The 230,686-nt window shown below is 58.8% G+C and carries 188 protein-coding genes and 1 pseudogene (1 of these 189 cut by a window edge); 101 read left to right on the plus strand and 88 right to left on the minus strand.

The genetic code is table 11. The features are described from left to right. Positions 1–87: 87 nt before the first annotated feature. A complete protein-coding gene (rep, locus tag AAE514_RS01815) occupies positions 88–2,097 on the minus strand; it encodes a DNA helicase Rep (RefSeq protein ID WP_347329789.1) in 2,010 nt (669 codons plus the stop codon). 252 nt (positions 2,098–2,349) lie between these two features. Between rep and AAE514_RS01820 the strand changes: the two genes are divergently transcribed. The 4 genes from AAE514_RS01820 to AAE514_RS01835 all read left to right on the plus strand — a co-directional run bounded on the left by AAE514_RS01820 (position 2,350) and on the right by AAE514_RS01835 (position 7,641). Beyond that, a complete protein-coding gene (locus AAE514_RS01820) occupies positions 2,350–4,053 on the plus strand; it encodes a putative bifunctional diguanylate cyclase/phosphodiesterase (protein WP_347329790.1) in 1,704 nt (567 codons plus the stop codon). 113 nt (positions 4,054–4,166) lie between these two features. Continuing rightward, positions 4,167–4,412, plus strand: a complete 246-nt coding sequence (locus AAE514_RS01825) for an accessory factor UbiK family protein (protein WP_347329791.1) — start codon at positions 4,167–4,169, stop codon at positions 4,410–4,412. A 178-nt stretch (positions 4,413–4,590) separates the two neighbouring features. After that, complete coding sequence (locus AAE514_RS01830) at positions 4,591–6,096, plus strand: YifB family Mg chelatase-like AAA ATPase (protein WP_347329792.1); 1,506 nt, start codon at positions 4,591–4,593, stop codon at positions 6,094–6,096. Positions 6,097–6,180: 84 nt separating this feature from the next. Next, complete coding sequence (locus AAE514_RS01835) at positions 6,181–7,641, plus strand: rhomboid family intramembrane serine protease (RefSeq protein ID WP_347329793.1); 1,461 nt, start codon at positions 6,181–6,183, stop codon at positions 7,639–7,641. Here the strand turns inward: AAE514_RS01835 and AAE514_RS01840 are convergent. The 7 genes from AAE514_RS01840 to hemF all read right to left on the minus strand — a co-directional run bounded on the left by AAE514_RS01840 (position 7,604) and on the right by hemF (position 15,642). Continuing rightward, positions 7,604–9,031, minus strand: coding sequence for a tetratricopeptide repeat protein (locus AAE514_RS01840; RefSeq protein ID WP_347329794.1), 1,428 nt, complete (start codon positions 9,029–9,031; stop codon positions 7,604–7,606). The genes AAE514_RS01835 and AAE514_RS01840 overlap by 38 nt on opposite strands. Positions 9,032–9,118: 87 nt before the next feature. Then, positions 9,119–10,015: an SMP-30/gluconolactonase/LRE family protein gene (locus AAE514_RS01845; protein WP_347329795.1), complete on the minus strand. Its 897-nt coding sequence runs from the start codon at positions 10,013–10,015 to the stop codon at positions 9,119–9,121. 4 nt (positions 10,016–10,019) lie between these two features. Further along, positions 10,020–11,594, minus strand: a complete 1,575-nt coding sequence (locus AAE514_RS01850; RefSeq protein WP_347329796.1) for a sodium/sugar symporter — start codon at positions 11,592–11,594, stop codon at positions 10,020–10,022. A gap of 427 nt (positions 11,595–12,021) precedes the next feature. Next, positions 12,022–12,792, minus strand: a complete 771-nt coding sequence (locus tag AAE514_RS01855; RefSeq protein ID WP_347329798.1) for an SDR family NAD(P)-dependent oxidoreductase — start codon at positions 12,790–12,792, stop codon at positions 12,022–12,024. A gap of 227 nt (positions 12,793–13,019) precedes the next feature. Beyond that, positions 13,020–13,745: a FadR/GntR family transcriptional regulator gene (locus AAE514_RS01860; RefSeq protein ID WP_347329799.1), complete on the minus strand. Its 726-nt coding sequence runs from the start codon at positions 13,743–13,745 to the stop codon at positions 13,020–13,022. 118 nt (positions 13,746–13,863) lie between these two features. After that, complete coding sequence (gene aroE, locus AAE514_RS01865) at positions 13,864–14,703, minus strand: shikimate dehydrogenase (RefSeq protein ID WP_347329800.1); 840 nt, start codon at positions 14,701–14,703, stop codon at positions 13,864–13,866. Between the two features lie 18 nt (positions 14,704–14,721). Further along, positions 14,722–15,642: an oxygen-dependent coproporphyrinogen oxidase gene (hemF, locus tag AAE514_RS01870; protein WP_347329801.1), complete on the minus strand. Its 921-nt coding sequence runs from the start codon at positions 15,640–15,642 to the stop codon at positions 14,722–14,724. Between the two features lie 435 nt (positions 15,643–16,077). On the opposite strand from hemF, the gene AAE514_RS01875 reads away from it, so the two are divergent. After that, on the plus strand, positions 16,078–17,181 hold the full coding sequence (locus tag AAE514_RS01875) for a Gfo/Idh/MocA family protein (RefSeq protein ID WP_347329802.1): 1,104 nt from the start codon (positions 16,078–16,080) through the stop codon (positions 17,179–17,181). A gap of 185 nt (positions 17,182–17,366) precedes the next feature. Here AAE514_RS01875 and AAE514_RS01880 read toward each other — a convergent pair whose 3' ends face one another. From AAE514_RS01880 to AAE514_RS01950, 15 genes are all read right to left on the minus strand, one after another. Then, positions 17,367–21,023 (minus strand): 3-keto-alpha-glucoside-1,2-lyase-like domain-containing protein, encoded by a 3,657-nt coding sequence (locus AAE514_RS01880; protein ID WP_347329803.1) that lies wholly within the window; start codon positions 21,021–21,023, stop codon positions 17,367–17,369. A 274-nt stretch (positions 21,024–21,297) separates the two neighbouring features. Next, entirely contained in the window at positions 21,298–23,112 is a 1,815-nt protein-coding gene (locus tag AAE514_RS01885; RefSeq protein WP_347329804.1) for an endo-1,4-beta-xylanase, read from the minus strand. A 270-nt stretch (positions 23,113–23,382) separates the two neighbouring features. Further along, positions 23,383–23,970: an outer membrane beta-barrel protein gene (locus AAE514_RS01890; protein ID WP_347329805.1), complete on the minus strand. Its 588-nt coding sequence runs from the start codon at positions 23,968–23,970 to the stop codon at positions 23,383–23,385. A 147-nt stretch (positions 23,971–24,117) separates the two neighbouring features. Further along, positions 24,118–24,687: an L-threonylcarbamoyladenylate synthase type 1 TsaC gene (gene tsaC / locus AAE514_RS01895; protein ID WP_347329806.1), complete on the minus strand. Its 570-nt coding sequence runs from the start codon at positions 24,685–24,687 to the stop codon at positions 24,118–24,120. A 174-nt stretch (positions 24,688–24,861) separates the two neighbouring features. Next, a complete protein-coding gene (locus tag AAE514_RS01900; RefSeq protein ID WP_347329807.1) occupies positions 24,862–25,659 on the minus strand; it encodes a hypothetical protein in 798 nt (265 codons plus the stop codon). 170 nt (positions 25,660–25,829) lie between these two features. Then, on the minus strand, positions 25,830–26,051 hold the full coding sequence (locus AAE514_RS01905) for a hypothetical protein (RefSeq protein ID WP_347329808.1): 222 nt from the start codon (positions 26,049–26,051) through the stop codon (positions 25,830–25,832). Between the two features lie 102 nt (positions 26,052–26,153). Beyond that, the gene (locus tag AAE514_RS01910; RefSeq protein WP_347329809.1) at positions 26,154–26,669 is read right to left on the minus strand and encodes a hypothetical protein; all 516 of its coding nucleotides are present in this window, start codon (positions 26,667–26,669) and stop codon (positions 26,154–26,156) included. Positions 26,670–26,825: 156 nt separating this feature from the next. Beyond that, a complete protein-coding gene (locus AAE514_RS01915) occupies positions 26,826–27,620 on the minus strand; it encodes a hypothetical protein (RefSeq protein WP_347329810.1) in 795 nt (264 codons plus the stop codon). Positions 27,621–27,691: 71 nt separating this feature from the next. Continuing rightward, positions 27,692–28,714, minus strand: a complete 1,023-nt coding sequence (locus AAE514_RS01920; RefSeq protein ID WP_347329811.1) for a DUF2515 family protein — start codon at positions 28,712–28,714, stop codon at positions 27,692–27,694. A gap of 15 nt (positions 28,715–28,729) precedes the next feature. Further along, the gene (locus tag AAE514_RS01925) at positions 28,730–29,389 is read right to left on the minus strand and encodes a DUF4150 domain-containing protein (RefSeq protein ID WP_347329812.1); all 660 of its coding nucleotides are present in this window, start codon (positions 29,387–29,389) and stop codon (positions 28,730–28,732) included. 1 nt (position 29,390) lies between these two features. After that, complete coding sequence (locus tag AAE514_RS01930; protein WP_347329813.1) at positions 29,391–30,458, minus strand: beta-ketoacyl synthase N-terminal-like domain-containing protein; 1,068 nt, start codon at positions 30,456–30,458, stop codon at positions 29,391–29,393. Next, on the minus strand, positions 30,455–31,690 hold the full coding sequence (locus AAE514_RS01935; RefSeq protein ID WP_347329814.1) for a TIGR02270 family protein: 1,236 nt from the start codon (positions 31,688–31,690) through the stop codon (positions 30,455–30,457). The genes AAE514_RS01930 and AAE514_RS01935 overlap by 4 nt, the downstream gene beginning before the upstream one ends. A gap of 8 nt (positions 31,691–31,698) precedes the next feature. Then, entirely contained in the window at positions 31,699–32,694 is a 996-nt protein-coding gene (locus AAE514_RS01940; RefSeq protein WP_347329815.1) for a DUF2169 family type VI secretion system accessory protein, read from the minus strand. Between the two features lie 155 nt (positions 32,695–32,849). Further along, positions 32,850–33,995 (minus strand): DNA-processing protein DprA, encoded by a 1,146-nt coding sequence (gene dprA / locus AAE514_RS01945; RefSeq protein ID WP_347329816.1) that lies wholly within the window; start codon positions 33,993–33,995, stop codon positions 32,850–32,852. 155 nt (positions 33,996–34,150) lie between these two features. After that, the gene (locus AAE514_RS01950) at positions 34,151–35,185 is read right to left on the minus strand and encodes a LysM peptidoglycan-binding domain-containing protein (protein WP_347329817.1); all 1,035 of its coding nucleotides are present in this window, start codon (positions 35,183–35,185) and stop codon (positions 34,151–34,153) included. Between the two features lie 308 nt (positions 35,186–35,493). Between AAE514_RS01950 and def the strand changes: the two genes are divergently transcribed. The 5 genes from def to AAE514_RS01975 are packed head-to-tail and all read left to right on the plus strand — an operon-like array spanning position 35,494 to position 41,224. Continuing rightward, entirely contained in the window at positions 35,494–36,003 is a 510-nt protein-coding gene (gene def, locus AAE514_RS01955; RefSeq protein WP_347329818.1) for a peptide deformylase, read from the plus strand. A 28-nt stretch (positions 36,004–36,031) separates the two neighbouring features. Then, on the plus strand, positions 36,032–37,018 hold the full coding sequence (fmt, locus tag AAE514_RS01960; protein WP_347329819.1) for a methionyl-tRNA formyltransferase: 987 nt from the start codon (positions 36,032–36,034) through the stop codon (positions 37,016–37,018). After that, a complete protein-coding gene (gene rsmB / locus AAE514_RS01965; RefSeq protein WP_347329820.1) occupies positions 37,015–38,331 on the plus strand; it encodes a 16S rRNA (cytosine(967)-C(5))-methyltransferase RsmB in 1,317 nt (438 codons plus the stop codon). The genes fmt and rsmB overlap by 4 nt, the downstream gene beginning before the upstream one ends. Positions 38,332–38,376: 45 nt before the next feature. Beyond that, a complete protein-coding gene (gene trkA, locus AAE514_RS01970; protein ID WP_347329821.1) occupies positions 38,377–39,765 on the plus strand; it encodes a Trk system potassium transporter TrkA in 1,389 nt (462 codons plus the stop codon). A 13-nt stretch (positions 39,766–39,778) separates the two neighbouring features. Then, complete coding sequence (locus tag AAE514_RS01975; RefSeq protein ID WP_347329822.1) at positions 39,779–41,224, plus strand: TrkH family potassium uptake protein; 1,446 nt, start codon at positions 39,779–39,781, stop codon at positions 41,222–41,224. A gap of 89 nt (positions 41,225–41,313) precedes the next feature. Here the strand turns inward: AAE514_RS01975 and AAE514_RS01980 are convergent, their stop codons facing one another. Then, complete coding sequence (locus AAE514_RS01980) at positions 41,314–44,136, minus strand: insulinase family protein (protein ID WP_347329823.1); 2,823 nt, start codon at positions 44,134–44,136, stop codon at positions 41,314–41,316. A 92-nt stretch (positions 44,137–44,228) separates the two neighbouring features. Then, the gene (locus AAE514_RS01985; RefSeq protein WP_347329824.1) at positions 44,229–45,560 is read right to left on the minus strand and encodes a GGDEF domain-containing protein; all 1,332 of its coding nucleotides are present in this window, start codon (positions 45,558–45,560) and stop codon (positions 44,229–44,231) included. A 303-nt stretch (positions 45,561–45,863) separates the two neighbouring features. Between AAE514_RS01985 and AAE514_RS01990 the strand changes: the two genes are divergently transcribed. Then, positions 45,864–46,793 (plus strand): sugar phosphate isomerase/epimerase family protein, encoded by a 930-nt coding sequence (locus tag AAE514_RS01990; RefSeq protein ID WP_347329825.1) that lies wholly within the window; start codon positions 45,864–45,866, stop codon positions 46,791–46,793. Positions 46,794–46,872: 79 nt separating this feature from the next. Here AAE514_RS01990 and AAE514_RS01995 read toward each other — a convergent pair whose 3' ends face one another. Both AAE514_RS01995 and leuA read right to left on the minus strand, forming a co-directional pair. After that, a complete protein-coding gene (locus AAE514_RS01995; protein WP_347329826.1) occupies positions 46,873–47,127 on the minus strand; it encodes a YidH family protein in 255 nt (84 codons plus the stop codon). Between the two features lie 57 nt (positions 47,128–47,184). Further along, positions 47,185–48,852: a 2-isopropylmalate synthase gene (gene leuA / locus AAE514_RS02000; protein ID WP_347329827.1), complete on the minus strand. Its 1,668-nt coding sequence runs from the start codon at positions 48,850–48,852 to the stop codon at positions 47,185–47,187. A gap of 281 nt (positions 48,853–49,133) precedes the next feature. On the opposite strand from leuA, the gene AAE514_RS02005 reads away from it, so the two are divergent. Beyond that, entirely contained in the window at positions 49,134–49,604 is a 471-nt protein-coding gene (locus AAE514_RS02005; protein WP_347329828.1) for an Lrp/AsnC family transcriptional regulator, read from the plus strand. Positions 49,605–49,612: 8 nt separating this feature from the next. Here the strand turns inward: AAE514_RS02005 and AAE514_RS02010 are convergent, their stop codons facing one another. Beyond that, positions 49,613–51,544, minus strand: a complete 1,932-nt coding sequence (locus tag AAE514_RS02010) for a sialate O-acetylesterase (protein ID WP_347329829.1) — start codon at positions 51,542–51,544, stop codon at positions 49,613–49,615. A 229-nt stretch (positions 51,545–51,773) separates the two neighbouring features. Here AAE514_RS02010 and AAE514_RS02015 point away from each other — a divergent pair, with 229 nt between their 5' ends. Continuing rightward, positions 51,774–53,825: a hypothetical protein gene (locus AAE514_RS02015; protein ID WP_347329830.1), complete on the plus strand. Its 2,052-nt coding sequence runs from the start codon at positions 51,774–51,776 to the stop codon at positions 53,823–53,825. 122 nt (positions 53,826–53,947) lie between these two features. On the opposite strand, the gene AAE514_RS02020 is transcribed toward AAE514_RS02015, so the two are convergent. From AAE514_RS02020 to AAE514_RS02045, 6 genes are all read right to left on the minus strand, one after another. Further along, entirely contained in the window at positions 53,948–55,534 is a 1,587-nt protein-coding gene (locus AAE514_RS02020) for a S8 family serine peptidase (RefSeq protein WP_347329831.1), read from the minus strand. Then, a complete protein-coding gene (locus AAE514_RS02025; RefSeq protein WP_347329832.1) occupies positions 55,531–56,115 on the minus strand; it encodes a hypothetical protein in 585 nt (194 codons plus the stop codon). Before AAE514_RS02025 ends, AAE514_RS02020 begins: the two co-directional genes overlap by 4 nt. After that, entirely contained in the window at positions 56,112–56,675 is a 564-nt protein-coding gene (locus AAE514_RS02030) for a sigma-70 family RNA polymerase sigma factor (RefSeq protein WP_347329833.1), read from the minus strand. Before AAE514_RS02030 ends, AAE514_RS02025 begins: the two co-directional genes overlap by 4 nt. A gap of 18 nt (positions 56,676–56,693) precedes the next feature. Beyond that, positions 56,694–57,917 (minus strand): hypothetical protein, encoded by a 1,224-nt coding sequence (locus AAE514_RS02035; protein WP_347329834.1) that lies wholly within the window; start codon positions 57,915–57,917, stop codon positions 56,694–56,696. Beyond that, positions 57,914–59,950, minus strand: coding sequence for a hypothetical protein (locus AAE514_RS02040; protein WP_347329835.1), 2,037 nt, complete (start codon positions 59,948–59,950; stop codon positions 57,914–57,916). The genes AAE514_RS02035 and AAE514_RS02040 overlap by 4 nt, the downstream gene beginning before the upstream one ends. A gap of 264 nt (positions 59,951–60,214) precedes the next feature. Further along, a complete protein-coding gene (locus AAE514_RS02045; RefSeq protein WP_347329836.1) occupies positions 60,215–62,056 on the minus strand; it encodes a glucuronyl esterase domain-containing protein in 1,842 nt (613 codons plus the stop codon). Positions 62,057–62,382: 326 nt separating this feature from the next. Here AAE514_RS02045 and AAE514_RS02050 point away from each other — a divergent pair, with 326 nt between their 5' ends. Continuing rightward, positions 62,383–64,743 carry a DUF748 domain-containing protein gene (locus AAE514_RS02050; RefSeq protein WP_347329837.1) on the plus strand — a complete coding sequence of 787 codons (2,361 nt, stop codon included), beginning with the start codon at positions 62,383–62,385 and terminating at the stop codon, positions 64,741–64,743. An 86-nt stretch (positions 64,744–64,829) separates the two neighbouring features. Continuing rightward, positions 64,830–65,723, plus strand: a complete 894-nt coding sequence (locus AAE514_RS02055; protein WP_347329838.1) for an alpha/beta hydrolase family protein — start codon at positions 64,830–64,832, stop codon at positions 65,721–65,723. Between the two features lie 106 nt (positions 65,724–65,829). On the opposite strand, the gene AAE514_RS02060 is transcribed toward AAE514_RS02055, so the two are convergent. The 5 genes from AAE514_RS02060 to AAE514_RS02080 form a co-directional block, all read right to left on the minus strand. Next, positions 65,830–66,657 (minus strand): glycoside hydrolase family 11 protein, encoded by an 828-nt coding sequence (locus tag AAE514_RS02060; protein ID WP_347329839.1) that lies wholly within the window; start codon positions 66,655–66,657, stop codon positions 65,830–65,832. A gap of 242 nt (positions 66,658–66,899) precedes the next feature. Further along, a complete protein-coding gene (locus AAE514_RS02065; RefSeq protein WP_347329840.1) occupies positions 66,900–67,958 on the minus strand; it encodes a GNAT family N-acetyltransferase in 1,059 nt (352 codons plus the stop codon). Positions 67,959–68,165: 207 nt separating this feature from the next. Continuing rightward, on the minus strand, positions 68,166–68,669 hold the full coding sequence (locus AAE514_RS02070) for a CC0125/CC1285 family lipoprotein (RefSeq protein ID WP_347329841.1): 504 nt from the start codon (positions 68,667–68,669) through the stop codon (positions 68,166–68,168). 51 nt (positions 68,670–68,720) lie between these two features. Beyond that, on the minus strand, positions 68,721–69,458 hold the full coding sequence (locus AAE514_RS02075; protein ID WP_347329842.1) for an anti-sigma factor family protein: 738 nt from the start codon (positions 69,456–69,458) through the stop codon (positions 68,721–68,723). Next, positions 69,455–69,946, minus strand: a complete 492-nt coding sequence (locus AAE514_RS02080) for an RNA polymerase sigma factor (protein ID WP_347329843.1) — start codon at positions 69,944–69,946, stop codon at positions 69,455–69,457. Before AAE514_RS02080 ends, AAE514_RS02075 begins: the two co-directional genes overlap by 4 nt. A gap of 154 nt (positions 69,947–70,100) precedes the next feature. On the opposite strand from AAE514_RS02080, the gene AAE514_RS02085 reads away from it, so the two are divergent. Continuing rightward, positions 70,101–71,492, plus strand: coding sequence for a S8 family serine peptidase (locus tag AAE514_RS02085; protein WP_347329844.1), 1,392 nt, complete (start codon positions 70,101–70,103; stop codon positions 71,490–71,492). Between the two features lie 30 nt (positions 71,493–71,522). On the opposite strand, the gene AAE514_RS02090 is transcribed toward AAE514_RS02085, so the two are convergent. The 4 genes from AAE514_RS02090 to AAE514_RS02105 all read right to left on the minus strand — a co-directional run bounded on the left by AAE514_RS02090 (position 71,523) and on the right by AAE514_RS02105 (position 77,462). After that, complete coding sequence (locus tag AAE514_RS02090; protein ID WP_347329845.1) at positions 71,523–72,512, minus strand: hypothetical protein; 990 nt, start codon at positions 72,510–72,512, stop codon at positions 71,523–71,525. Positions 72,513–72,576: 64 nt separating this feature from the next. After that, positions 72,577–73,419 carry a hypothetical protein gene (locus AAE514_RS02095; RefSeq protein WP_347329846.1) on the minus strand — a complete coding sequence of 281 codons (843 nt, stop codon included), beginning with the start codon at positions 73,417–73,419 and terminating at the stop codon, positions 72,577–72,579. A 525-nt stretch (positions 73,420–73,944) separates the two neighbouring features. Next, on the minus strand, positions 73,945–76,467 hold the full coding sequence (locus AAE514_RS02100; protein ID WP_347329847.1) for a S8 family peptidase: 2,523 nt from the start codon (positions 76,465–76,467) through the stop codon (positions 73,945–73,947). 8 nt (positions 76,468–76,475) lie between these two features. Then, the gene (locus AAE514_RS02105) at positions 76,476–77,462 is read right to left on the minus strand and encodes an AAA family ATPase (RefSeq protein ID WP_347329848.1); all 987 of its coding nucleotides are present in this window, start codon (positions 77,460–77,462) and stop codon (positions 76,476–76,478) included. A gap of 231 nt (positions 77,463–77,693) precedes the next feature. On the opposite strand from AAE514_RS02105, the gene AAE514_RS18545 reads away from it, so the two are divergent. Together AAE514_RS18545 and AAE514_RS02110 are read left to right on the plus strand one after the other, a co-directional pair. Then, a complete protein-coding gene (locus tag AAE514_RS18545) occupies positions 77,694–78,065 on the plus strand; it encodes an AHH domain-containing protein (protein WP_430623871.1) in 372 nt (123 codons plus the stop codon). Position 78,066: 1 nt separating this feature from the next. Then, on the plus strand, positions 78,067–78,684 hold the full coding sequence (locus AAE514_RS02110) for a hypothetical protein (protein WP_347329849.1): 618 nt from the start codon (positions 78,067–78,069) through the stop codon (positions 78,682–78,684). A gap of 241 nt (positions 78,685–78,925) precedes the next feature. On the opposite strand, the gene gyrB is transcribed toward AAE514_RS02110, so the two are convergent. The 4 genes from gyrB to dnaA form a co-directional block, all read right to left on the minus strand. Beyond that, positions 78,926–81,346: a DNA topoisomerase (ATP-hydrolyzing) subunit B gene (gene gyrB, locus AAE514_RS02115; protein WP_347329850.1), complete on the minus strand. Its 2,421-nt coding sequence runs from the start codon at positions 81,344–81,346 to the stop codon at positions 78,926–78,928. Between the two features lie 15 nt (positions 81,347–81,361). Continuing rightward, complete coding sequence (gene recF / locus AAE514_RS02120) at positions 81,362–82,471, minus strand: DNA replication/repair protein RecF (protein ID WP_347329851.1); 1,110 nt, start codon at positions 82,469–82,471, stop codon at positions 81,362–81,364. Positions 82,472–82,493: 22 nt separating this feature from the next. Beyond that, a complete protein-coding gene (gene dnaN, locus AAE514_RS02125; protein WP_347329852.1) occupies positions 82,494–83,597 on the minus strand; it encodes a DNA polymerase III subunit beta in 1,104 nt (367 codons plus the stop codon). Between the two features lie 64 nt (positions 83,598–83,661). After that, positions 83,662–85,173 carry a chromosomal replication initiator protein DnaA gene (dnaA, locus tag AAE514_RS02130; RefSeq protein WP_347329853.1) on the minus strand — a complete coding sequence of 504 codons (1,512 nt, stop codon included), beginning with the start codon at positions 85,171–85,173 and terminating at the stop codon, positions 83,662–83,664. A gap of 405 nt (positions 85,174–85,578) precedes the next feature. Here dnaA and rpmH point away from each other — a divergent pair, with 405 nt between their 5' ends. From rpmH to mnmE, 5 genes are read left to right on the plus strand one after another with little or no spacing between them, the layout of a single operon-like run. Continuing rightward, positions 85,579–85,713: a 50S ribosomal protein L34 gene (rpmH, locus tag AAE514_RS02135; RefSeq protein ID WP_024461782.1), complete on the plus strand. Its 135-nt coding sequence runs from the start codon at positions 85,579–85,581 to the stop codon at positions 85,711–85,713. 43 nt (positions 85,714–85,756) lie between these two features. Further along, positions 85,757–86,137 carry a ribonuclease P protein component gene (gene rnpA, locus AAE514_RS02140; protein ID WP_347329854.1) on the plus strand — a complete coding sequence of 127 codons (381 nt, stop codon included), beginning with the start codon at positions 85,757–85,759 and terminating at the stop codon, positions 86,135–86,137. Between the two features lie 4 nt (positions 86,138–86,141). After that, a complete protein-coding gene (yidD, locus tag AAE514_RS02145; RefSeq protein WP_347329855.1) occupies positions 86,142–86,390 on the plus strand; it encodes a membrane protein insertion efficiency factor YidD in 249 nt (82 codons plus the stop codon). A gap of 1 nt (position 86,391) precedes the next feature. Next, positions 86,392–88,077 (plus strand): membrane protein insertase YidC, encoded by a 1,686-nt coding sequence (yidC, locus tag AAE514_RS02150; RefSeq protein WP_347329856.1) that lies wholly within the window; start codon positions 86,392–86,394, stop codon positions 88,075–88,077. Between the two features lie 3 nt (positions 88,078–88,080). Beyond that, entirely contained in the window at positions 88,081–89,445 is a 1,365-nt protein-coding gene (gene mnmE, locus AAE514_RS02155) for a tRNA uridine-5-carboxymethylaminomethyl(34) synthesis GTPase MnmE (protein WP_347329857.1), read from the plus strand. Between the two features lie 21 nt (positions 89,446–89,466). On the opposite strand, the gene AAE514_RS02160 is transcribed toward mnmE, so the two are convergent. After that, positions 89,467–90,009, minus strand: coding sequence for a DUF924 family protein (locus AAE514_RS02160; RefSeq protein ID WP_347329858.1), 543 nt, complete (start codon positions 90,007–90,009; stop codon positions 89,467–89,469). A 705-nt stretch (positions 90,010–90,714) separates the two neighbouring features. Between AAE514_RS02160 and mnmG the strand changes: the two genes are divergently transcribed. The 17 genes from mnmG (at position 90,715) to AAE514_RS02245 (ending at position 110,995) form a co-directional block, all read left to right on the plus strand. Next, the gene (gene mnmG, locus AAE514_RS02165) at positions 90,715–92,610 is read left to right on the plus strand and encodes a tRNA uridine-5-carboxymethylaminomethyl(34) synthesis enzyme MnmG (protein ID WP_347329859.1); all 1,896 of its coding nucleotides are present in this window, start codon (positions 90,715–90,717) and stop codon (positions 92,608–92,610) included. After that, positions 92,607–93,245 (plus strand): 16S rRNA (guanine(527)-N(7))-methyltransferase RsmG, encoded by a 639-nt coding sequence (gene rsmG / locus AAE514_RS02170; RefSeq protein WP_347329860.1) that lies wholly within the window; start codon positions 92,607–92,609, stop codon positions 93,243–93,245. The genes mnmG and rsmG overlap by 4 nt, the downstream gene beginning before the upstream one ends. Positions 93,246–93,645: 400 nt before the next feature. Beyond that, positions 93,646–94,443: a ParA family protein gene (locus AAE514_RS02175; RefSeq protein WP_347329861.1), complete on the plus strand. Its 798-nt coding sequence runs from the start codon at positions 93,646–93,648 to the stop codon at positions 94,441–94,443. A 44-nt stretch (positions 94,444–94,487) separates the two neighbouring features. After that, complete coding sequence (locus AAE514_RS02180; protein WP_347329862.1) at positions 94,488–95,390, plus strand: ParB/RepB/Spo0J family partition protein; 903 nt, start codon at positions 94,488–94,490, stop codon at positions 95,388–95,390. Between the two features lie 244 nt (positions 95,391–95,634). After that, positions 95,635–95,991, plus strand: a complete 357-nt coding sequence (locus AAE514_RS02185) for a hypothetical protein (RefSeq protein ID WP_347329863.1) — start codon at positions 95,635–95,637, stop codon at positions 95,989–95,991. Between the two features lie 9 nt (positions 95,992–96,000). After that, positions 96,001–96,879: a F0F1 ATP synthase subunit A gene (gene atpB, locus AAE514_RS02190; RefSeq protein WP_347329864.1), complete on the plus strand. Its 879-nt coding sequence runs from the start codon at positions 96,001–96,003 to the stop codon at positions 96,877–96,879. 94 nt (positions 96,880–96,973) lie between these two features. Next, positions 96,974–97,207 carry a F0F1 ATP synthase subunit C gene (gene atpE, locus AAE514_RS02195; protein WP_347329865.1) on the plus strand — a complete coding sequence of 78 codons (234 nt, stop codon included), beginning with the start codon at positions 96,974–96,976 and terminating at the stop codon, positions 97,205–97,207. Between the two features lie 53 nt (positions 97,208–97,260). Next, positions 97,261–97,731, plus strand: coding sequence for a F0F1 ATP synthase subunit B (locus AAE514_RS02200; RefSeq protein ID WP_347329866.1), 471 nt, complete (start codon positions 97,261–97,263; stop codon positions 97,729–97,731). 12 nt (positions 97,732–97,743) lie between these two features. Further along, on the plus strand, positions 97,744–98,277 hold the full coding sequence (locus tag AAE514_RS02205) for a F0F1 ATP synthase subunit delta (protein ID WP_347329867.1): 534 nt from the start codon (positions 97,744–97,746) through the stop codon (positions 98,275–98,277). A gap of 16 nt (positions 98,278–98,293) precedes the next feature. Beyond that, entirely contained in the window at positions 98,294–99,838 is a 1,545-nt protein-coding gene (atpA, locus tag AAE514_RS02210; protein ID WP_347329868.1) for a F0F1 ATP synthase subunit alpha, read from the plus strand. Positions 99,839–99,894: 56 nt separating this feature from the next. Beyond that, positions 99,895–100,761: a F0F1 ATP synthase subunit gamma gene (gene atpG, locus AAE514_RS02215; protein WP_347329869.1), complete on the plus strand. Its 867-nt coding sequence runs from the start codon at positions 99,895–99,897 to the stop codon at positions 100,759–100,761. A gap of 106 nt (positions 100,762–100,867) precedes the next feature. Continuing rightward, positions 100,868–102,253 (plus strand): F0F1 ATP synthase subunit beta, encoded by a 1,386-nt coding sequence (gene atpD / locus AAE514_RS02220; RefSeq protein ID WP_347329870.1) that lies wholly within the window; start codon positions 100,868–100,870, stop codon positions 102,251–102,253. A 51-nt stretch (positions 102,254–102,304) separates the two neighbouring features. Continuing rightward, positions 102,305–102,742, plus strand: a complete 438-nt coding sequence (locus tag AAE514_RS02225) for a F0F1 ATP synthase subunit epsilon (RefSeq protein WP_347329871.1) — start codon at positions 102,305–102,307, stop codon at positions 102,740–102,742. Between the two features lie 116 nt (positions 102,743–102,858). After that, positions 102,859–104,229 carry a bifunctional UDP-N-acetylglucosamine diphosphorylase/glucosamine-1-phosphate N-acetyltransferase GlmU gene (gene glmU, locus AAE514_RS02230; protein WP_347329872.1) on the plus strand — a complete coding sequence of 457 codons (1,371 nt, stop codon included), beginning with the start codon at positions 102,859–102,861 and terminating at the stop codon, positions 104,227–104,229. Between the two features lie 78 nt (positions 104,230–104,307). Next, entirely contained in the window at positions 104,308–105,756 is a 1,449-nt protein-coding gene (locus tag AAE514_RS02235; protein WP_347329873.1) for a phospholipase D-like domain-containing protein, read from the plus strand. An 80-nt stretch (positions 105,757–105,836) separates the two neighbouring features. Beyond that, positions 105,837–107,906: a glycoside hydrolase family 9 protein gene (locus AAE514_RS02240; protein WP_347329874.1), complete on the plus strand. Its 2,070-nt coding sequence runs from the start codon at positions 105,837–105,839 to the stop codon at positions 107,904–107,906. 350 nt (positions 107,907–108,256) lie between these two features. Continuing rightward, on the plus strand, positions 108,257–110,995 hold the full coding sequence (locus AAE514_RS02245; RefSeq protein ID WP_347329875.1) for a rhamnogalacturonan lyase family protein: 2,739 nt from the start codon (positions 108,257–108,259) through the stop codon (positions 110,993–110,995). Between the two features lie 59 nt (positions 110,996–111,054). Here the strand turns inward: AAE514_RS02245 and AAE514_RS02250 are convergent, their stop codons facing one another. Then, positions 111,055–111,519, minus strand: coding sequence for a hypothetical protein (locus AAE514_RS02250; RefSeq protein ID WP_347329876.1), 465 nt, complete (start codon positions 111,517–111,519; stop codon positions 111,055–111,057). A 239-nt stretch (positions 111,520–111,758) separates the two neighbouring features. On the opposite strand from AAE514_RS02250, the gene AAE514_RS02255 reads away from it, so the two are divergent. The 6 genes from AAE514_RS02255 to AAE514_RS02280 all read left to right on the plus strand — a co-directional run bounded on the left by AAE514_RS02255 (position 111,759) and on the right by AAE514_RS02280 (position 119,397). After that, entirely contained in the window at positions 111,759–112,523 is a 765-nt protein-coding gene (locus AAE514_RS02255; protein WP_347329877.1) for a DeoR/GlpR family DNA-binding transcription regulator, read from the plus strand. A gap of 421 nt (positions 112,524–112,944) precedes the next feature. Beyond that, complete coding sequence (gene glmS / locus AAE514_RS02260; RefSeq protein ID WP_347329878.1) at positions 112,945–114,774, plus strand: glutamine--fructose-6-phosphate transaminase (isomerizing); 1,830 nt, start codon at positions 112,945–112,947, stop codon at positions 114,772–114,774. A gap of 504 nt (positions 114,775–115,278) precedes the next feature. Further along, positions 115,279–116,160 (plus strand): EamA family transporter, encoded by an 882-nt coding sequence (locus AAE514_RS02265; protein WP_347329879.1) that lies wholly within the window; start codon positions 115,279–115,281, stop codon positions 116,158–116,160. 76 nt (positions 116,161–116,236) lie between these two features. Further along, positions 116,237–116,506, plus strand: coding sequence for a YciI family protein (locus AAE514_RS02270; protein WP_347329880.1), 270 nt, complete (start codon positions 116,237–116,239; stop codon positions 116,504–116,506). A 172-nt stretch (positions 116,507–116,678) separates the two neighbouring features. Next, positions 116,679–117,644 carry a zinc-binding metallopeptidase family protein gene (locus AAE514_RS02275; RefSeq protein WP_347329881.1) on the plus strand — a complete coding sequence of 322 codons (966 nt, stop codon included), beginning with the start codon at positions 116,679–116,681 and terminating at the stop codon, positions 117,642–117,644. Positions 117,645–117,792: 148 nt separating this feature from the next. Beyond that, positions 117,793–119,397: an L-lactate permease gene (locus AAE514_RS02280; protein WP_347329883.1), complete on the plus strand. Its 1,605-nt coding sequence runs from the start codon at positions 117,793–117,795 to the stop codon at positions 119,395–119,397. Here the strand turns inward: AAE514_RS02280 and pdxR are convergent. Next, positions 119,378–120,781: a MocR-like pyridoxine biosynthesis transcription factor PdxR gene (gene pdxR, locus AAE514_RS02285; RefSeq protein WP_347329884.1), complete on the minus strand. Its 1,404-nt coding sequence runs from the start codon at positions 120,779–120,781 to the stop codon at positions 119,378–119,380. The genes AAE514_RS02280 and pdxR overlap by 20 nt on opposite strands. A gap of 156 nt (positions 120,782–120,937) precedes the next feature. Here pdxR and AAE514_RS02290 point away from each other — a divergent pair, with 156 nt between their 5' ends. Further along, positions 120,938–121,852 carry a TlpA family protein disulfide reductase gene (locus AAE514_RS02290; protein ID WP_347329885.1) on the plus strand — a complete coding sequence of 305 codons (915 nt, stop codon included), beginning with the start codon at positions 120,938–120,940 and terminating at the stop codon, positions 121,850–121,852. A gap of 71 nt (positions 121,853–121,923) precedes the next feature. Here AAE514_RS02290 and AAE514_RS02295 read toward each other — a convergent pair whose 3' ends face one another. From AAE514_RS02295 to AAE514_RS02310, 4 genes are all read right to left on the minus strand, one after another. Next, positions 121,924–122,274, minus strand: a complete 351-nt coding sequence (locus AAE514_RS02295) for a DUF3325 domain-containing protein (protein WP_347329886.1) — start codon at positions 122,272–122,274, stop codon at positions 121,924–121,926. Continuing rightward, positions 122,271–123,851 (minus strand): PepSY-associated TM helix domain-containing protein, encoded by a 1,581-nt coding sequence (locus tag AAE514_RS02300; RefSeq protein WP_347329887.1) that lies wholly within the window; start codon positions 123,849–123,851, stop codon positions 122,271–122,273. Before AAE514_RS02300 ends, AAE514_RS02295 begins: the two co-directional genes overlap by 4 nt. A 4-nt stretch (positions 123,852–123,855) precedes the next feature. Then, on the minus strand, positions 123,856–124,125 hold the full coding sequence (locus tag AAE514_RS02305; protein ID WP_347329888.1) for a hypothetical protein: 270 nt from the start codon (positions 124,123–124,125) through the stop codon (positions 123,856–123,858). A 119-nt stretch (positions 124,126–124,244) separates the two neighbouring features. Continuing rightward, complete coding sequence (locus AAE514_RS02310; protein ID WP_347329889.1) at positions 124,245–126,410, minus strand: TonB-dependent siderophore receptor; 2,166 nt, start codon at positions 126,408–126,410, stop codon at positions 124,245–124,247. Positions 126,411–126,601: 191 nt separating this feature from the next. Between AAE514_RS02310 and AAE514_RS02315 the strand changes: the two genes are divergently transcribed. Continuing rightward, positions 126,602–127,894 carry a hypothetical protein gene (locus AAE514_RS02315; protein ID WP_347329890.1) on the plus strand — a complete coding sequence of 431 codons (1,293 nt, stop codon included), beginning with the start codon at positions 126,602–126,604 and terminating at the stop codon, positions 127,892–127,894. 23 nt (positions 127,895–127,917) lie between these two features. Here AAE514_RS02315 and AAE514_RS02320 read toward each other — a convergent pair whose 3' ends face one another. Next, entirely contained in the window at positions 127,918–129,009 is a 1,092-nt protein-coding gene (locus AAE514_RS02320; RefSeq protein ID WP_347329891.1) for a transporter substrate-binding domain-containing protein, read from the minus strand. A 323-nt stretch (positions 129,010–129,332) separates the two neighbouring features. Here AAE514_RS02320 and AAE514_RS02325 point away from each other — a divergent pair, with 323 nt between their 5' ends. The 8 genes from AAE514_RS02325 (at position 129,333) to AAE514_RS02360 (ending at position 143,042) form a co-directional block, all read left to right on the plus strand. Next, the gene (locus AAE514_RS02325; protein ID WP_347329892.1) at positions 129,333–130,334 is read left to right on the plus strand and encodes a metal-dependent hydrolase; all 1,002 of its coding nucleotides are present in this window, start codon (positions 129,333–129,335) and stop codon (positions 130,332–130,334) included. A 20-nt stretch (positions 130,335–130,354) separates the two neighbouring features. Then, positions 130,355–131,110: a TlyA family RNA methyltransferase gene (locus AAE514_RS02330; RefSeq protein ID WP_347329893.1), complete on the plus strand. Its 756-nt coding sequence runs from the start codon at positions 130,355–130,357 to the stop codon at positions 131,108–131,110. A 134-nt stretch (positions 131,111–131,244) separates the two neighbouring features. Further along, entirely contained in the window at positions 131,245–134,751 is a 3,507-nt protein-coding gene (locus AAE514_RS02335; RefSeq protein WP_347329894.1) for a HEAT repeat domain-containing protein, read from the plus strand. A gap of 199 nt (positions 134,752–134,950) precedes the next feature. Continuing rightward, the gene (locus AAE514_RS02340) at positions 134,951–137,344 is read left to right on the plus strand and encodes a putative bifunctional diguanylate cyclase/phosphodiesterase (protein WP_347329895.1); all 2,394 of its coding nucleotides are present in this window, start codon (positions 134,951–134,953) and stop codon (positions 137,342–137,344) included. A gap of 73 nt (positions 137,345–137,417) precedes the next feature. After that, the gene (locus AAE514_RS02345) at positions 137,418–138,443 is read left to right on the plus strand and encodes a response regulator (protein ID WP_347329896.1); all 1,026 of its coding nucleotides are present in this window, start codon (positions 137,418–137,420) and stop codon (positions 138,441–138,443) included. Beyond that, complete coding sequence (locus AAE514_RS02350; protein WP_347329897.1) at positions 138,440–139,399, plus strand: sensor domain-containing diguanylate cyclase; 960 nt, start codon at positions 138,440–138,442, stop codon at positions 139,397–139,399. The genes AAE514_RS02345 and AAE514_RS02350 overlap by 4 nt, the downstream gene beginning before the upstream one ends. Positions 139,400–139,554: 155 nt before the next feature. Further along, complete coding sequence (gene uvrD / locus AAE514_RS02355; RefSeq protein ID WP_347329898.1) at positions 139,555–141,753, plus strand: DNA helicase II; 2,199 nt, start codon at positions 139,555–139,557, stop codon at positions 141,751–141,753. A 122-nt stretch (positions 141,754–141,875) separates the two neighbouring features. Next, complete coding sequence (locus tag AAE514_RS02360) at positions 141,876–143,042, plus strand: TRAP transporter substrate-binding protein (protein ID WP_347329899.1); 1,167 nt, start codon at positions 141,876–141,878, stop codon at positions 143,040–143,042. Between the two features lie 118 nt (positions 143,043–143,160). Here the strand turns inward: AAE514_RS02360 and AAE514_RS02365 are convergent, their stop codons facing one another. After that, positions 143,161–143,778 carry a TetR/AcrR family transcriptional regulator gene (locus AAE514_RS02365; RefSeq protein ID WP_347329900.1) on the minus strand — a complete coding sequence of 206 codons (618 nt, stop codon included), beginning with the start codon at positions 143,776–143,778 and terminating at the stop codon, positions 143,161–143,163. 235 nt (positions 143,779–144,013) lie between these two features. Between AAE514_RS02365 and AAE514_RS02370 the strand changes: the two genes are divergently transcribed. From AAE514_RS02370 to AAE514_RS02380, 3 genes are read left to right on the plus strand one after another with little or no spacing between them, the layout of a single operon-like run. After that, complete coding sequence (locus AAE514_RS02370; protein ID WP_347329901.1) at positions 144,014–146,401, plus strand: efflux RND transporter permease subunit; 2,388 nt, start codon at positions 144,014–144,016, stop codon at positions 146,399–146,401. Further along, the gene (locus tag AAE514_RS02375) at positions 146,382–147,203 is read left to right on the plus strand and encodes an outer membrane lipoprotein-sorting protein (RefSeq protein WP_347329902.1); all 822 of its coding nucleotides are present in this window, start codon (positions 146,382–146,384) and stop codon (positions 147,201–147,203) included. Before AAE514_RS02370 ends, AAE514_RS02375 begins: the two co-directional genes overlap by 20 nt. Before the next feature lie 30 nt (positions 147,204–147,233). Beyond that, a complete protein-coding gene (locus AAE514_RS02380) occupies positions 147,234–148,454 on the plus strand; it encodes a hypothetical protein (RefSeq protein ID WP_347329903.1) in 1,221 nt (406 codons plus the stop codon). A gap of 88 nt (positions 148,455–148,542) precedes the next feature. On the opposite strand, the gene AAE514_RS02385 is transcribed toward AAE514_RS02380, so the two are convergent. The 9 genes from AAE514_RS02385 to AAE514_RS02425 all read right to left on the minus strand — a co-directional run bounded on the left by AAE514_RS02385 (position 148,543) and on the right by AAE514_RS02425 (position 157,207). Next, entirely contained in the window at positions 148,543–149,505 is a 963-nt protein-coding gene (locus tag AAE514_RS02385) for a DUF2931 family protein (RefSeq protein ID WP_347329904.1), read from the minus strand. A 61-nt stretch (positions 149,506–149,566) separates the two neighbouring features. Further along, a complete protein-coding gene (locus tag AAE514_RS02390; protein ID WP_347329905.1) occupies positions 149,567–150,853 on the minus strand; it encodes a phospholipase effector Tle1 domain-containing protein in 1,287 nt (428 codons plus the stop codon). A gap of 14 nt (positions 150,854–150,867) precedes the next feature. After that, complete coding sequence (locus AAE514_RS02395; protein ID WP_347329906.1) at positions 150,868–151,941, minus strand: hypothetical protein; 1,074 nt, start codon at positions 151,939–151,941, stop codon at positions 150,868–150,870. 146 nt (positions 151,942–152,087) lie between these two features. Continuing rightward, a complete protein-coding gene (locus AAE514_RS02400; protein WP_347329907.1) occupies positions 152,088–152,669 on the minus strand; it encodes a YceI family protein in 582 nt (193 codons plus the stop codon). An 81-nt stretch (positions 152,670–152,750) separates the two neighbouring features. Further along, positions 152,751–153,311, minus strand: coding sequence for a cytochrome b (locus AAE514_RS02405; protein WP_347329908.1), 561 nt, complete (start codon positions 153,309–153,311; stop codon positions 152,751–152,753). Between the two features lie 192 nt (positions 153,312–153,503). Further along, entirely contained in the window at positions 153,504–153,896 is a 393-nt protein-coding gene (locus tag AAE514_RS02410) for an acyl-CoA thioesterase (RefSeq protein WP_347330014.1), read from the minus strand. A 28-nt stretch (positions 153,897–153,924) separates the two neighbouring features. Beyond that, positions 153,925–155,286 carry a TRAP transporter large permease gene (locus tag AAE514_RS02415; protein WP_347329909.1) on the minus strand — a complete coding sequence of 454 codons (1,362 nt, stop codon included), beginning with the start codon at positions 155,284–155,286 and terminating at the stop codon, positions 153,925–153,927. Further along, positions 155,276–155,842: a TRAP transporter small permease subunit gene (locus AAE514_RS02420; protein ID WP_347329910.1), complete on the minus strand. Its 567-nt coding sequence runs from the start codon at positions 155,840–155,842 to the stop codon at positions 155,276–155,278. The genes AAE514_RS02415 and AAE514_RS02420 overlap by 11 nt, the downstream gene beginning before the upstream one ends. Positions 155,843–155,926: 84 nt before the next feature. Further along, positions 155,927–157,207 carry a M48 family metalloprotease gene (locus AAE514_RS02425; RefSeq protein WP_347329911.1) on the minus strand — a complete coding sequence of 427 codons (1,281 nt, stop codon included), beginning with the start codon at positions 157,205–157,207 and terminating at the stop codon, positions 155,927–155,929. A gap of 89 nt (positions 157,208–157,296) precedes the next feature. Here AAE514_RS02425 and AAE514_RS02430 point away from each other — a divergent pair, with 89 nt between their 5' ends. The 5 genes from AAE514_RS02430 (at position 157,297) to AAE514_RS02450 (ending at position 162,787) form a co-directional block, all read left to right on the plus strand. Beyond that, positions 157,297–157,782, plus strand: coding sequence for a DUF4265 domain-containing protein (locus tag AAE514_RS02430; RefSeq protein ID WP_347329912.1), 486 nt, complete (start codon positions 157,297–157,299; stop codon positions 157,780–157,782). 164 nt (positions 157,783–157,946) lie between these two features. Continuing rightward, positions 157,947–158,720 (plus strand): peroxide stress protein YaaA, encoded by a 774-nt coding sequence (gene yaaA, locus AAE514_RS02435; protein WP_347329913.1) that lies wholly within the window; start codon positions 157,947–157,949, stop codon positions 158,718–158,720. Positions 158,721–158,892: 172 nt separating this feature from the next. Further along, positions 158,893–159,279: a TfoX/Sxy family protein gene (locus tag AAE514_RS02440; protein WP_347329914.1), complete on the plus strand. Its 387-nt coding sequence runs from the start codon at positions 158,893–158,895 to the stop codon at positions 159,277–159,279. Between the two features lie 156 nt (positions 159,280–159,435). Then, positions 159,436–160,257, plus strand: coding sequence for a response regulator (locus AAE514_RS02445; RefSeq protein WP_347329916.1), 822 nt, complete (start codon positions 159,436–159,438; stop codon positions 160,255–160,257). A gap of 64 nt (positions 160,258–160,321) precedes the next feature. Continuing rightward, complete coding sequence (locus AAE514_RS02450) at positions 160,322–162,787, plus strand: EAL domain-containing protein (RefSeq protein ID WP_347329917.1); 2,466 nt, start codon at positions 160,322–160,324, stop codon at positions 162,785–162,787. A gap of 32 nt (positions 162,788–162,819) precedes the next feature. Here AAE514_RS02450 and AAE514_RS02455 read toward each other — a convergent pair whose 3' ends face one another. The 8 genes from AAE514_RS02455 to hemC all read right to left on the minus strand — a co-directional run bounded on the left by AAE514_RS02455 (position 162,820) and on the right by hemC (position 172,704). Continuing rightward, positions 162,820–163,653 carry a CPBP family intramembrane glutamic endopeptidase gene (locus tag AAE514_RS02455; RefSeq protein WP_347329918.1) on the minus strand — a complete coding sequence of 278 codons (834 nt, stop codon included), beginning with the start codon at positions 163,651–163,653 and terminating at the stop codon, positions 162,820–162,822. Between the two features lie 126 nt (positions 163,654–163,779). Continuing rightward, positions 163,780–164,916 (minus strand): GNAT family N-acetyltransferase, encoded by a 1,137-nt coding sequence (locus AAE514_RS02460; protein WP_347329919.1) that lies wholly within the window; start codon positions 164,914–164,916, stop codon positions 163,780–163,782. Next, positions 164,906–166,117 (minus strand): serine hydrolase domain-containing protein, encoded by a 1,212-nt coding sequence (locus tag AAE514_RS02465; protein ID WP_347329920.1) that lies wholly within the window; start codon positions 166,115–166,117, stop codon positions 164,906–164,908. Before AAE514_RS02465 ends, AAE514_RS02460 begins: the two co-directional genes overlap by 11 nt. A 108-nt stretch (positions 166,118–166,225) precedes the next feature. Then, a complete protein-coding gene (locus AAE514_RS02470) occupies positions 166,226–168,358 on the minus strand; it encodes a di-heme-cytochrome C peroxidase (protein ID WP_347329921.1) in 2,133 nt (710 codons plus the stop codon). A 129-nt stretch (positions 168,359–168,487) separates the two neighbouring features. Further along, complete coding sequence (locus AAE514_RS02475; RefSeq protein WP_347329922.1) at positions 168,488–169,729, minus strand: heme biosynthesis HemY N-terminal domain-containing protein; 1,242 nt, start codon at positions 169,727–169,729, stop codon at positions 168,488–168,490. Beyond that, a complete protein-coding gene (locus AAE514_RS02480; RefSeq protein WP_347329923.1) occupies positions 169,726–170,943 on the minus strand; it encodes a uroporphyrinogen-III C-methyltransferase in 1,218 nt (405 codons plus the stop codon). The genes AAE514_RS02475 and AAE514_RS02480 overlap by 4 nt, the downstream gene beginning before the upstream one ends. Further along, the gene (locus tag AAE514_RS02485) at positions 170,936–171,769 is read right to left on the minus strand and encodes a uroporphyrinogen-III synthase (protein ID WP_347329924.1); all 834 of its coding nucleotides are present in this window, start codon (positions 171,767–171,769) and stop codon (positions 170,936–170,938) included. Before AAE514_RS02485 ends, AAE514_RS02480 begins: the two co-directional genes overlap by 8 nt. Then, positions 171,766–172,704, minus strand: a complete 939-nt coding sequence (gene hemC, locus AAE514_RS02490; protein WP_347329925.1) for a hydroxymethylbilane synthase — start codon at positions 172,702–172,704, stop codon at positions 171,766–171,768. The genes AAE514_RS02485 and hemC overlap by 4 nt, the downstream gene beginning before the upstream one ends. Positions 172,705–172,906: 202 nt before the next feature. On the opposite strand from hemC, the gene AAE514_RS02495 reads away from it, so the two are divergent. The 3 genes from AAE514_RS02495 to AAE514_RS02505 are packed head-to-tail and all read left to right on the plus strand — an operon-like array spanning position 172,907 to position 174,831. Then, positions 172,907–173,281 (plus strand): TA system antitoxin ParD family protein, encoded by a 375-nt coding sequence (locus AAE514_RS02495; protein ID WP_347329926.1) that lies wholly within the window; start codon positions 172,907–172,909, stop codon positions 173,279–173,281. Further along, the gene (locus tag AAE514_RS02500) at positions 173,278–173,874 is read left to right on the plus strand and encodes an ATPase (protein WP_347329927.1); all 597 of its coding nucleotides are present in this window, start codon (positions 173,278–173,280) and stop codon (positions 173,872–173,874) included. Before AAE514_RS02495 ends, AAE514_RS02500 begins: the two co-directional genes overlap by 4 nt. A 6-nt stretch (positions 173,875–173,880) precedes the next feature. Then, positions 173,881–174,831 (plus strand): hypothetical protein, encoded by a 951-nt coding sequence (locus AAE514_RS02505; protein ID WP_347329928.1) that lies wholly within the window; start codon positions 173,881–173,883, stop codon positions 174,829–174,831. 12 nt (positions 174,832–174,843) lie between these two features. On the opposite strand, the gene AAE514_RS02510 is transcribed toward AAE514_RS02505, so the two are convergent. Then, positions 174,844–175,569, minus strand: coding sequence for a LytR/AlgR family response regulator transcription factor (locus AAE514_RS02510; protein ID WP_347329929.1), 726 nt, complete (start codon positions 175,567–175,569; stop codon positions 174,844–174,846). Between the two features lie 3 nt (positions 175,570–175,572). Next, positions 175,573–176,622, minus strand: coding sequence for a sensor histidine kinase (locus AAE514_RS02515; RefSeq protein ID WP_347329930.1), 1,050 nt, complete (start codon positions 176,620–176,622; stop codon positions 175,573–175,575). A gap of 138 nt (positions 176,623–176,760) precedes the next feature. Between AAE514_RS02515 and argH the strand changes: the two genes are divergently transcribed. After that, positions 176,761–178,167 (plus strand): argininosuccinate lyase, encoded by a 1,407-nt coding sequence (gene argH, locus AAE514_RS02520; RefSeq protein ID WP_347329931.1) that lies wholly within the window; start codon positions 176,761–176,763, stop codon positions 178,165–178,167. Between the two features lie 72 nt (positions 178,168–178,239). Here the strand turns inward: argH and AAE514_RS02525 are convergent, their stop codons facing one another. Then, positions 178,240–179,703, minus strand: a complete 1,464-nt coding sequence (locus AAE514_RS02525) for an SLC13 family permease (RefSeq protein WP_347329932.1) — start codon at positions 179,701–179,703, stop codon at positions 178,240–178,242. A 228-nt stretch (positions 179,704–179,931) separates the two neighbouring features. Between AAE514_RS02525 and AAE514_RS02530 the strand changes: the two genes are divergently transcribed. The 14 genes and pseudogenes from AAE514_RS02530 to AAE514_RS02595 all read left to right on the plus strand — a co-directional run. Continuing rightward, complete coding sequence (locus tag AAE514_RS02530; RefSeq protein WP_347329933.1) at positions 179,932–181,689, plus strand: response regulator; 1,758 nt, start codon at positions 179,932–179,934, stop codon at positions 181,687–181,689. Between the two features lie 17 nt (positions 181,690–181,706). After that, on the plus strand, positions 181,707–184,559 hold the full coding sequence (locus AAE514_RS02535; RefSeq protein WP_347329934.1) for a class I adenylate cyclase domain-containing protein: 2,853 nt from the start codon (positions 181,707–181,709) through the stop codon (positions 184,557–184,559). A gap of 117 nt (positions 184,560–184,676) precedes the next feature. Further along, positions 184,677–185,600, plus strand: a complete 924-nt coding sequence (locus AAE514_RS02540) for a hydroxypyruvate isomerase family protein (RefSeq protein WP_347329935.1) — start codon at positions 184,677–184,679, stop codon at positions 185,598–185,600. A gap of 60 nt (positions 185,601–185,660) precedes the next feature. Beyond that, the gene (locus AAE514_RS02545) at positions 185,661–187,346 is read left to right on the plus strand and encodes a GMC oxidoreductase (protein ID WP_347329936.1); all 1,686 of its coding nucleotides are present in this window, start codon (positions 185,661–185,663) and stop codon (positions 187,344–187,346) included. Next, complete coding sequence (locus tag AAE514_RS02550) at positions 187,346–187,915, plus strand: gluconate 2-dehydrogenase subunit 3 family protein (RefSeq protein WP_347329937.1); 570 nt, start codon at positions 187,346–187,348, stop codon at positions 187,913–187,915. The genes AAE514_RS02545 and AAE514_RS02550 overlap by 1 nt, the downstream gene beginning before the upstream one ends. Positions 187,916–187,982: 67 nt before the next feature. Continuing rightward, complete coding sequence (locus tag AAE514_RS02555; protein WP_347329938.1) at positions 187,983–188,981, plus strand: alpha/beta fold hydrolase; 999 nt, start codon at positions 187,983–187,985, stop codon at positions 188,979–188,981. Between the two features lie 181 nt (positions 188,982–189,162). Continuing rightward, complete coding sequence (gene lptM / locus AAE514_RS02560) at positions 189,163–189,393, plus strand: LPS translocon maturation chaperone LptM (protein WP_347329939.1); 231 nt, start codon at positions 189,163–189,165, stop codon at positions 189,391–189,393. Positions 189,394–189,414: 21 nt separating this feature from the next. Then, on the plus strand, positions 189,415–190,692 hold the full coding sequence (lysA, locus tag AAE514_RS02565; RefSeq protein WP_347329940.1) for a diaminopimelate decarboxylase: 1,278 nt from the start codon (positions 189,415–189,417) through the stop codon (positions 190,690–190,692). 9 nt (positions 190,693–190,701) lie between these two features. Then, on the plus strand, positions 190,702–191,532 hold the full coding sequence (dapF, locus tag AAE514_RS02570; RefSeq protein ID WP_347329941.1) for a diaminopimelate epimerase: 831 nt from the start codon (positions 190,702–190,704) through the stop codon (positions 191,530–191,532). A gap of 12 nt (positions 191,533–191,544) precedes the next feature. Then, positions 191,545–192,234, plus strand: coding sequence for a DUF484 family protein (locus AAE514_RS02575; RefSeq protein WP_347329942.1), 690 nt, complete (start codon positions 191,545–191,547; stop codon positions 192,232–192,234). 82 nt (positions 192,235–192,316) lie between these two features. Beyond that, positions 192,317–193,231, plus strand: a complete 915-nt coding sequence (xerC, locus tag AAE514_RS02580; protein WP_347329943.1) for a tyrosine recombinase XerC — start codon at positions 192,317–192,319, stop codon at positions 193,229–193,231. 302 nt (positions 193,232–193,533) lie between these two features. After that, entirely contained in the window at positions 193,534–194,259 is a 726-nt protein-coding gene (locus AAE514_RS02585; protein WP_347329944.1) for a hypothetical protein, read from the plus strand. Further along, on the plus strand, positions 194,256–195,155 hold the full coding sequence (locus AAE514_RS02590; protein WP_347329945.1) for a hypothetical protein: 900 nt from the start codon (positions 194,256–194,258) through the stop codon (positions 195,153–195,155). The genes AAE514_RS02585 and AAE514_RS02590 overlap by 4 nt, the downstream gene beginning before the upstream one ends. A 25-nt stretch (positions 195,156–195,180) precedes the next feature. Beyond that, a pseudogene (locus AAE514_RS02595) lies at positions 195,181–195,662 on the plus strand (tyrosine-type recombinase/integrase); the annotation flags it as partial. On the opposite strand, the gene AAE514_RS02600 reads toward AAE514_RS02595, so the two are convergent. Continuing rightward, positions 195,613–197,448: a YncE family protein gene (locus AAE514_RS02600; protein ID WP_347329946.1), complete on the minus strand. Its 1,836-nt coding sequence runs from the start codon at positions 197,446–197,448 to the stop codon at positions 195,613–195,615. The pseudogene AAE514_RS02595 and the gene AAE514_RS02600 sit on opposite strands and share 50 nt — an antisense overlap. Positions 197,449–197,587: 139 nt before the next feature. Here AAE514_RS02600 and AAE514_RS02605 point away from each other — a divergent pair, with 139 nt between their 5' ends. The 3 genes from AAE514_RS02605 to AAE514_RS02615 all read left to right on the plus strand — a co-directional run bounded on the left by AAE514_RS02605 (position 197,588) and on the right by AAE514_RS02615 (position 198,783). Beyond that, positions 197,588–197,800 carry a hypothetical protein gene (locus tag AAE514_RS02605; protein WP_347329947.1) on the plus strand — a complete coding sequence of 71 codons (213 nt, stop codon included), beginning with the start codon at positions 197,588–197,590 and terminating at the stop codon, positions 197,798–197,800. 159 nt (positions 197,801–197,959) lie between these two features. Beyond that, positions 197,960–198,097: a hypothetical protein gene (locus tag AAE514_RS02610; protein WP_347329948.1), complete on the plus strand. Its 138-nt coding sequence runs from the start codon at positions 197,960–197,962 to the stop codon at positions 198,095–198,097. A 350-nt stretch (positions 198,098–198,447) separates the two neighbouring features. After that, on the plus strand, positions 198,448–198,783 hold the full coding sequence (locus tag AAE514_RS02615) for a tyrosine-type recombinase/integrase (RefSeq protein WP_347329949.1): 336 nt from the start codon (positions 198,448–198,450) through the stop codon (positions 198,781–198,783). Between the two features lie 66 nt (positions 198,784–198,849). Here AAE514_RS02615 and AAE514_RS02620 read toward each other — a convergent pair whose 3' ends face one another. Then, a complete protein-coding gene (locus AAE514_RS02620; protein ID WP_347329950.1) occupies positions 198,850–199,449 on the minus strand; it encodes an exopolysaccharide biosynthesis protein in 600 nt (199 codons plus the stop codon). 204 nt (positions 199,450–199,653) lie between these two features. Here AAE514_RS02620 and AAE514_RS02625 point away from each other — a divergent pair, with 204 nt between their 5' ends. From AAE514_RS02625 to AAE514_RS02635, 3 genes are read left to right on the plus strand one after another with little or no spacing between them, the layout of a single operon-like run. After that, complete coding sequence (locus tag AAE514_RS02625) at positions 199,654–200,007, plus strand: DsrE family protein (protein ID WP_347329951.1); 354 nt, start codon at positions 199,654–199,656, stop codon at positions 200,005–200,007. A 3-nt stretch (positions 200,008–200,010) separates the two neighbouring features. Then, entirely contained in the window at positions 200,011–200,784 is a 774-nt protein-coding gene (locus AAE514_RS02630; protein ID WP_347329952.1) for a TVP38/TMEM64 family protein, read from the plus strand. Positions 200,785–200,789: 5 nt separating this feature from the next. Then, positions 200,790–203,012, plus strand: coding sequence for a hypothetical protein (locus tag AAE514_RS02635; RefSeq protein ID WP_347330015.1), 2,223 nt, complete (start codon positions 200,790–200,792; stop codon positions 203,010–203,012). 130 nt (positions 203,013–203,142) lie between these two features. Here AAE514_RS02635 and AAE514_RS02640 read toward each other — a convergent pair whose 3' ends face one another. Together AAE514_RS02640 and AAE514_RS02645 are read right to left on the minus strand one after the other, a co-directional pair. Beyond that, positions 203,143–203,742, minus strand: a complete 600-nt coding sequence (locus tag AAE514_RS02640; protein ID WP_347329953.1) for a PEP-CTERM sorting domain-containing protein — start codon at positions 203,740–203,742, stop codon at positions 203,143–203,145. Positions 203,743–204,006: 264 nt separating this feature from the next. Continuing rightward, positions 204,007–204,885: a TraB/GumN family protein gene (locus AAE514_RS02645; RefSeq protein WP_347329954.1), complete on the minus strand. Its 879-nt coding sequence runs from the start codon at positions 204,883–204,885 to the stop codon at positions 204,007–204,009. Positions 204,886–205,132: 247 nt separating this feature from the next. Between AAE514_RS02645 and AAE514_RS02650 the strand changes: the two genes are divergently transcribed. Then, on the plus strand, positions 205,133–205,594 hold the full coding sequence (locus AAE514_RS02650) for a YaiI/YqxD family protein (protein ID WP_347329955.1): 462 nt from the start codon (positions 205,133–205,135) through the stop codon (positions 205,592–205,594). A gap of 15 nt (positions 205,595–205,609) precedes the next feature. On the opposite strand, the gene AAE514_RS02655 is transcribed toward AAE514_RS02650, so the two are convergent. Together AAE514_RS02655 and AAE514_RS02660 are read right to left on the minus strand one after the other, a co-directional pair. Further along, complete coding sequence (locus AAE514_RS02655) at positions 205,610–207,097, minus strand: PH domain-containing protein (protein ID WP_347329956.1); 1,488 nt, start codon at positions 207,095–207,097, stop codon at positions 205,610–205,612. After that, a complete protein-coding gene (locus AAE514_RS02660; RefSeq protein ID WP_347329957.1) occupies positions 207,075–207,653 on the minus strand; it encodes a PH domain-containing protein in 579 nt (192 codons plus the stop codon). Before AAE514_RS02660 ends, AAE514_RS02655 begins: the two co-directional genes overlap by 23 nt. A gap of 342 nt (positions 207,654–207,995) precedes the next feature. On the opposite strand from AAE514_RS02660, the gene AAE514_RS02665 reads away from it, so the two are divergent. Together AAE514_RS02665 and AAE514_RS02670 are read left to right on the plus strand one after the other, a co-directional pair. Then, positions 207,996–208,793: an AraC family transcriptional regulator gene (locus tag AAE514_RS02665; protein ID WP_347329958.1), complete on the plus strand. Its 798-nt coding sequence runs from the start codon at positions 207,996–207,998 to the stop codon at positions 208,791–208,793. A gap of 82 nt (positions 208,794–208,875) precedes the next feature. Beyond that, entirely contained in the window at positions 208,876–210,108 is a 1,233-nt protein-coding gene (locus AAE514_RS02670; protein ID WP_347329959.1) for a serine hydrolase domain-containing protein, read from the plus strand. 129 nt (positions 210,109–210,237) lie between these two features. Here AAE514_RS02670 and AAE514_RS02675 read toward each other — a convergent pair whose 3' ends face one another. Further along, the gene (locus AAE514_RS02675) at positions 210,238–210,567 is read right to left on the minus strand and encodes a rhodanese-like domain-containing protein (protein ID WP_347329960.1); all 330 of its coding nucleotides are present in this window, start codon (positions 210,565–210,567) and stop codon (positions 210,238–210,240) included. A gap of 62 nt (positions 210,568–210,629) precedes the next feature. Next, the gene (locus AAE514_RS02680) at positions 210,630–211,061 is read right to left on the minus strand and encodes a CBS domain-containing protein (protein WP_347329961.1); all 432 of its coding nucleotides are present in this window, start codon (positions 211,059–211,061) and stop codon (positions 210,630–210,632) included. 393 nt (positions 211,062–211,454) lie between these two features. Between AAE514_RS02680 and AAE514_RS02685 the strand changes: the two genes are divergently transcribed. Further along, positions 211,455–212,192 (plus strand): hypothetical protein, encoded by a 738-nt coding sequence (locus tag AAE514_RS02685; RefSeq protein ID WP_347329962.1) that lies wholly within the window; start codon positions 211,455–211,457, stop codon positions 212,190–212,192. A gap of 44 nt (positions 212,193–212,236) precedes the next feature. Here the strand turns inward: AAE514_RS02685 and AAE514_RS02690 are convergent, their stop codons facing one another. Continuing rightward, entirely contained in the window at positions 212,237–214,567 is a 2,331-nt protein-coding gene (locus tag AAE514_RS02690; RefSeq protein WP_347329963.1) for a Tex family protein, read from the minus strand. 173 nt (positions 214,568–214,740) lie between these two features. Here AAE514_RS02690 and AAE514_RS02695 point away from each other — a divergent pair, with 173 nt between their 5' ends. The 9 genes from AAE514_RS02695 (at position 214,741) to AAE514_RS02735 (ending at position 228,608) form a co-directional block, all read left to right on the plus strand. Then, positions 214,741–215,118 carry a GntR family transcriptional regulator gene (locus AAE514_RS02695; protein WP_347329964.1) on the plus strand — a complete coding sequence of 126 codons (378 nt, stop codon included), beginning with the start codon at positions 214,741–214,743 and terminating at the stop codon, positions 215,116–215,118. Next, positions 215,115–215,999, plus strand: coding sequence for an ABC transporter ATP-binding protein (locus AAE514_RS02700; protein ID WP_347329965.1), 885 nt, complete (start codon positions 215,115–215,117; stop codon positions 215,997–215,999). Before AAE514_RS02695 ends, AAE514_RS02700 begins: the two co-directional genes overlap by 4 nt. Beyond that, positions 215,999–216,940, plus strand: a complete 942-nt coding sequence (locus tag AAE514_RS02705) for a hypothetical protein (protein ID WP_347329966.1) — start codon at positions 215,999–216,001, stop codon at positions 216,938–216,940. The genes AAE514_RS02700 and AAE514_RS02705 overlap by 1 nt, the downstream gene beginning before the upstream one ends. A 101-nt stretch (positions 216,941–217,041) precedes the next feature. Continuing rightward, a complete protein-coding gene (locus AAE514_RS02710; protein WP_347329967.1) occupies positions 217,042–218,346 on the plus strand; it encodes an efflux RND transporter periplasmic adaptor subunit in 1,305 nt (434 codons plus the stop codon). Continuing rightward, a complete protein-coding gene (locus tag AAE514_RS02715) occupies positions 218,343–221,504 on the plus strand; it encodes an efflux RND transporter permease subunit (protein ID WP_347329968.1) in 3,162 nt (1,053 codons plus the stop codon). The genes AAE514_RS02710 and AAE514_RS02715 overlap by 4 nt, the downstream gene beginning before the upstream one ends. Then, positions 221,488–221,802, plus strand: coding sequence for a DUF3144 domain-containing protein (locus AAE514_RS02720; protein WP_347329969.1), 315 nt, complete (start codon positions 221,488–221,490; stop codon positions 221,800–221,802). Before AAE514_RS02715 ends, AAE514_RS02720 begins: the two co-directional genes overlap by 17 nt. Positions 221,803–222,077: 275 nt before the next feature. Beyond that, complete coding sequence (locus AAE514_RS02725; protein ID WP_347329970.1) at positions 222,078–223,067, plus strand: lipid A deacylase LpxR family protein; 990 nt, start codon at positions 222,078–222,080, stop codon at positions 223,065–223,067. Between the two features lie 32 nt (positions 223,068–223,099). After that, positions 223,100–224,392, plus strand: coding sequence for a glycosyltransferase (locus AAE514_RS02730; RefSeq protein WP_347329971.1), 1,293 nt, complete (start codon positions 223,100–223,102; stop codon positions 224,390–224,392). Between the two features lie 310 nt (positions 224,393–224,702). Further along, positions 224,703–228,608 (plus strand): pectate lyase family protein, encoded by a 3,906-nt coding sequence (locus AAE514_RS02735; protein ID WP_347329972.1) that lies wholly within the window; start codon positions 224,703–224,705, stop codon positions 228,606–228,608. A gap of 98 nt (positions 228,609–228,706) precedes the next feature. On the opposite strand, the gene AAE514_RS02740 is transcribed toward AAE514_RS02735, so the two are convergent. The 3 genes in view from AAE514_RS02740 to glyS are tightly spaced (at most 8 nt apart) and all read right to left on the minus strand, a layout consistent with a single transcriptional unit that may run on beyond the window. Then, positions 228,707–229,477, minus strand: a complete 771-nt coding sequence (locus AAE514_RS02740) for a lysophospholipid acyltransferase family protein (RefSeq protein ID WP_347329973.1) — start codon at positions 229,475–229,477, stop codon at positions 228,707–228,709. A gap of 8 nt (positions 229,478–229,485) precedes the next feature. Then, positions 229,486–230,064, minus strand: a complete 579-nt coding sequence (gmhB, locus tag AAE514_RS02745) for a D-glycero-beta-D-manno-heptose 1,7-bisphosphate 7-phosphatase (protein ID WP_347329974.1) — start codon at positions 230,062–230,064, stop codon at positions 229,486–229,488. After that, a protein-coding gene (glyS, locus tag AAE514_RS02750; RefSeq protein WP_347329975.1) for a glycine--tRNA ligase subunit beta crosses the window boundary here: on the minus strand, positions 230,061–230,686 show its final stretch. 1,450 nt of this gene lie beyond the right edge of the window; 626 of the gene's 2,076 nt are visible here — the last part of the coding sequence; its start codon lies off the right edge, out of view; it ends in the stop codon at positions 230,061–230,063. The genes gmhB and glyS overlap by 4 nt, the downstream gene beginning before the upstream one ends.

The following is a 230,686-nucleotide window of genomic DNA, read 5'->3' on the forward strand; positions in this document are numbered from 1 at the left end:
TTCCCTATCTTGGCACATCGCGATGCCGGTTAAAGAGGGGAGGAGACCATCTCATCGCCCTACGCCAACCATTGTGGTCAACGGCGATCAATCGAACATCCCCAGCAGGCTACTCAACGTCTCCTCCCCCTTCGCCACGTTTTTCTCAGGGCTGTGTTCGCCAAACCCTTCGTATTCGATGTCTTCCACCGGTAGTTCTTCCAGAAAGCGACTGGGCGTGGTCTCGCTCACATCTCCGAACTGTTTGCGCTTGCCTGCCAGGGTCATGGTGAGGGTGCGCTGGGCGCGGGTGATGCCCACATAGGTCAGGCGCCGCTCTTCCTCAATGTTGTCGTCCTCGATGCTGTTGCGATGGGGCAGCAGGCCCTCTTCCATGCCGATCATAAACACATGGGGGAATTCCAGACCCTTGGAGGCGTGCAGGGTGAGTAGTTGCACCTGGTCCATCTCGTCCTCTTCTTCCTGGCGCTCCAACAGGTCCCGCAGCACCAGCTTGGCGATGGCCTCCTTGATGGTGATGGTCTCACCGTCGTCATCCGGCTCCATGGTTCGGCCCAGGGAGTCCACCAGGTAATGGACGTTTTCCCAACGCCGCTCGGCGGCCTTGGGGGTACTGGCGTTCTGGTGCAGCCAGGCTTCGTAGTCCATGTCTTCAAGCATTTCCCGAATGGCGGCGACGGGGTTGTCGCCGTGGCAGCGCTGGTGCACCCCCTCAATCCAGTGCACAAAGCGGCGCAGGCGCTCCAGCGCTTTCTCATTGAGCTGGCGTTCCAGGGCCATTTCATTGACCGCACTGAATAGCCCAATGTGGCGTTCGGTGGCGTAGCGGCCCAGGGTTTCCAGGGTACTGGTGCCAATCTGCCGGCGGGGGGTATTGATCACCCGAAGGAAGGCGTTGTCATCGTCCGGGTTCACCAGAAGGCGCAGGTAGGCCATCACGTCCTTGATCTCGGTTTTTGAAAAGAACGAGGAGCCACCGCTGATCTTGTAGGGAATCTGGTGCTGTTGGAGCTTGATCTCCAGCAACCGGGCCTGGTGGTTACCCCGGTAGAGCACGGCGTAATCCTTGAATTTGCGCTGGTAGCGCAATCGGCTGGTCAGAATTTCGGTGGCCACCCGCTCCGCCTCGGCCTCTTCGTTGGAGCAGCGCACGATGCGAATCGTCTCCCCCACGCCCATCTCACTCCACAGGGCCTTTTCAAATTCGTGGGGGTTATGGCTGATCAAATGGTTGGCCACCTTCAGGATGCGGCTCGTGGAGCGGTAATTCTGCTCCAGTTTGATCACTTTGAGTGCCGGGAAGTCCTGCTTGAGCAGGCTCATATTCTCCGGGCGGGCGCCGCGCCAGGCGTAGATGGACTGATCGTCGTCCCCCACCACGGTGAGGGAGCCACGCACCCCCACAATCTGCTTCACCAGCAGGTATTGGCTGGAGTTGGTGTCCTGGTATTCATCCACCAGCAGGTAGCGGATTTTGCGCTGCCAGCGGGCGAGCACCTCCGGCTGACTTTGGAACAATTGCACCGGAATCAGGATCAGATCATCAAAGTCCACTGCGTTGTAGGCTCGAAGCGCCTGGTTGTAGCGCTCATACACCCGGGCGATGGTCTGCTCGCCGGGGCTCTGGGCCATGGCCAGCACCTCCTCCGGGGCGGTGAGATCGTTCTTCCAGTTGGAAATCTGGTGTTGTACGCGGTTGAGGTGGTCGCTATCGAGTTCGCCGTCCTTGAGCAGTAGCTCTTTCAGCAGTGCCCGGGCATCTTCGGCATCGAAAATGGAGAAGCCCGGTTTGAAGCCCAGGGCTTTGTACTCACGCCGAATGATGTTCAGCCCCAGGTTGTGAAAGGTAGAGACGGTCAGCCCCTTGGCGGCGGAGCCCCGCACCAGCGAGCTGACCCGCTCTTTCATCTCCCGGGCCGCCTTGTTGGTAAAGGTCAGCGCGGCGATATGGCGCGCGGGCTGGTCGCACTTCTCGATGAGGTAGGCGATCTTGCGGGTAATCACACTGGTCTTGCCACTGCCCGCCCCTGCGAGCACCAGGCAGGGGCCATCAATGTAGCGTACAGCTTCTCGCTGGCGGGGGTTTAGCTGGGCCACGGGACCTCTCAATACAGGCTCAATACAGACGTTGGCAGTGCAAACTCTGAACAATGCGCAGGGCGCCGCATTGTAGCAGGGGCCAACCCCCATGCAAGCCGCGCCGCACAAAGAGGTTTATTATGCTCGAAAGGTGGTGTAAAGTCGCATTTTGGCACGGATTTCTTCATGGTGTGTAATCCGTCAGGGTTGATAGATAATAGGCGTCAGGCACACCTGCGAAAGACGCCAAAGGAACAGTGGAAGTGAGCAATGGACAGAATCGTTAAGATTCTTTTTATAGACCGCGAGGAAGGCGAGTACCTGCTGCTGGCCGATTTGCTGTCGGAAATTCACCACACTGATTATCAGTTGGTCTGGCATGACCGGCTCGATGGCGCTTTGCCCACCATTTTTGGCGACGATTACGACCTGATCCTGCTCGACTACTACTGGGGCGATGACACCGCCCAGGACCTGCTCACCGCCGCCAAAACCCAAGCCTGCACCACCCCCATCGTGGTCATGACCAACGAGATGGAAACCGAGGTGGACCGCGAGGCCATTCGCGCCGGCGCTGCCGACTACCTGATTAAGGGCCAAATCAACACCCAACTGCTCGAGCGCACCCTGCGCTACGCCATTGAACGCAAGCGCACCGAACAGCACCTCAGTCGCCTGGCCCACTACGACACCCTCACCGATATCCCCAACCGGATTCTGTTTCGGGACCGCCTCGAGCACGCCATCCGGTTGGCGGACCGGGACCAGGGGAAATTCACCCTGATGTTTATCGACCTGAACGGCTTCAAGCAGGTGAATGACAACTTCGGCCACGACACCGGGGATAGCATGATCCGCATCTGCGCCGAGCGCCTGCAGGAGTGCATGCGCCGCTCAGACTCGGTGGCCCGTATGGGCGGGGACGAGTTCACGCTGCTGCTGGAAAATACCGACAGCAGCACCGACGTGGCCCACGTGGCGGAAAAGATTATTGAGCGCATCTCCGCCCGCTACCAAATTGGTGGCTACGACATAAGCATCGGCTGCAGCATCGGCATTGCCGTCTATCCCGATGCCGGTCGGGACGCCGATAGCCTTCTCAAAAGCGCCGACTTGGCCATGTACCAGGCCAAACAGCAGGAAGAGAGCGGCTACCGCTTCTTTACCGAAGCGATGAACAAGGAGGTGCGCCTGCAGTTGCGCATGGAGGCGGACTTACGCAACGCCCTGCGCGAGGGTCAGCTCTACCTGGAATACCAGCCCCGGATCGACCTCCAAACCGGCGACATTGTGGCTCTGGAGGCGCTACTGCGCTGGAATCACCCGGAAGAAGGCCCGCTGAATGCCAAGGCGTTTATCCGGGTGGCGGAGGACACCGGCCTGATCAATGACATGGGCTACTGGGTGCTGGAGCGGGCCTGCCAGGACCTACGCCTGCTGCAAGAGCAGTGCGGGCCGAACCTGCGAATGTCGGTGAACCTCTCGGTGCGTCAGTTTCGCGATGAGCAACTGGTCCATCGACTGGCGACAACGCTTAAAGCTTTCGAGGTACCGGGGCGGCACTTGGAGTTCGAGTTGACCGAGGCCGGCCTGATGGACAACCTCGAGCTGGTCAGCCTGTGCATGCGGCCCCTGTCACACCTGGGGCTGACTTTCTCCCTCGACCGCTTTGGAAGCGGCAGCTGCTCCTTCCTACAGCTGCAACGCCTGCCAATCAGCTCGGTCAAAATCGACTCTCAGTTTCTCTCGGCGCTTAGCCGCAATGAGGAGGACCAGCGGCTGGTTCGAGCCATGATCAACCTCGCCCATAATTTGGACAAAACCGTGGTCGCCGAAAGTGTCGAAACCCAGGCCCAGCGTGACTGGCTGCTTGAAGCCGGCTGCGACCAGATGCAGGGTTACCACTTCTGCGGCCCCCAACCCGTGGAAGAAGTCTCCCGCACCATCAAACAGTGGCACAGCGAGAACTCATAGCGTCTCACCCTCCCCCTGGGGCGGCGCCCAGCGCCCCACCCAACACCAACGCTGACAGCGTCGACCCAGAGCGCTACACTGTTGTACTCAATTACCGGCAACCGAGAGTGAATATGATCAGCGATTTTGCCCAAAAGGTCTTTCAGGAACTCGACCGGAAAATGCCTGCCCTGAAGGAAATGTTCCCCAAAAAGGAGCTCCAGGCGGCCGTCCAGTCCGCCCTCGGGAAAATGGACGTGGTCACCCGCGAAGAATTCGACGCCCAAGCCGCCGTGCTACAACGTACCCGCGAGCGGCTGGAGAAGCTCGAACAGCAATTGGCGAACCTGGAAAAGGAGCCTGCCAGTAGGTCTGATTGAAGCGCGAAGCGCGTAATCCGATAAAAGCTGGGGCTTCGCAAAGCCCATCGGATTGCGCGCCGCCTCGGACCACCCTGCCTCATTCAATGCCCAAAAACGGAACCGGGTTCCTTTTCCCACCAGTAACGGTTGCGGTATAGTCCCGTTCGGATTCAACCCACATCAGCAAGGATTGCGAATGTCACTCGCTATTGTCTATTCCCGAGCCAAGCTCGGTGTCCAAGCGCCACTGGTTACCGTCGAAGTGCACCTGTCCAACGGGCTGCCCGCTCTGAATATGGTGGGCCTGCCGGAAACCGCCGTGAAGGAAAGCAAGGACCGGGTGCGCAGCGCCATTCTCAATAGTCACCTGGAATTCCCCGCCCGGCGCATTACCGTCAACCTGGCCCCGGCCGACCTCCCTAAAGAAGGCGGACGTTTTGACCTGCCCATTGCGCTGGGCATTCTCGCCGCCTCGGGCCAAATTCCCGAAGACAGCCTGAGTGAGTGCGAATTTATGGGCGAGCTGGCCCTGTCCGGGGACCTGCGACCGATTACCGCCGCGCTGCCCGCGGCCCTGGCCGCGAGCGATGCCGGGCGTTCATTGATTGTCAGCGCAGAGAACGCCGAGGAGGCGGCGCTCTGTCAGAGCACGCCGATCTACCGGGCCAACAACCTGCTGTCGGTATGTGCGCATCTGCATCAGCGGGAAACGCTTCCGCTTGCCCAGCCCGCTCCGGATGAACCCGACACCACCGTCGCCGCTATGGACCTTAGCGATGTCAAAGGGCAAATACAGGCCAAGCGCGCCCTGGAAGTCGCCGCCAGCGGCGGCCACAACCTCTTGATGTACGGCCCGCCGGGCACGGGCAAAACCATGCTCGCCAGCCGCCTACCCGGCCTGCTCCCGCCTCTGGAAAATCGCGAGCGGCTGGATGTGGCGGCGGTGTATTCCGTGGCACCGGGGGCACCCGCGCACCACCACTCCACCCGTCCGTTTCGCTCGCCCCACCATACCGCCTCCGCAGTCGCCCTGGTGGGCGGCGGCTCGCACCCCAAGCCCGGCGAAATTTCGCTGGCCCATAACGGGGTTTTGTTTTTGGACGAACTGCCGGAATTTCACCGCCACGTACTGGAGGTATTGCGCGAGCCGCTGGAGAGCGGGGAGGTGCGCATTTCGCGCGCCCGGGCGCACGCGGTTTACCCCGCTCGCTTTCAATTGATCGCCGCCATGAACCCCTGCCCCTGCGGGTACCATGGGGCGGCGGAGGGCGATTGCACCTGCACTCCGGACCAGATTCGCCGCTACCGCGACAAAATTTCCGGGCCACTGTTGGACCGCATCGATATGCATGTACCCGTCCGGCTGCTCAAGCGCGGCGAACTGCAAGGCAGGCGTGAAGGCGAACCCAGCGAGGCGGTACGCCAACGGGTGGTGGCTGCACGCCAGCGCCAGCTGGACCGACAAGGCAAGGCCAACCATTTACTGAGCGTACCGGAGCTCGAACGGGTGTGCGATTTAAACCAGGCCCAGCGCACCCTGCTCGAAGATGCCATTGAAACCCTGGGCTTATCCAGCCGAGCCTATCACCGGGTATTGAAAGTGGCCCGCACCTTGGCGGACATTGCGGGTTGCGCCGCGCTGGAGACCGCCCACATTACCGAAGCTCTCGGGTACCGAACGCTCGATCGACGGCCGAAGTAGCCGATGAAAACCACGGCTCCCGGTTGTGGCTGATGCGCCCGCCGGGAGATAATCTCCACCCAATCCTCAGGAAAGGAAGCTTGCGTGTTCATCATTCCCATTCAAAACAAACCCGACTGGTCCCGGCCCCCGCTCATTACCCTCGCCTTGATCGTGATCAACCTGTTGGTGTTCGTGTTCTACCAGGGCCTGGATGAGGGCAAGCGAGCGCAAGCCATCGACACTTACAGGCAGCTGGCGCTCAGCGCAGTTGAACGCCCCCACTACAACCGTTATCTGCAACGGGAAAATCCCGAAGCCTATGAGCGCTGGACCGCCATTCGCGAGGCCGCGCCGGAACCGCTGAGTATCGGCCCCCTGGTGGTCCAGGACATTGAGTTTGATGCCTACCTGCGAGAGGTTTGGCGCGAGCAAGAGCCCGAGAACCTCGAGGCATGGCAACGCAAACGTCACCAGTTCGAAACCGAACGAAACAAAATCAGCGTGTTGCAGGCCGGGCTTATCCCCGCCGAACCCGAGCCTCTGGATTTTATCACCAGCCTGTTTTTGCACGGGGGCTGGGGCCACCTGCTGGGGAACATGGCATTTTTATTTTTGTTTGGTTTTATTCTCGAAACCGCGCTCAGGCCGTCCGTCTATGTGGCCATGTACTTGGCCTCGGGCCTGGCCGCCGATGGGCTGTTTCTGTTGTTAAATCTTAATTCGATCACCCCGGTGGTGGGCGCCTCGGGAGCCATTTCCGGTTTGATGGGGATGTACCTGGCCCTCTACGGGTTTCGGCGCATTCGGTTTTTCTACAGCGTTTTATTTTACTTCGGCGAATTTACCGCGCCGGCCCTATGGGTGCTTCCGGCCTGGCTGGCGAAGGAGTTTTACGGCTATTTCTTTGTCGAGTCCAACACCGCCTACTGGGCCCACATCGGGGGCTTGCTCGCGGGTGTTGCCATGGTGCTGGCGCTGCCGGCCAGCCGCAAACAGTTTGCGCAGCGGGAGGAGGAATCCCAACAGGAGGATGCGCTGAACCAACACCTGCGGGAGGTACAGCGCCTAGTGGCCAACCTGGATGTGGAGCAGGCTCGGCGCCGGGCCGATTATCTGTGCAAACACCACCCCACCGACCCCCGCCCCTGGGAAACGCTGTTTGATTTGCACAAAAGCCAGCCATCCCGAAAGCCTTTCCACCAAGCGGCGTTCTCGGCGCTGCGCGCTTTCTGTCAGCACGGCGACACGGATCCACATTGGATTTCGATGATCAAGGAGTTATTGGGAGAGTACCGCTCGCTTTCACCGAAGGCGCCGGCCCTGACCGGCGACCTTTGCCTGTTGTTGAGCCGCCGCTTCTGGAATTTGGGTGAACGCTCCTACGCCGAGGCCTACTTGCGGCTGGCCCAGGCCCGGGGGGCAAAACGCCAGCCGCTGATCGCGATGGTTCGCCGGGTGCATCGGCATTACCAACAGAGCACGGACATTGCCCGCGCGCGCCATTGGCACAGTGCGCTGGAAGCGCTTACTGAGCCGGCGACGTCTGATTCAGAACCTGTATAAGTTGGTCAAGTTCCTCCCGTTGCGCACAGCGGGGGTACTTCTTTACCACGTATCGGGCAATGGCGATGGCCTTGACTTCATCGTTCAGGGGCTCACTAAAGGCACGCGCCACCAACAGATAAGCCTTGGGCACCGTCGGGTGGCCGGGGTGTTGTTTGTGAAAGTTATGCAGCAGCCGCACCATGGCCCGGTATTGGCCTTGCTGCCAAAGCAGCTCCGCCAATTTGACCGCTGTCTCCGGCCGTTCCACTTTGAACTGGGGCAGGCGCTTCTGAGTCTCTAGGAAGACCGTCACACCCCGGGCCAGTTCCGCCCGCTGCGCCATCAGGTCCAGCAGGTAGTTGCCGTGGTTGTAGAGCGATTCGTCGTCTTCCAACAGCATTAACAGCTTATGATATTGCAGGTGTAGCTCGACATCATCCCGAACACTGTCCAATGCCTTTCGCAGGCAACGGCGGGCGTTATCGTACTCTCCATCGCTCAGCAGCACCGCGGACTCACCCAGCGCCTTGGCTTTGGCGAACGCCTCGGCGTCCATGTCGGTGTCATCCTCGGGCTCAACCTCATACCCCAGCTCCTGTTGATATTCAAACAGTACATACCCCAGCATGGTGTAGAGCACAAAGGTAAAGTAGGCGGTCAGTGCCATGGTAATGGGCAGCAACACCATGCCCTCGGCCACATTGGAAAAAACCGCAGTGGCGTAGTAGGAGCCGGTCATAATGACCTGCGCACAGAACCATAGCAGCAAGTAAGGCCAACCCACAGTCACCATAAGTGACAGCAGCGCCAGCGGATTAATGGCTCGGCAAACGGACTTCTCCACCGCGAGCAGCATGGTCGAAGCCGGGATGGCCAGAGTGAGAAACCCGGAGACCAATAACCCAAGGGGGGCCGAGACCCCGGTCGCGAAAGCGGCCATCGCCCCCATCGCCACGAGCAACGCGATCTGCCGTAAAAACAGGTGATCTTCGTCCCCACCGACCGCCTCACTCAGTGTCGGCGGTGTCGTTTTCCCGAGCCCGCGCTGCTCAATAATGGCAAAGCCGTACTTGACCAGAATGGCGCTTATCAAAAGCGCCACCGCGATCGCCAGCAACCCGGCGGTCAGTAATAGGCTAAGGCCCGCCACAACAGCGATGGCGATCAGTGCATGGGTGTGAAGGGGGTAGGCCAGAAAGTGCGGCAGCTGCTGCCAGAACGGCTTGGCATCCACCGCGTTGCCCAGATAGCTCAGGGGGTTATTGCAGCGAATGCAGGCCGGGCCCCGTCGGCCCCAATGGCCACTGTGGCCCGCCGGGATGCAGTGTTCGCCGTAAAAGGTTTGGCACTGGGCACACTGCCAGGTAGCGGGTGTGCCGGGAAAGAACTGACAGTCCATTTTCGCCACGGGTTTTCCTCCCTGTAGAAGCGGTCGCGTTATTGATCCTTGAGCTTACCACAGCTCCCCTTTCAGAGCATAAACCTGACGCCTTTGCTATCCCTTATAAAAATCCACGGGCAAGCCCTTTACATCGGTTTGGTAAATCAACAGATTCCCCGCTTCCGGTTCTTTCGCCCGTTGCTTCTCCGGCAGGTTCTCCGTCCCCGTGGTCACCAACAGCCAGGACAAATCCGGCCCGCCAAAGGCCACGCAAGTGGGCTGGCTGACCGGTACCTTCAGCTCCAGAAGCACTTCGCCCTCGGGCGAGTAGCAGACCACCTTCCCGCCCCCGAAGCGGGCGTTCCAGACATTGCCCTCGGCGTCCACACAGCTGCCGTCGTGGCCGGTCCCTTCCTCCGCCAGGGCGAATACCCTTCGGTTGCTGAAACTGCCACTATGGGGCTCGAAATCGTAGGCGTAATAAACCCCGCGACCGGAGTCGGACAGGTAAGCCGTTCGGCTGTCCGGGCTCCAACACAGGCCGTTGCAAATACCTAGGCCTTTGAGTTGGGGCTCAAGGGGGGTATCCCCCTTCCAGCAATACAGGGCACCCCCCTCATCATCCGCCAAGGGGTCGCCCTCTTCCACCATGGTGCCGGCCCAGAAGCGGCCCTGGCGGTCGACCTTGCCGTCGTTGAAGCGGTTGCCGGGCCGGTCAATTTCCGGCTGCGCCAACCAGTGACAGGCGCCGGTTTCCGGCGTGTAGAGGGCGAAGCCTTTGTCGAAGGCGGCCATCAGGGTTTGCGGGTGCGAGTTCTCCACAAACCCAAAGGTGGCCAACCGCTCGGGCGTGGGCCACTGAGTCAGGCCATGGCTTTCGGGGTGATAGCGGTACAGCCGGCGGCCGTGGATGTCGGTCCACCACAGGGCCTGCTGCCGGGGATGCCAAAGCACCCCCTCGCCCAATTCATTGGCTACCGGTAGGCTGGTTATCCACTCGGGCTGTCGCATGGGATTACCACCAAACGCTGTACAGGACGATCAGAATCAACACCACCCCGAGGCTCAAAATGTTAAAGCTGGTACGGGTGCCGAAGTCGATGTTATCCAGGTGAATGGCATTGCTCTGCTCCTTGGCGCCGCTGAGCAGGGTAATCCCCACCGCCAGCACCACACAGGCGATAAAGACGATACCCACGCGGTCAATAAACGGCAAGCCGGGCCAGAATTTCCAAAACAGGGCCGACAGTACCACCGAGGCAATGGCCGCCACCAGGGCGGAGGTGGCGGTGGCGCGCTTCCAGAAGAAACCGAGCAGGAAGATGGTCACAATGCCCGGCGTAAAGAAGCCGGTAAACTCCTGAATAAACTGGAATGCCTGAGGGAAGTTACCCAACAGCGGGCGGGCAATAATCACCGCAATCAACATGGCCAGGCAGGCGACGGAGCGGCCGATAACAACTTTCTTATGCTCCGAGGCATTCTGGTTGATCATCTTGCTGTAGATGTCCATGGTAAAAATGGTAGAAATACTGTTCACCATGGAACCCAGGGAGGATGCGATGGCCGCCACCAACGCCGCGAAGGTAATGCCGAGCAGCCCCTGGGGAACCAATTTCATCATTTCCGGGTAAGCCTGGTCCGGCTGGGCCAGGTCCGGCTTGAGCATGGCGGCGGCCATGCCGGGCAGCACCACAATCAAGGGCATAAGGATTTTCAGGTAGGCGGCGAAGGCAATACCCTTCTGCGCTTCGGCCAGGTTCTTGGCGGCCAGGGTGCGCTGGGTGATGTACTGGTTAAAGCCCCAATAGGACAGGTTCATAATCCAGAGGCCGCCCACCAGCACGGAAATACCCGGCAGGCTGACATAGTGCGGGCTGCTCGGGTCCAGAATCATATCGAACTTACCGGGAATCTCCGCCAGCATAATGGAGAAGCCCTGGAAGGCACCGGCGCCGCCGGCGTTTTCGGCAATCTGGTCCAGCGCCAAATAGGACACCATCAAGCCACCGATGATCAGCAGCACCACTTGAATAATATCGGTCAGCGCCACGGCTTTCAGGCCACCGTAGATGGAGTAGCCGATGGAAAACACCGCCAGGAAGGCCAGCCCGTAGACCAAATCCAGCCCGGTGATGGCGTTGATCGCCAACGCGCCCAGCCAAAGGATGGAGGTCAGGTTGACGAAGGTATACAGCGCCAGCCAGAAGATGGCCATGACGGTGCGCACGCGGCTGTCATAGCGCTGCTCCAAAAACTGGGGCATGGTGCTGATGCCTTTTTCCAGGAAAATCGGCAGGAAGTATTTGCCGATAATGAGCAGGGTGACGGCGGCCATCCATTCGTAGGAGGCGATGCCCAGGCCGATGGCGAAGCCGGAGCCGGACATGCCGATAATTTGCTCGGCGGAGATGTTGGCGGCAATGAGCGAGGCGCCGATGGCCCACCAGGGGAGGGATTTGCCCGCGAGGAAGTAGTCGGTAGAGTTTTTTTCATGCCCGGCTTTTTCCCGGGAGACCCACCAGGCGATGCCGACGAGCAGCACGCAGTAGATGGCGAAGGTGGTGATATCAAGTGGTGACAAGCTCATGTTGCGCTCCATGTTATGTGGTTATTGTCCGGCGGGTATGCTTGGGCGCCCTTTCTTCGCCCCTCGGTCTGTGTTGTTTGTTAAGTGGTGTCCGAGTGTCTATTGCCGATAGTGCACGGTTCCCGCCGGGGTTTTTGGCGGGCCTATTATGCGTAGAATTGGGTGGCACTGCGAGTGCCGATAGTGGGTTTTGAGGTGGGAAAAGTGGGACGTCGGGGTTTGTTGGGGCTTACTGTCCGGTCCGCTGTGAGGTGCACTGTTCCCGGACACGCCGGTAAATACCTCCCTGTAGGCTCGAATCGCGTGTCCCGCGCTCCACGGTCCGGGAACAGTGCACCTCACATCGGCCCTCAGTGCCAATAGCAACAGTGGCGGTCGAGCAGCTCCCTACTCAATGGCCGGACGTGAATACAACCACGAAATCTGATTAAAGCCGTCCGCCATCAATCACAAATTTCTGCCCGGTGATCATGCGAGCGTCATCGGAGGCGAGGAAAAGCGTCAACTTGGCCACATCTTCGGGGAGAATGCGCTCTTTGAGGCAAACCTGATCCATCCACCATGCCTCCGCCTCCGGCGTGAGCCACTTGTTCAACTGCCGCTCAGTAATCACCCACCCGGGCACAATCGCATTCACCCGGATCTTATCCGTGCCGTAATCCCGCGCCAGTGACTTCGTCAGGCCCAGCAATGCCGCCTTCGCCGTGTTGTAGCTGGGCAGCTTGCTCGGGCCGAACAGCGCATTGATCGAACTAAAGTTGATGATCACACCACCCCCCTGGCGGGCCATTAGTGGCTGAACCGTCTGGGCGGCAAAAAACGCCGGATGCAGGTTGACCGCCAAGCTGTTGTACCAGGCTTGCTCGGACAGATAGCGGGGGTCGTAGCGCTGGTCGTTGGCGACGTTGTTGATCAACGCCGTGAAATCGCCGCAGGTCTCCGCCAGGGAGCGGATGGCCGCGCGCAATTCATCGATTCGGGTCACATCACAGGGCCTAAACACCGCCTTACAGTCATACCGGGCCTGCACCCGCTCGACCAACTCGTGGCCGGCCTCTTCATTGATATCCACAAATGCCACGGTGCTGCCCTGGGAGGCGAAGGCCTCCACCAAGCAGGCGCCGATGCCGGTCGCCCCGCCGGTGATAAGCACCGAGCGGTGAGCGAGGCTGGCATAATGGGTGTAGTCTGCGTTCATATCAATGCGATTTCCGGTCCACCTGGTCGCCGATGGCGCCTTGCGAAAGTTCAGGGCGAATGATTGCGTTATTGTAGCACTCACCCTGGCCGATCTGATCCCCCAGTGTGGCACCTGAAACGGTCATCCCGCCAGTGTACAAGCCCCGGCCCCGCCGGCTCATCATCGCCGATGGGGCGCCGAAGCTTCCTGGAGTAGACATAGAGAAAACTCGAATCAAGCCGAATTCAGGCCATCGCCGCCTGCCGGGCCTCCAGGGAGGCGTCGATCAGTGTGAGCGCCTCTTCAAGTAACGCCCCCACCGCCTTTCGCGCACCCTCGCCATCCCCCGCGGCGATGGCTTCGTACACGGCGCGGTGGTCGGCCTCACTGGCCACTTCCACGCCCTTGAGCTGGTTGGTGGAGGCGATACTCACCCGCAGTGCGGTCTGAATAAAGCTGCGCAATTGAATAAAGAAGCGGTTTTCGCTGGCGAGCAAGACCGAGGTATGGAAGGCGATGTCCGCCTCCAGCGGGTCATCATTGCCCTGTTCCGCCGCTTCCATGCGTAACAGGGCCTTTTCAATGCCGGCGATACACTCCCGGTTTTGCTTGCGAGCGGCGAGAATCGCGGCTTCGGGCTCAATCCCCATGCGCAGCTCGGTGAACTCGCGCAGCAGCGCCAGGGAGGGCCGGCTGCTCAGGGTCCACTCCAGCACGTCTTCATCGAACATGTTCCAGCGATTGTTGGGCTGAACCCGAATGCCCTGACGCGGGCGGGAGGAAATCAGCCCCTTGGCGGTCAGCATTTTTACCGCCTCGCGAATAACGCTGCGGCTGATGTCGAACGCTTCGCACAGTTCGGCTTCAGTGGGCAAGGGGTCGTTAATGCCGTATTCCCCACGCACGATCGCCGCTCCCAACTGGTAGGTAACCTGATGGGTCAGGTTGCGACCACCCTCTAGTCTGCTCATTGCATTGCTCGCGATGGTAGGAGTGTTCGTAATCACCGGCGGGGCTGGCCGGCGGACCGAGCCCACCTTAACAACCCCGCTATATATGCTATTTATCTTACCTCAAAGAATGGGGCAATTACGCGCCTTTTTTGGTGTTCAGCGTTCGTCGCATAGAGGTAATCACGGGCATAACCTCGGGCCGAACCTGACGCCAGAGGTAAAAGGATTCCGCCGCCTGCCCCACCAGCATGCCCAAGCCGTCGGCCAGGTGTCTGGCCCCGTGGGCCTCGGCCCAGACCAAAAAGGGGGTGGGTTCGGCCGCGTACATCATGTCGTAACAGGCGGCGCCTTGGGCGAGTAGGTTCTCGGGCAGCGGCGGTAGCTCCCCCGCGAGGCTGGCGGAGGTGCCGTTAATCACCAGGTCAAACGGGGCTTTCTGGTCCAGATTCTCGTAACCCACCGGCTCGATGACACCCAGGTCGGCAAAGCCCTTGGCCAGTTGCTCCGCTTTGTGCACGGTGCGGTTGGCGATGGTGACCGATGCCGGCTGCTGCTCCATCAGCGGCTGCAGCACGCCCCGCACCGCCCCGCCGGCCCCGAGCAATAGCACCCGCCTGCCGGCGATCTCCCAGCCCAGGTTGTGCATGTCATTGACCATGCCAATGCCGTCGGTATTGTCCCCCAGCAGGGTGCCGTCGGGTTGTTTGGCCAGGGTGTTGACGGCGCCGGCGCGGCGGGCCCTCGGGGTCAGCCGGGCGGCGTAGCCGTAGGCGTCCACCTTGAAGGGGACGGTGACGTTCAGGCCTTTGCCGCCGTTCTCAAAGAAGGCTTCGGCGGCCTGCTCGAACTCACCGTCGTTGACTTGCTGCTTGGTGTAGGCCAACGCCTGGCCGGTTTGCTCCGCGAACTGGCGATGAATATAGGGGGATTTGCTGTGAGCAATGGGGTTGCCAAACACGGCATAAGAATCTGTCATAAAACCATCCAGATATTGTTATTCGATCCAGTCCCGGGGTTGCAGGTAGTGCTCAGTGAGCGCCGCCTCTGGGCTGCCCGGCTCCGGATGCCAGTCGTAGTCCCAGCGCACCAGCGGCGGCAGGGACATCAGAATGGACTCGGTGCGCCCACCGGTCTGTAATCCGAAGAGCGTGCCGCGATCATACACCAAATTGAATTCGACATAACGACCGCGCCGGTAGAGCTGGAAGTTGCGCTCCCGTTCACTGTAGTCGGTGCCTTTGCGCCGTGCCAGAATCGGGCGGTAGGCGGGTACGTAGCTGTCGCCCACCGCGCGCATCAGCGCGAAGCTGCGCTCAAACCCCAGTTCGTTGAAGTCGTCGAAGAACAGGCCGCCCACGCCCCGGGGCTCCTGGCGGTGTTTGAGGTAGAAGTAGTCGTCGCACCATTGTTTGAAGAAGGGGTAGATGTTGTCGCCAAAGGGGGCGCAGACGTCCCGGGCGGTGCGGTGCCAGTGGCGGCAGTCCTCTTCGTTGCCGTAGAAGGGGGTAAGGTCGTAGCCGCCGCCGAACCACCAGACGGGGTCGGCGTCTGGCTTTTCGGCAATGAAGAAGCGCACGTTGGCGTGGCTGGTGGGGGCGTGGGGGTTGTTGGGGTGGATAACGAGCGATACGCCCATGGCTTCGAACGAGCGCCCGGCCAGCTCTGGGCGGTGAGCGGTGGCGGAGGCGGGCATTTGTTCGCCGAAGACGTGGGAGAAGTTGACGCCGCCTTTTTCGATGGCGGCCCCTTCGGTGAGTACCCGGGAGCGGCCTCCGCCGCCTTGTTCTCTGTCCCAGGCATCTTCGATGAATTCGGCGCTGCCGTCTTCTTCTTGGAGTTGTTGGCAGATGTGGTCTTGTAGGCTGAGGAGGTAGTCTTTGACGGCCTGTTTGTCGGCTTGGGTGTCTTGTGACATGCTGGCTCCTCTGGGTTTCGCCGCTGGGGTTATGCAAAGGTGGGTATTGTACCCGCCCTGGGTAGATGAGGCGAAATTCATAGAGCTATGATCCAATTTCCGTTATGGTCGAATCATACTTATTTACTGTTTTTAAGTGGTTACAGCATTGAGCCCGGTTCGCGGTGGGGCACACCCTCTCAAGACACGCCGTAAATACGTGACGTGAAGGGACTCACTAATGCCGCGATGGCATGGATGCCAGGGAGCGGCCCCTGTAGGCTCGAATCGCGGGTCCACCGCTCCACGGTCTCGATAGGGTGTACCCCACCGCGAACCTCAGTGCAACAAGTGCAGTTTCGTAGGGTTGGTAAGCTCGCGAAGCGAGCGCCACCTACCAAACCCAACTCAAATAGAACCACTTAACGCCATCCATCAAACCCGGAGGCCACAACCATGCCTACCCCGCACTTCAACCGCCGTCGTTTTCTCCAAGCCATGGGCGCCTCTACCGCCCTACTCTCTTCCGGCTGGGCCCCTCACGTGATCGGCAAGCCGCCGCGCAAGCTTGGCGTGGCGCTGCTCGGACTCGGAAATTATGCCTCCGGGCAGCTGGCGCCCGGATTGCAGATGACGCAGTACTGTGAGCTGCGCGGGATTGTCACCGGCAGCCCGGAGAAGATTCCCCAGTGGCAAGAAAAGTACGGCATCAAGGATGCCAATGTGTATAACTATGAAAACCTGCACACGATTGCGGATAACCCGGATATTGATGTGGTGTATGTGGTGACGCCGACGTCCTTGCATAAGAAGTTTTCGGTAATTGCGGCCAATGCCGGGAAGCATGTGTGGTGTGAGAAGCCGATGGCGATGGATGAGGCGGAGTGTCAGGCGATTATTGATGCCTGTAATAAGAATAAGGTGAAGTTGAGTATTGGTTACCGGATGCAGCATGAGCCGAATACGCAGACGGTGATGCGTTTTGCCGAGGAGAAGCCGTTTGGGCCGATTGAGAAGGTGGAGTCGATTGCGGCTTATTCGGGTGGCGAGAATCGCTCGCAGGATAATTGGCGCATGCAGAAGGCGATGGGCGGCGGCGCGCTTTATGATATGGGGGTTTATCCCATTAATGGGTCGCGTTATGCGATGGGGATTGAGCCGGTTGCCGTCAGCGGTCGGCATGAGGTGACGCATCCAGAGGTGTTTACGGAGGTGGATTCGACGACGCACTTTCAGTTGGAGTTTCCTAACGGTGCCATGGCGGATTGCATGACGAGTTTTGTGAAGCCGGGGAATAAGTTGGATGTAACCTGTGAGGATGGTTGGTATTACTTGCGGCCTATGTCGAGTTATACGGGTGTGCAGGGTGAGACGAGTGATGGCCGAAAGTTGGATAAGCCGATTGCGGATCAGCAGGCGCAGCAGATGGATGATGATGCCTTGGCGATTTTGCAGGATAAGCCGGTGATGGTGCCGGGCGAGGAAGGTCTACGGGATATTCATATTGTGCAGTCGATTTTTAAGTCCGCTTCTGAAAATGGAAAGCGGATCGAACTGTAGGGCATCGCGAACGGTTGGGAGTGGGGTGTACCGTTCCAAGACACGCCGTAAACCCATCCATGGGGGCTCGAATCGCGAGTCCCTCGCTCCACGGTCTTGGAACGGTACACCCCACTCCCGCCCTCAGTGCCAACAGCAGACGTAGGGCGGATAAGGCGCAAGCCGCATCCGCCACTCCCAAAACGTTAATTCAACTCCCGCATTTTAATATTCCGAAACCACACCGCATCGCCATGATCCTGCAACACGATGTGCCCTTGCGGCGTTGCGGCGAAGGCGTCCCATTCGGCGAATTTGCTGTTGGCGATTAAGGCGTTCCAGACGTCCGAGCCCATTTGTATGTTCACCAACCGGTAGCCGTTTAGCCAGTGTTCGATGTGACCGTCGTTCACGACCAGGCGGGTGCGGTTCCATTCGCCGGGTGGGTTGACGGTGACCGGTTGGCCGGCGATAAGGTCGTAGAGGTCGCCCGCCCGGTGGGTGTAGATTTCACTGTCCGGGTGGCCGATGTTGTCGAGCAGTTGGTATTCCGGGCCGCTCATGTAGGCGTGCTCATGGCCTTCGTCGACGCTGTAGAGGATGCCGCTGTTGCCGTTTTGGGAGAGTTTCCATTCCAGGTATAGCTCGAAGTCTTTGACGGGTTTTGGGGTGAGGACCAGGTCGCCGCCGTGTTCGGATTGCCAGCCGGTATTTTCCTCGGTGCCACGGCCCTGGAAGTGCAAGGTGCCGTTGTCGACGGTCCAGCGTTTACCCAGGGTCTGGGCGTTGTAGTTGCGCAGGCCATTGAGGCTTTCACCGTCGAACAGCAGTCGCCAGCCCTCGACTTTTTCGGTGTCAGTCAGCGTATTGTGTTCGGGGGTGCGCCCTTCCAAGGTGACTGGTTTGTTGTCGGGTATGGCGTTCAGGGTGTACCAGGCTTCGGTGCTCCAGAGGCTGTTGCCCGTGTCGCTGACGAAGGGGCGTTTGATGCGGAAGTAGACCACATGCTCGGGTTTGAGGCCGTCGAGTTTGAAGCGCGCTTGGGTGCGGTCTTCGGATAGGGCGAAGCCTTCGATGGGGAGCGTTTCCAGCTTCTTTTTCGGGCCGCCGTAGTCTTCGGTGGGCTCGTAGTACCACTGCTGGATTTGGAAGTCGTCCGGGCGAAGGTGTTGGCCGGCTTTTATGGGTTGGGTGAACTCAATGACGAAGCCGTCAGAGCGGGCGCTGATGCTGAGCATTTCAAAGGCGGTTTCGCCGTTGTACTTTAAGCGCTGCAATCCGTACCACTGTTTTCTGCCGTCGGCCCAGTTGCCCGGGTTACCGACGCCGCCCACGATCAGGGAGCCGTCCGGCGTCCAGTCCAGGCGGTTAACGCCCGCCTCGAGCCCCTGCATAAAACGGAAGACGGCACCCTGCAAACGGCCGTTTACCCGTTCGGCGTAAACCCGTTTGATGCCGCCATGGGTGACGTCGCCGTGAATCATTTGGTTTTGGTAGGGGCCGACGTTGAGCGGTGCCGGTTCGCTGGGGGAGTTGCCGATTTCGTCCTGGGGCAACCAGACCACCGGTTGGGTTTCGGTCAGGTCGGCAGTGCCTTCGTAGTCCACCGAGCGGGAGCCGTACCAGGCGCCCGGTGTGAGCTCGACGATTTTGCTGGCCGGCAGCCAGTCGCCCTGGTTATCGGCGATAAACAGTTGCTCATCAATGCCGTAACCAATGCCGTTGGGCGTGCGCAGGCCGTGAGCGACATAGGTTACCTGTCCGTCGGAGGCGCGGATCTTGAGGGCCTTGCCCCGGTCCGGGGCCTGAGGTTGGGCGCTGGCGCCGCCGGCGAGAATCGCCGTGGCCAAAGCCCCGTAGAAGTGCCCGTCTTCGTATTCCAGGCCGAAGGAGAATTCGTGGAAGTTGTCGGTCACCGCCCAATCGGCGGATACGGTGCGGTAAACGTCGGTCACCTCGTCGCCGTTTAGGTCTTCCAGGTGAGTCAGCTCCTGTTTCTGGAGCACGTAAATTTCCCCATCAACCACTTTGACGCCGAGAGGCTCGGCCAACCCACGGGCAATGCGCTTGACCTCAATTTGGTCTGGCTCCTCGGTGTAGTCGCTCACGATATAAACCGAGCCTTCCGGGTCCCAGGTGGAGATCACCATGCGCCCGTCGGGCAAAAAGTCGATGCCCCCGACCATGGGTTCGAACGCTTCGGGGCGGGCCTGGTGCACATCAAAAGCCGGATGCATCCCGGGGACCTTGTACTGGTCTCCGGGAATGGCTTTCACCCGCTCCGGGTCGGTCACCAGGGACCTAACCGCCAGCCGGTCCGCCGGCTCGATGCGAAGCATGGAGTCGGGAATAATCTCGAATTCTCCGGTCTGCGGGTTGCGCCATTGAAGCGAGAGCGCGGCCCCCTTGCTGCTCTGGAAATAAAATAGATCCAGGGGGTATAACCCCGGCGACAATGCGACGTCGGCCTCCGCCGGCTGAGGACCGTGGAAGCCCCAGTTATCGATGAGCGGTTCACCGTCTAAATAGAGGAAGCCGCCATCATCGCTGACCAATCGCAGTTCGGTTTCCAGTGGCAGCTCGACCCGCAAGTGCGCTTTCACGTGCATGGCAAAACGGGTGGTCAGGGGCGCAAAGGCGGCTTTGTTGGGCAGGTGAATGCGGGCCACTCGGGCGGCGTCCACCGGGTCGGAGGTGCGCAGGGTGTCGATACTCGGTTGGTCCCCGCTGTAGGGGTGCAGGTACAGCATCGCGCCGTTTTTGGCGGCGGAGGAGGGGTCTTCCACCACTTCATAGGCGTCGGCGGGCTGGTCCAGAAGCCAACGGGTCTCTTCGGGGTCCTTTCCCCCCAGGGAGAAGATGTAACCGACCATTTGTTCGGCGTCTTCCTCGCTCAAATCCGGGTGGGGGGTCATGGGCGTTTGGCCCCAGTTACCGGCGCCGCCCTCGATGATCTTTTGCGCCAGCTCAATGACGACTTCGAGCCGATTGTCATAGCGTTGAGCAATGTCGATATAGGCCGGCCCCACGGTCTGGGCCTGGGGGTTGTGGCAGGCGGCGCAGTCACTGTTCGCCACGAGGGCTTCACCGGCGTGCTGGTCCGGGTCGATGACCTCTTCCGCTTCGATGGGCTCGGGGTCGGTGTAGGTAAGCGTCAAGGTCGAGGCGCCGTTACTCAGGCGCAGGCCTTTTTCGCCGGACCACTGAGCAGCGCCCTTCAGGGTTTTCTCTTCCGGCCACACTTGCCCCGAGAGCACCAGGTCTACGTCGTCGGGCAAGCCGTGCACGAGGAACTCCCGGCGCAGCGTTACGGTATCGCCCTGGCGTTCGATGCGAGGGGTTTCCGAGACATAAGCGGTCCAGTCATTGCCCCGACCTTCGTACAAAAGCACGGGCTGTCGCCCTTCAAAACGGTGCCCGGCGTAACGCCACTCGGCGCCCTCCAGCTGCCATTGAGCCTCGGGCTGGGTGGCGTAGAGGGCGCCTTCACTGGTGGGTTGGGGGCCGTGGCGGGTGTCGAATACGGCTCCTTTCAAATCCACCTCGCCGCGCCACAGGCGGTAGAGGTTGGCGCTTTCGGTATCGTAGGCCAGGCGTACATCGTTGCCCAGGTGCAGCGTTAGGATGCGAGGTTTGCCATCCAGTACCGAGCGGAAGGCCTTCATCTCGCCGGTCAATACCTCTTTGCTGGCGGGCGCCACGACGGAGGGTTCTTCACCGCAACCGCTCAGCACCAATAGCGACAATACCAGTACGGCGAGTCGGCGGATTGGTCCGGCGGCGGCTGCGTGAACGGCGCCCGGCGCCATGCTTGAACTGCGCTCCGCTCCGAGCCAATCAACCTCATTTATTCTATCTACCATTGACCTCTCCACTTATTCTTCGAGCCGGCGCGACCCGTACCGACAGGCGGCTTCAGTTATTTTATGAACATTAGCACATCAACGGTTTTCAATTGATGGGGTAAAACCGTTTGCCTTCCTCACGCCCTAACACCTTACCGGCACCCAGAGGAAGCTGGGGCTTACGCTAGCAGAAAGCCCGCGAGGGTGGGGCTGAATACGTATGCAGTTGGATGAGAAACAAAAACGGCGCCCCGAGGGGCGCCGTCAAAGAAAAGACCACTCGAGGAAACGCTTACTGGCAGGGCAAGCCCATCAGCGCGTCACCCACACCCTGAGCGGGCGGTTTGGGTTCGAAGTTGTCATTGAACAGCAGGGGCCATTCGTCGTGGTTGTTGTCGAAAGTCTGCTCAATCAACCAGCTGTCGCTATCAAACACGCCCCACACGGTAACACCACCACGCAGCTCGGGGGGCACTTCATCCAGGTACGCTTCGACGATGGAGCAATAGCGCTCCTTCTGGGCCTGAGCCGCCTCGTCGGTGTACTCGGAGATGTAGTTATCCGGGTAGCTGTAGTTGTCGCTGTAAGGGTTGTTGACCGGAATATCCAGCTCGGTAATTTTTACCTTCAGGCCGAGGTCAACCACTTCGGAGAAAACCTCCCGCATGGCGGAGGTGCTGGGCCAATCAACGAATACGTGGAACTGAAAGCCGATGCCGTCGATGGGGATATCGCGCTCGACGAAATCCCGCGCCATGGCCATGGCGTTATCGAACTTGGGCTGACCGTTTTCCATGCTGAAGTCGTTGTAGTAGAGGTCTGCATCCGGGTCCGCTTCGTTGGCGGCGATGAAGGCCTCTTCGATGTAACGCTCGCCCATGTTCTCGTAGAAGATGGAGTCGGTGCGGTAGCCCTCATCCACGAAGGCTTCGTTGACAACATCCCAGCTGTCCACCCGGCCGGCGAAGTGCGAAGCCACACCGATAACGTGCTCGCGCAACGCTTCGACCCACTCCTCTTCGGTACCCTGGAAGTTGTTCATCCAGTCAGGTACCTGATACTCCGAATGCCATACCAGGGCATGGCCGTGAACGCCGATGTTGTTGCTCAAGGCCCAATCCACCAGAGCGTCGGCATTACCGAAGGTAAAGTTGCCGCGCTGGTTGTGCAGGTAGCTCATCTTCATGATGTTGCCGGCGGTAATTTGGCCGAAATGCTGCGTGATTATTTCACGCTGACCTTCACCGGTAGGGTCATCATCGAGGATACTGTTGGTTTCGTTGCCTGCGGGAACGGCAACCCCCACCGGGAACTCTGCCAGGTTGCGCAGGCTCTCGAAGGTCAAATCGTCACTGGGCGCGCTACTGCTGCTAGCGGAAGACTGTGCGCTAGATTCGCTGCTGGCCGAGGACTGTACGCTGGACTGGCTGGAGGAAACCGAGCTGCTTACGGAAGAGGAAGCGCTCGAGCCACCATTCACGACGCCATAGGGCGCGGGTTGTGACTCACAGGTGCTGCGCGCGACGCAACTCTCGTTACTTTCCCAGCCCCAGCCACTTTCAGTGGTTTGGCACAAGGGGTAGAGCGTGCCGTACCAATCGCACTGCTCGCCACCGCTCGGGACACTGCTGGAGGCCAAGCTGGAGGAGACCGCCGAGGAGGCTTCGCTGCTGGTGGCCACGGAAGAGCTGGAGGATGCCGGCGCCGAGCTGGAAGTGCCACCGGCACATACATCGCCGGTAACTTCCGGCGCTTCCGCTTCGCCGCCGTTTTTGTTCACTTGAAAGCCAAACTCGACGGACTGGCCGGGCTGGATGGTGCCATTCCACCCCATGTCACTGGCGGTGTAGGGGTTGCTGCCGCTCAACTGAGTGTTCCAGGCGTTGGTCACCTGGTTGTTATCGTACTCCCAGCTGACGCTCCAGCCGTCGATGGCGCTGTCGCCGGTGTTGCTGATACGAATGGCACCGGTCAGGCCGGAGTTCCAATCATTGGTGACGAGGTATTCACAGTTGCCGGTTTGCGCCTGGACGCCCACCGACCCCATTGCCAAACCCAGGCCCAGCAACGCGCCGGTACCCCAGGTAGTTATTTTTTTAGAAAACATAGGATTTTCTCCTTCATCGAACGAACATCGTACTCTCGGATGTATAGAGCCGTTGTAGCCGCGGTAATACAACGCAGGAGGACGGCAGAGTCAACGAGTAATAGTCCGGCGGACTATGGGATGTGACGGTGCTCGCAGTTTTTGGATGAGGCTCGCGCCAGGGGCGGGGGTGAAGGCGGCACCGGGTTGGCAGCTAAGATCACAAAGGCGACTTGGCACGCCTCCGAGGGGTCGGGCGAAGGGCTAGGAACAGCCCCCACCCGAACCGGGCTAGAAGACGAAGGTGACTCCGAGACTGGTGGTATCCAAGTCATCAAATGTCGAATAAGCCACACCAACGGCAATGGTAGGGGTCAGGTAGTAATCCGCTCCAATGCTGACAGTCGTTTCGGACTCGTCATCAATGCTAACGTAGCCCAAGGAGCCATTAACCTCGAAGGCTTCGCTAAGCATGCTCCGAAAGCCGCCGGTCAGCCCGAAGCCATTGTCGCTCGCACTGCCGGACTGCCCTCTATAGTAGGCGGTCGCTTTTATTTTTTCGTAAGACACCACGGCAAAGAAGTCCGTGTTCACAGATAGCGGGTGGCGAAATCCCAAACCCAAGGAGGTGGTGTCTAAATCAAGGTCGATAGACTCTCCGAACAGGAGCACCTCATCCGAGGCGCGGGCGAAACTACCCACCACAAAGGCCTGCTCGGAAATCAGCGCGGAGCCGGTCAACGCAAAGCCGTTCAGGCTTTCGTTGCCCAGCTCTGCCGATTGGTAGGCAACGCCCAGTTGGTTCCATTCCGGCTGCTCAGCGGCCTGGGCAGCCCCAGCGGCGCACACCAATGCCGTTGCCAATACGGTCTTTTTCATTCGTTTTCTCCGTTTTCGTGGGGCCATTCAACGCGTAGACGGCGCTGCCCCTTCCCGCGCCGCGGCGGAGTCTAGCACGCCACTTCCGGCCACGGTAGCGACGGCAGACGAGCACGCAGAGGGTACTAAGGACTCGGGCAGAAAGCGTTAGCGCAATATCTTGCCCGAGACAAGGTCCCGAATTTGGGAGGGTTGGGCACGCCCTCCGACGCGCCCCGGGGTAATGTCGTCCAACTGGTCACGGAAGTAGCGACGGACCTCCAGCGCGGTGCGGGCCTCGGGCTTGCCCGCCGGGTTGGCGGAGGTAGAGATAATCGGGCCCCCAAAGGCTCGGCTCAAACCCGCCGCGAGCGGGTGGTCCGTTACCCGAAGCGCCACCGTTTCAAACTGCCCACGAACCCATTCCGGCACCAGGTCCGCCGCCGGCACCAGCCAAGTCACCGGCCCGGGCCAGCTCTCTTGCAGGCGCTGGCGCAACCCCGAATCCAGCCGGTCCACCAGCGGCGCAAAGTAGGACATCTCGGCGGCCAACAGAATCATCCCCTTCTGCCAGGGCCGCTGCTTGAGCGCCAGAATCCGGCCCACCGCTTCGGGGTTGTTTGGGTCACACCCCAGGCCCCACACCGCTTCGGTGGGGTAGGCCACCACAGCGCCGCGCGCCATGCGATGGGCGGCTCGACGAATGCGGGGGTTGAGAGAGATGGAAGCGTTTTGCATGGTATTACTCGCGGCGATCAACGTAGGGCGCAAAATAACGGATACCGAGGGGTCAGGCAATACCCGCGAACCGGGAGGAGGGCCAAAGTTCACACCCAAAGTGACGTGTGCCTCGGAGCCGAACGCTGGAATGACGTAGGGCTCCGGGTGGCGATTGTAAAACCGGTGCGCCGGCTAAGGCTCAACCTCTACGGGGTCCTTCGGGTGAACGATCGGGTCTTCGTAGTCCGTATCAATGGTGCCGCCAGCGTTTTTAATCTGCTCTTCTTTATTGTATCGCTGACGCTTGAGCGTTCGTATTTCCTCTTCCCAGAGGTCAGACCACTTGTCTCGGTCCTCGGGCTTAACATAACTCTTAGCAAAATCCTCCGCACTTGATATTTTCATTACGAAAAGATAATTACCCCTCCCTTCTGGATCCATTTTTTCCCCATCTCGATGGAACCGAAGTTCAATAAATACATCCTTGGCCCAAACCGTCCAACGTGTGCTTTCATCTAGCTCCATCCATTCATCTAGATTCAACCTATAGTCCAAAGGAAAACTGTACAGTCGATCATTTTTATGAAAGTTGTATGCCTCCACACCGGTTAACCTTGGGTCCGAATAATCGACTACGCGCGTCCATCCCAATGACTTCAAGTGGTCGATAAAATCCAAAAACTCCCTTCTTACGAGGTCATGAGAAACGTCGCCACCTCCAGCGAACCCAAAGTTAATAGATATATCTTCAAAGCCTCCTTCTTCACTATCGGCATCTTCCGGACACATGATACTGAGAACATCGTCAACTTCGAACCCATACTCCCCGTGAACAAAAGCGATTGTTCCTCGATTATCCAGAGGCCAATCGTATTCATAGAAATTTAGTCCCGCCGGCTGACGATCCACTCGAACGGATCCTTCCAGATTATTATTTTCTACAAATTCCTTTCCTGTCATTCCAATACTGACCGATATTTTTGAAGCCATAGTCTCCCCCTCCTCTGAGCTAGAGCAGCCTAGCAATAGAACATAAAACGAAAGCAATATAAAACGCATGATTAATACACATGTTTGGCGTCGGGACTATCAACCCATCGAAACCTTCAACCATCACACCATAGAGGCCACGAACACTTTGTTTTAGATAGCGAATCCTTTTAGCCTATATCTCTGGATCCTGGTAGCTTGACAATCGTAAATCCCCGCTCTTCCAGTAGAGCCTCTTTTCCCGCACGGCTCTTGGAAAGGGCTTCAAGGCGATCATCCAGAAGTTCGCGCCAGTTATCTCGGTCTTCAGGTGCAATATAGGATTTCAGCCGCTGCTCAGCCGTTTCAATGCTTGCGGTAAAAAGATAGGAACCAGGCGCATCAGGATTCATACGCTTTCGATCTCGGCGAAACCGAATACCCAAATGTAGGCCGTTGGCGTATAGCTCCCAGCTAGGGAATTTTAACGCCATCCACTCCTCAAGGGTCGGCTTTTAGTCCAGGGGCGCAATGTAGGTGCCCCCTTCCAACAGATAGGAGAACGCCTCCTTACCTTTAAGTCTTGGCAAGTCATGCTGGTTCCAGGGTCGCCAACCAAGAGCAACAAGCGTGTCAATAAAACGATAAAAATCGTCCCTCACCGCCTCATGTGGTACCTCACCTCCACCCGCAAAGCCAAGATTGACAGAGCAGGAGTAAATGCCCTCCTCCGGTTTTTCTTGATCCTCAACACATTGAAGGCTAATCACATCCTTCAAAGTAAAGCCATGGTCTCCATGCTCTACTTCAACCCTCCCACGAGCCTGACTCGGCCAGCGGTGCCGATAGAAATTTAACCCTGCGGGTTGCCTTTGAACGGATGACTCTTCGGTTAAATCATTCTTTTTTAAAAATTCCTTTCCAGGCTGGCCTATTTGAATAGCAACTACTTCTGGACTCATGAATTTGTCTCTTCTGTCACCTTCGCAGCCCCAAAGAATTAATATAGCGAGAAAAAATAGCCACTTCATTTCAATAGACCCAGCTCGTAGGTTGGCGAGGCCCAGGGCAAGCTGTTGAGCATCTCTCCCGCTGGCTCGCGCAAACTGTTCGCGTCATGTTGTTGCAGGCACGCCATGCCGTCGAAGGAGTGCTCTGGGTAGGGGGCTGTACAACCAGTGCGCCGGCTACTGCTCAACCTCTACGGGGTCCTTCGGGTGAACAACCGGGTCTTCGTAGTCCGTATCAATGGTGCCGCCGGCGTTTTTAATCTGATCTTCTTTGTTGTAGCGCTGACGCTTGAGCGTTCGTATTTCCTCTTCCCAGAGGTCAGACCACTTGTCTCGGTCCTCGGGTTTAAATTGCCCTTTTGCAAATTGTTCCGCACTTTGAATCTTCATTACGAACAGATAGCTTCCCAAACCCTCGGGATCCATCTTCTTACTGTCCCGATGAAATTCTATGTCAATAAAAACACCATCGGCTCGAAGCCTCCACTGGGCATCCTCCAGCGCCATCCATTCATCCATGCTTGGCCGGTAGTCTAGGGGGAAGCTGTAGAAGGTGTCGTTTTTATAGAAATTGTACGCCTCCACCCCCGTTAACCTCGGGTCAGAGTAAGCAATCACTCGGGTCCACCCCAGGGATTTCAGTTCCTCCAGAAAATCTAAAAACTCCTTTCTGACCACGTCGTGGGAGACATCGCCCCCTCCCGCGAAACCGAAATTAATAGATATATCTTCAAAGCCTCCTTCTTTACTATCGGCATCTTCCGGACACATGATACTGAGAACATCGTCAACTTCGAACCCATACTCCCCGTGAACAAAAGCGATTGTCCCTCGATTATCCAGAGGCCAATCGTATTCATAGAAATTTAGTCCCGCCGGCTGACGGTCAACTCGAACTGACCCTCCTAGATTATTCTTTTCTACAAATTCCTTGCCCGTCATTCCAATACTGACCGATATTTTTGAAGCCATAGTATCCCCTTCCTCTGAGCTAGAGCAGCCTAGCAATAGAACATAAAACGAAAGCAATATAAAACGCATAATTAATACACATGTTTGGCGTCGGGACTATCAACCCATCGAGCGATAGTGGCTATCTCGGAACGCATATAGGATGATTTCTTTTTCATAAGGCCATCAAATTTTTTTGCAGCTTTTTCAATCCACTTCATGCGACTTTCAAAATCTTCAACCACCATGTCATCGGGAGCCACCGATTTTAGTTCCTCATCCTTAGCAGAGCACTCATGAGAGAACACCAGCTCATAGGTGGGCGAAGCCCACCTCACCCAGGAACGGCGCTGGAAGGCCGTCCAGCTACTAAACGCCGGGTCATCGTAGATCAACGGCTGCAAAATGGCGCCTTGCTCATGATCCGCGATCGCCATTAGGTGCTTCATTTGGGCCCTTTCCTGGTTCTCACGACCACCCTGCTGTTCGTAACTTCGCACATACCTGAAGCCCTTAACCAGGTCCCCCGACGGCACAAAGTGGTCAATGACACCCAGCGATTCAGAAGACCAGGGTAGACTGTTGAGTATCTCTTTCACTGGCTCGTGCAGGCTGTTCGCATGACGTTGTTGCAGGCAAGCCATGCCATCAAAAAAATGCTCTGGATGGTTGTTATAAAACCAATGCGCCGGTGCGATGTCGCTAAAAAGCCAGAGATTGCCCTTGGCCAGGCCATTGGCGATTTTTCGGCTGTCAACTTTATCCCGCGTTAGCCAGCCGAAAAAATAGGAGCCTTGCAATTGCCACTTATCGAGCAGGCATGCAACGGTTTTGCTGGCGAAAGCGCCCAGCGCCATCCAGTAGTAGCGGCCCCGCTTGTCGTGATCACCTCCGTCCTCGGTTTCCAGATAGAACCGGGCGTAGGTGGCGGCGATGCGTCGGGCGCGGGCGGCGTATAGGCCGATTAGCTCGTAGTCGCCGTTATCCTGCTCATCCGACAACCGCAAGTAGGAGAATTCCTGAGCCTGAGACCATAAGAGGTCGCAGTCCACATCGATGGGACAGTACTGGTTGGGCGTATCATTGGTGCCGGTTACCGGCTGATCGTTTGGCATAGTGCCGTCCTCAAGTCATCCTTCATTTTTTACTTTGACGTTTTTCCAAATAATGTGGAAGTCGATTTGCTCATCCGGCTTGGTGGAGGCCAGATCCGAGCGGCCAAAGGCATTGGTCTTTGTCTCCGCCTGAGAACTTTCGGGCTTGGCGCCCTTGGGGGTCAGGGCATAGGGAATGCCTTTCACCGGCTGCCCCAGGGTGTCGAGGGCCTCGAAGCGCAGGGCATAGACCTCCTCCAGCTCTTTGTCTTCCACATCGATTTTGGTGGGGGCGGTGGCCATGCCCATGTTAACGCCAATGGTGTTGGCTTTGTTCATGGTGGTGGCGTCCAGGTGGCGCACCACGCCCTCCCCTTCCACCTTTACGTCGAACGAGTAGCTGGTGAATTCGGTTTTGTCCCCCGTGGAGCCGGATATCAACCCCTTGGCCGTGCCGGGTTGATCTCCGGAGCACTGGCTGTGGTTGGAACCGGCCAACGCCGTGGGCTGACCGCTGATAAGAACGCTACTGCTGCCCTTTTTAAGCGTGGCCGCCTGGCTGGTCACCATATAGGGAATGGGAGGCGTGCTGGACCCGATGGGCGTTTTGCACATATCCGGGGCGCCGGAGAGGGATTTGTCGCCACTGTTTTTGTGGCTAAAGCCCATGTTGTTGGCAAATACACTGTGAGACATATTAAGTTCCTTTCTCGTCGCTAGAAGGCTGGTCGCTAGAAGGGTATTGATGGCCGGGGTAGCCCCACACCACGGCCCGAGGGCCGGAGTCCGAGGAAGCACACACCACTGTGGGGCCGGACGGCTCCGGCTCCGAGGCGGCCAACGCCAGAGCGACGGGCGCGAAGGCCGCGCCCAGGTCGCCCACATGCTCCGCGAGGCGGACCAGTTTGTGGTCGGGCGTAAAGGCCCCCTTATGGCGCAACCGGGCAAGTGTCAGCTCCCGCTGATAGTGGTGCTCACCGTTCTCCGAGCTGTAAAGGCTCGCGGCGGGTGTGGCCAGGGTTTTCACCGCCTGGCGCAGCACATTGGCCAGGGTTTCGGCGGTATAGGGCTGGCTGGAGAACAGATGACCTTGCTCAAACCCAAACTGGGGCGGAGCCAGGACAAACTGGCCGACGTTGGCTTCGGAAGGGCCGGACGCCTTCAGTAATAGAAAGCCGGCCCCCTCTCCGGGCACCATTCCGCCGATACTGGCATCGCCCAAGAGGCGCCACTGCTTTTTCAGGCCGCTCAAGGTACGGGCGTCGCAAAAGGTATCGATACCTCCCACTAATACATAGGGTACGTCGCCTTGGGCAAGCAATTCCATCGCGGCCCCCAGGGCGCGGAGGCCACCGGCCCGTCCCTCGGCGAAATAGCGGCTGTTGCGACGGTCCAGTTTAAGGCCCGTGGCGTTGATCAGGTGCTGGATAAACGGGGGGCTAACCCGGTTTTGCGGATAGTATTGCTCCGGCCCCGCCAAAAGCAACGGTACCGAGGTATCCGGCAGCCGGGGCGTCAGGTCCGCCAGTGCAAAGGCGGCGATTTTCAGCAAGCGAATATGCGGCGGGCTCATGCCGGGAAAAGGCGCCTTGAGTGGCACGTCCAGCACGGCCTGGGGCACCGGCGCAAACGTCACAGGGGTTTGTTCACCAAACAGGTCACTGTGTTGAAACCCACTCATGCCCGCAGCGATGGCCGAAGCCAACATGGCCGGATGGGCCCCCAGAGGCGTGACAAAGCTCTGATCACAGATAACCGCCGTCACAGCCCACCTCCCGTTCCGACTGGCGCATTCAGGTTGGGGTAAGGCGCTTGCGGGGAGCTCAACGCCCACTCGATAGCCGCGGCACGGCGCTGAGGCTGCAAGCCGTCCCGCCAAATGGCCTGCAAAGGCGCGTCGGCCACCGGCACCCCCATCAGATAACGCTGGCCCGGAGTGAAGCGGTGGCGGATCCCGCCCCAGTAACGGAGGGCTTTCTCCGGGGCGGGATAGGGGCGGTGCTCATAATCCGTTACCGCCATTACGTCAGGCTCTGGCGCGGCCGGCGGTGAGAGCTGCGTCAATTGCGCCGCCTCCAGGTCCACCCCGGTAATCAGGGTGAACGCTTCCGCGGCCTGTTTGGCCAGCTCCGGCTCCTCCATGCGGGTTAGCAGCCAGTTCACCCCTCGGGGGTCCCCCAGCGCGCCCAGCGCTCGGACCACGGCGCCATCCTGCCCGCTATTCACTAACTGATTGATCCAGTCCCAGGCCTGATTGGCCGGCGAAGCCCGAAACGCCAGGTCGATGGCCCGCCGCTGGGTGGCCTCCGGGTCGAGGACAAACGGCGCCAGCCCGGCGCAAGCGCGGGACTCCCCCAGCATCAGCGCGGACCAATGCGCCCAAAAGGCGGGCTCCCCCTCTTCTGCCATGGCCGGCCGGAGCTCGGCGACTAAGTCAGTCCGCTTTAACTCCCCCACCAACCGCAACAGCCGGGCGTACAGATCGGGTTGTTCCCGATTGGCCGGGTCGCGCAGCAGTCGCTGTAGGTACGCCTGGGGGTCCAGTCGTCGTACGCTGCAAGCAGCCACCGCCAGGTAGCGCTCGTAGGGGTTGTCGCTGGCGATCCAGGGCTTTAACAGCGGATACACTCGCGCGCTGTTTTGCCAGCCCAAAGCCGACACTAGCCCTCGCCGGGCGTGGGGCTGGGCTTGTGACAAAGCCACTACACGAGCAAGAGACGCCGGGTCACCGCGCTCCAACGCCAGCATGGCCAGGACGAAAAGCTCCCCGGCATCACACGTCTCTTCCGTCTCCAGGGCGCGGGCCCAAGCGATGTCCGGGCTAACGGCCAAACCGTTCAGGTGTGCGTTCATGCGCCGTTCCAGCTTGGCCCGAGTGGCCGCCGTTTGGTCGGGCTGGTGCGCGGCCCGGTCCCAGAGCAACCACAGGAAAGCGAGGTCTTCCACTTGCTGCTCGGTCACATGGGCAAAGGCCGTCAGGCGGTTGGTGGCTGGCATCGGCGTCCCTACCTCTTAAGCCCAAGTGTCAGAGAGCGCAAGCGGTGCAAGTCGTTATTGCAGACGCAGCTCGCCTGCCACGTCAGCGATAGCGTCATCCCATCGACATCGATCACCAGGGTATCCAGCACGAAGGCAAGGTCCTGCCTCGGCCGGCCGGAAAAAGCGGCCTGCCCGCCAAGTTTGACCTGGGGAAGCTCAAACGACAGCGGCCCGCCGGGGTGCATATGCTCCAGGTAAACGGGCTCACCCCCTTGCAGGTAACCGTCCCACACCCAATCCGGGTGGGCCGCCTGCTGCGCCCTGGGCTGGTAATCCAAGGGCACATAGGGGGCCCGGTTTTGTTGCCAGTGCTCGTCATAGGTGCCCCAATCCCCGAAGCGCGGTTCCCAGTATGGAGGGATAAAGCCAAACCCGGCCGGCCGGGGCTTGTCCTCGGGCCGACTGATCAGCTGGTCCGGGTATTCAATGTTGGGCAGCGGTTGGCCTTCCAACGCTTTAGCGGAAGGGGCCGGATGAAAGCCCCGGCCCACCGGATTGGCCGGGGAGCTCACCTGCACGCCGTCGGCGTTGGCTGCACGGCCCCCGTAGGCGAATTCATAGCGAATCGGCACGGACTCAAAGGGCTCCGGGGCACCGACGGCTCCCTCCCGCCAGACCCGATCACCCCATACCCGCAAGGTCTGCTCCCGGCCGGCCACTTGGGCGCGCACATCCAGTGAGCGCACCGGCTTTTTCTCCGGCGCCCAGGCGTGAGCGAGAATCGCGATATCGGTTCCCGGCTTGGGCAAGTGCACGTCACTGGGCCACCTAAGGCTGCTTTTCCCCGGCTCACCCCAGTAAATGTCCTCATTCACGGGCTCAACTTGCTCGTCGGCAAGCGTCCAGGAAGCGCCTATATTGAACGTGGCTTTTGCGGCCAAAAACACGGCATCCTGCCCCTGTGCATTGGGCATAATATGGTAGCTGGCGGCGAAGGGGGTTTTGTTATCCAATAACGGCATATTGGGGGCTCAATCCACTATCCTTATTTGTGAGGAGACTTCCAAGCTCAGGAAGTGTATTCGTCTTCCGCCACCAGCTCAATCTGCTCACGCCGCACCTGTGACCCAGGTCACAGGTGCGGCTGCCCCTTCATTACAAACCTTAATAGAGCTGGTTACACTCCCGCACTCTGGTTCGCCAGCGTCGTCCGCTCAAACCCCGCCGCCGTTTCCGCCACGGCGCCTTTGAGTTGCAGGCTAATCAGGCAGGCGGAGAGTTCACCCACATCCATTTCGCTGTGGTCGGCGAGACGGTCCAGGTCCATGGGGTCGTGGCCCAGGGCCTCTAGCACGCGCTGCTCGCCGCTGGTCAGGTCCATCTCGGCTTGGTCGGAGCCGTTGTTGAAGAGGGACTCCTGATACCCCAAGTAGCCCCCCAGCTGCTCGACAATATCCCGGGCGGTTTCCACCAGAGTGGCGCCTTCGCGAATCAGGCGGTGGCAGCCGCGGGCGAGCGGGTTGTGGATGGAGCCGGGAATGGCGAAGACTTCGCGATTTTGTTGCAGGGCGTAGCGGGCGGTAATGAGCGAGCCGCTTTTAAGCGCCGCCTCCACCACCAGAGTGCCACCGCTCAGACCGCTGATGATGCGGTTACGTTGGGGGAAGTTGGCTGGTTGTGGGCTGGTATTGATGGGGAATTCCGAAACCAGAGCGCCACCGTTGTCGAGAATTTGCTGAGCCAGCTTTTTGTGGCGCGCGGGGTAGAGCCGGTCAATACCGGTGCCCAGTACACCAATGGTGATGCCTTCGGATTCCAGCGCCCCGTTATGGGCGAAGCCATCCACGCCCAGGGCCAAACCACTGGTAATCGCGAAACCCCGCCCGGCCAAAAACGCAGCGAACTGACGGGCGTTATCCCGCCCGCCCGCGGAGGGGTTGCGACTGCCCACCATGGCGATCTGGGGCATGCTCAGAGCGTGAACGGAACCGCGCACGAACAGCAGCGGCGGAGCCCGGCGGATTTCTTTGAGCAGCGGTGGGTAGTCTTTATCCTCCACGCTGATCAGGGAGACTTCCGGGTGGTCCATCAACCATTCCAGATCTTTCTGGGCGCGCTGGTAAAGGCGGCTGGTTTTGGGGGCGTGTTGGTACTCGAATAGCGCCGAGAGGGCCTCGGGATTGAGCCAGGGTTCGAGCATGTCCCGGGTTTGGCGAAAAACCGCGGACGCGTTTCCGAACCGTTCCAGCAAGCGGGCCCGCCGGGCGGCGCCGGCACCGGGGAGGTGTTGCAGCAATAAGTGAAAATAATGGTGTTTCTCCATAAACGCCTCGTTGTTCGTCCTTAATGACGGTAAAACATAATTCGTTACAAAGTGAACTCAGGTTTCGGGTGTGTCTTCACCCAATGGCCATCCCATCGATGACCATCCGTTTTGGCGGATCGGCAGCACCGACCGCCAAAACGGGACGCAGTTTATCAGGGATTGAGCAGCTTGTCGTTTACCGCCAGCGGCCGCTCGGCTTCCAGCACCAGCGCCAGACTCATTTTCTCGAAGGTTCGAAAGACCATAACCAAGCCCGCCCGCTCGTCCGGCAGGGTGACGCTTTCACCGGTGACCGGGTCGCGGGTGGTTTCGCCGCGCTTGTACACCGCCAGCACATTGCCCACCAGCAAACCTTCGCGCTCACCGTTGTTGACCATGACCACATCCAGCTTGCCCACCTGGCTGACACCGCCTTCCACCGCCATGATCAACGCCTCAATCTCGTTATCCGGGGCGCTGGGGTAGAAGTTGGGCTCGATGGTGCGCTCTTCGCTGGGCAGAAGACGATCGCCCATGCGCAGCTCTTCGCGCGAGCGCATTACCTGAACCTTGGTAATGTCACCTTCGACAGTGCCGGTGTTAACGGTGCCGATGTTCATGGCGTGGGTGCCGAGGTACTCCTCGGTAATGGGGTCTATATAGGCTTCTTCACGACGATAGACGCCGTAGTTAGCCACGTCCCGGTCGATGTCGCCGCGGGCGTACGCATAATCGCCTTCGGCCACGATCAGGCGCTTCTCCGGACCGGCGAGCATGTAGGGGGCCGCTTTCAGCTGCTCATCGGTCACGATGCGGCTGCGGGACAGGAAGGCGTTGACACGGTCCAAGGGAATAGTGCTGATAGCTTCATCTTTGGGCAACACGCGCACACTGGGGCTGAGCTTGGTGGTCCCCGGCGCGAGTTTGACCGGCCGCTCCGAGGTCAGGCGGGGTTTGCCGTCGACGTAGACCAGGTAGATCACATCCCCGGGGTAAATCAGGTGGGGGTTTTCAACCTGCTGGTTAACATGCCAGATTTCGGGCCATAGCCAGGGGCTCTTGAGGAAGGTGTTGGAGATATCCCAAAGGGTATCGCCTTTTTCCACGATGTATTCATCCGGGTGGTCGCTCCGGAACGCGGCTTCGTCCGCCCAGCTCCACACGGCGAGCAGCGGGGCCAGGAGTAGCCCCAGCATCAACTTTTTCATAGAAACCGATCCTGTATTGTTAGGCCCGGAGGTGCGAGAGACCCGTTTACCGCAATGCAATGTCTGTCACAAAGCGGCCATTGAATTAGGGTAAACAGGCCTCAACCGGTTATAATCCTGTCACAGTGCTAACAGCGAGCGCGCTTGGTATTTCCAACGGCCCCTTCCAAAGGCCTGAAAAGCCCCAAGAATGGCCCCCAAGGGATTGGAAATAGAGCGCCGAACCCCAAGCATAGCAAGTAAACGCTGTGCGATCATCATGTTAGCAGCGGTTTTTCTTCTTTTACTAGAGGTTTGTCACAAAGATTATGGCGAAACTCGAGATTCTGGAATTCCCCGATCCACGCCTCAGGACTGTCGCCAAGCCTGTCGCCGAGGTCAACAGCCGGATTCGCCAGCTCGTGGACGATATGTTCGAAACCATGTACGCGGCGCCCGGCGTGGGCCTGGCGGCCACCCAGGTGAATGTGCACGAGCGAATTGTGGTGATTGACGTCAGCGACGACCAGAGCCAGCCGATGGTGTTCATTAATCCGCAGGTTACCGTGCTGGACGAGGAAACCCTGCTCCCTTACGACGAAGGGTGCCTGTCCGTGCCCGGCTTTTACGAAACGGTGGAGCGGCCCGAGAAAGTACGCGTCGAGGCGCTCGGGCGGGATGGCGAACCCTTCACCCTGGAGCCCGACGGGCTGCTGGCGGTGTGCATCCAGCACGAGCTGGACCACCTGAATGGGAAGCTGTTCGTGGATTACATCTCCCCGATGAAGCGCTCACGCATTCGCAAGAAGCTGGAAAAACAACACCGACTGCAGGCCTGAACCCGGCCCGCCCATACAGACGGACACCATGTCGCATCCCGATTCCCCCAAGCGCCTGCGAATTGTTTTCGCGGGCACGCCCGATTTTGCCGCCCATCACCTGAAGGCTCTGCTAGCCGGTGACCATCAGTTAGTGGGTGTTTACACACAGCCCGATCGGCCCGCCGGGCGGGGTAAGAAGCTTCAGGCCAGCCCAGTCAAGCGGTTGGCCCTGGAGGCGGACCTGCCCGTGTATCAGCCCGGCAGCCTCAAATCCGAAGAGGCCAGGGCCGAGTTGGCGGCGCTGGAGGCGGACCTGATGGTCGTGGTGGCCTACGGTCTGCTATTACCCAAGGCGATTTTGGACACCCCGCGGCTGGGCTGCATCAACGTTCATGCCTCGCTGCTGCCGCGCTGGCGCGGCGCGGCTCCGATTCAACGAGCCATTGAAGCCGGTGACACCGAATCCGGCGTGACCATCATGCAAATGGACGTGGGCCTCGATACTGGGGACATGTTGGTGAAGGCCCGTTGCCCGATTACGCCCTCTGACACCGCGGGGGACTTACATGACCGCTTAGTCGACCTGGGCGGCCCCGCCCTATTGGAGGCAGTGAACCAACTCGCCTCGGGCACTGCCCAGCCTGAGCCCCAGGACGACAACCAGAGCAATTACGCCCCCAAAATCACCAAAGCCGAAGCGGCGCTGGATTGGCGCCGTCCCGCCCCTGAACTTGAGAGACAGGTACGGGCCTTTACCCCCTTTCCCATTTGCCATACTCGGCTCAATGATCAAAAAGACCCTACCCGGGTCTGGCAGACGAGTGTCCTGCCCCAACGCGGCCAGCATGACCCCGGCGAAGTGGCAGAGGTCACCCGGAACGCCGTCGTGGTAGCCTGCGGCGAAGGGGCTCTGGCCCTGGAGAAACTACAGTTACCCGGTAAAAAGGCAATGCCCGTGGCCGACCTGCTCAGAGGCCGCGCTGACCTGTTTCAGGTCGGCGACCGCTTCGCCCTACCGGAGCCCCCCGCATGAAAGTCCGTACCGCCGCCGCCAAGCTATTGGCGGACTTACTCCGCGAGCGCGGCTCCCTCGCCAGCCTGCTGCCCGACTATCAACAACGAGTCCCCGAGCGGGACGGTCCCCTGCTGCAGGAGCTGACCTACGGTACTTGCCGCTGGTACCCGCGCCTGAGCGTCTACCTCGGCGTGCTGCTGGATAAACCCCTTAAGCCTAAGGACAGCGACGTTCAGGCGCTACTGTTACTCGGCCTCTACCAATTGCTGTTCACCCGCATTCCCGACCATGCCGCCATTGGCGCCACGGTCGAAGCCACCCGGGAGCTCAAAAAGCCCTGGGCCAAAGGCTTGATCAACGGCGTCCTGCGTCGCTTTCAGCGAGAGCGGGACGCCCTTGATGCTGAACTGACAGACGATTCCGGGTATGCGAGCGCTCACCCCGGCTGGCTCCTGAAGCGCCTTAAAAAGCATTGGCCCGACCAACAAGCGGCGGTTGTCGAGGCCAATAACGCCCACCCGCCCCTGACGCTGCGGGTGAATCCGGCCCACCAGCCCCGGGACCCCTACTTGGCGACCCTGAGCGAGCGGGACATTGTCGCGCGCGCCACCCCGTTCAGCCCCGTCGGTATTACCATTGAAACCCCGTGCGACGTCACAACGCTGCCCCTGTTTGAAGAAGGCGGCGTGAGCGTCCAGGATGAAGCCGCCCAACTGAGCGCCGGGCTCTTGCAACTGGCACCGGGGCAGCGGGTGCTGGACGCCTGCGCCGCCCCCGGCGGGAAAACCGGCCACATTCTGGAAACCGAGCCCGGCCTAAAGCAGCTGGTCGCCCTGGATAGCGAGGCACGCCGTTTGGAACGGGTTCGGGAGAACCTCGCGCGCCTGGGGCTGTCCGCCGAGGTGGTCTGCGGCGACGGCACCCGCCCCGAAGATTGGTGGGATGGGGAGCCCTTCGACCGAATTCTGCTCGATGCGCCCTGCTCGGCCACCGGCATCCTTCGCCGCCAGCCGGATATCAAGCTGCTTCGCTCGGCGGCCGACATCCAGCGACTGAGCGCGCTACAGGGCCGGCTGCTGGACGCGCTTTGGTCGGTACTCGCCCCCGGCGGCGTATTGGTGTACGCCACCTGCTCGATTCTGCCCGAGGAGAATACCCAGGTGGTAGAGGCGTTCCTGCAAAGAGAAGAAAGCGCCCAATGCGATAGCCTCGATGCGGATTGGGGCCTCCCTCAACCGCGCGGACGGCAACTTCTGCCACAGCTGGGTGGGCACGACGGCTTTTACTACGCTCGACTGCGCAAGAGCGGGAAGAAAAATACCGATAATTAAGGCAGAATAGCGCCTTCCAGTCGCACAGCCTGAAATAGCGAGCCTATGAAAATCATTATTCTCGGCGCCGGACAAGTGGGCGGCAGCCTGGCGGAACATTTGGCCAGCGAAGCCAACGACATCACTGTGATCGACACCGATGAAGTCCGCCTGCGCGAGCTGCGCGACCGAATCGACATTGGCGTGGTCACCGGCGAAGGCTCTCACCCGGATATATTGGTGCAGGCCGGCATTGAAGATGCGGACTTGCTGGTGGCGGTGACCAGCAACGATGAAATCAACATGGTGGCCTGCCAAATCGCCCACAGCCTGTTTCGAACCCCCACCAAAATCGCCCGCGTGCGCTCGAACGCTTACCTGACCTACGACAAACTGTTCTCCGACAGCGTCATTCCCATCGACGTGCTGATCAGCCCGGAGCAGTTGGTTTCCGACTATGTTTACCGCCTGATTGAACAACCCGGCGCGCTCCAGGTTCTGGACTTTGCCCAGGGCAAGGCGCAATTGGTCGCGGTGAAGGCCTATCACGGCGGCCCGCTGGTCGGTCAGGAGCTGCGCTTTCTGCGCCAGCACATGCCCAATGTGGACACTCGCGTGGCGGCGATCTACCGGCGCAATCGGGCCATTATGCCCCACGGCTCCACGGTGATCGAAGCCGATGACGAAGTCTTTTTCATCGCCGCCAAGAACGACATTCGCGCGGTCATGAGCGAGTTGCGTCGGCTGGAAACGGCCTACAAGCGCATTATTATCGCCGGCGGCGGGAATATCGGTCTACGTCTGGCCAAGAAGCTGGAAGGCAAGTACAACGTGCGCGTGCTCGAACACAACAAGCGCCGTTGCGGGCAACTGTCCGAGCAGCTGGAACGCAGCATCGTGCTACAGGGCAACGCCTCGGACCAGGACCTGCTGCTGGAGGAGAACATTGAGGACACCGACGTCTTCCTGGCCCTGACCAATGATGATGAGGCCAACATTATGTCCTCAATGCTCGCCAAGCGGCTGGGCGCGCGGAAGGTGATGGCGCTGATCAACAACCCCGCCTACGTGGACTTGGTTCAGGGCGGTGAAATCGACATTGCCATTTCTCCCCAGACCACAACCATCGGCAGCCTGCTCACTCATGTGCGCCGGGGCGATATGGTCAACGTTCACTCACTGCGCCGCGGCGCCGCCGAGGCCATCGAACTGATCGCCCACGGCGACCAAAGCTCCTCCAAAGTCGTGGGGCGCGCGCTGGAGGATATTGACCTGCCCGAGGGGGCCAACATCGGGGCCATCGTGCGGGAAAAAGAGGATGACACCAGTGAAGTCTTGATCGCCCACGACCATTTGGTGGTCGAGCCGGAAGACCACGTCATTGTTTTCCTGCTTAAGAAAGAGCACATTCGCGACTTGGAAAAGCTTTTCCAGGTGGGCTTCACCTTCTTCTGATTCCGGAACGCTTATGCAGTTTGGCACCATTGCAAGGGTACTGGGCGTATTGCTGATGCTGTTCAGCCTGACGCTATTGGTGCCCATCAGCGTCTCACTCTGGTTTCACGACCAAAATTACCTCACGTTCCTGATCGGCTTTATTCTGACCTTCGGCGCGGGGGTGGGTATCTGGTTTCCGGTGCGCGGACGCCGGCACGATTTGCGCACGCGGGACGGCTTTCTGATTACCGCCCTGTTCTGGTTTGTGCTGGGGCTGTTCGGTGCCCTGCCCCTGTACTTCTCCATGGGGCTGAACCTGTCGGTGACCGATGCGATTTTTGAATCTCTTTCCGGGCTCACCACCACCGGGGCCACGGTCATTAGCGGGCTGGATCAGCTGCCCCCCTCCATTCTGTACTACCGACACCAGCTGCAGTGGTTGGGCGGCATCGGGATTATTGTGATTGCGGTGGCCATTTTGCCCTTGCTGGGCGTCGGCGGTATGCAGCTCTACCGCGCCGAAGCGCCGGGGCCGGTAAAAGACAACAAACTCACGCCGCGAATTACCGAAACCGCAAAAGCCCTGTTCCTGTTGTACGTTATGTTCACCATTACCTGCTTTGTGGCTTATAAGCTCGCGGGAATGAACTGGTTTGAAGCACTCGGGCACAGCTTTTCCACGGTCGCCAACGGGGGGTTTTCCAGTCACGACCAGAGCCTCCGCTATTATGACAGCTCCGCCATTTTGCTGATCTGTACCGTCTTCATGTTGATTGCCGGCGCCAACTTCGCCCTGCATTTTGTCGCCTGGCAGGAGAAAAGTCTGCGCCACTATTTGGCGGATGCGGAGTTCCGTTTTTATTCGGGCTGGATCATCGTCGGCACCCTCATTACCGTCAGTGTGCTCTACTTTACCCATGAGTACGGCGCTCTCGATAGCGTCGTGCTGGGTTTCTACAACTTGGCCTCCACACTGACCACGGCCGGTTTCGCCTCGGACTTCAACTACTGGCCCTCCTTCCTGCCCTATATGTTGTTTATTTTGGCCTTTCTGGGCGGGTGCGCCAGTTCCACGGGCGGCGGGATGAAAATGATACGGGTGCTGCTGCTGTACAAGCAGGGCGTACGGGAGATCAACCGACTGATTCACCCCAATGCCATTATCCCGGTAAAGGTGGGTAAGATTACGGTTCCGAACCGGGTGATTGAAGCCGTGTGGGGCTTTTTTGCCATGTACGTGGTGATGTATATCGCCATGTTCCTGCTGCTGCTAATGACCGGGCTCGATTTGGAAACCTCCTTCTCCGCCGTGGGCGCCTGCATTACCAACTTGGGGCCGGGCATGGGGGATGTGGCGGGGAATTACGGTTCCATCAGCAACCCGGCCAAGTGGATTCTGACGTTTGCCATGCTGCTGGGGCGTCTTGAAGTGTTTACCTTGCTGGTGTTGTTCAGCCCCATGTTCTGGCGACGTTAAGAAACCAATGATGGGGTGACGCTTCACGGGCCGTCGAACCGCCCGTGAAGCGTTATTGAGCGACGCGAGTAGCCCGTCAAGCACGGGTGCTACTCACCCGTTTCGGCAAAGTCCCCCTCGGCAAACCCGGTGCCCTTGGCCTGCAGCGTAATGATGCCGCTGCCCTCGCCCAGCACCCACCGCTCATAGGCCTGCTTGACCTGCTCCGGGGTGACCACCCGCAACGCCTCAACCAGCCGCTCGCGAGTGTCGAAATCGGTGTTGTTGCGGTGGAAATCACCTCGGTAGCGGCTCGCCTCTTGCACAAAGTCGTTGGGCTGCTGAGTCAGCTGAGCCACGAGCGATTCGCGCAGCGGATTGAGTTGGGCCTCGTCCAATTCGGCCAGAGTGGATTCATGGTCCGCCAAGAATGTTTCCACGCGCCCCTGGATGGCGGGCAGTGTTTTTTCCGAGCTCTGCACCAACAACACCAGCGCCGGCTTTTCGCCCAGGCGCGTGACGCCGGCGTTGACCACATAGCCCCACTGCTCTTCAGTGCGCAGTTGAGTGTACATGGGGTTATTGATCAGCATATTGAGCAACAACAACTCCGCGAAGGGTTCCATCTCCTCGCTCGGCGCCACATAGGCGCGCATCCAACCTACATCATTGTGCTCCACCGTGCGCTCGACGCTCCAGTGTTCACCCGCCTGTGGTGTCTCAGTCTCGGTGACGTAAATCGGGCCAGGCTGGCGGTTGGGCCCCAGGGCTTGTTCGGCACCGCGCGCCATGGCGCGAATCTGTTCCGGTTGATAATGGCCGTAGGCGTACAACCGCAGGGTCACCTGTTGGCGCCATTGGCGATAGTAGGCCCGAAGGTCATCGGGCGTGATGTTCCGGCTGGCCTTCAGAATCGCGCCCACATCCCACTCAAAGCGTTGGGTACGGCGGTCAAGCCAGCGATACAGCTGGTGCATGGGCGCATCGGTTTTCTCGCCACTCAACCACTCCTGCAGGCGATCCCGCTGGCGGTTGAATTCAGCCTCGGTAAAACTCAGCTCGGCCACGCCCCCCATCAGTTCGTTCACCAGGGTCTTGTGATTGCTCACCGGCCCATGGAGGGTCAGGTTTTGCATGTTGCTGTCCGAGCGGTCAAAACCAATGTTAATACCCGCGCGTCCGGCCCGATCGGTCAGGCTCATGTTCTTTTCGTTCAGCAAGCCATTCATTATGGCACCCAGTGCGAAGTGTTCCGCGCTCTGAATACCCAAATCGGTATTCCAGACAAAGTGCAGGTAGCCCTTTCCGTCCTGATGATGCTCCGCGTGGCGGAACCAGACATCCAGCCCCGGCTCGCCAATCAGTTGGGTAAAGCTTTGAATGGAGTGTTCGACGGCTTCTAGATCACCACTGCTCGCCAGGGTATTGGCCGGCGGAAGGTTCAGCTCAATGTCTTGAGCCATGGATTGCCACTGGGCCAGCGTGTCCTGCTCAATGTTGGCAACGGAGTAGCGGCCGTCATAGTGGGGGATGTCGGTATCCACCGGTTCACTTTGGCTGACTTGCCAGAGGCGCAGTCGCTCCGGGCGCATTTGCTCCAGCACCACCTCGATGGCCTGCGGATCAAACGTCTCAAAGTGGGCGCTGGCCGAATTGACATAGGCGGGGGGTATGTCGTGCATCAGGGCGCTGATATGAACCGCCTGCTGCATGGGCTGGGGCGGGGACTGTTCATTGAAGGTTTGTTGGGCCAGGGTGCGGTACTCCTCGTAATACCGCTGTTTCACGCCTTGCTCACGGACAAGCTCAATGTAAGCGAGGGTGGCAGCCACCACCTGATCCCGTTGCGCCATGCCCTTGTCGGTGGCGTCGATAAAAATCCGAATAAAGCCGTCCTGGCCAAAGAAGTCGGACTGAACACCGGCGCCCATGCTGTTGGCCAAGTTCTGCTCGCGCAAATAGTGGCCGAGGGTACCCGGTTCCTCGGAGCTGAGAATGTTGCGCAGATACGCGTTGGGTTTAACCCGCCACTGATCGGTGTTGTCGTCGATGGGAAACTCCAGAATCAGCTGTTTCAGATCTTTTTGCGGGCGGTAGTAAATGTGTTTCCCCCAGGCGGAGGGGGGCAAACCGGGCTCGGTGATCTCGGCCGAGGGCGCCTCCTCTTCCGGCAACGCCGCGAAATGTTCCCGCACCAGGGTTTCCTGCTCTTCAAGGGGTTTTTGACTCACCAGCGTCAGGGTCATCAGCTCCGCCTTGTAGTAGCGCTGATAGAAATCCCGCATCGCCTCGTACAAGCCGCTGTCGGGCCCGCCGGGCAGGGTCTCCCGGTTGCCCACGCTCAGCCGCGCCGCCGGGTGCTCCGGGTTGCCGGTCAGCCCCAGTAGCTGAAACATAATGCGCGGGTCCTGGCTTTTGCCCATGGACCACTCGTTGTGCACGGCGGTGCGTTCCTTGTCGCTGTACTCTTTATCAAACAACGGCGCCTTAAAGTAATCACTGAACCGGTCTAGCGAGGGGTCGAGCAAGTCATTCGGTGTCTGGAAGAAGTAGTTGGTGTGGTCGCTACTGGTGTAGGCGTTGGCGAAACCGGCGTTGTCTTCCAGGTATTTCTGCAAGGCGTTGGGTTCGGGATAATCCTCGGTACCGAGAAACAGCATGTGCTCCAGGTAATGCGCCAGCCCCGGGAATTCCAGCGGGTTGTGGAAACTGCCCACCCCGACCGCGAGAGACACGGCGCTCATCTCCGTCTCCTGCGCTTGGACAAGCATCACTTTCAGGCCGTTATCGAGCTGCAGGTAACGGTATTGGCGCGGATCATTCTGGCTTTTTGCCACGTCCATGGGGGCCTGGTGAGCACAGGCTCCCACTAGCAAGGCGAGCAGAGCGAACACGGTGGTAAAGACAGGAAACTTCAGGGGGAGACGATGCATGCGGGATCCTTTTGCCGATTGGGTTTAGGGAGGCAAGACAACGGCGTTGTCGCCGTGGTTCCGCTAAAGCCTATGCGAGCCGCCGGTTTTGGTCAACCGGGCTCGAGTTGGGCCGCCGGCTCCCCCAGGATGACGCGGTTTCGCCCCTGGTGTTTCGCGCTATAGAGCGCTCGGTCCACGCGGACAAAGGCATCGACATAGGACTCCCCCTCGCCCACTTGGCAGACGCCGAAACTGGCGGTCAAGTTCACCTCATAAGCCACTTTGTTCCCTTCGGGCTTTTCTTCGGCAATCAGCGAACGAAGCTTTTCCGCCAGGCGCGCGGCATTCTCCGCCGTGGTGCTCGGGCACAAGAGAAGAAATTCTTCCCCACCCCACCGGCAGAGCACATCCTGCTGGCGGGTGTGCTCATTGAGCAAGGTCACTAACTGCCGCAAAACCTCGTCCCCCGCATCGTGACCGTAGGTATCATTGAAGTGCTTGAAGTGATCCACATCCATCAGTATCAGGGCGAGGGGGTGAAACTCGTCATAATGAAGCAACTCTGACAGACGCTGCTCAAAACCGAAACGGTTGTAGGCGCCGGTCAACGGGTCCCGGGAAGACAACTGTTTGTAACGCTCGCTCTCCTGCTTCAGAGCGGCGTTACGGTTGGTGAGCACATCAAGGCTGCGCCGTTGACGCCGGGCCTTTAACGCCAGTAGCCGCAGTTGGCGCATAACCCCAATGGTCAGCCCCCCAAGCCAGCACAACAAGATGCTCAAATACCACAGCTCGGCCGAGACCCAGTCCCCCACAAAGGCGATGCGCTCGATTTTTACGTCGTAGTTGCCCGGCTCAAGGGTGTCCGAGTAACCAATCCCGATGGCGATCACATTGTGAAAGGCCGGTCGGCGCAGGGCGCGAGGCAACTCTCGCTGGCTGCTCCACCAGTCGGCCAACGTCAGCTCTTCAAAATTCAGCCGAATTGGTGCATTGAGTTCGCCGGGCAAAAAGTCGAATTTATTGAACTGAGCGCTGTTGTTGTCTTCGGGGGTGGAGTAGCGCTCATCGTAATGGCGCATAAAAAACTGCACTTTCTTGTTGTGACCGTCTACGTCCAGGCGCAGATCCACCGCCCGGTAGCCGGTGAGGTCCATTCCCTTGACGGCGTGATGGGACAGAATGATATTCATCCCGCAATAGACAAAGGTCCCCTTCTGTTCAACTCGGCACCGCCATACCCGGTCTGCCTCGGGCCCGGCCCACTCAGAGTGGCTCGGCCCGCCCTCGGAACCGTCCCCGTACAACGCGAAAATAACGTCCATATCCGAATTCGGAACCACCGAAAGCACCTTCTCGGGAATAAGAGGGTGCGCGGCAATCGCTACCAACGTCGCGATAATCGCGGTTAGTAGAATGAATAGGGAACGGTTTTGCGCCATAAGGGGCCAATCTGTTGATTATTGTGCCATTGTAGCAAGGTTAGCGTTCCCTTCGGCGCTGTAATCGGCATCATTCAGATTATTCCGCTATGGATAGCGCTAATTTATAACAAAACGCGCTTTCAAAGCCTATTGCTGAGAACTATTGATAATTAATATCGCTCAGTAGGAGCCGGGCGCTCCCAAATCACGTTGGAAATGGGGGTACAATGCGAATTCGATGTTCTGCCGTGTTACCGGTTACTCCGGCAGACTGTCACCCTGAATGAGAACCCACACAATTCACAATAAAGTGAGGCCCCTATGGACCGGATACACCTCGGAAGACGGCAATTCATTAAACAAATGGCCACTGCCTCGGCCGCCCTGGCCGCGGCCAGCACTCTCCCCGGCTGTATGAGCCTGATGGGCGAGAAAAGCACCTACGACATCTCCCTGGCACAGTGGTCCCTGCACCGGCGCTTTTTCAGTGGCGAAGCGGACCCCATGAACTTCGCTCAGATTGCCCGCCAGGAGTTCGATATCGGCGGCATCGAATACGTTAACCAGTTTTATAAAGACACACTGTCCGAGGCTCTGGTCCAAGACCTGCGCGCCCGAGCCGACCGCGAAAACGTCCAAAGCTTGCTGATCATGGTCGACGGTGAAGGCGCTCTGGGCGCCCCCAGCGAGTCCGGCCGCAAGCAAACCGTGGACAACCACAAAAAGTGGGCCGACGCCGCCCACGGCTTGGGCTGCCATTCGATTCGGGTGAATGCGCAAAGCGAAGGCACTTGGGATGAGCAGCGTGACCGGGCCGCCGAGGGCTTGGTGATGCTGGCCGAGTACTGCGAGCCCCTGGGGTTGAACGTATTGGTGGAAAACCATGGGGGTCTATCCTCCAACGCCCGCTGGCTAAGCCAGGTTATGGAAACCGCCAACCACCCGCGGGTGGGCACCCTTCCGGACTTTGGCAACTTCGTTATCGACCAAGAAGCGGGAGAAACCTACGACCGTTACCGGGGCGTGCGGGAATTGATGCCCTATGCCCGCGCCGTCAGCGCCAAGAGCTATGCGTTTAATGAACAGGGCGAGGAAACCACGATCAACTTCCAACGCATGATCGATATTGTCATGGCCGTGGGCTATAACGGCTGGGTGGGGATCGAGTATGAAGGAGACAAGCACTCGGAAGCCGAGGGTATTCGGTTGACTGGGGACTTGCTGCGGCGCATCAAAGCGAACCGGGCGTAAACCGACGTTTTAACTCAAAAAGCCTCCGGTAGTACCCTACCGGAGGCTTTTTCATTGCCGCTCGTGAGCTCCGGCCCGGTCAACTCTGAACCTTGGGGATTTCGCTCCTGACTTTCACAAAGCGATAAAAGCCAATAGCAGCAATGAGCACGCCGCCGATGATGGCGACCCAGGCAACGATACTGAGCAGGGGGTTCTCCGGTAAAAACTGGAGCACCACCCCACCCCCGATTAAAAGCGATAGCGCGGTTCTAATGTAGGACAGCAGCGTACGCTCGTTAGCCAAATGGGTGCGCTCCACCGCCAGGTGGTCGCGCAGGTCGGTATCGCTCATTGCGTTTTCTCCTTTCCTTTACCGGCTACCGGCCGGCGGCCAGGTTGCTGAAAGCGGCTAGTTCGCCAACGCAATATCCCGGTTAACCCCGTTAATCAGTGCCTTGATGGCGGCGGCGACGATGTTCTTGTCCTGGCCCACGCCGAACACCGGTTTGTGCTCGCCCACCTTTACTTCCACGTAGCAGACCGCGGCCACATCGGAACCGGCCCCCAGGCCGTGTTCGTGGTAGTCCACCACGGTAATGGCTTGCCCGGCATGCTCCCCCAGCGCCTTGGCGGCAGCGTCAATGGGGCCGTTGCCGGAGCCGGTCAACTCCACTTCGCTCCCCTGGTACTTGCCCAGAATCAGGGTGTTTACCACCCCGTCTTCCCCGTCACTGACCCGGCTGCTGACGTAGCCGTAGGGCGTGGTGACTTGCAGGTACTCCTGCTCGAACAGCTTGTAGATATCGCCGCTGTTGATCTCCTTGCTGCTGGCGTCGCTGATTTTCTGAACGGCGCCGCTGAATTCGATCTGCAACCGGCGCGGCAATTCATAGCCGGCCTGCTGCTGGAGCAGAAAGCTAACCCCCCCTTTACCGGACTGGCTGTTCACCCGCACCACGGCGTCATAGCTGCGGTTCAGGTCCGCCGGGTCGATGGGCAGATAAGGCACCTCCCAGATGCCCTCCGGGTCCTGCACGGCAAAGCCTTTTTTGATGGCGTCCTGGTGCGAGCCTGAGAAGGCGGTAAACACCAACTCCCCCGCGTAGGGGTGGCGCGGGTGTACCGGCAACTGCGTGCACTCTTCCGACAACTGGCGCACCTGATCAATATCGGTGAAGTCCAACTTCGGATCCACACCCTGGGAGTAGAGGTTCATGGCCAGCGTCACCAGGTCGACATTACCGGTGCGCTCGCCATTGCCAAACAGGCAGCCTTCCACCCGGTCGGCGCCGGCCATAACCGCCAGCTCGGCGGCGGCCACGGCGGTGCCCCGGTCATTGTGGGGATGCACGCTCAGGATAATGCTTTCCCGGTTATTCAAGTTCCGGTGCATCCATTCGATCTGGTCGGCGTAAGTATTGGGTGTGGACATTTCCACGGTCGCCGGCAAATTGAAAATGATCTTGCGCTCGGGCGTGGGCTGCCAAATGGCCGAGACGGCGTCGCACACCTCTTTGGCAAACTCCACTTCGGTGCTGGAAAATACCTCCGGGGAGTACTGGTAGACCCATTCGGTCTCCGGCTGGGCTTCGGTCATTTCCTTCACCCACCGGGTGCCGCGCTCGGCAATTTCTTTCACGCCGGCCTTGTCGGTCTTGTACACAATGCGGCGAAAGGCCGGGGCGACCGGGTTGTACATGTGCAGAATGGCGCGGCGCGCACCCTTTAAGGATTCCACCGTGCGCTGAATCAGGTCCTGCCGGGCTTGGGTCAACACTTCGATGGTCACATCGTCAGGAATGTGGTTTTCCTCGATCAACCGGCGAACGAAATTGAAATCGGTATCCGAAGCGGAGGGGAAGCCCACTTCGATTTCCTTAAAGCCGATGGCGACCAGCGCCTTGAACATCTTCATTTTGGTGTCGACGTTCATGGGGTCGATTAACGCCTGATTGCCGTCGCGCAGGTCGGTGCTCATCCAGATGGGGGCTTTATTCAGCACCTTATTGGGCCATTGACGGTCCGGGAGCTGGATCGGCTCAAAGCGGCGGTATTTTTGGGATGGGTTGGCAATCATGGCTCGGCTCCATTGCACGGGTGTTTCTTGGCGAATAAGGATGCCCGGGAGAGAGCGGAAGGTCCTCGGCCGGATGGGCCTCGGGCATTGAACTCAGAGCACCGCTTGTGGCGGTGGGAGAGTACCGGGGGTCGGGCTTGTGGCCCGCCGCTCTTCCTCTGTCAGGCATGGGGATAGTATATGGCTTACAAGGCGGCGATAAATTGCTAAGATGTTGCCTTAATCGCTCGTTTTGGAATTATATTCCAATATTTAACGCCAACCAAGCATAGTATGCCACCATGACCGAAGGTCTGGATCGTTACGACCGTTTAATCCTGGAAACCCTGCAGAAGCGGGGCCGCATCACCAACCAGGAGCTGGCCGAAGCCATCAGCCTGTCGCCCTCCCCTTGTCTGCGGCGGGTTAAGCAAATGGAGGAGGCGGGGTTGATTGACGGCTATGTGGCGCTGCTCAATGCCCGCAAGCTCGGGCTGCACCTGATGGCGTTTATCGAAATCAGCATGGACAAACACACCCCGGACCGCTTCAGTGCCTTTGAAGAGACCATCGCCGGCTACCCGGAGGTGCTGGAATGCCATTTGATTACCGGTCAGTCGGCTGACTATCTACTGAAGGTGATTGTCCGGGATATGGACGCCTACCAGCAGTTCCTGTTGCAGAAGCTGACCCGCATTGACGGCGTGAGCGGTGTGCACTCATCCTTTGTGCTGAAAAGTCCCATTAACAGCACCGCTCTCCCCGTCAGCTAGTACTTACTTCATTCGCTGTCTGTGCGGAAGGGAGCGGCGGGCAGTCCTTCGGCGTTACAGAGGTTGGCCTCCTCCGGGTTGTCGGCCCAGGCGTAGCGCACCGCCTTCGGCTTCTCAATCGCGTCACTGGACACCACCACTTTTTTGCCTTTGATTTCGGCGTCGGCCCAGACAAACTCGCCGTCTTCCCCGGCGATGGCAAATTCCGCCAACGGCTCGCCGTCGCAGGACTTCAAGCCCCCACCCACGGAGTCGAAGCGAACGATGACGCGTTCGCCCTTCACCCGGTGCTTGCGGTAGCGAGGCCCAAAGGCCACCAGGTCCTTTTCATTATAAGCCACCGAGCGTGCGGCCAGTGCCAAGCGCTCACCCACGGCCTCTTTGTTCAAGGGGTGGATATCGTTCCACTCACCCACATCAATGGCCACGGCCATACCGGTTTCCGGCAGGGTCAACGCCTGCTCCTGGGCTTCACGCAGCCGGGCCCACTCACTGTCTTGCGGCGAGCCCTTGGCTTCCAGGTAGTTGGCCAGTTGCACAAACAGGAAGGGTTGTTTGGGCTGGTCCCACTGGTTCCGCCAGTCTTCAATAACCGCCGGGAACAGGTCGGCGTACTCTTGCGCGCGACCGACGTTGGATTCGCCCTGGTACCAAATCACCCCTTTGAGGGCGTAGTCAGTCAGCGGCGCAATCATACCGTTGTACAACCCCATCGGCTTCCAGCGGATAAAGGTCTGGGAGGCGAGACTGTCCAGCTGGGCGCCCTGTTTGACGCGCCATTGACCGGTGAGATCAATCGTCTCGGTCTTCCAGCTCAATTCGTAGGGCTTGTCTTCCACAAAACCGGGCAGACCATTTTGGCTGGTCAAGCGCACCGCCAGGGTATTTTCGCCCCCCTTGAGCAGTCCTTCGGGCAGAGGGTACCAGCGCGGGGGGTACTGATAGCCGGTCTGCCCGACCTGCTCACCATTTAAGTAAGCCACATCGGCATCCACCAGCCGGCCCAACTCCAAAAAGGCGGGCTTGCCGACCCAGCTTTCGGGCACCTCGATGGTTTTGCGCAGCCACCAGACGCCGTTGGCCTCCCCCTCTTCGCCCCAAAAACCGGGGAGCTCGACGGTGTCCCAGTCGCTGTCATCCACATCCGGTTGAGCCCACAAGGCTTTTCCGTTTTTATAGCCGGGGTCCAGTTTATCCCGGCGCTCGAACCAGGCTTGCGCGCGCTGTTGATCCTCCGCCTGAGTCGTCTCAATTAGCTTATCATCGCGCCAACGCTTGGCTTCTTGCAGGTGTGCCGGAAAGGATTTCAACGCCTCTTCGCTCAGCCAGGCTTCGGCGGGCGAACCCCCGAGCGCGGCGTTGATGACACCCACCGGCACGTCCAGCTCACGGTGTAAGTCCCGGGCAAAGAAATAGCTGACCGCCGAAATACCGGACACGGTTTCGGGGGTGACCGTTTGCCAATGACCGCCCTCCAGCGTTTGTTGGGGCGCATCGAAGTTGTAGCGATCCGGCACCTCGAAATAGCGAACTTCGGGGTAGTCGGCCCGGGCCATTTCCGCTTCATACAGCGGCCGGACCCGAGCCATGGTGAGCTCCATGTTGGACTGGCCCGAGGCGAGCCAGACATCCCCCACCAGCACATCCTTCACTCGGATTGTATTGTTTCCCTCAACCACCAGCTCATGAGGGCCCCCGGCGGGCACTTTTTTCAGGGTAAGCTCCCATCGGCCCGCTTCGCTGGCGGTGGTTTTCAGGCTTCTATCAAGAAAGTGAACACTTACTTCCTCCCCCGCATCGGCCCAACCCCACAGAGTGAGGGGGGTATCGCGTTGCAGCACCATGCCGTCGTCTATCAGCCGGGGCAGGCTTACATCCGCCGAGGCGGTCACGCTGGCACACAGTAAGGCCAAACCGGTGATCCATGGAGTTTTATTCATTGCTTATACCTCTGGTTGCTTTCCGAATGTGAGCTACCCCCATAGCGTAGCCTAGAAAGTGTAAGGGCTCTGAAAACACAGGCTTATAGTCTATAGGATCATATGAGAGACGGGAACTAGTGGCCCATGGGTCTACATTTTCTTCTTTTTACTTTGAACCTGGATGGAAGCCGCTGCGACTACCTCACCGGACACGCTGTTATCACATACCACCGAAGAGGCAATTATTATGAATCAGCTCCCATCCAAAACCCCAAGCAGCCTGAAGGCATTATCCGTTGCGCTGCTCGCCGGCAGTCTGTTCGCCTGTGGCGGCAGTAGTAACCCACTACCCAACAACCCCGTTGATGAGACCGACCCCCCGGAGCCTGTGCCGGAACACATCGATTTGAGTTTTATGGTGCAAACCCACGATGGCGCCCGCTTGTCCGATGTCACCGTTACCCTGGGGGAGGACACCACCGCCCAGACCGATGCGGCTGGCCGGGTTCAGTTCAGCCCCGAAACCCGGGAATCCTACCGGGTGCATGCGCAAGCCGAGGGGTTTATCCCGCAGGCGTTGAAAATCGACGGTGAAAGCGATGGGATCGTGCCCATTCGCCTTATGCCCATTAAGCAGACTCTCAGCGTGGAAGACATTGAGGCGGCACGAACCTTGAGCGCCGTGGATCTGGGCGCGCGGATTACCTTTCCCGCCAACGCCTTTGTCACCCCCGATGGCGAACCCGCCTCCGGCGAAGCCACCGTGCAGGTCACCCCATGGGATATCACCGGCGAGGACCTTAACGCCATGCCCGGCAACGCCCAGGCACTGGATGCCGGCGGCGATTCGGCGGAGCTGATTAGCGCCGGGATGATGACGGTGGACGTGCACAACGCCCAGGGGGATTACCTGCAACTGAGCCCCAACGCCACCGCCGAGATTCAGATGGATCTGCCGGTAGAGAGCATCAACAACGAAGCACTGTCCATCGGCAGCACCATACCGATGTGGCATTTCGATGAAGACCAGGGTTTATGGGTGGAAGACGACTCGACCATGGGCACGGTAGTGGCCTCGGCCACCTCGCCAGTAGGTTTGGCGGTCCGCGCCGAAGTCAGTCACTTCTCCACGTGGAACTGGGATTTCAAGTTCGAAAACGGTGGCAGCATTAATGTGGAGTGTCGGCTGGGCGACAGCAGCGCCGTACCCTGTGGCATTAACGCCGAAGTTGAACTGGATGACGGTTCGATCTTTACTCGCGCCGGGCAGTTGCCAGCCGGCGGCGCCACCATTATCAATATGCCCAACAGCGCCACCATCGGTTGGTCCGCCGTTTCCGAGTTCGGCCTGATGGGCGAAAAGACCACGGACATGTCCGGCGATGTCATCATCGACTTGGGTGAGCCGAGCAGCGAGAACCTCGTGCGCTGCGAGTTACCCGACGGTAGCCCGGTAGGTTGCTCAGTTACGCTCACCGACGGTACCGAAACCGCTACCCATTCCGTTCCGGCAGAGGGTGCCACCATTGTCACCGGCTGGCCCAACCTGGATGAAAACACCCAACTGACTTGGTCCGCGGAAACGCCCTACCCGATCACTGTCGATGGCCAGCAAGTTTTGGGAGAAGGTACGGCGACCTCTGACGTGGCCGGGGACGTGACCGTGTCGCTGGCCGTCACTCCGATTGAAGCAGTGAACGTCCAATGCCTGGCCGGCTCCGGGGTTTCCATCCCCTGCACGGTTGATGTGCTTGCCACACTCTCAGACGGTACCGTGTTTACCGAGAATGACGTTCTGATTCAAGACAGTGAGAGCCTGATCGTTCCTGCAGAAGCCACGTTGATTCAATGGTCCGCCCACTCCAACGGCGCCTACAGCCAGAACGGTCAGTTCGTCGAACTCTCCGGCAGCATGGAAACCGGCCTTGTCGGCAGCGTCTCGGTCATCCTGGACGAAGAAACGGTACAGGGCGCGGCAGCGCAGAGTATCAACCTCTCTTGCATCAACGGCCCGAGCAGCTCCGCCAGTAGCTGCGATATCGAGGTGTTCGTGGAAGGCAACCGGGTGGGCTACCTGGAGATCGGCAACTTCCCGGGGGTGGCCTTGGGCGACTCGGTCACACTGGAGTTTCCGGAAGGCATGTCAGCCGAGGGCGAGTGGGTACAGATTATGGCGACCGGGGACGACGGCTCCATGACCTACACCTTTGAACCCTACGAGTCCTTCACTCAGGGCCAAAGTGTCGAGTTGGCATTGCAGTGTGAAGATGCCGCCGGCGGTGTCGCCTGCCCGGAGTAACCCCGTCACTTAATCCTTACCCTTTTAGCCGGCTGCTCCCAGCCGGCTTTTTTTATGAACCTGCAGCTAGGGACCCGCGACTTACGGTAAACACGGCTACGCCACAATAGGGAAAGGCTCTACTAATGACATTCGCCACCGACTTGCACCAACCCCCAACCAAAGGCTTCGTCCCGTCCGGCGGCACCCAGGTCCTTGGCGGTATCGCTCAGACCAACACCCCGCTGCCCGGCCACCAGCCAGGCGGCCGTGACCAGAGGCGCGGCAAAAGAGGTTCCGGTGTGATAACGCCCGGCGTTCTCGCCATCGGCAGCCCAGACATCCACGCCCGGAGCGGCCAGATCAATATACTCGCCCCGGTTCGCTTGGCTGTACAGGCGTTCGGCGGCATCGACGGCGGTTACGGCAACCACGCCGGGCTGAGCCGCCGGGAAGCTCGGCGGCGCATCGGGCCCCTGGTTGCCCGCCGCCGCGAACAGCGCAATGTCTCTCTCAAGCAAATTGTCCAGCGCCAGTTCAAAGACCCGGTTGCGCTCGCCCCCCAGGCTCAAGTTAACGGCCTGCACCCGATGCCCGACCAGCCAGTCCAGGGCCGAGAGCAGAATCTCAGTGCTGGTGTCGGTGTGCTCCCCACGTTGGCGAAACACTTCGGCGGCCCAAAGTTCACTGTCCGGCAAGAGGCCGGGCGTCTGCGAGCCCCTCGAGCCCACGAGCAAACTGGCCACGGCGGTGCCGTGCTCCGGCTCCGCCGATTCACCACGGACAAATTCCCGCCGGGTCAGATTGGCGCCCGCCAAGGCCGGATGCCGGTCGTTCACGGCGGTATCCAACATGCCGATACGAAAGCGAGCATCGCAAGCGCCAGTGGGCTCCGGCCAGCCTATTGCCCGTCGCGCATAGCGACGCCGTTCGCTGAGCAATTGATAGCGCTGGTTGGTGTCCAGGTTCAGATCCGGAAGGTCCCCGCGCACGCGGGCGGCCAGCGCAGGGGCGTTTGCATCGGGCGGCAGACGAAAGACACTGAGGACCAGCCCCAGGTTATCGAGGCGCTGGCGGGATTTGATGCGCAATTGATAACGTTGGAGTTGCCGAGCCGCCGACTGCGCCTCGGCCATATCGGCACTGACCAACAACAATTCGCCCGGTTCGTAAGGCAACGAATCCGGGTCGGTCGTCTCGTCGTCGGAGGGAGGACTGGGAGGCGGCACGGGCGGCGGAGGCGGGGGTGCTCGCCCCAGCAAGCTGCCCCCGCGCTGAATCGCCGGTCGGGTGGGCGCCGGCTCGGCGATATCGGGTTCGGGTTCGGGTTCGGGTTCGGGTTCGGGTTCGGGTTCGGGTTCGCTAACATCTTGCTCCGGTTGGTGTTCGACGTCCGCTTCTTTGCGCGATTCGACCGCCTTCCGGGGAGTGCGTGTTGCCTCGATCGCCGGTTCCCGACTCGACGGTTCGGCCGCGCTTGGGCGTTGTGGTTCTCCTGGCGCTTCGGTCTGTTGTTTTTCCTCCTCGCCTGTTGGCTTTTCGGTGGCAACTTCGTTTTGCGAGCGGCCCTCTTCCCGCCGACTTTTCCGGGGGAGTGGTTCCGCGCGCTTCACTTCACGGGCGGTATTTTCCGGCGCTACTGGCGCTTGTGCCAATAGCACCGACGAAGAAAATAAAGCTCCCAACAGACCTACAAACACAATGCCCAAGCGTGCGCCCGCCAACCTCATGGCGCAATTACCTCTTCCACGAAGTCATAGTCCCGCAACGTCTGGACGGCCGCTTCGGTGGAGGCTTCCTCGGATAGAGCCAACCGAAACACACCCAGGGCGCTGGGACCGGCGACAATGCTACCGTTAACGTTCAGTACCGCGGTCTGAATATCGGTCATGGTCGCGGTGGGGGCGAATACTATTTGCAGCCTTGGCCCCTGGGGAACGAGCTCCCCGGAGGCCGGCGCCATGTCCACGGTCGACCCGTCTTCCCAGGGCGCGGGGCCAACCAGCATGACCGCCTGAACCGCCACAATAACGCTGGCGGCAATGGCCACGGGCTTCCAGAAGTTCTTCCTCGGCAACAGGGCCGAGGGGTCTTCCCCTTCCTCGCGCAGGGATTTTTGCAACCGTGCCAACCCGAGTTCTCCCGGGCCCGTCACCGGTTCATTCTGCAGTGAGCCCTTGAGCGCCTTTGCAAACTCCGCTTCACGAGCCAGTGCCGGGTCCTCCTCCATTTTCTGTTCGAGCGCGCGGCGCTCGGCTTCTGGCAGGCGACCAGTGGCCCACAGGTTCAACTGTTCATCAATCTCTTTCACGGGGACCTCATGGCATTGGCCAGTTGTTTCTTTAATAAAATTTTAGCGTGGTACACGCGGGATTTGACGGTACCCTCGGGCACCTTCAGGATGCGACCGATTTCCGAATAATCCAGCTCTTCAAAAAATACCAAGTGCAGCACTTCCCGATGGGGCTCAGACAAGGTCCGCATACAGGCACGCAGCACTTCTCCATCTTTAACCACCGAAAGCGCCTGCTCCAAATCCGCCCCGGGGGTATCATCCGGGAGGTTGTCATCCAACTCCGTAAATTCACGGCGGCCCTGTTTGCGCCAAAAGCTCATGACTTTATTGTGGGCGATGCCAAACATCCAGGTGGTGACTTTGGCCCGCCCGGCGAACCGAGCGGCCGAACGCCACACCTCTAGCATCACCTCATTGAGTAGGTCGGCCGCGGCAAACGAATCGTTCAATTTGGCGAGCAAGTAGCGATACAGTCGCGTTTCATGGCGGCGGTAAAAGGCCGTCATTGCCTCCATATCGCCGCCGGCCATGGCATGCAGTAAACGTTCGTCGGTGTCCTGTTCCGAAACGGCCATAGTCGGTATCCGGGTTATTTAAGGTTTGGTGCGAAGGGGTTGTAATGGGCTCGCCGCCAGAATGGTGCCACTGGCATCAACTGCCACCAGGCGCCAGTAATAGGTATGCCCGGGCACCAATTGATACAGAACCGCGGGCGACAGGCGGGTGCGCCGGGCACTCCCCTTTACCATCAGTCCGGTGGTGGGGGCGGTGTCGAATTCCGCCGGTTCACTGCCGGGTTGTTCCGGTTCGACGGGCGAGCGCTGCTCCGGGGGCTGGTCATACAGCGCCAACTGATAGGCATGGGTGTTGGGAACCGCGCGCCATTGGAATTCCGTGTCGGCACCAAGCGCCGTATTGTTATCAGTGCTCACATTCATTACCGGGACACGCTCGGCCACTGTGGCCGAGACACCGCTCACCTGATAGCGCAGGACAATGTCATTCTCTGCCAGACTCGGGTGAACCACGCGCAGCCGCAACAGGTACAGGCCGGGCTGCTTGGTGGGCAGCGCCGGGCTGCGCAAACTCGCCACCTGCCCGGCGCCCAGGTACTCGCGCACGTTATCCAGGCGGCGAAACAGAGGTTCACCCCGAGTGGTGGCCGGGGTAGCCACTTCCCATACCGCCTCCAGCAAACCGGCCCGGTCGTAGTGAATGTCGGCCCGGGCCCGCAACCGCTCGGCGCGCGCCACCGAGGCCACGGCGGCGCCATCGTCAAAGCGTAGCGCCACCCGCCGGAGCATCAAACCACTGGCGGTCACATCCGCCCCTTCGGGAATGGAGCGCGCCGCATTGGGCAGGGGCCTGGAAAGTCGAAGCGTTTGCACGCCCGTGACCGGCATGCCGTGGATACTGAACTGGCGAATGTAGGACAGCTCTCGAGCCCCCTGCGCTGCGGCTTGCCGACTGACCTCGGCCGGTATGGTCAAGGTTTCACTGAAGCTGAAGGTGAGGGCTCGGCCATCGGGCGTGCCGGTGAGCCTTTCGGTCAGAGGCTGACGAACCACGCCCAGGGGTTCGCCCACGGCTTGGTTCCCCAGGGTGAAATACCCCACATCCGAGCTGACCGTGCCAATGCGGTCACCGAAGGCCCGGCCTTGCCAGAGTACCGACACCCGAGTCTCGGTGCCGGCCATCACGGGACGGGAGACCGAACAGGGTTGAGCGGCGGGGCAGATCTCCACCTCCTGGGCCGAGGCGGGAAGCGCAAACCACACCGCAAAAAGGCTAACAATGGCAAAACGGACGGCGGTCATGGTCGCGCTCCTGGGTAGCTCACCGGCACGCTGGTGCGCAGTTCAACAAAGGCCTGATAGCCCTGCACCGAGCTGGCCATAAAGAGCGAGTTCTGATAGTCATTGCGGGTCACCGACAGGATGAGCTCCAGCCCCGCGCTGTTACGGGCGGGCTCGCGAATTCGCCAGTTGAGATGGCTGCTGAGGTAAGTGGTTTGGTCCCACTGGGCAAAAAAGGGATCCTCTCGGGCGCTGGTCTGGTTTAGGCCCACGCTGACGCCGCCATGCAGCCGATTCGGGATAAATTCCGCATTGGCATCGAACGAATACAAGTGGCGGTCGGTACTGACGCCCTGCTCCGGATAGGTCGTATGCTGAAACTCCCATCCGATAAAAAAGTGGTAGTGCCTCGTGAGGTTCCAGCCGGCGTCCAGTTGCGTGGCCCGGGTGCGGGTTTCCGGCTGCCAGCCGGTGCGATCTTTCACCGTGTCGTAATGAAACCCCGCCGACCACTGAAGCTGGACTTTGGTGAAGGCGGCGCTCAGACCGTAGCGCCGGGTTTGCAGGTCATTGGCCAAGTACCCCTGCGGCGTATAGTCATCAATCAACGTGGTGCCACTGGCAGTGAGGGTGTAGTTCGGTTGGCCCAAAAAGGTGAGTAGTGGCCCCTCGGGCAAGTCGGCATCGAAATAGGCCGCCCGAAGATTCCATTGTCGGGTTTCGGAAGTGGCGTAGTTGGCATCGTCGGTGAGGTTGCTGTCCTGCACGGCATAGCTGCCATCCCAGGTCCACTGGTTTTTGGAGAAGTCGAAGAAGAGCCGGTCCATTTTTTTGTCAGCGGGGGCGTAACGGTTGGCCAAGCTTTTGTACCAGGTTCCCATTTTCTTGGACTCCAACCCCAGCCGCCAATCCAGGGCGTCCATTCCCGAGGGGGTCGGGTCCAGAACCAACAGCGTCGACCAGGCCTCACCCTCTTCCGGGTCAAAACCCCGGTTCACGCCGTCAAAATCGTATTCGCTCTGGGCTTTTTCCAGGCGGACCCGCAACTGGCGCTGAAAGAACTGGCCGTCCATCCTGACGTTCCAGGCGTCCCCCTCGGTAAAGATTGCCTGAGTGTTGGGGTCCAGGCTGCCGTAGTCCGGCTGGTTAACTCGGCCCGACAGCCGCTCACCGGCAATCATCACTTGGGCGGTGTCCCCCTGCCAGGGCCAGAATGACAGTTGCCCCCCGCTTAGGCGGTTGTTTTCCTCATCCGTGCCCAGGCCGGCATCAATGCCCAGCTGTTGTTGCCCGGTCGCCTGATACACCGACACAGCGCCGTCCCAAAGGGGCAGACGAGCGCCGGTGGAGATACCGCGGCGCTCAAAACCGTCATGAATTAAACTGGCGGAGGCCAATTGTTGGTCCCCCAGGGTCAGGTGGTAGCGATCGAAGTCACCACGCAGGTGAAACCGGGCGAGGTCCACTCTCCGGTCGGCGATGGCCAGTGTTTTATCCTCCACCGCCATCAGGTCGAGATGACTGCGTAGCCGCCAACGATCCCCACTGAGCTCGGACGCCAGATAGCCCCCACCCTGAGCCCCGAAGTCGTCGCCGCCGGTGCCCTCACTCTGCGCTACCCGCCGGCTCAACGCCAGGTCCAACTGACCCTCGAGACGGGCCGAGCGAAGGGCTTGTGAGTGACGCACCTCAAAGGTCCAGTAACCCAGCTCCCTCACCTCCCCCTGCTTGCCGTAGAACATCACTCGCAGTTCATGGGGGCCGGGGGCCAAGGGGCGTACCGGCACATAGGTCCACCCGGTATCGCGGTGTTGAACCAAGGCGGAGACATCCATGCCGTCGAGCTCCAGGCTAAGCGGGCCCGCGGTATCGGCGATGGAGGTGCCGGCCCAGAAAAGGCGTAGAGGCTCGCGCGGCTGATAAAAACCCTGGGTCTGAGGGGATTTTAACCGCACCTCCGAGGGGACGGCCGCCAGGGAAGCGGGCACTGTCAACCAGCCGCCCAGGAGCAGTAAGGTGATCAGTGTTAGGGGTCGAAATGCGGCCAGGGCCATCCAGTGCTCGCTCTGCAAGAACCTCTTGAAACCCGTGAGTCGCAACGAGTCCGGTTCAGGTTCAATGTTTTTATCGGTTTTGCAGTGGAGTCACTCCATACCCCAGTGGCCCACTATCAGGTAGCTGAAGAATGACCTGATAGGCTCCAAATTACACGAAAACCGCGTGGGTTCCAAACCCGGCTCAGCGGGGCCTTATCAGAAGCAAAAAAACCGGTGCGTTTCGAAAAAGCGCACCGGTCCAGGAAGGTTCACTTTAGCGTTTTATTCAAGCGTGGGCGTCTCCCAATTCACCCATTCGGCGACATCCTCTTCACCGGCCTGGGTCGAACGCATTACCCCCGTGCTACCCGGTTCGCCCAACAGAAAGCGCTGAACGAAAGCCGCGAGTATGTCCTGCTGATGGTCAGGGAAGGCACAATGGGTATGGCCGCCGTTCTCCGAGTAAGCGATGTTTTCCGCCGCACCCAGCGCGCGGTAGATTTCTTTCGCCGCGGCGGTGCCTACATAGGCCGCTTTGGGCCCCAACCAATCGATGTCGTTGTCGATCACCAACAAACCGCGCGGGGCCACCATGCCCATTAGCTGGTGATGGTCGAATGGCAAGCGGGCCACATTCGGGCCGCCGAACGTGGAGCCAAACGACTCCCGGAACCAGGGCTGTTCGCCCGCGGCCTGACTCAAGGTTTGCACGTTGACGCCATCGTCCGCCATGGCCTGCGCCACACGCCAGGCCACCGCCCCGCCGGCACCGGATTCCTGAGGAATGGTCAGAGCGATTCGTTCATCCAATGCCCCCACCATCAGGGCGCCCTTGCCGTTGCGCGAGCAACCGGTCACCCCGAGTCGGGAGGCATCAATGAGCTCCGCTTCCGAGGCTTCCAGTACATCAATCAAACGGCTTACACCCCAGGCCCAAGCGGTCATGGAACTGGCGGAGTGGTCGCTGCCGTAGAGGTCGTAGAACAGGCCGGTGCCGCGCGAGTCCCCACCGTCCTGGGCTCCCAAGGCGTTATTGTTGACGTTGATGAGCGCAATCCCCTGGCTGGCAAGGTATTCGTTGTCGAGCGTCGACCCGCCAATGCCAATCATCGCCGGGAAGGGTCCTTCGCCCTCGCTCGGCAACGTCACCGACGCCGAGAAGGTAATCTCTTCGCCCTCGTGGCCAACGGTCACTTCTATCGTTTCGTTCGCGACCGAGCCCGCCACAGCTTCGGGCTTGAAGGGCTTAACGCCGGCTTCGTACTGCTGTAGCTGCCAATTCAAGTCCTGGCGGTGGCAGCGCCATTCCTCCCTGGAAGCGAGGCGCTCACCGTCCAACCCCATAAAGGGGTCCGGGAGCTTGGCAATGGCGGGCAACTCACTGGGGTGGGGCAAGGTCGGCACGGGGCAATCCGCGCCCGTGTTCTCGGCGCCGGCGGTACCCGGCTCGCCCGGTACCGTGGGCTCTGGCTCTTCTTCCGGTGGCGGAACAAACTCACCCTCCACCGAGTAAACAGCAATACCACTTAAGGTGCCGTTATCGATGACGGTTTCCACGTCAACGGTCAGATGTCCGTCACTCACCTGGACGCCTTCCACCGTGTAGGAGTAGGCCTGGTCGTGGCCCGCCTCGCTGTACAGGTCCAGTTCCGACAGTGCCAGTTCGTCCTCTAGACGGACGTTAAAAGAGCGCTCACCGTTGGCTTCCCAATACATTTCCACAAAGTGAAGCTGTACGTCATACAGCGCTTCGGTCACCGGAATTTCATAGGTGTAGGAACCGTAGCGCTCGGTCTGAAACAGCGCATCTTCTTCCGTGCCGCCAATCTCGTCGGAGGTGTTGTTTGGGGCGCCCTGCTCCGCAAACCGATCGGGCTGATAGGTAACGCCGTTGTAGCTCACTTCAGAGAAGCCACCCACATTCAGCGCCACCACCAAGGAGGGTTCACTGGAGGCGCTGCTTGAGGAAGCCACAGTTTCCGATGAGGCACTGGAAGACGCTTCGCTACTACTACTGCTATTGTCGTCGGGGGTCGAATCAGAACTACCGCAACCCCACAGGGAAGCAAGCAAGCTCCAGAGCAAACCTTGATGAATGACGCACCGTACCGTGTTATTTTTCATAAATAATTTCCTATTATTATCTTAGAATTTAGAGCGGCCTTAACCGAATCACCGATAGAGAGCGTTATTTATTTTGTCATACTTATTGTCATTGAGAATATAAGGGATAAGCATACTGCGCGGAAGCAGTCGGCACAAGAGAGGTGGGATAATTGGCAGGAATAGCGAAAGGCCAATGGCGGCGTATTTTATATACGTGCGCCGTTGGCGCCGTGACACTCAATCGTATTCGAGGGCGAGTAGAGCCCAGCCGCGCCCAGAGGTGACGCTCAGCTTAGACAGGTATACCCTTGTGTATTATGGCTCATTCCAACGGATGTGGACGTATGCAAAATAACTCTCTCCGCCGGTTTGGCGGTTATTTGCGAACTCGATGGGCGTCGCCGCGCCGGATTCGTTTCTGGCTGCTGGTGATTGTCGTTTTGTACACTTTGCTGGGCTTTTTTGTGGTGCCCTGGGTGGTTCACGAGATGGCAGTGAATACCGCTCGAGAAAACCTGGGGCGCGAACTCCGCATTGAATCCGTACACGCCAACCCCTATACGCTGACGCTGCAAATCGACGAGCTCGCACTTGAGGACACCGACAACCAACTACTGATCGGCTGGGACCGGCTGTTCGTTAATCTTTCCTGGGGAAGCCTCGTGAACGGGGCCTGGACCCTTCAGGCGATCCATCTCGACAACCCGATCATTCAAGAAGAGCGTTTCGCTTCGGGTGAAACCCGTTTCACCCGACTGGCAAGCGAACTTTCTGATAAGAAGGCCTCGGAGAAGGAGGGCTCGGCGTCATTGCCGGCATTAACGCTCGATGAATTGCGTGTAAAAGGCGGTGTGCTGCGTTTCGCTGACAACCTCCAGAACGGAACCGCTAATGCTAACAATACACGCCAAGTATCACTGGCTTTGCAGGATCTGAGTCTAGCGGTCGAGAATTTTTCGCTGGAGAAGGGCTCGCGCTCCCCACTCCACTTGGACGGTCGGCTAGAGGGCGGTGGTTTAATCACCTTCGACGGTGAGCTTCAATTGCTTCCGACTCCGGCCCTTAAGGGAAGCGTCGAAATCGACGGGCTGGCGCTGGCACAGGGCGAACCCTATCTGCGCCAATTCGTGAACGTTCATATCGATAGTGGCACACTCAGCCTCAGTGGCGACATTCTCACCCAGGCGAGGCAACCCTTCGCCTTTGAGGGCTCCGCCGGTGTGAAGTCGCTGAATATCACGGACGCTTCCAATGACGAGCCACTCATTGGGTGGAAAAGCCTGCAAGCCGAAAAGCTCCATCTGCGCCTGGCCGAAAAGCAGCTCGAAACCGGCGCGATTATCATCGATAGTCTCTCCGGTCGAGTGGTCGTCCATAAGGACCGAACGACCAATTTCTCGCAGCTTATGGTGAACCGCCCGGCCGAGAATGACTCCGACAACTCGAACAAGGACACTGCGGACAAGAAGCCAGCGCCGTTTGAAATCACTCTTGAGGGTATAGAGCTGATCGACGGCGCCCTGCGGTTTGCGGACCACTCTCTTCCTCTGCCTTTCTCAAAGAGCATCCACCGGTTAAGTGGCCAAATATCAACCTTGAGCTCCACCTCGGCCCAGTCGGCGGAAGTGAAACTGGAGGGCCAGGTCGGGGAATATGGACTGGCGCAGGTGGAAGGCGCACTTCACGCTTGGCACCCCACACGGAAAACCAACCTGCGGCTGCGTTTCCGCAACCTCCAAATTCCGGAGTACTCCCCCTATACCGTGCGCTTTGCCGGTCGCAAAATCGCCGAAGGGACCATGGACCTCGATCTCGACTATACGGTTAAAAGCAAGCAACTCGACGGACAAAACAACCTAGTGCTGCATGACCTGAAGCTCGGCGAGAAGATGGCCGCCAGCAACGCCATGGACTTGCCGCTGGACCTCGCCATAGCTTTGCTTGAAAATAACGCGGGAGTCATTGATCTTGACCTCCCGGTGAGCGGGAGTGTTGGCGACCCGGAATTCGACATCGCGCAGGTGGTCCGCCAGGCACTGGGAGATGCGATTAAATCTGTCGTCCAGGCACCGTTTCAATTTTTGGCGAGCCTTGTGGGTGCCGAATCAGAAGAGTTGGGACAGGTTGAGTTCCCACGGGGTCGGTCCGACCTGCTCCCTCCCGAGCGAGCGCGTATCGCCAAGCTCCGCGAGGCCCTTAACCAACGCCCGGCGTTGGCAATTGAGCTCTCCGGTCCCTTCAGCTCGACCTACGACGGCCCCGCTGTACAACGGAAGAAAGCGATTGAAGCCCTGCGACAACGTTTGGCTGAAATGGATCGCGGCGTTGCGGAACCCAGCCTCACAGCCGAAGACAATCAGCGTGCGGTCGAGACGATGTTTAGCGCCGCTTACCCGGAGGTTGACCTGGAGTCAGTACGGGAGCGCTTTACCAAAACGCAAAGCGACTCCTCGGATACCACGGGCTTTGATGGCTTAGCCTACCGCAATCATTTAGCCGAAAAGGTTATCGCCGCCCAATCGGCCACGGACGTCGAACTCAAGGCCATCGCCAACGCAAGGGCCTCAGCGGTGCGAGAGGCGCTGGTCAACCCAGAGGAGGAGAGTGGCGTCGACGCCCAGCGGGTGCGCCTTCTTGAGCCCAAAGAGGTTGATTCAGTGGAAGGCGAGCGTATTGCCCTGGAAGTTGGCATCTCCGCGGAGTAGCCAGCCGAACGTCAATCCATTTAAGGGCACCTCTAATAATTATAGCGTTTTTCGATACACATTGACGAGATAAGAGAGAGTTTCACATGAAGAAAGTCGGTGTTTTTATTTTTTTATTGGCAACCTTCTTGATGAACCCGGGCGTGGCTGGAACGACGGCCTCACGGGTCATTGAAGATGGCGGCACGGGCGAGCATAGCGCCATAATGATGGGCGACGGGTCCCTACCGACTCATACATTGTTCCGACCCGAGAATATCAGTGACCTTGATAAAAAAAATACGCTACCAATCATTGTCTGGGGCAACGGCGCCTGCCACGACTCGCCCTGGGAACATGTTAACTTTTTGAACGAAATCGCCTCCCATGGTTTTCTGGTCATTGCCGTTGGCACTATGCCCACAAAAGAGGGTGAGCAAGTTACCGAACACTCCGCCTCCTCAAAGTTAGTGGACGCGATTGACTGGGCCATCGCCCAGAACAGCAATAAAGATAGCGTTTACTATCAAAAACTAAACCCGAAGCAGATTGGAGTCAGCGGTATGTCGTGCGGGGGATTACAGGCGCTGGAGGTAGCCGACGATCCACGCACCTCTACGCTGCTGATCTGCAATAGCGGTATATTCAACGATCCTATGCCAGAAAAACTCCCCGGCATACCGGAAGTGGATAAAACGCAGCTGAAAAAGATTCACACGCCCACGCTCTACTTACTCGGCGGGCCCTCCGACATCGCTTACGAAAATGGTATGAACGATGTAGAGCGCATTGACCATGTCCCGGTTTTTGTGGGTAACCTGGACGTTGGCCACGGAGGCACCTACTCTCAAGAGTACGGCGGTGAGTTCGCCAGAGTAGCGGCAGCCTGGTTTAAGTGGCAACTGAAAAACGACAAGGAAGCGGCGGAATTATTTGTCGGCGACCCGGCGGGCCTTAGCCAAGACTCTGAGTGGACGTTTAACAAGAAGAACCTGCTTTAAATAGCGCCTTGTCTGCGCATTACGCAGACAAGGCGACCGCTTGCGTTTGTAACCCGGCACCTAAGAAGGTGCCGAGCACCTCTGAACCGTGAGCGATACGACCTGTTTACTCAGCTCCCGCATCCCACACTCGGCCGGAGGCCGTGCCGTCATTCCCGGGGTTAAACACCTCCACCGCCATAACCTGATAGGTGGGGTCATCACTGGCGTTCAGGTTGTCCATGTCCGGTATAATCCAGCCGGTGTCGGCCCAAGCCTCAACGTGATCAGAAAAAATAATCTCGTAATCCTCTCCCAGCTCCCGTTGCTCGGTAGGCTTGCTCCAGTACTGATAGAAAGTGGATGGGCCATTGATCGAGGGCTTCTGCTCCCGTACCGAACGGTACGTGGAATACTCAACCCCATTACTGGTGAACGTTTTACCATAGATCCCATCTTGGCTGGGGTCGTAGGTCCAGCGTTGCAAGATATAATATTCCACCAAGTGCTCCGGGTTTGATGTCGACATCGTCTCGTCGTAGCCCCACCCGTACAAGGTAATATAGCTTGCGCCACTATCCTCATTGAATCGATAGCCGATAACCCGATCTTTATCACCGAAGTGCCACCCCGGGCCACCGACGTAGTTGTAGCCACCACCTTCCCAGCTGACGCTGAATTCGCCCTCCGGGTTCAAGGTTAGTGAAGCGGCGCCACCGTCCTTCCAATGGGTGAAGAAGTAATCACCTACGTGACCCGTGGCGTGGTTCTGCGTAATTAACGTTTCCTCGGAGAATTTTTGAGTATAGGCCTCATACTTTTCTATGGCGTTCGTTGTCGAAGCTTCCGTATTCGCCTCAGCTTCGGTGGTTTCTGGCGTTTTCTCTCCCGTCGCGCAGCTCAGTAGGCCGCTCATGGCTAGAAAAATTGTTGTTTTACGGAATACGTTTTTCAAGCTGCTATCCTCCCACTCTGTCCGGTAGCCCTCACTTCAAGTAAAGCGAAGGTGGACGTGATTCAATCATATTAGTCATAGTGCTACCTGTTGATTAAAGCACTAATTCTCACTAAATCAAATGTCACCTAACGATAAAGGAGCGAAGCCTTAGCGTTCGTCTCCTCCTCTCTAGCTGTTAGTATATACGCTGTTTTTATGAAATAAAGCTATAACAATTTTAGTGCAACGCCAATCCGGCTTTACAAAAAATACCGGTGAATAAGCAAGCCCGCGCACACCGTCCAGAGCCCCAAACTGAAAACCGGTAGAGCAATCATTACACGAACGGTGACTGAACGTTTAGCGGTGCTCAGATCCAGATAATGGGGCACGGACGGCAACATACCGGAGATCGCCTCATCAAATCGCTGCAGGTTCTTCTTGTGGTGGTTTAAGAAACCAAGCCCGGATTTTAATTTCAGGTAGAACATAATATTTACAACAAAACCAAAGACCACCAACACACTGACTATCCAGTTATTGGTGGTGGTTGCATCACGCTCCAGCAAGAAGGCAAAGGCCGTCAGTATGGCCGTCATAAAGCTAACCAGCATGCCCAGCTTGGTCCAGTTTAAGTTGTCTTCGTGCATGTAGAGGTTAACCGTACCTTGTTCTTTTTCTATCAGGTGCTGCACCAGCTCCGGGCGATCCACCTGAGCCATGCGAGTTTGAGGTCGCGTATTGGTTTTGGAGTAAAACCATATCGACCGCGCACGAACCACACCGTCATAGTCGGCCGGGGGGTGCAAGTCCCACAAGTGGGAGAAACCCAGCTTACGGTGGTAGTCAATCGACTTGGTATTCAGAGGTTCGTTGACCACTGCCGCCAACGCTAAATCCGTTTCCATTTCCTCAAATAACTTATTGTAAAGCGCCGTGGGGGCCCCACGTACCTCACCACTACCGCAAATTTGCTTAATCAACGTAAAAGGTTGGATAACAGAATAACGCAGGCAAGAGTTGACCACTTCCTCTGGTTGAATAGACTCGCTCTTATAGGCCAGCAAGAACCCACCAAGTTTGCCCTCTTGCTCTGCCACCCAAAAATATTCCGCCGTATCGACATAGTGTTTGTAGGCATCGAGAGAAAAGTTGGAAATTAGAAACCCGGTGCTTTCCGGATTCTTTAAGTTTTTGAGCAAAAACCGTTCGGCCAATGCATGCAGAGCGGGCACGTCATCGTAGGTGGCGCGCCGAATAGTGATCATGATATTGCAAACCTCTGTCTTAGGAGAAACCGAGACCGCTTTTGCACTCACGGGCGTTAGTGTCGCCCCAGCAGCTTTAGTACGAGAGCTTCTGGCAACAATGAAAGGGGCGACAACCAATGGTACAAGGAGTGGGCGCTGAACTGTACCTTTATCTTGCTAATTGGCATCTCTCTTCGTCACAACGCATTAATGAATTTGGCCGAGAGCCAGGCATCCCGCGACACGCGGTGGAGGACAAGATGGACACTTACTGCCCTATTCCACACGCTTGCGCAAATTGTCCCGGACTTCCAGCGCGTCGTAGCTGTCGCCTTCGGTGGGGCGTATGCCCTTGCCCAGGCGGATTTCCAGAATCACTTCCTGCTCTGATCGATCACCCGAACGGATCTCGGCGCCGTAAGCGGTGCTGGGGCTGGAGGAAGTGGTGCAGCCGAGCAGGCCGCAGTGGCGTTCCGTGCTCTGGGTTCGGCGGGCACTCACTCTGCTTCCCGACTCCTCCCTCGTACCGTCCACCTGCCTGTCGACCACCACAAACCAGTCGTAACCTGCCATCAGGGTCAATTCGGAGGCGCGCAGCAGGGCGTAGTCCATGGCTTCGAAGCGGTTGTCGCCGCGTATTGTGAACGATACGCGGTAGCGGTTATCGGCCACCTGGCTTTCCCGGTAGCCGTAGCCGCCGCCTTTGGCGGGCTGGTAGACCGGGCCCGCACAGGCACTGATCAACAGAAGCATCATCAGGACGGCCATTGGCTTTTTCATACACTGCCTCGCTGTTGTCGGGTTAACGGCTTTAACGCTTGACCGGATGGCCTATGGCGACGGCTGCCAGTCACGCTCAATCAATTGCTTTTCCTGCTCCGGCTCTATGATGCCGCCGGCCATCATCTGGTCCAGCGCGCTGTCCAGCAAAGAGCCACCGCTGGCGGTCTGATAACTGCCGGGCTCCGCGGCCCGCTGCCGAATACTGGCCAATTGCTCCCAACCGGCATCGGCCTGTCGGGTTCGGCAAGCGATGTTCTCCGATCGCTCGCCCGCGCCGGTGACCCGATACTGACGGCAGTGCTGACCCTCCCGGTTAACGAAGGTCAGGCGGGGGGTCATTTCCCGGCCATCGGGCAGGGCATCGGTGGTGCCGCTGGGCAGCGTTTCCAGACGCTGGGCGATGGGCTGGAAAGCGTCGGCTTGCGGATTTCCGACGTTTTCGGTGAACTGTGCCAGACCGAACCCCAGAGCGAGGGCAACAGCGGCCGCCATACCGGTTTGCGCGTTCAGCGCCTGACGGGCCCGGCGCCACAAGGGAAAGGCGATGACTTCGGCGGACTCGGGCTTGGCCTCGTCCTCCGCCAGCATCTGTTGAATGTCGCTCGGCAATGGCCGCTCATCAATGGCGTGGGCGCGCTCGCTCACGAGGTTGTCCACAGCGCTCAGCTCCGCCAGGCGGTCGGCCAGTGTCGGGTCTTCGGCCAGCCGGGCGCGAACCTGCTCCATTTCGGCCGGGGGCAGTTCGCCGTCCAGGAAGGCCGACAGGGTTTCATCGTTGATGTTCATGAGCGGGTCCTCGCTACGGATAAGTTCAGGCTTTGTATCAGAGCGGTTCGGGCGCGGGCCAGGCGGCTCATCACGGTTCCGGCGGGTATTTCCAAAGTGGCGGCCGCCTCCTTGTAGGACAGGCCTTGGACGGCCACCAACGACAACACCAGGCGCTGGTCGTCCGGCAGCTTGTCCATGGCGCGGCTGACCTGATCGAGCTCGACTTCGCTCGACATGGCCCGCTCTCCGTCGACGATTTCGCGCTCCTGCAGTTGAGGCTGCAAGGTCGCTTCTTGGCGGACCTTCCGGGATCGGTAGCCGTCGATCCACAAATTCCTGCAAACCCGGAACAGCCACTTCGTCAGTTCCACCCCTTCGGGTACCGTACGGGTCAACGCTCGCTCCACGGTGCTCTGTAGCAGGTCGTCGGCTTCGTCCATCGACCCGGTGAGCGAGTAGGCGAATCGTCTTAATTGAGGCAATACCTCGGTCAAATCACTTTTCATGGGCAACACCTTGCTGTTGTACCCTGTTAACGGGCCAGCGGGTTTTTTATTCCCAGGCTATTATTCCCTGCCCGGGGAATGTACTAACGGGTGAGCCCGTTATAGTAACAGGTGGCCCAGGGGCCAAACGCTCACCCTCATCGGAACTGCGATCATGAAAGCCAACGTCCGCACTCACCATTCGCCCAAGCCCCGACCCGCAAGACTGACAAGGTGGCCGCCGCTGGTGTTCTGCCTGCTGGGCCTTGGCCCATTTGCCCAGGCTCAACTGGGTTTACCGGCGGTGACAGAGACGGTCGAGCGCTCGATTGATTCTGTAGAGCGCCTGCCCCGGGACTCCCTCCCCGATGTCACCCGTGCCCTGGAGCGCCGGCTCAAGACCCCTTTACCGGACCGACTCCCGGAGAATCTGCGCCCACCGGTAGAGCCGCTGGGTGCCCTTCCGAGCACCTTGCCAATACTGGATTCCCGGGGCGCCACCCTGTTTATCGACGAGGAGGTGGAAGACGGCTGGCGGGCCGTGCAGCACGAGTGGCTTCTGATGCTCGCGCCCGGGGAACTGGCGCTGCTGACCGCCCTAAATGTCGAGATTCTGGAGCGAAAGCGCCTGTCCTCTATGGGGCTGGACATGGTGCGCTTCCGGGTGCCGGCACGGCTGGATTCCTATGCCGCTCTGCACAGCGCCTTACCGGCGAACCTGGCCGAACGACTGGATCGCAATCACATCTACAGGCCCCAGGCCGGCAAGCCATCCTCGGCCTTCGCCGAGCGCCCGCGCAAGCCTCTGTGCGAACAGGCCGTAAAGGTGGGCATGCTCGATACCGCGATCGCCACCGAGCATCCCGGGCTGATCAACAGCCGCATCGTGGAACGAAACTTTTTACCGGACCCCGAGGGTGCCGAGGAAACAGGGCCACCCACCGGGCATGGCACGGCGGTGGCCGGTCTGATGCTGGGGATCATTGGCGAAACACCGGCCCGCTTGCCGGGGGCGACGCTCTATAACGCGTCTGTGTTCTACAGCCGCAACCAATATGCTCAGGGCGCCACCATGATGCATCTGGTGTCGGGCCTGGAATGGCTGACCGAGCAGCCGGTAAGCGTGATCAATATGAGCCTGACGGGGCCCGATAACCGCATACTCGCCACCGCCATGGAGCGCATTACCGCTGGGGGTACCGCCGTGGTCGCGGCGGCGGGCAATGAGGGCCCCGCCGCCCCGCCGCTATACCCGGCGGCCTATGAGGGCGTGATCGCCAGTACCGCCGTGGATGCCGAGGGGCAGGTGTATCGCTGGGCCAACCGGGGGGAACACATTGATTTTGCCGGGCCCGGTGTGTCGGTACGTACCACCCGGGGTGATGGAAAGTTTGGCCATGAGAGTGGCACTTCCATGGCGGCGCCGACGGTGACCGCCCATGTGGCCTGTGCCCTGGCCAGCCAACGGGCGTCGAGTGAGGACGTGGTGCGGTATCTGGCCGGCCAGGCGAAAGATCTGGGGGAGGCAGGCCGCGACCGGATTTTCGGCCACGGCCTGTTGGAGTAAGGGGCTGGCGTGCATACGATCCGACAAGACTCAGAACTCCGCACTCAGTAATGCCGATACCCCGGTTTCCCGATAATCCGCCGCATCGAAGTTCGATTGGTAGTTGCCGTGCTCGACTTTGGTTTCCAGCGCCAGCCATTCCACAAAACTGAGTGTCCAGACCGCTTCAACCACATGACTGCGGTCGTGCCGAGAGCCCCTTCCGGTGGGCGACATGGGATCACCGGTTCCGGGCAAGCCCTCTCCGGTTTCATTGTCGGTGACCGGCAGTGACTCCTCGTTGTCGTAGTCCCGATCCTGGTACCGCCAGCCCAGTTGTATTTTGCTTTCCTGACCGGCTATCGAGCCTGTGTGGGAATAGCGGGCCCGCAGTTTAAGCGCGGTATTGTCGAACGCCGGCGACCGGGCGTGCTCCACTTCGCCGCTCACACCCAGCGACCAGAAGCTGCGGGCACCATTGAAAAAATAATAAACATCGCCGGCCAGTTCTTCACCCTCCGCATTGCGTTCGCGGTTGTTATCGAACCGTTTTTCGCTTTCGGTGTAGGCACTGCGAACATAGACACCCCCGCTAAACAGTTTGGCCGCGTAGAGGCTGTTCTTGGTCAGATCCAGCAAGGGGTCAGAGGCGAGCTTGGCGTCCGCGACATGGCGGCTCAGACCCCAGGTGATACCCGCCAGGTCAACGGCGGCATCGAGCGATGCGATACCCAGATCCTGATCGAATTCGCTGACCTCGTGATACCGGCGTGAGGACAGGCTGTAACTGCCTTTTAAAGTGATTCGCTCCGTCGGATTGAGCTCACCACCGATCCGGCCGTACAGGACGTTCGCCCAGTCGCCCTGGCTTGATGTCTGGTCTAGGGAAGCGACCGACAGCGTCGAATCATAGGCCGTGCCCGCCTGAAGTTTCACGTTGAAATCGGCCTTTTTATCCGGCGCCCCACCATCCTGAGCGAGGGCGGTCGCGCTGAAAAAGCCGGCGACAAGGGTGAACGCGATTCGGGGTAGTGTATTCATTGGATTGACTCCGAAAAAATCACCGGCGGGCGGATGCCCGCCGGTGTCAGTTAATGCAAGGACGTTAGCGAGTGATGTTGGCATTGAGTGCCTGATTGACGGAAGCTTCAGCGGCCCCTGTCACTTCAGTGGCCACCTCGTCGGCCACCGCGGCACTCACCTGCTGAGCCACTTCCGCATTCACCGCCGTTGACGTCGCCGCGCTCACGGAGTTGGACACTTCATTGCTCACCGTCTGGCTGGCTTCCGCGGCCACTTCGGCACCCGTGCTTGCGGCAACGCTGGCCGACTCCATCGCGGAAGCGGCTTGCGCCTCACTCCGGGTGCGAACCTCGGCGGCGGTATCAGCGCCACTGCGAGCCGCCGCTTCGCCAGTGCCCTGCCCCTGTTCCACACGGCCCTCGGCCTCATCACGCGCGGAGACCGCTGCGGTCAGCCCCGCATCAGCACCCGTGCGGGCTTGGCCCTGGGCGCTTTGTGAGAGAGAGGCCGCGGCATTGCCGCTGTGCTCGGCACCGGCCTCAATGAGGGATCGGGACTCGCCGGTCAGAGTGGTGGTGCCATCCGCGGTTTCACCGGCCGTTTCATTGGCAGATTCGCCGGTGCCGGATACCCCATTATCAATCTCAGCGGATTCCTCCTGGGTAGACGAGTCTTCGCGCTGACTGCGGACAACGGCCGAACCGCGCGCATCGCCCTGGGCGTTCATGGACATGGAAGGGTTTGAGGAAGCCGGAGGATTCTGTTGCTCCTGTTCGCCGGCCGGCTCACTGGTTTCACGATTTCCGTAAGTTTGCATCTGCGCGTCAGATTTAACGCTATTCTCGGCATCCGTATTGAAGGATTGAGCCGAGCTTGGCAGCGCCAGAACGGAAGCGATTGCGAGTGCGAGTGTTGATTTTTTCATGACTAAGACTCCTGATTGTTGGCTTTCAATCAGTTGACGTTTCAGCCAGAGGTTTATTCCATCAGGTAACTCTTCCCACTTGATTGGAAGGGATTGTTAAGGGGCGGGCGCAGATTTTTCGGTCAGAGTCGGTGCAGTTTAGATAGCCAATGGCAGAGACTTGAACCTCGAACCACATTACAACGTAAAAAGGCCCAGCATTTCTGCTGAGCCTTTTACGAAGTACTACAACTGTTCTTAACTCATTGCTTTCACTAAACTTTTTATTATTAGTAGACTTTATTTGACACTTTATACGAACAAGTAGCAGTTTAATTGACTACGATAATTGTTGTTAACAAAAGCATAACTTGGCAAAAGCAATTGTTCATATCTATCAAATTGGAGGCTTTATGCTTAGCAGAATTTACCTTTATTAGTATCAAATAACGGCAAATAATTCCAATATCGGGTACTTTTTGCAGTAATATGCTTTTCCTTTACTTTTTATTATCTATAAACACTACTAAATCCCAAACTCTTAGGCTAGGTCTCAATCTCAACCAGGGCTTCAATCTGATTCTCAACCTCTGAATAAATATCCACCTCTGCGTCCGGTACATCAATACTGACAATTAGGCTATAGCGGACGCGATTTTGCCAGCGCTCTTCGCTAGAGCGGAATTTCCACCAGCCCCCGACAGGATAAACCGCGATAGTGTGCATATCCGCCAAGTCGGCAGCTGATCCCGTCCAAGTGTCGGAATGCAGTGAGCCACGAGTTCGCAAATTGGGACCAAGTGACCAGCCACCAGCATCCCCCTCTACACCCTGATAATCTACCGTTGCGTCATTGACGACTCTGTTGATAGCAGCCCGGAAATTTCCCAATGGCTGGCCAGGCCGAATAACTTCAAATCGAAGTCCGTGTGACTGATAGCTATAGCGCTGACGGTAACCTCTGCGTCCTGGGTTGGGTTCGATAAAATAAGAGAGCGTCACTCGCAACTTGACGTCCAAATCAGGCGGTAGGTCCGAGAGAGCCTCATTAGGCCAAGGCAACTGAAAAAGCTGCATCTCATTCAACTTGGGGTCAGGAGATGCGTTTGCAGTGGCATTTTTAGTGTAGGGCTGGATCGTTTCTTGAGCGATTAGCGTCAACGCATGGTTGGCGCTGTACTTTGCGCGCTCCAAATTCGGCACTCCGTACCCAGCGCAGCGGAGCATCAGTCTCTTAGCGTTGAGGAGACTGTGTCCGTTTTGGAGCGTAGTGAAGCGCTCCCACATCCGCGGTGTCCATTCGGCCGAATGGACTATTAAGGCCCGAATGGTTTCTGGCCAATAGTCCTGATAACTAGCCATGAGTATCGCTGCCTGTCGGGAAACCAGCGCACAGGCCCCACTGGTATCCGCGGTGACTTCGAGTAGCTGTCCGGTGGTACGGCCGGAGGTTGTCAATAATGAAACAACATCGGCATCGGTGATCTCGGTGCCATCAGGAGACCGCAACCGGTTGCCACCCTCCGCTACAACGTCCGGCTTATAGGGCGCTTGCTTTCTCCATCCCCAGTTGACTGAGGAACGGCCGGCCGGTGCAATGTCGCCTGGCTCAGCAAAGGGCGACCACCCCGCAAACAGTGGATCATCATTGGTTGTTTTTTCGGTGTAGGCGCCAACAGTCACTGCGTTCCATGCTTGAGCTGGGTCTTCGATTTCGGCTACGTGCAATTGCTCCCAACAGTCCACAGCGGGGCTGAGCTCCGAGTTGTTGCCGGCGGAGATTACAAAGAGCCGTTGCTTTCCATCTTCCATTCCACAGGAGTATTGATCAATTTCGGCAGACCAGGAGGACGGTTGGCCGCCAACGGACTCGGCCTCCGTGGTAATAGCCAAGGAATAGACTCGGGAATACTCAGGGTGTGTAGTTTCAAGCTTTGCTGCAGTCCCTACGGTAATGGCGCCGTACAGCTCAGGGTCGTTATTACCAGAAGGAGGCAGTATTCGCGCCGATTCAATTCTGTGCGTGAGTAACACTTCTGCTGTGTCGACCATCGAATCGTTTAATTCGCCCAATGCCGCTAATCCTGCCTGACGTGAACCGTGATCGCAATATGGGGCAAATAGCTGTCTGGGCTGATATTCATCGTAGTGAGGCCATTCTGGACTCCAACGTTCGGCATGGTCTTCGTCGCATACAACATCGAGAATAGGATGGTTGTAGTTCACACCAGCGTCTAAAATTGCGACAGTGGTTGCTACATTCTCGTCTAAGTGTATGCGCTCAACTAGCTCATCCACCCATTCCTGTTGGTCTCTATAGGACATTGTAATAAAAGCACTAGGTGTATCCTTCGCGCGTCTCAGTTCCTCCAAATTAGCAATTAGCTCGGGGGCGGATTGGAGTTGGTCCGTAGAAGCCTTGATTAGGACAACAAAACTATCGAAGAAGCTAAGTGACGTATTCCCGAGCTCAGCGTTCAGTCGCTCTGCGAGCTCTTGAGCAATTTCTTTGGTCACAGGATCGTTAGGCCTCTTTTTGAGCCACAGCTCCCACCACACCGGTTGCTGAGTATTAGTCGGGAAGAGTTCGGGATCATCAGTCCAGAAGGATCGTAAGTTTGCTAGTTTAATCTCAGAAATGCTGTCAATAAGTCCCTGATTCGCGGGTCGCCCGCCTTTTCCGTTTTTTGTAAGATATCGGGTGACCTTATTCTGAAAAGCAGAGCGGCGCGACTCGGGAATGAAGACAGTCGCTACTTCCATACCTCCAACTGTGCGGCACGATCGAAGCTTGAAGTCTCGATTGTCAAGCTTATCCAGAGGGAGATCGATATCAGGAAAGCCGACAATTTCTACATAGATGCCGGTGTCGTCTGTAATGGGTTCAGGTGCCTGAGCCTGGCGAGCCTGAAATTGGGACAGTACATCCGCATATTGCTGTGATAAGGCAGAACCGTGACTGCTCCGGTTTCTAAGGGGAATCTCAGGATTTCTGCCCCGACGGCGGGATTGGAAGTCTTCGTTATTCCCAAATCCTTCTAGCAGTATGTGCGGCTTCTGGTCCGCCATAGAGTTCCTTACTGTTTTCCGCTTTGGCGACGATGAACCGCCTTCGTGATTAATGCAGTGGTAATTTTGGCGTCGTAGTGCAGGACAGCTTCCTTGGCGGCATCTTCACAGGCTCGGGTAACGTCGGCCGAGCTCAATCCATTTGCCCCCTTGATGACCTCTTCCCAAGCCAAAGCCTCCGTATCAAAGGCCGACAGCCGGTTTTCAATAAGCTGTCGAATTTGCGCCTGATCCGGCTTTTCGAACTGAATTATGTCGTCAAAGCGCCGATAGAGCGCCTTATCTAAGAGTTCTGGATGATTGGTAGCAGCGAGAATCACGCTCTCGGAGGTGTCCTGCTCGACAAACAGCAGGAAGGAGTTCAAGACCCGGCGGATCTCACCCACATCGTTGGTGGCGCCCCGCTGGGTCCCGATAGCGTCAAATTCATCAAAAAGATAGACGGCACGAGTTTGCTTGATGTGATCAAAAATTAACCGCAACTTGGCGGCGGTTTCGCCCATAAACCGGGTTATCAGGTTATCCAGCACTATGGTATAAAGCGGCAGTTTCAGCTCCGAGGCCAGCACGGCTGCAGACAGGGTTTTTCCTGTGCCAGGAGACCCAGTAAACAGCAACTTGCGACGAGGGGAGAGACCGAATTGCGCCAAGCGGCTCTTCTGACGTTGCTCTAGAAGAACCTGGTCCAGCCGTTCTCCGACTTCTTCAGACAGGACGAGGTCATTTTTCCGGGCCGTGCAGTGTGTGAGCTCCAACAGCCCCTTCAGATCGCCTTTTGGTTGCTGAACCAGCGGGGTAGGCTTTGGGGGAGCCACATTCAGGCTTTTCGCGGCCTTTTGTGATCGCTCAATTGTGGCCTTGAGGTCACTGGCCAGCTTGTGGTGGCCTTTGCGGGCCTCCTTGGCAGCGACTTGCAGAGCAATAGAGTAAAAACGCTGGTCATCTTGATCGGCGTGACTCTTTAATAGTGCTTTAATTTGCTCTGCGGTGGCCATACTCAAACTCAGGGGCTGTCGGGAGGGCCCAAATCGATTTGCGCCCTCAATCTAAGTAGTATAACCGGATGTCCTGGTCGATTCCCAGCGGTGCAGATTCATCCCCCGATTATCGGTGCTCCTAGTGTCAGACTTGGCAATTTCAGCGTGCTTTTTGTAATACGATGAACTTAGTCGGCCTGTCAACACCGGCCCACTTTGTCCGCCGCACCCTCAGGTGGGTCAATTTAGATGGCCATTAACACAGGTGATCCGAGGCCCTCTTCACGTTGTGATGCGCACGCGATTATTTCCGGCGGCCACCGGCGCTCCATCGTGCCTCGCGGCGTCCTGGCCTGGATGAAGATTCGAATTGACGATCCACATAACGGGTGCTGGTTGCCCCGAGATTGGGACGACCGCTTGCATGTTCCACGATACCTCCGCCAGGCAATTCCCCATCGACGTATTCATCACCAACACTACTATGAGTGGCTTGGTGCTCGTATCAACCCAAATATCATTCAGTCCTCAAAGCAGCTCATTGAGTCTCTGAGGGGTGCCCGTCGACAACTTCAGGATGGGACAGTACCTCCCGCGGTAATTCCGAGAACAGGACGGTAATATGCTTTATCGAGTGCTTTTTGACGCGAACCGCTACCGTCTTCCCCTATGGGACCAGGACCAGATCGCCCGGTATGTTTCCGATGACGATATTGAGCATTTGATCGATATGAACGGTGCCCCGATTTCCCACAAGGGCGTCTTCCCCGAACCGCTGAAGATGTCATTCGAACCCCGATTTCCCGGAGACAAGAAACTCGAAATCCCGGACATCGCGATTCTTGAAGGCCGTTTATACCTCAACGCCAAAGCTCTCCAGGTTCTCAAACCCTTGCTTGAAGCCGACGGAGAGTTTTTGGATCTGGTCGACGAGCGGGGGGAGCCTGGAGCGCTTTTCACCCCAATGCACGTTGCCGAGGACGTAGAGGCCATTGATTGGAACAAAACCGTCCTTTCTGATTGGGCGGGCTTTGAGCACCTGAGTTTCCACGAGAACAAAGTTCATCCATGGAGGGTGTTTAGAACTCGAAAGGACGGCTATCAGGGACTCTTTTGTCAAGAAGATCCTGTAGTAAAAGCGATACGGCAATATGAACTGACCGGTGCGTACATTACGGAAGACCTAGCTTCGATACACCCCATAGCATTTTCTGAGGTTGCATCAGGGAATATCAGTTAGACAATAGCGGAGGTGCGGCTACAAATGAGAATGAGCTCAATTCGCCGATCTTAAGGGACATCATCTGCCGCGTCCCTAAAGCTAGGGTTGATACATCTACATCGAATCCTAGGTCCAATTTAGTTAAAAAATACTTTAAGCTCTTGATTCTATTGTATATTTTTCGCTTCCTTGCGAGAAAATACTGTGTCAGGTTATGCGATAAAGTGACACTTTATGTGGCTATCAACAAAGGTTTTCGTTAAACATCCAGGTTCGCCACCGCCAACGCATTGGACTCAATAAAGTCCCGCCGCGGCTCCACGTGGTCGCCCATCAGGGTGGTAAAGATCTGGTCAGCGGCAATCGCGTCCTGAACCGTAACCCGTAGCATGCGACGGGTTTCGGGGTTCATGGTGGTGTCCCACAGTTGGTCGGGATTCATTTCGCCCAGGCCCTTATAGCGCTGAATGTTGTAGCCTTTGCGGGACTCTTTCATCAGCCATTCCAAGGCTTCATCGAAAGTGGTGACGGACTGAGTCTTTTCACCACGCTGAATATAGGCCCCTTTCTCGATCAGGTTGACCAACTTTTCACCCAGGGCCAAGATGGCCTTGTACTCACCCGAGGCGAAGAAATCGTGGGTGAACGGATAATGAGTGGATAGGCCGTGGGCGATAATTTCCACTTCCGGCATAAACAGATGGCGTTCGGTGTCTTCGCGCACGGTAATCATATAGCGCTGACTGCCATCGCGGCTGTCCAGACTCAGGCGAGCCAAGAGCTGGTCACACCATTGCTGCATGTGCCCCTGGTCGGCCAAGTGCTCGGGGCTCAGAGATGGGAGATAGACCATCTGCTCCAGGATTTCGCTGGGATAGAGCCGGGATAGACGGTCGATGGTGTCCATGACGTCCCGGTACTCGTACACCAGCTTCTCCAGCGCTTCTCCGCTGATTCCGGGCGCGTCGGCGTTGATGTGCAGGCTCGCCCCCTCCAGAGCTGACTGGGTCAGGAAGGCGATCAGAGCGCCCTCGTCCTTCAGGTATTGCTCGAACTTGCCTTTGCTGATTTTGTACAGAGGCGGCTGGGCAATATAGACGTGGCCGCGCTCAATCAGCTCGCGCATTTGGCGGAAGAAGAAGGTCAGTAACAGGGTCCGAATGTGGGAGCCGTCGACGTCGGCGTCCGTCATGATGATAATGCGGTGGTAGCGGAGTTTTTCCGGGTCAAACTCCTGCTTGCCAATGCCACAGCCCAGGGCGGTAATGAGGGTGCCCACTTCGACGCTGGAGAGCATCTTGTCAAAGCGGGCCTTTTCCACGTTCAGGATTTTACCTTTCAGCGGCAAAATGGCCTGGGTTTTCCGCGCCCTGCCCTGCTTGGCGGAACCGCCGGCGGAATCACCCTCCACCAAGTATACCTCGGAGAGAGCCGGGTCTTTTTCCTGACAGTCGGCCAGTTTGCCGGGCAGACCGGCGATGTCCAGCGCGCCTTTGCGACGGGTCATTTCGCGGGCCTTTCGGGCCGCTTCCCGAGCCCGGGCGGCGTCGATCATTTTGCTGACGACGGCTTTGGCTTCGTTGGGGTTCTCCAACAGGTATTCACCGAATATCTGGTTCATTTCCTGCTCGACGGCCGTTTTGACCTCGGAGGAAACCAGCTTGTCTTTGGTCTGAGAGGAGAACTTCGGGTCGGGCACTTTGACCGAGATAATGGCCGTCAGCCCTTCTCGGGCATCGTCCCCGGTAGTGCTCACCTTGGCACGGGCGGAAAGGCCTTCGCGTTCGATATAGCCGTTGAGTGTGCGCGTGAGCGCTGCCCGGAAGCCTGCCAAGTGGGTGCCGCCGTCGCGCTGGGGAATGTTATTGGTATAACAGAAAAGGTTCTCCTGAAAGGAGTCATTCCATTGCAGGGCAATTTCCACCCCGATCCCATCTTCCCTCTCGGCCGACACGATATGAACAGTTTTGTTGATCGGCGTTTTGTTGGTATTCAGATGTTCGACAAAGGCTCTGAGACCGCCTTCGTACTGGTACACCTCTTCTTTCGCCGTACGCTCGTCTTTCAGAACAATACGCACGCCGGAGTTCAGGAAGGACAGCTCCCGTAGGCGCTTGGCCAGCAGCTCGTACTGGAATTCGATGTTGGTGAAGGTCTCGGCTGAGGGTTTGAAGTGCAACTCAGTGCCGGAGCTTTCGGTGTCACCCACGACTTCCAAAGGCTTTTGCGGTACACCGTGCTTATAGATTTGCTCGTAAACCTTGCCATTGCGGCGGATAGTCAGCTTCAACTCTTCCGAGAGCGCGTTCACGACGGAAACGCCCACGCCGTGCAGGCCACCGGACACTTTGTAGGTGTTGTCATCGAACTTCCCGCCGGCGTGCAAGACGGTCATAATCACTTCCGCAGCGGAGACGCCCTCTTCGTGCATTTCTGTGGGAATACCGCGGCCATTGTCGGACACAGAGACGGTTTCGTTCGGGTGGATAACCACGCGGATTTCCGAACAGTGGCCGGCCAGAGACTCGTCAATGGAGTTGTCGACAACCTCGAACACCATGTGGTGCAGGCCCGACCCGTCGTCCGTATCGCCGATGTACATACCGGGCCGTTTGCGGACCGCGTCCAGTCCCTTTAGGACCTTAATACTGGACGAATCGTAATTCTTCTCTTCTGCCATAACCTAGCTCCGATTTCACTGCAATGCTGATTCCGCCTCAGCGGAAACAGTGCCGTGTTCCACGTGGAACAATTTTGTCGTTACCTCTGCCCGGTCTCGCCAGTCCGCCAGAAGCGGCTCCCTTTCGACACCGGTGATAAAAACCTGGGTATTCAGTCGCTCGAGCCATTCAACCAGAGTGGCACGATGATTAGCGTCTAACTCCGCGGGTAAGTCGTCTACGAGATAGATGCACTGCCCTGTCGTTTGTTGGGCGTAGACGTAGCCTTGGGCGATCTTGAGCGCGCACACCACCAGCTTCTGCTGGCCTCGGGAGAGTACGTCTGCTGCCGGCTGGCCTTCGACGTTGATCCGTAAATCCGCTCGATGGCTTCCCGACTGGGTGTATCCGAGCTGCCGGTCTCGTTCGAAATTGTCCGCCAACACTTGCTGGTATTCTTTCGATTTATCCCAGCCCCGCGTGTAGGAGATACTGACACCGGGAAGCGGTATAAATGCCTCCAACAGAGACAAAAACATCGGTTCGAATAGCTCGATACAGCGTAGTCGACATTCGTGAATGCGCTGCGTCAGCTCTATCAGCTCTCGGTCCCAGACCGCCAATTCACTCGGTTCTATTCTATCACGTCGCAGGAGGCTGTTGCGTTGTTTCAGGCAGCGCTGCGCATTCTTCCAGGCCGGGAAGAAGGAAGGTTCCACGTGGAACACCAACCAATCCATAAACTGACGGCGAATCTTGGGGCTACCCTCCAGCAAGAGAAAAGTGTGGGCATCGATAACCTGTACTGGAAGGACCGAGGCCAGCTCCGCCACCGACCCTACTGGCTTACCACTCACTTTAAAGCTGACGTCACCATTACGGTGGCGCTCCATTCCCACGGGAAACTCGGCACCACCGTGTCGCACCTGGGCAAATAGGGTGAAGCGGTCCCGCTCCCACTGAATCAGCGGCTTGTGCTTGTGGCTGCGAAAGGAGCGTCCGAGAGAGAGGGTGTGAATGGCTTCCAGCACGCTGGTTTTGCCGGAGCCATTTTCTCCATAAATGAGATTAATGCGCGGAGACGGCCTGAGGTTGACCGCCTCCAGGTTGCGGAGGGTGTGGATACCAAGACGGGATAGAGTCATAGAAGGCGCCGAAACGCCTCAATCAAAGGCGCATCGGCATAACAACGTACAGGGAATCCCCCTCTTCGGGCTCCTCCAGCAAGGCACTACTGTTGGCGTCCGATAGGGTCATCTTGATGTGATCAGAGGAGATGACGTTGGCCACGTCTTGCAGATAGCTGACGTTAAAGCCCATCTCCACGGACTCTCCAGTGTAATCCACCGCCACCTGCTCTTCCGCCTCTTCCTGTTCGGGGTTGTTAGCGACGATGGTGACCAGACCGTCATCCAGAAGCAGGCGGACCCCACGATACTTCTCGTTAGACAGAATCGCTGTGCGGGCAAAGGCCTGCTTGAGCTCCGTGCGGGGCCCAAAAACCACTTTATTGCCCCCGCGCGGCAACACCCGTTCATAGTCTGGAAACTTGCCATCCACAAGTTTGGAGGTAAAGGTATAGTCCCCGGTACCCACGCGGATGTGGTTGGCACTCAAGGTAATGTCCACCGTGTCATCCACGTCATCCACTAGCCGGGACAGCTCCAGAACGCCTTTACGGGGCAAAATCGCCTGAATCGTGTCCTCCGCCGCAACGGGTACGGGGCGAGTGCACATTGCCATCCGGTGGCCGTCGGTGGCCACCGCACGGACCTGCCCTTCCCGGACCTCCCACAACATGCCATTGAGGTAGTAACGAACATCCTGCTGAGCCATGGCAAAGGCCGTGCGCTCGATCAGACGCTTCACTTCCCGTTGCGGGCAGGCGAACTGTAGGTCGCTCGGCCCGTCTTCTACGTTGGGGAAGTCGCTGGCGGGCAAGGTAGAGAGGGTAAACCGACTGCGGCCGCTTTTGACCACCATCCGCTGCTCGTCCTGAGCAAACTCAATCATGGAGCCATCGGCCAGGGAACGGCAAATATCCACCAGCTTGCGAGCCGGCACGGTGACTTCCCCCGCGTCAGAGGGCTCGTCGAGCCCTACCCTGGCCACAATCTCCACCTCCAGATCCGTGCCTGTCAGCGACAGCTGCTCCCCCTCTATCGCCATCAACACGTTCGACAAAACGGGAAGGGTTTGGCGGCGTTCGACCACACCGGCCACCAACTGCAGGGGTTTCAACAAGGCCTCTCGGGACACGACAAATTTCATGATGGGGTCTCTTCCTATTTATCCTGTAAGGAGTTTCTCGGAATCGGGGATTCCTCGTCGGGTATCAGGTCGTCAGGGAGCGCAGCAGATTCTTCATATCCTCGCGAATATCCGCATCTTCTTCCTGCATTTGTTTAATCTTGCGACAGGCGTGCAGCACCGTGGTGTGGTCTCGGCCCCCAAATGCCTCGCCAATTTCGGGCAAGCTGTGGTTGGTGAGCTCCTTGGCCAGCGCCATGGCCACCTGCCTGGGGCGCGCCACGGACCGGCTGCGACGCTTGGATAATAAGTCGTTCAGCTTGATCTTGTAGTACTCCCCCACGACCCGTTGGATATTATCGATGCCCACCTGCTTGTCCTGCAAGGCGAGCAGGTCCTTCAGCGCCTCACGCACCAGGTCCACGTCGATCGGCCGGCCTGTGAACTGCGCGTTGGCTACCACGCGCTTGAGTGCGCCCTCCAGCTCCCGCACGTTGGACCGAATACGCTGGGCGATGAAAAAGGCCGCTTCGTGGGGTACATCAACCCCCACCTGGTCCGCCTTTTTCATCAGAATCGCGACGCGGGTTTCAAGCTCGGGCGGCTCCACAGCGACCGTCAGCCCCCAACCGAAGCGACTCTTCAGCCGCTCTTCCAACCCATTGATCTCCTTGGGGTAGCGGTCACAGGTGAGAATAATCTGCTGCCCCCCCTCAAGCAAGGAGTTGAAGGTGTGGAAAAACTCTTCCTGGGAACGCTCTTTCCCGGCAAAAAACTGAATATCGTCAATCAGCAGGGCGTCCACCGAGCGATAGTAGCGCTTAAAGTCGTTGATGGCGTTGAGTTGCAGTGCCTTCACCATATCCGCCACAAACCGTTCGGAGTGGAGGTAGATAACCTTGGCGTTGGGGTTTTTGTCCACCAGCGCATTACCCACCGCCTGCATCAGGTGCGTCTTACCCAGACCGACACCGCCGTAGATAAACAGTGGATTGTAGGAGCCGCCGGGGTTCTCCGCCACCTGCCGCGCGGCGGCCAGCCCCAGTTGGTTGGACTTACCTTCGACAAAACTGGTGAAATTGAAGCTACGGTTCAGGTTATTCTTGTGCTTCAGCGCCCCTTCTACTTCTACCTGGCTGGCATTATTCCCGCGCATTTCGCCACCCCCGGCGCTTTCGGGCGCGAGCGCATTACTGCCCATTCGGGTGGACGCCGAACCGGCGGGGGCTGGTCTTTCTTCCTTTATAGGGCGTGCATCGCCAAACGAAGCGCCAGTGCCCGGTTGCCCCTGAGGATACCCGGGTGAGGATGACGGTTGGTTAGCCGGACGACGGGCCGCTCCGGCCGAGCGCGAGCGAATTCCCACTTCAACACTCTGAACCTGACCACTTTGAAAGTCGGCCACCAGCTCGCGGATGCGGTGCAGGAACTTTTCGTTCACCCAGTCGCACACAAAACGATTCGGGGCCAGCAGGCGCAGTTGACCCGGATCCGATTCGGCATCAATTTGCAGCGGTCGAATCCAAGTGTTGAATTGCTGTGAGGGCAATTCATCCTGCAGACTTGACGCGCAAAGCTTCCAGACAGACTCGGGCAAACCTAGACCTCCCCCGGCACCTTATTATTCACAAAAACGGCTGGTAGTTTACTCCCTATAAATAGAGTTATCCACAGTGCGGAGATCTTTTTTTAAACTGATACGCTTTATTAACACTGACTTTTCAATAAGTTATAGATGTAACGACCCTTGCGTTACCCACAGACCAAGGGGTTAAAACCGGTCAACTTTTAACCAACCTTTGTGGATAACCTGTTATTAACCTATTGACACCCTCGGCATAAACTGGAACCCATAAAGAATTCGGACAATTTGCGCCCAAAAGCCGACAAAAACCCTTCAATACGTTGCCTTTACCCGCAATATTCTATAGAATCCCGCCTCCTTTCCCGCCCCTACAGGCGTGCGGGTGACAATCAGGAATTCGAACGGCAGGTTACTTCCATGAAAAGAACATTTCAGCCCAGCGTACTGAAGCGCAAGCGCACCCACGGCTTCCGTGCCCGCATGGCCACCAAAAACGGTCGTGCCGTTCTGGCTCGTCGTCGTGCCAAAGGTCGCAAGGCACTGGCCGTATAAGCGCCCGTCTTTGCGCCGCGCCTTCCCTAGTTGTCAGAGTTAAGTGGCTTCCGAGGCTTTTCCAAAAGCAAACCGGCTGCTTACCTCTGGCGACTTTCAGTCGGTGTTTGCCGACGCCCCCTTCCGCGCCTCTCATAAGTATTTCCTGATTCTGGCTCGCCCCAACGAGCGGAACCATCCCCGTCTTGGCCTGGTCATCGCGAAGAAGCATATTCGCCTGGCGACCGAGCGCAATCGCATGAAACGCTTAATTCGCGAAACTTTTCGCCGCTTACCGCCGACCTCCAGTGGGTTTGATGTTATTGTATTGGCGCGCAAGGGCATGGACACCCTGGAAAACCGGGAGCTACTCGACCAGCTCGACCGCCAGTGGCGCCGAATCGCCCGCAAAGTCACCGCCCATACGAATCCGACGACGGGGTAAGCGCATGCGCTGGCTGGTACTTCGACTCATTTGGCTATACCGCTACCTACTCAGCCCCTGGGTGGGCAACCAATGTCGCTTCTACCCCAGTTGCTCGCATTACGCGGAAGAAGCGGTCGCACGCCACGGCACTCTGAAAGGGGGTTATTTAACGGTGCGCCGGCTATTAAAATGCCACCCTTGGCATCCCGGGGGCGAGGACCCTGTTCCAGCCCACCCCAAACCCACACACCCTACTGATGGCAATAATTAAGATGGATTGGCAAAAACCTCTGTTAATCGCGGCCATGTGCGCCGTCGTCTTCACCCTCGTGATTCGCTGGAATGACTTTCAGCAAACCCAAGCGGAACTCAACCAGCCGAGCGAAAGTGCAAACGCTGCCAGTCAAGCCGCCGAAGGCGACGTGCCCAACGTAGCCCGTGACAGCGAGGAACTTCCAAACGCGCCGGGCTCGTCACAAGACGTTCCGCCAACGGCCAACTCCAGCCCGACTTCCGCCCAAGCAGTGCGAGTACAAACCGACAAACTGATTGTGAAAATCGATCCGCGCGGGGGCGATCTGGTGTACTCGGCGTTGCGAGACCACCATGCGGAACTGAACGAACCCGACAATCCTTACGTGCTGCTCAATCAAACCAGCCTGCAAACCTACGTGGCCCAAAGCGGTTTAGTGGGCGCCAATGCCACCGATACCAGCGAAGGCCGTCCGGTTTTTAATTCCACCCAACAACGCTACTCGTTGGATCAAGGGCAGGACGAGCTGCAGGTGGATCTGACTCTGCAGCAGGGCGACGTCACCATCACCAAACGGTATACCTTTCGTCGGGGTGATTACCAAGTCCAGCTCGACTACTTGATCGACAACCAAAGCGCCCAACCCTGGGAAGCCAACCTCTACGGTCAGATCAAACGGGACAGCTCCGCCGCGGGCGAAGGGCCCGGCGGTTTGTTTGCCATCAAACCGTTCCTGGGCGCCGCCATCACCACTAATGACGAGAAGTACAAGAAACTCGATTTCAGTGACTTGCGGGAACAGCCTTTCAAAACCCAAAACGAAGGCGGCTGGGTGGCGATGGTCCAGCATTACTTTACCAGTGCCTGGATTCCGAACCCTGAGCAGACTCATCACTACCACTTGCGCCAGTTAGGCAGTCGGGACATGTTCCTGTTGGGCTTTACCAGCCCCGCCACTCAGGTCGCCCCCGGCGAGCAGGGCACATTGTCGGCCCGTTTCTATACCGGCCCCAAAGACACCTCTCGCCTGGAAGAGATTTCCCCCTATCTGGATCTGACCGTGGACTACGGCTGGCTCTGGTGGTTGGCGAAGCCGCTGTTCTCCGTTTTGGACTGGTTACACACCTATTTGAACAACTGGGGTCTCGCAATTATTGCTCTAACAATTATTATTAAAGCAGCCTTCTTTAAGCTAAGCGCCACCAGCTACAGGTCCATGGCAAAAATGCGCAAACTCAGCCCCAAAATGGCAGAGTTGAAAGAGCGTTATGGAGACGACCGTCAGAAAATGTCTCAGGAGCTGATGAAGCTCTATAAAAAGGAAAAAGTGAATCCCCTCGGCGGCTGTTTGCCCATTCTGATTCAGATGCCGGTGTTCCTTTCCCTGTACTGGGTCATTATGGAAAGTGTCGAGTTGCGTCACGCCCCCTTCTTTTTCTGGATTCAGGATCTGTCCGTCAAGGACCCCTTCTACGTCCTGCCCCTGTTGATGGGCCTGACTATGTTCATCCAGTTTAAGCTCAACCCCACGCCGCCGGATCCGACGCAGGCGAAGATCATGCAGTTTATGCCGATTATCTTCACCTTCCTGTTCCTGTTCTTCCCGGCGGGTCTGGTGCTGTACTGGGTAACCAACAACACCCTGTCCATCCTCCAGCAGTACTACATTACCCGTCAAATCGAGCGGGAACCGGCCAAAAGCTAAGCCGTGAACCCGAACGCGACCGATACCATCGCCGCCATCGCTACCGCCACCGGGCGGGGCGGTGTCGGTATCGTGCGCCTCTCGGGTCCGACCGCCCGGGCCATCGGCGAACAGATCACCCAGCGAGCGCTTAAGCCTCGTCACGCCCACTATCTACCCTTTCACGATTCCAATGGCCGCGTTCTGGATGAGGGCATCGCGCTCTTCTTTCCCGGTCCGCACTCGTTTACCGGTGAAGATGTAGTGGAACTGCAGGGCCACGGCGGTCCGGTCATTCTGGATTGGCTGCTGCGAGCCGCCACGGTCCAGGGCGCGCGCATGGCCCGGCCGGGGGAGTTTTCCGAACGGGCTTTTCTCAACGACAAGCTCGATCTGACCCAGGCGGAGGCAATCGCCGATCTTATCGATGCCTCTAGCGACCAGGCGGCCCGCAGCGCTCTGCACTCTCTTCAGGGAGCCTTTTCCCAACGAATCGACGACCTGGTGGAAGCGCTAATCGCTCTGCGTATCTACGTGGAAGCGGCGATCGACTTTCCCGAAGAGGAAATCGACTTTCTCAGCGACGGAAAGGTGGCGAGCGATCTGGAGACCATTGGCCAACAGCTTGAGCAGGTGTTCTCTGAAGCCCGCCAAGGGGCCCTGCTGCGGGACGGGATGAACGTGGTCATCGCGGGGCGGCCCAACGCTGGCAAATCCAGCTTACTCAATGCCCTGTCCGGGCGGGACAGCGCCATTGTCACCCACATTGAGGGCACCACCCGGGATGTGCTGCGCGAACATATCCACATCGACGGTATGCCACTGCATGTGATCGACACCGCGGGGCTGCGAGAAACCCCCGATGAAGTGGAAAAAATCGGGGTGGAACGGGCGTGGAAAGAAATTCACAACGCCGACCGCATTCTGCTACTGGTGGACAGTCAAAGCACAGAGGCTACCGACCCCTCCGACATCTGGCCGGAGTTTGTCCGCCAGTTGCCGGACCCCGGCAAACTCACCCTGATTCGCAACAAGGTGGACTTGACCGGAGAAGCCAGCGGAGAGCGATTGGCCGAACCTTTATGCCTAGCGCTGAGCGCCTCAACGGGGGCGGGGATGGCCGAGCTCAAAGCCCACCTTAAAAGCGTCATGGGCTACACCGATACCGGTGAAAGCCAGTTCACCGCCCGGCGCCGCCACCTGGACGCCCTGGAGCGTGCCCGTACCGCCCTGGCCAACGGCCGAGAGCAACTCCACCAGCACGCCGCCGGCGAGCTACTGGCGGAAGACCTGCGCGATGCCCAGGAGTGCCTGAGCGAAATCACCGGACAATTTACGTCGGATGACCTGCTGGGCCGGATCTTTTCGTCATTCTGTATCGGCAAGTAACCCTCCCACCCGCTAAGCGCTTCAGAACGACGAACCGGGCTGCTTGAGAAACGCCTGCTCCTCCTCCGTGCTCTGCCTTCCCAGCAGCTCATTGCGATGGGGATAACGACCAAAGCGCTCGATAATTTCCCGATGGCGGCGTTCAAACTTCAAATTGTGTTCCAGCCCCGGCTGATCAAACAACCGGACCGCCTCCTCATGAATCAAAGCCGACTCGCTGTGCATATAGGGCATATAAAGAAACGCCCTCTGCGCCGGCTCCAAAGACTGATCCGCCTCGGCGGCCACCGCCTCCTGCGCGAGCGCCAGCGCTAGAGCGTCCTGGGCAAAGGCTTCGGGGCGGTCCCGATACAGATTGCGCGAGAACTGATCCAACACGAGAACCTCCGCCAACCTCCCCTCCGGCCGGGCACGCCAATGAGCCAGTTCACAGGCACAGGCGCGCCGGTAAACGTCTACAAAGCGGCGCTCAATTTCACGATCAAAGCCTTTGTTTTTTTGAAACCAGTGTTTGGGTTCGCACTCTACAAACCAAAAATCCAAAACCTCGTTCGCTTTTCCCATCAACCAATCCACCTTACATTGCCAAATATCTTCACGGCATCTTCCTATTTTTGCCTTGAAGCGCCAAAAAAATATCAAACGAATGACTCAAAACCTGCCAACCGAGCCAATAATTGCCCTTTGAACGCCATTACACCCCTCCGCCCCTTAACAGCAATGTCCCCTTTTTAAGGGTGTTATTCACACCTGTGGAGAAGACTTATCCACACTGGTACCGGGCTTGATTAGGCCCACTTAGAACAATTATCCACACTTGCTCACAGGTTTATCCCCTAACTTATTGATATTGCGCCAGTAAATTAATTTTCTGGGGATAACCCTGTTAATCAGTGGGGGTAAAAGCTGACGACGAAATTGGGGATAACTCGACGTTTGCCAAATCCTTGGATAAGTCGCCTTTCTGTCACCAGCTTTCCGGCAGCTTGTCAGCCTGTTACCAGCGCTTTGTCCCGGGGCTTATCATTGCTCCAACCTATTGTTTTTTAACACTTTTTAAGGGTTTTACACAGAAAATGGGCTCGCCATATATAACAACATCATTAAATACTTATCTATATATACCTTTATATATATATTCATTACTTAGTCTTTGTATAACATGGAAAATCCACTTGTTCAGAAACTGAACAACTTTTGTACAAATACACCGTAAGCCCCTATAATGCCCTCCCATTTTCACCGGCTGAGCTCTCAGAGGCCCCACATATGAATTACCCAGAGCACTTTGACGTCATCGTCATCGGCGGCGGCCATGCCGGCACCGAAGCGTGCCTGGCGGCGGCACGTATGGGCTGCAAAACCCTACTGCTGACGCACAACGTTGATACGCTCGGCCAAATGTCTTGCAACCCCGCCATCGGTGGCATCGGCAAAAGCCACCTGGTGAAGGAAATTGATGCCCTGGGTGGCGCCATGGGCATGGCAACGGATCGAGCCGGCATCCAGTTTCGAGTTCTAAACTCCCGCAAGGGCCCGGCCGTTCGAGCCACTCGGGCGCAAGCCGATCGCGCTCTGTACAAAGCCGCCATCCGCGAAATACTGGAAAACCAGCCCAACCTAAGCATTTTCCAGCAGGGCGCGGACGACTTAATCGTCCGAGGGGACCGAGTCGAGGGCGTGGTAACTCAGATGGGGCTCAAGTTCTTCGCCCCCACCGTGGTGCTGACCACAGGCACCTTTCTTGGCGGCAAAATTCACATTGGAATGCAAAGCCATGCCGGTGGCCGTGCCGGCGACCCGCCCGCCCAGGCGCTGGCCGCGCGACTGCGCGAGCTGCCCCTGCGAGTGGATCGCTTGAAAACCGGTACACCGCCGCGGATCGACGCCAACAGCGTGGATTTTTCCGAGCTACAAGAGCAATGGGGAGATGAACCCCGTCCGGTTATGTCCGCCCGCGGTTCACGGGATTGGCATCCGCAGCAAATGTGCTGCTGGATTACCCACACCAATGAGCGTACCCACGAGGTCATTCGCGGCGGGCTGGACCGATCGCCCATGTACTCGGGCGTCATCGAAGGCATTGGCCCGCGCTACTGCCCGTCCATCGAGGACAAAATTCATCGCTTCGCCGATAAACCCTCGCACCAAGTGTTTGTGGAGCCGGAGGGTCTGGGCACCCGCGAGCTCTACCCCAACGGCATCTCCACCAGCCTGCCCTTTGATGTGCAATTGGAACTGGTCCGTTCGATCAAAGGCTTTGAAAACGCCCATATCACCCGGCCCGGCTACGCCATTGAGTACGATTATTTCAACCCGCAGGATCTGCAATACAGCCTGGAAACCAAGTCCATTGCCGGCCTGTACTTTGCCGGTCAGATTAACGGCACCACCGGCTACGAAGAGGCCGGCGCTCAGGGCCTGTTGGCCGGTATCAACGCCGCCCGCCGCGTGAAAGAGCAGCAGGCCTGGTGCCCCCGCCGGGACGAGGCCTACATCGGCGTGCTGGTGGACGACCTGATTACCATGGGTACCCAGGAGCCCTACCGCATGTTCACCAGCCGCGCGGAATACCGGCTGCTGCTGCGTGAAGACAACGCCGACTTGCGCCTGACCGAACAGGCCCGCGAGATGGGATTGATTGCCGAGGATCACTGGGCGCAATTCAGCGAACAGCGCGAGTCTATCGCCCGGGAGCGAGACCGGCTGAAAACCACCTGGGTCCAGGCCGGTTCCACCGAAGCCAAGGCGCTGGAAACGAAAATCGACTCGCCGCTGAACCGCGAATACAATTTGTTCGAGCTGCTCAAGCGGCCCCAGCTCGGTTATGCCGACGTGGCAGGACTCAAAGGCGAGCCGGTTACCGACGAGCGCGTTGCTCAACAAATCGAAATCGACGCCAAATACTCTGGTTACATCGACCGCCAGCAGGAAGACATCAACCGCCTGCGCGCTCACGAGCAGACGGTGATTCCGGACAGCTTCGAGTTCGACAAGGTCGAAGGCCTGTCCAACGAGGTGAAGCAGAAACTCAACGCCGCCCGCCCCGCCACCTTGGCCCGCGCCTCGCGGGTGCCCGGAGTGACCCCGGCAGCCGTCTCCCTGCTGCTCATTCACCTCAAAAAACGGGGACTGCTACAGCGCGAGGCCAGCCGCGCCTCATGACCGACGCCCTCAATGCCCGGCTCGACGCCGGGCTTAGCGCCTTGGCGCTGACGCTGTCCGGCGCTCAAAAAAAACAGCTGCTCACCTACCTCGCCGAGTTCCACAAGTGGAATCGGGCCTACAACCTGTCCGCCATTCGCGACATCGACGCCATGCTGGACCGGCACCTGCTGGACAGTCTGAGCGTGTTGAAACATGTACAAAACCGCGCCCCTGAACGCCTAATTGACGTCGGCACCGGCGGCGGCCTCCCCGGCATTCCCCTGGCCATCGCCGTGCCCGAGTGCCAAATCGTATTGCTCGACAGCGCCGGCAAGAAAACCCGGTTCCTGTTTCACGTCAAAACCCAACTGGGCCTGGATAACGTCACCGTGGAAAATCGCCGCGTCGAGCAGTACCAGCCCGACCCGCCCTTCGACGTCGTCATCAGCCGCGCCTTCGCCAGTTTGGCGGATATGATTAATGGGTGTGAGCACTTACTCGCCCTAGAGGGCCTGTTTATGGCAATGAAGGGCGTTTATCCCCAGGAGGAGTTGGCCGAAGTCGAAGGGCGGGTTCAGTTGGTCGACAGCCATCGGTTGCAGGTGCCGGGCAATGACGGGGAACGACACTTGTTGGAGTTGAGGTTGCGGTAGTTCAATCACATCCGCACCGGCCCTCATTGGTAATCGTCACGTAGGGTTGGTAAGCGAAGCGCCACCTACCAAAACGACCGGGACTCGATGCCATTAGTTGGACTATTTTGGTAGGTGGCGCTTCGCTTACCAACCCTACGCAAAAAGAAGTTCACTCTCTAAATTTAGCATTGAGGCTCGGAGTGGGATCTACCTTCCCGAGAACGTGGAGCGAGGGACTCGCGATTCGAGCCCCCAAGGATGGGTTTACGGCGTGTCTCGGGAAGGTAGATCCCACTCCGAGCCGGGGCAGATATGACCGCCCCAAACTCTAACGGCCACTCTGGACTTGTCCCCAGCCGCTCCTTGCCACACAATACCCGGCTTTGAATGTGTTTTACGGCCTCCAAAGGATAACGAATTGACCCGAATCTACGCGGTAGCCAACCAAAAAGGCGGTGTCGGCAAAACCACCACCTGCGTCAACCTCGCCGCCTCCCTGGTCGCGACCAAAAAGCGTGTACTGCTGGTCGACCTCGACCCCCAGGGCAACGCCACCATGGGTAGCGGCGTCGACAAAAGTGAGCTCGACCTCACCGTCTACGACGTCCTCACCCGCCAGGCGAGCGCGAGCGAATGTCTGCAAATCTCCGAAACGGGTCAATTCCACCTCCTCCCGGCCAACGGCGACCTCACCGCCGCCGAGGTTGAAATGCTCTCCCTCGAGGGCAAAGAACGCCTATTGTGGGACGGCTTGCAAACCGTTAAAGACGACTTCGACTACATCATCATCGACTGTCCGCCCTCGCTCAACATGCTGACAGTCAACGCATTGACCGCCTGCGACGGCGTGATAATCCCCATGCAGTGCGAATATTACGCCCTCGAAGGGCTCTCGGCGCTGATGAACACTATCGGGCGAATCCAGGAACTGCTCAATCCCAAGCTTAAAATCGAAGGCTTGCTGCGCACCATGTACGATCCGCGCAACAGCCTGACCAACGACGTTTCGGCCCAGCTGTCCCAACACTTTGGGGACCGCCTCTACCGCACCTGCATTCCGCGCAACGTGCGACTGGCCGAAGCCCCCAGCTACGGTCAGCCGGTATTGAGCTATGACCGCCAGTCCAAAGGCGCCATCGCCTATCTGGCGTTGGCCGGGGAAATGATTCGGCGTATCGAGAACGAGCAAAAAGCGGCGGCATCCTCCGCTTCGTAAGCACAAATCCATCCACCTTCAGGATTCTTCAACAGGGCAAGGCAATGGCGGGAAAACGCAAAGGCTTAGGTAAAGGCTTGGACGCCCTTTTGGGGGCGGGAGTCACCGCAGCGCCAACGGACACACCCAACCCGGAGACACCGGAAGCGGTGGAAGAGGCACTCGCCGACGGACGGCTGGCCCATATTCCAGTGGAAATGATTCAGCGCGGGCGCTACCAGCCCCGTCGGGACATGCACCCCGAAGCACTGGAAGAACTCGCCGACTCCATCCGGGCCCAGGGCGTTATGCAGCCTATTGTGGTTCGTCTGGTCGCCCCGGAAAAATACGAAATCATTGCCGGTGAGCGCCGCTGGCGCGCGACCCAACTGGCCGGACTGGACAAAATTCCCGCCGTCATCCGGGACGTTCCCGACGAAGCCGCCATCGCCATGGCGCTGATCGAGAATATTCAGCGCGAGGATCTCAATCCCATTGAAGAGGCCATGGCTCTCAAGCGTTTGCAGGATGAATTTGAGTTGACCCACGGCGAAGTGGCCCAAGCGGTGGGTAAATCACGCACCACGGTGACCAATCTCCTGCGCCTGATTGCCCTGAGTGAAGAAGTCAGAACCATGCTTGAGCATGGCGATCTGGAAATGGGCCACGCTCGCGCCCTGCTCAGCCTGGAGGCCGAAGACCAGCGTGCTGCCGCCCGACAGGTGGTGGGCAAGGGGCTGTCGGTGCGCCAAACCGAAATGTTGGTGCGCAACCTGCAGGAGAAGAAAGACAAAAAAACCGTCACGCCGGCCGCGCCCTCGGCGGATATTCGCCGCCTGGAGGAGCAGCTGTCCGACATTCTCGGCGCTGGCGTGAACATCCAGCACACCGCCAAGGGGAAGGGCCGGCTGGTCATTAATTACAACAACCTGGATGAACTCGACGGTATTCTCGAGCATATCAAATAAGCCTTTGGTGCGGGGCGCAAATGCGCGGCGCCAAAACGACTCTGCATCACGATAAGCCACACCGCCCAAAATCGGTGCGGTGCTGGTTGAAGCCCGGGGGGTTTCTCCCTATAATGCTGCGGCCTTTGATCTGGTCGCCCCCGGGGCGGCGAGGCCACTCCGGGAGTGTTTCACACAGGTGACGGGACGAACAAAAGTCTCACCCACTCAACATCGACGCCGGCCGCCCCTATGGCGCCTGAGCATGATTCAGCTCGTGTGTTGGTTGTTGGCGATAGTGGGTTGCGCCCTACTGGGGCCCCAGTACCTCACCAGTGTGGCATGGGCCGGTGTGCTGGTGATTGCCGCTCAAGCCTTCTGGATTTGGCGCAGCTTGGGCCGGTTTGGCGACCCACACAGTCACCGCTATCTGGCGGGGACCCTGGCGGGGATCATCGGCAAATGGGCAATAATACTGATCGGGCTGGTTTTGCTCTGGAGCCGCCTCCCCGATGTTTCTGTGGCTGCCACAGTTATCACCGTGTTCGCACTGAACACTTTGGCAGCCCTGGCAGCACCGATTTCAATTTCACACCCGCGCAGCCGCGTGGACAACGGGTAATTTGAACTCATGGCAGCAGGTCAATACGATAACGCAGGCGAGTATATTTCCCACCACTTGGTGAATCTTACCTATGGTCGCCTGCCGGAAGGTACCGAACTGTGTTACGGCGGTGTCGCGGAAACCACCCAATGGACATTTGCCAACTGTGCGGCGGAAGCCCAAGCCATGGGCTTTATGGCGTTCCACGTTGACAGCCTGTTCTGGTCGTTCGGCCTGGGCATTCTGGTGATGGCGGTATTCTTTTTCGCGGCAAGAAAAGCCTCCGTTGAGACTCCGGGACGCTTTCAGGGCGCTATTGAAATGGTGGTCGAGTTCGTTAGCAACACCACCAAAGAAGTTTTCCACGGCCGCACCGGCCCCATTGCTCCCATCGCTCTGACGGTTTTCGTCTGGGTCTTCATGATGAACCTCATGAAGCTGATCCCGGTGGATTTGATCCCCTACCCGCTTGAGCTTATGGGCATTAAATATCAAAAGGTGGCCGCTACTACCGATCCGAACATTACCCTCGGTATGGCCACCTTTGTGCTGCTTCTCGTGATCGGTTTCTCCATTAAAGTCAAAGGGTGGGGGTTTCTCAAAGAGCTCTCCTTTACCCCTTTCAACCATTGGTTGCTGATCCCCTTTAACCTTGTGCTGGAAATTGTAGGCCTGTTGGCCAAACCGGTCAGCCTCGGTTTGCGTCTGTTTGGCAACATGTTTGCCGGAGAAGTCGTGTTCCTGTTGATTGCGGCTTTCTTTGGCGCCGGCTTATTGTTCCTCCCGCTGGCGGCCGGCTTGCAAGTGGTGTGGGCGATATTCCACATTCTGGTTATTGTCCTGCAGGCCTTTATTTTCATGGTGCTGACCACCGTCTATTTGGCGATGGCTCACGAGGAGCACTAGTTTTTCGGGGGCGGTGGGTTACCACGGTCAACGGATAAATTTGTACGACCTTTAAACTTTAACTTTAACTGACGTAAGTCTAGGAGAAAGAACGATGATGATCTATATCGCCGTAGGTATCATTCTGGCTGGTGCTGCTCTGGGTGCTGCTCTGGGTATGTCCAATCTCGGTAGCAAGCTGCTGGAAACCAGCGCTCGTCAACCGGAATTGGCTCCGACTTTGCAAACTAAGTTCTTCATTATTGCCGGTCTGGTAGAAGCGATCCCCATTATTGCCGTTGGTATTTCCCTGGTTTTGATCTTCGTGACCGCGCCTGGTCTGGTATAAAGCGGAGCGATTTTTATTCGTTCGCCTAATCCAATACAAGACGAGGTAAAGTCGTGAATTTCAATTTAACCTTTATTGGCCAGATCATCGCCTTTGCCATCTTCGTCTGGTTTTGCGCCAAGTTTGTCTGGCCGCCGTTGATCGCGGCCATTGACGAACGCCAGAAGAAAATCTCGGATGGTTTGTTGGACGCCGATCGCGCCGAGCGCGATTTGGAAATGGCCCAGGAAAAAGCCGCCAAGATTTTGCGTGAAGCCCGTCAAGAAGCCTCCACCTTGGTCGACGCCGCCAACAGCCGCGGCAATAAGATCATTGAAGAGGCGAAAGGACAGGCGCGTACCGAAGCGGAGCGCATCAAGCAGGCCGCCCAAGCTGAGGTTGAGCAGGAGGTGGATCGCGCTAAGGAAAAACTGCGGGGTCAACTGGCCGGTCTGGTAGTCGTAGGTGCCGAGAAAGTACTGGAAAGTTCAGTCAATGAGTCGACGCATAAAGATATGATCGATAAATTGGCCGCCAATCTTTGAGGGGGGTGACCCATGGCTGAACTCTTCACATATGCCAGACCTTACGCCAAGGCGGCGTTTCGGTGTGCTCAAGAATCAGATGCTCTAGCCAGTTGGGCCAGCCAACTGGCTTTGCTGTCCGCCTGTACCCAGAACGAGACGTTGAAAAAAGTCATCGGTTCGCCGGCCTACAGCTCAGAGCGGCAGGCCCAAGTGCTTATTGATGTTGTGGCGGATTTGAATCCGGGACAACAGAATTTTGTGAGGCTTCTGGCCCAGAACAAACGCCTTACCTTGCTGCCGCAGATCGCCGAATTGTTTCATGCCCTTAAACTTCAGCATGAGCAGGCCGTTGATGTGCAACTGATTAGCGCTATGGAGCTGGACAGCGCCGCCGAGGAAAAACTCGTTGAGGCGTTGACCAAAAAGCTCTCTCGCAAAGTTATGGTCAGAACAGAAGTAGATCAACGTCTACTGGCGGGCGTTGTGATCAAAGCAGGCGACTTTGTCATCGACGCTTCCATGCGTGGTCGAATCGACAAACTTGCCAGAGCAATCAATTCGTAGGATTGAGGAATAAAGCATGCAGCAGCTGAATCCATCCGAGATTAGCGACATTATTAAGCAGCGCATCGAAAAGCTCGATGTGTCAGCCGAAGCCCGCCATGAAGGTACCGTTGTTTCCGTATCCGACGGTATTGTACGTATCCACGGCTTGATGGACGTGATGTACGGTGAAATGATCGAGTTTGAAGGCGGTCGTTTCGGTATGGCCCTGAACCTGGAGCGCGACTCCGTCGGTGCCGTTATTCTGGGTGACTACCTGGGCATCGCCGAAGGTCAGACTTGTAAGTGTACCGGTCGTATTCTGGAAGTGCCCGTCGGCCCCGAGTTGGAAGGTCGAGTCATCGACGCCCTGGGTAACCCCATCGACGGTAAGGGCGCCATCGACGCCAAGAAAACCGACGCGATTGAGAAAGTCGCTCCCGGTGTTATCTGGCGCCAGTCGGTCGACCAGCCGGTTCAAATTGGTCTGAAAGCCGTGGACTCCATGGTGCCGATTGGTCGCGGTCAGCGCGAGCTAATCATTGGTGACCGTCAGATTGGTAAAACCGCCATCGCCGTGGATGCCATCATTAACCAGAAGAATTCCGGTATTAAGTGTATTTACGTCGCTATCGGTCAGAAGGCCTCTTCTATTGCCGGTGTGGTACGTAAGCTGGAAGAGCACGGCGCAATGGATCACACCGTTGTGGTGGCCGCGACCGCTTCCGACCCGGCCTCCATGCAGTATCTGTCGGCCTTTGCCGGGTGCACCATTGGTGAGTACTACCGCGATCGCGGTGAAGACGCACTGATTATTTACGATGACCTGACCAAGCAGGCCTGGGCCTATCGCCAGATCTCCCTGCTGTTGCGTCGTCCCCCGGGCCGTGAAGCCTACCCCGGCGACGTGTTCTACCTGCATTCGCGCCTGCTCGAGCGCGCCGCCCGGGTTAACCCCGAGTACGTTGAAAAGCAAAGCAATGGCGAAGTGAAAGGCAAAACCGGGTCCCTGACCGCACTGCCGATCATTGAGACCCAGGCCGGTGACGTTTCCGCCTTTGTTCCGACCAACGTGATCTCTATTACCGATGGTCAGATCTTCCTGGAAACCTCCATGTTCAACTCCGGTGTTCGCCCGGCAATGAACGCGGGTATTTCGGTTTCCCGTGTGGGTGGTTCGGCTCAGACTAAGGTCATCAAGAAGCTTTCCGGCGGTATTCGTACCGCCCTGGCTCAGTACCGCGAACTGGCGGCCTTCTCTCAGTTTGCCTCTGATCTGGACGAAGCCACCAAGGCGCAGCTGGATCACGGCGAGCGGGTTACCGAGTTGATGAAACAAAACCAATACTCTCCCATGAGTATTGCCGAGATGGCTCTGGTTTTGTATTGCGCCAACGAAGGCTACTTGGAAGATGTGGAAGTGAACAAGGTGCTGGATTTTGAATCGGCTCTGCTCTCTTACGCCCGCAGTGAAGCGCCGGAATTGTTGAAGACCGTCAATGATTCGGGTGACTGGAACGAAGAACTGCAAGGCAAGTTCAAGGCGCTGGTAGAGAAATTCAAAGAAACCCAGTCCTGGTAACACTGACGGTGCGCTAAGCGCACCGCAACCTATTTCACGCTTGAGGGCCTTTGAGTATGGCAGGCGCAAAAGAGATTCGGACACAGATTTCGAGCATTAAAAGTACGCAGAAAATTACTAGCGCGATGGAGATGGTTGCCGCCAGTAAGATGCGTAAAGCTCAGGAACGTATGCAGCGGGGCAAGCCCTACGCTCAACGTATCCGCGCTGTGGTCGGTCACCTGGCGAACGCCAATCCTGAGTACAAGAGCCTCTTTATGGAGGACCGCGAGGTCAAACGCGTGGGCTACATTATCGTGTCCAGTGACCGCGGCCTCTGTGGTGGTTTGAACGTCAATGTGTTCAAGGCAGCCCTGAAATCCATGAGGCAGTGGTCCGAAGACGGAGCGGCTATTGATCTCTGTCTTCTCGGTGCCAAAGCCGCAGCGTTCTTTAACAGCCACGGTGGCAATGTTGTGGCCTCGGCTCGTGATCTGGGGGAAGCCCCGACGGTTTCATCGTTGATTGGCAGCGTTAAAGTGATGTTGGATGCCTTTAGTGAAGGAAAAATCGACAAGCTTTACGTGGTGAGCAACGAATTTATCAACACCATGACTCAGCAACCGGAAGTGCAGCAGTTGCTGCCCCTGGTGGCGGACAAAGATGAAAAGCTTCAGCACACCTGGGATTATATCTACGAGCCCGGTTCGGAAGAGCTGATTGATGGCCTGTTGATTCGTTACATTGAGTCTCAGGTCTACCAGGCCGTGGTCGAGAATGGAGCCTGTGAGCAGGCTGCCCGTATGGTGGCAATGAAGAGCGCCACCGACAACGCCGGCGATCTGATTGGCGACTTGCAGTTGGTTTACAACAAAGCTCGTCAGGCAGCCATTACTCAGGAGCTGTCCGAAATTGTTGGTGGTGCCGCCGCCGTGGCCAACTAAGGGCCCGCAACTGACAACCCTATTTTGAGTTAAAACCTTCAGTCCCAGGCTGTCATCAGTGTTTGACTGACCAGTCGGCCGGATCTGAAACCAAGAGGAACCGGAAATGAGTAGCGGACGTATCGTACAAATTATCGGCGCCGTGATCGACGTGGAATTTCCGCGCGACGCCGTGCCGCAAATCTATGATGCACTGAATGTCACCGAGCAGAATCTGACACTCGAAGTGCAACAACAGCTGGGCGACGGCGTGGTACGGACCATTGCCCTGGGCTCCTCTGAAGGTCTGAGCCGTGGCCTGGATGTGACCAACTCCAAGGAGCCGATTAAGGTTCCGGTCGGTACCAAGACGCTGGGTCGCATCATGAACGTATTGGGCGACCCCATCGACGAAGCCGGCCCCATTGGCGAAGAAGAGCGCATGCAGATTCACCGCGAAGCGCCCGCTTACGAAGACTTGGCCGCTTCCAACGAACTGCTGGAAACCGGCATCAAGGTGATTGACCTGGTTTGCCCGTTCGCCAAGGGTGGTAAAGTCGGCCTGTTCGGTGGTGCCGGTGTGGGCAAGACCGTGAACATGATGGAGCTGATCAACAACATCGCCAAAGAGCACTCCGGTCTGTCCGTATTCGCCGGTGTGGGTGAGCGGACCCGTGAAGGTAACGACTTCTACCACGAAATGACCGACTCCAACGTCGTGGACAAGGTAGCCATGGTGTACGGCCAGATGAACGAGCCACCGGGCAACCGTCTGCGTGTGGCCCTGACCGGTCTGACCATGGCGGAGAAATTCCGCGACGAAGGTAAAGACGTTCTGTTGTTTATCGACAACATCTATCGTTATACCCTGGCGGGGACAGAAGTATCCGCCCTGCTCGGTCGTATGCCTTCCGCGGTAGGTTATCAGCCTACACTCGCCGAAGAGATGGGCGTGCTGCAGGAGCGTATTACCTCCACCAAAACCGGCTCCATTACCTCCGTACAGGCCGTCTACGTGCCCGCGGATGACTTGACGGACCCCTCTCCGGCCACCACCTTTGCGCACTTGGACTCTACCGTTGTACTGAGTCGTGACATTGCGTCCAAGGGTATCTACCCGGCTATTGACCCGCTGGACTCTACCTCTCGTCAGTTGGATCCGCTGATCATCGGTACCGAGCACTACGAAGTGGCTCGCGGCGTACAGACCGTTTTGCAGCGCTATAAAGAGCTGAAAGACATTATCGCCATTTTGGGTATGGACGAACTGTCCGAGGAAGACAAGCTGACCGTGGCGCGCGCCCGTAAAATCGAGCGCTTTCTGTCTCAGCCCTTCCACGTGGCGGAAGTCTTTACCGGCTCCCCCGGTACTTACGTATCGCTGAAGGACACCATTCGCAGCTTTAAGGGCATTCTCGACGGTGAGTACGACGACTTGCCGGAACAAGCGTTCTATATGGTGGGCACCATCGAAGAAGCCATCGAGAAAGCCAACAAAGCCAAGAAGAAGTAATTCCGCTGGCCCGGGTTCCCCGGGCTACCTTGAAGCGTTAGAGGCAGATATATGGCGATGACATTTCACTGCGATATAGTCAGTGCGGAGCGGGAAATCTTCTCAGGGCTTATTAAAATGGTCGTGGCCCCGGGCACTGAAGGCGAACTCGGGATCATCTACGGTCACGCTCCTTTGTTGACGGCTCTCGAGCCGGGCCCGGTGCGAGTGGTTATGGATAACGACAACGAAGACGAGCAAGTGTATTACGTCTCCGGGGGTTATCTGGAAGTGCAGCCCTACCATGTGACGATTTTGGCAGACACCGCGCTGCGCGCCGGTGACATGGACGAAGCCGCCGCCGAAGAGGCAAAGGAGCAGGCACTGAAGCAGCTGACCAATCAGTCTGGCGAAATCGACTACTCCCGAGCGGCCATCGAGCTGGCCGAAGCAGCGGCGCAACTGCGCACACTGCAGTCGATCCGCAAGCGTCTGGGCAGCAACAAGTAACTTGGTGTGCTCGGTATTGGCAACAAGAAAGGGTGGCTGAACGGCCGCCCTTTTTTGTGTTCAGAACCCTGTATTTTTAAGATGTCGCGTTCGCGCCTCGTTGAAGGAGTATTTACATGACCGCCCCTCTTGATATTGTCATTCTCGCCGCCGGTAAAGGCACCCGCATGCGTTCCGACCTGCCCAAGGTTTTACATCCGGTGGGTGGCCGGCCGCTGGTACAGCATGTCGTCGATAGCGCCCGGGCTCTGGGCAGCGACCACATTATGTTGGTGGTCGGCCACGGCGCCGAAAAGGTGGAGGCTCGGCTGGCGGCGGACGACGTTCGTTTTGTCCAGCAAACCGAACAACTCGGTACCGGCCATGCGGTGCAACAAGCCCTCCCCCACTTCCGGGACGACGCCACCGTGCTGATCCTCTACGGGGATGTCCCCCTCACCAGCGCCGATACCTTGGGCAAGCTGGCCGAAGCGGTCACCGATACCACCATTGGTTTGCTCACCGTGGACCTTCCCCAACCGGGCGGTTATGGACGCATCTTGCGCGACTCCAGCGGGCAAGTAGAGGCTATTGTGGAGCACAAAGACGCCACGGACGCTCAAAAACAGATTACCGAAATCAATACCGGCATCATGGCCGCCAAAGCCAAGCATCTACAGCAGTGGCTGCCCACCCTGAGCAACGACAACGCCCAGGGCGAGTACTACCTCACCGACATTATTGCCATGGCCCGCCGGGATGGCCTGGGTGTTCACGCCGCCCATCCCGACCACCCCGAAGAAGTGGAAGGCATCAACAATCGACAGCAGCAGGCCGCGCTCGAGCGCTATTATCAGCGTCGGCAAGCGGAGCAGTTGATGGTTCAGGGCGTTACTCTGATGGACCCGGCCCGCTTTGACTGCCGTGGTCGTCTCACCACGGGCCGAGATGTGGTGATTGATGTGAACTGCGTGTTTGAAGGGGAAGTCATGCTCGAAGACGGCGTGACCCTGGAGCCCAACTGCTACCTGAAAGACTGTGTGATCGGCGCTGGCTCCCAAATCAAGGCCAACTCCGTGATTGAAGGCGCCCGGGTCGCGTCCGGTTGTGCCGTGGGACCTTTTGCCCGCCTACGTCCCGGTACCCAACTGGCGGATGGCGCTAAAGTGGGCAACTTTGTGGAAGTGAAAAAAGCCACCATCGGCGCCGGCAGTAAGGTTAACCACCTAAGCTACATCGGTGACAGCAAACTCGGTGCCGGCGTTAACGTTGGGGCGGGCACCATTACCTGCAACTACGATGGGGTCAACAAATCCCTCACGGAAATCGGTGACAATGCCTTCATTGGTTCCAATACTGCCTTGGTGGCACCGATCAAGCTGGGCAATAACACCACCGTCGGCGCCGGTTCCATCATTACCAAAGACGTCCCCGATGAAGAGCTCGCCATCGCCCGGGGCCGCCAACGCAATATCCAGGGCTGGCAACGCCCCACCAAAAAATCCTAGCACAGGCCGTTTCAACAGCCTTTGCAGGTTGGGCAACCAGCGGCGGATAACACACTTAATAAAAGGGACTGAATAGCTATGGCCACAAAGAAATCATCGGTTCGCCGCTACGGCCTGGGTCTACTGGGTGTGCTGGCCATTGTTCTGCTGGCCACGGGCCTCTACGGGGTTTATAAACCCTTGCCCGAGGGAGTGGGCATGGAAGCGCCCCCCAGACCTGCCACCGGTGTGCGGTTTTTGGCGGACCGAACCTATGTGGACGAACAAGGTACCCGCCACACCGAACAGAGCATATTTGACGAGATTTTTCGCCTGATCGAACAAGCCGAGCGCTTTGTTTTGGTGGATATGTTCCTGTTCAACGCCTACCAGGGACAGTTAACGGATACCCACCGGGCGCTGTCTTCAGAATTGACCGACCGGCTGATCGCCCAAAAGAAACGCCACCCCGATATGCAGATTCTGGTGATTAGCGATCCACTGAACACCCTTTACGGCGGCCTGCCCTCCCCTCATTTTCAGCGCCTGGAAGCCGCCGGTATTTCGGTCACGCTTACCGATTTGCCCCGTTTGCGCGACAGCAATCCCCTCTACTCTTCGATCTGGCGACCGTTTATCCAGCCCTGGGGCAACTCCCCCGGCGACACCCTGCCCAACCCCTTCGGCGAGGGTGAGGTGTCGTTGCGCAGCTATCTGGCGTTGATTAACTTCAAAGCCAACCACCGGAAGCTGTTAATCGCCGATGAGGGGGAAGCCCTGGCGGCGCTGGTAACCTCCGCCAACCCGCATGATGGCAGCAGTGCCCACGGCAACGTCGCCCTGCGCTTCAGCGGCCCCGCGACGGGGGACCTGTTGCAGAGCGAGGCGGCGGTTCTGGAATTCTCCGGTGGACCGGCCCCCTCTCAGGCGCCGGAGCCTGGCGATGTGCCCAGCTCCTCTGAACTCACCGTGCAGGTGGTGACCGAACGGGCCGTTGAGCGGGCGGCGCTGGCGCTGATTGATGGCGCGAATACTAATGAACACCTGGATATGGCCATGTTTTACCTGTCTGATCGGCATCTTGTGCGGGCTCTGCAGGAGGCCGCCGAGCGCGGCGTAAAAGTGCGGGTACTGCTCGACCCCAACAAAGATGCCTTCGGTCGAGAGAAAAACGGCGTCCCCAACCGTCCCGTCGCCCATGAGCTGGTCAGTGCCGGTGTTGCGCTGCGCTGGTGTGACACCCACGGCGAGCAGTGTCACGCCAAGTGGTTAATGCATCGCGACGCCAACGGCGCCGCCCGCATGCTTCTGGGTTCCACCAACTTCACCCGCCGGAACCTGCACAACCTGAACCTGGAAACCAGCGTGGTGCTGCGAGGTCCGCTGGCCGCTGAACCGTTAACCTCGGGGGCGCAGTGGTTTGATGAGCGCTGGCACAACCGGCGCGGACGCCATTACAGCGTGGATTACGAAGTCTACGCAGACGAAAGCCTTTGGCCCAGACTACAATATCGTCTGATGGAGGCAACGGGGTTGAGCACTTTTTAGTCAGTGTAACCGTTTACAATTCGTTTGAAATTGTTTAGCCTGATGACTCTCCAGCACAACAATAATGTTGAGGTAAGCAAATGCGTCTTTCCCCCCTTACCCGGTCCCTCGTGGCGCTACTGGTTAGTGCCGGCCTAAGCGCTTGTGGCGGCTCCTCCTCTGGCGGCGGCGATGGCAGCTCTTCCAGTCAAAGTAGCGCCATTTCCAGCGAGGCCGACAGTTCTGGGTCATCAATTGCGACAAGTACCGAATCCAGCGCTCAATCCAGCAGCGAGCCCGGCTCCGCGCAAGTGTGTGACCAGTCTCCTCCAGAGACTCTGGCCGCCGTTAACGTCCAGCAAGCGCCGGTGGCGGTCTGCATTGTGGTGGATCAGTTCGGCTACTTACCCTCCTCCGATAAAGTTGCTGTGTTGCGCGACCCACAGACCGGATTCGATAGCGGTTTAAGTTTTGCCCCCGGTGAGGACTATGCTCTGGTCAACGTTGACTCCGGCGAAGTCGTTCACACCGGCTCACCCGGCACCTGGAACGAAGGCGAGACCAGCAATATATCCGGCGACAAAGCCTGGTGGTTTGATTTCAGTGCCGTCACCGACCCCGGCCGTTACGTGGTCTGGGATCGCAGCCAGAACGTTCGTTCCCCTGCCTTCTCCATCGGAGCCGATGTGTACAAACCGGTTCTGAAAGACGCGGTGCGCACCTTCTTCTATCAGCGTGCCGGCGATAAAAAGCGGGCCACCCATGCCGGCACCGGATGGGCGGACGACGCCAGCCATTTGGGCGAAGGACAGGATCCGGAAGCCCGACTCTACGGCTCCGAAGACGACGCCAGTACCGAGCGCGACCTTCGCGGCGGCTGGTACGATGCCGGCGACTACAATAAATACACCAATTGGCACGCCGATTACCTTGTGGTACTGATGCACACCTATCGGGAAAACCCGGCTATCTGGACCGATGACTTCAATATTCCCGAATCCGGCAACGGTATTCCCGACCTGCTAGATGAGCTCAAGTGGGGCATGGATTGGCTCAAGCGCATGCAGGAAGAGAACGGCTCCGTCCTGTCTGTCCAGGGTCTGGATCATGCCAGCCCACCTTCTGCCGCCACGGGGCCTAGCGTTTATGGCCCGGCGACCACCTCCGCGACACTGACCAGTGCCCAGGCGTTTGCCTTTGGCAGCATGGTGTTCGCGGAAGTGGAGGGCTGGGAGGCCTACGCAGAGGACTTGGCCAATCGGGCGGAACAAGCCTGGAGCTGGGCCGACGCCAACCCCTCAGTGACCTTCGAAAACAGCGGGAAAGTGGCCGCCGGCGAGCAGGAAGTGGATGATGCCGGCCGAGCGCTGAAAAAACGCATTGCCGCCATCTACCTGTTTGCGGCCACAGGCAAAGCCGCTTATCGGGACTTTGCCGAGAGCGAATACACCGACCATCCGATTACCTGGGTCGGCCCCTGGAATGAGCCGGAAACCATGCACTGGCTTTACTATGCCTCCCTGCCCGGCGCCAGCGAAACAGTGGCGAACAATATTCGGACCGCTTATACCAACGGCATGAATGGCAATTGGGACGCCGTAAACCAGGTTCAAGACGCCTATCGCGCTTATCTGGGAGAAAGCAACTTCACCTGGGGGAGCAACCGCACCATGTCCCGCCAGGGGCTCACGTTTACCAATTTGGCGGTGCATGAGCTGGGTGATGCCAGCAATCAGGCGATCGACAATGCCGCGCTGGGTTACCTGCACTACCTGCACGGCACCAACCCTTTGGGCAAGGTTTACCTGTCCAATATGTACCATCTGGACGTCCACAATTCCGTGGATAGCTTCTATCACAGCTGGTTTGCCGACGGCAGCGCGGACTGGGACTCGGTGGATACCTCCAACTACGGTCCCGCCCCGGGCTTTTTGGTGGGTGGTCCCAACCCGTCCTACAGCTGGGATGCCTGCTGCCCCGACAGCTGCGGCGGCTCGGAGAACAACGCCCGCTGCGGGGCCGAGGAGCTTTCGCCTCCGGCCGATCAGCCCGCCGCCAAAGCCTACCTGGACTTTAATACCAGTTGGCCGGTGAACTCCTGGCAGGTCACGGAAAACCACAACGACTACCAAGTCGCTTATATCCGTCTGTTGTCCAAGTTTGTGGAGTAATAACGCCCCTCTTAAAGAGCCGCCCGGCCCGGCGCAGCACCGTAGAAAAGCGGTACGCGCAAGGCTGATGGCCCAGATAATTGGCCAGTGCCGTACGCCGGGCCGACTCGGCGTACGGCCCGTCGGCCCTTAAGGGCAGAGCGCCCCCCAGAACCTCCGCCAACCTCCCCTCCGGCGATGCTCCGGTTGTCGCTCAACTTTCTATTAACCGCTATTTATATGTTAAATATCATAAGTTTCTTGGAAGTTGAGATCTGTTTCGCGGAATTTGTGAGGCGTCCGCGTAGTATCTGGCCAGTCCCTGAAGGACATCGATTGAAAATAATGTGAAATAAATAAAGGAGAGATTTATGAACCTTAAACAACCAACCGTTTCCAGAACGACGCTTTATCACGCTCTGCGTCGAGCTTTCAGACCCCTAGTGTTTACCAGCCTGTGTCTGGGCGCCGCCGGCGCTTTCGGTCAATACGAGGTGGAAAATCTTGATCGTGGTCTGGTGGCCGTGGATCGGGGCAACGGCTCGGTGTTTGTGAGCTGGCGCTGGCTGGGGGCGGAACCGGAGAACACCGCCTTTAACGTCTATCGCGATGGCGTTCAGCTCAATAACGCCCCGCTAACCGAGCGCACCAACTTCGTCGACAACAACGGCAACAGGGGCGCGCAGTACAGTGTGGAAACCCTGATTAACGGCCAGTCACAGGGCCAGGCCAGTACCGATGTCTGGGGCGAACCGTTTCATCGTATTCCCATTCAACGTCCCTCGGGGGGCACCACGCCCACTGGCGAGAACTACAGCTACAGTCCGAACGATACCAGCGTCGGCGATCTGGACGGCGACGGCGACTATGAAATCGTCGTGAAGTGGGATCCATCCAACGCCAAAGACAACTCCCAGAGCGGCTATACCGGCAACGTTTACCTCGATGCCTATGAACTGGACGGTACCCAGCTGTGGCGTATCGACCTGGGGCGCAACATTCGCGCCGGCGCGCACTACACCCAGTTCCTGGTATACGACGCCGACAGTGACGGTCGTGCCGAGGTCGCGGTGAAAACCGCCGACGGCACCCGCGACGGTCAGGGCAATGTCATTGGCGAGGCCAACGCCGACCACCGCAACAGCGGCGGCTATATTCTGTCTGGCCCGGAATACCTGACCGTGTTCGAAGGCAGCACCGGACGCGAGCTGGATACCGTGAATTACGTTCCGGCGCGCGGCAATGTGTCGAGCTGGGGTGACAACTACGGCAACCGCGTGGACCGCTTCCTCGCCACCGTTGCCTATCTGGACGGGCAAAACCCCAGCTTTGTCTTCGCCCGCGGCTACTACACCCGCTCGGTTCTGGCGGCGTGGGATTTTGAAAACGGTCAGCTGCAGCAGCGCTGGGTGTTTGATAGTGATGACAGCGGCAACGGCGGCTATGCCGGCCAGGGTGCCCACAGCCTGACCGTGGGGGACGTGGATGAAGACGGTCGCCAGGAAATTGTCTACGGCGCCATGACCGTGGATGACAATGGCACCGGCCTCTACACCACCGGCCTGGGTCACGGCGACGCCTTGCACCTGTCCGATATGAACCCGGACCGTCCCGGTCAGGAAGTCTTTATGGTGCATGAGTGCGCTTCCTGTTACGGCGAGCACGGCATCGAGATGCATGATGCCGGCACCGGCCAGATTCTGTGGAGCGACCCGGGCGATAGGTCCGATATTGGTCGGGGTGTAGCCATGGATGTGGACCCGAACTCCCGTGGCTACGAAGCCTGGGCCTCCGACGGTGGTCTGTTCAGCGCCACCGGCCAGACCCTCTCTTCCTCCCGTCCCGGCCCAATCAATTTCGGCGTCTGGTGGGATGGCGATCTCCTGCGGGAAACCTTGGATCGGGAAATGATCGACAAATGGAACCCGGCCACCAACAGCACCGAACGGCTACTGACCGCCTATCAGTTGGGCGCGGCTTCCAACAATGGCACCAAAGGTACGCCGGCCTTGAGCGCGGATTTGCTCGGTGACTGGCGCGAGGAAGTGCTCTGGCGCCACAGCGACAACAACGCTCTGCTGCTGTTTACCACCACTACACCCAGTGACCATCGACTGCGTACGCTGATGCACGACCCGCAATATCGGGTGGCCATTTCCTGGCAGAACTCGGGTTATAACCAACCGCCCCACCCCTCCTTCTACCTGGGCGCGGGCATGGACGAGCCTCCCGCGCCGAACATTCGCGTGGTCGGTGGCGGTTCCGGCTCTTCGTCATCCAGCCAGTCCTCCAGCGTGCCGACCGATCATCTGGTGCTGCAGGAACAGGATGTGTGTACACATGACGGGACGGTGGACAGCAACCACAGCGGCCACACCGGCAGCGGCTTTATCAATACCACTAATGAAGTGGGCAGCCGCATTGAATGGCAGGTGAATATCTCCGAAGGGGGGAATCACGATATTTTCTGGCTTTACGCTAATGGCGCCGATGACAATCGCAGCGCCGGTTTCTGGCTCAATACGTCCGACGCTAGAGTTAGGGTCAACTTCCCCGGCACCGGTGCCTGGAACAGTTGGCAGCCGGCCTCAACGACCGCGTATTTGCCCGCCGGTAGCCACCGTCTAACCCTGGAGGCGGCCACTGAAGGGGGCCTGGCGAATATCGACCGTCTGGAAATCGCGGGGCCGGGTATTCCTGAAGCGGGCAACTGCGACGGCGCTTCTTCCTCGTCGTTCTCCTCCAGCGTATCCAGCTCCAGTGCTTCGAGCGTCTCCTCGGTAGCCTCTTCCGCGGTCAGTTCCGTTCAAAGCAGCAGTGCCCCCAGCGGGCAACTGAGCTGCACCGTGGACACCAACGACTGGGGCAGCGGTTTCGTTTCCACGTTTACCGTCAGTAATGACACCTCTACAGCGGTGGATGGCTGGGCAGTGGATATTACCTTCGGCCAAGCCATCAGCGTGGGGAACAGTTGGAGTGCCAACATCGAGGGCTCTGGTGCCCAGTACCAAGCCAGCGGAGTTGAGTACAACGACGTCTTGGCTCCGGGCGAAAGCATCAGCTTCGGCCTACAGGGCTCACCCAGCCCCGGCAGTATCGACTGTCAGTAGGCTATAAACCCGCCGGCCCTGAGCGCCCGCTCAGGGCCCTTCCCCTGGGTTCTTCAGCGTTACATTTCCTGCGAGCGCTCGGCGCCGACGCTTATTAGCCGGCTTTCGCTGCGTTCGATATCGAGCAGCTGTTGGAGGACCTCGCGGGTAGTTTCACTCTCGGCCCGTTCGTGCAGATGTTTGTACAGATCCACCAACTGATTGTGCAGTTCGGCAATTTCCCCGGTGATTTCGTCATTGCTCATACGAGTGAAGGGAATCTCGTGGGGATCCCGATGGATGATCTTGTGCCGGTCTGTGTACTCGTAAAACCAAGTATTCAGCGCCTCTATGTCGGCATCTCTCTGGAAGTACTCCAGTGTCTCGGCAAGCTTTCGCTCGTGTTCGGAGAGATACTCGAGCAGCATGTCGTTACGTTCGGACCCGCTTTCATCGGCACTGCGGTGCAGGTGCTCGGATAACTGCCGGTGCCACTCGCGGGTCAGCTCAAGTACGTCGCTCATGGTTTTTGGTTCCATTGCCATATCGGGCTCCTTCTAGGGTAAAAGTCGCGTTATAAAGCTCAGGTTCAATAAGTTGGACACGGAAACCTCCGATCCGTTGCCACGGGATGGGGCACCCTGAACCGGAAGTTTTCACCACTTAATAAACAGTATGGACCCAAAATAACCAAAACCAAGGCAGCCACGGGTGTGAAGGCCGTTTTACTTTCCCTTTCGTTTCGATACAATAGCTTTCAAATCGAAAGTATATTGGCACAAAAATGAACAAGCGAAACACTCAACAGCGCCGTCGCGCCATTATCGACATGCTCACCGAGGCTGGTGAAGTCAGCGTCGAGAACCTGGCGCAGCATTTCGGAACCTCGGAGGTCACCGTGCGAAAGGACTTAGCCGCCCTGGAGGACAATGGCCTGCTGTTGCGTCGTTACGGGGGCGCCGTACCGCTGCCTAAGGAAATGATCGTCGACCCGGGCACGGAGAAAATTTCGGAACGAAAGCAAAGCATGGCCCGAGCCGCCGCCGACCTGATTCTGGATCACAACCGGGTCATTCTCGACAGCGGCACGACGACCGCGGCCTTGCTCCCGGAGTTGTCCCGCAAACAGGGCCTGGTGGTGATGACCAACTCTCTTAATATTGCCAATGCTCTGCGGGAGTTGGAGAACGAGCCCACGCTGCTGATGACCGGCGGCACTTGGGACCCACAATCCGAGGGTTTTCAGGGGCAGCTGGCTGAGCAGGTTTTGCGTTCTTATAACTTTGATCAGCTGTTTATCGGCGCCGACGGTCTGGATTTGGAGCGCGGTACCACGACCTTTAATGAACTCTATAGCTTGAGTCAGGTCATGGCGGAAGTGGCCCGGGAGGTGGTGGTTATGGCGGAGTCGGATAAGCTTGGACGGAAGATTCACAATCTGGAATTACCCTGGGAGCGGATTGCTTACTTGGTGACGGATGCGGAATTTCCCGATGACGCCAAGAAGCATTTGGAATCTTTGGGGGTTGAGGTGATTCGGGCTGGTTGATCCTCCAGCTCGCTTCGGGGTGGGGATCGGGTATACCGGTCCAAGACACGCCGTAAACCCCTCCCTGGGGGCTCGACTGCTGCTCCCTGCAGCAGACGGTCTTGGACCGGTATACCCGATCCCCGTCACGGTTTGCGGCTAAAGAACTGCCTGTAAAGAAGGCGTGGAAAAGCGGTTGCCCTGCAGTGTTAAGTGCACCGAAACGTGAAAGGAGTTGTGTCTATACCCACGGGACCGTTTGCTGCAGGGAGCAGCAGTCGAGCCTACAGGGGCCGCTCTATGGCATCCATGCCATCGCGGCATTAGTGAATCCCTTCACGTCATGTATTTACGCGCGTGTCTCGGGGGGGTGGACGCAACTCCTTCCCCAACGTTTTCTTAAGAATTTTGAATTGAATCTATTGAAACAGGAGATGGAGTTATGTGTGGCATTGTAGGCGCAGTCGCGCAGCGGGACGTAGTGGACATCTTGGTCGAAGGCCTTCGTCGCCTCGAATATCGCGGGTATGACTCCGCCGGCGTGGCCGTCGTTAACAACGGCGAGCTTAAGCGCCTGCGCCGCCTCGGCAAGGTCAAAGAACTGGCCGACGCCGTCGACGCCAGCCCCACCCCCGGCGGTACCGGCATCGCCCACACCCGGTGGGCCACCCACGGCGAGCCGAGCGAGCGCAACGCCCACCCACACGTCTCCAACGAACAACTCGCCGTCGTCCACAACGGCATTATTGAAAACCACACCGCCCTCAAAAACGAACTCGAAGCCGCCGGCTACCAGTTCGACTCCCAGACCGATACTGAAGTCATCGCCCACCTGGTACACAAAGCTCGCCAGGAAAGCGGCGACCTGCTCAGCGCCGTGCAACAAACCGTGAAAAAGCTGGACGGCGCCTACGGCACCGTTGTTCTGGATACCAACGACAGCGACCGTCTGGTGGTGGCCCGCTCCGGCAGCCCGCTGGTAATTGGCCTGGGCATTGGTGAAAACTTTGTCGCCTCCGACCAACTGGCTCTGCTGCCGGTTACCCGCCGGTTTGTTTTCCTGGAAGAAGGCGACGTGGCCGAACTCACACGCACCAGCGTGCGCGTGTTCGACAAAGACGGTAACCCCGTCGAGCGGGAGGAGCACGAATCCACCATTAGCTATGACGCCGGCGACAAAGGTCAGTATCGCCATTTCATGCTAAAGGAAATCCACGAGCAGCCCCACGCCGTCACCAATACCCTGGAGGGACGCCTGGGTACCGACTCGGTGTTGGATGAAACCTTCGGCAACGGTGCCGCCGAGCTGCTGAAAAAAGTAAAACACGTACAGATTGTGGCCTGCGGCACCAGCTATCATTCGGCCATGGTCGCCCGCTATTGGATGGAATCCCTGGCCAACGTTTCCTGCAATGTGGAAATCGCCAGTGAGTTTCGCTACCGCAAATCCGTGGTGCAGCCCAACAGCTTGCTGGTCACCATCAGCCAGTCTGGTGAAACCGCCGATACCCTCGCGGCCCTGCGTTTGGCCAAGGAACTGGGATACCTGGGCAGCCTGACCATCTGCAACGTGGCTGGCTCCTCGCTGGTGCGTGAATCCGACCTGGCGTTTATGACTCGCGCGGGAGCGGAAATCGGCGTGGCCTCCACCAAAGCGTTTACCACCCAACTTGTGGGCCTGGCCATGCTGGTTCTGTCCCTGGGCAAACACAATGGTATGAGCACCGGGAAATTGGCAGAGTTGGTTCAGGCCCTGAAAAGCCTGCCCGCCAAACTGGAGGAGTCCCTATCCCTGGCCGGGCGTATCGAAGAGCTGGCCGAAGAGTTTGCGGACAAACACCACTCCCTGTTCCTGGGCCGGGGAGATCAGTACCCCATCGCGATGGAAGGGGCGCTCAAGTTGAAGGAAATTTCCTATATCCACGCCGAAGCCTACGCCGCTGGCGAACTCAAGCATGGCCCCTTGGCCCTGATTGATGCGCAGATGCCCATCATCGTAGTCGCCCCCAACAACGAGCTGCTGGAGAAACTCAAATCCAACGTCGAGGAAGTCCGTGCACGCGGCGGCATTCTCTACGTGTTTGCAGACGTTGAAGCCAACTTCGAATCCGACGAGAACATGCGGGTCATTGAGGTCCCCCACTGCCACCCGTGGCTGGCCCCCATCCTCTACACCTTGCCCTTGCAGCTATTGAGCTACTACGTCGCCATCATTAAAGGCACCGACGTGGACCAGCCGCGCAACCTGGCGAAGAGTGTGACGGTGGAGTGACCTGTGTTTGACGTGTGGCCTATTGCAAGTTTTTGAAAACTCCGTGTTATGACCTTACGTTACCGGAGCGCACACTATACAAATGCAATAATGTCCCTCCCGTCGTGAAATGTTGTTTTGCAAGGTAATATGGAGAAACAGCGATGGACGTAATAAGAGGAATTGTCGCGGTGCTGATTTTCTGCTCAAGTTCGTATTTAGTGTACGATCTTCTCGCAGTGGGGTTCAGCTGGCCGGTTCTGTTGGTCTGCATCGGAGGGTTTATTCTGGCTCATTATATTTGGCCGAAGAACATTGACAGTGATAATGAATGGTGCGATGTCGTAGGGTTTATCGTCGACCTTCCTTACCGTTCACTGGCCCTCGCGATACGCTCAGTCGGCAAAGTTCTCAAAAGTGATGGTGATACCGGTATAGACCCATAACCTTCGTGCACTTCCGGGCCATAGGCAGATTCCGGTTTATAGAGGGCTCAAAAATATAATGCTTACCCCCGCGGGCACAATGGCAAAGCTGAGTACGGCATTGGTAGCAATCGCGGCGCTGTGTTGGGGTCTGTCGGGGGGTATCGGCGCCATTCTCATGGACGAAGGGTGGAATGCGTTCGTGGTGGCGTTCTACCGCGGTGCGATAGGACTGCTCTTTGTGGTTGCATGGTTGGTGCTGCGTCCCGGTGGTAGCGGGCTGGCAAGCCGTCGGCTATGGTTCTGGTCGGTGGTCGCGGGTCTAGGGGTCGCTGGCAACTTCTCGTTTTATTTTTTCAGCATTGCGGAAGGCAGTGTCGCGGTGGCGGCCACATTGATGTACTGCGCGCCGGTGTTTGTCTATCTTGTTTCCTTCGTCCTTAAGCTTGAACGCCCTGTTCCCATAAAGTGGGTAGCCATCGTCATGGTGATTGTCGGGGTGGTGCTGCTTACCGGTATTTACGACATAAGCCCTGGCGGGGTCACGCCCTTCGGTGTGGGCGCGGGGCTATTGGCGGGTCTATCCTATGCGGTGTTCATCTTCGGTTTTAAGTATGCCGCCCCGCACGGCAGCCCCCAGGCCATTCTCGTTATTGCCTTCGCCGTACTGAGTGCCATACTTGGTTGGGCGGGCGGTTCCGAGCAGATCGTCGCGGTGCTGAATTCTTCGGCCTGGCCCTTGTTTGCCACCCTCGGCGTGATTGGTGCGGGGTTGTCCTTTATCTTCTACATTATGGGCCTAAACTATACAGCGCCCGCCGTGGCGTCAATTGTGGCTATGGTGGAGCCGGTGACCGCGTCCTTATTTGGAGTTTTGATTTTAGGCGAAAGCCTGGAGGTTCTGCAGATCTTGGGAATGGCCGTGATTCTGGTTGCTGTCACTGGCCTAAGTGTCTATTCGAGCGTTCGACCCACTAAATAGTCCCAAGCCTTAGTTTTGTTGGATAAATATATAGAGGAACCGTTTGATGGCGGTCGACCAATTACAGGAGGATTCCATGCGATATTTAGTTCTAGCGATGCGCACACCGCAGTTTGAGCCGTCGGTGATTGATTTACATAAAGAGTATCTGGCTCAGCTTAAAGAGGACGGCGTGCTGGAACTGGCAGGTCCGTTTACCGACAAGTGCGGGGGCGCCTACGTCATTAAGGTAGACAACCTTGAAGCGGCGAAAACAGTCGCGTTTGACGACCCTATTCATACCAGTGGCTCGTCGGAGGTGACAGTCCATGAGTGGGACGCCACCGCTTTTAGCAAAAATGACTAAACGATCATCACATGCCACATTTTGAGAAGCGACGCCAATAATCCTCGGGTAAGACTGAGGTTGTCGCGCTCAATATCAATGAAAGTGCGCTTTGTTTCCCTAACCACTTGTAGACGGGCGGGTCGGTGCCGCATGATGGCACTTTACATTCATAGTTTTGGGAGCTTCCGCAATGCGTGTTTTCGCCAACCCGGTTGGCGCCGGCTCTCTGTGGTTCGATAACCTGGCCACGGCTGATGGCACGCCCGTCGCCTATGACCCCCAGGCTCGGGCCTTTCTGCCAATGCCGCCGTTCTGTGCCAACCGCGAACGAATCGGTTGTAACTGGATAGCGCCGGAAGAAGGGGCGTTCTGCCGTTCTTGCGCCATGACGGCGCTGGCGCCTGACCCTTCCATCCCCAATGCCATTCCCAACTGGGCCCAGACCGAAGCGGCTAAACGTTGGGCGCTGGATAACCTGGGGCGTTGGCACTGGTTCCGGCCGGAAGATCCCGGGGCCCGACCCGTGTTTCATTTGCTGGCGGAGGGGCCGACCCCGGTTCCGATGGGACACGCCGAAGGCGTCGTGACCATCAGCGTCGCGGAAGTGGACCCGGTCCTGGTCGCCACCCGTCGCGAAGCGTTGGAAGAGCCATATCGGACGATGATCGGCCACATGCGCCATGAAATTGCTCATATGCTCTGGTGGCGGCTGAGCCTTCGCGATGACTTTATGGAAGAATTTCGTGCCGTGTTCGGAGACGAGCGGATTAACTATCCGGCGGCGCTTCAGTACCACTACGAAAATGGGCCCCCGGCACAGTGGCGAGATTATTACCTTACCAGTTACGCCTCCGCCCACCCTCATGAGGACTGGGCGGAAACCGCCGCCCATCTGCTGCACCTGACAGACATTGCCGACAGTTTCGTGGCCACCGGCCTGTCATCGCCGGATATACCGCACCCCGGCTGGGACCCTTATTCCGAGCCCGATGCCGAACGGTTGATTCAGACCACAGCCGCCCTCACCGTGGGCGTCAATCACGTCAATCGTTCCATGGGCTTCTCGGATCTGTACCCGTTTGTGTTGTCGAGCCATGCGCGTCATAAGCTGGCGGTTGTACACAACTGGCTGCGCCGCGGTGCTCAGGGGTTGTAAGTTCAGCCCCACCGAGGGCGACACGCCAACCTGCCGGGGCAACATGAACTCATGTGTCGGTGTTTGACCGATCATCCGCCAAGCGTCCGGTGACACCGAATTAAAGCCTGCGTAAAATGCAGGGACCATCGCAGCACGAGCGCGCTCCATGAATGTCTGGCAATTGTTGACGGCATTGATGCCGGTATTGGCGGTTTTTCTGTTGTTGGTGGTGCTGCGCCTGCCCGCCAGCCGCGCCATGCCTTTGAGCTTGCTGATTGCCGGGACCCTGGCTGCCTTGGTGTGGCAAGTTCCCGCCAGACAGATCGCCGCCTCCATACTGGAAGGCTGGGTGATTGCCAGCTCCATCTTGATCATCGTCTTTGGCGCCATTTTTCTGCTTAATACTCTGAAAGCCGGCGGTGCGCTGGATGCTATCCGGACCGGGTTTTTTCACGTTTCGCCGGACCGGCGCGTGCAGGTTATTATTATCGCCTGGTTGTTTGGTGCTTTCCTGGAGGGCGCGAGTGGTTTTGGCACTCCGGCCGCCATAGGCGCGCCCTTATTGGTGGCGCTGGGGTTTCCGGCCATGGCGGCGGTGACGCTGGCGCTGATTGCCGACAGCGCGCCGGTGTCCTTTGGGGCCGTGGGCACGCCGCTGTTGGTGGGCATTGCCCAGGGCGTGCCCGAACTGGACGGCGCGGCGTTGCGAGCCATCGGCGCCACGGCCGCTGGCATCGACGTTCTGGTGGCCAGTTTTCTCCCTCTGATCATGGTGGCTCTGCTGACCCGTTATTTTGGCGCCACCCGGCGCTGGCGCGAGGGCTTGGCACTGTGGCCCTTCGCGCTCTTTGCCGGTTTGGCTTATACCCTGCCCGCCTGGGGTGTGGCGCACTTGCTGGGCCCGGAATTCCCCTCCATCATCGGCAGCCTGGCAGGGTTGGCGCTGGTGGTAAGCGCCGCCCGCCGGGGCTGGTTATTGCCCGCCACCCCCTGGCGCCTGCCCGACGACCCGGATCCGGCAACCGACGTCCCAAGCGCCGACGCGCGCCCCATGCCCTTATGGCTGGCGTGGTCCCCCTACCTGGTTGCCGCGGGGCTGCTAATACTGACTCGCCTAAACAGCCTACCGTTCAAGGCTTGGCTGCAAGGCATCACCATGGATTGGCCAGAGCTATTGGGGACCGATATCTCAGCCAGTCTGGCGCCTTTTTACCTTCCCGGCGCCGTCTTTGCCGCCACGGCTCTAATCACCCTGGTGCTGCACCGCTTGCCCGTGGCCACCGCCGCTCGAGCGGCCCGGCAAACCGCCGGCAGCCTGGTTCCGGCCGCCATAGCCCTGGGCACGTCTGTACCGATGGTGCGCATCTTCCTCAACTCTGGAGTGAACACCAGCGGTCTTGCCTCCATGCCGACCGAACTGGCGCATCTGGCGGTGGCCCAGCTGGCGCCTGTCTGGCCGCTGACCGCTCCGTTCATTGGTGCCTTGGGGAGTTTTGTGGCCGGCTCGGCCACTTTCTCCAACATGATGTTCGCCGGCCTACAACAGGAAGCGGCGCTGGCCGCTGGTTACTCCCCCCGGTTAATTTTGGCTTTGCAAATGTTAGGCTCCAATGCGGGTAATATGATTTGCGTAATGAACGTGGTGGCCGCCGCCGCAGTGGTGAACCTGGCGGGTAAGGAGGGGCAAATTATTCGCCTGACTTTGGGGCCAATGGTGTTTTATGCGCTGGGCGCGGGCCTCATTGGCTTGCTCATTGCGTCTGCGTCATAGCAAGCAACGCCACGGTCTCTTTGTATGGCAACCTGAATAGGCGCAAAGCTTCCTCCAAGGAGGGGACGTTGGTATAACCAATGACCAGTCCGTAGCGCCTTGGCGCTTGGGCATACCACAGGGACAGAGGCGCTACCCGTAGATCATACACCTGCCAGAGTGAGGCGAGCGCCTCGTCTTGAGTGCCTGTTTTCAGGAAGGCGACAATATGCATTCCCCCGTCGGTCATTTCGACCTCAAAGAGGTTGGGATAAACGGTCCGCAGGGCAGTGCAAACCATTTCTCTTCTGGCTTGATACAGCGAGCGCATTTTCTTCAGGTGCTTGAAGAACTGTCCCTCGGCCAGAAATAGCGACAGCGTTTTCTGTGGTAAGAGTGCAAGACCGGTTGCTACCACATCAGCCACTGCCTGGAATGTGGATATCAGTGCTCTGGGCACTACCAGATAGCTTACGCGGATTGAAGGCATGACGGTTTTGCTGAAAGTCCCCACATAAATCACTCTATCCTCTTTATCCAGACTTTTAAGCGACGGAATAACCTTCCGGGTATAGTGAAATTCGCCGTCATAGTCGTCTTCCAGAATCCAGCCGCTGGAGGTCCGCGCCCACTGCAAAAGCTGACTGCGCCGAGGTAGAGAAAGAGTGACCGCCAGCGGGCTCTGATGGGCGGGTGTGGTGATCACCAGCTTGGCATCGGGGTGATGGCGCGCCAAATAGTCCACGTCCATACCTTGTGCATCGACGGGGACGTAGGCCAAGTTGGGGGCCAAGCGGCTGAGCAGTTTTCGGCCGAGAAAATACCCCGGTTCTTCGAATAATACCGTGTCTGTCTCCGTCGTTATGGCCTGAAGTGTCAGGGCGAGGCTGTGTTTGTAGCCACTGGTAATGAACACTTGATCGGCGCTGCACTTGAGTCCGCGGGATAAGTTGACGTAATTCGCGATGGCTTCTCTCAGCGGGGCGTAGCCCGCCACGGGAGGCGAGAGCATTTCCTCCGGTCGCATTGAACGAACCGCCTTGCCGGAAAGGGACAACCACTTCCTGTAAGGAAAGGCATCGAGAGAGGGGATGCCCAGACGAAGATACCCTCCGCTTTGCCCCGTCTCGGTGGAGTGTGTTAACGGCGTCTCTTGTGAGTGGGCAGGCCCCTCTTGCCGGGTTGGTGCCTGAATGTGCAAACCAGGGTTAACCACCGTGCCTTTCGCGCCGCGGCTGACCAGGTAGCCCTCTCCCACCAGAAGGTCATAGGCGGACTCGACGGTCTTTTTGGCGACGCCCAGGTCCGCTGCCAGAAGGCGGATAGAGGGAACCCTTTCTCCGGGGCTAAGGCTTCCAGATAAGATGCTCTGGGTATAACGCTCATAGATCTCCTTGTAGCCCATATCATGTCCTACCTACTTTAACGATTATTGTCCCTTTTTATTATGCCATTATGCGTTATTCTCCACTACCTTGATGAGTGACGGAAGCGCCTGAGAGTTATTGAGTGAAAGCTTCCCCACGAGAACGATGTTTAATTGAAACGGTAGGGAGCGAATATGTTGAAACAGTGGTGTGTCGCCTTGGTGGTTCTGGCCAGCTTTTCCGTACAGGCCGAAAAGTCCGAATTCGCGGACATTAAGCTGACGGATTTCAAGACGGGCAACCGCGTAACGGTGGGCAGTCTGGATGCGACCAAGCCGACTTACGTCAAGCTGTGGGCGACTTGGTGCAAGCCGTGTATGGAGCAGATGCCCCATTTTGAAGCGTTGCACCAGCAATTCTCGAAGCAGGTGAACGTGGTCGCGGTCAATATCAACATCAACGAGAATCGCGATCATATTCAAAAAGCCATTGAGCGGCACGATTTGAGTATGCCGGTCTGGCTGGACCGGGAGGGGAAGTTGGCCGAGGCGTTGGGTTTGGTTGGTACCCCATACAGTGTGCTGATCAACACCGATGGCAACGTCGTTTACACTGCCCATGACTCCGACGATAATCTTGAGCGTTTTCTGAAAATGTTGGCCAGCGGACAGACGTTGGAGAGTGCCGGCACTGACGCGCTCGATGAAGCGCAAAGAAAAGCGTTACTTGAGCCCTGGATGGAGGGAGAGCATCTTCTATTTTTTACCGCCACCTGGTGTGGCTGGTACCTGGAGGACTCCCGCCCGGAAATGGCCCAAAAGTGTCAGCGCGTCCAGAGTGAATTGAATTCGTTGCAAAAGCGGCTTTCCGACAGGAACTGGCAAGGAGTGGCGAACCACCTGTGGACTGATGAGAAGGCTCTGTCGGAGTTCACACAGTTGTATGAACTCAAATTGCCCTTTCGTGTTGATACCGGCGGGGTGCTGTTTTCAGCCTTCAATGTCAGGACATTGCCAACAATTATCAGCGTCAAGGACGGAAAAGTACAAGCGCGGGTGACGGACTTCAGCGATCAAGATGCGGTGGTTGAACAGCTGTCAGAGTTGTAATGGGGTGACACGTTGCCGCCACTCCCATGACGGTGGGACCGTTGTGGGAGTTCGGAAGGCGCCCTCAGGCTTCAAACAAACATCACGCCGCTTAGCGCCCCCAACCCCAGCAGCCCCCCCGCCCCGATGAGCGCCTTCAACCAGGCCGGCCGATAAGTTGCCACGAGCACCACGGTCACCGCCGCCAGGGTTAGAGCGCCGAACCACTCCACCAAGCCCAAACCCCAGCCGCGCTCTACAACCGCGACAATTAGCGAGAGCGTCAATAGTCCCCATCCGCCGGCGCGAAGTGGTGTTCGCCAGCGCTGGGGTTTCGATGCCTTGAGTTGGTGCATGTGGCGCGGCGTCGCCAGGCACAGGCTGGCGAAGGCGGCCAGTGCCAGGAGGCACAGAGCGACTAACGGGAGGGCGGTTTGGGTCATGAGGTTTCTCCCAGAGCGACATGGGCACGCCACGCGGCCGCGCCGAGGGCCACGCCAATGGCCAATACGGTTAAATCAAAACCGACGAAGACCCAATCGTCCGTCGCCAGGCTATGGGCTAAATGTCGGTCGGTGGTGAGTGCGTTCAGGATCGGCAAGGCTGAAAATGCCAGTGCGGCGACAGTCAGCTGTTCGGCCCAGGCTTTTTGGCGTGGTCGAACGGCGGCGTGTATCAACATCGCCAACCAAGTAAGGAACATGGCGTGCGCCTCCCAGCTGGCTCGCGTGGCGAGCTCGGCCGGCAACAGGCGGTTCGCCCAGAAGTAGGCCGCCACACCGACGGGCAGGCCCACCACCGTTCCGATGTTCAGCTTCTCTACCAGCCGCACGCCGCGCGGAGCGCTGCCCCCTTTGCGCTCGGCGTTCTGTCGGCGTTTGACGGCCCACAGAATCAGCCCGGTGCCGACCATACCGGTGCCGAGAAGGCCGGAAATAAAGTACAGCCAACGGAGCATGGGCGGCGCGAACAGACCTTCGTGCAAACCGAGGAAGGCGTCGCGAACGCCCTTTGCGGGGGAGGAGGCGGAGGGGGCGCTGTGCAACAGTTCACCGCTTACGCCATCGAACACCAACCGCCCTGCCCCGGAGGAAATGCTATCGTCGATGCTTTCAGAGAGCACGATGCGCGCGTTCTTGTCGCTCGGGTGGCGAATGTCGATACGCCGAAGACGTCCTTCCCCCCAGCGGCTTTCGGCTTCGGCCATCAGGGGCGTAAGCGGAGTGAGTGTGGCGGGCGCTTCCGCCGGCTCGACCAGCCCCGGGGGGCTGAACACCTCGTCGTAAAAGTCGCTGCCGTCGGTGCCATAGTGGGCGGCCACGATCAGCGGCATGTAGGAGAACGCCATAAAGATCAAACCCGAATAGGTAATCATCAACTGAAACGGGAGCGTTGTGACGCTGAGTACATTGTGGGCGTCGAGCCAGGAACGCTGACCCTTTCGGGGTCGAAAGGTAAAAAAGTCTTTAAAAATTTTCTTGTGGATAATGACCCCGGTAATTAGGGCCACAAACATAAAAAGCGTGGCGGTGGTGACAATCCAGTCCGAGTAGGCGCGAGTGGTGTAATGCAAGAGCCAGTGCATTTGATACAGCTTTTGACCCCCGCCGGTGTCGCGGGCCTTCAGTGGCTCGCCGGTGTTGAGGTCGATGCGTCGCTCGCCTTGTTCGGCATTGGCACCCGCCTCGGTGTCGGCACCGCGCCAGAACAATTCAGCGTAGGGTTCGTTTCGATCAACCGGTAAGGTGAACAACCACTGTTCCGCGCCCGGTGCCCAGGTCTCCGCCTTTTCCAACAACAGTGCAGAGCTGTGGTAAACCGAGTGGTCCAGTTGCGCGGGGGGCAGTTCGGGCTGCATCCAGCGGTCGATTTCAGTATCGAAATAACCAGCGGTACCGGTGACGAACATAAAGAATAACAGCCACCCCAGAGTGAGACCGGCCCAGGTGTGCAGCCAAGCCATGGACTGACGAAAGCTGCCTTTGGGAAGGCCTTCAACGGTGGTGTGTTGTGATGCCATCCCGCTACCCTCTCAATGTCAGGCCGATGACCGAAAAGAGCACACTGGCCAGTCCCAGGTATAGCCACGCTTTGCCCGGCTGGCGCAGAGCGAATACCCAGAGAATGGCGCCAGCGTAAAACACAAAACCGGTGAGGTGGCTGATCAGAGTGGCTTCACTTAACGGCAGGGGCAGAAGCTTCCCTAGGAAAAAACCCACGGCCGTGGCCAGCACGTAGCCCCCGACCAGGGCCGCGCCGATAAGAGAGGCCAAACGCCAACCGTGTAAACCCATGGCTCGTATACCTGACTAATCTGTACCCGTGTTAACGACTTGGCCCCCGCGCCGGTGTATCCGGGCGGGGGCCGATGAGGTCACCCGTGTCTAGCCTCCCATGGGAGTTGCCGTGGCGGCTAGAACTGGTATTTCAGTGACGCGGTAAAGCTGCGCGGCTCGCCGTATTCCAACTGACGGTAGAAGCCGATCTGGCTGTAGTAGGTCTCATCCAGCAGGTTCTGGACATTCAGTTGAGCCGAGAGCTGATTGGTCAATTCATACCGAACCATCAGGCTTGCCAGAGCATAGGCTTCTTGTTCCACTCGCACCTTCTCCCGGGCATCTGGCTTGTTGGTGTTGGTTTGGGGCTTGTCGACGTCTGTATAGTTGCGCCCTTCCCAATTTACGCCGCCGGCGATTGTCAGGCCATCCAGCTGGCCGTCGAAATAGTAGGTCGTAAAGACTTTGAACAATTCGCTCGGGTTATTCGTGTTGACGGCGTTGCCGCTGGCATCTTCTATGTCGAAGCTGGTATAACTTAGGCTCAGGTCCCAATTCGGGCTAAGCTCCCCCACCACTTCAAACTCAAAGCCTTGGCTTTCTGGCCCGTCGGCCGCTTTGTAGGCTTGTGTGCCTTCTCTACCGCGTATCGTCTCGTCCTTGTGAGCTTGCCCCAGGTTGTCTTGCATAATGTTGAACACTGATATTGTGGACTGCAGGGTTCCGTTAAAGAACAAACTCTTTAGGCCCACCTCGGTGCTCCCCCCTCGAACGGGATCGAGAAGCTTGCCGTTTTTGTCTTCGTAGTTCTGCGGCTGGAAAATTTCCGTGTAGCTGGCGTACAAGGTGTGCTGATTGTTCAGTTCATACAGTGTACCGATATAAGGGATGAAAACATTGTCGTCCCCATAGTCTCTGTCCAACCCGTAGTAAGTGCCGGTTTGGTGCCAGTCGGCGAGTCGTCCTCCTAGAATAATTTTAAACGGGTCCGAAATCGATAAACGCGTGGCCGCGTAGACGCCGAACTGTTCTGTGGTTTGCTCGACCTCTACTTTGTTTCCGCCCCAGGTGGGCTGCGGGTAGCTGCCGTCCCACTCGTAAAAGTCGCCGATATCCGCCACGTCTGAACGGGCGCGAGAGGAAGCGATACTATCGTCTTTGTGATCAACGACCCCAAAGGTAAGATCATGCCTTCTGCCGAATAAGTTGTAGTCGCCGCTCAGCTGGAAGCTGAGACTGGTTTGGTCTCGCTCAGTGGCCGCATTGCGCGGAGAAGGAAACAGCCAGATGCCCTCGTTTTCCTCCTCATATCCAAAATATAGCAACAACTGGTCAGAAGAATTAAGGTTGTTGTTAACACTGAGCTTGGCGGTCCAATCGCCGAATTCGTGAATCAGATCCAAATAGTAGTGTTCAACGGTGGAAGACCAGGACGTCCAGTCGGTACCAATGGTTCGGCTACGGTCCCATTCGGTGCGATTGCCATCAATGTCCCACACGGGCAAGCCACCCCAAGTGGACCCCTCTGGCTCGTTTTCCTGGCGACTGGCGCCCACACGCAGCAAGGTGTTATCGGTCAAGTCGGCATCGAGGGTGCCGTAAAACACCTGGGTGCTCTCCTCGGCCAGGTCCCGGAAAGACTCGCCCTCTTCAACGTGGCCCACAAACCGACCGCGAACCGAGCCGCTGTCATTCAGTGGGGTACTGACATCGGCGGTGGCGCCGTAGGTATTCCAGCGGCCGGCGGAGAAGTCCACCGAACCGCTCAGTACCCGGCTTTCGGCGTGCTTTCGCACCAAATTGATGGAGGCGGAGGGATTGCCGGCGCCGGTCAACAGGCCGGTCGCCCCGCGCACGACTTCCACCCGTTCGTACAAACTCATATCCGACTGGGTCTCACCGGCGTTGCCGCCGGGCTGCCAGTAAATGGGAATGCCGTCGATCTGGTAGTTGTTGATTTCAAAGCCCCGTGCGGAATAGGTATGGCGGGTGCTGTCCTGGGCACGGGCGGACATGCCAGCGGCGTTGTTGACCACATCGGTCAGGGAGTCCAGGTCCTGGTCGGCGATGCGCTGTGCGGTCATAACGGTAACCGACTGGGGGGTTTCGTACAGGGTCAGTCCCAGGCCGGTGGCGGTGTCCAGCTGCTCGTTGGTGGTGTAGCGGCTGGTGACAACAATTTCGTCAATGGTGTCTGCGTTCGACTCGGTGCCCTGGCCGTGGCTCAGGGGGCTGATAGTGATACAGGCGATGGCGAGCCCCTTTCGGGTAAAGCGGACGCGTGCGGTCGGTTGAGCGTGCATTGGGGAACCCTTCGGGTGACATAAAAAACAACAATCTTAATGATAATAGTTAGCATTTGCAAGAAGTGCGTACTGTCTTGTCTCGCGCTCCCTGGGGCGTTTCGAGTCACACTCTCCAATGTTGGCTATGGTGCCGTTTGGCCGGATCGCGTAGGATCTGGGGAAATCACGAAAATTGGAAGGATTGACCCATGAAAAAAGTCATCATCGGACTGATCATTCTGGTCGCCGTGGCGCTGTTCGGCAGCCACTACTATTACACCCAGCAAATCGCCAAGCGTTTGGATACCGCGGCGATGATGGTCGGTAGCATGGGCGGTGACCTGGAATACCGCGATATTACTATTACCTTGGGGGGCGAAGTTCGTATTGAAGGGTTGTTTGTCCAGGTCCCGGGCATGGGCGGCGCGCTTAATATCGACCGGATCGCGGTGCACACCGGCGGACCCCTGGGGGTTCATAGCCTGGCTATGGATATTCGCAATCAGCAACTGCCCAAAACGTTGGGAGTATCGTTTGAAGGGGTTCGCTTCCCCCTATCCACCGAGGCGGGCATGGACCCGATGGGGGCTGGCGCTTTTGCCGCCGCCGGTTGTGGTGATCGCATCGGCTTCGGCACCTCGGAGCTGGTGCAGATGGGCTATTCCGGCCTGGTGATGGACGGCAGGGTGGATTACCAGTTTATCGGCGGCGGCCAGCTGTTGAACCTAACGCTCGACAGTCACTTCCGCGATATGCACCGCACGAAAGTCTCCATGGAGCTGTCCCTGGGTGCCTCCTCCCTGAACGCCACGGCGGTCGGTATGGCCGCCACCAACGCCGAGCTGCTTGGGCTCACTATTGATTACCGGGATCGGGGTTACGCCCAGCGGGTGATTGAGTTCTGCCGGAATGAAACGGACCTGAGCCGCCCGGCCTTTATTGCTCAGCACCTGGAAGCTTGGCAGCAAATGTGGCAGCGCCTCGGCTTTGTGGCCGGCCCCACCATGACTGAAGCTTATCGCACTTTTTTGGCGGAGCCGGATCAGATCGGTCTGTCCATCAAGCCGCGCGGTGAGCTGAACATGGACGAACTGTCTCGCTCCTCCCCGGAAATGTTGTTGTATCAGCTGCAGGCCACGCTGTCAGTGAACCAAGAAGAAGTGGGTCAGTTGGATTTGGCAGTGCGCGAAGGCGGCCCTTTGATCCTTGAAAGTGATAAGGCTCCGACCGAGGGTGAAACCAGTACGGGCGGGGGTATGCCTTCCGACTCCTCCTCGGTAGCTGCGCCCCCGGGGGCTCAGCGCATTTCGATGGCGAACCTGGGTCAATACCTCAACCGGGATGTACAACTGCACCTGCAGGACGGCCGGAAGCTAGAGGGACAAATTGAGGAGGCCGGAAGGGTCTCGCTCCAATTTAAGCGCTACCACAGTGGCGGCTACATGGTTCAGCCCGTGAAGTACACGGATATCAAGGCGGTCTACCTGCGCGAAAATCGTTAATACCGCCTCGGATCGGCCCCTCCTCAGGGGCTGCTTTCACCCAGGTAGCGTTGTAGGGTATCGCTCCAGGTGTCCTCTTCAATAATGGCCAGCAGCGTGCGGTTCAGCGGGTCGCGCCATTCGCTGCCCTCGGGCAGCGCGATGCCGTAATCCTGACGCTCAAAGGTGCTGGGCAGCACCTGCAAGGCGCCTTGCATCTGCCGGTGGCTCAGGTATTGAAGAATGGGCCGGTCATAGACCACGGCATCGAAGCCCTCGTCGGCCACCGCTTGCAATGCCGAAGTCAGATCCGCTCGAGCGCTGAAACCGATGCCCCGTTCATCCAGGTAGTGGGCGCTGGCGGAATGGCCCACCGTCACGACGCGCGCATTTGGCAGGTCGTCGGGGCCTTGAACAGTGGTTTCCAACCGGCTAACCGTCAGACTGGTGGCGATGGCGGCGGTAAAACTGGAGATGAGGATGATGGCCGCAAACATCCAGACCAAGGCCACCAGCCGGCCCGCCAGGGTAATGGGCGCCTTATCCCCATACCCGACCGTGGTCATGGTCACCGCCGCCCACCAGAAGCTGGCGCCGATGCCCTGGGCCGGAGTACCACCGAACATCGCGGCATTCTTGCGCCGTTCGGCCAGCCAGAAGATAAAACCCACCGCGAGCAGTAGGCCCCCCAGTGCGACGATGGCGACCATAAACTCCCAAGAAAACAATCGCTTGACGGCGATCCAGACTGGATTGCCCACCCGCGGAACGGCAATCGCCAGGCCCGTGGTGTGAAAAGGGTGGGTGAAGTCCACCACTGCTTCGCGCCCGGCGGTCACGGTCAGTGCCGCCACCGACACGTCGATGGTGCCGTCTTCAAGCCCACTGATCAGTTCGGCGAGCTCCACTTCCCGAAATTCATAGGTGAGGTTCTGCCGCCGGGCCAGCTCTTCCCACAGCTCAATGCTGATACCGGAAAATTCGCCGGCATCGTTCTTGATCACAAACGGGGGCGCCACCTTGGTGCCCACGACCAGAGGTTCGTCGGTCGTTGGGGAGGGGGTTTGGCTCAGCGCCGACCAGGGAAGGAGACTGAGTAGAAGAAAAAAGCCAATTCTTACTATTGGGACGGTCACAGCGTGTGCTCCAAAGGAATCGTTGCGGTTCATCAATCCTGACAGATAACGTCCCGGCGCTTCCACCCGATCACTCCCCTATTCCGCGAGCGTGGCGGGATCACGGTGAAGCCGCCTCTTGGGCAGGGACAATTTGTGGCCAACTTTGATACTATCCCGCCGCGCTGTCTTGCCATGGCCTTGGGATAAAGTCTCTGGCTGGGACGGACAAAAATGGGCGTCACCCAAACTAAAAACGACTCATTGTCAGTGTAGTCCAGCCTCGGAGGTGGGTCGTATTGAGCCACAGGCTTCCCTTCCTCGGCTGAACCGGACCAAAGCTCATGGATTCACTCACTCAAATGGCCCTCGGCGCGTCGGTGGGCGTCGCTACTATGGGCAAGCGTGTTCCGGTATGGCGTTCAGCTCTGGCGGGTGCGTTCTTCGGCACCCTTCCGGATTTGGACTCGTTTATTGACTACGGGGACCCGATCCGCAACGTCACCTACCACCGGGGTGCCACCCACTCGCTGTTGTATCTCTCTCTGCTTTCCCCGATATTCGCCTGGCTGGTGACGCGCTGGTCCCCCGCCGGTGGGTTTCGACGGTGGTGGCTGGCGCTGTGGCTGATTCTGATTACCCACGTTCTGCTCGATTCCATGACGGTGTACGGTACCCAATTGGGTCAACCGTTTACCGACTACCCCTTCGGGGTGGCCAGTCTGTTTATTATCGATCCGCTGTACACGCTTCCTCTGTTGGCCGGGCTGGCGTTCGCTTTTTTGGGCCATCGGCGAGTGAACCGAGCAGCGCTGGCCCTGACTACCGGCTACCTCCTATGGAGCGTCGGGGCGCAAGCCTACGTTACCAGCCGAGTGGAGCAGCAACTTGCCCAAGGGGATTGGTCCGCCCAGGCGGTACTGGTCTCCCCCACCCCCTTTAACACTGTTTTGTGGCGAGTCCTGGTGATGACGCCGGAACATTACTATGAGGGTTTCTACGCCCTGGCCGATGGCAACAGGACGGTGAGCTTCGATCGCTTTGATCGACACCCCGACCTGCGTGAGGCGCTGGCGGATAACTGGGGAGTGCAGCGGATGGCTTGGTTCAGCAAAGGCTTCTTCAAGCTGGAAGCGATGGAGGGCCGGGTTCGCGTTACCGACCTACGTATGGGGCAAGAGCCCTACTATAGTTTTAATTTTGTGGTGGCCGAACGCACCGAGAACGGCTTTCGGCCGATAACGCCGGAGCTGGAAATGGAGCGGCCCGATATCGCCGCCAGCCTGCGCTGGCTTTGGAGCCGTGCCCAGGGCAATCTCCTGCCACCGCCCCGCCCTACTGAATAAAGCTCGCGAGAGGACTACCGTTGGAACGATTAGACAAAGTACTGGTGGCTCAGGGCCTGGCGCAAACCCGCACTCAGGCGCAGCGGTTGATCGACGCCGGTCGGGTCAGCGCCCGGCTCTCGGGTGCTTGGCAGGTGGTGCGCAAACCGGGGCTGAAAATCCCGGAAGAGGCCGAGCTTCGGGCTCAGCCGGGAGAGGAGGAGCGTTACGCCTCTCGCGGGGGGCTCAAACTCTGGGGGGCGCTCGAACGCACTGGGGTATCCATGGCGGATCAAGTGGTGCTCGATGTGGGCCAGTCCACCGGTGGCTTTACCGATTGCGCGTTGCAGGCCGGCGCGGCCAAAGTGGTGGGCGTGGATGTGGGGCGCGAGCAACTCATACCCGCGCTGCGCCGGGACCCACGGGTGGTGTGCCTCGAAGGCATTAACGCCCGTGCCTTGCCAGCGGACGCGTTGCTGGGAGAAGCTTCCGGCGGCTTCGACCGGGTGGTGATGGACGTTTCGTTTATTTCTCAAACCCTGATTTTGCCCGGCCTGCCGGCGGTGATGAAGCCCGGCGCTCAACTGTTGAGCCTGGTCAAGCCCCAGTTTGAAGTGGGCCGGGAGGGCATCGGCAAAGGCGGTATCGTCCGGGACCCACGGCTGTATGGGGAGGTGGAAGCCCGCCTTCGTGCTTGCTGCGAGTCCCTTGGGTTCGAGGTGCGGGATTACTTTGACAGCCCCATCAAGGGTGGGGACGGCAACCGGGAGTTTTTTCTCAGTGCGGTGCGCCCTTGACTCCCGACTGCGCCCTCGGACGGTACCGCTGCTGAACGTTTTTTAACATATAAATCGTAGGAATCTGACGCCAGCTCGCCTATACTCACTCGTGCGAAACGCCGCAATGACAAGCATAACGATGTGAGAAGGCCATGAAATTACGAGCCCAAACCATTGGTCGCCCCCTGGTGGCGGCTTCCCTCACCCTCCTGCTCGCGGCCTGCGCGCCCGAGACGCCCGAGCCCGAAAAGAGCGCCGACCCAGCACCCTCCGCCGCTTCTTCCCCCGAGGCCCCCGACAATGCCGTGGCGCCCCTGAGCGAGACCGATGCCGCCGTCGTGGCATTGAGCGATGCCGAAGTGCAGTCCGCGGCCGAGCGCATCGTCGGCCAACTGAACCTTAAGCCCGCCGAGGGTCTGAGCGTGAACCTCTGGGCTCCGGAAAAGCTTCTGGCGGACCCGGTGGCCATTAGCGTCGACTATCAGGGCCGCCTCTGGGCGGCCATCACCAACCGCAGCAATAACTCCGAATTCGATATTCGCGGCTACCCGGACTGGGAATTTCCCTCCGTGGGGTTCGAGACCGTGGGAGATCGGCGCGACTTTTTGCGCCAGGAACTGGCTCCCGAAAACAGCGCTGAAAACGAGTGGCTGAAGGACCGCAATGAGGACGGCTCCCGCGACTGGCGTGACTTGGCGGTGGTGAAAGAAGAAGTCGTACTGCTCGAAGACACCAGCGGCAACGGCCAGGCCAACCAAAGTCGACGCTTTCTGAAGGACTTCCACACCGAGGTCACCGACGTGCTGGGTGGCATCTACTACCATAACGAACTGGACGAACTGTTTCTGGGGGTCGCCCCCAATGCCTGGCGGGTGAAAGACACCGACGGAGATTTGCAGGCGGATACCAAAACCTCCATCGCCGAAGGTTTCGCTGTGCATATCGGCTTCAGCGGCCACGGCATGTCGGGGGTTACCCTGGGCCCGGACGGGCGAATTTACTACGGCATCGGCGACATCGGTGCGCATATCACCGACGTGGAAGGCAACGAATACGCCTATCCCAACCAGGGCATGATCGTGCGTAGCGAGCCCGACGGCAGCCACTTCGAGGTGTTTGCCCGAGGCGTGCGCAATACCCACGAGTTCACCTTCGACCAGTACGGCAACCTGATTACCGTGGACAACGACGGCGACCACGAGGGCGAGTATGAGCGGGTGGTCTACCTGGTGGACGGGTCCGATTCGGGCTGGCGTATCAACTGGCAGCTGGGTAAGTACAAAGACCCGAAGAATAACCGCTACAAAGTCTGGATGGATGAGTCCTACTTCAAGCCTCGCTTTGAAGACCAGGCCGCCCACCTTCTGCCGCCGGTGGCCCCCTACCACGCCGGCCCGACGGGCATGGTCTACAACCCCGGCACGGCATTGAGCGAAAAGTGGCGAAACCATTTCTTCGTGGTGGAATTTGTCGGCTCCGCCGCCCGTTCGGGTATCAATGCGTTTACCCTAAAGCCCAAGGGCGCGGGCTTTGAGCTGGAAAGCGACCAGAACATCTTCCGCGGTGTGCAGGCCACCGGATTGGATTTCGGGCCCAACGGTGCGCTTTACATGAGCGACTGGATTGAGGGCTGGGGAACGAACGGTAAAGGACGCATTTGGAAACTGGACGCGACTGAGGGTGTGGATGACGACCAACGGGCGAATACCGAAAGCCTGTTGCGGGCGGATTTTACCGATAAGAGCGAAGCCGAGCTGCGCGAGCACTTGAGCCACCCGGATATGCGGGTGCGCCAGCGGGCGCAGCTGAACCTCGTCGCCCGCGAGGACGAGACCACCCTCCTGGAGGTTGCCACCGGAAGCGAACACCAACTGGCACGTATTCATGCGATCTGGGGTTTGGGTCAGCTAATGCGCGCAAACACCACTCGCCCGGCGGTGCTTCTGCCGCTGCTGGAAGACACCGACCCCGAAATTCGCGCCCAGGTGGCCAAGGTACTGGGGGACGTGCGCTACGCCGAAGCCCGCGATGACCTTACGCCGCTGCTATCGGATGACAGCGCCCGCGCCCGCTTCTTTGCCGCCCAGGCACTGGGTCGAATCGGCGACCCCAGCGCCATGCCAGCGTTGGTTGAGATGCTGGAGGCGAATGCCGATAAGGACGTTTACCTGCGCCACGGGGGCGCCATTGCCCTGGCTCGGATGGGCGACGAGGCCGCGCTGGGTGAACTCGAAAGCCACGCATCGGAGGCGGTGCGAGTGGCCGCCGTGGTCGCGCTCAAGCGGTTGGGCAGTGCTGAATTGACCCGCTTCCTTGATGATGAGAGTGAATTTATCGTGACCAATGCCGCGCGGGGCATCAGTGACGATCAATTCGTGGAGGACGCCCTGCCAGCGCTGGCCCAATTGCTGGAAACCACGAGCTTCACCAACGAACCACTGTTGCGCCGCACTATTAATGCCAACCTCTATGTGGGGGGGGAAAAAGCGGTGGAACGGTTGTTAAGTTTTGCCCAGCGTTCGGACATTGCCGGCGCCCTGCGGGCCGAGGCGCTCGATACCCTCGCCACCTGGCCGGCCTCCTCCCGGTTCGACCGGGTAACCGGCCGGGAGCGAGGGGTCGTCAATCACCCGCTGACGCAGGCGGCCGGCCCGCTGAGTGCGCAAGCCACCGGCTTGTTGGAAGACCCCAGCGCCGATGTGCGAGCCTCCACGGTTAGCGCTCTGGCGGCGCTCTCCATCAAGGACGACATGCCGGCCCTCGTGGAGGCGCTGCAAAATGATGCCAGTGCTCAGGTGCGCTCGGCGGCGCTCCAAGCGTTGTTCGAGCTGGAGTATGAGCAAATGGGCCAGGCGGCACTGACCGCCACCAATGATCGGGACGCCGAAGTGCGCATGTCCGCCCTGGCCCTGTTACCTGAACTCGATTTGCCCACCGACGAGGTGGTGGAAATGCACCGCCTATTGTTGGTTAATGGCTCCGTCGACGAGCAGCAGGCGGCCTATCGGTCATTGGCAAACATCGATGATGCCAGCGCTCATGCGCTCCTGGCCGAATCCCTTCAAGCCTTGCGCGAGGGAACACTGCCCGGAGCGGTTCAGCTCGATGTGATTGAGGCGGTGGAGGCGACCGGGAACTCAGAGCTTTTGGCCGAACTGGAAGCCTATGAGGCGGATAAGAACCGCAACCAGCCGATGCAGGTCTACCGGGAGGCGCTCGAAGGCGGCGACCCGGAGCAAGGCAAGAACCTGTTTCGCTACAGCAATCAGGCCCAGTGTATTCGTTGCCACATGGTGGGCCACCGGGGCGCCCGGGTGGGGCCGGTGCTGACCCGCATCGGTGAAACCCTGACCCGCACTCAACTGCTTGAGTCGCTCGTAGAGCCGGGCGCCCGGGTGCCGCCGGGCCATGGTCGGGTGTCGGTGACGCTGAAGGACGGGGAAACGGTCAGTGGCTTCTTTGAGGCGGAGACCGAGGAGACCATGACCATAGTCGACGGCGACAACACCGTGGAAGTGCCTCGCTCGGAGGTGGTCAAAACCGAGTATTCCGGTTCCGGCATGCCTCCCATGGGTATGCTGCTGGAGCGCAGCCAGATTCGCGATATTGTGGCGTACCTGGCCACGCTGCCCGCCGAAGAGGAAGCCGAGGGGCACTGACCCCTCCAGCGTGCGCTCGACCCCCTTCTTTTACCAACGACCCTTGCAATGCCGCCTTCGGGCGGCATTGTACGTTTTGACGCCCTAAAGCGTGGCGCCCGCTCCATTTTGCTGCTTAACTAAAGAGCATTAGCCTAATAAATTCTCAAGGTTCTTAGGGAACGAGCCGCTGTTATGAGGCCACCCTCAGGAGCGCCCAGTGTCATCCACTATAAATAATGCCTCCAAAGCTCGCTGGCGGCTCGAATTGTTGGCCCCGGTTCTCGGTTTGTTGGTGCTCGTGGCCACGGCCGTGGGGTTTGCCCATACTGTGGCGAAAATCCAATTTGCCACGGCGGCCTATGTCAGCGGCCAAAGCATCTGGTCCCGGGCCCAGTTGGCGACCGTTTATTATCTGGACCGATATGCCCTGACCGGTGACCGGGAGGACCTCGCCCGGGCGCGTGAGTGGCTGACCATTCCTCTGGCGGATCGGGTGGCCCGACAGGCCATGGCGGCCGATCCCATTCGGGTCGAACAGGCCGAAGCGGCCTTGATTCGGGGCCGGAACCACCCCGAGGATGCCGCCGACATGGTCTGGCTGCTTCGTTATTTTTCCGGCTGGGGTCCACTGCGCCAAGCAGCCGAAGTCTGGGAAGCCTCGGATGCACCGATAATGCGCCTCCAGTCGATTACAGAGGCGATGGCCCACACCACCGACCCTCGAGCCCTGGCAGCCTTGCGGGAAGAACTCTCGACGATGAATCGGCGGCTGAATACCCAGACCGAGCAGTTTCGCAACGCCATGATTGAGGCGGCCCGGTGGATGGCCGCGTTTTTGACCACCGTCAGTGTCGTGTTTCTGGTGGTGATCATCGTCATCGCGGGTTTGCTCAGTGCCTGGATTCTTCGCGTTTTACGGCGTTCCGAACGTCGTTTTCGCGCCATTTTCGAACAGGCGGCGGTGGGCATAGCGCAGCTCGACCGTCAGGGGGTTATCCGCGATACCAACCCCGCGTTTAATCAGATTCTGGGGCGCTCGCACGAACAGCTGGTGGGCAGGCGGTATCGGGACCTGGTTCACCCGGAGGATGCCGCCAAGGGCGATGAGTTTCGCGACCAGTTGCGCCGGCATGAGCGCTCTTCTTATACCCTGGAGCTGCGCTTCAGCTGCGGCGACGGCCAGGTGGTGTGGGGGCGGGTGACGGTTTCTTTGGGGCAGGGAGAGGAGTTTGTCGTCATTCTGGAGGATATTTCCGAATCCCGACGCCTGTCCATGGAATTGAGCCATCAAGCCACCCACGATGCTCTGACCGGGTTGTTTAACCGCCGCGCATTTGAGCACCGGTTATCGGAAACCTTGGGACGCGCCCGTACCGAAAATTCCCACCACACCGTGGCGTTTATCGACCTGGATCAGTTCAAGGTCGTCAACGATACCTCCGGCCACTTTGCCGGCGACCAATTACTGCAGCAGGTAGTGGGCATTTTTCGCAATTGCTTGCGCGAGCGGGACATGTTGGCTCGCATCGGTGGGGACGAGTTTGGGGTCATTCTTGAGCACTGCGACCCAGAGCTGGCGATTCGGGTGGCGGAGAAGCTGCGGATGGCGCTGGATGACATGCCCTTTTCCTGGGAGGGCACCGACTACGATATCAGTTGCAGCATTGGTCTGATGCCCATCAGCCCGGATACCCCGGATGTGGAACACCTGCTTAAAAGTGCCGACATTGCCTGCTACCTTGCCAAGGAGCATGGTCGAAATAGGGTGCGCCTGTCCAGCGATAAAGACGAGGCCCAGCGCGAGCGCCTCGGGCAGATGCAGTGGGTCAACCGCGTGCGTACAGCGCTGGCGGAGGACCGGTTGTTTCTGGAGGCTCAGCGTATTGTGCCGGTCCGTGAGGGGCAACTGGCGCTGTGCTACGAAGTACTGGTGCGGCTGCGGACCGAGACCGGAGAGGTGGTGCCCCCCGGCGTTTTCCTGCCGGCGGCCGAGCGCTTTGGCGCGGTGCACCAAATTGACCGCTGGGTGGTGCGCGAGGTCATGCGGCAGCTGGCACGTCACCCGGAGCATCTGGCGGCGCTGGAGTCATGTCACATTAACCTGTCGGGCGGTTCGCTCGATCAAGTGGAGTTTCGTACCTTTGTGGTGGACGTCTTGCGGGAGTTTTCGATTCCACCGGAGAAAATCTGTTTTGAAATCACCGAAACGGCGGTCATGCATAATCTGGCCGAAGCGCTGAACTTTATGGAATTGCTAGGGGGGTTGGGTTGTCAGTTCGCACTGGATGATTTTGGCACCGGGCTGTCCTCGTTCAGCTATCTGCGCCGATTGCCGGTGAACTGTCTCAAGATTGACGGGGTATTTGTTCGGGACATTGTCGAAGACGAAACGGATAGGGCCATGGTTCGCGCCATTAACGAGATTGGCCAAATCCTGGGCAAGCAGACTGTGGCGGAGTTTGTCGAAACCGAGGCCGCCCTGCTGTGGCTGCGAACCATTGGTGTGGACGGTGCTCAGGGCTACGGCATTCACCGGCCCTGTGCGTTCGAGCTGATACTGCAGGAAACCCAGGCACGGGATACGGCCACAATTATGGCAAAGCATGGATGAATAATGTGCCAAGCAGGGTCTATAATTTGTACCATAATGAGGGTAACAACCCCAACGTTTTTGGAACCGAGCCATGCCGACGCCGCTGCTGATTTGTGATGACTCGCTAGTTGCACGCAAGCAAATGCTGCGCACTTTGCCCTCTGACTGGGACGTGCGGGTCAGCTTCGCCTGCGACGGTGAAGAATGCCTGCGCGCACTGGAACAGGGACAGGGCGACATCCTCTTGCTCGACCTGAATATGCCGGTGCTGGACGGCTACGGGGTGTTGGAGGCCATCCGTAGCCGGGATCTGCCCACCTTGGTCATCGTGGTCTCCGGGGACATTCAGCCCGAGGCGGAGCAACGGGTGCTCGGGCTGGGCGCGATGACGATGATCCGCAAACCCACCGAGCCGGCGGCATTGCAGCGGGTGCTCAAGGAGTTCGGCCTCTACACCCCCTCGGAGCACAGCGAGCCCGTGCTCGAAACGGAGCAACCTCTGCCCACCACTACCTGGCGCGATGTGCTCCAAGAGCAATCCAATATCGCCATGGGCCAGGCGGGTGACCTGCTCGCGCGGCTACTGGGAGTGTTTGTCGAGCTATCGGTGCCACGGGTCAGCATGTTGGCGGCCAGTGAACTGACGATGGCCCTGAGTGCCGGCAGCAGCCATAACAAATGGTCGGGGGTTTGCCAGGGCTTCATCGGTGGCGGACTCGCCGGGGAAGCGCTGTTGCTGTTCACCGATAGTAGCATCGACGACATGGCGCACCTGCTGGGCTATGCCGAGGACGACGCCACCAAGCGGGATCTGGAAGTGCTGATGGACCTCTCCGGTATTATTGCCGGGGCCTTTCTAAAGGGCCTGGGCGAGCAGTTGGATCTCTCCCCTCGAATTACGGCGCCGGTGGTGTTGGGCACACACGTCACCATGGACGACATGATCAATCACAACAGCCATTTCTGGGAGCAAATGCTCACCATTGAAGTGTCGTTTGCGGTGGAGGGGCGCAATATTCTCGGCAACCTTTTGCTATTGTTAACCGAAGACTCCATTCCCCGCCTGCAGGAAACCTTGGATTACCTGCGGCCCGACCCCGAGGATAGCCCGTCGTGAACGACACTGAGTTGGCGTTAAGTGATGTCCACTGGTTGATGGGTCTGCTGCAGACCATCGAAGTCGGTATTGTCGTGCTCGACAACGACAATCGAGTGCACACCTGGAACGGTTTTATGGAAAACCACAGCGGCATCGACGCCGGCGATGCCCGCGGCCAGCCCCTGTTTGAGCTGTTCGACGATTTCCCCGAGGAGTGGCTAAAACGTAAGCTCGATACCGTGCGCTTGCTCGGCACTCGGGCGTTCAGCGTCTGGGAACAGCGTCCCTACCTGTTCCGTTTTCGCAATCGGCGCCCGGTGACCGGCACCGAGCCCTACATGTTCCAGAACGTCACCTTTTTCCCGCTGACCGACCGCCACGGCGAGGTCGACGCCGTTTGCCTGTTGATCTATGACGTTACCGACATGGCCAGCAATCGCCGCCAGCTTGAGCGCACCAACGCCCAGCTCAAACAGCTGAGTCAGACCGACGGGCTCACCGGACTGTTCAACCGGTCCACCTGGGAGGCCTTCCTCCACACCGAATTTGAGCGCCACCGCCGCTACGGCTCGGAAGCAGCGCTGGTAATGCTGGATATCGACTTCTTCAAGCCGGTCAACGACACCTATGGCCATCAGGCCGGCGACGAGGTGATTCGCCAGATCAGCAGTCTGATTAAATTCAATTTGCGCCAACCCGACATCGCCGGTCGTTACGGGGGGGAAGAGTTTGCCGTGATCCTACCGGAAACTGACATTGTGGGCGCTGAATGTTTTGCCGAACGCATTCGGGCCGTGGTTGAACAGCAGCCGGTGCAGTGCTTGGAGAAGGCGTTGGATATCACGGTTAGCCTGGGCGTGGCCCCCATTAATGACCAGTGCCCCAACGCCGATGGTTGGCTCAAAGCGGCGGACGACGCGCTCTACGCCGCCAAGGGTGGGGGCCGCAATCAAGTGGTCGTCGCGCCCTGCTAACACGCCTTTGTGAGCGTCCGCTCGCTCTGCTCCCTTGACAGCCTTCGCGAGAAGCCTGTACGTTTGTCCAGATATCGAAGCGGGGCGACCTGAAAGTCGGGCCAAAACGGAGTACACTGTCGCGCCCCGAAACCCACTGACGCCGCGACCAGCCAATGGATGTATCAGCCCTGCTCAACGACTTGAATGACGCCCAGCGCGAGGCCGTTTCCGCGCCCCCCGGCAACCAGTTGATTCTGGCCGGGGCCGGCAGCGGTAAAACCCGTGTGCTGGTCCACCGCATCGCCTGGCTGATCCAGGTGGAACAAGTCTCGCCCTACTCCATCATGGCGGTGACTTTCACCAACAAGGCCGCTCGGGAAATGCGAGCCCGCTTGGAGCTGTTGCTGTCGGACACCGGCCAGCCGGTCAACACCCGCAGCATGTGGGTGGGCACCTTCCACGGTCTGGCCCACCGCCTGCTCAAGGCTCACTGGCAGGACGCGGGCCTGCCCCAAAACTTTCAAATCCTCGACAGTGACGACCAGCTGCGCCTGATTAAGCGCGTCTACCAGCGCCTGGAGCTGGACGAAGCCAAATGGCCCTACCGCCAGGCCCAGTGGTTTATCAACGGCCAGAAAGACGAAGGGCTCCGCCCCCAGCACATTCCCGACAGCGGCGACCCGTTCATCCGCACCATGCTGATGATCTACCGCGCCTACGAAGAAGACTGCCAGCGCAGCGGCCTGGTGGACTTCGCCGAACTGCTGCTGCGGGCTCACGAGCTCTGGCTGCACAAGCCTCACATTCTCGAGCACTACCGGCGGCGCTTCCCGTTTGTGCTGGTGGACGAGTTTCAGGATACCAACAGCATTCAATACGCCTGGCTGCGCGTGCTCGCGGGCGATAGCTCACGGGTGACTGCGGTGGGCGATGACGATCAGTCCATCTATGGCTGGCGGGGCGCGCGCATTGAGAATATTCAACGCTTCACCGATGACTTTCCGGGCACCCACACTATTCGCCTGGAACAGAACTACCGCTCCACCGGCACCATTCTGCGGGCCGCCAACGCCGTGATTTCCCACAACTTCGGGCGGCTGGGCAAGGAGCTGTGGACCGAAGGGGCCGATGGCGACCCCATCTCACTGTACGCCGGCTTTAACGAGCAGGACGAGGCCCGCTTTATCGTCGAGCGAATTCAGGAGTGGGTCAAGCAGGGCAACAGCTATTCCAGCAGTGCCATACTGTATCGCTCCAACGCCCAGTCCCGGGTATTGGAAGAAGCGCTACTGCGCGAGGGTATCGCCTATCGGATCTATGGCGGACAGCGCTTCTACGAGCGCCTGGAAATCAAAAACGCCCTGGCCTATATGCGTCTGATTGCCAACCCGGATGACGACACCGGCTTTGAGCGGGTGGTCAACACACCCACTCGTGGTATCGGCGGCAAAACCGTGGACGCCATTCGCGAGTGCGCTCGAGACCAGAACCTGTCGCTCTGGCAGGCCTCGGCTCAGATTGTGGCCAACGGTGCCCTGCCCGCCCGCGCCAACAACGCCTTGAAAAGCTTTTTGCAACTGGTGGACTCGCTCGCCGACCATGCGACGGAAAAACCCCTGGATGAAGTGGCGCAACTGGTGCTGGATGAAACCGGCCTGCTGGACTTTCATCGCAAGGAAAAAGGCGAGAAGGGCCAAGCCCGGGAAGAAAACCTGCAGGAGCTGGTGAACGCCTGTCGCTTCTTCTCCGCCCCCGAGGAAGATGAGCTATCCGTGCTCCAGCAGTTTTTGGATACCGCGGCGCTGGATGCCGGGGAAACCCAAGCCGATGAATTTGAAGATGCCGTGCAGCTGATGACCCTGCACTCGGCCAAGGGTCTGGAGTTTCCTTTGGTGTTTCTCGCGGGCGTGGAGGAAAACCTCTTCCCCCACAAAATGTCCATGGAAGACCCGGACCGGCTCGAGGAAGAGCGGCGTCTGTGCTACGTGGGTCTCACCCGCGCCATGGAAAAGCTGTACATTTGCTACGCCGAGACCCGGCGCCTTTATGGCAGCGAGACATTCAATGCCCTATCCCGGTTCGTCCGGGAAATACCCGCCGACCTGATCCAGGAAGTGCGACTGAAAACCTCGGTTTCACGGCCCATGGCCTATGGCGGCGCCCGCTATGGCGCCAATGGCAGCGCCAACCTGACCGACTCCGGCGAGGACACCGGCTTTCACCTGGGCCAACGGGTCAGTCACGGCGTGTTCGGCGAAGGCGTAATCCTGCACTTTGAGGGCCAGGGCGCCACCGCCCGGGTGCAGGTAAATTTTGACGACGAAGGCAGCAAGTGGCTGGTGCTCCAATACGCCAAATTGGTGCCGATGTAGAGTTCGTATTAGCCGAGAACCTTTAGGCGCATTGAGGCGGTCCCCTCGTGTTGTTTATACCCTGGGGGAACGGTGGCATACTGGTTCGTTCTATCCGACCGTTGCTGCGAACATTCGAGCTTATGACAATAAAAGAATCCCGTCTCAATATTTATCCGCTAATCATCCTGGTTCTAGTGGCGGCGCTGGTGGCCGTTTTTGCGTTGCTGGTGATGGAGAGGTCCGGCAGTTCCCAGTCCTCCCAACAAACGGGTCCGCTCGGCGAGCAAACCACCCACCGCTGGCGCATGGTGACCACCTGGCCCAAGGATTTCCCGGGGTTGGGCACCACCGCTCAACACTTTGCCGACATCGTCGAAGAGATGAGCGGCGGGCGTTTAACCATTCGAGTTTACGGCGCCAATGAACTGGTGCCCGCCATGGGCGTGTTCGACGCCGTCTCCGATGGCAGTGCGGAAGTGGGCCACGGCGGCAGCTATTACTGGCGCGGTAAAGCGCCTGCGGCGCAGTTCTTTACCACTATTCCGTTTGGCATGAACGCCCAGGAAATGAACGCCTGGCTGCACCACGGCGGCGGCCTGGAGCTGTGGCGGGAAGTGTACGAACCGTTCAACATCATCCCCTTTCCCGGCGGCAACACCGGTATCCAGATGGCCGGCTGGTTTAATCAGGAAATCGAAAGCATTGAGGATCTCAAAGGGTTGAAAATGCGCATCCCGGGGCTGGCGGGCGACGTCTTTAATCAGGCGGGCGGCAGTTCCGTCAATATCCCCGGTGGCGAGCTTTACACCTCCCTCCAGACCGGCGTGATTGATGCGGCCGAATGGGTGGGCCCCTCCAACGATCAAGCATTCGGTTTTGACCAGATTGCCCAATACTATTATTACCCCGGTTGGCAGGAGCCGGGCTCCACCCTGGAGCTGATCGTCAACAAAAGCGCCTACCAGTCCCTGCCGGACGATCTGCAGGCCATCGTGACTCAAGCCGCCCGCGCCGCCAACCAGCACATGCTGGATCAGTATACCGCCCGAAACCCCGCCGCTCTGAAATCCATGGTCGGTAAGGAAGGCACCGAACTCCGGCGCCTGCCTGACGATGTGCTCCAACGGCTGTACAACATTTCACGGGAGCTGTTCGAGCAGCAGGCCGCTCAAGACCCCATGTTCAAAAAAGTCTGGGACTCCTACCGTGGCTTCCTGAGGGACGTGAAGGACTACCACAAAATCACCGAGCACACCTACTACGATATTCGCGAGCAGGTGCAGGCGGGAGCGGAGCAGGCAGAATAAGCGGTCTGTGGTTCTTAACATCCCTTCCGCATTAGCGTGCTGTCCATCAACCGCTCGCTCGCTATATCCTGTGCGTGGCGGCGCTTAGAGATTTCACACAAAGAAAGATTTAGACGCCTTATGCTTCACAAGGCGGGGTCAGTACCATCTGTACCCTAAACTCAATATCAGCGAGCATGCTCTCGGGGTCCAGCCCGGCACGACAACGGAAAACATAACCCTGCCGAAGATCAAGCATAAGCTTTGCCCGCTCCAAGGAAGGGAGGTTTTCAGGCAGCGCGCCTCGAGCTTTCTCAAGCTCAAACCTCCTCGCTATTCGTGCATCAGTATCAAGGACGGCCCGTTGTAAGCGTTCTTGTGCCCCTTCAACTTCCCCCGCGCTGGTTGAAACACAAGAACTGAGAAAGCAACCACGTACCCCGCTGGCATTCTCGCAGCTGTAGTCAATGACGGCCTTCATAAAGGATCGCACCGCCTGAGTAATGTCGGGCTCTGTCTCAAAAGCGACCAGCGGCGCACAGGCATCGTTTGACGCGTAATAATCAATGGCCTCCAGATAAAGCTTATGCTTGTCACCAAAAGTCGCATACAAACTTGGACTATTAATACCCATCGCAGCGGTTAGATCTTTAATTGACGCGCCTTCGTAGCCTTTTGCCCAAAACACATGCATTGAAGCCAAGAGCGCTTCTTCCCGATCGAAAGAAAGTGGCCTGCCTGTCTTCTTTTTTGTCATTTGACACAAATTCCTCTTTCACGGCTTGTCGTTTAAATTTTATACTGATTATAACATAAGACCGGCCTATCAAGCCTAATAATACCGAATATTAAGCATTTTAACGGAAATATCGCGACAATTAACGCCCTTATACAAATTGTAGTTTTGTAGTGAAAAGTACAATAGGTGTTGACCTCTCTAGCCTTATGAACTTTAATAGTGTTCACTACAAAACAGGAAAGGAGAGAATACGGTGAGTTTTACAAAGCTGACGGCAGGGGAAGCGCTACCGAATATGCCCGCGCGCTTTGCCGATGGGGTGATTCGCTGGCGCTGGTTGATTGTGGTGGCTTCAGTGGTCCTGACAGTGCTGGCCGCCTCTGGTGGTCGGTTCCTCAAGATGAATAACGACTACAAGGTGTTTTTCAGTGAGGATAATCCACAGCTGCAAGAATTCGAGCAACTCCAGCGAACGTACACTAAAGTCGACAATATCCTATTTGCGGTGGTCCCGCCCGACGACAACGCCTTCTCGGCCAATACGCTGGCGGCCGTTGAGGAGCTGACCGAACGTGCCTGGCAGCTGCCGTATTCTTTGCGTGTCGACTCGGTCACCAACTTTCAGCACACTCTCGCCCGGGGCGACAACCTGGTGGTACAGGATTTGGTTGAGGGTGCGGCCAATTACCGCCGGGCTGAGCTGGAGCGAGTTAAGCAGATTGCGTTAAACGAGCCGGCTCTCGCGGGAAAACGGGTAAATGCCGAGGGGTCGGTCGTTGGCCTCAATGTCACCTTTCAACTGCCAGATGAGTCCATGGACGCGGGGCCCGAAGCGGTCGCCGCCGCGAGGGCACTCATGGCCGACATTGAGGAAAAATACGACGTGCAGGTCCGAGCGACGGGCACCGTCATGTTGTTTAACGCGTTCTTCGAATCGTCGATGAACGATATGGGCACTCTCGTGCCGCTGATGTATGCCGTAATTCTGCTGATTACGTTCGTGCTGCTGCGCTCAGTGATCGCGACCTTTGCCACCACCGTCGTGATTGTGTTCTCAACACTCACGGCAATGGGGTCGGCGGGCCATATCGGCATTCAGCTCACGCCCCCCTCCTCGGCCGCGACAACCATTATTATGACCCTGGCGGTGGCCGACTCGATCCACATTCTGGTCACCCTATTCGGCGGTATGCGACAAGGGCTCGGCAAGATCGAGGCGCTACGTGAAAGTATCCGGGTCAATCTTGGACCGGTATTTCTCACCTCGCTGACTACGGCGGTCGGCTTCTTGTCGATGAATTTCAGTGACGCTCTACCCTTCCGGGATTTGGGCAACATCACCGCCATCGGGGTGATGGCGGCGTTTGTGTTCTCGGTGGCTCTTCTGCCGGCGCTGATCGCGATATTGCCCGTGCGAGCGCGCGATAAGAAAAAGGAGACGGCGATCGACCGCGCCATAGACCGACTGGGCGATTTCATTGTGCTTCGTCATAAGCCGGTACTTCTGGTGGTGGTGCTGGCCTCGGTCACGTTGTTGGCGCTGATTCCGCTCAACACCCTGGATGACAACTTTGTCACCTACTTTGATGAATCTACCTCGTTTCGCCAGGATACCGACTTCATCAATGACAATCTTTCGGGTATCTACCAGGTGCAGTACTCGCTGGATTCGGGGAGGAACAACGGGGTCAGCGACCCGGAGTTTCTCAGCAAAGTGCACGGTTTCACTGAGTGGTTGAGAGGGCAGCCGGAGGTGCGCCATGTCAATACCATCAGCGACACCTTTCATCGCTTGAACAAAAGTCTCCATGCCGATAACCCCGAGTACTATCGCTTGCCGAAAAACCCGGATTTGGCCGCCCAGTACCTGCTGTTGTATGAACTGTCCCTTCCCTACGGGCTGGATATGAATAACCAATTAAACGTGAGCAAGTCCTCCACCCAGGTGGTGGTGACCCTCAAGGACATGCCATCGGCGACACTGCGTGAATTTTCAGAACGAGGGACGCAATGGCTGCAGAACAATACCGGCATTGACGCGCACGGTGTGGGGCCGGCGATCATGTTTGCCTACATTGCCGAGCGCAACATCAAAAACATGCTGATGGGCACGTTTCTCGCGGTACTAATCATCGCCATGCTCATCACGCTGGCGCTGCGCAGCCTGCGGTTGGGCGCCCTTAGCCTGATTCCGACCCTGCTGCCCGCGGGCCTGTCTTTTGGCTTTTGGGGCGTGTTGGTCGGTGAGGTCAATGTCGCTGTATCCATGGTCGCGGGCATGGCGCTGGGTATTGTGGTGGATGACACCGTGCATTTTCTCAGCAAATATCAGCGTGCTCGGCGAGAGCGGGGCCTGGATACTGAAGGGGCAATCCGGTACGCGTTTTCGTCAGTGGGCGTGGCGATACTGGTCACCTCCATTATCTTAATGGCCGGGTTTATCGTACTGGCCCAGTCCAGCTTCGGCATGAACTCCAAGATGGCGATACTGACGGCCATCACCCTATTCTTCGCACTGTTAGCGGTATTTTCCCTGCTTCCGTCGCTGCTTTTGCTTGAGCGAAGAAGCGAGCAAGAGCGCGCGAAGACCACTTTATCCACTGGTAGTGAGGACGAAGACTATGTTCGCAATCTTGCCTAATAAGACCCGGGCGCCCCTTTTGGCGCTGGCCACGATGATCGCCACTTTCGGCGCGGCTGCCGAGGTGAGCACCGACGAGAGCTCGGCCGAACGGAAGGGGCTGGAAATTGCTCGTGAGGCCGATCGCAGAGATACCGGCTTCGGCGACACCAGCAGCCGTATGGAGATGGTTTTGCGCAACCGCCACGGTGAAGAAACCGTGCGCCGGATGCGCAGCAGAACGCTGGAGCAGAAGAACGACGGGGATAAAACTCTAATTATCTTTGACAACCCCAGAGATGTGAAAGGAACCGCGTTTCTATCGTTTACCCATAAGAAAGGGCCGGATGATCAATGGCTGTATTTGCCGGCGCTCAAACGGGTAAAACGGATTTCTTCGAGTAACAAAGCTGGCCCCTTTATGGGAAGCGAGTTCGCCTTTGAAGACCTGTCTTCCCAGGAGGTGGAGAAGTACACCTATAAATACCTTAGGGACGAGGGTTTCGACGGCCGTGATCACTTTGTGGTCGAGCGTATTCCGGTTGACCCAAAGTCCGGCTATTCCCGTCAGGAGGTGTGGTTCGATAAGGAAGAGTACCGGGTGTGGAAAATTGATTTCTACGATCGTAAGGGCGAGCTTCTCAAAACACTCTCGGCTTCTGACTATAACCAATATCTTGACCAGTACTGGCGGGCCGAAAGATTAGCCATGGTGAACCACCAGACTGGAAAGAGTACCGATCTTCGCCTTAAGGATTGGAAGTTTCAAAATGGGTTTTCCGAGCAGGACTTCAACAAAAACAGCCTAAAGCGAGCCAGATAACGCTTCCGTTTAAAGTGCCGGATCCTATGTATGTTTTTTTTTGAAAGGGGGCGCTCCAAGCCCCGGCTGTTTTCGCTGATGCTTTTGGCGGTGTCGACCGCGTTCACGCCGGTGTCGGCCGGGGAGTTGACCGGCTTTATGAGCGCGGAGTCGAGGCTCTTTCCGCAAGAGGGCCTTTACCCGGAGCAGTCCGATGCCTCGATCTCGGTCGCCTCAAATATCGAGTATTACCGGGACTGGGATGATTACCGCCAACGTATGGTCGTTGAGGGGTTTGCCCGGGCCGACAGTGCCGATAGCGAACGCACCCATGCCGATATACGCGAGCTCTATTGGTGGCGTGACCTTGATCAGATTGAGCTATACCTGGGCGCCCGCCAGGTGTTCTGGGGCGTAACAGAAACCGTGCACCTGGTGGATGTGATCAACCAGGAGGATTGGGTGGAAAACATCGATGGCGAAGACAAGCTTGGCCAACCGATGATCAGCCTGCTGACGCAGCAGGAGTGGGGCACCGTCGAAGTGTTTGCGTTGCTGGGCTTTCGCGAGCGCACCTTCCCGGGGAAGAATGGCCGCCTGCGAAGCCCGGTGCCGGTTGATAAGGACAGAACTCGCTACCAGTCGGACAGGGAAGAAGATCCTATTGACGTTGCCCTGCGTTGGAGCAAAGTGTTGGGTGATTGGGATATAGGCATTTCGCACTTTTCCGGCACCGCAAGAGATCCGATACTACGTCCGGTTTCGGTGGATAACGAAGTGGTGTCACTGGCACCTTACTATCCGCAGATTGAGCAGACCGGCCTTGACCTGCAAATGACCAAAGGCGCTTGGCTATGGAAGTTAGAGTCCATCAGCGTTAAGGAAAAGCAGGCCGACCGTAACACCGCACTGGTGGGCGGGTTTGAGTACACCTTTTTCGGTGTTGCCGGCTCCTCTGCGGACTTAGGCGTTCTGTTGGAATACCAGTTTGATGATCGTCGTGGTATCCGTGCGACGGCGAATCAGAACGACCTGGCCCTAGGCGCACGGTGGATGTTGAACGACTTTCAAGGCACTGAATTGCTGGCGGCTCTCAGCGTAGATTTGGATCAAGGTACTCGTTTTTTATCTGTTGAAGGGAGTCGCAGGCTTAATGACTACTGGTCGCTTGAAGCCGAATTACGAATGTTCAGCAATATGCACGGCGAGGGCCCCCTTTTTAGCTTCAGAAACGATGACTATTTCCAAGTGGAGTTGCGGCGCTATTTTTAACCCTATATCGGGCCTGACCGCTGGCGGCGTGTGCTTTAGGCGTGCGCACCCAGCGGCCCAGACTCCGCCTCACTCCTCCCATAGCTGACTAATCATATTTGCGTAACTCTTCAACGTGGAATTTCTCCAGCGTATGAATGTTGTCGTCTTCGTCTCGTAACCGCACCTGGGTTTCAGTGCGGGGCACGTAGGGGGCGATATCCAGGTAGAGGCGCTTGTCGCCGTCGGCCATGGCTTCGAAGGCTTCAAGCATTTCGTCTTCGTCAAAGTGCATTAGAAACAGGTCTGACCCCGCTCGGAAGCTCAAGTACTTGGGCATGGGCTGGACGGCCGTGGCTTCTTCGGTGTTGTAGGGCGGCCTTAGATGATACTGTTCGCCATTGACATACTTGATGGTCGCCCGGTCCGAGGGCTCCGGCAGTCGATAGAAGCGGGGTTCCCAAGGGTATTGATTGCGCAATCGCTTCCACTTATCCAGCGGAAGCGTTCCGTTCTGGGCCTGTTCCAGCGCTATCTCTGCCTCGGAAGCCTTTAACGAGTCGATGCGGTACTCCTCTCTAGGAACGATATCACCACTCCCAAAGCTGAGCCTCCAGAATTTCTCCCAGTCGTATTCGATTGGCTCGGCCTGCTCGAAAAGCACTTCCTCTCGTTTTGCTGGGCCAATAATCCATACGGCTACATGCCCTCCCGGGGCAACGCCGGCGGTAATTTTTCGGAAGCCAAGCTTTCCTTGATCTTCTATATTGGATTCATAACCTTCCGAGAATCGTTGGACAATACGCTCATAAGGAAGATCGAATCGGCCATGGTAGAATTGATCCTCCGCATAGGAGTAAAACGTAATGTCTATTCGATCGGGAAGGGGTTTTTTGTCGGGACCGACGACATGAGTCGAGATGGGTTCTCCCCATCCGCTGTAAATCAGCTTCAGGTTCGGTATATATAGCCCCTTTTCCTCTTCTCCAGGGTAGAGAAAAGTGCCGTATAGGATTTTCATGGGGTACCCCTCTGGAGCGGACTCAGAGGCCAGCCAATCGTACTTATTCATTGTGCCCTCGCAACCGGTTAACAGCGTTGTAAGATAAGTGCCAACTAATGCAATAACCTGTTTAGCCTTCATAGTAATTACGGACCCTTCTTCCATTCTTCCAGCGTGGCTTCATTCCTATGCTGTAGTGTGACGACATATGGAAATAGCGGTTTCGAGCAATGTTCAAAAGCGGGTCTTCCTTTTGCCAAGTCGCTGGGTTGCTGATATCTGGCGTTTCGATAAGGCCGAGAATTCGTTCTTTTAGCTCCTGGAGCTTAGCCTCCTTCGGTGGCAGTTTAACCGACAGAGCCATTTCGTTCTTCTTGAACTGAATGGATTGTTCCTCCATATACTCTCGCATAATATCCAAGGGAATACGTGAATAAGAGCTGCTGACGTGTTCGCGCTTTCCCTCAATTTTGTGGAAGCGAGGATTTTTGGAAGGCACCACCGTCAGTTGGTCCTCCTGATACCACCCATGATTCTTCAACCAGTGGTAGTCGCTTATAAGATTCTTTTTATTGCCGACAAATACGGTTCGATCCTCTGGTCCGTCGAGATAGCCGCCCCCCACGTCAGAGTGGGCTCCCGGTAGACAGATGCGCTTGCCTTTTTCCTTCGCACTCTTGATAGTGGTCAGCGAGAATTTTTCCCGATACTCTTCCGCCGCCTCTAGTTGTACCACTTTCTTTGCCTGGTGGATGGCGTCCAGTTTAAGGGCGGCCACGTCATTAAAATAGAACACGCCATGAGAGGAGACGGTATCAAACAGCCCGACAAAATTGATGGTAACGGCTTCAGTGGGAAGCTGTCGGTTCTCAAGGCGCTCCTGCAGGGGTTCGCCGCCGTCATCGGTCAATTGATAGATACAATAGCGGGCCGTGGCGGCCCCCCTACTGAAACCAAAGCAGTCCACATCCACGGTTTTAATAACAAATTTGCCTGACTGGTTCGAAAGCGATTCCTGAATATTGCTGACCGCGTCCCGTATCCCCTTTTCAGTCTTTCGCTTAACCCCGGTACTGGCCGTACCGAGGGCATACCCCAAGGTACGGTCCTTCTCCAGATTTTCGGTGCCGGCGCCTTCAACATAGACGGAAGCCACCGCATCGTAACCGGCTATATTCTTCTCGACGTTGGACTCGAGCAGGGCGATATTGGAGCGACCGTTCTCATAGCTGCCCATGCCTTCGTGCTCCGCATAAATATCCGTCTCCCCCTCCCGTTGTGCCACATTGGTCCGGTTGTTCAAGGTGCCGTCGAAAAACAGCAATAGCCGCACTTTCAGCTCTTGGACGGGCTCCTTCTTCTCTTTCTCAATAACGGTGGGTTTGGCAACAAAAACCTTTTCTCCTACTTCGGTCATCGGTTTCTCCTTGATTAACCGGGCAGCCGCGGCTGCTTTTCCAGTACCACGGCGCCCCGCCGTGGCCCGTCGGATGAACTGTATACCAGGCAGGCGGTCTCGCTTGCCTGGCTGAACAGGTGCTCTACGGCCAGCGTGATCAGCGCCGGCGCGGTGGCGCTGCCCAGGTCGCCGAAGTATTCGGCGGGGTGCACCACCCTGGCCTCTTCGGTGAATCGTTCCTTGTTGCGAAGGCTGGCCACTCCCCACTCCTTGGCCCAATAGCGCTCGCCGTTCATGCTGCTGAAAACAGTGGCGATGGGCGGGCCGGCATAGGATGAGAGCGCCTGTTTAACGGCCTGATCCAGGCCTTCCCCTCGGTAGGGCTCCTCCGTAAACCAGTGGCCGGGTTCGTCGGACAGCCCTGGTGGGTGCACTTTGATGATTTGTCCTTCGCGCGCAACGGCCTGCTCGGGGTCGCTGGTTAACCGCAAAAACGCCGCTCCTTCCCCCGGGGCGTAGCCGTCGCAGGGCCCGAGAGAGAGCAGGCGCCCCTGTTGTTCGGGCACGTCCAGGCGAGTATAGCTACTGGGGGAGTCGCTACTGCCGAGGATCATGCTCTCTGGGAAGGGCTCGGCAAGGTATTGGTACGCGAAGTCGAGCGCCTCGATCCCGGCGGCCCGCCCGCTGTGAAGGCTGCGCAGGTGTTCGCCCGTGAACCAGGCGTGGCCGGCCTGCCGAATGTTCTCGGCGAGGGTTTTTAGGGGCAGGCAGTGGGCCTGGAGTTCGGGCTCGTTCATGGCCAGTAGGAGGGGGGTAGGCTGCTCCGGCAGCCCCTGCTGGTGCAGCTGTGCCAGGCAGTGCAGCGCCAGTTTCAGGGCATGGTCCTGGCTTTCCCCGTGCTCGTCGCACTCTTCGATGGCCCAGTCGGGACTGGCAAACACCGCTGCGGGTACGGGGGCCAGGCGCACCGGTTGGCCCTTGGCGTCTTTAAAACGGGAAAGCTGGTAGCGGTTGACGCCTGCGCCCATGGCCGCATGAATCATGGGAGGGTTGGCACCAATGGCGCAGATCATGGCCGTGCCGGCGATGTATAAAGAGGAGTCCATAGTTTGCCATTCCTTGATGTCCTAAGCGCATCAGTTTATGGCGTATGGATCGGGCTAACAAGGAACAAGGGCGGGTTTTGTGAACTCGTTTTGAATGAAGGCAAATCGTGGGCACGGCCGCTGGCCGATGCCCACAAAAAGAAGGGTTACTGGCGAACCCCTTCAACGTGCAGCTCCAGCGTGACCACTTCTGAGGCCGGGCCCAGATCGTAGTCGATGCCGAAATCTTTCAGGCGGATTTCAGTGGTGCCCTCAAAGCCCATGCGATAGCCGCCCCAAGGGTCCTTACCTTCGCCGACTTTCTCCACATCGATGGTGATTTTCTTAGTGACGCCGTGCAGGGTCAGGTCACCGACGATGTCGAACTCTTTACCGTCGTCTTCGATATTGGTAATGCCGGTACTCTTAAAGCTGGCTTCGGGGTATTTTTCTACGTGCAGGAAGTCGCTATCGCGCAGGTGCTTGTCGCGCTCGGCGTGGTTGCTGTCCACGCTCGCCGGGTCAATGGTGACCTTGACGGTGCTGGCGGCGACGTCGTCGGCGTCGTAACTGAAGGTGCCTTCGAAATCGTTAAAGCGGCCCAGCAACCAGCTGTAACCCAGGTGTTGAATTTTAAAATGGATGGACGCGTGGGCGCCCTCGGTGTCGATCACATAGTCTGCGGCCAGTGCGGGAACGTTGGCGAGGCCGAGACTGCCCAGTGTCAGGGCGGCAATAGTCTTTTTCATGGTTGAGCTCCTAATGGAATGTGGACAACAAAAAACAGCGAGTGGAAGAACCTCGGTCGAACCGCTTTCACGGCGACCGGATCAGCTATCGGCACGATCGGGTTTCAACATACGCTTGAGTGTCCGATCGCGGATCACAAAGTGGTGCATCAGACCGGCCGCGGCGTGTAACGCGGCCAAAATAATAATGAGCCAACCCACAATCCGATGGATTTCGCCGGCCAGGTCGACCCCGTCCGGCCCCAGTTGCCAAGTGGCGGGAATGCCGAACCAGTCAAAAAACATGGCCGGGTCGCCCTTGGCCGTGTTTATCAGATAGCCGGTGGCGATCATGGCAATAATCATCACGTAGAGCGCGTACTTCATGGCACTGGAGGCAACCCGAACCCAGAGTCCGTGCTCCGGCAGGGCCTTGGGGTTGCCCCTTTGCCCCAACCGCCAAAGGATACGCACGAGCGTGATAAAGCCCACCAGCAAGCCCAGGCTGACATGCAGGCTGGGCAAGGTGTGGTAGCCCTCATCATAGTAGCTGAGGTCCACCATGTAGAAGCCGATACCGAAAATCACGGGGATCAACAGCGCGGACACCCAGTGAAGGGCGATGGTTAACCAGCCGTAACTTTGGGGGCGATCGGTCAGCATGAACGTCATCCTTAAATGGTGCTTGCAACGGGACAGTGCTGCATCGGATTGGGTTCCAAGCTAGCAGATTCGGAAAAAGGCGGGCGTTAAGATTTGTTAGTCGTTGCGATTGATCACGTTCTGGAAGGCGAAGGCGCGGGGGCCGCTCGGGTTTGTGAAAGCCTCGCCCCCACTGCCCACCGTGTTCAAACGCTATTTGGGCACGGGACGGGTGCGACCGTTGTCATCAATTGCAACGTAAACAAACTCACCTTCGGTCACTTTGGTGACTTCTTGGTGCGCGACCTCTTTAATCCAGACTTCAATCAGCGTGCGAATGGAGGTGCGGCCCACATCAATGGTGCTGGCATAGACGCTAACGGTGGCGCCGACGGGTACCGGTCGCAGAAAAACCATGCTGCCGACGGCGACCGTCGTCACTCGCCCTTTGGCCACTTCCTGGGCCAAGATGGCGCCGCCGAGGTCCATTTGGGTCATCAGCCATCCGCCGAAAATATCGCCGTAGGGGTTGGTGTCCGCCGGCATGGATAGTGTTTGTAGGGTTAGCTTTCCGTGGGGCGTCGGGTCCTCATCGATGCCTTGCATGGCCATGTGCACAATACCTCATTCGCAATTACAACTGTTGGGGGAGCCAGGTGGCCAGTGTGGGCCAAAGTGCCAGCGTACAGAGTACCAGCAATTGGAGCACAATAAACGGAATCACACCACGATAAATGGCCCCGGTGGGAACGCTCTCGGGGGCCACCCCGCGCAGGTAGAACAAAGCGAAGCCAAAGGGGGGGGTTAAAAACGATGTCTGTAGATTAAGCGCAATCATCACCCCGAGCCAGACCGGATCCACGCCCATGGTGAGCAGCACCGGCCCGACAATGGGCACCACTACAAAGGTGATTTCAATAAAGTCGAGAATAAACCCGAGTAGAAAAATAATCGCCATAACCACCAGCATGGCGGTAAACACGCCGCCCGGGAGCTGATGGAAAAAGCTCTCCACCAACTCCTCGCCGCCAAAGCCGCGGAACACCAATGAAAACAGCGAGGCTCCGATTAAAATAGTGAAAATCATGGCGCTGGTCAGAGTGGTGCTACGGGCCACCTCCTTCAGTCGAACCAAGTCCAATTTCCCTTTTGCCAGCGCCAGAATGGCGGCGCCCAGCGCGCCCACACCCGCCGCCTCGGTGGGCGTGGCGATGCCCGCAAGAATGGAGCCCAGCACCAGAATGATTAATGAGGTGACCGGTAGCAGGCTGAGCCAGAGGCGGGTTTTCGACACCCCTTGGTCGGGCGCCGCCGGAGCCCGCTCCGGGCGCCAATGAGCGACGCTGGCGATGTAGGCCAGATAAAGCAGCACCAGCAATACACCGGGAACCAGTGCGCCGATAAACAGATCCCCCACCGAGAGGGTATCGGGGCTGAAGACCCCTTGGGCGAGTTGCGCGCGCTGGTAGGCGTTGGAGAGCACATCCCCCAGAAGCACCAATGCGATGGACGGCGGAATAATTTGACCCAGGGTGCCGGTCGCGCAAATCGTGCCGGTGGCGAGGGAGGGGTGGTACCCCTGGCGCAACATGGTGGGAAGAGAAATCAGCCCCATGGTGACCACCGTGGCCCCCACGATCCCGGTGCTGGCCGCCAACAAGGCGCCCACCACCACCACGGAGAGCCCCAGACCGCCGGGCAGGGCCCGACAGGCCCGGCTCATGTTCTCCAGCAGTTCTTCGGCCAGACGGGACTTCTCCAGCAGCGTGCCCATAAACACAAACAGCGGTACGGCCACCAGCGTGTAATTGGCCATGATGCCGTAAATCCGGCTGGGGAAAGTGCGCAGCAGGTTGGCTTCAAAGGTACCGGTCACAATGCCGACGCCGGCGAAGAGCAAGGACACCCCGGCCAGGGTAAACGCCACGGGGTAGCCCAGCATCAGCACTAGGCAAACCACCGCAAACATCACCAGGGGCAACAGCTCAATCAGCATGGGGGACCTCCTGGCGCCGGTAACCCATCAGAAAGAGCAGCTCGCGCAGTACTTCCGCCACGGCCTGGAGCGACAGCGTCAGAGCCAGTAGAGGAATGAAGGTTTTTAGCCAGTACACCCACGGCAGCCCGCCCGAGTCGGTGGACACCTCCCGAATGCGCCAGGCATTGCCGACAAAATCCAGGCTGATCCAGCCGATAAATACTGCCAGGGGCAGCAAGAAAACCAAGCCCCCCAGGGCATCCGCCCAGGCTCGGCCTTGAGGGCGGAAACGGCGATAGAAAATATCCACCCGAACGTGACGCTGGTGTTTAAGTGCGTAGCCGGCCCCGAGCAGAAACAGGGCCGAGTGCATATAGGTCACCGACTCCTGAAGCGCCACGGAGCCCTCGCCCAGGCCGTAGCGCAGTAATACCACCGCGCAGGTAACCAGCACCATCAGGGGGGCGAGCCAGGATACCGTCTTGCCCACCCCCTCGGTCAGGGCGTCCAGCATGGCAATGAGTGTGGCAACGGCTCGGGGCGGCGCGGGAGCGCGGTTCGTATTCTTAGACATTATGATTATGGCGTTGGTGTTACGGGCTTTGCGCGCAGTATAACGAAATGCCGGGCCGGCGTGGGCCGACCCGCACGCGCTCGCTTACTGGGAGGCGCCCAGCTGAGATAACTTGGCCTGGGCCGCCTGGCCTAATTCGCCGCCACCGGCGGCGGCCTGCTTGTAGTAATCAATGGCGGACTGACGGTCGCCGCTTTGTTGCGCCAGTTCGCCCAGGTGATAGCTGGCCAGCTGGGTGGGTAGCAGGTCTTGGCTGGCTTTCAGGTCGCTGCGCGCCTGCTGGGCATTGCCCTTTTGCTTGTTCAGTACGCCGCGGTAGACCAGGGGGCGGAAGAACTCCGGGTTGGCCGCCACGGCTCGATCAAACGCCTTGAGAGCTTCATCTTCTTTTTCCTGCTCCAGCAAGAGCCGGCCTTTCAACTCCCAAAAAAGGTTCTCTCGCGGTTGCTCCTGGATGGCCTTCTCCACTAAGCCCAGGGCCTGGCTGTAATTTTCCTCCGAAGCGGTTTTCTGGGCCTTCTGGTAGTGCTCGTAGGCCTTCTGGTCCTTCCGCAGTTGGGCGATGGCACGTTGGTACGCCGCCTTATTACGCTCCCCACCATTGTACTGTGAGGCCAGTTCGCGGTTTCGGGCTACCCGTTTTTGTGAGGGGGGGTGGCTGGACAGAAACCCTTCCAGCCAGCCACTCTGCTGTCCCTCGGACAAGCGCACGAACGTCTCTTGCAGCTCGACGGCGGCCTGGGGGTCATAGCCGGCCTTGGCCATGTACTCGATGCCGTAACGGTCCGCTTCCAGTTCGTGGCTCTGGCTGTACTGCGCCTGCCAAGCGGTGGCCCCCACGCCCACCGCCCCCATGGCGAGCCCGGCGTAGTCCGAATCCGATTGTGAGGCCGCCACGCCCGCCGCGACCATGCCTACCTGCAGCAACAGATTCTGGGTCTGCTGTTGGGCGCTGTGGCGGGCTGCCGCGTGGACAATTTCATGGCCGAGCACCGACGCCAACTGGGCCTCATCTTCCAGTTCCATCAGCAGCCCCCGGTTGATGGCCATTTTGCCGCCGGGCAGCGCCCAGGCGTTGGGCACATCGTTGTTCAGAACCACTATTTCATAGGGCAGCCCGGGGCGGTCGCTGACCGCAGCCAGCTTTTCCATAACATTGCTGACATACAGCTCCAGCTCCGGGTCCACCACGTAGCGCCCGCCCTGGGCCTGTCGGCTGGGAAGGTAGTTTTCCGCGCCGGCGGCGATTTCGCCCTCGGCGGACATAATGGTCAGCTCGCGCTCGCCGGTAACCGGGTTCACCGAACAGGCGGTGGCGCCCAGCATCAGAGCGGCGGCGATGAAGGGGATCAGTCGATGTTTCATTAAAACAAGTCCTCCCGTGACAGTGGTGGCCGGTCGGGGCCGGCCGGGTCAGTGTGTATAATGTTGCCCTTTATAGCAGGGGGAACTCCATGACGAAAGCATTGCGCACTATCGAACTGTTTGCCGGCACCCGCCCGGACGGCCAACCCATTGTGGAGCAGTTGCCCGTCAGTGAGCAAAAATCCGGTGAGTTGCAGTTGGTGCGTTCACCGGCGTTTGCCCAGGGCATTGCCAGTGGCGACTGCGTTCGCCTGCTGCCCCAGACTCAGGAAGTGGAGTTGGTGCGGCGCAGCGGCAACCTGAGCCTTCGGGTTTACACCAAAGGAGACATGACGCCTCTGGCCGATGCCCTGGTGCCCGCGCTGGAAAAACTCGGCGGTGAACTGGATCTACACAACGACCGTATGCTGGTGCTCTCTATCCATGTGAGCTGTGGTTTTGACACCATCGAAAAGATCATGGAGGAGACGGTCGGCCGCGATGCCGATAGCACCTGGATGTATGGCAACGTGTACGACCCGGCCGATGGCAGCACGCCCCTGAACTGGTGGAAGGACGTCCTAAAGCCCGAATAGCCCAAGCGAGTCATAGCGTAATCATACAGAACACGGCGAGACCAAAAAATTCCCGCCTGCCAGCTTTCTGTTCGTAATTTTGCACGCCATTTTAAGCCGGATGATTTTGGTACTGACAAACTCCTATTGTAGAAAATGGTGCCATTTATAAGAGTTATTCCTTTATGTTGATGTTGATTTCCCCTGCCAAGACCCTGGATTTTGAAACCGCACCGGTGACCGATAAGGCCACCCAACCGGATTTTTTGGACGAGTCTCGGGAGCTGATATCGACCCTTCGGGATTTGGCACCTCAGGATGTGTCTGAGTTGATGGGCATCAGCGACAAGCTCGGCCAGCTCAACTATGATCGTTACCAGCAGTGGCACACCCCATTCACCCCGGATAACGCCAAGCAGGCCGCCCTGGCCTTCAAGGGAGATGTGTACACCGGGCTGGATGCCGAGCGCTTTAAAGCGGGGGATTTCACCTTTGCCCAGAAGCACCTGCGCATTCTCTCGGGGCTCTATGGGCTGCTCCGGCCGCTGGATTTGATTCAGCCCTACCGGTTGGAGATGGGCACCCGATTGAAAAATCAGCGCGGGGCGAACCTCTATAACTTCTGGGGCGAGCGGCTGACGGCGGCAATCAACGAGCAACTCAACACGCTCAAGCAACCGGCGGTGGTTAATCTGGCCTCCAATGAGTACTTCAAGGCCGTGCAGCCCAAAGCCTTGGCCGCCCCGGTGATCACCCCGGTGTTTAAGGACTGGAAAAACGGTCAGTACAAAATTATCAGTTTTTACGCCAAAAAGGCTCGGGGGTTAATGGCCGCTTACGCCATTGAAAACCGCATTAAAAACGCTGAGGGGCTCAAGGCCTTCGATCGAGAGGGGTACCGCTTTAATTCGGAGTTATCTAGCGACAAGCAGTGGGTTTTCACGCGAGATAGCGTATAAAAATTCCCTTGAAACAACAAAACGGTCTTAAGGCGCCGTTACATCACACCCCTCGCGAGAGGTAAAATCAACAAGGCAGGTTGGGAAACTTGCCTCGCCCTTCACCGTCCAAAAGCTAACGGCTTATTTATTTACTGCATCACTCATTACTGAGTCACCAAAGGAATTGCCTGTGTCTGTTAGCCATCACGCTTTAAATCGCGCCCTGCACCACCTCTCCCGGGTTGCAGCGGTGTCCCATCGCCGGGTCTTTACCGGAGTGGGGCTCTACCATCAGCAGCAACTGTTTGCGGTCATGGCCAAAGACCGGCTGTATTTTCGTGTGGATGAGGCCTCCGTACAGCCCTACCTGCAGCGTTCCATGCCCAGACTCCATCCCCGGGTCGCGGCGCAGCCCGCCTGCCACTTCTATCAGCTGCCTGAAGCCGTGCTGGAAGATTCCGCCGAGTTGACCTATTGGATGCGGGCGGCTCTGGAGGCTAGCCACCAACCGGCCGGCTTCCCCACCGGCGTTCCCGTCGAGCGAAGCCCTGCTCCTCAATTCCACAGCGCGGGTTAGCGCTGCCCAAAACGCCCGAAATCGTCTACCCTTAGGGAAGGCTTCATGTTGTTTCCTGTGTCATTTCCGATAGCCTGAGCTGGAATGAGGCAGCCCACTGAAGGCTAGCAGACAATAAGCAAACGAGCCCTAAGCACGCACTGAGAGAGCAGCCCCATGGCAATTCGTATTCTGGTGGTGGACGATGCCGGTTTCATCCGCGACATGGTGAAAAAACAACTGCGCGAACGCATTCCTGGTGTCGAGGTATCGGAGGCGGTGGATGGCAATCGGGCTCTGGCCGCGCTCAAGCAGCAGCACGTGGACTTGATCCTGTCTGATTGGGAAATGCCCAACATGAGTGGCGAAGAGCTATTGCGCCACGTACGCGCCCAGCCCGAAAACACCGATATACCCTTTATCATGGTAACCAGCCGGGGCGATCGGAGCCATGTGGTGAAAGCCGTGGAAGCGGGCGCTTCGGATTATCTGGTCAAGCCGTTTACCCCGGAAGAGCTCTTGCGCAAGGTGGGCAAACAGCTCACCCGTATCGGGAAAGGCCCCAAGACGCCCGCTCAGCCCGGTTCCCAGGGCAGCGCCGCCGGTTCGGTCGGGGTGTTGACCGGCGGGCGCGGCGCCGGCGCGAGCGGGGCCCCTCAAGGCGGTGCTGCCGCCCCCTCCCGAAAGCTTAAGGGGCAGGCTCAGCTACGGGTCGGCAATCGTGGCGAGGTCCTGCGGTGCGTGCTGCGCGAGCTCTCTTTGGAGGCCATGACTGGCCTGATTCAGCGGCCCGAGGCCCCGCCTCGGCTGTTTGATCCGGTGGTGGTGGATATCGAGCCCGAACAAGAGGATGCGCCGTCGCAGTTAAACGGGTACATTCATAGCCTGCAGGCAGCGGAAGCCACGCCGGATACCCAGGTGATTCGTCTGGTGGTTCGTTTTGTAGACCAGGATTCGGACAAACAGGCGGCGCTCACGCGCTTTTTGAAGCAAACATAGCGAAGGTGAACTGGACGGGATACCGGTTTCATTGCGACGAATTCCAAAAACGATGGGTTGATGTATGTTTTGGCGGTTTGAACCCCATCCAGATCAGCTGGAGCCGTTGACCGCACACCACCACCTGGGGCTGATGGCCTTGGCCGTGGCGCTTTCGGTGCTGGCCGCTTCCACGCTGTTGCCGGTGCTGGAACGCTATCGTGCCACCGAGTCGGCCAGTGCGGGCCTCGGCTGGGTGCTCGCCGGAGCCATTGCCATGGGCTGTGGAGTCTGGGCAATGCACTTTACGGCGATGCTCGCGCACCGCCTCCCAGTACCGGTCACCTATGACCCGGTCATCACCCTGCTCTCTATTGTGCCCGTGGTCATCGGGGTGGCCGGAACCTTTATAAGCGCGCGTCTTAGAGTGCCCCCTTCCCAGCGCTTGGTGGTGGCGTCGATTTCCTTGGGTCTCGGAGTCGGCACCATGCACTATGTCGGAATGGAAGCGTTGACGGCACCGGTGGCTATGCGCTACCAGCCGGGGCTGTTTGTGTTCTCCATCGCGCTGTCGGTGGGCGTGGCCTGGTTGGGGTTGGCCAGCAATTTTTGGTTGCTGAACAACAAACGGCGTCGTTGGTTGGCTTACTTGGTGGGCGCGGCGCTGCTGGGTTTGGCGGTCAGCAGTATGCACTTTGTGGCCATGGCGGCGACTGAGTTTTATCTTCAGCCGGACAAGCTATTAAGTGGCCTGCAAATGGACCACAAAATCCTCGGCTCGCTGGTGGCAATGACGGTACTGGTCATCGTGGCGCTGTTGCTGTTGGCCGTAATGGTGGATCGGCGTTTCAGCCATATCGCTCGTTCACTCAGCAGCAGCGAGCGGCGCTTTGAGCTGTTGGCGGAAACCAGTGACAGCGGCATTTTTACCTGTGACCACGCCTTCGATTACATTAACCCCGCCATGCGTGCGATTACCGGCTACAGTGAGGGCGAGCTTTATCAAATGCCGGTGGTGGATCTGCTCGGCTTCGAAGCGGGGGTGGAGTTGGCGCGGGGCGAAGCCGAAGAGCACCTTTTTCGAGAAACCTTTATTACGACCAAAACCGGTATTCACCGCTGGCTGTATGTGACTCTGAGCCGGCTGCACGGCGGCGGCGAGAGCCGTTACCTGGGCAGCGTTTTCGATATTACCGAACGCAAACAAATGGAGCAGGAGCTTCGCTACCTGGCTTTTAACGACCCGCTCACGGCTCTGCCCAACCGAAAATTCTTTATGAACCGCTTGAGCGCGCTTGTGCATGAACGGCAAGAGGCGGCGCCGGGCGACTTTGTCATGATGTTTGTGGACGTTAACCGTTTCAAGCGGATTAACGACAATTTCGGGCTTAGCAAAGGTGACCAATTGCTCAAAGTCATCGCCCGGCGAATTAAATCGGCCGTGCCCAAGGCGCTGTTGGTTTCTCGGGTAGGGGGCGATGAGTTTGCGTTGCTTTTTGAAGGCGCCGCTCAGGTGCAGGCGGTGGAGCGCCAAGCCGAGCGTTTGCATGAAAGCTTTGAGAAGGCCTTTCGGCTCGGCGAGCAGGAGTTCTTCCTCTCCCTGAGTATCGGCATTGCCCACTACCAGCCCCGCTATACGGATGCCGAACCCTTCTACCGGGATGCGACGCTGGCCAAGGACGAAGCCAAACGCGAAGGCCTCGGTAGCACTTGTGTATTCGATCGCCAAATGCAGCAAAAGGCTAAGCGCGACCTCGAACTGGAGCACGATCTGCGTCAGGCCTTGAAAGACGAGGCCTTTGAGCTGCTGTACCAACCCATCGTCAATTTGTCGGGAGGCGAACTGCGAGGTTTTGAGGCTCTAGTGCGATGGCGCCAGCCAGACGGATCGCTGACTTCCCCGGGCGAGTTTATCGCCCTGGCGGAAGAGACCGGGTTGATCAACCCGCTGGGCGACTGGGTATTGCACGAGGCCTGCCGACAAATCGGCCAATGGCGACGGGATATTCCCGGGTTTCAGCCGTTCTACGTTAGTGTGAACCTCTCCAGCATACAGTTCTTCCAGGCCGGCTTAATCGCAACCGTGGGGGAGGCCATGGCCCAACACGGCGTGCAGCCGGGGCAACTGAAGCTGGAGTTGACTGAGAGCATCCTGGTGGACGATAACCCTCAGGTGATTGAGCGGATGGAACGACTGAGGGTGATGGGCTGCGGCATAATGGTGGACGACTTCGGCACCGGCTATTCCTCATTGAGTTATCTGCAGCGCTTTCCCCTGGAGGTGTTGAAAATAGACCAGAGCTTTACCGCGAAACTGGAGGAGAGCACCGGCGTGCACTTGGTTCAAGCCATTATTTCCATGGCGCATGCGCTGGAGCTGGGGGTGATTGCCGAGGGTATTGAAACGGCGGCGGTGGCGAAAACATTAGTAGCGCTCGGCTGTGAGCAGGGTCAGGGCTACCACTTCGCACGGCCCATGTCGGGCGACAAAGCAGGGGTCCTCTTGAGCGGCGGCCTTCGGGAGCTGCCCCAGAGGGCGCTGCTCCCATAAGCCCGGGCGCGCTGGCACCTTACGCTGGCCGGTTAAAAAGGCCACCATTGGGCGGGCCACTGACCTTTTTGCATCAGGGCAGCCATGTCCATGCTCAGGGCCACCCCGGCGTGCACCATTACCCCTCCCCAGATCGAGCGTGAGCGTAGCGCCAGTATCCCCAAAAACAACCCAAACAAAATGGCCCCGGTCGCCTCCAGCCAAAGCTTGGGGAAGTGAATCATCAGGTAGGGCACGCACATAATCCAGATGGCATTGGCGCCCAGAGCCGGACGCAACGCCCGCAGAATGTAACCTCGAAAGAAAAACTCCAGTACCACAAACTGGGTCATATACAGCGCTTCCCAGGCGAGTAGATCCAGCCAACTGCGCCCCGCCTGGGGGTAAAAGGGGTAATGGTTGACGAAGTCATCCCCCTGGCTTACCAGAAACACGAAAAACAGAATGGGGCTCAATAGCAGAACATAGCCCCGCCAGTGCCGGTGGGTTTCCCCCCAACGCCAGCCGAAATCGGCCAGAGGCAATTTCCAAACGAAGCGGATAACCAACCAGGGCAATAGTAAAAAGCAGATCAGGTGCCAGCCGGTCCACCAGGCATAGCCGATGAGAGAGCGCCACTGGGACTCACGCAACCAGGCCGTGTAGGCGCCGGCGCCCTGCCCTCGCCACTCCCCCAGGGCCGCCAGCCCGTGGTATAGGAGGTAAGAGTTTTTGGCGTAGTGCAGAATCAGCAGGCCCACACAGACACTGGCGAGAGTGACAAACACCCGGCGCAGGGCGGCGGGCCGACTTAACGTGTAGGAATCCGGGCTCTGATCAATGTCATCGAGGACCTCGAGAATCCGGCCGGGGTGCAATCGTGGCATGGATAGGGGCATGGGTGCGGGTATAGCTTCGTGAGTGAGCGTTGTCCGGTGGACCGAAACGGGTATTAAAACGGATTTGGACGGCCCGGGCCAGCCCGGCACGTGAATCTTTAGGCCCGTGGCGCGTTAATCTCTGTGACGATAAGGTAATCGGGCCCGCGCCGCTTCGCGATAGCCGAGAACCTCAACCCGTTCGCGTTCGACAAAGTCCTCTACCGCCGCCTGAAAAGCCGGCTCTCGCAAACAGTGAAAGGACTGGGTCAGCCGGGGTTCGAAGCCTCTGGCGAGCTTGTGTTCGCCCTGGGCGCCGCCGTCGAACCGTTGCAGGCCCTTGGCCATGGCGAAATCCATTCCCTGGTAATAGCAGGTTTCAAAGTGAAGAAATTCATACTCTTCGCGGCAGCCCCAGTAACGCCCGTAGAGCGTGGTTTGGTCGAACAGAAACAGCGCCGCGGCAATGGCCTCTCCTTCCTTGAAGGCCTGCACCATCATCAGGTTCTCCGGCAGTCGCTCCCCGATCAGGGTAAAAAACGCGGGTGTCAGGTAGCCGCCCCGGCCGCTGCGCTTCAGGTAAGTGAGCTGGTACAGGCCGTAAAACAACGCCCAGTCTTCTTGAGTAATCTCGGCGCCCTCTTTCCATTGGAATTGGATGCCCTGCTCTTGGACTTGGCGCCGCTCTTTGCGCAGGTTCTTACGCTTGCGTGAGCTCAGCGTGTCCAGAAACTCCTCGAAATCCCGGTAACTCCGGTTGAACCAGTGAAACTGACAGCCGGTGCGCTCGGCGGGTGCCTCGGCCCGCCAGAGGAGCGCTTCGGTGTCGGCGGGAAACAGACAGTGCCAACCCGAGGCATGGGTCTCTCGGCAGCGCTGATTCAACGCCGCCACCGCCATGGGCATCCACTGTGCTTCCTCCCCCGCGGCCAGCAGTCGGGGCCCGGTGCAGGGGGTAAAGGGAATGGCCGCTACCAGCTTCGGGTAATAGTCCAGGCCGTGGTCGGCATAGGCTTGGGCCCAACCCCAGTCGAATACGTACTCGCCGTAGGAATGGTCCTTCAGGTAAAGCGCCATGGCGGCCCGCAGCCGGCCTTCTTCATCTCGGAGCAACAGATGCTGAGGACGCCAGCCGCCCCGTGGCCCGACGCTGGCGCTGTCTTCAAGGGCCGAGAGGAACGCGTGCCGGGCAAAGGGATAGTCCGAGGGCACAAGCCGGTCCCAGTCTTCGGCGCTCACCGTATGGATCTGGTCGATAAATTCAGGAGTCATGCTTGGATTGCTTGGCCTGCTTTAGAAGGGGTGGGGCCTCGATCTGGCGATCATAGTCAGTATAAAGCTCCAGGAACCGGTACACCACTTCCCGGGCGTAGCGGTTTTCGGAGTTGGTCAGAAACACCAGCCCCAGCCGGTGCTCCCGGTTGAACAGCACCTCGGTGCGGGTGCCCTGGACCCAGCCGCCGTGGTGAACGAAGTTTCGGTTGCCGCCGAAATCAAACAGACGCCAGCCCAGCCCGTAGTGAATGTTGCTCAGCTGTGGGTGAGCGCGGTAGTGGGCCTGCCGGTAGCTGGTGGCCACTTGGGGGCTGTGTAACTGGTCCAACAGCTCGGGGGGGAGGACGTCGGGCCGCTGGCCCAATTGGGCTCGAACCCAAAGGGCCATGTCCTTGATGCTGGCGTTGGCGCCGGCGGCCGGGGCCACGAGGTAGTAGTTGGGTGAAGGTTCAATCGGGTGCCAGCGCCCGCGAACCTTAATGTGGGGAGTGGCCCGGTTGGCACTGCCGGTAAAGGCTTGCCAGCCAAAAGAGGCGTCGTTCATGCCCAAGGGTTCGAATAGCCGCCGTTGGACATAGTCCTCATAGGTTTCGCCGGTGGCGGCCAGCAAAACATCCCCCACCAAACTAAAGGCCACGTTCTGGTAGCTGTAACAACTGGAGGGTGGACAGATGAAAGAGACTTCATCCAGCCGGTCGATGACCTCTGGGTAGGGAACCTCGGCCTCAATCAGGTTGGTATAGGCCTGGGGCATTAGGCCGGTGGTGTGGGAGAGCAAGTTCTGCAACGTGATTTTGGCGCTGTAATCCGGGTTTCTGAAATCCAGCGCTAAATAGTCTTTCACCGGGGTTTCCCAGTGCAGGTCATTTGAGTGCACCGCGAGCCCCGCCGCGGTTCCGGCAATGGTCTTGGAAACAGAGGCGAGCCGGAAGACGGTGTTCTGATCGATGGGCTCCGAGCCCCCCTGGCGCCGGGTACCGTATCCCTTGAGCAGTTCAATTTGGCCGTCGGCAATGATTGCCAGAGCGGCGCCGGGAACATGGGGGAGCACTTCTTCCACCACGTACTGCTCGGTGGCCAGTACATAATCGATCGGGCGGTCGGACAGGTCGGCCTCGGCCGCGAAGGAGGGAGCCGCGAGCGCCGCAAGGGCATAAAGCGCGGCCAACGTCAGCCTCCGACAACACCGTACTGCCATCTTACAAACCTCTGAGTGGCGTTAAAATTGTTTATTGAGCCCTCTTTGTGTCCGTTTGCCAAGGTTGGTTCCCCGGGACCACTGGTTATGAGCCCCCAGGATGAAACGTTAGAGTGTTTTCAAATACTCCACCAGCGCCCAGCGCTCCTCTTCGGTCAGCGCCCGGCGCACGTCGCCGTTGGGCAGCCGAATTTCCCGCGCGCCGTATTCGTGGCCGGTGTTCCGGTCACCGAGGCGGTGAGTGGTCTGGGTGAAGCCTTCATAACCGTCGGTTCGAAAGCCCACCTTGACTGGATCGAATTCCCGGCTGCCCACTTGAAATTGCTCCGGGCGATATTCCCCCTCCTCCGGGTCACCTTCACGCCTGGTAGGCAGCAGCAGGTCGTACAGCGTAGGGACCGAACCGTTGTGCAGGTAGGGCGCCGTCGCCCAGATGCCATTGAGTGACCGCCCTTTATAGGCGAGCAGCGAGTCATAGGGGCGCGATGTGGTGTCGGGGCGGTAGTTCCCCGCCTTCATGCTGTATTTGACGTCGTTCTCGAACCAGGACAGACCCAGAACATAGAGCCAGTCCAGGCGCCGGCGGAACCAGCTTTTGTCGGGGTCCGGCGTGGAGGTGGCCCCTTTGGTGACGGAGGTTAGAATTTGGATAACCGGCGCCTGGGTTCCCAGAATCAGCGGGCCGGCGGTGGTGCTTTGGTAGGTGTTTTTGAAGTTTCCGGAATAGCCCTTGTAGTTGACGCTGTTGCGTGCCATTTGCGGGTCGGTGCCCAGTACGTCGATGTCGGTCATATCGGCAACGACCATGCGGTCCCAGGCTCTGGGTTGGACAATCTGGTGGCAGCTTTGACAATGGCGGGCGTAGAGGCGCCGCCCCAAGGCGACTTTCTCCGGATCGAACTCCCCGAGAATCTCCTCGGGCCATTGCGGGGAGGTCAAGCGGCCCAGGTGCGCTTCCAGGCGCTGAAGGTTGGTCAGGTCGATACTGGAGGTGAATTCGATGCGCTCTTGTTTGTTTTCTTGACCGGTCAACCAACTGGACAGGCTGAAACCCGGCTCCTTCGCTTCCCAGTCGAGCTTGGCAAATACACCGGTCACCTCGCCCACATTGCGCCCCAGGGGACCCAAATCGGCGTTGTTGGCCAAGCCATTCCATTGCACATAGTCCGAGTGGGTCAGGTCCCAAACGAAGGGGTAGTTCACCGGGGCATTGGGTTCGTTCAGCAACTGATCGCGCAGGCGCAACATGTCTCGCTGAGAGAGCCCGGGAAGGCCGTCCTCGGTGGATTGCAGGCGCTTAACCACCCGGGTGAAGTCGCGGTCGGAAATCAGGGTCGGGTCGATTCCCTCAAGGGCCCGGTCGACCTCGGCCTCGGTCAGCATTAGCTGGCCATCGGGGGTAGCGGTGGCGAGCAGCCGCTGGCGCAACTGCTCGCGATCGAGCACGTGGCGCAGCACTCGGTTGTAAATACGGCCAAAGGCATCGAGGCGGCCATAGCCGTAGTCAATATGGCTGTGGTTAATGGTGTTGTACATTTGGAGTTGATCGGCCCAGTGGGTAAGGTCCTCCACTACCGCTTCGCGCTCCTCGTAGTCGTTGTCTTGAGCGAGAACTCGATCAATGACCCGCTCCCGCTTGGCGGGAATGTCCCGAGCGGCACGCAGGGCCCCTTCCAGCCCGTGCAGAAAGCCGTCCATGTCGGCCATGGCCGGCGCGCCGTCGATGCGTATGGCCTTCCCTTGGTAGTTCACCTGGCCGGTGTGGCAGGCGGCACAGGTGAAGCCCATGTAGTCCATTCCCCGGTAGCTTTCCTTGGTGAAACCCACCGGCAACCCGTGGGGGTTGAAGAAGGTGGGTTTCTGGGGCAGGTATCGGTAGCGGTCCATGTTGTGGTCCGAGCGGAACAGCGCTTCAGAGTCCTCTTGCTCCAGCGCGAGAAACAGATCGTAGGGCAGCAGCGCCGAGCCCTGAGTGGTGTTGTAGTACCAGAGGGTGTCCGCCGCGCTCCACCCCTGCTCCAAGTAGATGGGGGTGTCGTAACTTTCGCCGAAGGCGCCGTTTTCCAAGGCGATGGCGCCCCGGTGGGGGTCTCGGTCCAGATGCTGGTAAGCTTTACCGGAGAGGAAGGTAATGCCGAGCAGAATAAGCACGCCGGCGACAATGGCGGCCAGCAACTTGAGTCGATAGCGGGCGGCCATAATGCAAAATATGACTATCCGCAATACATGAGGAAGAGGCATAGCAATCTCCTTTGAATGCTGATCCTTACTGCATGATCACATTGTTATTATTTCAATACACCTGGAGGAGCCACGAACACGTGGCTCCTCCAGGCAACCTTTAAGCCGCGCCGGCACACAGTGTGCGTACTAGTGGACGTCCTTGGGCAACGGCAAGTCGGGCAGCCGCTCGGTGGTGAGCAGCAGCCCCTGTTGGTAGTACTCGGTGCTTTTCTTGTGCTCCCCCAAGTGGGCCAAAAGGCGGGCCAACTCGGCACAGGCTTCCGGGTGTTTATGCAGCTTCAGGCTGCTCTGAAAGTAATCCCGCGCCTTACCCCACAGTTGGTTGCGTAGGCTCAGCCGACCCAGGGTCAACATCAGCACGGCGTCGGCCGGGCGCTGCTTCAGCCAGCCTTCGGCGGTAATCAGCTGCTGGCCCGGGTCTTCTGCCGGAATCAAACCATAAAGCCTTACCAACTCCGGTGACCAGTGCTTGTCCAACGTTTTGTGGACTACCGCTTCGGCTTCTTTTGGCAGGCCATTGGCCAGCAGTTGCCGGGCATAGAGTTCCGCCACTTCCGGCTGCTTGCGCAGGGCGCCGGGCACGTCGCGCCATTGGTGGTTGAGCGACTCCCGCGCCCGTTCGGGGCTCAGACCCCGGGCGCGCTGACCGGCCTGCTCCAGCAGAGCCCGGTGCAATTGACTGGCGAGCCTGTCCAGATCCGCCTCGCCCTGGTTGCCGTAGGCGCGCAGGCTGGGCATCAGTGCCTTCAGGGCGTCCCAGTCCTGTAGGGCGATGTAGACCTGACGCAACAGATCGAGCACCACCGGGTGTTGCGGCGCCTTGCGTTTCACCCGCTCAAGCGTGGCCAGACACTGCTCGTAGCGGCGGCTAATCAGTTGCATTCGGGCCTGGGTGAGCGCGACCGCCAGTTCGCTGTTGGGGTTGCTTTGTTCGGCCTTGTGCAGCAGTTCCAGGGCGGTATGGTTCTCGCCCTGCTCGTAGGCGCAACGGGCCGCCGCCAGGTAGTTGATCAACGGCGTTTCGGATTTGGGGGCGGCGCGCAGCAACTTGCGCTGGGCCTGCTTCCAGTTGCCTTCGATAAAATCCACCAAGCCGCTAGCGGTGCGGCGTTGGGCCCGGGCGCTGGTGCCGGAAAACAAGCTATGGGACACTTTGCGGCCGGCTTTGACGCTCCCGCGCAATAGCTTGAGCACCAGCCATATCAGCGCCAGCGTTCCAAGCAATAGGAACAGGGCCAGCCAAAAGCTCATCTCAATGCTGGTGTTGCCCAGGGCAATCAGCACGTAACCGCTGTCGGCCTGAATGGCCCCCAGGGTCAGCGCCCCGAGTACCATGGCCAGGACCACGATAATCAGCGCCCGCTTCATGAGTCGGCCTCCTCATCCGGCGCACTCTGAAAGCCGGGAGAGAGACGGTGTTGGCGCTCGATATGGGTCTCAAGCAGGTTGAGGGCATCGTCCAGGTCGGGCAGCTCCGGGGCAATATCCACTTGGGCCAAGTCGCGCAGCCGCGCCATGACGGTCTCGGTTTGGGGGTTCAGGGCAAAGTGGGCTTCAATCCAGTCCGCCGCGCGGTTCAGGCTCTTTTGGTAGAGCTGCCCCTGTTCCCGCAGGAGCGCGGCCTGGGCCTGCTCGAGCATTAACTGGAGCTGTTGGCGCAACAGGTACTGCTCGCGCGGATCGGCCAGCGCCTCAATGGGTTTGTCGTGCTGGCGGATGCGGATGTGACTGCTCAGGCGGTCCATCATGCGGGCAAAGCTGCCCTTGATTCGATTCCAAATGCCCTCGGCGGGCTCGCCTTCGGGGCCGCCGGTAAAGGCTTCGCCCTCCGGGGCGCGCATGGGTTCGACCAGCGGCAGCTTGGGCAGCTGCTCTCCAAGGGCCAGCAGGCGAACGTAAATGCCTTCCCGGTCCACCTGGTCGGCCAGTTTAAGGGCCTCGATATCACTGGCCAAGGCGCGGCGCACGGGCAGCAGGTCACTGTCGCCCAGGTCTCGCAGAATGGCATCGGCGGTTTGCGCCAGAGCCAGCGCGTTGGCGCTATCGCGCTCCAATACCAGGCGTTGGTTGGCCAGGCGCAAAAGGTACTCGGCCTCGGCCAGCTTCCAGTCTTCCCGGTTGGTGCTGGCGATGGCGCTCAAGCGCCGGTCGACCCGGTTCATCCGCTGCTCCAGGCTCGACAGCATCTCGGACTGCCCGCGTTGGCTCTGATCGAGTTCGCGGCTTAATTCACGCTTGAGCTGTTCGGGGGCCTGCCGGAGTTCACGGTTCTGTTGTTCGAGGGATTCTTCCTGTTCGGCGACCGTTTCGCGAAGCTCGGAGACGATCGCGCGCTGTTCATTCAAATCCTGCCATACCCACCAGACGCCATAGCCGGCGGCGAGGGTCAGCCCTACCCACACAATTGCAAACAACCAGCGCCCCCAGTGGCGCGCCCGCCGGGGGCCCGGCTTGGGCTTGTTTTTAGGCGGTTCCTTGTCGGTCGGCCCGCTATTGGAGGGGCTGGCGGGCGTCTGGGCCTCCGCCGAGGTTTCGGCGGGCTGGTCATCGGGCTTTTGGTCGGGCTTGTCGTTGTCAGTCACGGTAGCGGGTTCCGTCGGTCTGAAAAAGTATTGGGTCCTGGCTGGCGGCTTCTAACGCTTCCAGCATACTTGGGTCCGTGGCATTTTCGGCCACCAGCACGCGGTGGTAGCCCAGTGTTCGGGCACGCTGCGCCACGCGTTCGCCCGGCACCAGCAGTGGAGCCTGGGCCAAAGCGTCGGACTCTTCCGCCAGTTGGCCCCGGGTTTGGTGGTAATTGTCCAGAGTCTCGGCACTGTGTAAAGCGACGATCAGTCTGGTTGTGGGCCGCGGTGCCAGCGCCCGGCGTAGCCGCTCCACCGCATCCTCGGGACAGCGGCGTTCATACAGCTCGCAGTAATCCACTCGGGCGCCCCTTTCGCGCAGGGCTTGCCCCAATAGGCCGCGTCCGCCCACGCCACGAAAAATCACAATGCGCTGTTCGGCCACATTCTGCAACTCTGGCGCTTCAAGTAATGCTTCGCTGTTCATGGCCCCACGGGACTGCCAGGCGGTGACTTCGACCTCCTCTTCGGCCAGGGCCCGAGCGGTGCGCTCGCCCACACCATAGTACTCCACACCCATCGGCAACTGGGGCCAGTAATGATCGAGCCAGTCAAAGGCGTGTGCCACGGCGTTTTGACTGACAAAAATGGCTTTCTGGTAGAGATCAAAGTCCATGATGCAGGCTTTGATCGCCTCTCTCGCTTCGGGTTCGCTGACGGCCTCGAGAGTCATCATGGGCGCTACCAGCGGGACGGCACCGAGCGCCTGCAGTTGTTGGGCCCAGCGTCCGGCCTGAGGTTCCGGCCGGGTGACCAGGACCTGTAGGCCCGCGAGCGCACTCACTGCGGGCGCTCCTCCCCGTAGACCTCCGCCAGAATGCGACCGGCACCGGCCTCCAGCAGGCGCTCCGCCAGGGTGATGCCCATGGCTTCGCCTTCGGGAATGGGACCGCGAATCTCATCGTAGAGCATTTCGGTCCCATCCGGTGAACCCACCAGCCCGCGCAGCCAAAGCCCTTCTTCACACGGAATAGCATAGCAGGCGATAGGGACTTGGCAGCCACCTTCGAGCCGCCGGTTCATGGCGCGTTCGGCGCGCACCAGCTCGGCGGTGGGCTCGTGGTGCAGGGGTTTGATCAGCTCGATGGTGCGCGCGTCGTCATTGCGGCACTCAATGCCCACCGCCCCCTGCCCCCCGGCGGGCAATGACTCTTCCGGAGCGATGCGGCTGCGGATGCGCTCTTCCAACTCCAGCCGGACCAGGCCGGCGGTGGCGAGCACAATGGCGTCGTACTCGCCGTCATCGAGCTTGCGCAGGCGGGTTTGGACGTTGCCGCGCAGGAATTTCACATGAAGGTCCGGCCGGGCCGCCAGAATCTGGCACTGCCGGCGCAGGCTGGAGGTGCCCACCACAGTGCCGGCGGGCATGTCGCTCAGTTGCTCGAATTGGTTGGAGACAAAGGCATCGCGGGGGTCTTCCCGGGGGCAAATCACCGGCAGGCCCAGCCCTTCGGGGAATTCCATGGGCACGTCCTTCATGGAGTGCACCGCAATGTCGGCCTCATCGCTGGTAATGGCGTGCTCCAGCTCCTTTACGAACAGGCCCTTGCCGCCCACTTTCGCCAGGGGCACATCCAGAATCTTGTCCCCCCGGCTGGTTAACGGCACCAGCTCCACCTTCAGGCCGGAGTGGTGTTTTTCCAGTTCGGATTTGACATATTCCGCCTGCCACAGGGCCAGCAGGGATTTCCGGGTAGCAATGCGTAACGTCTCGGGCATAATTCGTCCAGTCGCGGATGCAGATAAAAGGGGATGATACCAGACAGAGGCGGGGGCCAAGGGAAGAGGATCATGAGGTCCAGGGTTGAGGTTCAGGGGAAAGTGTAGCAATTTGCTCAAAATGCAGCGGGTTGCTACTATCAAGTCATATCCACGGCGTTGCCATTTTTGTTTCGGAGGTGGCACCTAAGAGGCACTCGCTATGGCTCAACAAAAACCGATTCGTTTAAACCCGGCCCTGATGCAGAAGGCCGAGCAGGAGGCCGCCCTGGAGCACCGCTCGGTGCCTCGCCAGATTGAGTACTGGGCCTCGCTCGGGCAATTGATCTCCCGCATGATGACCTCGGATCAGCGTCTGGCGCTCATGCAGGGGCTGGTGACCCTTCGGCTTGAAGAAAGTCAGGCCGAGGATGTGGCGATGGACAGCATCGTGGACGAGCTTGAGGCCGACCGCCGCTCGGGCCGGTTGCCCGGTCGAGTCAGTGCGGCCCCGGTCCGCTACGGGGTGGACCCAGAGGATGGCTCGCGTATCGTTGCCTATACCCCCGAGGGCAAGCGGGTCGTCTCCGGGGTATGACCCACGCGAAGCGGCCCGTGGTGATTTTACTGGTGGGCGGTAACGGGGCCGGCAAATCCACCTTTTACAACACCTACCTGGCGCCCCGGAAGATTCCCTTCCTCAACGCCGACGTGCTCGCCCGGGAAATGTGGCCCGACGCCCCCGAGGCCCATAGTTATGAGGCCATGCGCCTGGTCGAACGCAGTCGCCATTTGGCGCTGGCGCAGCAGCGCTCGTTCTGCTTTGAAACCGTCTTCTCGCACCCCTCGAAACTGGATTTTATTCACGAGGCCAAGTGCGCGGGCTACGCCGTTGAACTCTACGCGATTCATTTGACCGCGATACCGCTGAACCGCCTGCGGGTGGAACAGCGGGTCGGCGAAGGCGGCCACGCTGTGCCCGAGGCCAAAATCGGCCCGCGGGTTGAGCGCTCTCTGGGGCAGTTAATCCAGGCCCTTCCCGTGGCGGACCAGGCTCTGCTGCTGGACAACAGCCGGGTGCACGACCCGTTTCGCATTCAGGCCCGCTTTCATCAGGGGCGGTTGCTTTACGCCGCCGAGGCGCTGGAGCCCTGGGCGAAAACCGTTATCGATGCGTTCCAATCTGAGTAATTCGGTATGAGCAGATTCAACGTGATTGGGCGACCCATTGTGTTTGTGATCCTTCTGGCCTCTTTCGGAGCAGCAGCTTGGTATTGGTGGCCGCTGGAAACGCCGCCGTCGCGGGACCAAACTGCGGCCACGGCCGCTTCAGCGAAAAAAACGCCCGCCACCGACGATAAACCGTCTGCCGCTCCCGACTCGCAGGATGAGGCAGCCTGGCTCGCGCTGCGGGACAAGCTCGCCGGCACCTTGGAGCAGAGCGCCCGCCCCGGCCCGCAAGCGCAGGGGGATACCCTGCGGGACCGCCTTGCCGCCCTGCCCGACTCCCCCACCGAAGCGGCCCTGTTGGAGGCGGCGGGCATTACTCCGGAAGATGAAGCGGCCTACGAGCAATGGGCTCGGGAGCGGGGCTTTGATCGCGAATCCACCGGTTATCAGTACTACGACCGGGAAACCCTGCAGGCCCTGGCCGCCTCGGGGGATATGTACGCTCAGCAGCGGCTGGGATTTCAGGCGGCCAATGAGCATGACTTTCTGCGCGCCGAAGTGTTGCTCAAGCAGGCGGCGACGCAAGGCTCGGCTTATGCGCTCGACCTGCTGGCCTTCAACGCCACCTCCCGTGCGATTGAAGCCAACCAGCAGGAGAATCAAGCCCAGGCCAAACGCCAGTTGCTGGAGGCGTTTGCCTGGAGCGAACTGGCGAACCGACGCGGCTATGGCGACATGCCCATCGCCGGTTTTCGGGAAGGGAATATTCAGAGAAACCTGGGGGACATGGGGCTGGAGCTCACCCCCGAGGACCGCCAGCGTATTGAGAAGATGGCCCAGCGCCGGTATGAAGCCATGGAACGTGAACGGGCCGAGCGCGGCCAGGCGCCGTTTGATAATGCCACGCCCGCTTTCTTTGAAAAACTCAAGCGGGCACGCGAGGCCTTTCAGGAAATTCGGTCTGAAAAGGCGGAGTAAGCCCGACGGCCGTTACAGTGACTGCAAAAGCTCCTTGAGCGCCCCGGCATGGCGCCGGCTGACCGGCGGGCGCGCCTCGGTATCCGCCAGTCTCACCCGGTAGTGCCCTTCACTGTCCCGTTCCATGGCCTGAATGTGGGGCATGGAGACCAGGGCGCTGCGGTGGGTGCGTAAAAAGCGCTCACCGAACTCGTCTTCCAACTCTTTCAGCGTGTCATCCAGCAGGTGTTCCCCGCCGGTGTGATAGACGGTGACGTACTTTTGGTCCGCCATAAAATAGCGCACGTTCTCCAGCGGAATCAGCTCCACCCCGCGTGGCGTTTTGGCGCTGATATGGCTGCGACCTTTGGGCTTGCCTTGTTGGGCCTGTTTCTGCAACTTGTTGGGCGTACGGGCTTTGTCCAATACCGCTTCCAGCTGTTCGCGGCGCACCGGCTTGAGCAGGTAACCCACTGCCTGGGTGCCGAAGGCGTCCAGCGCGTACTCGTCAAAGGCGGTACAGAAAATCACCGCGGGCGGGTCCTCAAGGGCGCCGATTCGGTGGGCGGCCTTGACCCCGTCCTCCCCCGGCATGCGCACATCCAGCAGCACCACGTCCGGGTCCTGTTCCTGAATGGCGACCATGGCGGCGTCGGCATCGCCCGCTTCAGCGACGACATTATAGCCTTCCAACTGGCCCACCATGCGGGCCAGACGCTCGCGCGCCAGGGGTTCGTCATCGACGATCAATACATCCATGGCTCACTCCAACGGGTATGTGATAATCAGCGTAAACCTACCGCCATCGCGGGTTTCGGACAAGCGCGCGGCCTGGCCGAAGTGGGCCTGTAGGCGGTGACGGACATTGTTCAGTGCCATTTTATTGCTCGGCCGCTCACTGGTATGGCCGGTGGCCGGCAAGGGGTTATCGATGCGAATCGCCAGCTGCATGCCGGAGCGGGCGATTTGAATTTGAATGTCACCCCCTTCGGGGCGTGGCTCAATGCCGTGAAACACGGCGTTCTCCAGCAGCGGTTGCAGCAGCAGCGCCGGAATCATGGTGCTTTCCGGCAGCGCCTCCAAATGCCAGTCCACCCGCAGCCGGTCCCCCAGGCGCAGTTGCTCCATGGCGAGGTAGCCTTGACACAGCTCCAGTTCGCGGGCCAGGGGAATGAGCGCCGGTTCGGCCAGGCTGGCCCGGAACAGGGAGGCAAGGTCCTCCACCGCCCGTTCGGCTCGGTCCGGCGCGGTGGCGATCAGGCTGGCGATGCTGTTGAGGCTGTTGAACAGAAAATGCGGCCGAATACGGGATTGCAGCGCCTGGATGCGGGCATTCAGCTCGGCCTGCTGTTGGTTGCGCAGTTGCTGCTGTAGGTAGAGATAGCGCAGCCCGATGCCCGCCAGAATGGCGGCGCTCAGCAGGTTCTCGGCCAGCTGCCAGAGGTTCAGGGACCAGGGGGCGCCGAGAAACCCCTGCATCAGCCACTGGCCGAGCAGGGAGAACACCAGCGTGACCAGCAGTACCAGCCCATAGCTGACCGCGCCCGCGCGCACCGCCGGCCAACGGTTCAGCGACGGCTGTAGCCGGCACAGCAACACGGCGCTGACCAGCACAATCCACTGCACTTGGAAGGAGTAGAGGGCCACCGCGTCCCAGGTGAGGTGGGCCAGCCCGCGGTTGATCATCGCCAGCAGCAACGAGAGCAGCTCCGCCACCAACACCAGCACCAGCACGGCCTGGGGGGCGCACAGGTTGGGCAGAAAGTTGTCGCTTTCCGCTCGGTCGGTGCGGCTGGCGTGAGAGTCGGTCAAATCAGAGCCCTTCTGGTTTATACTGTGCGCCCTTTGAGGGAAATTGATTCCTCAATAAGTATCCTACGCGTTTTTAGCGATTTCGGTAGTCGCAGGCGCCAAATTTGCTACCCACGTCAAACTACAGCGAGTGTCTTCATGAGTCAGAGCGATCAATCTTCGGAGCAGACCAACCAATCCTGGGGCGGCCGCTTTTCCGAACCCGTCGACGCCTTTGTCGAACGTTTTACCGCCTCGGTCGGTTTTGATTATCGCCTCTATCAGCATGACATCAAGGGCTCGGTGGCGCACGCGACTATGCTGGCCAAGGTGGGGGTGCTGAGCATCGAAGAGCGGGACCTGATTCTGGAGGGCCTGGAAGCGGTGCGTGCCGACATAGAAGCCGGACAGTTCAATTGGTCCGTGGCACTGGAAGATGTGCACATGAACGTGGAAGCGGCGCTGACCCAGCGCATCGGCATCGCCGGGAAGAAACTGCACACCGGCCGCTCGCGCAACGACCAGGTGGCCACGGATATCCGCCTTTACCTGCGGGATGAAATCGACGCGGTCAGCGCTGAACTGAGCCGCCTGCAAAAAGGGCTGCTCGATCTGGCCGAGCGCGAAGCCGACACCATTATGCCCGGCTTCACCCATTTGCAGAGCGCCCAGCCGGTCACCTTCGGCCATCATCTGCTGGCCTGGTTCGAAATGCTCCAGCGCGACCACGGCCGCCTGCTTGACTGCCGTGCCCGTATGAACCAGTCGCCCCTGGGCGCCGCCGCCCTGGCCGGGACCACCTACCCGATCGACCGGGCCATGACCGCAGAGCTGCTGGGTTTCGACAAGCCCACGGAAAACTCCCTGGATTCGGTCAGCGACCGGGACTTCGCCATCGAATTCTGCAGCTTTGCCAGTCTTCTGATGACCCACCTCTCCCGGGCCAGCGAGGAGCTGGTGCTGTGGACCTCGGCCCAGTTCGGCTTTATCGACCTGCCGGATCGGTTCTGTACCGGCTCCTCCATCATGCCCCAGAAGAAAAACCCGGACGTACCCGAGCTGGTACGCGGCAAAACCGGCCGGGTTAATGGCCATTTGATCAGCCTGCTGACCCTGATGAAATCCCAGCCCCTGGCCTATAACAAGGACAATCAGGAGGACAAGGAGCCGCTGTTTGATGCGGTGGATACCGTGAAGGACTGCCTGCGGGCCTTTGCCGACATGATTCCGGCCATCGAATCGCGCAAAGAGAATATGTACGAAGCCGCCCGCCGTGGCTTCTCCACCGCCACCGACCTGGCGGACTACCTGGTGCGCAAGGGCACCCCGTTCCGCGATGCTCACGAAGTGGTGGGTAAATCCGTCGCCTATGGCATTGAAACCGGCAAAGACCTCTCAGAAATGACGCTGGAGGAGCTCAAGCAGTTCTCCGATACCATCGAACAGGATGTATTCGATGTGCTGACCCTGGAAGGCTCCGTCGCGGCCCGCAACCACACCGGCGGCACCGCTCCAGAGCAGGTACGCGCGGCGGTCAAACGCGCCCGGGCCATGCTGGAGGGCTAGGAAGTGGCTGTCGGATTATGCCTGCGGCTAATCCGACAAACGCTCCCCACAGCAACCCGGTCGACCACGGCGTTAAAACACGTCCCAATAAATCAACAAGGTGCCAGTCGCCGTAACCAGCGCGGCCCCCATCAGGTTCAGTGCCAGCCCGGCGGAAGCCATCTGCCGGACCGTGAGTTGGCCCGAACCGAATACAATGGCGTTGGGGGGCGTGGCCACCGGCAGCATAAAGGCACAGCTGGCCGCAATGGCGGCGGGTACGGCCAGCGCCTGCGGCGGCAGACCGAGGGCCAGTGCCAGGGCGCCCAACAGCGGCATGAAGGCCGCCGCCGTGGCGGTGTTGCTGGTCACTTCGGTGAGAAAGATCACGGTGACGGCGGCGACGATCGCTACCATGGGCCAGCGGTCGAGCTGTTCCAAGCCCGAGGCAATGGCTTGCGCCAGGCCCGACTCCTGAATAATGCCGGCCAGCGCCAAGCCCCCGCCAAAGAGCAAGAGCACGCCCCAGGGTAGCTTTTGCGAGCTCTCCCAGTTCATCAGCCGGTTTTTGCCGTCTCCGGCCGGCAGCAGATGCAGGGCGATGGCGCAGGCAATGGCGATACCGGTATCGGTCACCGTCTCCGCCGGCAGCCACTGGGCCAGCAGCGGCTGACTCATCCAGGCCGCTGCCGTTACCACGAACACCAGGGCGACCCGCCGCTCCATTCGGGTCAGCGGGCCCAAAGCCGAGAGTTGCTCCCGAAATAGCGCCCGCCCGCTGTCCGAGTGAGCAACGGCCGCCGCCGTGCCCCCGGTCTTGCCCCGCGCCACCACTTGGGTGAGCCAGACCCAGGCGAGCGCAAGCATCAGGATGCTGACCGGCAGGCCGATCAGCATCCATTCGCCGAAACCGAGCTCAATCTGGTGTTGGTCGGACAAATAGGCCGCGAGCAACGCATTGGGCGGCGTGCCAATCAAGGTGGCTATGCCCCCGATGCTGGCGGCGTAGGCCACCGACAGTAGCAACGCCACGGCGTAAGGGTTGCCCTGGCGGGCGTCCCGAGGGGTTTTCACTTGAATCACTGACAGGGCAATCGGCAGCATCATAATACTGGTGGCCGTATTGCTCACCCACATGCTTAAAAACGCGGTGGCGAGCATAAAGCCGGCGATTTCGCGCTGTGTGGTGCCGCCCACGGCCGAGAGAATCCAGAGCGCAATGCGCTCGTGCAAACGCCAACGCTCCATGGCCAGGCCCAGAACGAAGCCCCCCAGAAACAGAAAAATCAGGGGATGGGCATAGGCGCGGGTAACCTCTGGGGGCGCTGCCAGACCCAGCAGCGGCCCCAGGACAATGGGCAACAGCGCGGTGACCGCCAGCGGCAACGTTTCCGCAATCCAAAACACCGCCATCAGCCAAGTCAGCCCCAGGGCATGCCAAGCGCTGGGAGAGAGGCCCTCGGGGCTGGGCAGCCACAGCACCAGTGCCAGCCCGACCACACCGAGCGCCCCGCTAAGCCAGTCGGTGCGGGAGAAGGGAGAAAGTTGATCGTTCATTCAATAACCTTATTGTTTTTGCGCATCCAAATCCTTTGGCAAAACGCCTCAAAGTGTTCTAGCCTTAAGGATCACCTTCGATTACCGATAGCGACCTATCGGATTTATGGGCGCCACCCGAGTTTTCCGGTCGCCTTTGGGAGTATAGTGGGCAAAACGCCGCTGACTTCGCGTATAGCAGCGGTGGTACCAGCGCCGAAGTGACCAACCCCCATCGGTATTCAAACCATGGCGACAGATAAGGCATCCTTGCAGGAGCGCATTCGCCAGCTGGAGCAGGAGCTGGCACAGCTTAAGGCCCGGAAAGCGGCGGATGACGCCTCCGCTTCCACCGGCCCGGAGCAGTGGCGCCGTACCCAGGAGGCGCTGATCGCCGCCCGCACCCAAGCCGACCTGGCTAACCGCACCAAAAGCGAATTTCTGGCGCGAATGAGCCATGAGATTCGCACCCCGATGAATGCCATTATTGGTCTGGGTCACCTGTTGCGTGACACGCCTCTGAACGACCAGCAGCGCAGCTACCTGGACAGCATGGGCTCCGCGGCGGACTCTCTGTTGCACATCATTAACCAAGTGCTGGATTTTTCCAAGATCGAGAGCGGGCGCATTGTGTTGGAAAACGCCCACTTTGACCTGGAACAGGTGCTGGAAAAGCTCTCGCGCCTGTTCGAAGTGAGCGCCGGCCATCGCCAGGTAGACATCACCTACGACCTGCACTCGGAGGTGCCCCGGTTTCTGCGGGGGGACACCGCCCGTCTGGGACAAATTCTCAGCCACTTGGTGGATAACGCCCTGCAATACTCCACCAGCCAGCAGGTGCTATTGAGCGTGCGCCAGATGGAAACCTCGGTGGAGGGCGTCAAGCTCCAGTTCAGTATTACCGACTTTGGGGTGGGCATGAGCGCCGAGCAGGTGGCCAAGCTCGAAGCCCGCTTCAATGCCATGGCCTCCGGAGAGTTGCTTTCCCAGACCGGGCTCCATAGCAGCACCGGCCTTGCCATCTGCTACCACCTGATTCGCCTGATGAGCGGGCGGCTGGACATCGACAGCGAGCCGGGCAAGGGCTGCCGGATCAGTTTTACCGCTTGGTTTGAGCATAGCCAAATCGGCGCCAAAACCCTGAAAGAAGAACCCAACCGCTTTGAGCATCTGCGCGCGCTGATCGTGGATGACAACGCGCTCGCCCGGGAAATCATCGGTCGCACCCTGCAGAGCATGCACATAGCAGCGGACGAAGCCGACAGCGCCGCGGCCGCGCTCAAACAGGTCCGGGCGGCTGAAGAGAGGGGACGCCCCTACGACCTAGTGCTAATGGATTACCAAATGCCGGAGGTCAACGGTCTGGAGGCGACCATCCAGCTCAAGTCCGAAGCGGGCCTGAGTCAGCCGCCCCAGGTGCTGCTGATCTCCTCCTACCACCGGGACGAGATTTTCAACGGCACTGATAACGCCGAACGGGTGGACGGTTTCCTGAACAAGCCGGTGAGCGAGTCCCGCCTGTTCGACGCCCTTAGCCAGATTTTTTCCAATCGGCTGGTGGACCCTGGCGCGGACGAGCCCCCCGCCGTGAGCGAGGAGGAAGTTCTCAACGGCTTGCGAGTGCTGTTGGCCGAGGACAACCGGGTGAATCAACAAGTCGCCCAGGGCATTCTCGCCAAGCGAGGCGTGGTCGTCACCCTGGCCACTGACGGACGCGAGGCGCTGGAGCGCTATTACCGGGAGGTGGACCGGTACGATGTGATTTTGATGGATTTAGAGATGCCGGAAGTGGACGGCTACGAGGCCACTCGCATCATTCGCGCCGGCCACCAGCGCCCCGATATCCCCATTGTGGCCCTGACCGCCCAGGCCCTGCGCGGTGATCGTGAACGCTGCCTGGCGGAGGGCATGAACGACTACATTAGCAAACCCATCAAGCCGGCGTTGCTCTACCGCACCCTGGCCCAAGTGGTGCGCTCGGCCGCCACCACCCCCGGACATAAATAGCCGTTGGGGGCCGGGGGATGCGCTCTCAGGTTATTGAGCTGGACGATATTGACGCGGGCCTGGATCGTCACCAGCTCAAGCACCTCCGCCAGCGCTTTCTCAAACTCAACCGTGAACGCCACCGCCGGATGCTGGCGGGGCTGAGCGAACGCCAGCAAGACCTGGTGGCACTACTGCCGCTGATGTTCCACGTCAATCATCCCATGCTTCCCGGTTACGTCTCCCACAGTACGCCCTCGGGAGTGAGTGGTTACACACCCGAAAAAGACAATATTCGCCGCGCTCGCGTCCTGGCCCGCAGCTTTCATCACGGCCGGGACCCGAGCGCCCGAACGGCGGACATTGAAGCGCTGTTCGTGATGGGCAGCGTGGGGACCATCGCCCAGAGCGAAGGCAGTGACCTGGATGTTTGGGTTTGCCACCGCCCCGAGCTCGAACGGGGCGGGCGGGATCAACTGCTGCGCAAGTGTCAGCAGCTCTCCCGCTGGGCCGAGGAGCATCTGCGCCTGGAACTGCACTTCTTCCTGATGGAGCCGGGTCACTTTCGCACCGGCCAGCTGGGCCAACTGAGCGCCGAGGGCAGCGGTACGGCTCAGCGCTTTCTGCTATTGGACGAGTTCTACCGCACGGCGCTCTGGCTTGGCGGCAAACTGCCTTTGTGGTGGTTTGTGCCGGCCCGCTGCGAGGCGGACTATGCCCACCACGCTCACCGGCTGTTGCATCAGCGTTTCCTTAACGCCGGGGAAGTGATCGACTTCGGTGGCCTACCGGATATCCCCACCGACGAATTTGTGGGCGCCGGCATCTGGCACCTGTACAAGGGCATCGAATCTCCCCACAAGTCCGTGCTGAAGCTGATGCTACTGGAAGCTTACACTCGTGGGCCGGAGCGGCGGCCGCTGGCGCTGACCTTCAAGGAGGCGGTCTACCAGCAACCCCCTGTCCCCGACGAGCTTGACCCTTACCTGATGATCTACCGGCGCCTGGAGTCCTACCTCAAGGCGGCGGATGAAGACCCCTCCCGCCTGGAGCTGGCCCGGCGTTGTCTCTACTTTAAAGTGGACAAGCCCCTGACCCGCCCGCCTCGCTCTGGCGCGAAGTCCTGGCAGCGGCAGCTGCTCGAACGCCTAGTAGCCGAGTGGGGCTGGAGCCGGGAAGAGCTGACGCGGCTGGACCAACGACGTCAGTGGAAAGTGCCGGATGTCATACGCGAGCGCAGCCGGCTGGTGGCGGAGCTCAGTGCCAGCTACCGGATGATCAGCGCCATCAGCAAAGACAGCGCCGAGGCCCGTATCAGCGATGAAGAGCTTATGATTTTGGGCCGCAAGCTCCACGCCGCCTTCGAGCGCAAAGCCGGCAAGGTGGAGTGGCTCAACCCCGACATTTCCCAAGACATGGCCGAACCGGCCCTGCTCTTTGTGCAAGAGCCGGAGAGCGCGCCGGGTACCCCACGCTTCTGGGCCATCTTCCGCAGCCGCGACGGGCACCCCGAAGGCACGCCGCTCAAGCGGGCCCGCCATTTAAGCGAGCTGTTGCTGTGGAGTTACGGCAATGGCGTCATGACGGCCGGGACCTGGTTCGACGTTCAGGGAGGAGAGGTCAGTCTTTCCGCCCCTCAGCGCCAGCAACTGTGGCAGTGGCTGAGCCAATGGCTGCCCCTACCCCGGGTCAGTCAGACCCACGAGCCGTTTCAAACCGGCGCCCGCGCTGAGCGCCTGCTCTTGCTATTCAACCTGGGGGTGGAGCCCCAGCGGCGGCTACACGAGCGCGGCCTGCAAATGCTCAGCAGCCAGAGTGATGCACTGGACTTCAGCGGCCTGCACGAGAACCTGGTACAGGCCCTGGACCTGGTTCAGCTCAACAGCTGGCGGGAGGTGCTGTGCCGCCACTACGACCAGGATGCGATCACCAACGGCCTGCAATATTACCTGCGCTTGGCGCCGCCCGGGCGCGGCGTTGCACCCCCGGAAGTGAGTATTCGCTGTCTCGGCAGCCAGGGGAACCTGGTGGTCCAGCGCCTGGAAGAGCTTTGGCAGGACATCGTCGGCTGCTACTATTCGGGCACCCGCCCGGCCACGAGCCGCTACGTTCTGGAAACGGCGGACAGCTATATTCTGATTCAATTTTTGCAGCAACAGCCTCATGTGACCCGCTACGGTAGCTACGAGGCACTGATTGATAAACTGAGCAACCCCCAGCTTGAGTACAGCCCCATCGTGGTCGACCGCTACGCCCTACGCGATAAACCCCTGAAACTGATGGCCGAATGCGTTCGCCAGCCGGGGGTCTATTTGTTCTATCAGGTGGTGGGGGAAGCGGCGGAAATTACGCTGGTGGATGAGCTCGGCACCCTGCTGGTGACTCGGCTGAGCTTTTACCGCCACACGACCCTGTTGCGCCCGTTGCATCACTTTCTGCGAGCGGTGCTGGCGCGGCTGGCGGCCAGTTCCGATCGAGGGGCCGGTGCCGCCTCGCCCGCCGTTCGCCTGTTCGAGCTTTGTGGCCCAATCGACCAGGGAAGGGGTTACCAGGAAGAGCGAGCCGGCGCGGGAGACATTGCTCGCTTACCCTTCATTGACCTTCAGGTGATTGCCGAGCCCGGGCCCGAGGGCGACATCCTCTACACCCTCTACTGGAACGGCCGGGAGTTTTCGGCGCTGGATTACGGCGATGAGCTGTTCCGGGCGGTCGCCGGGTATATTCTCTCGCAACGTCGCCTGGGAGAGCGCTACCCCTGCTACATTACCGACCTGGACCTGAGCGAGTGCCGGGATTTATTGGCCCCGCAATTGGGTTTGCAGCTCAGCCATTACCTGGACCTGAAAGCACAACTGGAGCAGCGCCTGAATGCCGCCTTGGCCGAAGTGTAAAGCCGAGTAAAAATTCATGGGACTCTGGAATTCGGTGGAGTATGGGGGTAATCTTGGCATTTAAATATCATATAATATTTCGCTTTCATTAATAATTGATAACAGGAAGGCCCCACCATGACCGATGCCATTAAGCGTCGTGCCCTATTGCGCGGCGCGGTTGCCAGCGCTCTGGGGGTTACCGGCCTCGGCGCCTTGGGTACCCTCGGCTCCAGCGCTTTGGCTAGGGGCGATGGTATTAGCGCCGCTTCGGCGGGCTCCGAGCCCCTGAAAGGCAATATCCACCATTCCGTCGCCCGCTGGAGCTATAACTTCCTGTCCGTGGAAGAGCTTTGTCAGCTGGTCAAGCGCATCGGCTTCTCGGCCATCGACCTGATCGGCCCGGGGGAGTGGCCTATACTGAAAGAGCACGGCGTGGACTCTTCCATGTGTAACGGTGCCGAGCCCAGCCTGGAGGAAGGCTGGGGCAACGCCGAGCACCATAGCGCCCTTATCGAGAGCTATCGCAAACACATCGAGCTGGTGAGCGAGGCGGGTTACCGCAACCTTATTTGCTTTAGCGGCAACGCCCGGGGTCTGGACCCGGAGGATGGGCTCAAAGCGGCGGTCAAAGGCTTGAAACAGGTTCTGGCCCAGGCGGAGAAGCGCGGCGTGGTGCTGCAAATGGAGTTGTTCAACAGCAAAGTCGATCACCCGGATTACCTGTGCGACAGCTCCGCTTGGGGCATTGAGCTGTGCAAACGGCTGGACTCGCCCAACTTTAAATTGCTGTATGACATCTACCATATGCAGATTATGGAAGGCGACATCATCCGCACGATTCGCGACCACCACCAATACTTTGGCCACTACCATACCGCCGGTGTGCCGGGTCGCCACGAAATCGACGACACCCAAGAGCTAAACTACCCTGCCATTATGCGCGCCATCGAATCGGTCGGTTTTGAGGGGTATGTGGCTCAGGAATTCATCCCGCAACGCGCCACGGACGAGGAAAAGATCGAGTCCCTGTACTCGGCTATTCGACGATGCGATGTATAACCCGGCAGGCCGGGCGCACAACCATTCATTGATGGCAGACACGGGTGGCAGAGAAATACCATGGCGAATAATCATTACGACGCAATTGTGGTGGGTTCCGGAATCAGCGGCGGCTGGGCCGCCAAGGAGTTGACCGAGAAAGGCCTGAAAGTCTTGCTGCTCGAACGCGGGCGCAATATTGAGCACGTGAAGGATTACAAAAACGCCACCAAGGAGGTGTGGGACTATCCCCACCGCGACCGACCCACCCAGGAAATGATCGAGAACTACCCCGTGCTCAGCCGGGACTTCCCGCTCAACGAGTCCACCTATGGCATGTGGGCGGACGAGCAAAAAAACCCCTATGTGGAGAAGCAGCGCTTCGATTGGTACCGGGGCTACCACGTCGGGGGCCGTTCCCTTCTGTGGGGGCGACACAGCTACCGCCTAAGCCCCATGGACTTTGAGGCCAACGCCCGCGAGGGCATTGCCGTGGACTGGCCCATCCGCTACCAGGACCTTGCGCCTTGGTATGACTATGTGGAAAAGTTCGCGGGCATCGCCGGCAACCGCGACGGGCTGAACGTCTTGCCGGATGGGCAGTATCAGCCCCCTATCCCCCTTAACTGCGTGGAAAAAGACGCGGCCAAGCGCATTGAAAAGGCCTTTGGCGGCAAGCGCCACTTGATTCACAGCCGCGTGGCCAACATTACCCAGCCCAAGCCGGAACAGGGCCGGGCCAACTGCCAGTATCGCAACAAGTGCTGGCTGGGATGCCCGTTCGGTGCTTACTTCAGTACCCAATCCTCCACCCTGCCGGCGGCGGTGAACACCGGCAATCTGACCCTGCGGCCCTTCTCCATCGTCAGCCAGGTTCTGTACGACAAGGACAAAAAACGGGCCACCGGGGTGGAAGTCATTGATGCCGAAAACCACCAGACCTACGAGTACACCGCCGATGTGGTGTTTCTGAACGCCTCGAGCTTCAACTCCACGTGGATTTTGATGAACTCCGCCACCGACGTGTGGGAAGGCGGGCTCGGCAGTCGCAGCGGTGAGTTGGGCCACAACGTCATGGACCACCACTTCCGCTGCGGCGCCTCCGGCGAGATTGACGGCTATGAGGACAAGTATTACTACGGCCGCCGCCCCGCCGGGTTTTACATCCCCCGCTTTCGCAACCTCGGGGGCGAGGAGCGCCCCTACCGGCGCGGCTTTGGGTACCAGGGTGCGGCCAGCCGCGAACGCTGGGACCGGGACGTGGCCGAATTCGAGGTGGGCGCCGACCTGAAAAACGCGCTCAGCCAGCCCGGCGGCTGGATCATCGGCATGACCGGCTTTGGGGAAATTCTCCCCTACCACGACAACCGTATCTACCTGGATAAGCACGTCACGGACCACTGGGGCCTGCCCGTGCTCGCCATGGACGTGGAGATCAAGGAAAACGAGCGGCAAATGCGTCGAGATATGATTCAGGATGCCATCGACATCCTCGAAGCCGCCGGCGCTACCAACGTGCAGGGGAGCGATTGGGGCTATACCCCGGGCCAGGGCATTCACGAGATGGGCACCGCCCGCATGGGGCGCGACCCGAACACCTCGGTCCTCAACGGCTACAACCAAGTGTGGGATGCCCCCAACGTGTTTGTCACCGACGGCGCCTGCATGACCTCCGCCTCCAACGTGAACCCGTCATTAACCTACATGGCGCTGACCGCCCGGGCGGTGGACCACGCGGTGAAAGAGCTGAAGAAGGGGAATCTGTAATGAACCGACGCGAACTGCTCAAACTGATCACCGCCGCCACCGGTACCGCCATGGTGGGCGGCACCGCCGCGTTGGCCGGCTGCGCGACGGGCAGCCGGGAGGCGCAGCCCCCCACATACACTTTCACCGAAGAGGACGTGCGCCTGCTCGATGAAGTGGCGGAAACCATTCTGCCCCGCACCGACACCCCGGGGGCGAAAGACGCCCGGGTCGGCGCCTTTATGAAAGTCTTTGTGACTGACTGCTACACCCCGCAGGAGCAGGCCCTATTCCACGGTGGCCTTCCGCAGCTGGAAGCCTCGGCCGAGGCCCGTTACGGCCAGCGTTTTATGGCGTTGGATACGGCCCAGCGCACGGAACTGATTCGTGAGCTGGACCGTGAAGCCAAGGCCGTGCTCGCCGCCAGTGGTCGGCTCCATTACTTTACCCTGATCAAACAGCTCACGCTGTTCGGCTTCTTTACCTCCGAAGTAGGCGGCACCGAGGTGTTGCGCTATGTCGCCATCCCCGGCCGCTATGACGGCTGCATGCCCTATGAGGAAGGCGAGCGCGCCTGGGCCACCCGGTAGAACGATTGCAGCGGTGGGCTTGTCGGTATAGGGTCTATGGCCGAAACCCGCCTCAAGGAGATGCCCTATGCCCCGTTGCTTGCACGCCGCCGTACTGGTCCTTGCCCTGGCGGCCTTGTCCGCTTTGGCGATGGCCGAGGACAAAACCCCGTCTTACGATGCTCGGTTGAGCGATTACCCCTACCCTTTCGATGTGCATACATTCGCCTTTGACAGCCAGCGCCAGCGGCTGGAAATGGCCTATATGCACCTGCCGGCCAAAGACGAAAAGCCCACCGTCTTGTTATTGCACGGCAAGAATTTCGCCGCCGATTACTGGGAAAAGACCGCGAACCACCTCCATGGCCAAGGCTATGGCGTGCTAATGCCGGACCAGATCGGGTTTGGCAAATCTTCCAAGCCGGCGCATTACCAGTTCTCCTTCGAAGCCCTGGCGGCCAATACCCGGGCACTGGTGGACAAGCTCGGCCTGGAGCGGGTCAGCGTCATGGGCCACTCCATGGGCGGCATGCTGGCCACCCGCTACGCGTTGCAGTATGCCGACAGTGTGGAACAGCTGGTGCTGGTCAACCCCGTGGGGTTGGAAGACTACCTTCGCTACGTCGAGTACAAAGACCCCGACTTCTTCTACCAACAAGAATTGGGCAAAACCCTGGACAAAGTACGCGCCTACCAGAAAAAGAACTATTACGACGGTCAGTGGAAACCCGAATACGAAGCGCTGACGGCCATTCACGCCGGTTGGATTAACGGCCCGGATTGGGAACGGGTGGCCTGGAACAATGCGCTGACCTATGACCTCATCTTCACCGGAGCGGTGGCCAACGAATTTGACCAACTCAGCGTCCCCACCACCCTGATCATTGGGACCCGGGATACCACCGGCCCGGGGCGCGGCTGGAAGAAACCGGGAGTGGACTACGAGCTGGGCCGCTATGATCAGTTGGGGCAGCGGGTCGCCGAACAAATCCCCAACGCCACGCTTTTCGAGCTGAAGGATGTCGGCCACATGCCCCAATTCGAAGCCTTTGATCGCTACCGGGATCGGCTGGATAAGATTTTCTAGCCCGCCCCTTAACCCACAGGGGCCGAGCGCCCCTTCCCCGCCCCCGAGAGGCCGGCCCCGGGGTTTCACATTGAGCCCCTGTCGGCCCGGGGTTATACTGCCCGCCTTGTTTTACCCAATGTTGTTATAGCCAATAGTGTTTCGCCCGACCTTATGTCGCCGGACAGCCGAAGGAGCCGCCATGCCCCTGCACCACCGCACCGCCCACTTCCGTGCGTTTGCCAGTGCAATCGCCCTTTCGGCATTGCTCCTGGCGGGCTGCGGCCAAAAAGGCCCGCTCTACCTGCCCGAAGAGGCCGAGGACACCCCGCCGGCTGAAAGCTCTGAGGAAGGCACCGAGGAAAGCCTCAAGGAAAGCTCCGAGGAAGAGAGCCCCGAGCAGACTGCTGGCGACGAGACCCAGGGCGACTAACCCCCGATTTTGAGACAAATTATGCGCGCATTTGAACGCCGTAATGGCGAGTTGTTTGCGGAAGACGTCCCCTTGAGCCAAGTGGCTCTGGAGTTCGGAACCCCCACCTACGTTTACAGTCGGGCTGCCTTTACCCAGCACTACCTGGCCTACGCCGAGGCGCTGGGGAACCACCCCGGTATGGTGTGCTACGCCATTAAAGCCAATTCCAACCTGGCCGTGCTGGATTTGCTGGTACGCCTGGGGGCGGGCTTCGACATTGTCTCCGGCGGCGAGCTTGAGCGGGTGCTGCGCGCGGGGGGCGATCCGGCTCGGGTGGTGTTCTCCGGCGTGGGCAAAACCCCGGATGAAATGGTCCGAGCCCTGGAAGTGGGCATTTTCTGCTTCAACGTGGAGTCCGAAGCCGAGCTGGAGCAACTCTCCCAACTCGCCTCGGAGCGTGGCAAAACCGCCAATATCTCCCTGCGGGTCAACCCGGATGTGGATGCTCAAACGCACCCCTACATTTCCACCGGCCTTAAAGAGAACAAGTTCGGCGTCGCCATTGAGCGCGCACCGGCGGTTTATCGTCGGGCCCGCGAGCTGCCCGGCATTGCCTTGCAGGGGCTGGACTGCCACATCGGCTCCCAGCTGACCCAGCTCGCCCCCTTTATGGATGCGCTGGATCGCCTGCTGGTGCTGGTGGATGAGCTGGCCGAAGAAGGCATTGAGATTCACCACCTGGACCTGGGCGGCGGCCTGGGGGTGACCTATCGGGATGAAGTGCCCCCGCCGGTCGGCGACTATATCGAGGCGATCAAAACCAAGCTGGGGGACCGCCCCCTCAGCCTCCTGTTCGAGCCGGGCCGCTCCATCGCCGCCAACGCCGGGGTGATGTTGACCGAGGTGTTGTACCTCAAGCCCACAGAGCACAAGAATTTCGCCATTATTAATGGCGCAATGAACGACAACATTCGCCCGTCGCTCTACCAGGCTTGGCAGGACATCGTTCCCGTGACCGAACATGGCGGCGAGGTCAAAACCTGGGACTTGGTGGGCCCGGTCTGCGAGACCGGCGACTTCCTGGGTAAGAACCGGGAACTGGCCTTGAAGCCCGGCGACCTGCTCGCCATGCTCTCGACCGGTGCCTACGGCTTTGGCATGAGCTCCAACTACAACAGCCGCGGTCGCCCCGCCGAGGTACTGGTGGATGGTGATCACGCTCACCTGGTCCGCGCCCGGGAAACCATTGACGATCAATTGCGCGGCGAGCAGTTGCTCCCCGACGCCGAGCCCGCCGCCAAGTCGGCGGCTAAGTAAGGAAAGACCATGCGCCTGCGCTTTACCAAAATGCACGGCCTGGGGAACGACTTCGTCGTAATCGACGGCGTCACCCAAAAAGTGCGTTTGAATGCAGACAAAATTCGCGCGCTCGCCGACCGCCACTTCGGGGTTGGCTGTGACCAGGTACTGCTGGTGGAACCTCCCGGCCGACCGGATGTGGATTTTCGCTACCGCATTTTCAACGCCGACGGCGGCGAAGTGGAAAACTGCGGCAACGGCGCCCGTTGCTTCGCCCGCTTCGTGCTGGAGCGAAAACTGACCGGCAAGCGCACCATTCGCGTGGAAACCGCCGAGGGCGACATGACCCTAAAGGTGACCCCAAACGGCGAAGTGGAAGTCGATATGGGGGTGCCCAAGCTGGCCCCGGCGGAGGTTCCCTTTGAGGGCGGTGAGCAGGCAGTCAGCTATGACCTGGAGCTGCCCGGGCAGACCATCGACATTTCCGCGGTCTCCATGGGTAACCCCCACGCCGTGTTGCTGGTGAACAAAGTCGACAGCGCCCCGGTGGAAGAGCTGGGCCCGCTGATCGAAAGCCACCCACGTTTCCCCCGGCGGGTGAACGCGGGCTTTATGCAGATGGTTACCCCGGGGGAGATCAACCTTCGGGTGTACGAGCGCGGCGCCGGGGAAACCCTGGCCTGCGGCACCGGGGCCTGCGCCGCCGTAGTGGCGGGCCGGCTGCGCCAGATTCTGGATGAAACGGTTAAGGTCCACCTGCGCGGCGGTACCCTGACCATCACCTGGCCGGGCCCGGGCCACTCCGTTATCATGACCGGCCCCGCGACGACGGTGTTTCACGGACAGGTTAAAATATAGTCAGGCCCTACTATGAGCGAGCACACCACCGGACAGCCGACGTTGACCGATGAACAGGTCGCCGAGTACCTGGAAGCCCACCCGGACTTCTTTGTCCGGCAGCGCAAACTGCTGGCGGACCTGGAGCTGCCCCATGAAAGCGGGCCGGCGGTGTCGCTGGTGGAGCGGCAAGTCTCGGTGCTGCGCGAGCGCAACATGGATATGCGCCACCGCTTGAGCAAGCTACTCGACAACGCCCGGGAAAACGACAAACTGTTCGACAAAACCAAGCGACTGGTGCTCGCCCTACTCGAAGGGCGGGACATGGGCGATATAATCGACGCCCTGTTTTTCAGCTTTGATCAAGACTTCAACATCCACTACACCAGCCTGCTGCTGTTCGGCCACCCCGACCGGATCCCCGGCAGCCAAGCCGACGTGGTTTCCATCAGCGAAGCCCGCAAACACATCGCCCCGCTGCTGAAAAACAACCGGGCCATGTGCGGGACTTTGGGTGAGGGCGAGTTGAAGTTTCTGTTCGGCGACAACGCCGGGCAAATCGGCTCCGTCGCCACCGTGCCCCTGGTCCACGGCAACGCCTATGGCCTGCTCGCCATCGGCAACCGCGACCCCCACTACTACCGCTCCAGCATGGGCACCCTATTCCTGGGCTACATCGCCGAAGTCCTCAACCGCTTGCTCCCCGACCACCTCCCACGCTAATCTTGGGCTATCCGTAGGGCGGATAAGCCTGCGCATCCGCCACTCCCAAGGCTTTCGCCGTTGCCAATAGCGGAAAACCCCTATGTCCCACCCCTTCCAACCCGAGCGCACCGCCTTCCTCACCTACCTGCGCACCGAGAAACACCTTTCCCCGCGCACCGAAGACGCCTACGCCCGGGATTTGGACAAGTTTCTGAAATACTGCGAACACCGAGAACTGACCGACCTCAAAACCATCACCGTCCACCACCTGCGGGAAAACCTCGCCAGCCTCCACCGCAAGGGCCTCAGCGGCAAAAGCCTGCGCCGCTGGCTCTCCTCCATGCGGGCCTTCTTCCGCTTTGGCATTCGCAGAGGCTGGCTCAAAACCAACCCCGCAGACGGCCTGCAAGCTCCGAAAGTCGCCAAAAAGCTCCCCAAAGTGCTGGACGTGGACCAGGCCACCCAGTTCGTGGAAGTCAAAGAGGAAGGGTTTCTCGGCTGCCGCGACCGCGCCCTGCTGGAGCTGATCTACTCCTCCGGCCTGCGTCTGGCCGAAGCCGTGGGCCTGAACGTACAGGATGTGGACCTGCGAGAAGGCGCCGTCATCGTCACCGGTAAAGGCAACAAAGCCCGACAACTGCCGGTCGGCAAACCCGCACGGGCGGCGCTAAAAACATGGCTCCAGGAACGCGCCCCCATGGCCCCGGCGGAGGAGTCCGCCCTGTTCATCAGCCAGCGCGGCAAACGCCTCACCCCACGCGCCGTGCAGCTGAGAATGCAGCAACTCAGCATCAAACAGAACATGGACGAACCCGTCCATCCCCACATGCTACGCCACTCCTTCGCCAGCCACATGCTGGAATCCAGTGGCGACCTGCGGCTGGTGCAGGAGCTGCTGGGTCACGCGAATATTTCCACCACCCAGGTCTATACCCATCTGGATTTCCAGCACTTGGCGAAGGTTTACGATCAGGCGCATCCTCGCGCCAATAGAACCAATAAAGATAAAAAATAGCGGTATTTATAACATAAAAATCAACACTTGATATAACGAAGCAATAAGCGAATTAGTGTTGCTTTTGTCGCGCAAATGTTAAAAAATGTCACTTTGAACGTCGTTTTGCAGGTGTTATTCGCAAGGATGTGAGGCTTGTCGTATATATCTTCATCTTCTCTCCCTTCCGAAACTCCACGCGATCTAAAACCTCTTTGACATTCAGACCTTATTTGTCTGACGTAGCTTATTGCTCATTAGCAACGCGTGCGTAGTCCAGAGTAAAAACGGTAGTCAAAGCTCATAATAAATTGGAGAAAACCATGAAAACCAAGCTCATTCTTTTGCTGACATTCATCGCTATTGGTACGGGTTGCGCAACAGCGCCTCGGGACCCCATCGCCCTTACGAACGGCTATTACGACGAACCGGCAAGGGTTGCCATTTATCAGAAATCGTTTCCTGAAACCGCAAGGATGACCATGCCAGGGGCATCCTGTTTGTTGTGCTTGGCTGCGGCCGCAGTCGCCAACGATGCCGTTTCCGGGCACACTAAAACGTTAAGCACCGATGAATTATCAATTGCCGTGAAAGGGCTTCAAGGCACTCTTGAGGAACGTGGGATGGACGTTGAATGGGTCAATATCGAAGAGCCCATGCAGCGCTTGCCGAAGTTTAAATCTCCTAAGGAGTCCGGCTATCCCAAGAAAGATTATCGGGCCTTGCGCGAAGTCGTCGATGCGGACCACTTGATGGTGATTGAGTTCGGCCACATTGGCGTAGAGCGAACGTACTCCAATTACGTACCTACCAGTTCTCCCCAGGGGGCCGTCACGGGAACGCTTTACATGGTGGACCTCAATACTAATGAGTACTACCTGTTTGACCCGATTCACATTCGGGTGCCGGTTGAGGGTGACTGGAAGGAGCCGCCGAGCTTTCCTGGCGTGACCATGGCTTACTTTGAGGCGCTCGAGCGTGCAAAACTGGAAATCAGCAATGCGCTCGTCGAAGAAGCTCCCGTAGAGGTCGCTGGAGAGGGAACATGATTCGGTGGGCGATGCTGACCTGTGTTACTTGTAGCCTTTTGGGCGTGGGTTGCGGAACCGTCCAGACGGACGATTATGCGGTCTATAGGCACGCCCCCGAGGCGTCCACTCTCGTTCAAGAGCCTGTGGCGGTGGTTTTCACCAACCCAGAGGGCATTGAGTTTCGAGGGGTCGCTTCTCATGACGATAGCGTGGAATCAGCGAATATTCTCTACTCAGGGGCAGGAGGCGCTGGAGGTGTTGCCGCTCAAATCGCTCTTCATGCGACAATGGTCCAAGGCGCCCAAGACCGAAAATTGGAAAAGTTGCGTGAGCAGGCCAACCAAGTGCTCCAACCGTTATCGGAGGAGGTTGAAGCGTTGCAAGGCATGGATCTTTCAACGTTGTCAGTGGACGGCAAATTCTCGGTAAAGCCACGCCGGAGCGACATTGAAGTTGAGTCTACTCATATCGAAACATACCCCATTTTTTACGTTACCGAAGACCTTAGCAGCTTATCGGTAAAAAACGTTTTGATTCTTCGTAGTCCTGGCGACCCTCAGACGCCGCCGGTTTACCAGAATCTGGTAGAAGTGGTTTCTGATCGCTCTATTGGTGCGTCCACCAAAAAGGAGTTGCTGGGGAAAGGGCTTGAGGTGGTATTAAAGGAACTTTATCAAGTCTCCGTATTGGTCGCGCTAGATGACATGAAAGACCGGTTGCAGGCGGATAATCAACAACCAGAAACCTTCCGACATGACGTGGGTGGCGACCTACGGATTGAGAGGGGAGTTACCGTCAAAGAGAGCTGTTCGAACGTTGTGGTAAGGAACCTTCGAGGCTGGTTGATTAGCCTTCCAAAGCCGGATACGGAGTGTGTGGATACATTCGCTGACGGCTCACTACAGAAAGGGTAAAGCCTAAGTCGTGCTGGGGCAGCGAGAAGGCGCAATTGTCGTCACCGGTAAAGGCAACAAAACCCGGCAGCCCCCCTCTTCGGCACCCCGGCACGCGCCGCGCTCAAGCGCTGGCTCCAGGAGCGCGCAACCGTCGCCCCGGCGGAGGAGTCCGCGCTGTTCATCAGCCAGCGCGGCAAACGCCTCACCCCACGCGCCGTGCAGCTGAGAATGCAGCAGCTCAGCATCAAACAGAACATGGACGAACCCGTCCATCCCCACATGCTACGGCACTCCTTCGCCAGCCACATGCTGGAGTCCAGTGGCGACCTGCGACTGGTGCAGGAGCTATTGGGTCACGCGAATATTTCTACCACTCAGGTCTATACCCACCTGGATTTTCAGCATTTGGCGAAGGTGTATGATCAGGCGCATCCGCGTGCCGGCAAAAAACCCGGCGAGAAGCACAGAGCGGGCTTTATTGGGAAATGGCTACGACCTCGCCGGTCTCCTCGTCAATTAACTTGAGTGCTCCGAAGGTGCCGGCCAGCAAACGACTTCCCGATAGTGGCTCAACTGATAGCTGATGGTCGTAGGTGTCATAGCTACAGGTAGACGTGTTCAAGTTGATTCGACTCACACGGTCGCCGACCAACAGCAGCTCATTGAGCTCTGAGTCGAAACTTAGTCCCATAATCATGTCAGCAGGCTCCCCGCTTGAAAAGGAAGGCGCGCAGGCGGTTGCAATCTCAGTCCGGTTGCCCGTTTCTGTATCCACCTTGTGCACGTTTCCGTGGCCCTGGTTGCTGGCATAAAGGAGCTTGGTGTCAGGGTGGAAAACGAGCCCGTTGATGTTGAAGAAGGTCTGTCCATCCCCTTTAAATTCGCTGGATATCAGAGTAGTTTCTAATGTGTTTACGTTGAGCGCGACAACTTGCTCTTGCACTGCGTCAGAAATAAATAATGTTTCGCTTTCATGGTCGAATGCAATGGAGGAAATGGAGGAGAAAACCGCTCCTTGATTGATATCGCTTATTGCAAGGGTCGTTGTTCCATTTGTCGAAAGGTCAATGCGGTACACGGTATCATTAGTTGCGACGTACAGCGCATCGTTTGACGCATCTAGTTCAAGGCCCGCCACCGAGATATTGAACTGACTGTTTATGTCTCCAATTCGCCGACGGTTACCAGTGGCTAGATCAATTTCAAGAACCTTCTCAGCAGCATTTCCGCCATCGTCGATTACATAAGCATAAGTTTCGCCTTCATTTAGGACTACATCTCGAATGGCTACCATTTTAGGGCCTGTACCCATCTCGTTGCTGAGAGCGATAGTTCTTTCCCCGGTGTGCTGATCAATGGAAATGATACTGTGATAGTCGCTATCACCAATAAGAAATCGATGATTAACGGAGTCCAGGTAGGTTGATCGCGGTTGAGAAAAATGTAACGGGTTATCGGACTCGACTTCGCCGATGGTGCTGATACTTTGCTCGGCAATATTTATTCGATCTATCCCGTCGAAGGTGGTCAGGTAAACGAATTCTTTCGTTGATCCGTGTGCAACATGCATTGTGAACGTTGTGTAGTTGTCAAACAGCGTTTCCATTGCCCCGTCGCTTTTGGATATGGATACTATTTTTTCATCGAAACTTGAGTAGCCGATAAGAGCGTCTTTCCCGGATACAAAGTCAGAAACCAAAACCGAGGCTTCGTCGGTTTCGTAGAGAGTGCTCCAGGAGGAGTGCTTTTCCAGGGAGCGGTGGTAGATGACTGAGCGAATAGTATCTTCACTAGGTAGTCTGCGATTTACCAAGAAATAGAGTGAGTCGCCATTGGAATCGCACACTAATTGACTCTTGAAGCGTAAGTAATCCCGAGATTTTGAAAAATACCCTTCAAACGTTTCTTCGGCGTCCGCCCCGTTGTCGATTTTCAGTCGGTACAGCGCGTAGTGATCCTCGTTGGCATGCACTAAATAGTAGTAGCTGGAGGATGCGATATGAAGGCAGCCGCTAACTGGAGGAAACTGTGGCTCCAGGTGCACACGCTGTTGCTTTGAATTCAGATTAAAGTCAACCATGGCATTCGAAGCGAAACCATACAACGTCTGAGTGGCGGGGTTGAAGTCGAACGTTGTGGTTACCTGTCTCCAATTGACAGATACTTGATCGGCTGCTGACGCTGTTTCGCCACTTTTGTCAGTGACTTCGACATTAATGGTATTGGTGCCGACCGTCAGTGGGAGCGTGATTTCCCAATAAGCCTCGACGCTGCCCGTCGACGTCGTGGTTGTCTGGCTGTTTGTGGCCACTAAACGCCGGCGAGGCCAGAACGGCCCGGGTGAGCTTACGGTTTGTGTTGTCGCGCTCGATGTATTGTAGGAGAGCGTTGCCGGCCGATCATTGACTTGGACACTCTCAATCCCCGATTCATCGTAGGCGACTCCGCGTATGGTGATTTCGCGTTTATCAGTGGTCGATCTCTCCGAGGGAAAGAGTATCGTAGCGCGAGGAGCCTTTCCATCGGCGTCAATGCTCGAGCTAGAGTGGCTTGAGGACTCACTGCTAGCGCTGGAACGGGAGTCGCTGCTGCTTGAGGATTCGCTACTGGCGCTGGAATTAGAGCCACTATTGTTTGAGGACTCACTGCTAGCGCTCGAATGAGGGGCGCTGTAGCTTGAGGTACTCGAGGCTCCATTGTTTGAGCTAGATTCAGAGCTGGTAGTCTTTGAACTTGAGTGATTGGGCAGTGGGTAATTCGAACTCGCGGTGGCGCTGCTTGAGGCCCGGCTCGACTGTTCGCCATCAATATTGGTGTCAGGTTTGCTGGACGCCCCGCTGCTGGCGCTTGAATGGTTGCTGGAATGCGAGCTCGATTCGTGGGAGGTACTGGTTTGCGAGCTTGATGATGAGGTATTGGAGCGTGTAGACGATACCTCGCTGCTCGAGTTTTCGCGTTGAGCCGCGCTGGATCGAGCATCGTTTTCCGGACCACCGCCCGAGCCACCACCGCATGCAGTGAGAATTACTGTGAGAGATATAAGGGGAAGTACTTTGCGTACCTGCATAGAAATAGTCCCTGTTGGCCTGCGAAGCTGATTATTATTAATTGCGTCGTGAGAGCTCGGAGCACTCTTAAATGCTAAAACTACCATAATATCAAACAAGCTTCAGCCTAACGGCGTTTTTCTTTTATAACAATTTGAAATAAATGTCGCCGTTATAACCTTCGATAGTTGGCATGATCGTGGTTCTCTAAGAAAATTTGAATAGCGATCTCACTCATCCCCCAAGCCCATATATCACCACCGTTGCCCTGGCCCCGGTCAGCGCACACGCCCCACCGCGCCGTGCAATTGAAAATACAGCAGCTTAGCCTCAAACAGAAAATGGACGAACCCGTTCGTCTCCACATGTTCCGCCACTTATTGGCCAGCCATCTGCTCGAATCCAGTAGTGACTTACGGCTGGTGCAGGAGCTGCTGGGCCAAGCCAACATCTCCACCGCCCAGGTGCATACCCATGTGGATTTTCAGCATTTGGCTAAGGTGTATGAATCTGGCTATGCCCTCCAACGTCTCGCCGAGCTTAGAGATTCCTCAGAGGAGCGACGGTGCATGGCGACGCACAGAAGTCTCCTTGATTAATATCGCTCGGACCGCTCCCGGTACTAACGTTACCTGGACGTTGATACGAAACCAAGGACCCTTCAACTAGCCCCAAATCCCATAAATCACCACCGTCGCGCTGGCTCCGGTCAGCGTGAACGCGATCAGGGCCAAGACCCCATCCCGCGCAATAAGCGCTAGCCCGAAACAGGTCAGCACCGCCCCCGCTAAGTTGGCGCTGAAGGGAATAAACTCCATTGGCGGCATCATCAGGGCGATGGCCATGCTCGCCAGGGCTACGCAGCGGGTGGGGATGTAGCCGCGAATCAGAAACGTCAGCCTCGGTTTTACGAGCCGGTCAATAAAGCGGGCGGGTTTGCGTGACAGTTTAATGGCCTTGTTCAGGCTGCGGGTTTTAACGTAGCGCCTGAGCATCCATTGGGGCAGCCAAAAGTGCTCTCGGTGCAGCATCAGCTGTATGGAAAACATAAATACCATGAGGGCGCACAGGGTGGGCACTCCCGGAATGTCGCCGATGATGGGTGCCAATACGATTAGGCCCACCAGCAGCAGCGCCGGCCCGAAGGAGCGTTGGCCAACGGCATCGAGTATGGCGTCTACCGTGACGGCGTCGCGGTCTTGGCCCGCCTCGGCGATGCGGTCCATTACCTCTTCCAGTGTGGGAACGTGTTCTTCACTCTCCAATTGCTTGAACCTCCGCTGTGGGGTGTTAGCCTGTACTTAATCATACACATCGTGCCTGACAGCCACTATCGCTAAAGGTTCTGGCGCATTATTCTCTACTAGAACTTTAACGGGCCTTTTGGTGTCGTTTGAGTTGATAGTGGCCGGTGGTCGCGGCCGGACTCTCTGGCTATGCTGTATAGATCCAATCAGAGGAGTTGACTCATGCATTACGCCATTTCCACTACCTGGGGCCCGACGGACACGACTCGGGCGGCCATCCCCTTTATTTTTGCCGCCACGGCGCTGGAAGCCGGGGATTCGGTGACCGTGATGCTGTTTCACGATGCGGTTTCCCTCGCGGTGCCCGGTGTTTATGAAAATGTGGTGCCCTGTGGGCCGCCGGCGAAATTCTCCGAAGTGTTTGCCCATCCCAACGCGGACATTATTGTCTGCAAGCCCTGTGCGGAGGTGCGCAGCATCCACGCGGAGAACCTGCGCGAGCCCAGCCGCATGGGCGGAATGGGCGAGTTTTACCAGAAAGTGGCCCAGAGCGACTGCAAAGCGGTGGCCTTCTAGCCCATGGCGTTACCGGAATCCGATGAGACGGCGCCCATCAAAAGCTGGAAGCGCTCGCCGTTGGTGGGCATGCTGGCCAGCTTGGTGTTTGTGGCGTTGGTGCTGGTGGTGCTTTACAGCTTGGGTATTCACGAGGAGGTCGTGCACCTGCTGGAGTGGTTCGAGCGCCAGGGCGCCTGGGCGGGCTTGTTGTTCATTTTAATCATGGCGGTGGTCATGGTCCTGCTCTTGCCCGGGGTTTTATTCACAACGGGGGCCGGCTTTGTGTTCGGGTTGTTCGAAGGCACGGTTTACGTGGTGGCCGGCACGGTGCTGGGCAGCGCGCTGGCTTTTCTGATCGCCCGTTATCTGTTTGGAACTCGGGCGCGAGCGTTCATTACCTCCCGCTCCAAGCTGAGCCTGGTCAATGAAGAGCTGGCGCCTCACGGCTGGAAAATCGTACTCCTGACGCGGTTGATTCCGTTCTTCCCCAGCAAGCTGTCTAACTACTTGTTTGGGCTGACCAGCTTTTCTTTTCGGGGGTTTGTCGCCGGTTGCAGCATCGGCTATATCCCCTTTTCCCTGCACAATGTTTACCTGGGCTCCCTGGCCGCGGACCTGACCACATTGGGGGTTCGTGAGTCCGGCCGCACGCCGCTGGAGTGGTCTATTTACGCCGCCGGCTTTATCGCCACGGTGGTGGCGGTGGTTTATCTCAACGTGCTGGCGCGGCGTATTCTTCGTCAATACACCAATGATCGCGAGTCCGTGGACGAGGCGATTGAGGAGGTAACGTGAGTTGGATGAAGTGGCTTCCCTGGCGCTATCTGGTAAAACAGGCGGCGCGCAAGCACGGGTTTTTGGACCCGATTGCGTTGCTCGGAAGGGTACACAGCTTTGCCCAGCCCTCGGAAGTGGGCGAGCCCATTGAGCTGCTGCGCGCCGGGGTGGTGTTTCACGCTCGCGGGCTGATCAACAGTCGGGTGATTCAGCACAACCTGGACTGGGTCTGGCCTTTTTGGATCGAACGTCAGTTTAACCCCCTCGACCCGGCCTTTATTCCCCGCGCCTTCTCGATTACCCACATCAACCTCAGTCATCGCAACTGGACCGCCGTGGGCCACCCGGATGTGGACGAGTTGCCGATCGTGGACCCCCGTGGGCTGCTCACCCCCTTCTTTGACGGCTGGTCGCTCGACGGTTGGTTGCTGGCGGACGATGGCCGCTGCCTGTTGCCCTCGCGGGCCGAGTGGGCCAAGCAGCGTCAGCAGCTTGAATCCGGCCAGAGCGTGATTACCGAATGCCGGCATGAGGGCCTGTACCTCAAAACGGAAGCCTGGGTGGAGCTGGACCAGGGCAAGCCGGTGTGCAAGTTTCGGCTGAATGCCAAGGCCGACGCGGACGCCTCGCTGGTGTTGTCCTTGCGGCCCAGTAACCCGGAGGGTGTCGCGTTCATTAACCAGGTCAAACTCTCGGACGATCGACAAAGCTGGCTGGTGGATGACAGCCGCGCCGTGAGCTTCAGTGAAACGGCAAAACGACACCATGTGTCCGATTATCGCCAGGGGGATGTGCATATCCACCTGACAGAGCGAGAGGACCAGACCGAGGGCCACTGTGATGTCGGCATGGTAACCGCCGCCGCCCTATTCCCGGTCAGTGCCGGGGAGGAGCGGGAGATGACCGCGACCATTCCGCTGGAGGACACCGTTGCCCGGCTGCCGGCGGATGCCTGGGAAACCGAACGCAAACATGCCCGCCTGGAGTGCCCGGAGCCGCGCTATACCGAGCTGTACGAGGCAGCGGTCGCCTCGTTGGTGTTGCACTCGCCGGACGATGTCTACCCGGGCCCGTTTACCTACAAGCGGTTCTGGTTTCGGGATGCCGCCTTTATCATCGACTCCCTGCTGAGTGTTGGGCTTACCCAGCGGGCGGAGCGGGCGCTCTCGCGTTTCCCTGCCCGGCAGACGCTCGGGGGTTACTTCCGCTCCCAAGAAGGTGAGTGGGATGCCAACGGCGAGGTGCTCTGGGTGCTCCAGCGTTACTGCCAGTTGACCGGCCGCTCCCCCGACGCCGAATGGTGGAGCCCCATTGTCAAAGGGGCGCGCTGGATTCCGCGCAAGCGCCTGTCGGATGACCTGGACGAGCCCCACGCGGGCCTTCTGCCGGCCGGCTTTAGCGCCGAGCACCTGGGCCCCAATGACTATTACTATTGGGATGACTTCTGGGGCGTCGCCGGCCTTAAGGCAGCGGCTGAACTCCTAAAAGAGGAAGACCCGAAAGCCAGCGCCGAATTTGCCGAGGAGGCGGAAAAGTTTCAGGCGGCCATTGACCGCACGCTGGCGCATTGCGAGCAACGCTTGAAGCGCCCCGCCATACCGGCCTCGCCCCACCGGCGGATGGACGCCGGGGCTATCGGCTCGCTCGCCACGGGTTACCCCACCCGCCTGTCCGAGCCCAGAGACCCGCGTCTGCTGGATACGGTGGAGTTTCTGCTCGAGCGGTGCTTTGTCAAAGGCGCCTTCTATCAGGATATGATCCACTCGGGGTTGAACGCCTATCTCACGCTGCACGTGGCGCAAGTGTTGCTGCGGGCCGATGACCCCCGCTATCTGGAGCTGGTGGATACCGTGGCCGAGCTGGCCACCTCCACCGGTCAGTGGCCCGAGGCTATCCACCCGGCCACGGGTGGCGGCTGCATGGGCGACGGCCATCACGTCTGGGCCGCGGCCGAATGGGCCCTGATGATTCGAAACTGGTTTGTGCGCGAGGAAGGCGACGGGCTGATTCTGGCCAGTGGTGTTCCCCAGCGCTGGCTCGACAGCCGCCAGCCGGTGCGCTTTGGCCCGGCCCCCACCCCTTACGGTGCGGTGACGGTGACCGTACAAAAAAGCGACACCGGGGTGACGGTAAGCTGGGAGGCCGACTGGCGCACCGCGCCGGCGACTCTGGAGGTGCATGTGCCGGGGTATGAGCCGCAAAGCGTAGAGACCGAACAGGCCTCTGTCCTTCTGAAAGAGGCCTGAGCCGGCCTGCCTCTTGTGGGGGGGTAGCTGTGTGCCAAACAAAAAAAAGCCCGCAATTCCTTGCGGGCTTTTCTCGTAAAGTGGCATCCTCCTTAATTTGGGTAATTCCTCCTTGCCTGATTCGCAGTCCTTAGCGGGCTACCCGGCGCCGGGCCATTCCCAAGCCAATCAATCCCAAACCCATCAGTATCAAAGCACTGGACTCCGGTACATCGGTCATCACTTTTCCGAACAGGGCAACGTGTGAAATGCTGCCTCCATCGGTGTAGAAGTTGTTCAACTCAATGCTATCGACTCCATTCCAGCCCGAGACTTCCAGGTCAAACAGATACTGGGGCTTATTCCCGTTTTTGACCAGCAGGTAGCACGCCGGGCATACCATGGAAGTGCCGCCGACGTACTCTATGCGGCCATTGTTGAAGTCCATGTCGGTCCCGTTACTCCAGAATTGGGTCTCGTAAGCGGATGTGAATGCCTCAACACCGTCCTCTGAGTAAGGTTTCCTGCCGGGCGTCTCTGCCTTGTAGTACTTCTCTATATCGTAACTTAACCCGAAAATCTCCTTTACATCCTCAGCCTTGAGGGCCTTAAAAGGAGGCTCAGCCGCTTGGTTGTGGATCTTCTGAGCGCCTTCCGGAGACAGCGTAATAACGCCAGCAGTGGCTGGAGCGGCGACCGAAAACACCAAAACGGCCAAAATGGACTGGATTCCCTGTACTGAAATTTTCATATGGGTTGCTGGCACCTTTATTTCTCTATTGGGTCATCATTATTGCTTACCGCCCTTCACGCGGTCTTACTGGCATATAGGCAGGTTCCGTACCAAGTTCGTAACTCGTTGTTTTCTCGGCATATGTTCTATAGTAGTCGTTTAAGGGAAAGCGCACCTGTAAAGACAGTCGACGTATGATTCGACACTCCGGGAGGGACTTTCGGGGAGGTGAGCAGGGAGGTTGACGCTCGACTGCCGCTTGGCGGCCGAGCGTCTGAAACGTTATTCCTTAACGGTGTAGGGTTCGACCTGGTAGCCCGCTTCTTCCAGTTGCTTCAGCAGGCTGTGCTCGCCCGCCAAGTGCAGGGAGCCGACCAGCACCAGTTCGAGATCCTCGTCTTCAAACAGCCCTTTGATAACCGGCAGCCAATCTTCGTTTCGCTCGACCATCAAGGTCTGATACATCTCGGGCGCTTCCGCTTTCATGGGCTTGCCAAGGTCGCGATAGAGGGCTTTCATATCCCCGCCTTTCCACGCGGCCACTATTGTCTCCATCATCTCGTCGAACTTGCGCAGGTCCCGCAGCGTGGCCCGGATGAGCTTGTCGCCATCGTGGCCAGTCATTGCTTCCATATAGCCGAGTACATCCTCCGGGGATTCAAGCTCCCCGGTGGGCTTGTTGTCGGCTTTGGCTTTGGTGAAGTAATGGGCATCCAGGCCCTCCTGAATGCCTTTTTTCTGGGCGATGGCTACCGTCATCATCAGGCTGACCAGTGCCGGATCAAAACCCATGTACTGCTGGATGGGGAACTCGTTCTTCTCCGAATAGGTGGAAAGAGCCTCCCATACCTCCGGGCTCAGCTCGGAGGAGAGCGTTTTTCCGGGCGGGTAGAGCATCATCTGCATCATTTTCTGACCAAAAGCCGGGTCCTGAAGTTTGGTCATGTCCGCCTCCAGGTACAGTTCGTCGGCTTCCTCGTAGGCGGCGTCAAATTCCGCCGGAAGGTCGGAGAATTCACTGGGGTGAAGCAGGTGAATGGTACCGCCGAGCAGGATTCGCTGCTCGCCCTTACTCACTTCAAAGAGCGTGGTGGCGGCATTGGCGGAGAAGGTGAACAACAGGGCCAGAGCGGCCAGGGTGAAGCGGGAAACAGTGAGCATGGAAGGCAATCCCCTTGCGTTATTGTGGGAGCCCGTTGGCGGGCAAGAAAGGCAAATCCTAAGGGCTGTTAATGGGAAAAGCAACGTCGGAAGCAGCGCTCGAGCCAGTCCGGCGGCGTTCAGAACCGAACCTCCCCCGGGCGCGGTACGGTTCTTAAATCGGGACGTCGGCGGTGGTTACACCCGCCCCGGTGTCGCTCAGGGCTCAAAGTGGTATTATTCGGGGGAATTTGAACCGGGAATACCTATGCCAATCTGGGTTGATGCGGACGCTTGTCCCGTCGTTGTCAAAGACATCCTCTGCCGCGCCGCCGAACGCTGGAAAATACCCACGACGTTTGTCGCCAACCGTGGCATTAAGGTGCCGCCCTCGCCGTTTATTAAAACCCGCCAGGTGCACGCCGGCTTCGATGTGGCGGACAATGAAATTGTCCGCTCACTGAGTGCCGGGGACTTGGTCATCACCCAGGATATCCCGCTCGCCTCGGAAGTGGTGGACAAGGGCGGTGCGGCCATGAGCCCGCGGGGCGAGCCCTATATCGCGGAGACCATTCGTCATCGCCTGGCCATGCGCAACCTGATGGAGGAGCTGCGCAGCACCGGCGAGGTGACTGGCGGGCCCAGCGGCTTTTCCCAAACTGACCGCAAGCAGTTTGCCGACCACCTCGACCGTTGGTTGCAGAAAAATGCGCGCCGTTCCCGCTCGTGAGCACCGGCGCTTGCACTAAAACCAAGCCTGCTCAAATTCCGTCACTTCCGCCAACAGCCGTTCGCGTAGCGCCCGGGCGGTGGCGATGGGCAGGTAGCCGATGGTCGTCGGGCCATCGGTGGTCCACACCATAAGGTGGCTCAGGCCGAGGTGCCGGACAATGGGGGGCTCCTGAATGGCGATTTTCTGCAGCTTACCGGTCGGCAGCCATTGTTCTTTGTGCCCGATAAAGCCGCGGTGGACCGCCAGCCAATCCCGCTGAATGCTGTATCGAGTTTGCGACCACCGCCGCCATAGCAGCAACCCCAACACCGGATACCACAGTAGCGCCCAGCCCACGGCGGCCGCCCAGTGTTGCCCCGTGGGAAAGAGAATCGCCCCGGTGGTGAGCGCGAGCAGAGTGGCAAACGTGAGGGTGTAAGCGGCAATGTACCAGGGGTGGATGGGTTTCCAGTCGGGCCGGGGGAGCGCGAACTGTTCGCGCAAATTCTCCAGTCCCCCGGCGGTGAGCACCGGCACCACAAACCGTTGGGAGAGTTGGGCGTTGCCCTGCTGGAAGTGACCGGCCTTGCTGATCAAGACGCTGTAGCGTCGAAGCAGCCGGGCCATCATGCCCTGGGTAATTTGAAGGCGTTGCATTTTGTGCAGCCGCAGCCCTCGGGTGCGATGCGTACCCAGACCAAAATGCGCTTGAAAGCGGTCGCCGTGGCGCGCCAAAGAATAATTGCCGTAATACACCACCGCCACCAGCATTGACACCGCAAACAGCAGCACAATACCCACGACGATAAAAAACACACCAGCCAGAAGTGCCGCCAGAAAGGCCGACCAGCCCGAGTGGGTGAGGGTTTCCACCCAGGGCAACTTGCGCAGCCAGCTCACCCAGCTTTCCATGGCCGGCCCCAGGTATTGGCCAAGAGGGGCGGCCAGCGGCGCCAGAAACAACAGGGCGTTGTGCATCAGGCCGTAGCGGGCCACTTCTGCGGCGGACAGGCTCAATTGATAATCGGGTTCGGGGACTGTGTTCTCTTGCCCGTTCGGATGGGCATGATGCTCCAATACCCGCCGTCGCAGCTGCTCCGCAAGCGCCACGGGAATGCCGGGGATCTCGACTTCCTGCTGATTGGAGCCGGCACTTTCAAACCCGAGGGTGGCTAGCCCCAGGGGCCGGAAGTAAAAGGGCTTGATGATATCCGACTGCTGCACCCGCTCGAAGTCCAGGCTCAGGCGCTTGCGATGAAACAGCCCGGAGCGAATCTGGAGGCGGTTTTCCTCCACGCTGAAGCGAAACACCCAGTACTGCACCAGCGCGTTCACTAACAGCGTTATCAGAACCAGGGGCACACCGTACAGCAACAACAGCTCGCGCCCTTTCTCACCGCCTGCCAGCGCCCCGGCCAAGAGGGGCCAGAGGTTCACCAGATTGGGTATGGCTCTCAGGAAAAAGTAAACGGCGGAAACCGGTGAAACGCGCTGCCACTCACTCTCGCTCGGCGTCGACATGCCTGTCTTCCTCCCAGGTTTCGTCCGCCGTCGGGCCCGCTTCTTCGGTGGCGCGCCGGGTGAGGTGAGCCTTAAGCCGCTGGGCCAGGTCGGTTTCCAGCCCCGGCACCTTGACGTCTGATTTAAAGCCACCGGCGGTGTAAATCACCAGTTCGCTCAAGCCATTCAAACGCTCCAATGGCCCCTGAGTGATTTCCACATGCTGAATGCGGTTGATCGCCACCGATACGGTGCGAAACCACCAGCAGCCGGTACGCAGGTGCACGTCCCGGTCTCGCAGCAAATACTGGGTGCGACGTACCTTGCGTGGCACCCAGACTGTCGCCAGAAACAGGACAACAAGCGCGCCGGCGGTGGAGGGAAGCCAACTGAACGGCGTCACGGTTGAAGAGAAAATCACCGGGATCCAGGGGCCGAGCGTCACGGCCAGGCCCACTACCAACAACCGCAAGCGCAACACGTTGCGATAGCGGGGGTGGATGGGCTCCCAGGGCTCGGGTTCAAGCGGCGGGAGTTGCCGACTCTCAAGAGAGGGGTCTTCCAGCGTTGTTGCCATAACGTATCCTTACTCTCATTATGAATGGCGGTAGATTGTACCCCCTGTCAAGGGCGCCGCAAACTATACAACCTCATGGAATAGGCCTTTATGCATATTACTCTACTATCGGGGCTGGACCTGAGCGTCCGCCTGCTCGCGGTGGGCCAGCTCATAATGGTGTGTGTGCTATTGACGAAAGGGCCAATAACCGGTCGCAGAGTTTCTTTTGTGTGTCTCGCCGTTTGTGCTTCCGCTTACTTGCTACTGACGGCTCCCATCCCCAATGAAAGCTATGGAATCGCCAGGAACCTTCTGTTAACCCTCACGGACGCCCTGGCCTATAGCTTATGGTTTGCGGCCATGTACACCTTTGAGGAGGGTTTTCGCCCCGGCCGATGGCCGCGTCCAGTGAAAGCGGCCTTGGGCGTGTTTGTCCTCGGGTACCTCTATGTGTTTGGGGTAAAGCAAGGAGATAGTTTTTTTCATGATATCAACCACTTCCTCAGCATCTTAGTGCTAGCCCACGTGATTATTGTCGCCAGCCAGGGCTGGAGTGATGACTTGGTAAGCGGGCGACGGAAATCACGGGTCTTAGTCGTTCTGGTGGCCAGCAGCTACGGCATCCTTTTAGCGGCCGTAGAGCTCCTGGATCTGAATATTAAGGGACGCTCGATATTTGGAATAGCCAATAGCGTTTCACTGTTGCTACTGGTCCCTCTATTTGCATGGTTCGTCCCCAGGGGAAACGACGCGGCGGCCACCCCGCGTTTGAAGGATTCAGAAGCGTTGAGGGAAGAATGGGCCCCTTCGAAGGAAGACCAAATAGTGTGGGACAAACTGGAGCGGTTTGTCCTGGCGGGCGGCTACCTGGAATCGGGCTTAACTGTAAAATCGTTTGCGGAACAGCTCGCCTGCCCCGAATACCGGTTGCGCCGTCTTATTAACACGCAACTGGGCTTTAACAATTTCAGCCAATTTTTGAATCACCATCGTTTGAAGGAGGCTCGTTGTCGACTTCTTGAGCAACCCAAACTCCCGATCCTGACACTGGCGTTGGATCTGGGTTACGGGTCTATTGGCCCGTTCAACCGAGCCTTCAAGGCGACATTCGGCTGCACTCCCACGGAATATCGGCGCAATTTTCAAAATCAGCCATAAATTTTTCATAATCAGCAAGACTTAACTGCGCACTAAGGCGACTCTGGAATCCGTTCATTTCAGACGTTCGGAGGAGTCGTATATGTCGAAAGCTTCCAAAATCACTTGGGGGGTCATCGCTGGGTTACTGGTGGGGTTGGTCTGGGCGCTAACGCCGGTCTATTTGTTCTTTTCCCATCAAAAGGGTTGGCCCATGCCTCCCTGGGGGTTTGTGGCTATGCCGGAAAATGCACCCACCACAAGCCATTCGGTGGCCCCCCGCTATCGAGCCGTTGCCGATGAAGCGTTGGCACACCTCAATGACCACCGAAAAGAAATTCATGCGCCGGGAATTTCCGCCGCAGTGGCGGTTGGGGGCCGGTTGGTATGGGCTGGAGCCGCGGGTTGGGCCGATATTGAACAACTAAGGGAGGTCACGCCCTACACGCAGTTTCGTATTGGCAGTACCTCAAAGCCAGTGACGGCAACGGCGGCCGCAAGGCTTGTGCAGGAAGAACAGCTTCGGCTGGACCAACCCCTTAAGCAATACCCGCTTGCATTGCCGAATTCGCAGTGGGGTGAACTCACAGTCCGAGACTTGGCGTCTCACACCTCCGGTTTGCCGGAATACAAGGAAAATCGTGACTGGATGGGCTTGTATCACACGATGGCCCTGCGCAAGCGCTATGAATCCGTCCAGAAGTCCCTGTTGGTGTTTGATGGTACCGAGCTGCTGTACCCGCCCGGTGAGCAATTTCACTACACCACGTTTAACACTGTGCTACTCAGCGCCGTTATGGAAGCCGCGGCGGGCGTTCCCTATCGGAGGGTTATGAATGACAGGGTTTTTGACCCGCTGAACATGACAATGACCCGGCCCGAGCCCTCATCCCCTATTAAAACAATGGCCACCTTTTATTGGCGGGAGGGCGAGCGATTGCGCCCCTGGAGAACGGTAGACTTGAGCCATCGGTTGGCGGGGGGCGGTTTTATCTCGACCCCGACGGACCTTGTGAAATTGGGTTCGGCATGGCCCGATGAGGACTATCTCTCGCCTTCTGTCCGGTCCCTTTTTTGGGAGCCCCAGCGACTGGCTAACGGAGACGTGAACGAGCAGAACTACGCGTTGGGTTGGAGAATCCACCAAGCGGATGACTATATGGCGATGAACGCCAACCATGGGGGCGTCTCTCGAGGCGCTCAATCTTGGTTGATGGTTATACCCGAATACCAAATGAGTGTCGCCGTGATGATAAACAGTCGCACGGAAGCGTTTTGGGACTTCGGCAAGGTTGCCGTTGTGCTTGCGCACCTATTTCAGAATCCAGACCCGTAATGGTTGAGGACGTCTAGACCGCTGTGCTTTGGTCTTGCCGAACCGTTTGTCGCTTATGTGAACCCACAAAAAAACGGAGCGGCGCACGCCGCTCCGTTGCTTGGAGTGTTCGAAGGGGCCGGAAGCCGGTTAAGCCGCCTTCCGTTTCTTTTCAAACCAGTCTTTGGTGCCGCCCTCGTAGTCAAAGACGCTGGTAAAGCCGGCCTCCTCCAGTTTGCGGGCGGCCTGCGGTGAGGCGTCACAGTCAAAGTTCGCACAATAAACGACGACTTTGCGCTGTTTGTCGCCCACCACTTTAGCGGCTACCTTCTCGAAGTCATCGTCATCCACCGGGACGTTGATGGAGGTGCGAATGTGCGCTTGGTTAAACGCGTCGTTGGGTAGCACGTTGATGAGCACGAAGTCCTCGTGCTCGGTTTCATTCATGATTTTCAATTCATCGCGACTAATGGCTTGCATAGTGACCTCCCGCGTTTTCTATGCAAATGATTGGGGCCGAGTGGCATCGAACGGCGGACCGATTAGGCCGCCTTCGAGGCGATGGCCTCGGCGGTTTTCTCAGCCAGCTGTGCTTCGCGGTGGCGAAGAATGTCACCCAGACTAATGACGCCTCTGAGCTGTTTCTCGTCCGGGTTATTGAGTACCACCAAGCGATAGATTTGCTGCTTTTGCATGCGCTCTGCGGCCTCCTCTAGGCTGTCACCTTCAAAGCAGTACAGCACTTGATGAGTTTCCGCCCGTTCTACCGGTGTCTGGTCTGGGTTCCAGCCTTCGGCCAGCGCCCGGACGACCAAGTCCCGGTCAGTGACCACGCCTTCCAGCCGGCCTTCGGTTTCGGTACCGATGGCCAGAAAGCCGCAGTCCAACTCTTTCATGCGACGAGCGGCATCACTAAGGCTGGCAGTGGGCGCAATAAATTCACAGGATGGAGTCATAACGTCTCGAACTTGCATAACAACCTCCTTTCATTTCGTACCGGCCGGTTAGAAATTCAGTTGCTAGAACAAGGCCTACCGGCCGATGAAACAAGTGTCGAAAACGCCGACGTCAAAAAGGCAAGTCGCGCAAGCGACGTTTGGCGTCGGCATTAAGCCGACTTCTCATTTGCCTTGTACTTACTTACTATAGACCCGGTCTTGTCCTGTGTGTTCCGATCAGAACAAGACGGTTCATCAGGTAATCTCACTATAAAAGCAAAGAATAAAAAGGCTCGTCTCTCGGCCGTGGTTGGGAACCTGGTTCTCTGCGGGTGTGACGGTTAACGGATTCCGTTAAAATGCGACCCGATTCGCCGGGCTTCGATGGCTCGATTTCGGTGCCCGTCCCTCTCCAAATGGAGCGCTTCCATGCAATGCCCCAAGTGCCAACAGCCGCGCACTGAACAGCAGACGACCTGCAGCCAGTGTGGGCTGGTATTTCACAAATACGATGACTACCTGCGCCGCAAAGAAAACTTGGCTCAACCCGCTTCGCGTTCGGAGCTTCGCGAACGACTGATCGCACTGAGGGGCTCTCTTGCCGTGCCCACACCGTCCATGGATCGCTACCTGGGCGGTTACCTGGTGCTGTGGGGGCTGTTTGGGGTGTGGGGCTTGAGTTACATGGTACTGAGTGTGGAGGAGCTTGGGCGCGGTTTTCACTTTATGCACCAGGTGAACCTGCCGTTTCACGAGGCCGGCCACGTTATATTTGGTTTTCTGGGTCAATTTATCGGGTCACTGGGAGGTACCCTGGGGCAGCTCGCCATTCCAATCATCTGTGGTGTGGCGCTCCTGAAAACCCGCCAGGACACTTTCGGTGCGAGCCTGTGTCTGTGGTGGTTTGGCCAGAACTTTCTGGATATTGCACCCTATATGGCGGACGCCCGGGCGGGCGAGCTGCCCTTGCTGGGTGGCAACTACGGTAAGTCCTCGCCCTATGGCTTTCACGACTGGGAGTATCTTCTCGGTGAGACCGGCCTATTGGCGTACGATCAGACCCTGGCCGCCCTCGTACAGAACCTGGGTCGGTTGATTATGCTGGTAGCGATGCTTTGGGGCGGTTATTTGTTGTGGCGGGCACACCGGGATAAAAGCAACCGCTGAGCCCGCCCGGTTTTGCAAACCCGGGCGGGCCCAATGGGTGGTAGTTACTTTTTCTTCATCGCCTCCTGTAGCAGCGCGCCCATGCTGCCCAGTGCCGCTCCTTGGCCGCCACCTTGGCGACTCTTCTGGCCGCCCTGGTTCTTGTGGGGCGCGCGGCGGGAGCCGCCCTTGGGGCCTTCGGTTTTCTCACCGGGTTCATCATCCAGGCGCATGGACAGACCGATGCGTTTGCGGGGCACATCCACCTCCATCACTTTCACCTTCACCACGTCTCCGGCCTTCACCACTTCGCGTGGGTCTTTAACAAAGGTGTTCGACAGGGCGGAGATGTGGACCAAGCCGTCCTGGTGGACACCGATATCGACAAAGGCGCCGAAGTTAGTGACGTTGGTCACCGAGCCTTCCAGAATCATGCTCGGCTCCAAATCCTTAATGGTCTCCACGCCTTCCTGGAACTGGGCGGTTTTGAATTCCGGGCGCGGGTCGCGGCCGGGTTTGTCCAGCTCGCCGATGATATCGGTGATGGTGGGTACGCCGAACTTTTCGTCGGTGTAATCGGCCGCCTTCAGGCTGCGAAGAAATGCGGAGTCCCCGATCAGCCCCTTCACTTCCCGGGCGTTAATCTGCGCGATTTTCTCCACCACGGTGTAGGCTTCCGGGTGAACGCCGGAGGCATCCAGTGGGTTGTCGCCACCGGCGATGCGCAAAAAGCCCGCCGCCTGCTCAAAGGTTTTATCGCCCAAGCGCGGCACCTTTTTAAGCTGGGCGCGGGAGCGAATCACGCCGTTGGCGTTGCGGAACTCCACAATGTTATTGGCCAGGGTCTGGTTGAGGCCGGAGACGCGTGCCAGTAGCGGGGCCGAAGCGGTGTTTACTTCCACGCCCACGGCGTTTACACAGTCTTCCACCACGGCATTCAGTTCCCGCGCGAGCTGGGTTTGGGAAACGTCGTGCTGGTATTGGCCCACACCGATGGATTTGGGGTCGATTTTCACCAGTTCAGCCAGCGGGTCTTGCAGCCGGCGGGCGATAGAGATGGCCCCGCGAATGGTCACATCCAGGTCCGGGAATTCCTTGGCGGCAAACTCCGAGGCGGAGTACACCGAGGCGCCGGACTCGTTCACCATGACGCCCTTGGCATTCAGGTCGCTGTGCTTTTTCAAGACGTCCTGAACAAACTTTTCGGTTTCCCGGGAGGCGGTACCGTTGCCGATGGCGATCAACGCCACGTCGTACTTCTTACAAAACTGAACGATTTTGGCTTCCGCTTCGGCCATTTTAAATTGCGGCGCCGTGGGGAAAATGGCCCCGTGGTCGAGCACTTTGCCGGTGGCGTCCACCACGGCGACTTTTACCCCGGTGCGCAGGCCGGGGTCCAGGCCGATGGTGGCCTTCTGGCCGGCGGGAGCCGCCAGCAGCAAGTCTTTCAGGTTGGCGGCGAAGACTTTGATGGCGGCCTCTTCGGCCTTCTCGCGAAGCTCGCTCAGCAGGTCGGTTTCCAGGTGGGTAAGCAGCTTGACCCGCCAGGTCCAGCGCACCACCTCGCCCAGCCATTTGTCGCTCGCTCGGCCCTGGTCGCGAATATCCCAGTGCTCCGCCACCATGCCCTCACAGGGGTGGGCGGCGCTGCGGTCTTCTTCATTGCCCAGGGTGAGTGCGAGGTTGAGAATGCCCTCGTTGCGCCCCCGGAACATGGCCAGCGCCCGGTGGGAAGGTACGCTTTTGAGGGGTTCCTCGTGCTCGAAATAGTCCCGGAATTTCTGCACTTCCTGGGACTGGTCGCTGTCCTTCCCCGGGGCCACTCGGGCGCTCAGTTGGGCTTCCTGGTACAGGAAGTGGCGCAACTTACCCAGCAGCGCCGCATCCTCGCTGAAACGCTCCATGAGAATAAACTTGGCGCCATCCAGAGCGGCTTTGGTGTCCTCAATTTTGTGCTCGGGGTTGAGGAATTTCGCCGCTTCGGTTTCGGGGTTCAGTGTGGGGTCTGCCTGAAGGGCATCGGCCAGGGGTTCCAGGCCGGCTTCGATGGCGATTTGGCCCTTGGTGCGGCGCTTGGGTTTGTAGGGGAGGTAGAGGTCTTCCAAGCGGGTTTTGGTGTCCGCCGCCTTGATGTCCCGCTCCAGCTCCGGGGTGAGCTTCTCCTGCTCGGCAATGCTTTTGAGAATGGTCTCGCGCCGGTCCTCCATCTCCCTCAGGTAGCGCAGCCGCTCCTCCAGAGTCCGCATTTGGGTATCGTCCAGGCCTCCGGTTACCTCTTTTCGATAACGGGAGATAAACGGCACGGTGGCGCCCTCGTCGAGCAGGGCGACGGCGGCGGCGACTTGGGGTTCCCGACAGTTGAGCTCGTCGGCAATACGCTGAGCGATGCTGGTCATAACGGCACCTGGGTTGTCCATTAATTAGGGTTACAGAAGCCGCTCATTATCCGCAAATGCACGGCCTCGACCAGTCTTGTTTTTGCGCCGGTTTTGTGAGAGCGAAAAAAGCTTGCGCGCTCAGTTTATGGTGTTATAGTTAGGTATAACACCAGTTCACTTTGGGAGCGACCGTGACCGATCTCTGGAATGACGACCAGCCCATCTACCGCCAGCTCTACGAGCGGGTGGTGCGCCTGATTCTGCGGGGTGACTTTGCCGAGGGCGATGCCCTGCCCTCGGTGCGTCAGCTCTCGGCGGATTACCGCATCAACCACCTGACGGTCGCCAAGAGCTATCAGGCGCTGGTGGACGAGGGGCTGGTGGAGAAGCGACGGGGGCTGGGCATGTTCGTGTTGGCGGGCGCACGTGAGCGCTTACTCGCGCGCGAGCGCCAGCTGTTTCTGGAGAAGGAGCTGCCCGAGCTGATACGGCGGGCACGGGAATTGGGTATTGAGCCGGCGGTTTTGCAAGACGCCGTGATGCAACAGTGTAAGGAGAAAAGCGAATGAATACGGTGATTGAAGCCCGGGGGCTACGCAAGGCCTACGGCGATAAACCGGTACTAAAAGGGATCGACCTGACCCTGGAGCGCGGGCGCATCATGGGGCTGATTGGCCCCAACGGTGCCGGCAAAACCACCCTGCTCAAGGGGATTTTGGGCCTGGCTCCGGTGGAGGGGCACTTGCAGGTACTGGGGTTGAGCCCCCAGCGCTACCGCACGGCCTTGATGGAGCGGGTCTCGTTTATTGCCGATACCGCCATTTTGCCGGGTTGGCTGAAGGTCAGCGAGGCCTTGGCCTATATGGAGGGGGTCCACCCCCGGTTTGACCGGGCCCGGGCCGAGGGCTTTCTCGCCCGCACTGGCATCGAGCGGCGCAGCCGGGTCAAGGAACTGTCCAAGGGCATGATCACCCAGTTGCATCTGGCGCTGATTATGGCCATCGACAGTCAACTGCTGGTGCTGGATGAGCCCACCCTCGGCCTGGATATTCTCTATCGCAAACAGTTCTACACCAGCCTGCTGAATGATTACTTCGACGAGCAGAAAACCATTTTGATTACCACCCACCAAGTGGAGGAAATCGAACACCTGCTCACCGATGTGGTGTTTATCGGCGATGGCGAACTGAAGCTCAACAGTACCATGGAAGCACTGGAGCGGGACTTTGTCGAACTGCAGGTGGCGCCGGAGCAGGTGGCTCAGGCCCGTCAGCTCGGGCCGATTCACGAGCGCACCATGCTCGGTGGCGTAAGCCTGATTTACGAGGGGGTCTCCCCCCAGGTGCTCTCACCGCTGGGTGAGATTAAAACGCCGGGGCTGGCGGACCTGTTTGTTGCCAAGCTACAAACCCCCGCCCAGAAAGCCGCCAGCCAAGGGAGGGCCGCCTGATGAACCGTTTACCGATACAACTGCCGATACAGTTTCGACGAGAATTCTGGGAAACCCGCGGCAGCTTCGTGCGCACGCCCATCTGGATTGCGGTAGTGCTGGCGGCCTTACTGTTGATGGGCATGGTGACCTCAAGCTTCGAAATCAATATGGCATTGAGCGAACTGCGCCAGTCACCGGAACAATTGAACGAGCTGGAGGATGGCGCCGAGCTGGTGCAGGCCCTGATGCGGGGCGACCTCTTTAGTAATCACCCGCAAGTGTTGCGTATGGCACTGGCGGCGATTTCGATTCCTTTCGTGTTTGCCCTGCTGTTGATCAGTCAGATGTATCTGCTGGGCTGCCTTTATAGTGACCGCAAAGACAAAAGCGTGTTGTTTTGGAAGTCTCTACCGGTCTCGGAAACCCGGGTCGTCCTGACCAAGCTGGTCTTCGGGGCGCTGTTGGGCCCGGCTATCTTCCTGGTGGCCTCCCTTGCCGTGGGCTTGCTACATCTGTTGATGATGCTGGGTTTCGCCTCCTTCCAGCTGGGGGTGGAGATGCCCGGCCTGGGAACCTTGCTCAGCACGTTTATTGGCCATAGCTTGGGCCTGATGTCCGGCTGGCTGCTCTTTGCCCTATGGTTCGCCCCGTTGTTTGCGTGGCTGCTTCTGGCCTCGGCCTGGTCGCGCAAGTCTCCCTTTTTGTTGGCCTTTGGGTTGCCGGTGGCGGTCATGGTGGTGGAACTGTGGCTGCTGCGCAGCGTCAATCTTTGGAGCGCCATGTGGGAACCCTCCAAGCAAGCCTTCGAGGCCTTGGTTCAGTCCCAGCTTCGCCCCTGGGCCCTGCTGGAGCACTGGGGGAATGCGCTCCTTGCCCCGGCGTTTTGGCTCGGCGGTCTCGTCACGGCCGGGTTCACGGCAGGCGCGATTTGGCTGCGCAACTATCGCTATGAGCTGTGATACGGGGGATGACCGCTCACCCGCCGGGGCGTTGAGCCGGGCCCTCGCGGGTGCGTAAACTGGCACCGGTGTTAGGCATCACACAGTAACGGGAGACCCTCTTGAAAGCGTTTGGTTGGCTGCGGCGAGTGCCGCTGGCCGTAGTGATTCTCGCAATCGGCGTGATGGGCTTCGCGGCCCTACTGATGTTGAAACCCCGGCCGGCGCCTCACCCCGAGGCGGACCCACCCAAACCGGTGGTGGAGGTTGTCCGGGTGGCACTGGAAGACCGCGCCCTGACGGTGGAAACCCAGGGTACGGTGGCGCCACGGCGGAACATTCAATTGGTCAGCCAGGTCGGTGGCCAAATTGTGGAGGCCGCGCCGGAATTTGTCGCCGGCGGGCGTTTCGAGAAGGGGGATTGGCTGGTACGCGTGGACCGGCGCGACTACCAAAACGCCTTGGCGCGGGCGCAATCCCAGCTGCGCGAAGCCGAGCGCGTGCTCGCCGAAGAGCGCGGCCGGGCGCGACAGGCCGAGCGCGAATGGCGGGATTTGGGCAACGAACAGGCCAATGCGCTGTTCCTTCGCCAGCCCCAAATCGCCGCCGCGGAAGCGGCGGTAGAAGCGGCCCGGGCGGAGCGAAACCAGGCTCAACTCGACCTGGAGCGCACAGAAATTCGCGCGCCGTTTAGTGGTCGGGTCCGTCAGACCCAAGCCGACCTGGGGCAGTTCATCAGCCCTGGGAGCGCCATTGCCGAAATCTACGACGACGCGGTCGCCCAGGTCCGACTGCCGTTGATGGACGATCAAGCCGCCCTGCTCGCCCTGCCCTTGGGCACCGCCATTGAACCGGCCGAACGCCCGGCGGTGACACTCTCGGGCCGTGTGCTGGGAGAGCGGCACCAATGGCAGGGGACGGTGGTGCGCACCGAGGCCAGTCTGGGCGCCCAATCCCGCATGTTGCACGCCATTGCCGAAGTCCCCGAACCGTTCAATACTGAACGACACCCCGCGCCGCTGTTGATGGGCCTGTTTGTGCAGGCGGACATTGAGGGCCGAGTGCTGAATGATATTGCCTCGCTCCCCGTTACCGCCGTGTTCGAGCGCAACCGGATCTACACCGTCAGGGAGACCGAAGCCGTTGAGGGGGAAGGCGGTGAGGTCAGCCAGGAGAAAATCGTCGAAGAGAAGCGCGTTCGGGTACTGAAGTTGGACGGCGACCGGATTTGGGTCAAAGGTCCATTGAGCGAGGGCGAGGCGGTGATCGTGGACCGCCAGGGCTATGTCAGCCCGGGCGTGGCCGTGCGCTTCCCGGGGGAAGCTTCATCGTTGGAATCGCCGGACACCCAAGACCATACAGAACCCGAAACCGACGCCGAGGAGAACGTTGAGGCGCAGCCCGACCGCAGTGGAGCCGATTCATGAACCGGCTGATCCAATGGTTTGTGGAAAACCCGGTGGCGGCCAACCTGTTAATGGTGCTGATCTTCCTGGGCGCCTTGACCAGCACCGGCAAGCTGGACAAAGAAGTCTTCCCCACCGTCTCGCTGAATTTTATTGAAGTCTCCATGAGCTACCCCGGGGCCGGGCCCTCGGAGGTGGAAGAGCAGGTGGTTATCCGCATTGAGGAGGCGATCGCGGATATTGACGGCATTGAGGAGATCACCTCGGTGGCCAACCAGGGCTACGGCACGGTCACCGCCGAAGTGGTGGAAGGTTACGACCCGCAGACCGTGCTCAACGACATCAAAACCCAAGTGGATGCCATTAACACCTTTCCGGGGGCCGTGGAGCGACCGGTGACTCGGCAGCGGGTGGGCCGCAGCTTTCTGATGAGCCTGGCGCTTTACGGCGAAGTGAGCGAAGCGGCGCTTAAGGAAACTGGCCACCGGGTGCGCAACGAACTGACCCTGCTCGATAGCGTCTCCCACGTCGAACTTAACGGCACCCGACCCTACGAAATGGGCATCGAAGTGTCTGAGGAGAGTCTGCGCCGTTTCGGCCTGAGCTTTAACCAGGTGGCCCAGGCCATTTCCCAGTCCTCCCTGAACGTGCCCGCCGGTGTGATTCGGGCGCACAGCGGCGATATTCAAATCCAAACCCGCAACCAAGCGTACACCGCCGAGGATTTTGGGCGAATTCCCGTCATTACCCAGGCCGACGGTACTCAGGTGCTGTTGCGCGATGTGGCCGAAATCCGGGACGGCTTTGACGACTGGAACGTGTTTGCTCAGTTTAACGGCAAGCCGGCGGTGTTTTTGGAGCTGTCCATTACCGAACACCCGGATATTGTCGCCTCGGCGCGCGAAGTCAAAGCCTATATCGAGCGCACCCGGGAGGTACTCCCCGCCGGTTTGACCCTCCAAGTCTGGCGGGATATGTCCAAACTCTATGAAGGCCGCCTCAACCTTTTGCTGGAAAATGCCGCCACCGGGCTGATTCTGGTTTTCCTCGTGCTGATGCTCTTTTTAAGGCCCGTGCTGGCCGTTTGGGTGTGCATCGGAATTGCCACCGCCTTTGCCGGCGCCATCTGGTTGCTGCCCTATACCGGCATTAGCGTTAATATGATCTCCCTCTTCGCGTTCCTGCTGGTCCTGGGGATTGTAGTTGACGACGCCATTATTGTAGGTGAGAGTATTTACACCCGCCATCAGCAGGGCCTCAAAGGCACGGCCAGTGCGGCCAGCGGTGCCAAACGGGTCGCCACGCCGGTTTTTCTGGCGGTGACCAGCACCATTATCTTTTTCGCTCCCATGATGGTGATTCCGGGCGCCATGGGCACCGTTACGTTTGCCATCCCGGTGGTGGTTATTCTGTGCCTGGCGTTCTCGCTGGTGGAGAGTTTGTACATTCTGCCTTCCCACCTTTCCCACTTGCGGCCCGAGCGCGAAAGCCGCTGGCGAGGCCTGCGTCACCTCTCCCGTGCCCGACGCAGACTGGCGCAGGGGCTGGATGGGTTCGCCGACCGGGTATATCGGCGAGGCCTATCCCGGTTTCTGGAGCACAAGCTGGCGACCCTGGCCGGGTTTGCCGTGGCGTTCTTTTTATCCCTGGCGGTGTTCATCGGCGGCTGGTTGATCGTCAGCTTTATGCCCATGGTGCCCTCGGACTATCTGGAAGCGCGGGTGACGCTGCCCGAGGGAACGCCCTTCCACGAAACCCGCCGGATCATGCGTCAAGTGGAATCCGCCGCTTTGGAACTGGAAGCGGATGAACGGCTGACCGGTAACGGGGAGGCGGACTTTATCGACGGCATTCAGACCTGGGCCTGGGAAAATAACATCCGGGTATCGGTCGGGCTGGTGGGGGCTGAGGAGCGGGAGGTCTCCAGCCCCAATGTCAGCCGTCGCTGGCGGGCGTTGATTGGCGATATTCCAGAGGCCAAGGAATATCGGCTCGAATACACCATTAATGCCGCCGGCGACGATATCAACCTGAACTTAAGCATTGCCGACAATGACCTGGAGGCTCAGCGCCGAGCGGCGGAGAGCGTTAGTGAGGCACTGGGTACCTTTCCCGACGTCTACGACGTGGAAAACACCATTGAGGAGGCCCGGCGGGAAATCGACGTCAATCTGCGCCCCGGCGCGGAGGCCTTGGGGGTGAGCTTGCGGGAAGTGGCCGAGCAAGTACGCCAGGCCTTCTATGGCGCCGAGGTGCAGCGGATTCCGCGCGGAATTGAAGACGTTCGGGTATTGGTGCGCTACCCCAGAGAGGAGCGCAGCCATCTCTCCCAGTTAGAACGCATGCGCATCCGTCTGCCGGATGGCAGCCAAATTCCGCTTATGGAAGTGGCCGAGGTGGAATTCGTGCCGGGCTACTCGTCCATTGAGCGGCGCGATCGCAAACGCACGATTGGCATCAGCGCCAGCGTGGAAGAAGGCGGCGATGCGAACGCCATCGTCCAGGAACTGTTGCGCCGAAACCTGACCGACTGGCAACAGCAGTACCCGGGCCTGACGCTCGCGCCGGACGGCAATATGCAGGATCAAGCGGAGTTTATGAGCTCCCTGAGCAAGAATTTTCTGTTGGCGGTGCTCATTATTTACGGTCTGATGGCGGTGAATTTCCGCTCCTATTGGCAGCCGGTGGTCATTCTGACGGCTATTCCGTTCGGGTTTATGGGGGCGGTGATTGGCCACCTGATTATGGGGCGAGAGGTCAGCATGCTGTCCATGCTCGGCTTCCTGGCCTGTGCCGGGGTGGTGGTCAATGACAACCTTGTCCTGCTGGACCGAATCAACACTCTACGCCACCAGGGTTTGGCCGTGTTTGACTCGGTGCTGCAAGCCGGGCGCGACCGCTTCCGCGCCATTGTGCTGACCTCGGTGACCACCTTCATTGGCCTGGTGCCCCTCATGGCGGAACAAAGCGTGCAGGCGCGTTTTCTGATTCCCATGGTCATTTCCCTTGCCTTTGGGGTACTCTTTGCCACCACCGTGACCTTGATCCTGGTGCCGACGCTCTACCTATCCGCGCACCGCGTGGGTCAGCGTTGGCAGCGCTGGCGGCAACGCAAGGGCCGCGACGGCAATGATGACCCCAATGATTTTGACGGAGCCCTGAATGAACCAGCCCCATGACGAGGAAACTTTCTGGAACCTGGTAGACCAGTTTATTGAGCAGGCGAACGACTCGGTGGACCAAGCCGGTGACCCGGCCCTGGTGAGTGCTGCATTGCTCCAGGCCTGCTCGCGCTTCAATGCGTTTGTGGTGGCGGCCGCCTCGCTGGATCGCAAGGAATACACCGAGGAGGTGCCCTCCGCCCTCTCATTTCTGAGCAATCAGTTCCGGGAGCAATTGGAAGCGGACCTGGAAGATTATCGCGAGCATTACAAGGTGTATATCGCCAAGGATCGTCCGGACGAGTCTCTTCACTAAGGCCGCCAACAGACCCCTGAAAACCACCGGCGTTGCCGCCGTGGCGTTAGTCTGGCGTTAAACACGAGCTGCATGGCGCATGGGAACCAGTCCAGCCCACGTTTTTCAAGTGTGGGCTGGGCTGCCATTACAGTTGTTAACATGGGTTGTGGCCGGGCTCATGCTAATCTGACAGTGTTTGAACGGTTATCGATTGGCTACTTTTCCTCGTACTCACTACCCCTATTTATTGTCGGCGCCACCAAAAAGCACCGGCCCGGTTTGGAGTTGCGTCTATGCAAAAGCGGATGGCCACGGCGGTGGTGCTGACCCTGATTCTTACCTGTGGCACCACTGCCCGGGCGGATGTGGACTGGATTACTACCCTGTGGCACAACGATGTATTTCTCGATAAGGATGGGGGTGGTTATACCAACGGCCTTTATTTTTCCTGGTTCGATCTGTCCGAAAGCAGTGATAAAGACTTCAAGGCCCCCCTCCTCACCCGCCCGGTAAACCGTTGGCTAATGCCAGAATTCGACGGCCAGCTTCAGGTGAATGAGTTCACCTTTGGCCAGGCCATGATGACACCCAAAAATATTAAAAAAGCCGTCCCCGATCCGAACGATGCCCCTTATGGCGGGCTGTTGATGTTTCGCTCGGCCTATACCCTGGTGGATGAGCGTATAGCTGACACCGTCGGCGTCACCGTCGGTATCGTCGGTCCATCCTCCCGAGCGGAGGAGGCTCAAAAAGCGGTGCATAAATTGGTGGGTGCGAATGAACCCCAGGGTTGGGACTATCAAATTAAAGACGAACCCGTGGGGCAAATTAAGCGCAGTCGCGTCTGGCGCTACGGTAATGGCGATGAGCAGGGAGTGGGGACGGACCTGCTGGTAATTGGCAGCGGCGCGTTGGGGAACCTGGGCAGCGCTGTGAGCGGAGCGGTCATTGTGCGCTACGGCGCGGGCCTGGAAAGCAGCTTTGGCACGGCGGGCCAGATCATTGGCCGGGTCAGCAACCCCATGGCCATCGACAGTGGTTGGAATGTGTACGCCGGGCTTGGGGCGGATTATGTTTACAACCAGATTTTCGTCAGCGGTGGTGGACTTCGCTCCGGCCAAAGCGCCGACCTTCGCCACGATCAATACGCCTTCTATGCCGGGGCCTCCTACGCCTGGCGTTCGTTCAGCTTGACCTTGAGCTATGTGAACAACTCCAGCCTGGACATGAACTCCAGCGCACGGCAAGAGTTCGGGGCCCTTAAGCTGGGCTGGAAACTCTGATTCGCGGTGGCTGACTCTGGTAACCTAGCCGAATGAAGCACCTCGTTATTCTCGGCAGCGTCTGGCCCGAGCCCAACTCTTCCGCCGCGGGCACTCGCATGTGCCAGTTGATGGAACTGTTCCAGAACGGTGGCTGGCGCATTACCTTTGCCAGTGCCGCCCAGCCTTCCCCTCACCGGATTGATCTGACGGCCCGGTCGGTCGACGAAGCCGCCATTGAACTTAATAGCGATGGGTTTGACACCTGGTTGGCACAGCAGCGGCCGAACGCCGTTTTGTTTGATCGCTTTATGACCGAAGAACAATTTGGCTGGCGTGTCAGCCGCACCTGCCCCGAGGCGCTGCGGTTGCTGGACACCGAGGACCTGCACTGCCTGCGCGCGGCCCGCTGGGCATTAATGAAGGCCCGCTCGGCCGGCCAACCCTATACCGTCACCCCGGTGCTGGACGAGCCGCCGGCTCTGTATGAGCAGATGGTCGGCCTGGACATCACCCAAAGAGAACTGGCGTCCATATACCGCTCAGACCTGAGCCTAATGGTCTCACGCTTTGAAGTGGCGCTGCTCGTAGAGCAGTTCGGTGTGCCGGCCAATTTATTGCACACCCTGCCCATTTTTGCCCAAACGGCCCCCGCCCCCGGGTATGAGGCCCGTCGGCATTTTATTAGCATTGGTAACTTCCGCCACGCCCCTAATTGGGATGCGGTGCTCTGGCTCAAACACGAGCTCTGGCCGCGTATTCACGCGCGCCTGCCCGAGGCTGAGCTACACCTTTGCGGGGCTTACCCGCCCCCCAAGGCAACGGCATTGGAAAACCGGCGCGAGAATTTTCTGGTTAAGGGGTGGGTTGAGAACTCGCTGGCCGCCATGGCCCAGAGCCGGGTGTGCCTGGCCCCCCTGCGCTTCGGCGCCGGCATCAAAGGCAAGCTTCTGGATGCGATGGCGACGGGCACGCCCAGTGTTACCACCACCATAGGAGCGGAGTCCATGGCACCGAGCGAGCACTGGCCGGGCCGCGTGGCCAATACCGCGGAGGCCTTGTGCGATGCCGCCGTGACTCTGTACCGGGACAAGCAGGCCTGGCTCCAGGCCCACCGCCAAGCGGCTGAGACCCTGACCCAGGGTTTTTCTCAAGAGTGTTATGAGCCGGATTTTATGGCTCTCATTCAGGCGTTGGAGGACGCGTTGGATGCCCACCGAAAGACAAACTTCGTCGGTACCATGCTGCGTCACCATCAGCACCGCAGTACTCAGTACATGAGCCAATGGATCGATGCCAAAAACCGACTGCAGCAACAAGAACGGTTAAACGACGTCTTCGAGTGACGTCATCCCCTGGCAATAACCTCCGCAACACTACCTCTTAATATATAAGTATTTCCTCATTTCAATTCCATCTGCCCAACGAAGAGTTCCGCGCAACCCTTCGCCCACGCCCTTGTTATCATTATTCCACATATAAATGATATTTCATATCACAAAGTAATTTAGGATGAGGGTTTCCTTAGCGCTTAGTTGTGATCAGCGTCTCGCTTTTGGCGGCAGGGTTTGTGGTTGAATGCCGCCGTGAAGAGAAGGGAGCTTTGTCGAACGGATGCGATCACTACACCTATAACGTTACATAAGGTTTAGCATCATGAAGAAAATCAACCACCCCGGGCGCATCGGGCGATACGCCTCGGCGCTTTTCTGTGCGACCGCGCTATCCTCAGCCATCGCCTCCGCCCAAACGGGCACCAACCTGGCACTCGGTGCCGGAGCCGACGGGTCCAGTAAAGGCAGTGGCTCCTACGGCAACGTCATTGACGGCAACCTGGGCAGCTATTGGCAGCCGGCCTCCTCCAATGACGAGCGCATTGGTGTAAAAAATATGGACGCCAGCTTCAATACCGTAGTGATTCGTGAATTAAACGATGCCACTACGAGCTGGCGCCTTGAAAACCATGAAACCGGCGAGGTGTTGGCCAGCGGCACCACCTTGGGGGCAGAGCGCGTTATTACCGGTTTCGGCGATCAAAACCTTTACAAGGTTAACTTGGTGATTGAAACCGCCACCCAGGCCCCCCAAATTGCCGAGTTCGAAGTGTACAGCGCTTCCGGATCGGTGAGCTCCAGCAGCGCCTCTGAAACCGCTTCGAGCTCGCAAAACAGTGAGTCTTCCGAGGCGGCCAGTGAACCGGCGGCGGGCCAGCAATGCAACTGGTGGGGCACGACCTACCCCCTGTGCGAAGAGACTCAAAGTGGCTGGGGCTGGGAGAACAGCGAGAGCTGCATTTCCGCTAGCACCTGTCAGTCACAGCCGGACCCTTACGGCATCGTCGGGGAATCCAGTAGCGAGAGTTCTAGCGAAAGCTCCAGTGAGAGCTCGAGTGAAAGCTCCCAGGTAACCAGTTCCGCCAGCTCCTCCGAGTCCTCCTCGGTCAGTTCGTCCAGCAGTTCCAGCGCCGACAGCTCGAGTGACGATAGTTCGAGTGCCCATAGTTCGAGTGAAGGTAACGGGAGCCCCGGTCAGCCGCTCTCCTGCGAACAAGCCAATACCGTGCAAGGTTTTGCGGCCATGGGCAACGGCACTACCGGCGGCCAGGGCGGTACTGAAGTCACCGTCAGCACCGGCGCCGATCTCGCCGCGGCCCTGGATAACAAAGGCAGTGAACCGCTCACCATTTATGTGAACGGCACCATCACGCCAGAGAACTCCGGTGTGAGCAAGTTTGATATCAAGGACATGAACGATGTGTCCATTATCGGGGTGGGAGACAAGGCCCTGTTCGACGGCATCGGCATCAAGATTTGGCGGGCGAACAATGTGATTGTGCGCAATGTCACCATGCGCTATGTCCGCATCGGCGATAAGGACCACATCACCCTCGACGGCCCCTCCAGCAATATCTGGATCGACCACAACACCTTCTACAATTCCCTGGATGTGGACAAGGACTACTACGACGAGCTGGTCAGCGGTAAGGGCGAGATCGACAACATCACCGTCAGCTACAACGTGCTGCGTGACAGCTGGAAGACCTCCCTGTGGGGCAGCAGCGACGGCGACGACTTCCACCGCCGGGTAACCTTCTGGGGCAACCACTGGGAGAACGCCAACTCCCGCCTGCCGCTGTTCCGCTTCGGCGAAGGGCACGTGGTCAACAACTACTACGACGGCATCCACAGCACCGGCATTAATTCCCGCATGGGCGCGACCCTGCGTGTGGAAGGTAACGTCTTCGAAAACGCTCAAAACCCGATTGTTTCCTTCTACAGCGACGACATCGGTTACTGGGATGTGGAAGACAACCTCTTCACCAACATCACCTGGGAAGAAGGCTCCGGCGGTGACGTTATTGCCGGGCCGGACGTGCAGTCCACTACCAGCTACGTGCCGCCCTACGGCTACAGCCGGCTGTTTGCCGCGGATACGAAAGCCCACGTGCTGGCCAATGCCGGTGCCAATATCGTTAGCGACTGTCTCGATGCACCGGTCTCCGGTGGTGGCGGTGAAAATTCCTCCAGCTCTAGCAGCAGCGAGAGCAGTGCACCGTCCAGCGCTTCAAGCAGTGAGGCTTCCTCTTCTCCCGATAACGGCAGTCAGGAGCCTGGCGAACTGGGCACTAACCTGGCCCTGGGCGGCGGTGCCGACGGCAGCAGCAAAGGCGACGGTAGCAGCTTCGGCAACGTCAACGATGGCAGCCGGGCCAGCTACTGGGAGCCGGCGGGCACCAGCGGCGAGCGCGTGGGTGTGAAAAACTTCAGCGGCACTTTCAACACCGTGATCATTCGCGAGTTGAACGGGGCCACCAACAGCTGGCGCTTGGAAGATCACGACACCAACGAAGTGCTGGCCAGTGGCTCCAGCCTGGGAAGCGAGCGGGTGATTACCGGCTTTGGCGACAGGAACCTGTACAAGGTTAACCTGATTATCGAAAGCGCCACCCGCGCGCCGCGCATTGCCGAGTTCGAAGTCTACAATGCCAGCGGTGATGTGTCCGGTGGGACTTCTTCCAGTACCAGTAGCTCTGAGAGCAGCTCCTCCAGCGAGGGCGGTCACAACGGTAACGGCTCCAGTGAGTCGTCTTCCTCCAGCGACAGCAGCCACTCCAGCAGCAATGGTGGCACGCCGCCGAACTACGCCGGCCCGATCAGCAACGGTTGTATTGAGTTGGTGACCGACCCGAGCGTCAACTGGCGCGATGGCGCGCTGCAGAGCGACCAGGAAATTGTCGAATGCCTGTCCCAGACCCTGGGTCGGCCGGTGGGCTACGGTGAAAACGCCCTGGGTGGCTACGATCCCAACGGCAACAGCACCCTGACCGTGATCACCAAAAATGGCGGGACCTCCGTGGAGCAGCAGTTGTTTGATGCGGTTACCAGTGACGAGCACCACTGGGTGGTTTTCGACAAGTCCGACTTTGCCGGCGAGTCCGAAGTGGCCATGTACCGTCTGCAGTGCGACGATGCTGATGTGCAGAGCGCCATCGGTGGCAGCGAAGCCGAGTGCGTGGACTATCACCAATGGTGTGACAACAATGGTTATGGTAGTCACGACGCCTGTATGGACGAGTTCTTCAACAACCGGCTGAACGATAACGATCTACCCATCAGGAACATCGTCTTGGGTGCGAACACCACTATCGATGGCCGCATGAGCGATGCCTACTTCCGCTTCAACGGTTTTGCCATTGGCAGCGACAGTTCCGGTCAACCGGTGAAAACCTCCGATAACGTGATTCTGACCCACCTGAGCTTCCTGGGCGCGGGCCACACCGAAGACCACGGTCTGGACCCGGACATGATTCGAGCCACCGGTGCCTCCAGCGATATCTGGATTCACAAAAACACCTTCGACACCACCGGCGACTCCGCCTTTGATGTGAAGGTCGGTGCCTACGACATCACCATGTCATTCAACGAAGTGCGCAATGTGAAACGCGCCTCTCTGCACGGCTCCAGCGACAGCCGCGAAATCAACGCGCAGATTCGCACCACCATGCACAACAACGCGTTTGTGACCGACGATAACCACTACGACAGCCTGGGCAACACCGGCCGCCGCGTACCCTTGATCCGTCGCGGCACCTCGCACATGTTCAACAACGTCTTCGTGAACTATCGCAAAGACATTCTGAGCGTGCGCGTCGGTGCGGACCTGTTGTGGGAAGACAATATGGTGGTAGTCAATCAGATTCACCAGGAAAAGGACGATGTCAACGATGCGCTGGGCGAGTTGTCTGAAAATCTGACCCGGGATGTGGACGGCGGTAATTACCGCGCCGAGGGCGTTTACCTATGGTTTGCCGATGGCGCCTGTGAACTGAACGCCAGCACGCAAACGCCGCTGACCGATGCCTCGGGCAGTGTGGGCAATCTGGCTCAGGATTATTCCGGCGCGTCGCAGTCGACCATTAGTGACTTCCGCCTGGATGCCGGTCAGGATCTGGTGGATTATGTCAGTGCCACGGCGGGTAAGCACGGTGAGCTGCCGTTCACTTCGCCGCTGGCCGGTGATATTTATTATGTACTGAGCCTGGGCAAGGTGCCCTGCCAGTAACATAACCAGTTAGCGAGTCCCCTCGCGTTTTGGGCCGGCACTATGCCGGCCTTTTTTTATACATGCTTTCCACAGCACGTTTTGTTCGTGCAGAATGTTTATTCGGGGGTTTCTTCAAGCCAAGGACGTTTACCATCTTTGCGGCCGACCGGAAGCGTCTTCACCGTCGACTCGATCCACTCCCTTACCTCCTCCGTCAGCTGCTTGCGATCCTTGCCCTCACTGTAAATCGGCGCCCCAATAACCATCGTGATCGTCCCCGGGTGCTTGAGATAATCCTTGTGCGGCCAGCATTCCGCCCCGTTGTGCGCGATCGGAATGATCGGGCGGCCAGTGGCGCAGGCGATGTCCGCCCCGCTGCGAGCATAGGTGCCGGACGTGCCCGGCGCCGTGCGGGTGCCCTCGGGGAAGATCAACACATTGTTGCCCTCCTCAAGCGCTGCGATGCTCTTGGTTTTGACATCCCGCAAAGCCTGGGTTTTATTGCGCCGGTCAATGGCAATGGGTTTCATGGCCGCCAAGCCCCAACCGAAAAACGGAATACGCAATAGCTCCTTCTTGAGAATGGTGGAAATGGGCTGAAAAAACAGCTGTAAAAACAGCGTTTCCCACACGCCCTGGTGTTTTGACATCACCACGTAAGGCTGTAAATCCTTGCGGACCTCCCCCTGGACGTCAATGCGTATATTGCAGCACAGCCACAACCAGAACATCACAAAGCGGTTCCACTGATTGATCAACCGGTAACGCCAGTGGTAGGGAAGAAAGGGCCAAATCAGTGTGCTGAAGGCTCCGAAGATGACGCCCGATCCGTAGTAGCCGATATCAAAAATCGTCGTGCGGACATAGAGAAAGGCTTTATACAACACGGTGAAGACTATTCCTCGCGGTGAGTTTCGGCATCGGCGGCCAGCTCATGGTCCGCCACTGCCTGCAGATCATCGAATACAGTAATGCGGGCGCACTCCTCAGGGCTGAGTTCGGACTCAAGTGCCGCCTCGGTAATGCGCCCACGACCGGAGCGCACCAGAACCAGCCGGCAGCCTTTGGTTAAACCGGCCTGCAAGTCCTTTAGGCGATCGCCTACGAAACAGGCGTCCTGAACAGAGGTGTTGAACTCCGCCTCGATGGCATCCAGCATTCCGGTATTCGGCTTGCGGCATTTGCAGCCTTCGTCCGGGTGGTGCGGGCAATAAAAAATCGCCTCCAGCTTGCCGCCGTGCTGCTCTACCAGGCCGGTAAGCTTGGCGTGCATGGCTTCCAGGTCTTCCAGGTCAAACAGACCCCGGGCCAGGCCGGATTGATTGGTGGCCACCACCAGCGTAAAGCCGGCCCGACTCAGTCGGGCAATGGCTTCGATGCTGCCGGGAATGGGCTCGCATTCATCGGCGGATTTGATGTAGTCACCGGCGTCTTCATTGATGACGCCGTCCCGGTCGAGAATGATCAGCTTCATGATTTGGTCGGAGCCAGCAGGGAAATGTCGGCCACGGCCAAAAACAGATCGCCCAACTGTTGCAGGAGTGCGAGCCGGTTGGTGCGCAGCTTTTCATCGTCGGTCATGACCATGACCTGGTCGAAAAAGCGGTCCACCGGTTCCTGTAGGTCCGCCAAAGTGGTCAGAGCGCGGGTGTATTGGCGCTCCTTGAACAGCGGTGCCACCTCTTGGGCTTTGGTCGAGACGGCGTTGGCCAGGGCCAGCTCGGCTTCTTCCTGCAGCAAGGTTTCATCCAGTGACGCCTCCGGAGCGCCGGACTTGCTCAGGATATTGGCCACCCGCTTGTTGGCGGCGGCCAGGGCCTGGGCCTGAGGCAACTGGTAGAACTCGTAGACCGCTTTCACCCGCAGGTCGATATCCAGCGGGCAGGTTACGCCTCGGGCGTTAACCGCCTGGAACACTTCCACGGGAATATCGGCGTCCTCATACCAGGCACGGAAACGCTCCAGCATATAATTCAAAATGCGATCCACCAGCCCGTCGGTATCGGTCAGGCCGGTGTGTTGCGCCACGGCTTGTTCCAGCAGTTGGCGCAGGTCCAGATCCAGCTCTTTTTCCACTAAAAGGCGCAGCACACCGA

The organism is Marinimicrobium locisalis (genome assembly GCF_039822625.1).
Classification (GTDB): domain Bacteria; phylum Pseudomonadota; class Gammaproteobacteria; order Pseudomonadales; family Cellvibrionaceae; genus Marinimicrobium; species Marinimicrobium locisalis.

What these genes read in the sequence shown, in the direction of transcription:
- AAE514_RS01820 (WP_347329790.1), top strand. Translation starts at nt 2,350, where the DNA reads ATGGACAGAATCGTTAAGATTCTTTTTATAGACCGCGAGGAAGGCGAG.
- AAE514_RS01825 (WP_347329791.1), top strand. Translation starts at nt 4,167, where the DNA reads ATGATCAGCGATTTTGCCCAAAAGGTCTTTCAGGAACTCGACCGGAAA.
- AAE514_RS01830 (WP_347329792.1), top strand. Translation starts at nt 4,591, where the DNA reads ATGTCACTCGCTATTGTCTATTCCCGAGCCAAGCTCGGTGTCCAAGCG.
- AAE514_RS01845 (WP_347329795.1), bottom strand. Translation starts at nt 10,015, where the DNA reads ATGCGACAGCCCGAGTGGATAACCAGCCTACCGGTAGCCAATGAATTG.
- AAE514_RS01850 (WP_347329796.1), bottom strand. Translation starts at nt 11,594, where the DNA reads ATGAGCTTGTCACCACTTGATATCACCACCTTCGCCATCTACTGCGTG.
- AAE514_RS01855 (WP_347329798.1), bottom strand. Translation starts at nt 12,792, where the DNA reads ATGAACGCAGACTACACCCATTATGCCAGCCTCGCTCACCGCTCGGTG.
- AAE514_RS01860 (WP_347329799.1), bottom strand. Translation starts at nt 13,745, where the DNA reads ATGAGCAGACTAGAGGGTGGTCGCAACCTGACCCATCAGGTTACCTAC.
- aroE (WP_347329800.1), bottom strand. Translation starts at nt 14,703, where the DNA reads ATGACAGATTCTTATGCCGTGTTTGGCAACCCCATTGCTCACAGCAAA.
- hemF (WP_347329801.1), bottom strand. Translation starts at nt 15,642, where the DNA reads ATGTCACAAGACACCCAAGCCGACAAACAGGCCGTCAAAGACTACCTC.
- AAE514_RS01875 (WP_347329802.1), top strand. Translation starts at nt 16,078, where the DNA reads ATGCCTACCCCGCACTTCAACCGCCGTCGTTTTCTCCAAGCCATGGGC.
- AAE514_RS01880 (WP_347329803.1), bottom strand. Translation starts at nt 21,023, where the DNA reads ATGGTAGATAGAATAAATGAGGTTGATTGGCTCGGAGCGGAGCGCAGT.
- AAE514_RS01885 (WP_347329804.1), bottom strand. Translation starts at nt 23,112, where the DNA reads ATGTTTTCTAAAAAAATAACTACCTGGGGTACCGGCGCGTTGCTGGGC.
- AAE514_RS01890 (WP_347329805.1), bottom strand. Translation starts at nt 23,970, where the DNA reads ATGAAAAAGACCGTATTGGCAACGGCATTGGTGTGCGCCGCTGGGGCT.
- tsaC (WP_347329806.1), bottom strand. Translation starts at nt 24,687, where the DNA reads ATGCAAAACGCTTCCATCTCTCTCAACCCCCGCATTCGTCGAGCCGCC.
- AAE514_RS01900 (WP_347329807.1), bottom strand. Translation starts at nt 25,659, where the DNA reads ATGGCTTCAAAAATATCGGTCAGTATTGGAATGACAGGAAAGGAATTT.
- AAE514_RS01905 (WP_347329808.1), bottom strand. Translation starts at nt 26,051, where the DNA reads ATGAATCCTGATGCGCCTGGTTCCTATCTTTTTACCGCAAGCATTGAA.
- AAE514_RS01910 (WP_347329809.1), bottom strand. Translation starts at nt 26,669, where the DNA reads ATGAAGTGGCTATTTTTTCTCGCTATATTAATTCTTTGGGGCTGCGAA.
- AAE514_RS01915 (WP_347329810.1), bottom strand. Translation starts at nt 27,620, where the DNA reads ATGGCTTCAAAAATATCGGTCAGTATTGGAATGACGGGCAAGGAATTT.
- AAE514_RS01920 (WP_347329811.1), bottom strand. Translation starts at nt 28,714, where the DNA reads ATGCCAAACGATCAGCCGGTAACCGGCACCAATGATACGCCCAACCAG.
- AAE514_RS01925 (WP_347329812.1), bottom strand. Translation starts at nt 29,389, where the DNA reads ATGTCTCACAGTGTATTTGCCAACAACATGGGCTTTAGCCACAAAAAC.
- AAE514_RS01935 (WP_347329814.1), bottom strand. Translation starts at nt 31,690, where the DNA reads ATGCCAGCCACCAACCGCCTGACGGCCTTTGCCCATGTGACCGAGCAG.
- AAE514_RS01940 (WP_347329815.1), bottom strand. Translation starts at nt 32,694, where the DNA reads ATGCCGTTATTGGATAACAAAACCCCCTTCGCCGCCAGCTACCATATT.
- dprA (WP_347329816.1), bottom strand. Translation starts at nt 33,995, where the DNA reads ATGGAGAAACACCATTATTTTCACTTATTGCTGCAACACCTCCCCGGT.
- AAE514_RS01950 (WP_347329817.1), bottom strand. Translation starts at nt 35,185, where the DNA reads ATGAAAAAGTTGATGCTGGGGCTACTCCTGGCCCCGCTGCTCGCCGTG.
- def (WP_347329818.1), top strand. Translation starts at nt 35,494, where the DNA reads ATGGCGAAACTCGAGATTCTGGAATTCCCCGATCCACGCCTCAGGACT.
- fmt (WP_347329819.1), top strand. Translation starts at nt 36,032, where the DNA reads ATGTCGCATCCCGATTCCCCCAAGCGCCTGCGAATTGTTTTCGCGGGC.
- rsmB (WP_347329820.1), top strand. Translation starts at nt 37,015, where the DNA reads ATGAAAGTCCGTACCGCCGCCGCCAAGCTATTGGCGGACTTACTCCGC.
- trkA (WP_347329821.1), top strand. Translation starts at nt 38,377, where the DNA reads ATGAAAATCATTATTCTCGGCGCCGGACAAGTGGGCGGCAGCCTGGCG.
- AAE514_RS01975 (WP_347329822.1), top strand. Translation starts at nt 39,779, where the DNA reads ATGCAGTTTGGCACCATTGCAAGGGTACTGGGCGTATTGCTGATGCTG.
- AAE514_RS01980 (WP_347329823.1), bottom strand. Translation starts at nt 44,136, where the DNA reads ATGCATCGTCTCCCCCTGAAGTTTCCTGTCTTTACCACCGTGTTCGCT.
- AAE514_RS01985 (WP_347329824.1), bottom strand. Translation starts at nt 45,560, where the DNA reads ATGGCGCAAAACCGTTCCCTATTCATTCTACTAACCGCGATTATCGCG.
- AAE514_RS01990 (WP_347329825.1), top strand. Translation starts at nt 45,864, where the DNA reads ATGGACCGGATACACCTCGGAAGACGGCAATTCATTAAACAAATGGCC.
- AAE514_RS01995 (WP_347329826.1), bottom strand. Translation starts at nt 47,127, where the DNA reads ATGAGCGATACCGACCTGCGCGACCACCTGGCGGTGGAGCGCACCCAT.
- leuA (WP_347329827.1), bottom strand. Translation starts at nt 48,852, where the DNA reads ATGATTGCCAACCCATCCCAAAAATACCGCCGCTTTGAGCCGATCCAG.
- AAE514_RS02005 (WP_347329828.1), top strand. Translation starts at nt 49,134, where the DNA reads ATGACCGAAGGTCTGGATCGTTACGACCGTTTAATCCTGGAAACCCTG.
- AAE514_RS02010 (WP_347329829.1), bottom strand. Translation starts at nt 51,544, where the DNA reads ATGAATAAAACTCCATGGATCACCGGTTTGGCCTTACTGTGTGCCAGC.
- AAE514_RS02015 (WP_347329830.1), top strand. Translation starts at nt 51,774, where the DNA reads ATGAATCAGCTCCCATCCAAAACCCCAAGCAGCCTGAAGGCATTATCC.
- AAE514_RS02020 (WP_347329831.1), bottom strand. Translation starts at nt 55,534, where the DNA reads ATGAGGTTGGCGGGCGCACGCTTGGGCATTGTGTTTGTAGGTCTGTTG.
- AAE514_RS02030 (WP_347329833.1), bottom strand. Translation starts at nt 56,675, where the DNA reads ATGGCCGTTTCGGAACAGGACACCGACGAACGTTTACTGCATGCCATG.
- AAE514_RS02035 (WP_347329834.1), bottom strand. Translation starts at nt 57,917, where the DNA reads ATGACCGCCGTCCGTTTTGCCATTGTTAGCCTTTTTGCGGTGTGGTTT.
- AAE514_RS02040 (WP_347329835.1), bottom strand. Translation starts at nt 59,950, where the DNA reads ATGGCCCTGGCCGCATTTCGACCCCTAACACTGATCACCTTACTGCTC.
- AAE514_RS02045 (WP_347329836.1), bottom strand. Translation starts at nt 62,056, where the DNA reads ATGAAAAATAACACGGTACGGTGCGTCATTCATCAAGGTTTGCTCTGG.
- AAE514_RS02050 (WP_347329837.1), top strand. Translation starts at nt 62,383, where the DNA reads ATGCAAAATAACTCTCTCCGCCGGTTTGGCGGTTATTTGCGAACTCGA.
- AAE514_RS02055 (WP_347329838.1), top strand. Translation starts at nt 64,830, where the DNA reads ATGAAGAAAGTCGGTGTTTTTATTTTTTTATTGGCAACCTTCTTGATG.
- AAE514_RS02070 (WP_347329841.1), bottom strand. Translation starts at nt 68,669, where the DNA reads ATGAAAAAGCCAATGGCCGTCCTGATGATGCTTCTGTTGATCAGTGCC.
- AAE514_RS02075 (WP_347329842.1), bottom strand. Translation starts at nt 69,458, where the DNA reads ATGAACATCAACGATGAAACCCTGTCGGCCTTCCTGGACGGCGAACTG.
- AAE514_RS02080 (WP_347329843.1), bottom strand. Translation starts at nt 69,946, where the DNA reads ATGAAAAGTGATTTGACCGAGGTATTGCCTCAATTAAGACGATTCGCC.
- AAE514_RS02085 (WP_347329844.1), top strand. Translation starts at nt 70,101, where the DNA reads ATGAAAGCCAACGTCCGCACTCACCATTCGCCCAAGCCCCGACCCGCA.
- AAE514_RS02090 (WP_347329845.1), bottom strand. Translation starts at nt 72,512, where the DNA reads ATGAATACACTACCCCGAATCGCGTTCACCCTTGTCGCCGGCTTTTTC.
- AAE514_RS02095 (WP_347329846.1), bottom strand. Translation starts at nt 73,419, where the DNA reads ATGAAAAAATCAACACTCGCACTCGCAATCGCTTCCGTTCTGGCGCTG.
- AAE514_RS02100 (WP_347329847.1), bottom strand. Translation starts at nt 76,467, where the DNA reads ATGGCGGACCAGAAGCCGCACATACTGCTAGAAGGATTTGGGAATAAC.
- AAE514_RS02105 (WP_347329848.1), bottom strand. Translation starts at nt 77,462, where the DNA reads ATGGCCACCGCAGAGCAAATTAAAGCACTATTAAAGAGTCACGCCGAT.
- AAE514_RS18545 (WP_430623871.1), top strand. Translation starts at nt 77,694, where the DNA reads ATGGCCATTAACACAGGTGATCCGAGGCCCTCTTCACGTTGTGATGCG.
- AAE514_RS02110 (WP_347329849.1), top strand. Translation starts at nt 78,067, where the DNA reads ATGCTTTATCGAGTGCTTTTTGACGCGAACCGCTACCGTCTTCCCCTA.
- gyrB (WP_347329850.1), bottom strand. Translation starts at nt 81,346, where the DNA reads ATGGCAGAAGAGAAGAATTACGATTCGTCCAGTATTAAGGTCCTAAAG.
- recF (WP_347329851.1), bottom strand. Translation starts at nt 82,471, where the DNA reads ATGACTCTATCCCGTCTTGGTATCCACACCCTCCGCAACCTGGAGGCG.
- dnaN (WP_347329852.1), bottom strand. Translation starts at nt 83,597, where the DNA reads ATGAAATTTGTCGTGTCCCGAGAGGCCTTGTTGAAACCCCTGCAGTTG.
- rpmH (WP_024461782.1), top strand. Translation starts at nt 85,579, where the DNA reads ATGAAAAGAACATTTCAGCCCAGCGTACTGAAGCGCAAGCGCACCCAC.
- yidD (WP_347329855.1), top strand. Translation starts at nt 86,142, where the DNA reads ATGCGCTGGCTGGTACTTCGACTCATTTGGCTATACCGCTACCTACTC.
- yidC (WP_347329856.1), top strand. Translation starts at nt 86,392, where the DNA reads ATGGATTGGCAAAAACCTCTGTTAATCGCGGCCATGTGCGCCGTCGTC.
- AAE514_RS02160 (WP_347329858.1), bottom strand. Translation starts at nt 90,009, where the DNA reads ATGGGAAAAGCGAACGAGGTTTTGGATTTTTGGTTTGTAGAGTGCGAA.
- mnmG (WP_347329859.1), top strand. Translation starts at nt 90,715, where the DNA reads ATGAATTACCCAGAGCACTTTGACGTCATCGTCATCGGCGGCGGCCAT.
- rsmG (WP_347329860.1), top strand. Translation starts at nt 92,607, where the DNA reads ATGACCGACGCCCTCAATGCCCGGCTCGACGCCGGGCTTAGCGCCTTG.
- AAE514_RS02180 (WP_347329862.1), top strand. Translation starts at nt 94,488, where the DNA reads ATGGCGGGAAAACGCAAAGGCTTAGGTAAAGGCTTGGACGCCCTTTTG.
- AAE514_RS02185 (WP_347329863.1), top strand. Translation starts at nt 95,635, where the DNA reads ATGATTCAGCTCGTGTGTTGGTTGTTGGCGATAGTGGGTTGCGCCCTA.
- atpB (WP_347329864.1), top strand. Translation starts at nt 96,001, where the DNA reads ATGGCAGCAGGTCAATACGATAACGCAGGCGAGTATATTTCCCACCAC.
- atpE (WP_347329865.1), top strand. Translation starts at nt 96,974, where the DNA reads ATGATGATCTATATCGCCGTAGGTATCATTCTGGCTGGTGCTGCTCTG.
- AAE514_RS02205 (WP_347329867.1), top strand. Translation starts at nt 97,744, where the DNA reads ATGGCTGAACTCTTCACATATGCCAGACCTTACGCCAAGGCGGCGTTT.
- atpA (WP_347329868.1), top strand. Translation starts at nt 98,294, where the DNA reads ATGCAGCAGCTGAATCCATCCGAGATTAGCGACATTATTAAGCAGCGC.
- atpG (WP_347329869.1), top strand. Translation starts at nt 99,895, where the DNA reads ATGGCAGGCGCAAAAGAGATTCGGACACAGATTTCGAGCATTAAAAGT.
- atpD (WP_347329870.1), top strand. Translation starts at nt 100,868, where the DNA reads ATGAGTAGCGGACGTATCGTACAAATTATCGGCGCCGTGATCGACGTG.
- AAE514_RS02225 (WP_347329871.1), top strand. Translation starts at nt 102,305, where the DNA reads ATGGCGATGACATTTCACTGCGATATAGTCAGTGCGGAGCGGGAAATC.
- glmU (WP_347329872.1), top strand. Translation starts at nt 102,859, where the DNA reads ATGACCGCCCCTCTTGATATTGTCATTCTCGCCGCCGGTAAAGGCACC.
- AAE514_RS02235 (WP_347329873.1), top strand. Translation starts at nt 104,308, where the DNA reads ATGGCCACAAAGAAATCATCGGTTCGCCGCTACGGCCTGGGTCTACTG.
- AAE514_RS02240 (WP_347329874.1), top strand. Translation starts at nt 105,837, where the DNA reads ATGCGTCTTTCCCCCCTTACCCGGTCCCTCGTGGCGCTACTGGTTAGT.
- AAE514_RS02245 (WP_347329875.1), top strand. Translation starts at nt 108,257, where the DNA reads ATGAACCTTAAACAACCAACCGTTTCCAGAACGACGCTTTATCACGCT.
- AAE514_RS02250 (WP_347329876.1), bottom strand. Translation starts at nt 111,519, where the DNA reads ATGGCAATGGAACCAAAAACCATGAGCGACGTACTTGAGCTGACCCGC.
- AAE514_RS02255 (WP_347329877.1), top strand. Translation starts at nt 111,759, where the DNA reads ATGAACAAGCGAAACACTCAACAGCGCCGTCGCGCCATTATCGACATG.
- glmS (WP_347329878.1), top strand. Translation starts at nt 112,945, where the DNA reads ATGTGTGGCATTGTAGGCGCAGTCGCGCAGCGGGACGTAGTGGACATC.
- AAE514_RS02265 (WP_347329879.1), top strand. Translation starts at nt 115,279, where the DNA reads ATGGCAAAGCTGAGTACGGCATTGGTAGCAATCGCGGCGCTGTGTTGG.
- AAE514_RS02270 (WP_347329880.1), top strand. Translation starts at nt 116,237, where the DNA reads ATGCGATATTTAGTTCTAGCGATGCGCACACCGCAGTTTGAGCCGTCG.
- AAE514_RS02275 (WP_347329881.1), top strand. Translation starts at nt 116,679, where the DNA reads ATGCGTGTTTTCGCCAACCCGGTTGGCGCCGGCTCTCTGTGGTTCGAT.
- AAE514_RS02280 (WP_347329883.1), top strand. Translation starts at nt 117,793, where the DNA reads ATGAATGTCTGGCAATTGTTGACGGCATTGATGCCGGTATTGGCGGTT.
- pdxR (WP_347329884.1), bottom strand. Translation starts at nt 120,781, where the DNA reads ATGGGCTACAAGGAGATCTATGAGCGTTATACCCAGAGCATCTTATCT.
- AAE514_RS02290 (WP_347329885.1), top strand. Translation starts at nt 120,938, where the DNA reads ATGTTGAAACAGTGGTGTGTCGCCTTGGTGGTTCTGGCCAGCTTTTCC.
- AAE514_RS02295 (WP_347329886.1), bottom strand. Translation starts at nt 122,274, where the DNA reads ATGACCCAAACCGCCCTCCCGTTAGTCGCTCTGTGCCTCCTGGCACTG.
- AAE514_RS02300 (WP_347329887.1), bottom strand. Translation starts at nt 123,851, where the DNA reads ATGGCATCACAACACACCACCGTTGAAGGCCTTCCCAAAGGCAGCTTT.
- AAE514_RS02305 (WP_347329888.1), bottom strand. Translation starts at nt 124,125, where the DNA reads ATGGGTTTACACGGTTGGCGTTTGGCCTCTCTTATCGGCGCGGCCCTG.
- AAE514_RS02310 (WP_347329889.1), bottom strand. Translation starts at nt 126,410, where the DNA reads ATGCACGCTCAACCGACCGCACGCGTCCGCTTTACCCGAAAGGGGCTC.
- AAE514_RS02315 (WP_347329890.1), top strand. Translation starts at nt 126,602, where the DNA reads ATGAAAAAAGTCATCATCGGACTGATCATTCTGGTCGCCGTGGCGCTG.
- AAE514_RS02325 (WP_347329892.1), top strand. Translation starts at nt 129,333, where the DNA reads ATGGATTCACTCACTCAAATGGCCCTCGGCGCGTCGGTGGGCGTCGCT.
- AAE514_RS02335 (WP_347329894.1), top strand. Translation starts at nt 131,245, where the DNA reads ATGAAATTACGAGCCCAAACCATTGGTCGCCCCCTGGTGGCGGCTTCC.
- AAE514_RS02345 (WP_347329896.1), top strand. Translation starts at nt 137,418, where the DNA reads ATGCCGACGCCGCTGCTGATTTGTGATGACTCGCTAGTTGCACGCAAG.
- uvrD (WP_347329898.1), top strand. Translation starts at nt 139,555, where the DNA reads ATGGATGTATCAGCCCTGCTCAACGACTTGAATGACGCCCAGCGCGAG.
- AAE514_RS02360 (WP_347329899.1), top strand. Translation starts at nt 141,876, where the DNA reads ATGACAATAAAAGAATCCCGTCTCAATATTTATCCGCTAATCATCCTG.
- AAE514_RS02365 (WP_347329900.1), bottom strand. Translation starts at nt 143,778, where the DNA reads ATGACAAAAAAGAAGACAGGCAGGCCACTTTCTTTCGATCGGGAAGAA.
- AAE514_RS02375 (WP_347329902.1), top strand. Translation starts at nt 146,382, where the DNA reads ATGTTCGCAATCTTGCCTAATAAGACCCGGGCGCCCCTTTTGGCGCTG.
- AAE514_RS02380 (WP_347329903.1), top strand. Translation starts at nt 147,234, where the DNA reads ATGTTTTTTTTTGAAAGGGGGCGCTCCAAGCCCCGGCTGTTTTCGCTG.
- AAE514_RS02385 (WP_347329904.1), bottom strand. Translation starts at nt 149,505, where the DNA reads ATGAATAAGTACGATTGGCTGGCCTCTGAGTCCGCTCCAGAGGGGTAC.
- AAE514_RS02390 (WP_347329905.1), bottom strand. Translation starts at nt 150,853, where the DNA reads ATGACCGAAGTAGGAGAAAAGGTTTTTGTTGCCAAACCCACCGTTATT.
- AAE514_RS02395 (WP_347329906.1), bottom strand. Translation starts at nt 151,941, where the DNA reads ATGGACTCCTCTTTATACATCGCCGGCACGGCCATGATCTGCGCCATT.
- AAE514_RS02400 (WP_347329907.1), bottom strand. Translation starts at nt 152,669, where the DNA reads ATGAAAAAGACTATTGCCGCCCTGACACTGGGCAGTCTCGGCCTCGCC.
- AAE514_RS02405 (WP_347329908.1), bottom strand. Translation starts at nt 153,311, where the DNA reads ATGCTGACCGATCGCCCCCAAAGTTACGGCTGGTTAACCATCGCCCTT.
- AAE514_RS02410 (WP_347330014.1), bottom strand. Translation starts at nt 153,896, where the DNA reads ATGCAAGGCATCGATGAGGACCCGACGCCCCACGGAAAGCTAACCCTA.
- AAE514_RS02415 (WP_347329909.1), bottom strand. Translation starts at nt 155,286, where the DNA reads ATGCTGATTGAGCTGTTGCCCCTGGTGATGTTTGCGGTGGTTTGCCTA.
- AAE514_RS02420 (WP_347329910.1), bottom strand. Translation starts at nt 155,842, where the DNA reads ATGTCTAAGAATACGAACCGCGCTCCCGCGCCGCCCCGAGCCGTTGCC.
- AAE514_RS02425 (WP_347329911.1), bottom strand. Translation starts at nt 157,207, where the DNA reads ATGAAACATCGACTGATCCCCTTCATCGCCGCCGCTCTGATGCTGGGC.
- AAE514_RS02430 (WP_347329912.1), top strand. Translation starts at nt 157,297, where the DNA reads ATGACGAAAGCATTGCGCACTATCGAACTGTTTGCCGGCACCCGCCCG.
- yaaA (WP_347329913.1), top strand. Translation starts at nt 157,947, where the DNA reads ATGTTGATGTTGATTTCCCCTGCCAAGACCCTGGATTTTGAAACCGCA.
- AAE514_RS02445 (WP_347329916.1), top strand. Translation starts at nt 159,436, where the DNA reads ATGGCAATTCGTATTCTGGTGGTGGACGATGCCGGTTTCATCCGCGAC.
- AAE514_RS02450 (WP_347329917.1), top strand. Translation starts at nt 160,322, where the DNA reads ATGTTTTGGCGGTTTGAACCCCATCCAGATCAGCTGGAGCCGTTGACC.
- AAE514_RS02455 (WP_347329918.1), bottom strand. Translation starts at nt 163,653, where the DNA reads ATGCCACGATTGCACCCCGGCCGGATTCTCGAGGTCCTCGATGACATT.
- AAE514_RS02460 (WP_347329919.1), bottom strand. Translation starts at nt 164,916, where the DNA reads ATGACTCCTGAATTTATCGACCAGATCCATACGGTGAGCGCCGAAGAC.
- AAE514_RS02465 (WP_347329920.1), bottom strand. Translation starts at nt 166,117, where the DNA reads ATGGCAGTACGGTGTTGTCGGAGGCTGACGTTGGCCGCGCTTTATGCC.
- AAE514_RS02470 (WP_347329921.1), bottom strand. Translation starts at nt 168,358, where the DNA reads ATGCCTCTTCCTCATGTATTGCGGATAGTCATATTTTGCATTATGGCC.
- AAE514_RS02475 (WP_347329922.1), bottom strand. Translation starts at nt 169,729, where the DNA reads ATGAAGCGGGCGCTGATTATCGTGGTCCTGGCCATGGTACTCGGGGCG.
- hemC (WP_347329925.1), bottom strand. Translation starts at nt 172,704, where the DNA reads ATGCCCGAGACGTTACGCATTGCTACCCGGAAATCCCTGCTGGCCCTG.
- AAE514_RS02495 (WP_347329926.1), top strand. Translation starts at nt 172,907, where the DNA reads ATGGCTCAACAAAAACCGATTCGTTTAAACCCGGCCCTGATGCAGAAG.
- AAE514_RS02500 (WP_347329927.1), top strand. Translation starts at nt 173,278, where the DNA reads ATGACCCACGCGAAGCGGCCCGTGGTGATTTTACTGGTGGGCGGTAAC.
- AAE514_RS02505 (WP_347329928.1), top strand. Translation starts at nt 173,881, where the DNA reads ATGAGCAGATTCAACGTGATTGGGCGACCCATTGTGTTTGTGATCCTT.
- AAE514_RS02510 (WP_347329929.1), bottom strand. Translation starts at nt 175,569, where the DNA reads ATGGATGTATTGATCGTCGATGACGAACCCCTGGCGCGCGAGCGTCTG.
- argH (WP_347329931.1), top strand. Translation starts at nt 176,761, where the DNA reads ATGAGTCAGAGCGATCAATCTTCGGAGCAGACCAACCAATCCTGGGGC.
- AAE514_RS02525 (WP_347329932.1), bottom strand. Translation starts at nt 179,703, where the DNA reads ATGAACGATCAACTTTCTCCCTTCTCCCGCACCGACTGGCTTAGCGGG.
- AAE514_RS02530 (WP_347329933.1), top strand. Translation starts at nt 179,932, where the DNA reads ATGGCGACAGATAAGGCATCCTTGCAGGAGCGCATTCGCCAGCTGGAG.
- AAE514_RS02535 (WP_347329934.1), top strand. Translation starts at nt 181,707, where the DNA reads ATGCGCTCTCAGGTTATTGAGCTGGACGATATTGACGCGGGCCTGGAT.
- AAE514_RS02540 (WP_347329935.1), top strand. Translation starts at nt 184,677, where the DNA reads ATGACCGATGCCATTAAGCGTCGTGCCCTATTGCGCGGCGCGGTTGCC.
- AAE514_RS02545 (WP_347329936.1), top strand. Translation starts at nt 185,661, where the DNA reads ATGGCGAATAATCATTACGACGCAATTGTGGTGGGTTCCGGAATCAGC.
- AAE514_RS02550 (WP_347329937.1), top strand. Translation starts at nt 187,346, where the DNA reads ATGAACCGACGCGAACTGCTCAAACTGATCACCGCCGCCACCGGTACC.
- AAE514_RS02555 (WP_347329938.1), top strand. Translation starts at nt 187,983, where the DNA reads ATGCCCCGTTGCTTGCACGCCGCCGTACTGGTCCTTGCCCTGGCGGCC.
- lptM (WP_347329939.1), top strand. Translation starts at nt 189,163, where the DNA reads ATGCCCCTGCACCACCGCACCGCCCACTTCCGTGCGTTTGCCAGTGCA.
- lysA (WP_347329940.1), top strand. Translation starts at nt 189,415, where the DNA reads ATGCGCGCATTTGAACGCCGTAATGGCGAGTTGTTTGCGGAAGACGTC.
- dapF (WP_347329941.1), top strand. Translation starts at nt 190,702, where the DNA reads ATGCGCCTGCGCTTTACCAAAATGCACGGCCTGGGGAACGACTTCGTC.
- AAE514_RS02575 (WP_347329942.1), top strand. Translation starts at nt 191,545, where the DNA reads ATGAGCGAGCACACCACCGGACAGCCGACGTTGACCGATGAACAGGTC.
- xerC (WP_347329943.1), top strand. Translation starts at nt 192,317, where the DNA reads ATGTCCCACCCCTTCCAACCCGAGCGCACCGCCTTCCTCACCTACCTG.
- AAE514_RS02585 (WP_347329944.1), top strand. Translation starts at nt 193,534, where the DNA reads ATGAAAACCAAGCTCATTCTTTTGCTGACATTCATCGCTATTGGTACG.
- AAE514_RS02590 (WP_347329945.1), top strand. Translation starts at nt 194,256, where the DNA reads ATGATTCGGTGGGCGATGCTGACCTGTGTTACTTGTAGCCTTTTGGGC.
- AAE514_RS02605 (WP_347329947.1), top strand. Translation starts at nt 197,588, where the DNA reads ATGGTGATTTCGCGTTTATCAGTGGTCGATCTCTCCGAGGGAAAGAGT.
- AAE514_RS02625 (WP_347329951.1), top strand. Translation starts at nt 199,654, where the DNA reads ATGCATTACGCCATTTCCACTACCTGGGGCCCGACGGACACGACTCGG.
- AAE514_RS02630 (WP_347329952.1), top strand. Translation starts at nt 200,011, where the DNA reads ATGGCGTTACCGGAATCCGATGAGACGGCGCCCATCAAAAGCTGGAAG.
- AAE514_RS02635 (WP_347330015.1), top strand. Translation starts at nt 200,790, where the DNA reads ATGAAGTGGCTTCCCTGGCGCTATCTGGTAAAACAGGCGGCGCGCAAG.
- AAE514_RS02640 (WP_347329953.1), bottom strand. Translation starts at nt 203,742, where the DNA reads ATGAAAATTTCAGTACAGGGAATCCAGTCCATTTTGGCCGTTTTGGTG.
- AAE514_RS02645 (WP_347329954.1), bottom strand. Translation starts at nt 204,885, where the DNA reads ATGCTCACTGTTTCCCGCTTCACCCTGGCCGCTCTGGCCCTGTTGTTC.
- AAE514_RS02650 (WP_347329955.1), top strand. Translation starts at nt 205,133, where the DNA reads ATGCCAATCTGGGTTGATGCGGACGCTTGTCCCGTCGTTGTCAAAGAC.
- AAE514_RS02655 (WP_347329956.1), bottom strand. Translation starts at nt 207,097, where the DNA reads ATGTCGACGCCGAGCGAGAGTGAGTGGCAGCGCGTTTCACCGGTTTCC.
- AAE514_RS02660 (WP_347329957.1), bottom strand. Translation starts at nt 207,653, where the DNA reads ATGGCAACAACGCTGGAAGACCCCTCTCTTGAGAGTCGGCAACTCCCG.
- AAE514_RS02665 (WP_347329958.1), top strand. Translation starts at nt 207,996, where the DNA reads ATGTACACCTTTGAGGAGGGTTTTCGCCCCGGCCGATGGCCGCGTCCA.
- AAE514_RS02670 (WP_347329959.1), top strand. Translation starts at nt 208,876, where the DNA reads ATGTCGAAAGCTTCCAAAATCACTTGGGGGGTCATCGCTGGGTTACTG.
- AAE514_RS02675 (WP_347329960.1), bottom strand. Translation starts at nt 210,567, where the DNA reads ATGCAAGCCATTAGTCGCGATGAATTGAAAATCATGAATGAAACCGAG.
- AAE514_RS02680 (WP_347329961.1), bottom strand. Translation starts at nt 211,061, where the DNA reads ATGCAAGTTCGAGACGTTATGACTCCATCCTGTGAATTTATTGCGCCC.
- AAE514_RS02685 (WP_347329962.1), top strand. Translation starts at nt 211,455, where the DNA reads ATGCAATGCCCCAAGTGCCAACAGCCGCGCACTGAACAGCAGACGACC.
- AAE514_RS02690 (WP_347329963.1), bottom strand. Translation starts at nt 214,567, where the DNA reads ATGACCAGCATCGCTCAGCGTATTGCCGACGAGCTCAACTGTCGGGAA.
- AAE514_RS02700 (WP_347329965.1), top strand. Translation starts at nt 215,115, where the DNA reads ATGAATACGGTGATTGAAGCCCGGGGGCTACGCAAGGCCTACGGCGAT.
- AAE514_RS02705 (WP_347329966.1), top strand. Translation starts at nt 215,999, where the DNA reads ATGAACCGTTTACCGATACAACTGCCGATACAGTTTCGACGAGAATTC.
- AAE514_RS02715 (WP_347329968.1), top strand. Translation starts at nt 218,343, where the DNA reads ATGAACCGGCTGATCCAATGGTTTGTGGAAAACCCGGTGGCGGCCAAC.
- AAE514_RS02720 (WP_347329969.1), top strand. Translation starts at nt 221,488, where the DNA reads ATGAACCAGCCCCATGACGAGGAAACTTTCTGGAACCTGGTAGACCAG.
- AAE514_RS02725 (WP_347329970.1), top strand. Translation starts at nt 222,078, where the DNA reads ATGCAAAAGCGGATGGCCACGGCGGTGGTGCTGACCCTGATTCTTACC.
- AAE514_RS02730 (WP_347329971.1), top strand. Translation starts at nt 223,100, where the DNA reads ATGAAGCACCTCGTTATTCTCGGCAGCGTCTGGCCCGAGCCCAACTCT.
- AAE514_RS02735 (WP_347329972.1), top strand. Translation starts at nt 224,703, where the DNA reads ATGAAGAAAATCAACCACCCCGGGCGCATCGGGCGATACGCCTCGGCG.
- gmhB (WP_347329974.1), bottom strand. Translation starts at nt 230,064, where the DNA reads ATGAAGCTGATCATTCTCGACCGGGACGGCGTCATCAATGAAGACGCC.